The 230686-nt window shown below is 70.8% G+C and carries 183 protein-coding genes, 1 pseudogene and 1 riboswitch (1 of these 185 cut by a window edge); of the genes and pseudogenes, 88 read left to right on the top strand and 96 right to left on the bottom strand.

Annotated elements, in window-relative coordinates; all coding sequences use genetic code 11:
- Positions 1-268, bottom strand: the start of a protein-coding gene (locus NMN56_RS02630; RefSeq protein WP_274043520.1) for a ferredoxin family protein. It extends 695 nt beyond the left edge of the window; only the first 268 of its 963 coding nucleotides appear in the window; its start codon is at positions 266-268; its stop codon lies beyond the left edge, outside the window.
- 164 nt (positions 269-432) lie between these two features.
- Between NMN56_RS02630 and NMN56_RS02625 the strand changes: the two genes are divergently transcribed.
- Positions 433-1722, top strand: coding sequence for a CobW family GTP-binding protein (locus tag NMN56_RS02625; protein ID WP_274043521.1), 1290 nt, complete (start codon positions 433-435; stop codon positions 1720-1722).
- A gap of 122 nt (positions 1723-1844) precedes the next feature.
- On the opposite strand, the gene NMN56_RS02620 is transcribed toward NMN56_RS02625, so the two are convergent.
- The gene (locus NMN56_RS02620) at positions 1845-2432 is read right to left on the bottom strand and encodes a TetR/AcrR family transcriptional regulator (protein WP_274043522.1); all 588 of its coding nucleotides are present in this window, start codon (positions 2430-2432) and stop codon (positions 1845-1847) included.
- Positions 2433-2526: 94 nt separating this feature from the next.
- Between NMN56_RS02620 and NMN56_RS02615 the strand changes: the two genes are divergently transcribed.
- Entirely contained in the window at positions 2527-3354 is an 828-nt protein-coding gene (locus NMN56_RS02615; RefSeq protein WP_274043523.1) for a class I SAM-dependent methyltransferase, read from the top strand.
- A gap of 484 nt (positions 3355-3838) precedes the next feature.
- On the opposite strand, the gene NMN56_RS02610 is transcribed toward NMN56_RS02615, so the two are convergent.
- Positions 3839-6298, bottom strand: coding sequence for a DNA gyrase/topoisomerase IV subunit A (locus NMN56_RS02610; RefSeq protein ID WP_274043524.1), 2460 nt, complete (start codon positions 6296-6298; stop codon positions 3839-3841).
- Between the two features lie 341 nt (positions 6299-6639).
- Here NMN56_RS02610 and NMN56_RS02605 point away from each other — a divergent pair, with 341 nt between their 5' ends.
- From NMN56_RS02605 to NMN56_RS02595, 3 genes are all read left to right on the top strand, one after another.
- Complete coding sequence (locus tag NMN56_RS02605; protein WP_274043525.1) at positions 6640-7959, top strand: M16 family metallopeptidase; 1320 nt, start codon at positions 6640-6642, stop codon at positions 7957-7959.
- A 35-nt stretch (positions 7960-7994) separates the two neighbouring features.
- Positions 7995-9365 (top strand): M16 family metallopeptidase, encoded by a 1371-nt coding sequence (locus NMN56_RS02600; RefSeq protein ID WP_274043705.1) that lies wholly within the window; start codon positions 7995-7997, stop codon positions 9363-9365.
- Positions 9366-9816: 451 nt separating this feature from the next.
- Positions 9817-9979, top strand: a riboswitch (cyclic di-AMP (ydaO/yuaA leader).
- Between the two features lie 13 nt (positions 9980-9992).
- On the top strand, positions 9993-10817 hold the full coding sequence (locus tag NMN56_RS02595; protein WP_274043526.1) for a M23 family metallopeptidase: 825 nt from the start codon (positions 9993-9995) through the stop codon (positions 10815-10817).
- Between the two features lie 378 nt (positions 10818-11195).
- On the opposite strand, the gene NMN56_RS02590 is transcribed toward NMN56_RS02595, so the two are convergent.
- Positions 11196-11486, bottom strand: coding sequence for an HPr family phosphocarrier protein (locus NMN56_RS02590; RefSeq protein WP_274043527.1), 291 nt, complete (start codon positions 11484-11486; stop codon positions 11196-11198).
- Positions 11487-11636: 150 nt separating this feature from the next.
- On the opposite strand from NMN56_RS02590, the gene NMN56_RS02585 reads away from it, so the two are divergent.
- The 4 genes from NMN56_RS02585 (at position 11637) to NMN56_RS02570 (ending at position 17219) form a co-directional block, all read left to right on the top strand.
- Entirely contained in the window at positions 11637-14531 is a 2895-nt protein-coding gene (locus tag NMN56_RS02585; RefSeq protein ID WP_274043528.1) for a bifunctional acetate--CoA ligase family protein/GNAT family N-acetyltransferase, read from the top strand.
- A gap of 82 nt (positions 14532-14613) precedes the next feature.
- On the top strand, positions 14614-15216 hold the full coding sequence (locus NMN56_RS02580; protein WP_274043529.1) for a DUF5998 family protein: 603 nt from the start codon (positions 14614-14616) through the stop codon (positions 15214-15216).
- Complete coding sequence (locus NMN56_RS02575; RefSeq protein ID WP_274043530.1) at positions 15213-16436, top strand: alkaline phosphatase family protein; 1224 nt, start codon at positions 15213-15215, stop codon at positions 16434-16436. Before NMN56_RS02580 ends, NMN56_RS02575 begins: the two co-directional genes overlap by 4 nt.
- 66 nt (positions 16437-16502) lie before the next feature.
- The gene (locus tag NMN56_RS02570) at positions 16503-17219 is read left to right on the top strand and encodes a thymidine kinase (RefSeq protein WP_274043531.1); all 717 of its coding nucleotides are present in this window, start codon (positions 16503-16505) and stop codon (positions 17217-17219) included.
- On the opposite strand, the gene NMN56_RS02565 is transcribed toward NMN56_RS02570, so the two are convergent.
- Positions 17185-17979, bottom strand: coding sequence for a VOC family protein (locus tag NMN56_RS02565; protein WP_274043532.1), 795 nt, complete (start codon positions 17977-17979; stop codon positions 17185-17187). The genes NMN56_RS02570 and NMN56_RS02565 overlap by 35 nt on opposite strands.
- Before the next feature lie 207 nt (positions 17980-18186).
- Here NMN56_RS02565 and NMN56_RS02560 point away from each other — a divergent pair, with 207 nt between their 5' ends.
- Positions 18187-19056 carry a sulfurtransferase gene (locus NMN56_RS02560; protein ID WP_274043533.1) on the top strand — a complete coding sequence of 290 codons (870 nt, stop codon included), beginning with the start codon at positions 18187-18189 and terminating at the stop codon, positions 19054-19056.
- 163 nt (positions 19057-19219) lie between these two features.
- Here NMN56_RS02560 and sepH read toward each other — a convergent pair whose 3' ends face one another.
- Positions 19220-20383, bottom strand: coding sequence for a septation protein SepH (gene sepH, locus NMN56_RS02555; protein ID WP_274043534.1), 1164 nt, complete (start codon positions 20381-20383; stop codon positions 19220-19222).
- A 459-nt stretch (positions 20384-20842) separates the two neighbouring features.
- Here sepH and NMN56_RS02550 point away from each other — a divergent pair, with 459 nt between their 5' ends.
- Positions 20843-22114: an ICP22 family protein gene (locus NMN56_RS02550; RefSeq protein WP_274043535.1), complete on the top strand. Its 1272-nt coding sequence runs from the start codon at positions 20843-20845 to the stop codon at positions 22112-22114.
- A 96-nt stretch (positions 22115-22210) separates the two neighbouring features.
- Here the strand turns inward: NMN56_RS02550 and NMN56_RS02545 are convergent, their stop codons facing one another.
- Together NMN56_RS02545 and NMN56_RS02540 are read right to left on the bottom strand one after the other, a co-directional pair.
- On the bottom strand, positions 22211-23533 hold the full coding sequence (locus NMN56_RS02545) for a D-arabinono-1,4-lactone oxidase (protein WP_274043536.1): 1323 nt from the start codon (positions 23531-23533) through the stop codon (positions 22211-22213).
- Entirely contained in the window at positions 23490-24743 is a 1254-nt protein-coding gene (locus tag NMN56_RS02540; protein WP_274043537.1) for an MFS transporter, read from the bottom strand. Before NMN56_RS02540 ends, NMN56_RS02545 begins: the two co-directional genes overlap by 44 nt.
- 101 nt (positions 24744-24844) lie before the next feature.
- Here NMN56_RS02540 and NMN56_RS02535 point away from each other — a divergent pair, with 101 nt between their 5' ends.
- Together NMN56_RS02535 and NMN56_RS02530 are read left to right on the top strand one after the other, a co-directional pair.
- On the top strand, positions 24845-25996 hold the full coding sequence (locus NMN56_RS02535) for a ferrochelatase (protein ID WP_274043538.1): 1152 nt from the start codon (positions 24845-24847) through the stop codon (positions 25994-25996).
- Positions 25997-26012: 16 nt separating this feature from the next.
- Positions 26013-26843, top strand: coding sequence for an inositol monophosphatase family protein (locus NMN56_RS02530; RefSeq protein ID WP_274043539.1), 831 nt, complete (start codon positions 26013-26015; stop codon positions 26841-26843).
- Between the two features lie 110 nt (positions 26844-26953).
- Here the strand turns inward: NMN56_RS02530 and NMN56_RS02525 are convergent, their stop codons facing one another.
- Positions 26954-27127 carry a hypothetical protein gene (locus NMN56_RS02525; RefSeq protein WP_274043540.1) on the bottom strand — a complete coding sequence of 58 codons (174 nt, stop codon included), beginning with the start codon at positions 27125-27127 and terminating at the stop codon, positions 26954-26956.
- A gap of 377 nt (positions 27128-27504) precedes the next feature.
- Between NMN56_RS02525 and NMN56_RS02520 the strand changes: the two genes are divergently transcribed.
- The 4 genes from NMN56_RS02520 to NMN56_RS02505 all read left to right on the top strand — a co-directional run bounded on the left by NMN56_RS02520 (position 27505) and on the right by NMN56_RS02505 (position 30968).
- A complete protein-coding gene (locus tag NMN56_RS02520; protein WP_274043541.1) occupies positions 27505-28158 on the top strand; it encodes a response regulator transcription factor in 654 nt (217 codons plus the stop codon).
- Positions 28159-28164: 6 nt separating this feature from the next.
- A complete protein-coding gene (locus NMN56_RS02515; protein ID WP_274043542.1) occupies positions 28165-29442 on the top strand; it encodes a sensor histidine kinase in 1278 nt (425 codons plus the stop codon).
- A 520-nt stretch (positions 29443-29962) separates the two neighbouring features.
- Positions 29963-30262 (top strand): DUF4193 domain-containing protein, encoded by a 300-nt coding sequence (locus tag NMN56_RS02510; RefSeq protein WP_016470291.1) that lies wholly within the window; start codon positions 29963-29965, stop codon positions 30260-30262.
- Positions 30228-30968 (top strand): hypothetical protein, encoded by a 741-nt coding sequence (locus NMN56_RS02505; RefSeq protein ID WP_274043543.1) that lies wholly within the window; start codon positions 30228-30230, stop codon positions 30966-30968. The genes NMN56_RS02510 and NMN56_RS02505 overlap by 35 nt, the downstream gene beginning before the upstream one ends.
- Positions 30969-31074: 106 nt before the next feature.
- Here NMN56_RS02505 and NMN56_RS02500 read toward each other — a convergent pair whose 3' ends face one another.
- Positions 31075-31542 carry a DUF3093 domain-containing protein gene (locus NMN56_RS02500; protein ID WP_274043544.1) on the bottom strand — a complete coding sequence of 156 codons (468 nt, stop codon included), beginning with the start codon at positions 31540-31542 and terminating at the stop codon, positions 31075-31077.
- A 57-nt stretch (positions 31543-31599) separates the two neighbouring features.
- Here NMN56_RS02500 and NMN56_RS02495 point away from each other — a divergent pair, with 57 nt between their 5' ends.
- Genes NMN56_RS02495 through NMN56_RS02485 form a run of 3 tightly spaced genes read left to right on the top strand, consistent with a single transcriptional unit; the run spans position 31600 to position 33549 of the window.
- On the top strand, positions 31600-32193 hold the full coding sequence (locus tag NMN56_RS02495) for a PaaI family thioesterase (RefSeq protein WP_274043545.1): 594 nt from the start codon (positions 31600-31602) through the stop codon (positions 32191-32193).
- Positions 32190-32759 carry a dUTP diphosphatase gene (dut, locus tag NMN56_RS02490; RefSeq protein WP_274043546.1) on the top strand — a complete coding sequence of 190 codons (570 nt, stop codon included), beginning with the start codon at positions 32190-32192 and terminating at the stop codon, positions 32757-32759. The genes NMN56_RS02495 and dut overlap by 4 nt, the downstream gene beginning before the upstream one ends.
- A gap of 1 nt (position 32760) precedes the next feature.
- A complete protein-coding gene (locus NMN56_RS02485; protein WP_274043547.1) occupies positions 32761-33549 on the top strand; it encodes a DUF3710 domain-containing protein in 789 nt (262 codons plus the stop codon).
- 113 nt (positions 33550-33662) lie between these two features.
- Here NMN56_RS02485 and NMN56_RS02480 read toward each other — a convergent pair whose 3' ends face one another.
- The 3 genes from NMN56_RS02480 to NMN56_RS02470 all read right to left on the bottom strand — a co-directional run bounded on the left by NMN56_RS02480 (position 33663) and on the right by NMN56_RS02470 (position 35493).
- Positions 33663-34265 (bottom strand): HutD/Ves family protein, encoded by a 603-nt coding sequence (locus NMN56_RS02480; protein WP_274043548.1) that lies wholly within the window; start codon positions 34263-34265, stop codon positions 33663-33665.
- 185 nt (positions 34266-34450) lie between these two features.
- The gene (locus NMN56_RS02475; RefSeq protein ID WP_274043549.1) at positions 34451-34663 is read right to left on the bottom strand and encodes a DUF397 domain-containing protein; all 213 of its coding nucleotides are present in this window, start codon (positions 34661-34663) and stop codon (positions 34451-34453) included.
- A complete protein-coding gene (locus tag NMN56_RS02470; protein WP_274043550.1) occupies positions 34660-35493 on the bottom strand; it encodes a helix-turn-helix domain-containing protein in 834 nt (277 codons plus the stop codon). Before NMN56_RS02470 ends, NMN56_RS02475 begins: the two co-directional genes overlap by 4 nt.
- Positions 35494-35620: 127 nt before the next feature.
- On the opposite strand from NMN56_RS02470, the gene NMN56_RS02465 reads away from it, so the two are divergent.
- Positions 35621-35857 (top strand): hypothetical protein, encoded by a 237-nt coding sequence (locus tag NMN56_RS02465; RefSeq protein ID WP_274043551.1) that lies wholly within the window; start codon positions 35621-35623, stop codon positions 35855-35857.
- Positions 35858-35868: 11 nt separating this feature from the next.
- Here the strand turns inward: NMN56_RS02465 and NMN56_RS02460 are convergent, their stop codons facing one another.
- Complete coding sequence (locus tag NMN56_RS02460; protein WP_274043552.1) at positions 35869-38433, bottom strand: helicase C-terminal domain-containing protein; 2565 nt, start codon at positions 38431-38433, stop codon at positions 35869-35871.
- Between the two features lie 376 nt (positions 38434-38809).
- Here NMN56_RS02460 and kdpF point away from each other — a divergent pair, with 376 nt between their 5' ends.
- The 4 genes from kdpF to kdpC are packed head-to-tail and all read left to right on the top strand — an operon-like array spanning position 38810 to position 43306.
- Positions 38810-38899, top strand: coding sequence for a K(+)-transporting ATPase subunit F (kdpF, locus tag NMN56_RS02455; protein WP_274043553.1), 90 nt, complete (start codon positions 38810-38812; stop codon positions 38897-38899).
- An 8-nt stretch (positions 38900-38907) separates the two neighbouring features.
- Entirely contained in the window at positions 38908-40569 is a 1662-nt protein-coding gene (kdpA, locus tag NMN56_RS02450) for a potassium-transporting ATPase subunit KdpA (RefSeq protein WP_274043554.1), read from the top strand.
- The gene (kdpB, locus tag NMN56_RS02445) at positions 40569-42689 is read left to right on the top strand and encodes a potassium-transporting ATPase subunit KdpB (protein WP_274043555.1); all 2121 of its coding nucleotides are present in this window, start codon (positions 40569-40571) and stop codon (positions 42687-42689) included. Before kdpA ends, kdpB begins: the two co-directional genes overlap by 1 nt.
- Positions 42690-42694: 5 nt before the next feature.
- Complete coding sequence (kdpC, locus tag NMN56_RS02440) at positions 42695-43306, top strand: potassium-transporting ATPase subunit KdpC (RefSeq protein ID WP_274043556.1); 612 nt, start codon at positions 42695-42697, stop codon at positions 43304-43306.
- Positions 43307-43479: 173 nt separating this feature from the next.
- On the opposite strand, the gene NMN56_RS02435 is transcribed toward kdpC, so the two are convergent.
- Positions 43480-44232, bottom strand: a complete 753-nt coding sequence (locus NMN56_RS02435; protein ID WP_274043557.1) for a chitinase — start codon at positions 44230-44232, stop codon at positions 43480-43482.
- Positions 44233-44521: 289 nt separating this feature from the next.
- A complete protein-coding gene (locus NMN56_RS02430; protein ID WP_274043558.1) occupies positions 44522-45685 on the bottom strand; it encodes a glycoside hydrolase family 88 protein in 1164 nt (387 codons plus the stop codon).
- Positions 45686-46010: 325 nt separating this feature from the next.
- Between NMN56_RS02430 and NMN56_RS02425 the strand changes: the two genes are divergently transcribed.
- The 4 genes from NMN56_RS02425 to NMN56_RS02410 all read left to right on the top strand — a co-directional run bounded on the left by NMN56_RS02425 (position 46011) and on the right by NMN56_RS02410 (position 50586).
- Positions 46011-48647, top strand: coding sequence for a sensor histidine kinase KdpD (locus NMN56_RS02425; RefSeq protein WP_274043559.1), 2637 nt, complete (start codon positions 46011-46013; stop codon positions 48645-48647).
- Positions 48648-48701: 54 nt separating this feature from the next.
- Complete coding sequence (locus NMN56_RS02420) at positions 48702-49388, top strand: response regulator (RefSeq protein ID WP_274043560.1); 687 nt, start codon at positions 48702-48704, stop codon at positions 49386-49388.
- 67 nt (positions 49389-49455) lie between these two features.
- A complete protein-coding gene (locus NMN56_RS02415) occupies positions 49456-49860 on the top strand; it encodes an OB-fold nucleic acid binding domain-containing protein (protein ID WP_274043561.1) in 405 nt (134 codons plus the stop codon).
- Positions 49861-49863: 3 nt separating this feature from the next.
- Complete coding sequence (locus NMN56_RS02410) at positions 49864-50586, top strand: DUF3159 domain-containing protein (RefSeq protein ID WP_274043562.1); 723 nt, start codon at positions 49864-49866, stop codon at positions 50584-50586.
- A gap of 148 nt (positions 50587-50734) precedes the next feature.
- Here NMN56_RS02410 and NMN56_RS02405 read toward each other — a convergent pair whose 3' ends face one another.
- Complete coding sequence (locus tag NMN56_RS02405; RefSeq protein WP_274043563.1) at positions 50735-51397, bottom strand: potassium channel family protein; 663 nt, start codon at positions 51395-51397, stop codon at positions 50735-50737.
- The gene (locus tag NMN56_RS02400) at positions 51394-52059 is read right to left on the bottom strand and encodes a potassium channel family protein (protein ID WP_274043564.1); all 666 of its coding nucleotides are present in this window, start codon (positions 52057-52059) and stop codon (positions 51394-51396) included. Before NMN56_RS02400 ends, NMN56_RS02405 begins: the two co-directional genes overlap by 4 nt.
- A gap of 78 nt (positions 52060-52137) precedes the next feature.
- On the opposite strand from NMN56_RS02400, the gene NMN56_RS02395 reads away from it, so the two are divergent.
- Both NMN56_RS02395 and NMN56_RS02390 read left to right on the top strand, forming a co-directional pair.
- Positions 52138-54291 carry an APC family permease gene (locus tag NMN56_RS02395; protein WP_274043706.1) on the top strand — a complete coding sequence of 718 codons (2154 nt, stop codon included), beginning with the start codon at positions 52138-52140 and terminating at the stop codon, positions 54289-54291.
- Between the two features lie 79 nt (positions 54292-54370).
- The gene (locus tag NMN56_RS02390; protein WP_274043565.1) at positions 54371-55741 is read left to right on the top strand and encodes a class I SAM-dependent RNA methyltransferase; all 1371 of its coding nucleotides are present in this window, start codon (positions 54371-54373) and stop codon (positions 55739-55741) included.
- Positions 55742-56402: 661 nt separating this feature from the next.
- Here the strand turns inward: NMN56_RS02390 and NMN56_RS02385 are convergent.
- Positions 56403-56567 (bottom strand): RNaseH domain-containing protein, encoded by a 165-nt coding sequence (locus tag NMN56_RS02385; protein WP_274043566.1) that lies wholly within the window; start codon positions 56565-56567, stop codon positions 56403-56405.
- A 400-nt stretch (positions 56568-56967) separates the two neighbouring features.
- Between NMN56_RS02385 and NMN56_RS02380 the strand changes: the two genes are divergently transcribed.
- The 3 genes from NMN56_RS02380 to NMN56_RS02370 are packed head-to-tail and all read left to right on the top strand — an operon-like array spanning position 56968 to position 61051.
- Positions 56968-59925 carry an AAA domain-containing protein gene (locus NMN56_RS02380; RefSeq protein WP_274043567.1) on the top strand — a complete coding sequence of 986 codons (2958 nt, stop codon included), beginning with the start codon at positions 56968-56970 and terminating at the stop codon, positions 59923-59925.
- A gap of 50 nt (positions 59926-59975) precedes the next feature.
- The gene (locus NMN56_RS02375) at positions 59976-60890 is read left to right on the top strand and encodes an IS982 family transposase (RefSeq protein ID WP_274043568.1); all 915 of its coding nucleotides are present in this window, start codon (positions 59976-59978) and stop codon (positions 60888-60890) included.
- Positions 60800-61051, top strand: coding sequence for a DUF5710 domain-containing protein (locus NMN56_RS02370; RefSeq protein ID WP_274043569.1), 252 nt, complete (start codon positions 60800-60802; stop codon positions 61049-61051). The genes NMN56_RS02375 and NMN56_RS02370 overlap by 91 nt, the downstream gene beginning before the upstream one ends.
- A 369-nt stretch (positions 61052-61420) precedes the next feature.
- On the opposite strand, the gene NMN56_RS02365 is transcribed toward NMN56_RS02370, so the two are convergent.
- Together NMN56_RS02365 and NMN56_RS02360 are read right to left on the bottom strand one after the other, a co-directional pair.
- Complete coding sequence (locus NMN56_RS02365; RefSeq protein ID WP_274043570.1) at positions 61421-64300, bottom strand: tetratricopeptide repeat protein; 2880 nt, start codon at positions 64298-64300, stop codon at positions 61421-61423.
- A 902-nt stretch (positions 64301-65202) separates the two neighbouring features.
- Positions 65203-65331, bottom strand: coding sequence for a hypothetical protein (locus NMN56_RS02360; protein WP_274043572.1), 129 nt, complete (start codon positions 65329-65331; stop codon positions 65203-65205).
- A gap of 168 nt (positions 65332-65499) precedes the next feature.
- Here NMN56_RS02360 and NMN56_RS02355 point away from each other — a divergent pair, with 168 nt between their 5' ends.
- Together NMN56_RS02355 and NMN56_RS43185 are read left to right on the top strand one after the other, a co-directional pair.
- Positions 65500-66648, top strand: a complete 1149-nt coding sequence (locus tag NMN56_RS02355; RefSeq protein ID WP_274043573.1) for a hypothetical protein — start codon at positions 65500-65502, stop codon at positions 66646-66648.
- Between the two features lie 117 nt (positions 66649-66765).
- Positions 66766-67930: pseudogene (locus NMN56_RS43185) on the top strand (IS256 family transposase).
- A 178-nt stretch (positions 67931-68108) separates the two neighbouring features.
- On the opposite strand, the gene NMN56_RS02345 reads toward NMN56_RS43185, so the two are convergent.
- Together NMN56_RS02345 and NMN56_RS02340 are read right to left on the bottom strand one after the other, a co-directional pair.
- Positions 68109-69278: a helix-turn-helix domain-containing protein gene (locus NMN56_RS02345; protein ID WP_274043575.1), complete on the bottom strand. Its 1170-nt coding sequence runs from the start codon at positions 69276-69278 to the stop codon at positions 68109-68111.
- Positions 69265-70059: a hypothetical protein gene (locus tag NMN56_RS02340; protein WP_274043576.1), complete on the bottom strand. Its 795-nt coding sequence runs from the start codon at positions 70057-70059 to the stop codon at positions 69265-69267. The genes NMN56_RS02345 and NMN56_RS02340 overlap by 14 nt, the downstream gene beginning before the upstream one ends.
- A 1368-nt stretch (positions 70060-71427) precedes the next feature.
- On the opposite strand from NMN56_RS02340, the gene NMN56_RS02335 reads away from it, so the two are divergent.
- The 3 genes from NMN56_RS02335 to NMN56_RS02325 all read left to right on the top strand — a co-directional run bounded on the left by NMN56_RS02335 (position 71428) and on the right by NMN56_RS02325 (position 73380).
- Positions 71428-71916, top strand: a complete 489-nt coding sequence (locus tag NMN56_RS02335) for a tyrosine-type recombinase/integrase (protein WP_274043579.1) — start codon at positions 71428-71430, stop codon at positions 71914-71916.
- 880 nt (positions 71917-72796) lie between these two features.
- Positions 72797-72991: a ribbon-helix-helix protein, CopG family gene (locus tag NMN56_RS02330; RefSeq protein WP_173266151.1), complete on the top strand. Its 195-nt coding sequence runs from the start codon at positions 72797-72799 to the stop codon at positions 72989-72991.
- The gene (locus NMN56_RS02325; protein ID WP_274043580.1) at positions 72988-73380 is read left to right on the top strand and encodes a type II toxin-antitoxin system death-on-curing family toxin; all 393 of its coding nucleotides are present in this window, start codon (positions 72988-72990) and stop codon (positions 73378-73380) included. The genes NMN56_RS02330 and NMN56_RS02325 overlap by 4 nt, the downstream gene beginning before the upstream one ends.
- Before the next feature lie 51 nt (positions 73381-73431).
- Here the strand turns inward: NMN56_RS02325 and NMN56_RS02320 are convergent, their stop codons facing one another.
- The 11 genes from NMN56_RS02320 to NMN56_RS43180 form a co-directional block, all read right to left on the bottom strand.
- Positions 73432-74883 (bottom strand): sensor histidine kinase, encoded by a 1452-nt coding sequence (locus NMN56_RS02320; protein ID WP_274043581.1) that lies wholly within the window; start codon positions 74881-74883, stop codon positions 73432-73434.
- A 414-nt stretch (positions 74884-75297) separates the two neighbouring features.
- On the bottom strand, positions 75298-78126 hold the full coding sequence (locus tag NMN56_RS02315) for a polynucleotide kinase-phosphatase (RefSeq protein ID WP_274043582.1): 2829 nt from the start codon (positions 78124-78126) through the stop codon (positions 75298-75300).
- On the bottom strand, positions 78123-79733 hold the full coding sequence (locus tag NMN56_RS02310; protein WP_274043583.1) for a 3' terminal RNA ribose 2'-O-methyltransferase Hen1: 1611 nt from the start codon (positions 79731-79733) through the stop codon (positions 78123-78125). Before NMN56_RS02310 ends, NMN56_RS02315 begins: the two co-directional genes overlap by 4 nt.
- A gap of 327 nt (positions 79734-80060) precedes the next feature.
- Positions 80061-82241 (bottom strand): DEAD/DEAH box helicase, encoded by a 2181-nt coding sequence (locus NMN56_RS02305; RefSeq protein ID WP_274043584.1) that lies wholly within the window; start codon positions 82239-82241, stop codon positions 80061-80063.
- Positions 82241-83566 carry a BREX system ATP-binding protein BrxD gene (brxD, locus tag NMN56_RS02300; protein ID WP_274043585.1) on the bottom strand — a complete coding sequence of 442 codons (1326 nt, stop codon included), beginning with the start codon at positions 83564-83566 and terminating at the stop codon, positions 82241-82243. Before brxD ends, NMN56_RS02305 begins: the two co-directional genes overlap by 1 nt.
- A 56-nt stretch (positions 83567-83622) precedes the next feature.
- The gene (locus tag NMN56_RS02295; protein ID WP_274043586.1) at positions 83623-85371 is read right to left on the bottom strand and encodes an AIPR family protein; all 1749 of its coding nucleotides are present in this window, start codon (positions 85369-85371) and stop codon (positions 83623-83625) included.
- Positions 85372-85411: 40 nt separating this feature from the next.
- Complete coding sequence (pglZ, locus tag NMN56_RS02290; protein ID WP_274043587.1) at positions 85412-88309, bottom strand: BREX-2 system phosphatase PglZ; 2898 nt, start codon at positions 88307-88309, stop codon at positions 85412-85414.
- Positions 88306-92190, bottom strand: a complete 3885-nt coding sequence (pglY, locus tag NMN56_RS02285) for a BREX-2 system ATPase PglY (protein ID WP_274043588.1) — start codon at positions 92188-92190, stop codon at positions 88306-88308. The genes pglZ and pglY overlap by 4 nt, the downstream gene beginning before the upstream one ends.
- 139 nt (positions 92191-92329) lie before the next feature.
- Complete coding sequence (locus NMN56_RS02280; RefSeq protein ID WP_274043589.1) at positions 92330-94270, bottom strand: DUF2075 domain-containing protein; 1941 nt, start codon at positions 94268-94270, stop codon at positions 92330-92332.
- A 175-nt stretch (positions 94271-94445) separates the two neighbouring features.
- Positions 94446-94685 carry a hypothetical protein gene (locus NMN56_RS02275; protein WP_274043590.1) on the bottom strand — a complete coding sequence of 80 codons (240 nt, stop codon included), beginning with the start codon at positions 94683-94685 and terminating at the stop codon, positions 94446-94448.
- The gene (locus NMN56_RS43180; RefSeq protein WP_430542445.1) at positions 94682-95065 is read right to left on the bottom strand and encodes a hypothetical protein; all 384 of its coding nucleotides are present in this window, start codon (positions 95063-95065) and stop codon (positions 94682-94684) included. Before NMN56_RS43180 ends, NMN56_RS02275 begins: the two co-directional genes overlap by 4 nt.
- Before the next feature lie 203 nt (positions 95066-95268).
- Here NMN56_RS43180 and NMN56_RS02265 point away from each other — a divergent pair, with 203 nt between their 5' ends.
- Both NMN56_RS02265 and NMN56_RS02260 read left to right on the top strand, forming a co-directional pair.
- Complete coding sequence (locus NMN56_RS02265; RefSeq protein ID WP_274043591.1) at positions 95269-96111, top strand: helix-turn-helix domain-containing protein; 843 nt, start codon at positions 95269-95271, stop codon at positions 96109-96111.
- Complete coding sequence (locus NMN56_RS02260; RefSeq protein WP_274043592.1) at positions 96093-96302, top strand: DUF397 domain-containing protein; 210 nt, start codon at positions 96093-96095, stop codon at positions 96300-96302. Before NMN56_RS02265 ends, NMN56_RS02260 begins: the two co-directional genes overlap by 19 nt.
- A 69-nt stretch (positions 96303-96371) precedes the next feature.
- Here NMN56_RS02260 and pglX read toward each other — a convergent pair whose 3' ends face one another.
- Positions 96372-99995: a BREX-2 system adenine-specific DNA-methyltransferase PglX gene (gene pglX, locus NMN56_RS02255; RefSeq protein ID WP_274043593.1), complete on the bottom strand. Its 3624-nt coding sequence runs from the start codon at positions 99993-99995 to the stop codon at positions 96372-96374.
- The gene (pglW, locus tag NMN56_RS02250) at positions 99992-104686 is read right to left on the bottom strand and encodes a BREX system serine/threonine kinase PglW (RefSeq protein WP_274043594.1); all 4695 of its coding nucleotides are present in this window, start codon (positions 104684-104686) and stop codon (positions 99992-99994) included. The genes pglX and pglW overlap by 4 nt, the downstream gene beginning before the upstream one ends.
- A 398-nt stretch (positions 104687-105084) precedes the next feature.
- Here pglW and NMN56_RS02245 point away from each other — a divergent pair, with 398 nt between their 5' ends.
- Positions 105085-105486, top strand: a complete 402-nt coding sequence (locus NMN56_RS02245) for an effector-associated constant component EACC1 (RefSeq protein ID WP_274043595.1) — start codon at positions 105085-105087, stop codon at positions 105484-105486.
- On the top strand, positions 105483-109361 hold the full coding sequence (locus tag NMN56_RS02240; RefSeq protein WP_274043596.1) for a caspase, EACC1-associated type: 3879 nt from the start codon (positions 105483-105485) through the stop codon (positions 109359-109361). The genes NMN56_RS02245 and NMN56_RS02240 overlap by 4 nt, the downstream gene beginning before the upstream one ends.
- 140 nt (positions 109362-109501) lie before the next feature.
- Here the strand turns inward: NMN56_RS02240 and NMN56_RS02235 are convergent, their stop codons facing one another.
- The 16 genes from NMN56_RS02235 to NMN56_RS02160 form a co-directional block, all read right to left on the bottom strand.
- Entirely contained in the window at positions 109502-112072 is a 2571-nt protein-coding gene (locus NMN56_RS02235; protein ID WP_274043597.1) for an ABC transporter permease, read from the bottom strand.
- 330 nt (positions 112073-112402) lie between these two features.
- Positions 112403-113188, bottom strand: a complete 786-nt coding sequence (locus NMN56_RS02230) for an ABC transporter ATP-binding protein (RefSeq protein WP_274043598.1) — start codon at positions 113186-113188, stop codon at positions 112403-112405.
- A 185-nt stretch (positions 113189-113373) separates the two neighbouring features.
- Positions 113374-114135 carry a response regulator gene (locus NMN56_RS02225; RefSeq protein ID WP_274043599.1) on the bottom strand — a complete coding sequence of 254 codons (762 nt, stop codon included), beginning with the start codon at positions 114133-114135 and terminating at the stop codon, positions 113374-113376.
- Positions 114132-115862 (bottom strand): histidine kinase, encoded by a 1731-nt coding sequence (locus NMN56_RS02220; RefSeq protein ID WP_274043600.1) that lies wholly within the window; start codon positions 115860-115862, stop codon positions 114132-114134. Before NMN56_RS02220 ends, NMN56_RS02225 begins: the two co-directional genes overlap by 4 nt.
- A gap of 163 nt (positions 115863-116025) precedes the next feature.
- Positions 116026-116835, bottom strand: a complete 810-nt coding sequence (locus tag NMN56_RS02215; protein ID WP_274043601.1) for a histidinol-phosphatase — start codon at positions 116833-116835, stop codon at positions 116026-116028.
- A gap of 4 nt (positions 116836-116839) precedes the next feature.
- Positions 116840-117628, bottom strand: coding sequence for an SDR family NAD(P)-dependent oxidoreductase (locus tag NMN56_RS02210; RefSeq protein ID WP_274043602.1), 789 nt, complete (start codon positions 117626-117628; stop codon positions 116840-116842).
- Entirely contained in the window at positions 117625-118635 is a 1011-nt protein-coding gene (locus NMN56_RS02205; protein ID WP_274043603.1) for a hypothetical protein, read from the bottom strand. The genes NMN56_RS02210 and NMN56_RS02205 overlap by 4 nt, the downstream gene beginning before the upstream one ends.
- Positions 118632-119822, bottom strand: coding sequence for a methionine adenosyltransferase (locus NMN56_RS02200; RefSeq protein WP_274043604.1), 1191 nt, complete (start codon positions 119820-119822; stop codon positions 118632-118634). The genes NMN56_RS02205 and NMN56_RS02200 overlap by 4 nt, the downstream gene beginning before the upstream one ends.
- 100 nt (positions 119823-119922) lie before the next feature.
- Positions 119923-120936 carry an NAD-dependent epimerase/dehydratase family protein gene (locus NMN56_RS02195; RefSeq protein WP_274043605.1) on the bottom strand — a complete coding sequence of 338 codons (1014 nt, stop codon included), beginning with the start codon at positions 120934-120936 and terminating at the stop codon, positions 119923-119925.
- A complete protein-coding gene (locus tag NMN56_RS02190) occupies positions 120933-121379 on the bottom strand; it encodes a type II toxin-antitoxin system RatA family toxin (RefSeq protein WP_274043606.1) in 447 nt (148 codons plus the stop codon). The genes NMN56_RS02195 and NMN56_RS02190 overlap by 4 nt, the downstream gene beginning before the upstream one ends.
- A gap of 57 nt (positions 121380-121436) precedes the next feature.
- The gene (locus NMN56_RS02185) at positions 121437-122606 is read right to left on the bottom strand and encodes an acyl-CoA dehydrogenase family protein (protein WP_274043607.1); all 1170 of its coding nucleotides are present in this window, start codon (positions 122604-122606) and stop codon (positions 121437-121439) included.
- A 243-nt stretch (positions 122607-122849) separates the two neighbouring features.
- A complete protein-coding gene (locus tag NMN56_RS02180) occupies positions 122850-123503 on the bottom strand; it encodes an HAD family hydrolase (protein ID WP_274043608.1) in 654 nt (217 codons plus the stop codon).
- Between the two features lie 141 nt (positions 123504-123644).
- A complete protein-coding gene (locus NMN56_RS02175; protein WP_274043609.1) occupies positions 123645-124427 on the bottom strand; it encodes an ABC transporter permease in 783 nt (260 codons plus the stop codon).
- Positions 124420-125535 (bottom strand): ABC transporter ATP-binding protein, encoded by a 1116-nt coding sequence (locus NMN56_RS02170; RefSeq protein WP_274043610.1) that lies wholly within the window; start codon positions 125533-125535, stop codon positions 124420-124422. The genes NMN56_RS02175 and NMN56_RS02170 overlap by 8 nt, the downstream gene beginning before the upstream one ends.
- Positions 125525-126121, bottom strand: a complete 597-nt coding sequence (locus NMN56_RS02165; protein ID WP_274043611.1) for a hypothetical protein — start codon at positions 126119-126121, stop codon at positions 125525-125527. The genes NMN56_RS02170 and NMN56_RS02165 overlap by 11 nt, the downstream gene beginning before the upstream one ends.
- Entirely contained in the window at positions 126118-127158 is a 1041-nt protein-coding gene (locus NMN56_RS02160; protein ID WP_274043612.1) for a hypothetical protein, read from the bottom strand. Before NMN56_RS02160 ends, NMN56_RS02165 begins: the two co-directional genes overlap by 4 nt.
- A gap of 282 nt (positions 127159-127440) precedes the next feature.
- Here NMN56_RS02160 and NMN56_RS02155 point away from each other — a divergent pair, with 282 nt between their 5' ends.
- Positions 127441-128799, top strand: coding sequence for an aspartate aminotransferase family protein (locus NMN56_RS02155; RefSeq protein WP_274043613.1), 1359 nt, complete (start codon positions 127441-127443; stop codon positions 128797-128799).
- Positions 128796-129707, top strand: coding sequence for a class I SAM-dependent methyltransferase (locus NMN56_RS02150; protein WP_274043614.1), 912 nt, complete (start codon positions 128796-128798; stop codon positions 129705-129707). The genes NMN56_RS02155 and NMN56_RS02150 overlap by 4 nt, the downstream gene beginning before the upstream one ends.
- A gap of 102 nt (positions 129708-129809) precedes the next feature.
- On the opposite strand, the gene NMN56_RS02145 is transcribed toward NMN56_RS02150, so the two are convergent.
- The 10 genes from NMN56_RS02145 to NMN56_RS02100 form a co-directional block, all read right to left on the bottom strand.
- Positions 129810-130511, bottom strand: coding sequence for a helix-turn-helix domain-containing protein (locus NMN56_RS02145; RefSeq protein ID WP_274043707.1), 702 nt, complete (start codon positions 130509-130511; stop codon positions 129810-129812).
- An 84-nt stretch (positions 130512-130595) separates the two neighbouring features.
- Positions 130596-131894, bottom strand: a complete 1299-nt coding sequence (locus tag NMN56_RS02140) for a DegT/DnrJ/EryC1/StrS family aminotransferase (RefSeq protein ID WP_274043615.1) — start codon at positions 131892-131894, stop codon at positions 130596-130598.
- The gene (locus tag NMN56_RS02135; protein ID WP_274043616.1) at positions 131891-132418 is read right to left on the bottom strand and encodes a P-loop NTPase family protein; all 528 of its coding nucleotides are present in this window, start codon (positions 132416-132418) and stop codon (positions 131891-131893) included. Before NMN56_RS02135 ends, NMN56_RS02140 begins: the two co-directional genes overlap by 4 nt.
- The gene (locus tag NMN56_RS02130) at positions 132409-132546 is read right to left on the bottom strand and encodes a hypothetical protein (RefSeq protein ID WP_274043617.1); all 138 of its coding nucleotides are present in this window, start codon (positions 132544-132546) and stop codon (positions 132409-132411) included. The genes NMN56_RS02135 and NMN56_RS02130 overlap by 10 nt, the downstream gene beginning before the upstream one ends.
- Complete coding sequence (locus NMN56_RS02125) at positions 132543-133505, bottom strand: phosphoenolpyruvate carboxykinase (ATP) (protein WP_274043618.1); 963 nt, start codon at positions 133503-133505, stop codon at positions 132543-132545. Before NMN56_RS02125 ends, NMN56_RS02130 begins: the two co-directional genes overlap by 4 nt.
- Positions 133502-134536: a phosphotransferase enzyme family protein gene (locus tag NMN56_RS02120; RefSeq protein WP_274043619.1), complete on the bottom strand. Its 1035-nt coding sequence runs from the start codon at positions 134534-134536 to the stop codon at positions 133502-133504. Before NMN56_RS02120 ends, NMN56_RS02125 begins: the two co-directional genes overlap by 4 nt.
- Positions 134529-135530 (bottom strand): inositol-3-phosphate synthase, encoded by a 1002-nt coding sequence (locus NMN56_RS02115; protein ID WP_280842771.1) that lies wholly within the window; start codon positions 135528-135530, stop codon positions 134529-134531. Before NMN56_RS02115 ends, NMN56_RS02120 begins: the two co-directional genes overlap by 8 nt.
- Before the next feature lie 626 nt (positions 135531-136156).
- On the bottom strand, positions 136157-136906 hold the full coding sequence (locus NMN56_RS02110; RefSeq protein ID WP_274043621.1) for an SDR family NAD(P)-dependent oxidoreductase: 750 nt from the start codon (positions 136904-136906) through the stop codon (positions 136157-136159).
- 53 nt (positions 136907-136959) lie between these two features.
- A complete protein-coding gene (locus NMN56_RS02105) occupies positions 136960-137463 on the bottom strand; it encodes an NUDIX hydrolase (protein ID WP_274043622.1) in 504 nt (167 codons plus the stop codon).
- Positions 137460-138560 (bottom strand): hypothetical protein, encoded by a 1101-nt coding sequence (locus tag NMN56_RS02100; RefSeq protein ID WP_274043623.1) that lies wholly within the window; start codon positions 138558-138560, stop codon positions 137460-137462. Before NMN56_RS02100 ends, NMN56_RS02105 begins: the two co-directional genes overlap by 4 nt.
- Before the next feature lie 515 nt (positions 138561-139075).
- On the opposite strand from NMN56_RS02100, the gene NMN56_RS02095 reads away from it, so the two are divergent.
- Positions 139076-142186, top strand: a complete 3111-nt coding sequence (locus tag NMN56_RS02095; protein WP_274043624.1) for a LuxR C-terminal-related transcriptional regulator — start codon at positions 139076-139078, stop codon at positions 142184-142186.
- A gap of 152 nt (positions 142187-142338) precedes the next feature.
- A complete protein-coding gene (locus tag NMN56_RS02090; RefSeq protein WP_274043625.1) occupies positions 142339-143556 on the top strand; it encodes a cytochrome P450 in 1218 nt (405 codons plus the stop codon).
- A 121-nt stretch (positions 143557-143677) separates the two neighbouring features.
- Here the strand turns inward: NMN56_RS02090 and NMN56_RS02085 are convergent, their stop codons facing one another.
- The 8 genes from NMN56_RS02085 to NMN56_RS02050 form a co-directional block, all read right to left on the bottom strand.
- Positions 143678-144262, bottom strand: coding sequence for a TetR-like C-terminal domain-containing protein (locus NMN56_RS02085; protein ID WP_274043626.1), 585 nt, complete (start codon positions 144260-144262; stop codon positions 143678-143680).
- A gap of 389 nt (positions 144263-144651) precedes the next feature.
- Positions 144652-145059 carry a hypothetical protein gene (locus NMN56_RS02080; protein ID WP_274043627.1) on the bottom strand — a complete coding sequence of 136 codons (408 nt, stop codon included), beginning with the start codon at positions 145057-145059 and terminating at the stop codon, positions 144652-144654.
- 136 nt (positions 145060-145195) lie between these two features.
- Positions 145196-146311, bottom strand: a complete 1116-nt coding sequence (locus NMN56_RS02075; RefSeq protein WP_274043628.1) for an ArsR/SmtB family transcription factor — start codon at positions 146309-146311, stop codon at positions 145196-145198.
- A 257-nt stretch (positions 146312-146568) separates the two neighbouring features.
- Positions 146569-147621 carry a cytochrome P450 gene (locus NMN56_RS02070; protein ID WP_280842772.1) on the bottom strand — a complete coding sequence of 351 codons (1053 nt, stop codon included), beginning with the start codon at positions 147619-147621 and terminating at the stop codon, positions 146569-146571.
- 486 nt (positions 147622-148107) lie between these two features.
- Complete coding sequence (locus NMN56_RS02065; RefSeq protein ID WP_274043630.1) at positions 148108-149004, bottom strand: CPBP family intramembrane glutamic endopeptidase; 897 nt, start codon at positions 149002-149004, stop codon at positions 148108-148110.
- Between the two features lie 170 nt (positions 149005-149174).
- On the bottom strand, positions 149175-150218 hold the full coding sequence (locus NMN56_RS02060; protein ID WP_274043631.1) for a universal stress protein: 1044 nt from the start codon (positions 150216-150218) through the stop codon (positions 149175-149177).
- 41 nt (positions 150219-150259) lie between these two features.
- Positions 150260-151141, bottom strand: coding sequence for a universal stress protein (locus NMN56_RS02055; protein ID WP_274043708.1), 882 nt, complete (start codon positions 151139-151141; stop codon positions 150260-150262).
- Between the two features lie 262 nt (positions 151142-151403).
- Positions 151404-152120, bottom strand: coding sequence for an SDR family oxidoreductase (locus tag NMN56_RS02050; protein ID WP_274043632.1), 717 nt, complete (start codon positions 152118-152120; stop codon positions 151404-151406).
- Positions 152121-152190: 70 nt separating this feature from the next.
- On the opposite strand from NMN56_RS02050, the gene NMN56_RS02045 reads away from it, so the two are divergent.
- The 3 genes from NMN56_RS02045 (at position 152191) to NMN56_RS02035 (ending at position 155097) form a co-directional block, all read left to right on the top strand.
- Positions 152191-153000, top strand: coding sequence for a helix-turn-helix transcriptional regulator (locus NMN56_RS02045; protein WP_274043633.1), 810 nt, complete (start codon positions 152191-152193; stop codon positions 152998-153000).
- Positions 153001-153322: 322 nt separating this feature from the next.
- Complete coding sequence (locus NMN56_RS02040) at positions 153323-153988, top strand: RNA polymerase sigma factor (RefSeq protein ID WP_274043709.1); 666 nt, start codon at positions 153323-153325, stop codon at positions 153986-153988.
- Positions 153985-155097, top strand: coding sequence for a CU044_5270 family protein (locus NMN56_RS02035; RefSeq protein WP_274043635.1), 1113 nt, complete (start codon positions 153985-153987; stop codon positions 155095-155097). Before NMN56_RS02040 ends, NMN56_RS02035 begins: the two co-directional genes overlap by 4 nt.
- Before the next feature lie 80 nt (positions 155098-155177).
- Here NMN56_RS02035 and NMN56_RS02030 read toward each other — a convergent pair whose 3' ends face one another.
- The gene (locus tag NMN56_RS02030; protein WP_274043636.1) at positions 155178-156320 is read right to left on the bottom strand and encodes a PP2C family protein-serine/threonine phosphatase; all 1143 of its coding nucleotides are present in this window, start codon (positions 156318-156320) and stop codon (positions 155178-155180) included.
- A gap of 369 nt (positions 156321-156689) precedes the next feature.
- Between NMN56_RS02030 and NMN56_RS02025 the strand changes: the two genes are divergently transcribed.
- Positions 156690-157025, top strand: coding sequence for a hypothetical protein (locus NMN56_RS02025; protein ID WP_280842773.1), 336 nt, complete (start codon positions 156690-156692; stop codon positions 157023-157025).
- 259 nt (positions 157026-157284) lie between these two features.
- On the opposite strand, the gene NMN56_RS02020 is transcribed toward NMN56_RS02025, so the two are convergent.
- Positions 157285-159069, bottom strand: a complete 1785-nt coding sequence (locus NMN56_RS02020; RefSeq protein WP_274043638.1) for a BCCT family transporter — start codon at positions 159067-159069, stop codon at positions 157285-157287.
- Positions 159070-159715: 646 nt separating this feature from the next.
- Between NMN56_RS02020 and NMN56_RS02015 the strand changes: the two genes are divergently transcribed.
- From NMN56_RS02015 to NMN56_RS01990, 6 genes are all read left to right on the top strand, one after another.
- Positions 159716-163375 (top strand): nitrate reductase subunit alpha, encoded by a 3660-nt coding sequence (locus NMN56_RS02015; protein ID WP_274043639.1) that lies wholly within the window; start codon positions 159716-159718, stop codon positions 163373-163375.
- Entirely contained in the window at positions 163375-165024 is a 1650-nt protein-coding gene (gene narH / locus NMN56_RS02010; protein ID WP_274043640.1) for a nitrate reductase subunit beta, read from the top strand. The genes NMN56_RS02015 and narH overlap by 1 nt, the downstream gene beginning before the upstream one ends.
- Positions 165021-165668: a nitrate reductase molybdenum cofactor assembly chaperone gene (gene narJ, locus NMN56_RS02005; RefSeq protein WP_274043641.1), complete on the top strand. Its 648-nt coding sequence runs from the start codon at positions 165021-165023 to the stop codon at positions 165666-165668. Before narH ends, narJ begins: the two co-directional genes overlap by 4 nt.
- Positions 165665-166381, top strand: a complete 717-nt coding sequence (gene narI / locus NMN56_RS02000) for a respiratory nitrate reductase subunit gamma (protein WP_274043642.1) — start codon at positions 165665-165667, stop codon at positions 166379-166381. Before narJ ends, narI begins: the two co-directional genes overlap by 4 nt.
- Positions 166382-166478: 97 nt before the next feature.
- Entirely contained in the window at positions 166479-166751 is a 273-nt protein-coding gene (locus NMN56_RS01995) for an acyl carrier protein (protein WP_274043643.1), read from the top strand.
- Position 166752: 1 nt separating this feature from the next.
- Positions 166753-167982 (top strand): beta-ketoacyl-[acyl-carrier-protein] synthase family protein, encoded by a 1230-nt coding sequence (locus NMN56_RS01990; RefSeq protein WP_274043644.1) that lies wholly within the window; start codon positions 166753-166755, stop codon positions 167980-167982.
- A 96-nt stretch (positions 167983-168078) separates the two neighbouring features.
- Here the strand turns inward: NMN56_RS01990 and NMN56_RS01985 are convergent, their stop codons facing one another.
- Positions 168079-170028: an acyl-CoA dehydrogenase family protein gene (locus tag NMN56_RS01985; protein WP_274043645.1), complete on the bottom strand. Its 1950-nt coding sequence runs from the start codon at positions 170026-170028 to the stop codon at positions 168079-168081.
- A gap of 132 nt (positions 170029-170160) precedes the next feature.
- On the opposite strand from NMN56_RS01985, the gene NMN56_RS01980 reads away from it, so the two are divergent.
- Entirely contained in the window at positions 170161-171102 is a 942-nt protein-coding gene (locus tag NMN56_RS01980; protein WP_274043646.1) for an AurF N-oxygenase family protein, read from the top strand.
- 114 nt (positions 171103-171216) lie between these two features.
- Here the strand turns inward: NMN56_RS01980 and NMN56_RS01975 are convergent, their stop codons facing one another.
- A complete protein-coding gene (locus NMN56_RS01975) occupies positions 171217-171633 on the bottom strand; it encodes an arsenate reductase ArsC (protein WP_274043647.1) in 417 nt (138 codons plus the stop codon).
- Positions 171634-171758: 125 nt separating this feature from the next.
- On the opposite strand from NMN56_RS01975, the gene NMN56_RS01970 reads away from it, so the two are divergent.
- Both NMN56_RS01970 and arsB read left to right on the top strand, forming a co-directional pair.
- Positions 171759-172094: an ArsR/SmtB family transcription factor gene (locus NMN56_RS01970; RefSeq protein WP_274043710.1), complete on the top strand. Its 336-nt coding sequence runs from the start codon at positions 171759-171761 to the stop codon at positions 172092-172094.
- The gene (arsB, locus tag NMN56_RS01965; protein ID WP_274043648.1) at positions 172091-173227 is read left to right on the top strand and encodes an ACR3 family arsenite efflux transporter; all 1137 of its coding nucleotides are present in this window, start codon (positions 172091-172093) and stop codon (positions 173225-173227) included. The genes NMN56_RS01970 and arsB overlap by 4 nt, the downstream gene beginning before the upstream one ends.
- A 61-nt stretch (positions 173228-173288) precedes the next feature.
- Here arsB and NMN56_RS01960 read toward each other — a convergent pair whose 3' ends face one another.
- On the bottom strand, positions 173289-173630 hold the full coding sequence (locus NMN56_RS01960) for an ArsR/SmtB family transcription factor (RefSeq protein ID WP_274043712.1): 342 nt from the start codon (positions 173628-173630) through the stop codon (positions 173289-173291).
- Between the two features lie 282 nt (positions 173631-173912).
- On the opposite strand from NMN56_RS01960, the gene NMN56_RS01955 reads away from it, so the two are divergent.
- Positions 173913-175298: an FAD-dependent oxidoreductase gene (locus NMN56_RS01955; RefSeq protein WP_274043649.1), complete on the top strand. Its 1386-nt coding sequence runs from the start codon at positions 173913-173915 to the stop codon at positions 175296-175298.
- Between the two features lie 104 nt (positions 175299-175402).
- Here NMN56_RS01955 and NMN56_RS01950 read toward each other — a convergent pair whose 3' ends face one another.
- Positions 175403-176122, bottom strand: coding sequence for an alpha/beta hydrolase (locus NMN56_RS01950; protein WP_274043650.1), 720 nt, complete (start codon positions 176120-176122; stop codon positions 175403-175405).
- 375 nt (positions 176123-176497) lie between these two features.
- On the opposite strand from NMN56_RS01950, the gene NMN56_RS01945 reads away from it, so the two are divergent.
- Both NMN56_RS01945 and NMN56_RS01940 read left to right on the top strand, forming a co-directional pair.
- The gene (locus NMN56_RS01945; protein ID WP_274043651.1) at positions 176498-177259 is read left to right on the top strand and encodes a VOC family protein; all 762 of its coding nucleotides are present in this window, start codon (positions 176498-176500) and stop codon (positions 177257-177259) included.
- Between the two features lie 155 nt (positions 177260-177414).
- A complete protein-coding gene (locus NMN56_RS01940) occupies positions 177415-178167 on the top strand; it encodes a restriction endonuclease (protein WP_274043652.1) in 753 nt (250 codons plus the stop codon).
- Positions 178168-178178: 11 nt separating this feature from the next.
- On the opposite strand, the gene NMN56_RS01935 is transcribed toward NMN56_RS01940, so the two are convergent.
- On the bottom strand, positions 178179-179420 hold the full coding sequence (locus NMN56_RS01935) for an FAD-dependent oxidoreductase (protein WP_274043653.1): 1242 nt from the start codon (positions 179418-179420) through the stop codon (positions 178179-178181).
- A 140-nt stretch (positions 179421-179560) separates the two neighbouring features.
- Between NMN56_RS01935 and NMN56_RS01930 the strand changes: the two genes are divergently transcribed.
- From NMN56_RS01930 to NMN56_RS01920, 3 genes are all read left to right on the top strand, one after another.
- A complete protein-coding gene (locus NMN56_RS01930; RefSeq protein ID WP_274043654.1) occupies positions 179561-180151 on the top strand; it encodes a TetR/AcrR family transcriptional regulator in 591 nt (196 codons plus the stop codon).
- Positions 180152-180380: 229 nt separating this feature from the next.
- Positions 180381-181112 carry a TetR/AcrR family transcriptional regulator gene (locus NMN56_RS01925; RefSeq protein WP_274043655.1) on the top strand — a complete coding sequence of 244 codons (732 nt, stop codon included), beginning with the start codon at positions 180381-180383 and terminating at the stop codon, positions 181110-181112.
- Positions 181113-181293: 181 nt separating this feature from the next.
- Positions 181294-182547, top strand: a complete 1254-nt coding sequence (locus tag NMN56_RS01920; protein ID WP_274043656.1) for a cytochrome P450 — start codon at positions 181294-181296, stop codon at positions 182545-182547.
- Here NMN56_RS01920 and NMN56_RS01915 read toward each other — a convergent pair.
- The gene (locus NMN56_RS01915; protein ID WP_274043657.1) at positions 182534-182965 is read right to left on the bottom strand and encodes a PPOX class F420-dependent oxidoreductase; all 432 of its coding nucleotides are present in this window, start codon (positions 182963-182965) and stop codon (positions 182534-182536) included. The two genes, NMN56_RS01920 and NMN56_RS01915, sit on opposite strands and share 14 nt — an antisense overlap.
- A gap of 274 nt (positions 182966-183239) precedes the next feature.
- On the opposite strand from NMN56_RS01915, the gene NMN56_RS01910 reads away from it, so the two are divergent.
- A complete protein-coding gene (locus NMN56_RS01910; protein WP_274043658.1) occupies positions 183240-184481 on the top strand; it encodes an epoxide hydrolase family protein in 1242 nt (413 codons plus the stop codon).
- A gap of 37 nt (positions 184482-184518) precedes the next feature.
- Here NMN56_RS01910 and NMN56_RS01905 read toward each other — a convergent pair whose 3' ends face one another.
- From NMN56_RS01905 to NMN56_RS01895, 3 genes are all read right to left on the bottom strand, one after another.
- The gene (locus NMN56_RS01905) at positions 184519-184719 is read right to left on the bottom strand and encodes a DUF397 domain-containing protein (protein ID WP_274043659.1); all 201 of its coding nucleotides are present in this window, start codon (positions 184717-184719) and stop codon (positions 184519-184521) included.
- Positions 184720-184830: 111 nt separating this feature from the next.
- Positions 184831-185031 carry a DUF397 domain-containing protein gene (locus NMN56_RS01900; protein WP_274043660.1) on the bottom strand — a complete coding sequence of 67 codons (201 nt, stop codon included), beginning with the start codon at positions 185029-185031 and terminating at the stop codon, positions 184831-184833.
- Positions 185028-185867 carry a helix-turn-helix domain-containing protein gene (locus NMN56_RS01895; protein ID WP_274043661.1) on the bottom strand — a complete coding sequence of 280 codons (840 nt, stop codon included), beginning with the start codon at positions 185865-185867 and terminating at the stop codon, positions 185028-185030. Before NMN56_RS01895 ends, NMN56_RS01900 begins: the two co-directional genes overlap by 4 nt.
- A 180-nt stretch (positions 185868-186047) precedes the next feature.
- Between NMN56_RS01895 and NMN56_RS01890 the strand changes: the two genes are divergently transcribed.
- Both NMN56_RS01890 and NMN56_RS01885 read left to right on the top strand, forming a co-directional pair.
- Positions 186048-186287, top strand: a complete 240-nt coding sequence (locus NMN56_RS01890; protein WP_280842774.1) for a hypothetical protein — start codon at positions 186048-186050, stop codon at positions 186285-186287.
- Positions 186280-186507, top strand: a complete 228-nt coding sequence (locus NMN56_RS01885; RefSeq protein WP_274043663.1) for a hypothetical protein — start codon at positions 186280-186282, stop codon at positions 186505-186507. The genes NMN56_RS01890 and NMN56_RS01885 overlap by 8 nt, the downstream gene beginning before the upstream one ends.
- 604 nt (positions 186508-187111) lie before the next feature.
- Here the strand turns inward: NMN56_RS01885 and NMN56_RS43175 are convergent.
- Positions 187112-189862, bottom strand: coding sequence for a protein kinase domain-containing protein (locus NMN56_RS43175; protein WP_430542444.1), 2751 nt, complete (start codon positions 189860-189862; stop codon positions 187112-187114).
- A 763-nt stretch (positions 189863-190625) separates the two neighbouring features.
- Here NMN56_RS43175 and NMN56_RS43170 point away from each other — a divergent pair.
- Positions 190626-191390, top strand: coding sequence for a hypothetical protein (locus NMN56_RS43170; RefSeq protein WP_430542443.1), 765 nt, complete (start codon positions 190626-190628; stop codon positions 191388-191390).
- On the opposite strand, the gene NMN56_RS01865 is transcribed toward NMN56_RS43170, so the two are convergent.
- The 3 genes from NMN56_RS01865 to NMN56_RS01855 all read right to left on the bottom strand — a co-directional run bounded on the left by NMN56_RS01865 (position 191385) and on the right by NMN56_RS01855 (position 195419).
- The gene (locus tag NMN56_RS01865) at positions 191385-192824 is read right to left on the bottom strand and encodes an amino acid permease (protein ID WP_274043664.1); all 1440 of its coding nucleotides are present in this window, start codon (positions 192822-192824) and stop codon (positions 191385-191387) included. The genes NMN56_RS43170 and NMN56_RS01865 overlap by 6 nt on opposite strands.
- A 241-nt stretch (positions 192825-193065) precedes the next feature.
- Complete coding sequence (argF, locus tag NMN56_RS01860) at positions 193066-194076, bottom strand: ornithine carbamoyltransferase (RefSeq protein ID WP_274043665.1); 1011 nt, start codon at positions 194074-194076, stop codon at positions 193066-193068.
- A gap of 104 nt (positions 194077-194180) precedes the next feature.
- Positions 194181-195419 (bottom strand): arginine deiminase, encoded by a 1239-nt coding sequence (locus NMN56_RS01855; RefSeq protein WP_274043666.1) that lies wholly within the window; start codon positions 195417-195419, stop codon positions 194181-194183.
- Between the two features lie 249 nt (positions 195420-195668).
- Between NMN56_RS01855 and NMN56_RS01850 the strand changes: the two genes are divergently transcribed.
- The gene (locus tag NMN56_RS01850; RefSeq protein WP_274043667.1) at positions 195669-196142 is read left to right on the top strand and encodes a MarR family winged helix-turn-helix transcriptional regulator; all 474 of its coding nucleotides are present in this window, start codon (positions 195669-195671) and stop codon (positions 196140-196142) included.
- Positions 196139-197026, top strand: coding sequence for an SDR family NAD(P)-dependent oxidoreductase (locus NMN56_RS01845; RefSeq protein WP_274043668.1), 888 nt, complete (start codon positions 196139-196141; stop codon positions 197024-197026). The genes NMN56_RS01850 and NMN56_RS01845 overlap by 4 nt, the downstream gene beginning before the upstream one ends.
- Positions 197027-197577: 551 nt before the next feature.
- Here the strand turns inward: NMN56_RS01845 and NMN56_RS01840 are convergent.
- From NMN56_RS01840 to NMN56_RS01815, 6 genes are all read right to left on the bottom strand, one after another.
- Positions 197578-197964, bottom strand: a complete 387-nt coding sequence (locus NMN56_RS01840; protein WP_274043669.1) for a VOC family protein — start codon at positions 197962-197964, stop codon at positions 197578-197580.
- On the bottom strand, positions 197961-198254 hold the full coding sequence (locus NMN56_RS01835; protein WP_274043670.1) for an ArsR/SmtB family transcription factor: 294 nt from the start codon (positions 198252-198254) through the stop codon (positions 197961-197963). The genes NMN56_RS01840 and NMN56_RS01835 overlap by 4 nt, the downstream gene beginning before the upstream one ends.
- A gap of 363 nt (positions 198255-198617) precedes the next feature.
- Entirely contained in the window at positions 198618-199532 is a 915-nt protein-coding gene (gene mmuM, locus NMN56_RS01830) for a homocysteine S-methyltransferase (RefSeq protein ID WP_274043671.1), read from the bottom strand.
- Between the two features lie 192 nt (positions 199533-199724).
- Positions 199725-200648: an LLM class F420-dependent oxidoreductase gene (locus tag NMN56_RS01825; protein ID WP_274043673.1), complete on the bottom strand. Its 924-nt coding sequence runs from the start codon at positions 200646-200648 to the stop codon at positions 199725-199727.
- A gap of 372 nt (positions 200649-201020) precedes the next feature.
- Complete coding sequence (locus tag NMN56_RS01820) at positions 201021-201479, bottom strand: DUF6099 family protein (RefSeq protein ID WP_274043674.1); 459 nt, start codon at positions 201477-201479, stop codon at positions 201021-201023.
- A gap of 105 nt (positions 201480-201584) precedes the next feature.
- On the bottom strand, positions 201585-201953 hold the full coding sequence (locus NMN56_RS01815; protein WP_274043675.1) for a nucleotide pyrophosphohydrolase: 369 nt from the start codon (positions 201951-201953) through the stop codon (positions 201585-201587).
- Positions 201954-202470: 517 nt separating this feature from the next.
- On the opposite strand from NMN56_RS01815, the gene NMN56_RS01810 reads away from it, so the two are divergent.
- The 4 genes from NMN56_RS01810 to NMN56_RS01795 all read left to right on the top strand — a co-directional run bounded on the left by NMN56_RS01810 (position 202471) and on the right by NMN56_RS01795 (position 207165).
- Positions 202471-203298, top strand: a complete 828-nt coding sequence (locus NMN56_RS01810; RefSeq protein WP_274043676.1) for an enoyl-CoA hydratase family protein — start codon at positions 202471-202473, stop codon at positions 203296-203298.
- Between the two features lie 7 nt (positions 203299-203305).
- The gene (locus NMN56_RS01805) at positions 203306-205651 is read left to right on the top strand and encodes a bifunctional salicylyl-CoA 5-hydroxylase/oxidoreductase (RefSeq protein ID WP_430542442.1); all 2346 of its coding nucleotides are present in this window, start codon (positions 203306-203308) and stop codon (positions 205649-205651) included.
- Between the two features lie 248 nt (positions 205652-205899).
- Complete coding sequence (locus tag NMN56_RS01800) at positions 205900-206628, top strand: hypothetical protein (protein WP_274043677.1); 729 nt, start codon at positions 205900-205902, stop codon at positions 206626-206628.
- A 234-nt stretch (positions 206629-206862) separates the two neighbouring features.
- Complete coding sequence (locus tag NMN56_RS01795; RefSeq protein ID WP_274043678.1) at positions 206863-207165, top strand: DUF3099 domain-containing protein; 303 nt, start codon at positions 206863-206865, stop codon at positions 207163-207165.
- A 76-nt stretch (positions 207166-207241) separates the two neighbouring features.
- Here the strand turns inward: NMN56_RS01795 and NMN56_RS01790 are convergent, their stop codons facing one another.
- Positions 207242-208117 (bottom strand): PaaX family transcriptional regulator, encoded by an 876-nt coding sequence (locus tag NMN56_RS01790; RefSeq protein WP_274043679.1) that lies wholly within the window; start codon positions 208115-208117, stop codon positions 207242-207244.
- A 5-nt stretch (positions 208118-208122) separates the two neighbouring features.
- Positions 208123-209817 carry an AMP-binding protein gene (locus NMN56_RS01785; RefSeq protein ID WP_274043680.1) on the bottom strand — a complete coding sequence of 565 codons (1695 nt, stop codon included), beginning with the start codon at positions 209815-209817 and terminating at the stop codon, positions 208123-208125.
- A 272-nt stretch (positions 209818-210089) separates the two neighbouring features.
- Between NMN56_RS01785 and NMN56_RS01780 the strand changes: the two genes are divergently transcribed.
- Together NMN56_RS01780 and NMN56_RS01775 are read left to right on the top strand one after the other, a co-directional pair.
- Complete coding sequence (locus NMN56_RS01780) at positions 210090-211292, top strand: acyl-CoA dehydrogenase family protein (protein ID WP_274043681.1); 1203 nt, start codon at positions 210090-210092, stop codon at positions 211290-211292.
- A 37-nt stretch (positions 211293-211329) separates the two neighbouring features.
- The gene (locus NMN56_RS01775) at positions 211330-211740 is read left to right on the top strand and encodes a RidA family protein (RefSeq protein ID WP_274043682.1); all 411 of its coding nucleotides are present in this window, start codon (positions 211330-211332) and stop codon (positions 211738-211740) included.
- A gap of 16 nt (positions 211741-211756) precedes the next feature.
- Here the strand turns inward: NMN56_RS01775 and NMN56_RS01770 are convergent, their stop codons facing one another.
- Positions 211757-212368 carry a CGNR zinc finger domain-containing protein gene (locus tag NMN56_RS01770; protein ID WP_274043715.1) on the bottom strand — a complete coding sequence of 204 codons (612 nt, stop codon included), beginning with the start codon at positions 212366-212368 and terminating at the stop codon, positions 211757-211759.
- A 251-nt stretch (positions 212369-212619) separates the two neighbouring features.
- Between NMN56_RS01770 and NMN56_RS01765 the strand changes: the two genes are divergently transcribed.
- A complete protein-coding gene (locus NMN56_RS01765) occupies positions 212620-213864 on the top strand; it encodes an MFS transporter (RefSeq protein WP_274043683.1) in 1245 nt (414 codons plus the stop codon).
- Between the two features lie 97 nt (positions 213865-213961).
- A complete protein-coding gene (locus tag NMN56_RS01760) occupies positions 213962-215053 on the top strand; it encodes an NAD(P)/FAD-dependent oxidoreductase (RefSeq protein ID WP_274043684.1) in 1092 nt (363 codons plus the stop codon).
- A 116-nt stretch (positions 215054-215169) separates the two neighbouring features.
- Here the strand turns inward: NMN56_RS01760 and NMN56_RS01755 are convergent, their stop codons facing one another.
- The gene (locus NMN56_RS01755) at positions 215170-217209 is read right to left on the bottom strand and encodes a CocE/NonD family hydrolase (RefSeq protein WP_280842775.1); all 2040 of its coding nucleotides are present in this window, start codon (positions 217207-217209) and stop codon (positions 215170-215172) included.
- Between the two features lie 310 nt (positions 217210-217519).
- Between NMN56_RS01755 and NMN56_RS01750 the strand changes: the two genes are divergently transcribed.
- Entirely contained in the window at positions 217520-219190 is a 1671-nt protein-coding gene (locus NMN56_RS01750; RefSeq protein WP_430542450.1) for a YfcC family protein, read from the top strand.
- A 47-nt stretch (positions 219191-219237) separates the two neighbouring features.
- Here NMN56_RS01750 and NMN56_RS01745 read toward each other — a convergent pair whose 3' ends face one another.
- Positions 219238-220224: a zinc-dependent alcohol dehydrogenase family protein gene (locus NMN56_RS01745; RefSeq protein ID WP_274043686.1), complete on the bottom strand. Its 987-nt coding sequence runs from the start codon at positions 220222-220224 to the stop codon at positions 219238-219240.
- A 290-nt stretch (positions 220225-220514) separates the two neighbouring features.
- Between NMN56_RS01745 and NMN56_RS01740 the strand changes: the two genes are divergently transcribed.
- From NMN56_RS01740 to NMN56_RS01710, 7 genes are all read left to right on the top strand, one after another.
- Positions 220515-221228: a 4'-phosphopantetheinyl transferase family protein gene (locus NMN56_RS01740; protein WP_347178570.1), complete on the top strand. Its 714-nt coding sequence runs from the start codon at positions 220515-220517 to the stop codon at positions 221226-221228.
- Between the two features lie 105 nt (positions 221229-221333).
- Positions 221334-221552 (top strand): DUF5988 family protein, encoded by a 219-nt coding sequence (locus NMN56_RS01735; protein WP_274043688.1) that lies wholly within the window; start codon positions 221334-221336, stop codon positions 221550-221552.
- 151 nt (positions 221553-221703) lie between these two features.
- Positions 221704-223080: an FAD-dependent oxidoreductase gene (locus NMN56_RS01730; RefSeq protein WP_274043689.1), complete on the top strand. Its 1377-nt coding sequence runs from the start codon at positions 221704-221706 to the stop codon at positions 223078-223080.
- Positions 223081-223250: 170 nt separating this feature from the next.
- On the top strand, positions 223251-223667 hold the full coding sequence (locus NMN56_RS01725; protein WP_274043690.1) for a nuclear transport factor 2 family protein: 417 nt from the start codon (positions 223251-223253) through the stop codon (positions 223665-223667).
- Between the two features lie 50 nt (positions 223668-223717).
- Positions 223718-224563 carry an LLM class F420-dependent oxidoreductase gene (locus tag NMN56_RS01720; protein ID WP_274043691.1) on the top strand — a complete coding sequence of 282 codons (846 nt, stop codon included), beginning with the start codon at positions 223718-223720 and terminating at the stop codon, positions 224561-224563.
- Between the two features lie 524 nt (positions 224564-225087).
- Positions 225088-227121, top strand: coding sequence for an AfsR/SARP family transcriptional regulator (locus NMN56_RS01715; protein WP_274043692.1), 2034 nt, complete (start codon positions 225088-225090; stop codon positions 227119-227121).
- Positions 227122-227280: 159 nt separating this feature from the next.
- A partial coding sequence (locus tag NMN56_RS01710; protein ID WP_274043693.1) for a type I polyketide synthase occupies positions 227281-230686 on the top strand: 3406 nt, incomplete at its 3' end.

Raw genomic sequence — 230686 nt, 5'->3', positions numbered from 1 at the left:
CGAGGAAGACGCGGTGCCGGTCAGGACCCGTACCCGTGCCGGCGCGGTCGGTGTCCCTGCCGGGTCGCCGGATGAGGGCGACGCGGCCCCCGTGCGCGCCTGCCGCCGCCTCAAGGGCGCTGCCGAGCGCGGGGTCGAGGCGGCTCTCGGTCAGCGCCTTGCCGCCCCACGGTCCCGGCTGCTCGACCAGCAGCCACGTACGGGCCGCTGCAGCCGTCCCCGCCAGGGGCTCGTGGTGGTCACGGGAGGCGGTCGCACACGTACTCACGAAGGTGAGCCTAACCTGGCCCTGCCCACCCCGCGCGCCCACGTTCCCCCTGCTGGGGTGCGGGGCGCCGGTGCCGGGGTGCGGGGAGGGCCTCGGGTGCGGGTCCTGCCTCGACTACGATCGGCGGTCGGCGGATCCGGGAGGGACAGGAAGGGGCGCGCGGCGTGAGCGGTGCGGGGGCCGGTGTCGGCGACAGGATTCCGGTGGTGATCCTGGCGGGCTTTCTCGGCTCGGGAAAGACCACGCTCCTCAACCATCTGCTGCGGCACAGCAGAGGCACCCGGATCGGTGCGATCGTCAACGACTTCGGCAGCATCGAGATCGACGCCATGACCGTCGCGGGGCAGGTCGACTCGATGGTCTCCCTCGGGGACGGCTGCCTGTGCTGCGCCGTGGACACCAGCGACATGGACGGCGTCCTGGAGGTGCTGGCACGCCCGTCGGCAGGTATGGACGTCATCGTGATCGAGGCGAGCGGGGTCGCGGAGCCGGAGACGCTGATCCGCATGGTCCTGGCCAGCCGGAACCCGCGCATCATCTACGGGGGCCTCGTGGAACTCGTGGACGCGGCGGAGTTCGAGGCCGTACGGGAGCGCCACCCGGAGCTGGAGCGGCATGTCTCGGCCGCCGATCTACTGGTGCTCAACAAGGCCGACCGGGTGGGCGAGCAGGCCCTGGGCGCGCTGCGCGGGGAACTGGCGCGGCTGAGCCCCGGCACACCAGTGGTGCCCGCTTCTCATGGGCGCCTCGATCCGGCGCTGCTCTTCGACCGCGTACGCCGTGAGCGCGCGGCAGTGGAGCAGCTCACCTTCGACTCGCTGCTCTACGGGGACGACGAGGCGGGGGAGTGCGGTGAGGGGTGTGAAGGTGCCGAGGCGCATGGGGACGGCGAGCACGGCGGGGGCTGTGGGGGCGCAGACCACTCCGCGCGCCCGCACCTGCATCACGCATACGAGGCGGTGGAGTTCAGCTCGGACGTACCCATGGACCCGCGCCGCTTTCTGGCCTTCCTGGACAGCAGGCCGGACGGGCTCTACCGAGTGAAGGGATTTGTCGACTTCGGAGCGGCCGACCCCCGGCACCGGTACGCACTGCACGCGGTCGGCGGCTTCCTGCGCTTCGTACCCGAGGTCTGGCCACGCGACGAGGCGCGGGTGACGCAGCTCGTGATGATCGGCTCAGGAGTGGACGGAGCGGCCCTGCGCAAGGGACTTGAGGAGTGCGCCGGCAGTCCGGGAGAGGGCGACCCGCAGGCCATGTGGGGCGTGCTCCGCTACGTGGACGGCGACCCGCACGGAGAGGCGCACGCCGACATGGGGGGTGGCGCGGGCTCGGGTGCGGACGGCGACGAGGACGGGGCCGACGATCTCGGTGTCGACGGTCTCGGTGTCGACGGTCTCGATGTCGGCCCGCGGGGCGACGAGAGCGACCCGTACGGCCCTGTGACCCTGTAGACGGGAGCGGCGTCGGGCCGTGGCCGCCGTGGCGCGTACGGGTTCGCGGGGCTCGTGCGGGTTCGCGGGGCTCGTGCGGGTTCGCAGGGCTCGTGCGGGCGCCCGGGCGGGGGCGGCGCCCCCTACGGGCAGGCTCCCGCGAGAACCGCGGTCACGGCCTTATGGACGGTTCCGGCGTCCGGCGGGGCGCTGTGCCGGTCGGCGAAGAGCAGGTGCCCGGTGCCGATCAGCATGGGGGCGAGCGTGTCGATGTCGGCGCCTGCCGCGATACGGCCCCGCTCGCGCTCGGCTATGAGGTACGAGGCGATCACGGCCGTTGCCTCCGTCAGCACCGGGACGCCGACCGGCGTGGTCCGACGCAGCCGGGCCCGTAGTTCGTCCCGCGAGGTGATGAGGCCGACGATCGCCACGGCGACCGATCCGAACAGCGCCGTCAGCGCGTCGGTCAGGTTGCCCGCGACCGTGCCGGTACCCGCTGCCTCGTGCAGGGTCGCGGACTGCTGCTCGATCCTGGCGATCCTGTCCCGCACCAACTCGGCCAGGAACGCGTCGAAGTCGGCGAAGTGCCGGTGCAGTACACCCTTGGCGCAGCCGGCCTCGGCGGTGACCGCCCGGCTGGTCAGCGCGCTCGGACCGTCCCGCAGCAGGACGCGCTCCGCGGCGTCGAACAGCTGCTCCCGTGCGTCACGGATGGCCACTCCTGTCGGCACCGTGCCTCTCCTCCTCGCTTCAGCGGTCCTTGCGTGCAACCGAGTGGGCGCATGCCCATTTACGAATGGGCGGTCGCCCACCTATGGTGGGCACATGCCCACTATACGGCCGGAGGGCGCGTCTCCCTCCGGGAACGAACCTCATCAACAGCGCGACCTGGCAGAGGCGTTCGGCACGGAGGCCGAACGCTACGACAGAACCCGGCCCCGCTATCCCACGGCCATGGTGGAGCGCATCGCGGGCGCCGCACCGGGGCCCGATGTGCTCGATGTCGGATGCGGCACCGGCATCGCGTCCCGGCAGTTCCAGGCCGCCGGCTGCCGCGTGCTCGGGGTGGACGCCGACGCGCGTATGGCCGGCCTGGCACGGCGGTACGGGCTGGAGGCCGAGGTGGCGGCGTTCGAGGACTGGGACCCGGCAGGGCGGACGTTCGACGCGGTGGTCGCGGGCCAGACCTGGCACTGGGTGGACCCGGCTGCCGGGGCGGCCCGAGCGGCCACCGTGCTGCGGCCCGGTGGCCGGCTGGCGGTGTTCTGGAACGTCGACCAACCGCCCCCGGAGCTGGCCGCGGCCTTCTTCGACGTCTACCAGCGGGTGCTGCCCGACTCGCCTGTCTCCGTCCGCTGGAAGGCCGTCGGCCCGGACGCGTACGCGGCGCTGTGCGCCCGGGCAGCCGACGGGATGCGTGCGGCGGGGGCGTTCGGCGAACCGGAGGAGTGGCGGTTCGACTGGGAGCGGACCTACACCCGGGACGAGTGGCTGGACCAGCTGATGACGCACGGCGGACACATCGCGCTTCCGGCGGCCACGCGGGAGGAACTGGTCGCCGGGATCGGGGCAGCGATCGACGCGGTGGGCGGCGACTTCACGATGCGCTACACGGCGGTGGTGGTCACCGCAGCGCGCACCGGCACCGCCTGACCGCTCTGACCGGCACCGCCTGATCATCCTGACCAGCACGTCTGATCACCCGGACCAGCACGGCCTGTTCACCCTGGCCGGCACCAACTGACCACGCGGGCCGACCGATTCGCCCCGCACCGTCAGCCCTGAGTGGCCGGGCCCCCGTACGGACGGCTTTCCGCAGGCAGGCACGCGCCCACCGCACGCATACGGGCCCCGACCCGACGGACGTGCCGTCGCATCGGGGCCCGTATCGCACGTACAGGCACACCAGTCGCCGGAGGCGGACCCCGGAGCCGGACCCCGGAGGCGAGCCCCGGGAGAGACGCGGGGCACCCCGCAGGCAGGGGCAACCCGGAGGTGCGAGGCCCCTCACGGGGACGCGAGCCCTCACCGCGATGCGAGGCCCCTCACCGGGACGCGAGGCCCCGGGGCAGGGCACCCGGGGGTGCCCCGGTCACGTACCCGGGTGCGCACGCGCGGCGGGCGTAGGGCGAGGGCATTACACGGGGCCGGCGACCGCCGTGACGCGCTTGCCGAGGGGCAGGCCCGAGCCGTCCCTGCGCGGGTCGGGTTCCGGAAGCTCGGCGGGGGCGCCCGTCTTGGTCGCCGCGTGTGCGGGTGTGGGGCCCGCCCAGGCGATGACGAGCCTGTCCTCGCCCTTCAGGAAGCGCTGGCAGCGCACGCCACCGGTCGCGCGGCCCTTGCGTGGGTACTGGTCGAACGGCGTGAACTTGGCGGTACTCAGGGAGTCGTCCAGCGTTCCCGTCGCGCTCGCGGCGGTGAACACGGCCGCCTCGACAGAGGGATCGACGGCACCGAAGAAGATCACCTTGGCGCCCTCGGTCAGCTTGATCCCGGCCATGCCGCCCGCGGGACGGCCCTGTGGGCGCACCTGTCCTGCCTGATAGCGCAGCAGTTGGGCCTCGTCGGTGATGAAGATCAGGTCTTCCTCGCCGGTGCGCAGCTCGACGGCACCCGCGATCCGGTCGCCGTCCTTGAGGGTGATGACCTCCAACTCCTCCTTGTGGGACGGATAGTCGGGCACCACGCGTTTGACAATGCCCTGTTCGGTGCCGATGGCGAGCCCTGGGGAGGACTCGTCCAGCGTCATCAGGCACACCAGGGTCTCGTCGGCCTCCAGCGGAAGGAACTCGGCGACCTGCGCCCCGCCCGCGAGGTTGGGCGAGGTGGCCGTCTCCGGGAGCTGGGGCAGGTCGACGACGGTGAGCCGCAGCAGGCGTCCTGACGAGGTGACGGCGCCGACCTCGCCCCGTGTGGTCGCCGGGACAGCCGAGACGATCACGTCGTGTTTGACCCGCTTGGCGGGCTCCTCGAAGCTCATCTCCCCGTTGGCCGTACGGGCCAGCAGCCCTGTGGAGGACAGCAGGACCCGGCACGGGTCGTCGGAGACCTCCAGCGGCACGGTGGCGATCGGTGCCTCGGCCGAGTCCAGCAGCTCCGTGCGGCGCGGAGTGCCGTACTTCTTGGCCACGGCGGCCAGTTCGGAGGAGACGATCTTGCGCAGCTCGGAGTCCGAGTCCAGGATCCGGGTCAGCTCCTCGATCTCCGCCTTGAGCCTGTCGCGCTCGCTCTCCAGCTCCAGGCGGTCGAACTTGGTCAGGCGGCGCAGGGGAGTGTCGAGGATGTACTGCGTCTGGATCTCGCTGAGTCCGAACCGGGAGATCAGGGCGGCCTTCGCCTCGGCCGCGTTCTCGCTCGACCTGATGACGCTGATGACCTCGTCGATGTCGATCAGCGCGACCAGCAGGCCCTCGACGAGGTGGAGCCTGTCGCGCCGCTTGGTGCGCCGGAACTCGCTGCGGCGCCGTACGACGTCGAAGCGGTGGTCTACATAGACCTCCAGCAGCTCCCTGAGGCCCAGCGTCAGCGGCTGGCCGTCGACCAGCGCGACGTTGTTGATGCCGAAGGACTCCTCCATCGGCGTCAGCTTGTAGAGCTGCGCGAGAACGGCCTCGGGGTTGAAGCCGTTCTTGATCTCGATGACCAGGCGCAGTCCGTGCTCCCGGTCGGTGAGGTCTTTGACGTCCGCGATGCCCTGGAGCTTCTTCGCGTTGACGAGGTCCTTGACCTTGGAGATGACCCTTTCGGGGCCGATCGCGAACGGGAGTTCCGTGACCACGAGGCCCTTGCGGCGCGCGGTGACCTGCTCGATGGCCACCGTTGCGCGGATCTTGAACGTGCCGCGGCCCGAGGCGTAGGCGTCCTGGATGCCCTCACGGCCGACGATCTTGCCGCCCGTGGGCAGGTCGGGACCCGGCACGAAGCCCATCAGGGTCTCAAGGTCGGCGCCCGGGTGCTTGATCAGGTGCCGGGCAGCCGCGATGACCTCCGTCAGGTTGTGCGGCGGCATGTTCGTCGCCATCCCGACGGCGATCCCGGACGCGCCGTTGACCAGCAGGTTCGGGTAGGCGGCCGGCAGGGTGACCGGCTCTTCCTCGCTGCCGTCGTAGTTGGACTCGAAGTCGACGGTCTCCTCGTCGATCGACTCGACCATCAGACCCGCGGCCGGCGACGAGCGGCACTCGGTGTACCGCATCGCGGCGGGCGGGTCGTCGTTGCCCAGCGAACCGAAGTTGCCGTGCCCGTCGACCAGCGGCAGGCGCATGGAGAAGCCCTGTGCCATGCGCACCAGCGCGTCGTAGATCGCGCTGTCGCCGTGCGGGTGGAGCTTGCCCATCACCTCGCCGACCACGCGGGCGCACTTCACGTACGACCTGTCGGGGCGGAGGCCCATCTCATGCATCTGGTACAGGATCCGGCGGTGCACCGGCTTCATCCCGTCGCGGGCGTCAGGGAGCGCGCGCGAATAGATGACCGAATACGCGTACTCCAGGTAGGAGCCCTGCATCTCGTCGACGACGTCGATGTCGAGGATGCGTTCCTCGAAGTCCTCCGGGGGCTCCGTCCCGGGCGTCCGGGTCTTACTGCGGCGGGCCATCGCGGCTGCGGCTCCTTCGTTCCTGGTTCCTGGGTTCCTGGTTCGTTCCTGCGTCGGCGGCGCTGCCTGATGTCCGGCGGCTCGCCTTCATCACTCCGGTGACGCGGACCATTGTGGACCGCGCCACTGACAGGCGGTCCCCCGACCCGACGGACAGTCACCGGCGGCGCCGGGCGAACGCGCGCCGGACGTCAGCTCCTGGCGTACCGTACGGGAACTTCGCGTGCCGTCGGCGCGGTTGCATACAGTGACAGGACCGCCTGCCGCGTCCGGCGCGAAGGCGGTCCACGCAGTTCCCGGCCCTCGCCGGGAATCCCCGCGATCGAAGGGACTCCACGCCCATGGGTCACACGGCCACGCCCCCGGCCACCGGTGGGCTGACAGCGACCGAGCACCGGCTGGCCAACGGCCTGCGGGTGGTGCTCTCCGAGGATCATCTGACCCCGGTAGCCGCTGTCTGCCTCTGGTACGACGTCGGATCCCGCCACGAGGTCGAGGGCAGGACAGGACTGGCCCACCTCTTCGAACACCTGATGTTCCAGGGCTCGGCACAGGTGAAGGGCAATGGGCACTTCGAGCTGGTGCAGGGTGCGGGCGGTTCGCTCAACGGCACCACCAGCTTCGAGCGCACCAACTACTTCGAAACGATGCCCGCGCACGAGCTGGAGCTGGCGCTCTGGCTCGAAGCCGACCGTATGGGCTCGCTGCTCTCGGCACTGGACGAAGAGTCCATGGACAACCAGCGCGACGTCGTCAAGAACGAGCGCAGGCAGCGTTACGACAACGTGCCCTATGGCACGGCGTTCGAGCGGATGACCGCCATGGTCTTCCCCGAGGGCCACCCCTACCACCACACACCGATCGGCTCCATGGCCGACCTGGACGCGGCGTCCCTTGAGGACGCGCGTGCGTTCTTCCGTACGTACTACGCGCCGAACAACGCGGTCCTCGCGATCGTCGGCGACATCGACCCCGAGCAGGCGCTCGCCTGGGCCGACAAGTACTTCGGCTCCATCCCCGGCCACGAGGGCAAGCAGGCACCGCGTGACGGGGACCTGCCCGGCATCATGGGCGAGGAGAAGCGCGAGGTCGTCGAGGAGGACGTGCCCTCACGCGCGATGATGGCGGCCTACCGCCTCCCGCAGGACGGCACCCGCGAGGCCGACGCGGCCGACCTGGCGCTGACCGCGCTCGGCGGCGGCGAGTCCTCCCGCCTCTACGCCCGCCTGGTGCGGCACGACCGTACGGCCGTCGCCGCCGGGTTCGGCCTGCTGCGGCTCGCCGGCGCACCCTCTCTCGGCTGGCTCGACGTCAAGGCGTCCGGCGGCGCCGAGGTCGCCGACATCCAGGCGGCCGTCGACGAGGAGCTGCGGCGCTTCGCCGAGGAGGGGCCGACCGAGGAGGAAATGGAGCGCGCCCAGGCGCAGTTGGAGCGCGAGTGGCTGGACCGTCTCGCGACGGTCGGCGGGCGTGCCGACGAACTGTGCAGGTACGCCGTCCTGTTCGGTGACCCGCAGCTCGCGCTGACCGCCGTCGGCCGCGTCCTCGACGTCACCCGTGAGGAGGTCAGGGCCGCCGCCGCCGAGCGGCTGCGCCCCGACAACCGCGCCGTGCTCGTCTACGAACCGCTTGACAACAACGACGAGGAGACCGGGCAGTGAGCGAGACCGAAGCGCCCGCGGGCGTCCAGTCCAGCATGGACTTCCATCCCCAGCCCCGCAGCGGCACCCCCAAGCCGTGGGCCTTCCCCACCCCCGAGCGGGGCACGCTGCCCAACGGCCTGACGGTGCTGCGCTGCCACCGCCCTGGCCAGGAGGTCGTCGCGGTCGAGGTGAACCTGCTGGCGCCGCTGGACGCTGAGCCAGAGGGCCTGGACGGCGTGGCGACGATCATGGCCCGCGCGCTGAACGAGGGCACCGACAAGCACGACGCGGAGGAGTTCGCGGCCGAACTGGAGCGCTGCGGCGCGACGCTGGACTCGCACGCCGACCACCCGGGCGTACGGGTCTCGCTGGAGGTGCCCGTCTCCCGGCTGCCCAAGGCGCTGGGTCTGATGGCGGACGCGCTGCGCGCACCGGCCTTCCCCGACAGCGAGATCGAGCGCCTGGTGGCCAACCGCCTGGACGAGATCCCGCACGAGCTGGCCAACCCGGCACGGCGCGCCGCCAAGGAACTCTCGCACGAGCTGTTCCCCGCCGAGTCGCGGATGTCGCGCCCCCGGCAGGGCACCGAGGAGACGGTGCGCGGCATCGACGCGGCAGCCGTACGCGCCTTCTACGAGGCGCACGTACGCCCCGCCACGGCCACGGCCGTCGTCGTCGGCGACCTGGAGGGCGTCGACCTGGACGCGGCGCTCACCGACACCCTGGGCGCCTGGAAGGGCTCGACGGCCGAGCCCCGGCCGATGCCGCCGATCTCGGCGGACGACAGTGGCCGCGTGGTGATCGTCGACCGGCCCGGCGCCGTGCAGACGCAGCTGCTGATCGGCCGTATCGGCGCCGACAGGCACGACCGCGTGTGGCCCGCGCAACTCCTGGGCGTGTACTGCCTGGGCGGCACCCTCACCTCCCGCCTGGACCGGGTACTGCGCGAGGAGAAGGGATACACGTACGGGGTCCGTTCCTTCGGCCAGGTGCTGCGCTCGACACCGGAGGGCACGGGCGCGGCCATGCTGGCCATCAGCGGCTCGGTCGCGACGGACGTCACGGGACCCGCGCTGGCGGACCTGTGGCAGGTCCTGCGCACGCTCGCCGCCGAGGGCCTGACGGACGAGGAACGGGACGTGGCCGTACGGAACCTCGTGGGTGTGGCCCCGCTGCGCTACGAGACGGCGGCTGCCGTCGCGGGGACGCTGGCAGACCAGGTCGAGCAGTTCCTTCCCGACGACTTCCAGGGGCAGTTGTACGCGCGGCTCGCGGAGACCGGCACCGTGGAGGCGACGGCGGCGGCGGTCAACGCGCTGCCGGCCGACCGCCTGGTGACGATCCTCGTCGGCGACGCCTCCCAGATCGCGGACCCCGTCAGGGAGTTGGGGATCGGCGAGGTCAAGGTCGTCACAGGAGGCTGAGTACGGCGCTGGGGCGTTCTGGGAGCCCTGGGCGCCCTGGGACGGCCCGGGGCGACGGGCAAGCCCTGCACAGCTCCGGGACGCCCCGGGACGCCCCGGGACGGCGGCCCAGGGTCCCCCGAGCGCCTCACGCCGTCTTGCGCGGCCTCAGTTGGTACGTGAATTGGTACGTGAAGGGGCAGGGGCCCGGAGGCGGTACGCGAAGGAGCCCTGGAGTTGGTACGTGAAGGGCCCGGAGGAGGAACATCCTCTTCCGGGCCCTTCCGTCGTGCTGGGCACACCTGTTTCTCCCTTCTGGCAGTGGGATCGCCAAATGCCCGTTTCGCTCGGGGTTGTTGCTGTACGGGGTGTGGCGTAGACGACAAAGACCCGGATTCGTTTGCCGCTTCGGAGACGCCCCGCTTAGCGTCAACGGCGCTGTCCGTCAGAAGTGACCGCACCCGCGGCCGACGGGCAGTGATCGCCGAGTCCCCGTACGGCGCGAGCCAGGGGAGCCGGGGACCCACATGTGAAGTCCCTGGGGTGAATCGGACGGCCTCGCCAGAGGCGGTCCGTAGGAGACCTTCCTGCTCCGAACCCGTCAGCTAACCCGGTAGGCGACAAGGAAGGAAAGGAGTGCGCCACCATATGGCGTTCACCCGTGCCACCGGGAAGCACCGACGTCCGAACAAGGCCCGCCGCGCGGGCGCTGGAGCCGCAGGCATAGCCGGGCTCGCCGCGGTAGGAGTCGTCGGAACCCTGGCATCCCCCGCTTCGGCGGCGGGCGGCGAGTCCCAAGGCGTCCACGACACCGGCCTGAACAACATCGTCGGCGTCGGCGGCCACCTCTCCGAGACCGTCGACGAGCAGGCGCACGTCCAGGCCACGGAGGCCGAGAAGGCCAGGGCCGAGGCCGCGGCCAAGGAGGCTGCGGCGAAGGCCAAGGCCGAGGCCAAGAAGAAGGAGGCCGAGGCCAAGCGCAAGGCGGCGGCCGAGAAGGCGAAGAAGGCGCACGCCGAGAAGGTCAAGGCCGCGCGGGCAGCCGAGGCCAAGCGCGCCAGCCTGAACGGCTACGTCCTCCCCGTGGACAACGCCTCCGTCTCCACCGGCTACAAGCAGGGCGGCGGCATGTGGTCGTCCGGCAGCCACACGGGCATCGACTTCTCCGCGGGCATGAACACCCCCGTGAAGTCCGTCGCTGCCGGTGAGATCGTCGAGGCGGGCAACGGCGGCGCCTACGGCAACAACATCGTGATCAAGCACAAGGACGGCACGTACACGCAGTACGGCCACCTCAACTCGATCGGTGTCTCGGTCGGCCAGTCCGTCAAGGCGGGCCAGCAGATCGGCCTCTCCGGCTCCACCGGCAACTCCTCGGGCCCCCACCTGCACTTCGAGGCCCGTACGGGCGCCGAGTACGGCACCGACATGGATCCCATCGCCTACCTGCGCGGCCACGGCCTCAGCGTCTGAGTCCGCAGGCCGGCCCGGTGGCCGCGCGCCTCGGGCGCGTGAGCCCCCCTGGGCACGCGGGCATCCCGCTCGCGGCAGCGGCACGGAACACGCCAGCGCTCCGGAGCGCACGAGCACCACGGATGACGCGAGCACCCGCCGGCCCCCGGCCCCCGGCCCGACGGCCGGGGGCCGGCGGCCGTTCCGCACGCTGCGGCGGCACGACCCCGCGCGCCCCGGGCGCCACCGGTTCCGGCGCAGGTCGCCCCCGCCACCCGCCCGAGTGGGCGCGCACGCGAAACGGCGGGTGGGGTCCGTTTCCGGACTCCACCCGCCGTTGTCGTGCCTGTCCGCCCCAGGAGGCGGGCCGTGCCCTGTCCGCCCCAGGAGGCGGGCGCCTCAGACCGTCTCCGGAAGCTCCTCAAGCCCCTCGGCTACCAGCTTCGCCAGGCGGTCGAGCGCCTCTGCGGCGCCGTCGTCCTCCGAGGCCAGTACGACTTCCTCGCCGCCCTCGGCGCCCAGGCCCAGCACGCCGAGCATGGAGGCCGCGTTGACCGGGTTGGCGGGCTCGGCCGCGGCCTTCCGGATGGTGACGGGGACCCCGGCGGCCGATGCGGCACGGACGAAGATCGAGGCGGGGCGGGCGTGCAGGCCCTCGGCCCAGCCGACGGTGACGCGGCGCTCAACCATGGTGTTGCCCTTCGAATCGATTGTTGTCTAGACCAGTCTCGCACGGAGCCCTGAGTAGACCGTTTCCGGTACGCGCAGGTCGCGCACCCATAGCCTGCACCGCCCCGCACGCGCCCCGCGACCCGGGCCCCACCGCCGTACGCTGGGCGCATGCCGACCCCCCAGGAGCATGCCTACCCGACCCATTGGGAAGCGGATGTCGTCCTGCGCGACGGCGGAACGGCCCGTGTCCGCCCCATCACGCCCGATGACGCGGGGCGCCTGGTCAGCTTCTACGAACTGGTCTCCGACGAGTCGAAGTACTACCGCTTCTTCGCGCCCTACCCCCGGCTCTCCGACCGCGACGTGCGCCGCTTCACGCACCACGACTACGTCGACCGCGTCGGGCTGGCGGCGACCGTCGGCGGCGAGTTCATCGCGACCGTCCGCTACGACCGCATCGACTCGTGGGGCCGCCCGGCCGGCGAGCCGGCCGACGAGGCCGAGGTCGCCTTCCTCGTCCGCGACGACCAGCAGGGCAGGGGCGTCGCCTCCGCGCTGCTCGAACACATCGGTGCCGTCGCACGCGAGCGCGGCATCCGCCGGTTCGCGGCCGAGGTGCTGCCGGCCAACACCAAGATGATCAAGGTGTTCACGGACGCCGGTTACTCCCAGAAGCGCAGCTTCGAGGACGGCTCGGTCCACCTCACCCTCGACCTGGAACCCACCGAGCGCTCCCTCGCCGTGATGCGCGCACGGGAACAGCGCGCCGAGGGGCGCTCCGTCGGGCGCCTGCTCGCGCCGGGTTCGGTCGCCGTCATCGGCGCCAGCCGCACGCCGGGCGGCGCGGGCCGCGCCGTGCTGGAGAGCCTGCGTGCGGGGGGTTTCACCGGACGGCTGTACGGGGTCAACCGCGCGCTGCCCGAGGGTGAGACCGACCTGGCGGGAGTGCCCTCCTACCGCTCGGTGCGCGAGATCCCCGAGCAGGTCGACCTGGCCGTCCTCGCCGTGCCCGCTGCCGAGGCGAGCGCCGTGGTCACCGCGTGCGGCGAGGCCGCCGTCCAGGGCCTCGTCGTCTTCTCCGACGGCTTCGGCCGCGCCGAACAGCGCGAACTGGTCCGCCTCGCCCGCTCGTACGGCATGCGCCTCATCGGACCCAACGCGCTCGGCGTGATCAACACCAGCCAGGACGTACGCCTCAACGCGACCCCGTCGATCCGGATGCCGGCGCACGGCCGTACCGGGGTCTTCACCCAGTCCGGCGCCATCGGCATCGCGCTCCTGGACGGGCTCGACCGGCGCGGCATCGGCCCCTCCTCGTTCGTCTCGGCGGGCAACCGCGCCGATGTCTCAGGAAACGATCTCCTCCAGCACTGGGACGAGGACCAGGACACCGATGTCGTCCTGATGTATCTCGAATCCATCGGCAATCCACGCAAGTTCACGCGTCTCGCCAAGCGCACGGCGGCCCGTAAACCGGTCGTCGTCGTCAAGGGCGCGCGGCAGCGCGGTAGCGCGCCACCGCCGGGCCACGCGGCGCCCGCGGCGCGCACCCCCGACGCGACCGTCTACGCGCTGCTGCGGCAGGCCGGTGTGCTCATGGTCGACACGTTCACCGAGCTGCTCGACACCGGCCTCCTGCTCGCCGGTCAGCCGACGCCCCGGGGACCGCGGGTCGCCGTCCTGGGCAACACCGACGCGCTCAGCCTGCTGACCTACGACGCCTGCCTCACCGACGGGCTGCGCCCGCTCCCCGTCGTCGCGCTCCCCGCCTCGGCCACACCGGGTGACTTCGGCCGCGCGCTGCGCCGTGCCCTCGACGATCCGGAGACCGACGCCGCGCTGGTCGCCGTCATCCCCTGGGTGCCGACCGAACTCCCCGGCGCCACCGGCACGCACAGCCCCGACGCACCCCCTGACGGACATGTCGCCGCCCTCGCCGACGCGTTGTGCGAGGCGGCCGAGGCGGCGTCCCCCTCGGCGGCCGGGCCGGGCGAGGAGGACGGTACGGGCGCGAAGGCGGCTGCCAAGCCGGTCGCCGTCGTCCACCTCGCGATGGAGGGCCTCGAAGCCGCGCTCGCGCGCCGCGGCCTGCCCTCCTACCCCACGCCCGAACGCGCCTCACACGCACTGGCCGAGGCCGTCCGCTACGCACGCTGGCGCGAGGAGGCACGCGTACCGGGCAAGGTCCCCGAATACGAGGTCGACGAGGCGGCGGCAGCCGACCTGCTCGCCCGCGCCACCGAGCCCGACCGGCAACGCGGCACCCACAGCGCTCCCCGCGAGCACGAGCACAGCGGGCACGGCGGGCACAGCATCCACGGTGAGCACGGCACCGGCGGCACCGGCGTCCGAGGAACAGGCGAGCGCAGCACCTACAGCCACGCCCTCACCGATGAGGAGGCCGCGCTGCTCCTGGACTGCTACGGCATCGCCGTACAGCCCACCCGCCCGGCGCCGGACGCCGAGGCCGCTGTGGAGGCGGCGCGTGAACTCGGCTATCCCGTGGTGCTGAAGACCACGGCGCCCCATCTGCGCCACCGCGCCGATCTCGGCGGCGTACGCCTGGACATCGCGGCCGAGGCGGGCCTGCGCCGCGCGTACGGCGAGCTGACCGGAGCGCTCGGCGCCCCCGACGAGCTGCGCCCCGTCGTGCAGTCCATGGCCCCGCGCGGTGTCGGCACCGTGATCAGGGGGACCCTCGACCCGGCCATCGGCGCCGTGCTCTCCTTCGGTCTCGCCGGTACCCCCTCCGACCTGCTCGGGGACACCGCGCACCGGCTCGTGCCCGTCACCGACAAGGAGGCGGGTGAGCTGGTCCGTACGATCCGCTCGGCGCCGCTGCTGTTCGGTTGGCGCGGCGCCGAACCCTCGGACACGGCGGCGCTCGAGGAGGTGCTGCTGCGGGTCTCGCTGCTGCTGGACGACCATCCCGAGGTGGTCGCGGTCGAGCTGGACCCGGTGGTGGTGGCGCCCCGGGGTGTGACCGTGCTGAGCGCTTCGGTGCGGGTGGCCGCGCCGGAAAGGTCGCCCGACCTGGGGGCCCGCAGGCTTCCGGCGTACTGAAGGGGCTCCTCCGGGCCCGCGTGGTGTCCCGGGGCGTGCGCGCGTGCGCTGGGCCCGCGCGCCGCCCCGTAGGATGGCTGTCATGGCGAAGACCGGTACGACGACCCAGGGGCTGCGCGAGGCGATCGAGCGTAGCGGCTATTACCCGGCTCTCGTGGCCGAGGCTGTCGAGGCGGCGGTGGGCGGAGAACCCGTTGCCTCCTACCTTGTGCACCAGGAGACCACGTTCGACTCGAACGAGGTACGGCGCCATGTCACGGTCCTTGTCCTCACGCGCACCCGCTTCCTTGTCAGCCACACCGACGAGCAGGCGGCGGACGGCACCTCGCCGTCCCCGTACGCCACGACATCCACCGAGTCCGTGAAGCTGGAGCGGATCTCCTCCGTCGTGCTCTCACGCGTGGTCGCCAACCCCGAGTCCTACACACCCGGCACCCTGCCCCGCGAGGTCGTCCTCACGATCGGCTGGGGCGCCGTCTCGCGCCTCGACATGGAACCGGCCAGCTGCGGCGACCCCAACTGCGAGGCGGACCACGGGTACACGGGCTCCTCGACGGCCGACGACCTCTCGCTCCGGGTCAGCGAGGCGGGCGACGGGCCCGACACCGTGCGCCAGACCCTCGCATTCGCACAGGCACTCTCGGAGGCCACCGCAGGAACGACCCGCGTCGGACCCCCGCAGTGACCCGGGAGCACCTACCACCCCCGCACCCCGGCACCGCCCCGTACCCGCCGCAGCACGCGGAAGCGCCGCTCGACCCCCTTACGGCGCCCGTACCGCGCTACGGCTCGGGCGCGCTCTCCGACCTCCTGCCCTCCGTCGCCGCGGGGCTCGGCGTGCCCGGCATGGAGAGCGGGCTCACGCTGGAGCCCGCCGACCGCGCCTGCGTCTTCCTCGTCGACGGCATGGGCTGGGAGGCGCTCAGGGCGCACCCGGACGAGGCGCCGTTCCTCACGTCCCTGCTGGCCGGGTCGGCCAACGGCACGGGAGAGCCGATCACTTCGGGCTTCCCCTCGACCACGGCCACCTCGCTGGCTTCCGTCGGTACGGGCAGGGTTCCGGGGGAGCACGGGCTGCCCGGATACACCGTGCTGGACCCCGGGACCGGCAGGCTCATGAACCAGCTCCGCTGGCAGCCCTGGACCGACCCGCACGCGTGGCAGCCGTACCCCACCGTCTTCCAGCGCGCCGACGCGGCGGGGATCGCCACCAGCCAGGTGACGGCGCCGCACTTCGAGCACACACCGCTCACCAAGATCGCGCTGTCCGGCGGCACGTTCCTCGGCCGTCTCGCAGCCGAGGACCGTATGGATGTGGCCGCCGAACGCCTCGCCGCGAGCGACCGCGCGCTCGTCTACACGTACTACGCCGAACTGGACGGCAACGGCCACCGCTACGGCATGGACTCCGACGCCTGGCGCGGACAGCTCATGTACGTCGACCGGCTCGCGCAGCGTCTCGCCGAGCAACTGCCGCCCCGCTCCGCGCTCTACGTCACGGCGGACCACGGCATGGTGGACATCCCCGCCGCCACCGAGGCGCGTCTCGACTTCGACGAGGACTGGGAACTGAGCGCGGGAGTGGCCCAACTCGGCGGTGAGGGCCGGATGCGGCACCTCTACGCCGTACCCGGCGCCGCGGCCGACGTGCACGCCGTGTGGCGGGATGTGCTCGGCGAGCAGGCGTGGGTGGCGACCCGCGAAGAGGCCATCGCGCTGGGCTGGTTCGGGCCCGGCGTCGATGCCCGGGTGCGCGGCAGGATCGGTGACGTGGTCGTGGCGATGCGCGACGACATCGCCGTCATCGCCACCCGGCGCGAGCCCAAGGAGTCCGAACTGATCGGCATGCACGGTTCGGCGACCGCGGCCGAACAGCTCGTGCCGCTCCTCGAAGTCCGCACCTGACGGACCGCCTCCGACCGACCCCCCACGCAGGCACAGCGCACACACGTCAGAAAGGCCCGAAGCCCCATGCCAGAGCTGGTGTTCTTCTCCGGAACCATGGACTGCGGGAAGAGTACACTCGCGCTGCAGATCGAGCACAACCGCTCGGCGCGCGGCCTCCAGGGCATGATCTTCACCCGGGACGACCGCGCGGGCGAAGGACGGCTGTCCTCCCGGCTCGGCCTGGTCGCCGAGGCCGTCGAGGTCGCCGAGGACCTCAACTTCCAGGCCCACCTGGTCAAGCACCTCACGGCGGGCTGGCGCACCGACTACCTGATCGTGGACGAGGCGCAGTTCCTCTCGCCCGAGCAGGTCGAACAGCTGGCCCGCGTCGTGGACGAACTCGGCATCGACGTCTTCGCCTTCGGCATCGCGACCGACTTCCGCACCCGCCTCTTCCCCGGCTCCCAGCGGCTCATGGAGCTGGCCGACCGTACGGAGACGCTCCAGGTCGAGGCGCTGTGCTGGTGCGGAGCCCGCGCGACGCACAACGCCCGTACCCTCGGCGGCAGAATGCTCGTCGAGGGCGCGCAGGTCGTCGTCGGTGATGTGGGCGAGCCGAGCGGCGAGATGGGCTACGAGGTGCTGTGCAGGCGCCACCACAGGCGCCGCCTCACCGCGGCGGCAGCGGGCGCCGGCGCGCTCTCGCCGGACGTACTGCCCGTCGATGTGTCCGCGCAGCCGACGGCCCCGCCGCCGGGCCGGCGGTTCAGCGATCCGCGCTCACGGGCCGGATCACGCTGAACCGCGCGCCCTCCGGGTCGGTGATCGCCGCCACCCGCCCATAGGGCGAGTCCTGCGGCTCGCGCGCCACCCTGCCGCCCAGCTCCCGCACCTTGCGCACCATGAAGTCGGGGTCATCGACCGCGAAGTACGTACGCCAGTGCGGCCCCCTGTCGCGGGGCAGCGCGTCGCCGACACCGTGGATACCGGCGATCGGCTCCCCGTCGACGGAGAGCGTCACGTAGTCGAAGTCCACCGACTCGACGGTCTCCGCCTCGTATCCGAACACCGCCTGGTAGAACTTCACGACCGACGACGTCTCACGGGTGAGCAGTTCGAACCACACCGGTGCGCCGACCGTCCCCATGGGTGCCGTCCCCAGGCCCGGATACTGCGCGTCCTGCCAGATGCCGAAGACCGCTCCCTGGGTGTCGGACGCGATGGCCATCCGGCCGGCGGTCTCCGCGTCCAGCGGCCCCACGGCCACCGTTCCCCCGATTTCCCTGACGCTGCCCGCCGTCTCGTCGGCGTCAGCGCTCGCCATGTACGGGAGCCAGGCAACGGGTACCTGCCTGCCGGGCGACTTCTCGCCCAGTCCCGCCACCTCGTGCCCCTGCGCCACCGCGCGTACGTACGGACCGAGCTGCTGCGGTCCCGCGCGGTACTCCCAGCCGAACAGCTCGTGGTAGAAGTCCTTGCTCGCGTCCAGCCCATGCGCCATCAGGCTCGCCCATGCGGGCGCCCCGGGCGTATGCCGTCGCCGAGTCTCTGCCCCGGTCATCTGCTTCGCTCCTTGAGACCATCATCGATGCGGTCGTGCGGTGGAAGTGCCCCGGCGTCCTTGCCGTGGTCCGTGACTTGCAGCCAGTCAGATGCTCGCACCACCTGTCGTGCGGCGCTTCCCGGCCGCGCCGCTTTTCTCTCCTTCGGGAACAGAATCCCCGTCCCCTGCACGAGAACAGCCGTTCAGCGCGCGAAGATGGGCGCCATGACAGCCATCATCTCCGTGCCCGAACTCGCGAGCGACCTTGCGGAGGGCGCCGCTCCCGTACTGCTCGACGTGCGCTGGCAGCTCGGCGGCCCGCCCGGACTGCCCGCGTATCAGGCGGGCCATCTGCCGGGTGCCGTCTATGTGGACCTCGAAACGGAACTCGCCGCTCCAGCGGGCAACGGCACGGGCCGTCACCCGCTGCCGCCTCTCGACGTCTTCGGCGCCGCCATGCGCGCCGCCGGCGTCTCGGCCGACAAGTCCGTCGTCGTCTACGACGGCGGTGGCATGGGCGGAGGTTGGGCCGCGGCACGCTGCTGGTGGCTGCTGCGCTGGGCGGGCCATCCCGATGTCCGCGTCCTGGACGGCGGTCTCGCCGCGTGGAGCGCGTACCGCGAGAGCGAGGGAGGCGGGGCGCTGCCGCTGAGCACGGAGACACCGGAGCCGCCCGAGGGCGATTTCCGGCCGACTCCCGGCGGAATGCCGATGCTCGAAGCCGACGACGCCGGCTCCCTCGCGCGGCACGGCCTCCTGCTGGACGCACGCGCGGCCGAGCGCTACCGGGGCGAGGTCGAGCCCATCGACCCCGTGGGCGGCCACATCCCCGGCGCCGTCTCGGCACCGACGACGGAGAACGTCACGGACGCGGGGACCCTGCGTAGCCGGCAGGCACTCGCCGAGCGCTTCGAGGCGCTGGGCGCGGGCCCCGGTACGGAGGTCGGCGTCTACTGCGGCTCCGGCGTCTCGGCGGCGCACGAGGTCCTCGCGCTCGCCGTCGCCGGCATCGACGCCGCGCTCTACGTCGGCTCCTGGAGCGAGTGGACGGCCGACGGCGCACGCCCTGTGGCCACAGGACCCGAACGGGGCTGAAGGCGGCGGAGAGGGCGCGGGAGAGAGGCGCCGCGTGAACGGGGGAGAAGGCGGGTCCTGGGGGCGCTCCCGGGAGCCGCCGGCCTGACCCCCGGAGGCGCACACGCAGGCGCCGGACCGTTCCTTCGGACGGGAACGGTCCGGCGCCTGCGCTGTGTTGACGTCAGTCCTTCTTTCGGCGTGTACCGAAGACGATCTCGTCCCAGCTCGGTACGGCGGCCCGCCGTCCCGGCCGTACGCCGTCCGCCTCCGCCTGCCTGTCGGTGGTGCCCTTGAGCCGGTCCCTGTGCGCGCCCACCGAACGCGGCATGAGCACGTCCGCGTACGCCGAACCCGCGCTGGCCGCCGGAGCGGGCGGTTCGACCGCCTCCTCCTCTTCCTGCTCCGCGCTCTCGGGCTCCTGCTCCTCCTGCTCGGAGGGCGTGCCGGAGGTGTCAGGCTGCTCCGGCGCGGACGGGACCGAGGGAACCGACGGGACCTGCGGCTCCGGTACGACCATGTCGCCCCGGAAGCTCGGTACCGCCTCCAGCAGGCTCGTGAGCGAGTCGGGCTCGCTGCCGTCGCCGGCACCGCGGTCCCGGTCGTCCTCGTCACCCGGTGCCGGTGAGAAAGCGGCGGGCTCCAGCTCGGGACGGCCCGAGCGCTCACCGCGGCCCTCGCGCTCACCACGGCTCTCACCGCGCTCCGCGCGCTCGCTCCGGTCACGGGGCAGCCGCGCGATCCTCGGCACGAACGGGAAGCTCGGCTCCGGGGTGTCGTCGGTCTCGCCGATCAGCGCCCTGGCCTCGTCGTCCACCGCCTGCACCAGACGGCGCGGCGGGTCGTAGGTCCAGGTCGCCGAGTGCGGCTGGGCCGCGACGCGGTAGGCGAGCAGCACCTCCCAGGTGCCGTCGTCCCTGCGCCAGGAGTCCCAGTGCGTGGAGTCCTTGTCGGCGCCGCGCAGCAGCAAGCGCTCGCTGACGGCCTCACCGAGCTGCGGTCCCGCGTTCTCACCGGGGCGCCGCACGGGCGTCTTACGGGCCCGCTCGGCCATGAAGGCACGCTCCGCGAGCACGGGGCCCTCGAAGCGGCGTACACGGTCGACGGGGATACCGGCGAGAGAGGCGACCTCCTCGGCGGAGGCGCCGGACCTTATACGCGCCTGGATGTCACGCGGTCTGAGGTGGCTCTCGACCTCGATCTCGATCTGGCCCAGCCGCGCGCGGTCGTTTCTGACCGCGGCGCGCAGGCGCTCATCAATCGGAAGCGTGTACTCCGTGCTGTCGGCAGCTTTGAGCACCAGTCGTGTGCCGTCGTTGCTGACGGCCACGACACGCAGTTCGGGCATGGGGACCTCCCGGGTGGTGCCTGCCGACGTCACGTGCGTCGCTGCTCCCGCTAGACGAGTGTGGCCTGCCCGGGTGCAGCCTGCCACAACCTTGCCGACTTGCTCGGGGATCCGAGGCAGTGTGCGCGACGAGCACAACATACCGAACTGCTCAGAACCACCGACATGGCACGGTTACCTCCTCACAACGCACGGTGACCAGGATGATCGCCGTGGGCAGCCTGCGCCGGGTCAGAGCCGAGACCAGGGCTCGTCACACTACTCCATTAGTGCCACCCGGGTGGACCGCCGCGCTACCGAAGTTGCTCCAGCGTAAGGGAGTTGACGCACCACTTGTCCATTTGGCCTGGTTGGGGCAGGTGGCAAGCCTCACAGAACCACCCGAAGCGGAACTATTGGCTTCGCATAAAAGTCCCTTAGTCGTGCACAGTGGTTGGAGTGTGCGATCGAGGGCGGTAGATGGGTAAGAACGACATAACCGGCCAGGAAGAGCGGAACGACGACAAGGGTGGGAGCGGTGGAGAGGGCAGGACCAAGAGACTTGATCTGAGCTTTGCGCAGGTGATGGGCAGTGCCGTCGCCGCCGTCATCGCCGCGTTCCTGGCCGGCCAGCTGAACGTGTACGGGACATTTCTCGGCGCCGGTGTGGTCAGCCTCGTCGCCACCAGCGGCGGTCCGATCTTCCAGCACTTCTTCCGCAGGACCGGCGAGCAGATCAAGGAAGTCGCCGTTCCGCCGAAGACGCGCACGCGGCAGCTCCCCCTGCGGGATCCCGCCGCCGGCTGGAAGGACGACTCCGGTCTCGACGCCACCCAGGCGATGCGCGGTACGGGGCAGGTCCCCGGCGCCGAGCCGGCAGGGCACACCCAGGCGACCCGGCTGATCCCCACCGCTCCGCGCGAGGGGGACCCCGCCTTCCGCGAGGAGGACAGGGAAGGCGGCGGCGAGGACGAGGCGCGCAGGACCGAAGGCGAGCGAGCCCCTGACCAGGTGCAGATGCTGGACACCTCGATGGTGACCAGGATGCTGCCGGGTGCCAGGGGCGCCGAGGGCGGGCACGGCAGCGCAGGCGAGGCGGCCGACGCGACCCGACTGCTGGGCACCGTGGACGGCCCCGGTGGCACGCAGGTGCCCGAGGACAAGCTCCCCGGGAGCGACGAGTTCACCCATGCCACGGTGCACGGCACCCGCTGGCGTGGCTGGAAGCGGACGCTGCTGCCCGCCCTCGTCGTGTTCGTGATCGCGATCGGCGGCGTCACGCTGTACGAGGCGATCTCGGGACACAACGTCTCCGGCGGCAAGGGCACCTCCATCAGCGATGTGTTCCGGCCCGGAGGCGGCTCTTCCGGCGACAGCCCCGACGCGCCTCCCGCTACCCCGGACCCGGGGCAGTCGCAGGACGGCGACGACGGCTCCACCGGCGGCCACGACGGTTCGGACGGGCAGTCGCCCGATCCCGGGGCCACACCGGGTGAGCACGGCGGCAAGGGGAACACCGACTCCGGCTCGGGCGACAAGGAGGGCTCCACTCCCACTCCGGAACAGAGCACTCCGCAGCGGCCCGGCGGGACCGGCGACCCGGACGAGACCGGGAAGCCCGGCGACTCCAGCGGTTCCGGCGACCAGCAGGACGGCACCGACAGCGGCTCGGGCACCGGCCAGGACCACAGCGGTACGGGAGAGGGCGGGCAGTTCCCGCAGCGGCAGCAGAACGGGCCCACCCAGGAGTGAAGCCCTCGCACCGCTGACGAAGGGCCGGGCACACCAGCGGGTGTGCCCGGCCCTTTCGCGTGCGGCGGCGTGAACGGGGGCGTCTTGCCGGGCCGCTCAGTCGCCCAGGACGCGCCGCAGGTAGGAGTTGCCGAAGACGCGGTCGGGGTCGAGGCGGTCGCGCAGCGCCGTGAACTCCTCGAAGCGCGGATAGACGCCGGCCAGGTACTCCGCGTCCCTGCTGTGCAGCTTGCCCCAGTGCGGGCGGCCGGCGTGCGCCGTCATGATCCGTTCGACAGCGCTGAAGTACGCCTCGTGCGGCGTGCCCCGGTACATGTGGACCGCCACGTAGGCCGTCTCGCGCCCGCCGGCCGTGGAGAGCGGGATGTCGTCGCCGGGGGCCGTACGTACCTCAACGGGGAAGCTCACACGGAAGTCCGACCGTTCGACCAGGGACTTCAGCTCGCGCAGCGCCCCGACGAGCGCCTCGCGCGGTATGGCGTACTCCATCTCCACGAAGCGCACCCGGCGCGGGCTGGTGAAGACCTTGTGCGGGATGTCGGTGTACGTACGCGCTGACAGGGCGCGGCTGGAGACGCGGGCGACGCCTGGCACCGTGGCGGGCACGGCCTTGCCGAGCGAACATACGGCCTGGAAGACGCCGTTGGACAGCAGCTCGTCGTCTATCCACCCGCGCATGCGGGGGAGGGGCCGGGCAGGGCCCGTGCTGCGGTTGTTGCGCTTGGTGTTGCAGCCGTCGGTGTGCGGGAACCAGTAGAACTCGAAGTGCTCGTTCTCGGTCACCAGTTGATCGAACTCGCTGGTGACCTGGGCGAAGGACATCGGCTCCTCGCGCGCCGTCAGCAGGAACTCCGGCTCGACAGCGAAGGTCAGTTCGGTGAGCACCCCCAGCGCGCCCAGACCCAGCCGGGCCGAGGCGAACACCTCGGGGTTCTCGGTGGCCGAGCAGCGCAGCACCGTACCGTCGGCGAGGACCAGTTCGAGCCCGGTGATCTGTGCGGCGACCGAGGCCGACTCGCGCCCCGTGCCGTGTGTGCCGGTGCTGACGGCGCCGGACGCCGTCTGCTCGACTATGTCGCCCATGTTCGTCAGCGAGAGGCCCTCGGCTGCCAGCGCGGCGTTCAGGACCTTCAGGGGCGTTCCGGCTGCGACGGTGACCGTGCCGGCCTCGCGGTCGAGGGAGCGGATGCCGCTGAGCCGGTCGGGCCGTATCAGCACGCCGTCCGTGACGGCGGCGGCCGTGAACGAGTGGCCCGTGCCCGCGGCCTTCACCTTCAGGCCGTCGGCCGCCGCCCTGCGCACCACCTCGGCGAGGGCGTCCGTCGAGGAGGGCGAGACGGTCCGCGCGGGCGAGGCGGTCACATTGCCCGCCCAGTTACGCCACGTTGCTCCCCGGCTGCTCGTCGACTGCACGCTCATTCCCGACCGTCCCCTCTCGCAGCTTCACCGGCCGAGAGCTCAGCCGGCGGTAGCCGAGGAACGCCACCATGGCCGCCAGCGCGCCCGCCGCAGCGGGCACCCCGTAGGCACGGTCGGCGCCGAAGGTGTCGACCGCCCAGCCGGCGGCCGAGGACCCCAGCGCCACCCCGACCGCGAGACCCGTACTGGTCCACGTCATGCCCTCGGTCAGCTTGGCGCGCGGGACGAGCTGTTCGACGAGGGCCATGGTGGTGACCATCGTCGGGGCAATGGTCATGCCCGCGATGAAGAGCGCCACGGCCAGGGACGGCAGGTTCCCCACCAGTTGGAGAGGGATCATACTCACGGCCATCGCACATACACCCAGCAGCCACCGCTTCGCCGGCGGCGAAGCCGGCCGCAGCAGCCCGTAGGCCGCGCCCGCCAGCACGGACCCCAGCGCGTAGACGGCGAGCGTCACGCTGGCCAGCGCCTTGTGGCCCTGCTGCTCGGCGTAGGCGACGGTCGCCACGTCGATCGAACCGAAGATCGCGCCGGTGAACGCGAACGCGGCAACCAGCACCTGGAGGCCCGGCGTCCGCAGCGCCGACCCTCCGCCGTGCTGCCCACGGGGGTGCGGCGGCGGCTCGGTGGAGCGCTGCGAGCTGAGCCAGAGCACCCCGACGAGCAGGAAGGCGGCGGCCAGAGAGGGCCCGGCCTCGGGGAACCAGGCGGTGGACAGGCCGATGGCGAGGATCGGACCGAAGACGAAGCAGGACTCGTCCACGACCGACTCGAAGGCGAACGCCGAGTGCAGCAGCCGTGGTTCGTCCCTGTGGATGTGCGCCCAGCGGGCCCTGACCATCGATCCCACGCTCGGCATGCATCCGGCGCCCACGGCGAACAGGAACAGCAGCGCGTCGGGCGCACCACCGCGCGCCGACGCCACCAGACCCGCGACGGCCGCCACGGTGATCAGCATCGCGGGGCGTATCACCCGCCGTTGCCCGTGGCGGTCGACCAGGCGCGATATCTGCGGGCTGAAGGCCGCGGAGGAGAGGGCAACCGTCGCCGAGAGCGCGCCGGCGAGCCCGTAACGGCCGGTGATCTGGGAGATCATCGTGACGACGCTGATGCCCATCATGGACAGCGGGAGGCGGCCGAAGAATCCGGCCGCCGAGAAGGTTCTGCTTCCGGGCGCTGTGAAGATCGCGCGGTAGGGACTGGCCAAAGTGGAGCTCTTGCCGATCAGGTCAGGAATGGGAGGAGAAGTACAGCTTACGGGCGGGAGGGCGGCCGTCCCGCCCGACTGCCGGATGGCAGGATCGAGGCATGTCCGATGCGCACTCGACCGGCTCTTCGCCGGACGCCACCCACGCCCCGTACGACGCGTTGCTGCTGCTCTCCTTCGGAGGCCCGGAGGGACCGGACGACGTCGTTCCGTTCCTGGAGAACGTCACCAAGGGCAGGGGCATCCCGCGAGAACGGCTGGAGGAGGTCGGGCAGCACTACTTCCTCTTCGGCGGCGTCAGCCCCATCAACGCGCAGAACCGCGCGCTGCTGGACGCGCTCCGCAAGGACTTCGCAGGCCACGGGCTCGACCTGCCCGTCTACTGGGGCAACCGCAACTGGGCCCCGTACCTCACCGACACCCTGCGTGAGATGACCCGCGACGGCTGCCGCCGCGTCCTCGTGCTGGCCACCAGCGCGTACGCCTCCTACTCGGGCTGCCGCCAGTACCGCGAGAACCTCGCTGAGTCCCTGGCGGCCCTGAAGGCAGAGGGCCTGCGCCCCCCGCGCGTCGACAAGCTGCGGCACTACTTCAACCACCCCGGCTTCGTCGGGCCCGTGACCGACGGCGTGCTCGCCTCGCTCGCCGAACTCCCCGACGGGGTACGGGAGCGCGCGCACCTGGTCTTCACCACCCACTCCATCCCCACGGCGGCGGCCGACACCTCGGGCCCCGTCGAGGCGCACGGGGACGGCGGCGCCTACGTTGCCGAGCACCTGGACGTGGCCCGCGTGATCGTCGAGGCGGTGCGCGAGCGCACGGGAACGGCGTACCCCTGGGAACTCGTCTACCAGTCGCGCAGCGGCCCGCCCCAGGTGCCGTGGCTGGAGCCGGACATCTGCGACCACCTGGAGGACCTGCACGGGCAGGGCGCACCGGGAGCGGTGATGGTCCCCATCGGCTTCGTCTCCGACCACATGGAGGTCCTCTACGACCTGGACACCGAAGCCACCGCCAAGGCGTCCGAGCTGGGCCTGCCCGTGGCACGGTCGGCGACCGTCGGTTCCGACCCGCGCTTCGCCGCCGCCGTACGCGAGCTGGTGCTGGAACGCGCCGCCACGGAGCGGGGCCAGCAGCCCGCGCGGTGCGCACTCGGCGCGCTCGGGCCCAGCCACGACCTGTGCCCCGTCGGCTGCTGCCCGGCCCGCACACCCGAACCGGCGGCGGCCGGGGCCGACGCACCGAACCTCTGAGGAGCGACACAAGCACGTGAGTGACACACACGAGACGTCCGGCGGCGCCGGCGAGGACCTCAAGGCCGAACTGCTCGGCCTGGCCCAGGAGGCGGCCCTGCGCGCGGGCACGTTCCTGCGCGACGGGCGCCCCGCCGACCTGGGCGTCGCGGCCACCAAGACCAGCCCCATCGACGTCGTCACGGAGATGGACGTGGCCTCGGAGAAGCTGATCACCGGCTTCCTGGCCGAACACCGCCCCGACGACGGTTTCCTGGGCGAGGAGGGCGCTGAGAGCGAGGGCAGCTCCGGCGTCCGCTGGGTCATCGACCCCGTGGACGGCACCGTCAACTACCTCTACGGGCGCCCCGAGTGGGCCGTCTCCATCGCCGCCGAGCACCACGGGGAGCGGGTCGTCGGCGTTGTCGCGGCACCCCTGCGCGGGGAGACCTGCCACGCCGTACTCGGCCAGGGCGCCTACCTGAACGGGCTGCGGCTGAGCTGCCGCCCCTCCCCGCCGCTCGACCAGGCACTGATCGGGACCGGGTTCGGCTACATCACCGAGCGGCGGGTCGCGCAGGCGGCCGTCGCCCAGCGGCTGATCCCGCGCGTGCGGGACATCAGGCGCGGTGGCTCGGCAGCCATCGACCTGTGCGATGTGGCCTCGGGCCGCCTCGACGGGTTCTACGAGCGCGGCCTCAACCCCTGGGACCTGGCAGCCGGCGACCTCATCGCCCGCGAGGCAGGCGCCCGCACCGGGGGCCGCGCGGGTCTCCCGGCGGACGGCGACCTGACCGTCGCGGCCTCGCCCGGGGTCTTCGAGGTGCTCCAGCCGCTCCTGGAGGAACTGGGCGCCTGGCACGACTGAACGACCGGCAGGACCGAACGGGGAAGACCGCGCGGGAACAGCGAAAGGCCCCCGGAAGCTCGGCTTCCGGGGGCCTGCGCATGTGAGGGGCCGGTGAAGGCTTCCGGCTCTCAGCCGGAAGTGGCGCCTACCTCGACGCCGTGCTCTGCGGCCAGGCGCCGCAGGTCTTCCAGCTCGGACTGCTCGACGTCCACGAGGAAGTCGTCGCCCGACTCGCGAGCGCGGTGCAGGTCGGATTCGGTGGTCTGTATGCGCTGCAGGATGCCGGCGGTGAACGCGTCCATGGTGTGCCCCCTCGTCGTGGGTCGGCGGCACGGGGGTGTGCCGAGGGTGTGGTGCTTGAGAGTCACGGCGTGGTCCCCTGTGTGGCGTCGGCGGCACGTTGTGGCACGCCGCGCACGGGGCGTGATCTCGGGGTGTGCCCTCGTCCTCCCCAGGCGCCTCCTGGCAGAAACCTCAACGTCCCTGAAAAATTTGCGGGTCCCGGCCCGTGGCCCCGCTCGTCATCTGGGCCGCTCCGCCCCTTACAGCCGATTTACCAGCGTTGAGGGCAGGATGGAGTGGGCAGGGAGTGCGCGGCTGTAACGAGGAACACACCGGCCGTCACAGGGCACACATGCCTCCCGCACCCACACCACCACCACGAGGGAAGGACAGCGCCGTGCGCGTACTCGTCGTCGAGGACGAGCAACTGCTCGCCGATGCCGTGGCGACCGGCCTCCGCCGGGAGGCCATGGCCGTCGATGTGGTCTACGACGGGGCCGCCGCGCAGGAACGCATCGACATCAACGACTACGACGTCGTCGTACTCGACCGTGACCTGCCGGTCATCCACGGAGACGACGTCTGCCGGAGGATCGTCGAGCTGGGGCTGCCCACCCGGGTGCTCATGCTCACCGCTTCCGGAGACATCAGTGACCGGGTGGAGGGCCTGGAGCTGGGCGCCGACGACTACCTCCCCAAGCCCTTCGCGTTCTCCGAGCTGACCGCCCGTGTGCGCGCCCTCGGGCGCCGCACCACGACCGCGCTGCCGCCCGTCCTGGAGCGCGCGGGCATCAAGCTGGACCCCAACCGCCGCGAGGTCTTCAGGGACGGCGAGGAGGTCCAGCTGGCGCCCAAGGAGTTCGCCGTTCTGGAGGTCCTGATGCGCGGGGAGGGCACCGTGGTCTCGGCCGAGCAGCTGCTGGAGAAGGCGTGGGACGAGAACACCGACCCGTTCACCAACGTCGTACGCGTCACGGTCATGACGCTGCGCCGGAAACTCGGTGAACCCCCGGTGATCGTCACCGTTCCCGGCGCGGGGTACCGGATCTGATCCCCGATGGCCTCCTCCACCTCCTCCACAGGGACCGGCCCCGGCTCGGGGAACCGTCCGGCGCCGCAGCCGCCGCCCAAGCCCACCTGGGACCCCCGCGAGAGCCCGCGGTCGTACCCCTGGCTGAGGCCGACCATCCGGATACGGCTCACGCTGCTGTACGGCGGCATGTTCCTGATCGCCGGCATGGTGCTGCTCACGATCATCTATCTGCTCGCTGCCCAGGCGCTGAGCGAGAGCAGCCAGCTGCCCTTCCGCATCCTGAACGTCGAGGCGCAGCCGACCTCCGACCGCTGTCCCGGGCTGACCGGCACGCTGCCCAGCGACGTGTTCATGCAGCGCCTCCAGGCGTGTGCCGACGAACAGCGCAGGCTGGCGCTCGACGGGCTGCTGCGCCGCTCGCTGCTGGCGCTGCTGGGCCTGGCCGTCGCCGCCTTCGCCTTCGGCTACGTGATGGCCGGCCGCGTCCTCTCGCCGCTCGGCAGGATCACGCGTACGGCCCGCCAGGTCGCCGGCTCCGACCTGCACAAGCGGATCGAGCTGGAGGGCCCGGACGACGAACTGAAGGAGTTGTCGGACACCTTCGACGAGATGCTGGACAGACTGGATCGCGCGTTCACCGCGCAGCAGCGCTTCGTCGCCAACGCCTCGCACGAGTTGCGCACTCCACTGGCGATCAACCGCACGCTGCTGGAGGTCCAGCTCGCCGACCCCGATGCCTCGCCCGAGCTGCACCAGCTCGGCAAGACCCTGCTGGCCACCAACGAGCGCAGTGAGCAGCTCGTGGAGGGCCTTCTGCTGCTCGCCAGGAGCGAGAACGAACTGGTGGACAGGAAACCCGTGGACCTCGCTGAGGTGGCCTCACAGGCGGTCGAACAGGCCCGTGGTGAGGCGTCCGGCAAGGGGGTCGAGTTGCGCGGGGTGCGTCAGCCCACGTATGTACAGGGCAACGGGGTCCTTCTGGAGCGCGTCGCACTGAACCTGGTGCAGAATGCCGTGCGCTACAACCTGCGGGAGGGTGGATGGGTCTCGGTCAGTACGGAGGCCCAGCCGGGGCAGGCCGTTCTGGTGGTCGAGAACACCGGCCCGGTCGTACCCGCCTACGAGGTCGACAACCTCTTCGAACCGTTCCGCAGGCTCCGTTCGGAGCGTACGGGGAGCGACAAGGGGGTCGGCCTCGGCCTCTCCATCGTGCGCTCGGTCGCGCGAGCCCATGGGGGCAACGTCTCGGCCGAACCACGAGAGGACGGAGGACTCGTCATGCGGGTCGCGCTGCCGGTATGAGGAGCGCCGGTGCCGGGTGACCGAGTACGGGAAGAGCGTGGCCACGATCCGTGACGGGCCGACCGACATAGCGAAGTTGGCGAGAAGAGGCCGCCCAGGTCCATGAGGTGACCAGAAGTGATCAACCATGGCCCGCCGTAGTCGTACCCAGGTTCGCTATAGGCGGAATTCCGAGGTTTCACGCCGCTTCGGAGGTCGCTGTGATCGATCACACACACGATTTTTTCTCGGTATGTGCAGGGTGGGCCCGGACCGGGAAGAAATCCGGGAAAATCCAGGTTTCCGCAGGTGGAGATCGCGGGCAATACCCGGGATGGCGTGTACGAAGCGCGACCGGGGACCGTTTATGGTCCTCCTCGACAGCCGACGTGATCACCTCTTCAGGGGTGCAGTTGGGTGTCGATTGAGTAACAGACCTTGATGTGAGGCAAAATCTCCGCCTCGGGTCGGGCACAAGTCCGGCCTCTCACGCGTTACGTGCGCTGGAGACACCACAGACACCCAGAGGGGGAGAGCGACGATGGCAACGGATTACGACACCCCACGCAAGACCGATGACGACGTCAACGAAGACAGCATCGAAGAGCTGAAGGCCCGGAGGAACGACAAGTCCGCTTCGAATGTCGACGTGGACGAGTTCGAGCAGGCCGAAGGGCTTGAGCTTCCCGGCGCGGATCTCTCCAACGAGGAGCTGTCCGTCCGCGTGCTGCCGCGTCAGGCCGACGAGTTCACGTGCATGAGCTGCTTCCTGGTCCACCACCGCTCGCAGCTGGCGGCGGAGAAGAATGGCCAGCCCATCTGCCGCGACTGCGCGGCCTGAGCCGGAACGGACTGGACGGTCCGTGGCGGACGAAGACGCACGTGACGACGAGCGAGGCCCACAGGACCAGTCGGCCTCGCTCGCGCCGTACGTTCCCGAGGAGCCCGAGAAGGGGGTACGGCCGGCGCGCAAACACAGAGCGCGCGCCTTTCTGCGTGTGGTCGCCGACCGCGTGATCGACACCGCTCCACGGGTGCCGGTGCGGGACCTGGAGACCCTCCACGCGCAATTTCCGGGGCTGGGCCCCGAAGAGCTGGCCGACAAGCTGGTCGCGGGAGCCGTGAAGAGCGCGGCGACCGTCGGCGCCGGAGTCGGCGCTGCGGCGATGCTGCCCGTACCGCCCGCGATGCCCGCCGAACTGGCGGCCGAGATCGTCGGGGTGGCGAGCATCGAGCTGAAGCTGATCGCCGAACTCCACGAGGTCTACGGCCGTAGACCGGCGGGCAACGCCCGCGAGCGGTCCGCCGCCTATCTGACGTCCTGGACCTCCGAGCGGGGCATCGAGATCACCAGGCCCGCCTCGCTCAACTCCGCGATGGGCGGGCAGTTCCGCCGTCAGCTGCGGCAGCAGATCATGAAGCGCACGCTGCGCAACCTCCCCAACCTCACGCCGTTCCTGATCGGCGCCGCCGTCGGCGCCTTCATGAACCGCCGCGACACCGCGAGGCTCGCCGCACGTGTGAGGAAGGACCTGCGCGGCGCCTGAGAGGGCCGACGAGCCGTTTACGCGCTCGTGCTGCCCCGGGGCCACGGGAACCTCTCAGCCCCTTGAGCCTCCGTCCGGCCATGAGGCTCCGTCCGCCCCCTGAGGCTCAGGAAGGCGTCGCCTCGCGCGCCGAGCGCAGTGCGGCCACCAAGTTTTCGGGGTGCCGGGTCGAGACGTAGATGTACGGGGTCGGGTCCTCCGGGTCCGTCACCTCGATACGCACAGCCGTCGGCACGTAGCTGCGCAGCACCATGTGGGCACGGGTGTCGGCCTTGTGCCTGCGCCAGGCAATCGCTTCCTCGGCGTCCAGCGCCTCGGCCGTACCCAGGGCCGAGAGCGGAATCCGGGCGTCCCCCGCCACCAGCGAGCCGGCCACCACGCGTACACGTACGCCGCCGTACGCGCTCACGCACACCGAGGCGAGGGCGGTGGCGGCGACCAGGCCGCACAGCATGGCCAGCAGGCCGAGAGGCAGCAGCATCACACCGCCGCCCACGCCGATACCGGCGGCGATCAGCCACCAGGAACGCGGTGCGGTCAGACGCTCGTCGTAGGGCTGGGCCTGAGGAACCATGTGTGCAAGCTTGGCACGCGCCCCCGCGCGGCCCGCACGGCGGTAAGGTCTGCACCCGTGAGTGCTGCGAACCGCCCCAAGACCTCCCTGGTGCCGCCGGACGACGCCGTCGCCCCCGTACGCCATCCCGAAGCCCCGGCACCCGGTGCCCCGCTCGGTGCCCACTACGACCAGTGCTTCGGCTGCGGTGAGGGCCAGCCGCACGGTCTGCATCTCCAGGCGCGCGCCGGGGACGGCGTGAGCGTCACGGCCGAGTTCACCGTCAAGGCCGCCCACCAGGGTGCGCCGGGCCTCGCGCACGGCGGGGTCCTCACCAGCGCCCTCGACGAGACCCTCGGCTCCCTGAACTGGCTGATGCACGTCATCGCCGTCACCGGGCGGCTGGAGACCGACTTCGTACGCCCCGTACCCGTCGACACCGTGCTGCACCTGGAGGCCAGGACCACCGCTGTGCACCGCCGCAAGATCTACTCCTCGGCCGTGGGCCGCATAGGCGGGCCCGATGGGCCTGTGGCCGTGCGCGCCGACGCCGTCTTCATAGAGGTGAAGGTCGAGCACTTCATCGAGCACGGCCGTGACGAGGAGATCCAGGCGGCGATGGACGAACCCGACGAGGTGAGGCGCATCCGCGCCTTCGAGGTGAACCCATGAGTGACCTTCGCGGTGTACCCGCGGACGACGGCGGGACCGTGGAGGTCCTGCTCCGGCTGACCGACCCCGAGGTGCCTGTGCCCTCCTACGCGCACCCGGGGGACGCGGGGTGCGACCTCGTGACCACCGAGGGTGCCGAACTCGCGCCGGGGGAGCGGACCGTACTGCCGACGGGGGTCTCGCTCGCGCTCCCCGAGGGGTACGCGGCCTTCGTGCACCCCCGTTCCGGGCTCGCGGCCCGGTGCGGCGTCTCTCTCGTGAATGCGCCCGGAACCGTCGATGCCGGGTACCGTGGGGAGATCAAGGTGATCGTGGCCAATCTGGACCCGCGCGAGTCTGTGCGGTTCGACCGGTTCGACCGTATCGCCCAACTCGTTGTCCAGCGGGTGGAGAAGGTGCGCTTCCGCGAGGTGGAGGAGCTGCCAGGATCGGCCCGGGCCGCGGGGGGATTCGGCTCCACGGGCGGGAACGCCGCGCGGCGTGAGCCCGTCCAGCAGACAGCCGCACAGCAGAAGGATTACGTTGCGGTCGGTGCCGACCAAGCTTCCGACCTGAGAGGACAGTGACGTGTTCGGACGTCGTCGCAAGAAGAGCGAAAAGCCTGAGACGGGCGCCTCGGACGAGTTCGAGACGGAACAGGGTGCCAACGAGGCCGCGGGCGAGCAGAAGGACGCTGCGGAGTCGGCGGGCGGCGAGCGCGTGAAGCTCCCCCCGGTGCCCCGTCCCGACGGCCCCTGGGACATCGAGGAGGTCGGCGACCCCAGCACCGGCAGGGTCGACCTCGGCGGTCTCTTCGTCCCCGGTGTCGAGGGCATGGAACTGCGCGTCGAGGTCGCGGGTGACGCCATCGTCGCGGCGACCATCGTGCTCCAGGACAGCGCCATCCAGCTCCAGGCGTTCGCCGCTCCCAAGCGCGAGGGCATCTGGGACGAGGTGCGCGAGGAGATCGCCTCCGGCATCACGCAGCAGGGCGGCGTCATCGACGAGACCGAGGGCAAGCTCGGCTGGGAACTGCGGGCCCAGGTGCCCGTGCAGCTGCCCGACGGCACCAACGGTGTGCAGGTCGTACGGTTCATCGGCGTCGACGGCGTCCGCTGGTTCCTGCGCGGCGTGATCTCGGGCCAGGGCGCGGTCCAGCCGGAGGCTGCCGGGCTGCTGGAACAGATCTTCCAGGACACCGTCGTCGTGCGCGGTGACTCCCCCATGGCGCCCCGCGACCCGATCGTGCTCAAGCTTCCCGAGGACGCGCAGATGGTGCCCGACGGTGTCCAGCAGGAGACCGTCGAGGAGGGCTCCCGCTTCGCCGGTGGCCTCGACAAGCTTCAGCGCGGCCCGGAGATCACCGAGGTCCGCTGACGCGTGTGCCCGTGCCCGGCCGGGACCGTGCGCTCTTCTTGAGCGTGCGGTCCCGGCTTTTCTCTGCCTCGGGCCCGCATCAGCCGTGACCTTGCCGGACGCGGGGTGTGGCGTCAGGGCTCCGCGGTGATCCTGATCGCGGCCACCGTGCCGTCGCCCCGCAGAGTCAGCGCCCCCGGGCCTTCCTCGTGTACGCAGTCGAGACGGCCGAGCACGGTCTCCCGCCCGTCCGTTCCGCCGACGGTGATCCCCTCGGTGACGGCCATGACGAGCAGGGTCTCGCCGGTGGTACACGTCATCCGCGCTCCCCCTGCGGCGGCCACCGCGACGATCCGCACCTGTGCTGTCGCCCGGCCCCTGCGGGTCATCACGTTCATGTCGCGCACCGCGCCCGCCTCAAGCCGGCAGTCCGTCGCCGCGTCGCCGGAGAAGGCGAACGGGCTCAACGGCTGGACCGGTTGCGGGGTCCCTTCGACGGTCAGCACCATGCCTTCGCCCTCGACCAGGGTGATCACGCGGTCGACGCCGGGGAAGGGAGAGAACGGGCCTCCCCCGTCCACGTCCGCGACACTCACCCGCCAGTCGAAACCCTCCGCGTGCTCCGCCGGGGCCAGGGGCGCTCGCAGGTTGCCCGACGCGACCTCCCGGGTCGTACCGCCGCCGTTCTTCCACGGCATGCTGCGGTACGCGCTCCAGCGCAGAACCTCTCCGCCCATCCGAAGCCGCCTCCGTCTTCCGTCATCCAGCCGGCCGCCGGGCCGTAAGGGTGCGCCCAGGCACGTGATCACCAAGTTCCGCGCCAGCCTACGCGCCGACCGCCGGCGCCCAGTTCCCTCACGAAGCGAGGCAGCCCTGCCGCTTCGTTCGCGACAGGGCTGTGGCCGATCGAGTCGATGTGGGGTCAGGCGCTGAGAAAGTTGCCCTTGACGGCAGTAACGAAGGCTCCCCACGCCTGGGTCGGGAAGATGAGGGTCGGGTCCCCGTCGAGCTTGCTGTCCCGTACGGGCATGATCTCCGGGAAGCCGTCGGCGACCTGGACGCAGGCGCCGCCTTCGCCGTTGGTGTACGACGAGGTGCGCCAGATTGCGGCGCTTAGGTCATGTGCGGTGCTCATGGTGTCGTGTAGTCCTTCGTCGCCGATGCGATCAGGGCCTGGGACGCCTCCGGCGACAGCGCGGCGGCCCTGGCCAGATCGTATGACTCCTGGTTGCGCTCCACCAGCGCTGGGTCGTCGATGAGTTGGCCGCTATGGGCGCCTTCGGAGTAGACGACAGACGGTGCGTCATCGAAGGTCATGAGAAGCACAGTTCCCATCATGAACGGGTGCGGGCCTGCGGAATTCGGCTGCACCTGCACCAGGGCACCGCGAGTGCGGGCGATCTCTGCGATGTGGAGCAACTGTTCGCGCATCACCTCTGGGCTGCCGACGGTGATCCGGAGGGCTGCCTCGTGGAGGATCGCCCACAACTTGGGGCCTGTTGGATCGAGTAGTTGCCGGGCTCGATCCATTCGCGTCTTGACGTGCCTCTCGATTTCTTCTTCAGAAGCTAGCGGCTGTGTCGCTCGGCTGAGTGCCCTTGCGTATGCCTCGGTCTGGAGGAAGCCCGGCACCAACATGGGCGAGTACTCGCAGATCGTCTTCGCGAGCTTCTCCAGTTCCGCGGCGTCCGCGTAGTACTCCGGATGCTTCTCCGCCTCGTGCACCAGCCGGCACAGCCGCTGGAAGTGCTCGCCGGAGTGGAAGGTGTCGTCGAACTGCTTTGAGAAGGCCACCTGCGGGCGCCGGATCGCGGATTCGAACTGGCCGATGTACGCGCCTGAGCAGAACACCCGCTCGCCGAGCTGGTCCTGGGAGAGGCCGGCGTCCTCGCGGTGGCGGCGCAGTTCGGCGCCGTAGAAGGTCTTGGGTGAGGTGAACGGATCGAGATTCTTCGGCTGGGTCATGGCGCTCAACGTCCTGTCGTTACAGGGCTCTTGCTGGGTCGGTTCCCCTTTCTGGAGCCTACGCGGCGCGGTCACGCTGTGAGTACGTAACGTGACAACCAGTCGCTCGCCTGAAAGGCCGCCGCCCATGACTCCCGAGCCCGCCCGTCACCGTGACTCCCTGTCCGCGATCACGGCCGCTGAGCAGGCCGTACTCAACCTTCAGGACGCGCTCGTCGCGGTGGGTGTCACTCTCCCCTCCCTCGGCATCGACCTGCTCTCGTGCACGCGCTCCATTGATCCGCACCCGCTGGTGGAACTCGGGCGGTGTCCGCTGGAGACGGCGCACCGGCTCGCCGAACTGCTGCGGGAGCGGGTGCATTGACCTCGTACGGCTTATTCGGCGTCTCCCCGCCACGCGGGCATCACGCCGTGGATGCGGGAGAGGGCGAAGACGCGTTCGTCGTCGCGCAGGTGGCACCAGGCGTAGAGGTACGGGGGATCGAGTTCGAGTTGGGTGAGGGTGCGGACCGTGGTGTTGCCCGAGGCGGCGGTGTACTCGATGGTGACGGCCTCCTCGTGGTCGATGGCGTGCGCGAGCTGGCGGGAGTCGGCCAGGGAGAGGCCGGCGGCGCAGCCGTCGACGATCTCCTCCGTGTCCGTGCCGTACGGGGGGCCGCCCTGGAGGGGTGCGGGAGGCGGGGGTGAGGGGGGCGCGGCCAGGAGCTTTCCTGCCAGGGCCCGGGTGTCGGGGGAGGCGGGGAGTGCGGCGTTGCGCGGGGTGCTCCGGGGGCGGGGTACCCGCGCCGCACGGCGCCGTGCGGGGCTTTCGACGCGGGCCGCACCGTCGGCGGACTCCGCCACGGGTGCGTAGCCCTCCGTGCGCAGGGCCGCCAGCGCGGTGTCCAGGGGTGCGGCGCTGAGCAGGACGGTGGGCGCCAGGCGCCGCAGCTTCAGCTTGGCCAGGGCGCGGTGTACGGCGATCTCCGAGATGAGGGCCTCGTCGGCGCTGTGGATCACGCAGGACGCCGGGGCCACGCGGATGTGCCCGTGGCGGCGTGCGGTGTCGGCGAGGAGGTAGGTGAGGGTCTGGGGGAGCGGGGCCTCGCAGTGCGCGGTGAGTTCGGCTTCGAGGGACTCGGCGGTGTGCCCGGTGTCCAGCGCCCTTCGCACGCTGGACGGGCCGAACCGCCATACGGATGCCGCGCTGCGTGCCTCCCGGTCGGCCGCCAGGTCCAGCAGCGCGGCCAGTTGTGCCGTGGGTACGCCGGGTACGACCGCGGTCAGGTCGGCGCCGAACCGGGCGGTGTGCGTGGCGCGGGGGAGCAGCCGGGCCGCCTGTTCGCGTAGCTCGTCGGCGTCGGCGTCGGCGTCGGCGTCCGTGTCCGTGTCCGCGTCGGTGCTGGTGAGGGAGCCGGGGGCGGTGTGCGTACGGGTGCGCAGCGCCTCGCCGAGCGGGGAGAGGGCGCCGCGGGCGAGGACGCCCAGGGTCTCGGCCTCCCGGACGGCGGTCGCGAAGGGCGTGGTGTCCTGTGCGGGCGAATCGGCGTACGGGCGGTACCAGGCGACGCGCGTGGCCAGCTCCTCCGGGGCCTTGGCGCCGTGTCCGGGTGGCAGCGCGCCGGCGGCGGCCAGCAGGCCCTGCCTGGCCTGCACGCATCCGTCGCAGAGCTGCGCGTTGTCCAGCGCGGGGAGCGCCTTGCCGTCCGCGTCGCGGGAGAGGGAGGGCGTTCCGGGGAAGTGCCACCACGCGCGCAGCAGCGGCACCAGCCGCTGCGCCGGCTCCTGGCGTGACCAGGTGTCGTACGCCTCGGTGACCGCGTACCTGTCGTTGTCGACGGACAGCAGCCCACAGGCCCTGGCGCACTCCAGGACCAGTCGGACAGCGGCCTGTTCGCACTGGACGGCCTTGCCGAGCCGGGTCAGTTCGCGGACGCCGACGCCGCCGGACTTCAGGCGCTGCGGTGGGGCGCCGGCGCACTCGGACAGTACGGCGGTCGCCATGCCCACGAAGGACGCGGCTGCGGCGGACGTCTCCCGTTCCGCCTCCTTCGTGGTGACGGGGGTCAGGTCGATGTCCGGAGGGTGCGGGGCGAAGGGGGCGTGCCAGTCGGGACCGCGCAGGAACAGGGCGATCTCCGCCGGCATCAGCGCGGGGCCGTAAGCGCCGCGGGCGTGTACGAGCAGGCCGCGTTCAACGCACCAGAGCAGGCCCGGAGTTGAGCGGTCCGCCGATCCGGGGGAGCCGAACATGATGGCCGGCTCGTCGGGGGCGGCCGGGCCGGAGAACGCGTGTTCTTCCAGGAGTTCGCGGGCCGCCCGGGGTGCGCTTGCCACGAGGGGCAGGACCGAGCGCGGGTCCCGGTGGTGTGCGAGCAGGGCGTCCAACCGCTGCTGTTTGCGGTTGCCGACGGCACGCAGACCGAGCGCCGTCACCATTCCGCGCAGCTCGTCGGAGGAGCAGGTGCCGAGCAGTTCCGCCAGGCCAGGGCCGAACCCGAGCGGCGCTTCCCAGAGACGGCGCAGCGGAGCGGCGGACCGCAGGAGCCCCTGCCCGTCGGGCCATACCAGCGCGTGGGCCGCCAGCTCGGTGAGTACGGAATCGACGGAATCGAATGCCGTGCTCTCCGTGCTCTCCGTGTGTTCTGCGTGTTCCGCCTCGCAGCCCGCCGGCTGCGCGGTGTCCTCGACGGGCTCCAGGAGGTCCTTGAGATCGTCGGGAGCGGCGCGGTCGCCCAGAGCGGCGAGGGCCTCGGCCGCCTGAAGGCACGGCAGCGGCAGCCGCCGCAGCGCGAGAGCCACCGAGGCGGGGCGCTGGAGGCGGTCGGCCAGTTCGCTGAGGGAGTGCGGCTCGGGCGGGGCCACCGCGTCCGGGCGGACGGTGAGCACACCGTGCAGATTCTCTTCGGTCAGGCCGCGCAGCCACGCGGTCAGCGGGGATCCCTGGGACGTACTGCTCATGGCGGCGACGCTACCGGGCAGCCGGTGCCTCGTGCCCAGGGCTTGACAAGGGACGGGCGGAGGCCCCCGGCGTCCGGCTCCGCGACCTGGCGTCCGGTTCCGCGACCCGGGGCCGCGCCGGAGGTTTCCGGCCACCTGGCACCCCGCAAACCGCGTATGTGACGCGTCAAGGACGTATGGGGCCCGTCAAGAGCGCCCTGGCGTGCGTATGGGGGTCGTCAACGGAAGCGGTGAGCGCCTGGAACAGGGGTTCTCTGGTGGTGTCAGGAACACCGCACACCACCTAGGAGCACACGATGGCCGATCTGGCCTTCGTCGTCACCACGCTCGTCGTCTTCGCGCTGGTGGCGCTCATCGCCAGGGGAGTGGACAAGCTGTGAGCGTCGAGAACGTCACCGGGCTTGTTGTCGCCGTCTCTCTGCTGGGTTACCTCGTCCTCGCCCTCCTCTTTCCGGAGAGGTTCTGAGCGCCGACATGAGTCCGATCCTCGCTGACGTGCTCCAGCTCATCGCGCTCATCGGCGCGCTGGCGCTGGTGCACCGGCCCCTCGGCGACTACATGGCCGCCGTCTACAGCTCCAAGAGACATCTGCGCGTCGAGAAGTGGATCTACCGCTGCGTCGGCGCCAACCCGGCAGCGGAGATGCGCTGGCCCGCCTACCTGCGGGCCGTCCTCGCCTTCTCCGCCGTCGGGGTGCTCTTCCTCTACGCGATGCAGCGGCTTCAGGACAAGCTGCCGATGTCGCTGGGGTTCAAGCCCATCGACCCCGATCAGGCGTTCAACACAGCGGCCTCGTTCGTCTCCAACACCAACTGGCAGTCGTACGCGGGTGAGTCGGCCATGGGCCACCTCACGCAGATGACCGGCCTGGCGGTGCAGAACTTCGTCTCGGCCGCCGTGGGCATCGCCGTCGCCGTCGCCCTCGTGCGCGGCTTCGCCAGGTCGCGTACGGGCGAGCTGGGCAACTTCTGGTCCGACCTGGTGCGCGGGGTCGTCCGGATCCTGCTGCCGATCGCGTTCGTCAGCGCGATTCTGCTGGTGGCGGCCGGCGCCGTCCAGAACTTCGCCGGGATGCACGAGGTGCACACCCTCTCCGGGAGCGCCCAGCATCTCCCGGGCGGGCCCGTGGCCTCCCAGGAGGCGGTCAAGGAGCTGGGCACCAACGGCGGCGGCTTCTTCAACGCCAACTCCTCCCACCCGTACGAGAACCCGAACGGTTTCAGCAACCTGCTGGAGATCTTCCTGATCCTCCTCATCCCGTTCTCGCTGACCCGCACCTTCGGAAAGATGGTCGGCAGCGTCCGGCAGGGGTACGCGATCCTCGCCGCGATGGGCGCCATCTGGCTCGCCGCCGTCGTGGTCGTCACGGTCTCCGAGTACGCGCACCCCGGTACGGCGGCGCAGCTCGCCGGCGGGGCCATGGAGGGCAAGGAACAGCGGTTCGGGGAAGGCTCCTCCTCCCTGTTCGCGGTCTCGACGACGATGACCTCGACGGGAGCGGTCAACTCGTTCCACGACTCCTTCACCGCCTTCGGAGGGGGAGTGACCCTGCTCGGCATGATGCTGGGCGAGATCGCGCCGGGAGGCGTCGGATCAGGGCTCTACGGCATGCTCGTCATGGCGGTCGTCGCCGTCTTCCTCTCCGGCCTGATGGTGGGGCGTACGCCCGAGTACCTGGGCAAGAAGATCGGCACCCGCCAGATCAAGTTCGCGGCCTGCTACATCCTCGTCACCCCCGCCCTCGTCCTCGGCGGCACCGCGCTCGCCATGGCGCTGCCCGACGGCAAGGAGGCCATGACCAACATCGGGGCCCACGGGTTCAGCGAGGTCCTGTACGCGTACACCTCGGGCTCCAACAACAACGGCAGCGCCTTCGCCGGATTCGGCGCCGACACCCCGTTCTTCAACACCACCATCGGGCTGTGCATGCTGCTCGGCCGCTTCCTGCCCATGGTGTTCGTGCTCGCACTGGCCGGGTCGCTCGCCGAACAGACGCCCGTACCCGCGACAGCGGGCACGCTGCGCACCGAAAAACCCCTCTTCACCGGCGTGCTGGTCGGCTGCGTGCTGATCGTCACCGGTCTCACCTTCTTCCCGGCCCTCGCTCTGGGGCCGCTCGCGGAGGGACTCTCCTGATGAGCACAGCAACACCCGTACGTACGGCGAAGGACGGCTACGGCCGGCCCTCGCAGGGAGTGCCCCACGCGCCCGGTGGACCGGCAGGCGGAGGTCTCTTCGACCCCGGGCAGCTGATGAAGGCGCTGCCGGAAGCGCTCCGCAAGCTCGATCCGCGGGTCATGGTCAAGTCACCCGTGATGTTCGTCGTCGAGGTCGGCTCGGTGCTCACGACCGTGCTGGCCGTCGCCCACCCAGGGGACTGGTTCGGCTGGGTCATCGCCGTATGGCTGTGGCTCACCGTCCTGTTCGCCAACCTGGCCGAGGCCGTCGCCGAGGGCAGGGGCAAGGCGCAGGCGGCCACCCTGCGCAAGGCCAAGACGGACAGCGTCGCGCGCAGGCTCACTGCGGAGGGCGAGGAGGCCGTGCCGGGGGCCGAACTGCGCGTCGGCGACCGCGTCGTGTGCGAGGCGGGTGACCTGGTTCCCGGTGACGGCGATGTCGTAGAGGGGGTCGCCTCCGTCGACGAGTCCGCCATCACCGGCGAGTCGGCGCCCGTCATCCGCGAGTCGGGCGGTGACCGCAGCGCCGTCACGGGCGGCACCAAGGTGCTCTCCGACCGCGTCGTCATCCGGATCACCACGAAGCCGGGCGACACCTTCATCGACCGCATGATCGCCCTCGTGGAGGGCGCGGCACGGCAGAAGACGCCGAACGAGATCGCGCTCAACATCCTGCTCGCCTCGCTCACCATCGTCTTCACGCTGGCCGTCGTCACCCTCCAGCCGTTCGCCGTCTACGCGGGCGCCGAGCAGTCCCTCACGGTGCTGACCGCGCTGCTCGTGTGCCTCATCCCGACGACGATCGGCGCGCTCCTGTCCGCCATCGGCATCGCGGGCATGGACCGCCTCGTGCAGCGCAACGTCCTGGCCACCTCGGGCCGGGCCGTCGAGGCGGCCGGCGACGTCTCCACGCTGCTGCTCGACAAGACGGGCACCATCACGCTCGGCGACCGCCAGGCCGCCGCCTTCGTCCCCGTCAGCGGCGCCACCGAGGCGGCGCTCGCCGACGCGGCGCAGCTCAGCTCGCTCGCGGACGAGACGCCCGAGGGCCGCTCGGTGGTCGTACTCGCCAAGGAGAAGTACGGGCTGCGCGAGCGGCACGAGGGGGAGCTGGCCCACGCCGAGTGGGTGCCCTTCACGGCGCAGACCCGCATGTCGGGGGTGGACATCGAGGGGCCGGGTGGGCTCAAGGTCCGCAAGGGCGCCGCCGGTTCGGTGTGCGCCTGGGTCAAGGAGCGCGGCGGCCTGGCAGGCGACGAGGTGCACGGGCTGACGGACGGCATCTCCCAGTCGGGCGGCACCCCGCTGCTCGTCGGCGTCGAGGACGCGGACGGCGCGCGGGTGCTGGGCGTCATCCACCTCAAGGACGTTGTCAAGGAGGGCATGTCCGAACGCTTCGACGAGCTGCGCCGCATGGGTATCAAGACCGTCATGATCACGGGCGACAACCCGCTGACGGCCCAGGCCATCGCGGAGGAGGCAGGCGTCGACGACTTCCTCGCCGAGGCGACACCCGAGGACAAGATGGCGCTGATCAAGCGCGAACAGGCGGGCGGGCGGCTCGTCGCGATGACGGGCGACGGTACGAACGACGCGCCCGCGCTCGCTCAGGCTGACGTGGGCGTGGCCATGAACACCGGCACCTCGGCAGCGAAGGAGGCCGGGAACATGGTGGACCTGGACTCCGACCCGACCAAGCTCATCGAGATCGTGGAGATCGGCAAGCAGTTGCTGATCACGCGGGGCGCGCTGACCACGTTCTCGATCGCCAACGACGTGGCGAAGTACTTCGCGATCATCCCGGCCATGTTCGCGGTCGCCTATCCGGGGCTGGACGCGCTCAACATCATGCGGCTGGCCTCGCCCGAGTCCGCGATCCTGTCGGCGGTCGTCTTCAACGCGCTCATCATCGCGGCGCTCGTACCCCTCGCGCTGCGCGGGGTGCGCTACCGGCCGCTGAGCGCGGACCGCATGCTGCGGCGCAACCTCGCCGTCTACGGGCTCGGCGGTCTGGTCGCGCCCTTCATCGGCATCAAACTCATCGACGTGCTCATCACGCTGATCCCGGGAGTGGGCTGATCCCCGTGAATTCTTCTGTACGCAGTACGGGACGGCTCGCATGGGCCGCTTTCCGCGCCCTCCTCGTCCTCACCCTCGTGACCGGCGTCATCTATCCACTGGCCGTGACGGGCGTCGCGCAGGCGGCGTTCCACGACAAGGCGAACGGCTCCGTGGTGAAGGACAAGGGCAAGGAGGTGGGCTCCTCGCTCATCGGGCAGTCCTGGAACCTGCCGGGCTCCGACAAGCCCGACCCCCGGTTCTTCCAGGGCCGGCCCTCGAACTCCGGCTACGACCCCCGGGCCACGGGCTCCAGCCAACTCGGGGCGAGCGACCCCACGTTGGTGAAGAAGGTCCGTAAGGCGCGCGCCTCGGTCGCCGCCTTCAACGGCGTGCCGGTCTCCGTGGTGCCCAAGGACGCGGTCACCGGGTCCTCGTCCGCGATCGACCCGCACATCTCGCCTGCGTACGCGGACATCCAGACCGCACGGATCGCACGCGAGAACGGGCTGTCGGCCGGGGCCGTACGCAAGCTGGTCGACGCGCACACGGACGGGAGGACGGCGGGCTTCCTCGGGCAGCCGCATGTGAACGTCCTGGAGCTGAACGCCGCGCTCCGGGCCGCCGCCCGGAACTAGCCCGCAGCCCTCCCCCGGGCGACAGCCCGCAACCAGGCTGCCGCTGCCCGCCGTTGGGCCGCCGGGCCCTGCTGTCCCGCGGCAGGGCCCGGCCCTCTCGGTCGCGCGGAGCTCCCGGGGCGTGTGGGTTCGCCCCGGGAGCGTGAGAGTGCGGGAGAGAGCGGGGAGTGGGGTCAGCAGCTCAGATTGCCGCCGGGGTCGACGCCGAGGACCTGCGCGAACCGCTTGTAGGTGTCGACGCGGCTCTGGACCTGCCCCGGGTTGCCTCCGTCGCACTCCAGGCTGCCGTTGATGGCGCGGATGGTCTCGCCGAATCCGGCGCCGTTGACCATGGCGTTGTGCGGCGTCATGGTGCCGGGACCTGTCTGGGTGTTCCAGTACCACAGGCCGGTCTTCCAGGCGACGGCCGCGTCGTTCTGGACGAGGTCGGGGTTGTTGAGCAGGTCGATGCCGAGCGCGTCGCCCGCCGCCTTGTAGTTGAAGTTCCAGCTCAGCTGGATGGGGCCGCGGCCGTAGTACTTGTCACGTCCGGCGGGGCAGCCGTAGGGCTTGCTGTCGTCGCAGTAGTGCGGGTAGTTGGAGGTGTCCTGCTCCACGACGTGCACCAGTCCGCCGGTCTCGTGGCTGACGTTGGCGAGGAAGGCGGCGGCCTCCTGCTTGCGTACGGTCTCGCTGCCGGTCCGGGTGAACTCGGGGTAGGCGTCGAGTGCCGCGGTGAGGCCGCTGTACGTGTAGAAGGAGTTCCGGTTCGGGAACATCTGGTTGAACTGGGCCTCGCTGACGATGAATTCGGCCGCCGCCGACGAGGATCCGGCCGTCTGCCTGTCCGTCGCGTCCGCCCTGTCCGCCGAAGCGGGCCAGGCGAGGGCCAGCAGCGCGAAGGCCGACGCGAGGGCCGTCAGTATTCCGAGTGTGCGAGAGCGCATGGGGCAACTCCAGGTGGGGGGTGGGCCGGAGCGCGGCGGGAGCGAGGGTGGGGGGCTCCGGCTTCGTTGGCCTAGACCATAACGGCGGCCATGCTCGCGTCAAGAGTGCGGCGGCAGCGCGAACTCCGGTTCCTGGCCCGCCCCTTCCTCTCCCCGCCTGCCCCCGGAGCGCTGACCACCGGCCGGCCTCCTCCGGCCCCCGCCCGGCCCTCACCCGGCCCCGGCCGCCCCCTGTTTCGGAGCGGGAGCGGGAGCGGGGGCGCCTTCCGGGGTGGGAGCCGGGAGAGGATCAGACCTTCAGCAGCTCCGTACCGGCCAGCAGGAAGGCGCCGACCGCGAAGTCGGCCGTGGTGTCGCGGGTGACGGGCTGGCTGGACTCGGGGCGGTCGCCGACGCCCTGGACGTAGCCGAGGAAGCCGTCGGCGTGGAGGGCCGTACGGGACAGCGCGTGCCAGGCGCGCGCCGCGACGGGAACGTACGTACGCCGCACGAGGCCAGCTCGCAGCGCGTAAGCGGTGGCGTAGGCGAAGAACGCGGTGCCGCTCGTCTCGGGTCCCGGCAGGTGACCGGGGTCGGCGAGGGAGACGTTCCAGAAGCCGTCGTCGCGCTGGACCCGCCGCAGCGCCGCCAGCAGGCGTACGAGCGTGGCCCGGTACTCCGCCGTGTGCGGCGCTCCTGAGGGCAGTGCCTTGAGGGTCTTGACGTGACCCCCGGCCACCCAGCCGTTGCCGCGCGACCACAGGACGGGCCTGCCCGCAGGCGAGACGATGCCGCCGGGCAGGAAGCGGTCGTCGCGGTACCAGAGCCCTGAGCCGTCATCGAGCAGACCGGGGCCGCCCTGGGCGCTCTTGGTGTGCGTGTAGAGCCGGTGGAGCTTCTCCGTGTACGCGCGCTCACCGCGCAGGACGCCCAGCCGTGCGAACGGCGGCATGGCCATGTGGAGCGCGTCGTCCCACCACCAGTCGTCGTCCTTGCCGGGCCTGTCGGTGAACGTCATGCGGTGCAGGGACTCCTCGATGGCGGCGATCTTCGACTCGTCGCGTGAGCCCTCGGTCTCATACAGGTCGAGATACGTCTGCCCCGCGTTGTGGTCGTCCGCGTGCCGGGTGCTGACGCCGTTGTTGAGCGCGTACTCGTGCTTCTCGGCCCAGGAGCGGGCGTACGTCAGATGGCGGCGCTCACCGGTCGCCCGGTGGAGCGCCATGAGGCCGCTGTAGAACGTGGCGCGTGCCCACTTGTTGTCGCCGGGGTCGGGGTGCGCCGCGATCCAGTGGTCGGCGGCCCGGGTGAGGGCTTCCCGCACCTGCTCGTGGGACGGCAGGCGGTCGGCCCATGAGGGCCCGGCCTGTGCGGGTTCCGCCCGCGGCGGGGCTGCGAGGGCGGGGGCTGCGAGCGCGGGGGTCGTGAGCGCGCTCAACGCGGCGGTTCTGAGCAGGAGTTGGCGGCGGTTCATGGGGCGCCTCCCGAAGCGGTCCGTGTCATGAGTGTTCCGTATGCTGAACGCCGTTCTCTCATGTGACGCGCGACATCATGCAGGGGAACGCGTGCGCGGGGAAGCCCTCGCGTCGGCGTGCCTGATGGGCCTCGCTTACGGGCGGGCCCGGTCCAGGCAGAGCCCGGGGAGGAGCCGGCTGAGCAGCAGGCGGAGGCCGCAGGAGGGCCCGAGGCGGGGGCGGAGGCGGGGCGGAGGCCGGTGTGGGGGCCATCCATACGGAACTCTGACGGGCTGAGCGCCGCCGCCGGAGTGGAACACCTGGGCGAGCGGTGACAATGGACGCATGGCGTCAGGAGTGCAGTCGCGGCGAGGGAAGCTGCGGATCTATCTCGGGGCAGCGCCAGGCGTCGGCAAGACGTATGCCGTGCTGTCGGAGGCACACCGCCGCCTGGAGCGCGGGACCGACGTGGTCGTGGGGTTCGTGGAACACCACGAGAGGCCGCGTACGGAGGTGATGCTGCGCGGCCTGGAGCAGGTGCAGCGCCGCCAGGTGATGTACCGGGGCGCCGACCTGTCGGAGATGGACACGGACGCCGTGCTCGCGCGGCGGCCCGCCGTCGCCGTCGTGGACGAGCTGGCGCACACGAACGTGCCCGGATCGCGGCACCGCAAGCGGTGGCAGGACATCGAGGAGCTGCTCGAAGCGGGCATCGACGTCGTGACCACCGTGAACATCCAGCACCTGGAGTCGCTGGGCGACGTGGTCGAGTCGATCACCGGCGTACGGCAGCGCGAGACCGTGCCCGACGAGGTGGTGCGCAGGGCGGACCAGATCGAGCTGGTCGACATGTCGCCCCAGGCGCTCCGCCGCCGTATGGCCCACGGGAACATATATTCGCCCGACAAGGTCGATGCGGCGCTCTCCAACTACTTCAGGCCGGGCAACCTCACGGCGCTGCGCGAGCTGGCCCTCCTGTGGACGGCCGACCGGGTCGACGAGTACCTCCAGCAGTACCGCTCCGAGCACCGCATACGCTCCACATGGCAGGCCCGCGAACGCATCGTCGTGGGCCTCACGGGCGGCCCCGAGGGCCGCACCCTGATCCGCCGGGCAGCGCGTATGGCGGCCAAGGGCTCGGGCGGCGAGATCCTCGCCGTCTACATCGCGCGTGCCGACGGACTCACCTCGGCCTCGCCCAAGGAACTCGCCGTTCAGCGCACCCTCGTGGAGGACCTGGGCGGCACGTACCACCACGTCATCGGCGACGACATCCCCGACGCGCTGCTCGACTTCGCACGCGGCGTCAACGCCACCCAGATCGTGCTCGGCTCCTCCCGGCGCAAGTCGTGGCAGTACATCTTCGGACCCGGCGTCGGCGCCACCGTGGCCCGCGAGTCGGGGCCCGACCTGGACGTGCACATCGTCACCCACGACGAGGTCGCCAAGGGGCGCGGGCTGCCCGTGGCGCGTGCCGCGCGGCTGGGGCGTTCCCGGGTGCTGGCGGGCTGGCTGACCGCCATCGGCGGTCCTGTGCTGCTCACGTTCCTGATGCTCACCTTCGACCCGCACATCGGCTTCGCCAACGACGTGCTGCTCTTCCTGGTCCTCACGGTCGCCGCCGGCCTGGTCGGCGGGCTGCTGCCCTCGCTGGCCTCGGCCGCCGTCTGCTCGGCGCTGCTGAACTTCTACTTCACCAATCCGACCCACACCTGGACCATCAGCAACTTCCGTAACGTCGTCTCGCTGGCCGTCTTCTTCGGTGTCGCCGTCGCCGTGGCCTCCGTCGTCGACCTGGCTGCACGCCGTACCCACCAGGCCGCCAGGCTGCGCGCCGAGTCGGAGATCCTCTCCGTCCTCGCGGGCAGCGTGCTGCGCGGCCAGGACAGCCTCGACGAGCTGCTGGAGCGGGTACGCGAGACCTTCGGCATGGACTGCGTCGCACTGCTGGAGCGCGAGGACGAGCGCACGCCCTGGACCTGCGCCGGCAGCGTCGGCACGGCTCAGGGCGGCGGCCATCTGGTCACGCCCGAGGACGGGGACGTGGACATGCCCGTCGGCGACAACATGATGCTGGTCCTCTCAGGCCGCGTGCTGCCGGCTGAGGACCGCCGGGTGCTGGCCGCCTTCGCCGCGCAGGCGGTCGGCGTCCTGGACCGGCAGCGGCTGCTCGGCGAGGCCGAACGCGCCCGCGAACTGGCCGAGGGCAACCGCATCCGCACCGCGCTGCTCGCCGCCGTCTCGCACGACCTGCGTACGCCGCTGGCCACCATCAAGGCGTCCGTCTCGTCGCTGCGCTCCGGCGACGTGGAGTGGTCGCCGGAGGACGAGGCCGAACTGCTCGGCTCCATCGAGGAGGGCGCCGACAAGCTCGACAACCTCGTCGGCAACCTCCTGGACATGTCCCGCCTCCAGACCGGCACCGTCACCCCGCTCATCCGCGACATCAGCCTGGAGGAGGTCGTCCCGAAGGCCCTGGCAGGCGTACCCGAGGGCAGCGTGCGGCTGGCCGTCGCCGAGGCGCTGCCGCTGGTCGCCGTCGATCCCGGGCTGCTGGAGCGCACCGTCGCCAACCTCGTCGAGAACGCCGTCAAGTACAGCCCCGACGACAAGAAGGTGCTGGTCAAGGCGAGCGCGCTGGCCGACAGGGTCGAGGTGCGGTTCACCGACAGGGGGCCAGGCGTGCCGGACAGCGACAAGGACCGCATCTTCGAACCCTTCCAGCGCTACGGTGACGCTCCGAGCGGCTCGGGCGTCGGGCTCGGCCTCGCGGTGGCACGCGGATTCGCCGAGGCGATGGGCGGCAGCCTGGAGGCGGAGGACACCCCGGGAGGCGGCATGACCATGGTCCTCACGCTGCGCGCCGCACACGGCCGCAGGCCCGTACGGGCAGGCCCCGCGCCCCGCGCGGCCGACCGGCAGCGCACCGGCAGGCGACCGGAAACCACCGGCACGCGAACGACGGACGTCCCGGGTGCGTGAATCGGCGCCACGGGTGCGTGAACGGGCACAACAAAGGAATCGAGAGGAAGCAACATGCACCGGGTGCTTGTGGTCGATGACGAGCCGCAGATCGTCCGCGCCCTCGTGATCAATCTCAAGGCGAGGAAGTACGAGGTCGACGCCGCGCACGACGGCGCGACCGCCCTCCGCCTCGCCGCCGACCGCCACCCCGACGTGGTCGTCCTGGACCTGGGCCTGCCCGACATGGACGGTGTCGACGTCATCCGGGGCATCCGCGGCTGGACCCGTATCCCGATCCTCGTGCTCTCCGCGCGGCAGACCTCCGACGAGAAGGTGGAGGCGCTGGACGCGGGCGCCGACGACTACGTCACCAAGCCCTTCGGCATGGACGAACTGCTCGCGCGCCTGCGCGCCGCCGTGCGCAGGGCCGAGCCGGCCGCCGGGATGCCGGAGGACGCGGGCGTCATCGAGACCGCGGACTTCAGCGTTGACCTGGCCGCCAAGAAGGTGCACCGCGAGGGCAGGGACGTACGGCTCACGCCCACGGAATGGCACCTGCTGGAGGTACTCGTACGCAACACGGGACGCCTGGTCAGTCAGAAGCAGCTCCTCAAGGAGGTCTGGGGCCCCTCCTACGGCACCGAGACCAACTACCTGCGCGTCTACATGGCCCAGCTCCGCCGCAAACTGGAGACCGACCCTTCCCACCCCCGCCACTTCGTGACGGAGCCGGGGATGGGGTACCGGTTCGAGAAGTGAGGGCCCCTGGGAGCGAGGGGGCCGGGAGGGCATCGGGAGGGTCGGTCGCGGCGGTACCCTGGCCCTTATGACTGGCGGTGCCCGAGAGCAGCGGAGTGCGGGGAACGGCCGCTTCCGCCGATTCCTGGAACGGCTCTCTTCTTCGGAGGAAGACCTGCGCTCCGCGGAGCTGCGGGAGGAAGCAGAGGGCACGGGATGCACACGTATCTCGGATTGCGCCGACCGCGACATGGTCCGTGTAACCGGTACGCTGCGCACCGTGACGCTGCGGCCACGGGCCGGGGTGCCCACGTTGGAGGCGGAGGTCTTCGACGGCTCGGCGGCGCTGGACGTCATCTGGCTGGGCCGCCGCTCCATCGCGGGCATCGAGCCGGGCCGCAAGCTGATCGTCTGGGGGCGGATCACCAGCAACCGTGGCCGCCCCGTGATGTTCAATCCCAAATACGAGCTGCGACCGCTCGGACAGGAGTAGCGGGTGACCTCTCTCGACAAGCAGACGGGAACGGACGAGGCGGCGGAGGACGCCGGCGACTCCGGCTCCCAGGCCGTCACGGAGGCCGCGCTGTTCGAAGCGTTCGGCGGCATCCGGGGCCTCATCGAGACGACCGTCCCCGGACTGGTCTTCATCGCGTGGTACACGGTCAACAAGGACATCCACGCCGCGGCGATCACCGCACTGGTGCTCGCCGGTGTGATGGCCGTGTTCCGGCTGGCGCGCAAGGACACCGTCAAGCACGCCTTCAGCGGGATCTTCGGCGTCGCCTTCGGTGTGCTGTTCGCGATGATGACCGGCAACGCGAAGGACTTCTACCTGCCGGGCATGCTCTACACGCTCGGGCTGGCGCTCGCGTACCTCATCACGGCCATGGCGGGGGTACCGTTGCTCGGCCTCGTGCTCGGACCCGTTTTCAAGGAGAACCTCTCCTGGCGCAAGCGGAACCCGGGCCGTAAGAAGGCGTACACGAAGGCCAGTTACGCGTGGGGGTTCATCCTCCTCGCGAAGTGCGCCGTCCTCTTCCCGCTCTACTTCTGGGGCGACACCGCGCAGTTCGGCTGGGTCACCGTCGCGCTGAAGATTCCCCCGTTCCTGCTCGCCGTCTACCTCACCTGGATCTTCCTGGCGAAGGCACCGGCGCCGATCAACGTCATCGCGGAGATGGAGGCACGGGAGGCGGCGGAGAAGTCCACCGCCTCCTGAAGCATGCCGCCTCCTGAAGCATGCCGGTCCGGCAGGTGAGCCGAAGGGGCGCGGGGAACTGCGCGACAAGCCACAGTCAACCCGCGGCCCACGACGCACAGCCAGCGGCACAGCGCACCCGGAGCCGCGAGCCCCGCCGGGTACCGGCTTACGCGCGTACCGACAGCAGCTGCTCCAACTGCTCCTCGCGGGCGGGTGCGGCGACGAAGAGGAGTTCGTCGCCGGCCTCCAGCGCGTCGTCCGGGTCCGGCGTCAGTACGCGGTTGCCCCGGATGATCGTGACGAGCGAGGTGTCCTCGGGCCAGCTCACATCGCCGACCCGGGTCCCCGCGAGCGCCGCCTCCGGCGGAAGCGTCAACTCCACGAGGTTGGCGTCGCCTTGGGAGAAGCGCATCAGCCGCACGAGATCGCCCACGCTGACGGCCTCCTCCACGAGCGCGGACATCAGCCGCGGTGTGGAGACGGCGACGTCCACGCCCCATGACTCGTTGAACAGCCATTCGTTCTTGGGGTTGTTGACGCGCGCGACCACCCTCGGAACGCCGTACTCCGTCTTGCCGAGCAGCGAGACCACGAGGTTGACCTTGTCGTCGCCCGTGGCCGCGATCACCACATGGCACCGTTCCAGCGCGGCCTCGTCCAACGACGTGATCTCGCACGCATCGGCCAGCAGCCACTCGGCCTGGGGCACCCGCTCGACCGAAATGGCCGTCGGCGCCTTGTCGATGAGCAGCACCTCGTGCCCGTTCTCCAGCAGTTCGCCCGCGATCGACCGTCCGACCGCTCCGGCGCCCGCGATGGCTACCCTCATGACGTCTTCTCCGGCCCCACAGCGAACACTTCCTCGACCCGCGCGACCTCGTCGCAGCGCATCATCACATGCACCAGATCGCCCTCCTGCAGCACCGTCTGCGAGGTGGGCAGCATCGCCTCACCCAGCCGGGTGAGGAAGGCGATGCGCACCCCTGCCTCCTCCTGGAGCGCGCTCACGCGGTGGCCCACCCACGTGGGGGAGGTGTGCACCTCAGCGAGCTGTACGGCGCCGCTGGGGTCCCGCCACAGCGGCTCGGCGCCGGAGGGCAGCAGCCGGCGCAGCATCTGGTCCGCCGTCCAGCGCACGGTGGCCACGGTCGGGATGCCGAGCCGCTGGTAGACCTCGGCACGGCGTGGGTCGTAGATGCGTGCGGCGACGTGCTCGATCCCGAACATCTCGCGGGCCACGCGCGCCGCGATGATGTTGGAGTTGTCTCCGCTGCTCACAGCGGCGAAGGCGCCGGCCTCCTCGACGCCGGCCTCGCGCAGCGTGTCCTGGTCGAAGCCGACGCCCGTGACGCGGCGGCCTCCGAAACCGGAGCCGAGGCGCCGGAAAGCAGTGGGGTCCTGGTCGATGACCGCCACTGTGTGGCCCTGTCGCTCCAGGGTCTGCGCGAGCTCGGCACCCACCCGTCCGCAGCCCATGATCACAATGTGCAACGCCCGTCCCTTCGTCCCATACAGCGGGCCGTCTCAGCATCGCACGACTGACCGCATACGATCCTCTGCGTGTCCAGGATGACCGACGTACCGAAACGACTCCTCCTCGGGAGGGCGCTGCGCAGCGACAGGCTGGGCGAGACGCTGCTGCCCAAGCGCGTCGCACTCCCTGTCTTCGCCTCCGACCCCCTCTCCTCGGTGGCGTACGCACCCGGCGAGGTGCTGCTCGTCCTTTCGGTCGCCGGGGCCTCCGCCTACAGCTTCAGCCCATGGATCGCGGTCGCCGTCGCCGTCCTCATGTTCACGGTGGTGGCCTCCTACCGGCAGAACGTGCGCGCGTATCCGAGCGGCGGCGGCGACTACGAGGTCGCCACCACCAACCTCGGCCGCAGGGCCGGGCTCACGGTCGCCAGTGCACTGCTGGTCGACTACGTACTGACCGTCGCCGTCTCCATCTCCTCCGGCGTGGAGAACCTGGGTTCGGCGATCCCGTTCGTCGTCGAGCACAAGACGTTCTGCGCCGTCGTCGTCATCGGACTGCTGACGGTGATGAACCTGCGGGGCGTACGGGAGTCGGGCAAGCTCTTCGCGATCCCCACCTACTGCTTCGTCGCCGGCGTGTTCGCCATGCTCATCTGGGGCGTCGTACGCGCCGTCCTCATGGGCGACGAGATGCGCGCCCCCACGGCCGACTACGACATCCACTCCGACCAGTCCGGCATCGCGGGCGTCGCGCTGGCCTTCCTGCTGCTGCGCGCCTTCTCCTCCGGCTGCGCCGCGCTCACGGGCGTCGAGGCGATCAGCAACGGCGTGCCCGCCTTCCGCAAGCCCAAGTCGAAGAACGCGGCCAACACCCTGTCCATGATGGGCGTCCTCGCCGTCACGATGTTCTGCGGGATCATCGCGCTGGCGCTGGCCACGCACGTGAAGATGGCCGAGTACCCGGCCACGGACCTGCTCATCGACGGCGAGCCCGCCGGCTCCGGCTACACCCAGAACCCGGTCATCTCCCAGGTCGCCGCGGCCGTGTTCGGCAACGGTTCGTTCCCGTTCGTCTTCCTGTCGGCGGCCACCGCGCTCGTGCTCTTCCTCGCCGCCAACACCGCGTACAACGGCTTCCCGCTGCTCGGCTCGATCCTGGCCCAGGACCGTTATCTGCCACGCCAGTTGCACACCCGGGGCGACCGGCTGGCCTTCTCCAACGGCATCGTGCTGCTGGCCGGTGCCGCCGCGATACTTGTGGTCGTCTACGAAGCCGACTCCACCCGGCTCATCCAGCTCTACATCGTGGGCGTCTTCGTCTCCTTCACGCTCAGCCAGATCGGCATGGTGAGGCACTGGAACCGGCTGCTCACCACGGAGACCGACTCCGCACGCCGCCACCGTATGCACCGCTCCCGCGCCATCAACACCTTCGGCGCCTTCCTCACGGGAACGGTGCTCGTCGTCGTCCTGGTGACGAAGTTCACCCACGGCGCCTGGGTCTCCCTGGTGGGCATGGCCATCTTCTACGCGGTGATGTCCTCCATCCGCAGGCACTACGACCGGATCTCCGAGGAACTGTCGGCCGACGACCCGGACGAGATCGCACGGCTGCGGCCCTCGCGGGTGCACTCGATGGTCCTCGTAAGCAAGATCCACAAGCCGACCCTGCGCGCCCTGCGGTACGCGCGGCTGATGCGCTCCGACACCCTCGAAGCCGTCACGGTCAACGTCGACCACGCCGAGACCGAACAGCTGCGCAGGGACTGGGACGAGCGCGGTATCGACATCCCCCTGACGATCCTGGACTCGCCCTACCGCGAGATCTCCCGGCCGGTCATCGACCACGTCAAACGCCTGCGCAGGGAACAGCCGCGCGACGTCGTCAGCGTCTTCATCCCCGAGTACGTGGTCGGCCACTGGTACGAGCACCTGCTGCACAACCAGAGCGCGCTGCGCCTCAAGGGCCGGCTGCTGTTCACCCCCGGCGTCATGGTCACCTCCGTGCCCTTCCAGCTGGAGTCCTCCGAGGTCGCCAAGAAGCGCGTCAGGCGCCGCGACCAGTGGAGCGCGCCCGGCTCCGTACGCCGCGGTCCCGCCGCACCGCCCCGCAAGGACCCGGCGGCCGGCGGAAGCGGCGGCGCCGGCCGCGGAGGGAGTGCGGGGGGAAGCGGTGGCGGAAGCACCCGGGGCAGTGGTGGGGGAAGCGGTGGCGGAAGCGGCGGAGGAAGCAAGGAGCGCGGGAAGTAGACTGGGCGGTTGCGGCCATCGCCGCTTCTTTGGGCCCGGCACGGGCCCGCGCCACCACCGTCCCTGGAGTCACCCCGCCATGTCCGAACCCAGCGCGCCCGAGACCGCCGACGCCGCCGACAACGCAGCGCCCGCTGCTCCCTCCCTGGTGGGCGAGGAGTACGAGGTCGAGGTCGGCCCTGTCGCGCACGGTGGCCACTGCGTCGCCCGTACAGAGGCCGGCCAGGTGCTCTTCGTACGGCACACGCTGCCCGGGGAGCGGGTCGTCGCGCGTGTGACCGAGGGCCGTGCCGACTCCCGCTTCCTGCGCGCCGACGCGGTCACCGTGCTGGACCCCGCCAAGGACCGCATCGAGGCACCCTGCCCCTTCTCGGGGCCCGGCCGCTGCGGCGGCTGCGACTGGCAGCACGTCAAGCCCGGGGCGCAGCGCCGCCTCAAGGCCGACGTGCTCACCGAGCAGCTCCAGCGCCTCGCCGGGATGACCCCGGAGGACGTCTCCTGGGACGGCACCGTCGAGCCGGCGCCCGGCGACAAGGTGGCACCCGGCGAGGTGCCCGCGTGGCGCACACGCGTGCGGTACGCCGTCGACGCCTCGGGCCACGCGGGGCTGCGCCGCCACCGCTCCCACGAGGTCGAGCCCATCGACCACTGCATGATCGCCGCGCCCGGCGTCGACGAGCTGGGCATCGAGTCCCGCGAGTGGCCGCAGATCGCCTCCGTCGACGCCATCGCCGCCACCGGCTCCGCCGACCGGCAGGTCATCCTCACCCCGCGCCCCGGCGGCCGGCTCCCCCTCGTCGAGCTGGACCGCGAGGTGTCCGTACTGCGCGTCGGCGAGAAGGACGAGGCCGTACACCGCGTGCACGGCCGCGACTTCGTCCGCGAGCGCGCCGACGGCCGCACCTGGCGTGTGGGCGAGGGCGGCTTCTGGCAGGTGCACCCGCAGGCGGCCGAGGTCCTCGTGGACGCCGTCATGCGCGGCCTCACCCCGCGCAAGGGCGAGACCGCCATCGACCTGTACTGCGGCGTCGGCCTCTTCGCCGGCGCGCTCGCCGACCGCCTCGGCGAGAAGGGCGCCGTCCTCGGTATCGAGGCCGGCAAGCGCGCCGCGGCCGACGCACGCAAGAACCTCGAAGAGTTCCCCCGCGTACGGATCGAACACGGCAAGGTCGAACAGGTCCTGCCCCGCACCGGTATCACCGAGGCCGACCTCGTCGTCCTCGACCCGCCCCGCGCCGGCGCGGGCAAGCGCCTCGTCGACCGCATCGCGGCGCTCGGCCCCCGCCGCATCGCCTACGTGGCCTGCGACCCCGCAGCCCTCGCCCGCGACCTCGGCTACTTCACCACCGCCGGCTACCGCCCCCGCTTCCTCCGCGCCTTCGACCTCTTCCCGATGACGCATCACATGGAGTGCGTGGCGATTTTGGAGCCGGCCGCGAAGGGCTCCTGACCTGCGTCTTTGTCGATGTGCATGATGTGCGGTGTGGGCGTTACGGGCGATATCTTGACGCCGGAATGGCGCTCGTGACGCTCATTTGACGCTCGTTGATCTTGATGCTTGACGGGTCGTCAGGCTGTCGTGGAGGGAGGACAGAGGCTTCGTCGGAATCTGTCGCAGCGTAAGCGCTTGGCGAGGTTCTTGAGGAAGAGGCCCGGGGCGACTGCATTCGGACGCGCATTTCCCAACCCGACTGCGGGTCTCCTCGCCTCACTGAATTCGGTACCCCGCATCACCCTTGTGCTCCCTTGGAAGGAGCCACAGTCATGTCCTCGCCAGCCACATCGGAGGTGTGGAGGTCCAGGCGCACTTGCAACTCGTTGCCTGGACCGGCCTCCCGGTCTACTACGTATTCGACAGGCTCGACGTGTGGGCGCCACACGATGTCCTCATCGCCGGACAGAAAGGGCCGTACAGCGCGGCCGGCTCCGGAGCCCCGTATTTTCTGATCGCTGCGCAGGGAGCCCGTCGCTTTGACGCTCTGTTCGGTGCGCGAGGTCTTCCAGACCTGGGCATCGCCTCTTGAGACACACGTGAAAGCTGTTGCTTCCTTGTCTCTGCGGAGCTTGCAGTCCGCCGGCTACGTGTGGCGCGCTGAGGTATTCAATGCCCTTCACTGGGCGTCGTCTGTCTGGTCCAGTTCTTCCGGCGGTGCTGAGCGTCGGTACTTCGGGTGGTCGAGGTCGAGTTGTTTGGCGGCGTGGAGCGGCACGGGGTAGCGCGAGCGGTCGAACCAAGCGATGGTCTGGTGCCACAGACGTGCGGTGGTGGGCTCCATTTCGTGCGACGAGGCTGGCCAGGACTGCCTCGACGTCCTCTGCCCACCGCTGCTTTTCTGTCTTGCTCTTGCCGCTCACGTGAAGGGCGAAGTGGCTGCTGTGAAATGCGGTGATGGCCTGCTGGTAGGGCACCCATTGCCTCTCCGAGGATCCAGACAGAGTCTGAGGAGAATGGCATCCCGAAGACCTGAACCGCCACGTCCGGGATGGAGTCGGGGTTAACCTAGGGCCCGCCCTCGCCGAGGGGCACCGAGGTCGCCGTTGGCAACGACTGATCGCGAATGATTCAGGCCAGCGACAGGTCAGCGACTGGCCATAGCCGTCGAGTACACCGTTCGACAGCGGCAGACTCACGTACGGTTTTCGGACCTGTGGGGCGATGTTGGGGGAGCGGTGTACATGACCGGGGCGGGGCGGCCTTATCCCGTCGAGGAGCTTCTGACGGCGGTGCGCGCCGAGATCCTCGCCGAACTCCGGAGCAACGCCGAGGGCGCCATTAAGGTCGCTCTTTCCAAGGGGCGGCTTCTCTCGCAATCCGGGGGGACACGCGAGTATCTCTTCGAGTGCCGCACCTGGCACGACAGCCTGGACGGTGCTTCTGTCCTCGCCCGGCCGTCACGTTCCCGTAAGGCGTGGGACCCGGCCGAGGCGTCTCGCGCTCCGGACGGGACCGTACGGCTCGTGACGAAGGCCGATCTCGGGGCGGCGCCCGCGAACACCCAGATCCGCAAGGACGACTCCGCGAACTGGGCCGCGCTGGCCGAGCGCCTGGAGACAGCCAGCGGTCAGGACAGCCCCGTCGACGCGGACCACGCGGGCTGGCTGGTCGGCCGGGGTACCCCGCGCACCGGCCGTGCCGAGAACCCGGGGCAGTGGGTGGCGAACTGGGCGGGGCTCCAGCTGAACCCACGTCAGCGCGACGCCGTCGCACAGGCCCTCGCCAGTGAGGTGCTGTTCCTGTGGGGACCGCCCGGCACCGGGAAGACGGACGTCGTCGCTCACATCGTCGAGGGCAGTTTCCGCCAAGGACTCAAGGTTCTGTTTCTCGCCCCCACGAACGTCGCGGTGGACCAGGCTCTTGAGCGGATGTGCTCCCTGTTGGAGCACGAGGAGGGTTTCGCCGAGGGGGTCGTCCAGAGGGCAGGGACCATCGTCCTGCCGTCGCTGCGCAGCCGCTACGGAGACCAGGTCGACCCGGCCCGGATTGCCGCCCTGCTAGTGGAAAGCATCGACCGACACATCAGCGCGGCGACCGACCAGCTCAAGGGCGCGAGGGCGGCGCTGGCCTTGCACGACCGGATCCGGGACCTGGAGTCGGAACTGGCCACCGGCACAGAGGAGATGGCGGAGGCCGACCGTGACCACGCCGCGGCGGCGAAGATGGTCGCGGCCGCGGACACCCTGGCCGCGCAGCTGCGGCGGAAGATGGAGGAAGTGGGGCCACCGACCGGATTCCTGGCGGAGCGCAGAACGGCGAAACTGAGCGACCTCTGGTCCGCCCTGGCGCACGAAGAGGACGAGGCGACGCGGGCCAGGGAGGACGTCGCGCGCGCGGCCCGGCGCCGCACGGCGGGCGAGAAGCAGGCGGCCGATGCCCGCCGCGCCCTCCCCGCGGCCTATGCCGCCGTCGTCGGGATCCCACCCAGACAGACCGTCGCCGAGTCCGCTGCCTCGCTTCAGGAGCAATTTGACGAACTCGGACGGAAACGAAAGCAGATCCAGGACGAGGTTCGCTCCCACTGCCGGGTGCTCGGAGCGACGGTGGCCAAGGCCGTCCAGTCGAGGAAACTGCTCGACGAGGTCGATGTCGTGGTGATCGACGAGGCGGGGATGGTCAGCCTGCCGGCGGCCTGGTTCGCCGCCGGTCTCGCGCGCAAGCGGGTGGTCGTGGCGGGCGACTTCCGGCAGCTGCCCGCCGTGACCAAGGGCGACGGCGACCGGGCGGCGAGCGAGGAGGAGCGCGCCCATTCCCGCGAGTGGACGGCGCGGGATGCCTTCCACGCCGCCGGCCTGGTCGATCCGTCCGGGCGGGTACGCCAGGACCCTCGCCTGGTGGCGCTCGACACCCAGTACCGGATGCGGGAGCCGATCTGCGCGGTCGTCAACGAGGTGGCGTATCCGGACGCACCGCTCAGGACCGGGCGCGGAGACACCAGCCGTCTGCCGTTCGCCCCGCTCATCGACTCCCCGGTGATCCTGATCGACACGTCCGGCCGCCGGATCCCCGGCGGCGGCCGCAAAGCCCACATGGCGAACGACGTCCACGCAGCGGTCATCCACGAGCTGGTCAGAGGGCTCCAGTACGAGGGAGTCCTCCCCGGCCGCAAGTGGCAGGACGTCCCCGAGGGGGAACGGGCGACCGACCGGCTCGCCGTCATCTCTCCGTACAAGGAGCAGGTCAAGGCACTCAAGAGCAGCCTGGCCCACCGGTTCGGGGAGGACTACGACGGCCTGGTCGACACCGTCCACCGGTTCCAGGGCAGCCAGCGCACCGTCGTGCTCCTCGACACGGTGGCGGGCGCCGGCAAGGACCCCGGCTTCTTCTACAGCGGAACGGGCCTGTCCTCGCAGACCTGCCGCCTCCTGAACGTCGCCCTCAGCCGGGCCCAGGACCACCTGGTCGTCGTGGCAGACATCGCCTTCCTGCGTAAGCACCTGGCCCCGCACAGCGAGGCACTGGCGATGGTCGGCCATCTGGAGGCGCACGCGCAGACTATCTCAGCCGACGAGCTGATCCCGATCCGCGACGCGGACCAGCTGGCCACCCTGTCGGAGGAGGAACTGGCGCGACCGGCATTCTTCGAGCACAGCGAGGTCTTGGAGGCGGTGGCATGGGATGTGGAGCGAGCACAGCGCAGCATCGAGCTGTACTCGGCGTTCATGGATGCACCTCCGGTTCGCCGGTGGGCCCGGATACTCGGCCCGAAGGCGGCTGAGGGGCTTCAGATCACGGTCTTCACCCGCCCGTCGGAGGAGCAGCAGGAGCCCTCCCGCGTGGCGCGGCACAGGGAGCTGGTCGGGGAGCTGGAGGCCGTCGGCTGCCGGGTCGAGTTCCGAGATCGTATGCACGAGAAAGTCCTCATCCTGGACGGTTCGGTCCTGTGGCACGGCTCGAAGAACCTGCTCGCGAACATCGGGCCGACGGACCTGATGATGCGTTACACCGACCCTGCCTCCTGCGACCGTGTACGGCGGCTGATGGAGCGCACCCGCATGGAACGCCCGGCCCGAGGGCTGTGGCGTCCCGCCAGAGAGACCGCTCCAGCGTCCGAGATACCTGCCCAGCGAGCCGAGGCGCAGGACGGCAAGGTGTACCCGGGCCTCGTGCGGGACGGCCGTCTGTACCTAGATGAATGAGTCCAAGGGAAGGCCTGCGGGCATAGGACGAGGGCGCCCAATGTCAGTGTGTGAAGACAGACCTGGACACCCTCGCGACAGCACTCTATGCCCGGATCGACGACGAGTTGAAGGCTTCGCCATGGTTGGCCCCGTGGCGCCCGGCAGTCGGGATCGTGCCCACGCTCAGTGACGCCGAACTGGTCACGCTCGCGGTCATGTCGGCGTTGCTCGGTTACACCTCCGAGCGGCGCTGGCTGCGCCGCGTCGAGGGGGACTTCGGCCACCTGTTCCCTTACGTGCCCCAGCAGTCCGGCTACAACAAACGGTTACGCAATGCGTCTGCCCTGCTCACCAGCGTGATCCGGATCCTGGCCACGGACACGACACTGTGGAGCGACGACGTGTGGGTGGTCGACTCCACCCCGGTCAGCTGCGGATGCTCTCGCGGGACAGCTGAGCGGTCGGACCTGGCGGGCTGGGCCGAGTACGGCTACTGTGCGTCGCACTCCCGGTACTTCTGGGGCCTGCGACTGCACCTGGTGTGCACACTCGGCGGCCTGCCGGTCCTGTTCGCCCTCACCGGGGCGAAGGCCGACGAACGCGAAACGCTGCGCGGCATGCTCGACACCGCACCCGACGTAGCCGCCTCCCACCCCGGCCAGACGATCATCAGTGACAAGAACTATTACGGCCACGGGTTCGAGCACGACCTCGCTGAGCGTCACTTGGAGCTGCTGCGGCCGGCCCGCAAGGGAGAAGCAGAGCGGGCCGGGGCGCACCTGTTCAAGCCGCTGCGGCAGGTCATCGAGTCGATCAACCAGACCTTCAAGGGCCAGCTTGACCTGGAACGACATGGTGGCAAGACCCCGGCCGGGGTCACCGTCCGGGTCCTGTGCCGGATCCTCGCGCTCACGGCGGCGATCTGGCACAACGACAAGACCAGGCAGCCGATCAAACGATCACTGACTGCCTACGATCACTGACCGCAACGACACCCCTTGGACTCATTCATCTAGACGTCCCGTACGAGCAGAAGGACGAGGCCAAGCGCCTGCTCACGGCCCGGTGGGACAGGGAGGCCCGGCGCTGGTGGGTCGACGCGGACCGGATCACCCGGGAACAGGCGGCGCGCTGGCTGCCGTAGGGGAAGCTCACCGCGAGCTGCGAGGGACGTCCTCCGCCAGACGCTTCCGGCCGCACCCTCAGGCATGCTTGCGAAGCTGGGACGGGTACGCCGTGTGGAAGTGCGTTGAGCTCCCTCGATTACTCAAAACAGCGGCGGTGATGCGATGCCCGGGGCCGACAGGTGTGATTGGGGACCGTCGGGGGGAGCCCTTAGCCACATGGTGGTGGGCGCCTTGAAGCAAATGCTGGGGCACTGACTGCACTGTTGGCTTCTCTGCCCAATCGCCTCTCGGTTGTGCTGTTTCGTGACGCTGGGCGTTGTCCGATGCCTGTCGTGTTCGGACCGCAGGGGGCAGGTGCGCGGTAGGCGTGACGCTCGTGGCGATATTCATTGCCCTCCACCGGACTCCCGCTGGCCGATGTGGGCATCGCCACTCGAGGCCATAGTGAGGCAGTCAGCGGCTTCCTCCATGATGCACGCCGTGCCGGCGGGGTCATCGGAGAGCAGTGCGACCGCCCGTTCATAGCAGCCCAGGGCCTCTGCGCAGCGGCCTTGGGCGCACAGGCACCGGGCGTTCCAGAGGGGGACCGTCCACAGGGGCACCGTGCCGCTGTCGGCTGCGGTTGCGGCATTCTCGGCCAGCTCCAGCTGCTCCTCGGCTTGTGCGAAGTCCTCCTGCGCGATGAACAGGCGAGCGAGCGCGATGTGCAACTCGACGATGAGCAAGCCGATGTTTCCGCTCACGCTCAGCTGATCGCGCAGCAACCTCCGCAGCTCGTCCTCGGCGCCGCTGGACTCCGCCAGCTCCAACTGAAGGTCGAGCCGGGTTTGGATGAGGTCGGCGAGGCTCGCGGGGTCTACCGGAGAGTCGCTCCCAGCCGGCATGTAGAGACCGAGGAGACGGCTGATCAACGCGATGGCCGGGCGTTCACCTTCCCCGTGCAGCAGCAGACCGAGCAGGAGCTGGGAAATGTCGTAATAGAGAGGGGAGAGCTGTGCGTCCGATTCGTCGAGTCGGGAAAGGAGCGCGCCGTACATGCGCTTTGCTTGTTCCGTCTGACGCGTTTGCGTGAGTGCGTGACCCACGTGGTGAAGCAGACTGATGTCCAGTTCCGACGGTTCCGTCTCGATGGCGGACATCAGCGCCTGCGCCTCTGCGGTCGCCTCCTCATCCTTGCCCTGTTCCGCGAGCACCAGTACAAGGACCGAGTGCGCCAGCAAACTGTTGCGCACGGAGCCCTTCGCGCGCAGCCCGTCCAGAACCGTGCGCAGCTGTTCTTCCGCGGCAGGCAGCCGTCGGGTCGACTGCAAGGCGCGTGCCCATCGGAACTGGAATTGCAGTGTCTCCAAGTCTTGCGGCCCTCGCTCGGCATGGCTCTCCTCGAAGAGTAGGCGTGCCTCGTCCACATCGCCGATGGCCTCGTAGTATTGGCCACGAATCGCACCGACCACGGGAAGGGTTTCCGGTAGAACGGCGGCTCGTTCCATCATCAACCTGAGTAGTTCATCGGCCTGATCCCGATGGTTGGAGGCCAGGCAGTAGCCGTAAGAGACCCATCCGGCTTCGACGAACCAGGCCAGCGACTCCACGTCGTTCGCGGGAGCGGAGCGCAAGGCAGCCAGAACATGGGGGACCAGGACCTGCCGCCTTCGCCATTGATCAGGCGTATCCGTGTCCCCTCCCATCCATCGCGCCAGGCGGGCGCTGACCTGCCACACCTCAGCGGTTTCATCTCCGTCGCGAACCTGTGCCGCGTTGGTCTCCAGTACCAGCGGGTGAGCTGTCAGACACAAGTTCGCCGCGTTCGCCGCGCCGCTTCCGCGTCCGCTGATCGAGACGTCCACGTCGACCAGGTTCAGCAAGCCCACGTCGATGAGTGCATCGACGGCTGCCTCGCCCTCTTCGAATCCTTCCGGGAACTCGCCCTCCAGTGTGACGAGACCGTAGGCGAGCAGCGCGGTCGGGAACGGGGTCGTGGCGAAGCACGACAGGACCCGCATGAGCAATCTGGCTTCCGGCAGCCCTTGTCGGGTGAGCAAGTCGAGGCTGATCTCCCAGGTGTGGCTCACCAAACGGCGCAGCCGCTGCTCGTTCATGGGCGACCTGAGTGATTCGCCCGCGTCGAGCAGCGGGGCGCCTAGCCGGTCGAGTTCGGCCTTGTACCCCGCGAAGTCCCCCACGGGCCGGATGTCCACGACGCCGTGCGCTAGGCCCAGGCTCCTTCGTGTCTTTGCCAGATATGAGCCCGCCAAGTGCAGTCCCAGGGGCAGTCCTCCCAGCCTCATCGCGAGCGCACGAGCGTCCTCCGTCGGCCCGGCGTCTCCCGCCAGATCAGTGAGGACCTTCTCCCCGTCCTCGGCGGACAGCATGTCCACCGCTCGACACACTGCTTCCGTTCCCCACAGCAGGGGGTTTCCGACACGACTCGTCACCACGGTGAGGCCGGAACGACTCGGTCGGATCCACCCTGTGCCGTCCCCTGGCAAGCCGTGCTCCGAAGCAACGACTGAGAGGTCGTCCACGGCGTCGACAACGAGCAGCCAACGCTCGCCCGCACGGTCCAGGCAACGCCACACGAGATCCAGCGCGCTCGACTGCCCTGCCCAGGCGCGACTGAGGTCCTCTTCGGCCACGCCCAGTTCCCTGGCCACCTGAGACATACCCGTCAGCAGCCGCTCTTTCGTCGTCCCAGACACCCAGAACACCTGATGACCAAGGTCCCGGGCGTGCCGGGCAAGCCGCAGCGCCGCTGCTGTCTTTCCGCATCCGCCTAGCCCGTGCAGGACCTGCACTTGTTCGTGCCCCTCGGTCAGTGCCCTTTTCAGATCGGCCAACAGGCTGTTCCGGCCATGGAGACGGGTGGGCAGCTCTCCGTACGGAGGACGCACCGAGTAGGTGCCCGGATTCGGTCCGGAAGCGGCCGGGTCGTCCCTCGCGGTACGGCGGGGAATCCCCCCGGTCTCACGGCGTCGTTCCAGGTCCGCCGCCGTCCGTCTCGTCTGCCACGCGGTCAGGCCGCGCTGGGGTGTGCCGGACCGCTGCTGGGCCCTGGCTTCGAGCAGTTTCACGAGGACGGCAAAGGGGAGGTCGTCCTCGGGAACACTCTTCCCGCTGAACCACAGGCTGAGCTTGCCCTTGCCGAGACTGACCGGGGGACGTTGTCTGCTTCCCCACTGTGTGATCTGGGCGTACGTAGGGGATCCGGCGTTCGTGCGCAGCTGCCTCAGCTCCATCGCGAGCCGCTCGGCCGCGGACTGATCGTCCATCCGTCACCTGTTCAATCCGAACTTCCGTTGAACGCCTATTCCAGCAGGTCTGGCTTGCGGCGATGTGGGGTTCAGCGGGAAACCGACCGTTGAACCCCGCACGGATCCGGGCTAATGGCCGACGGCCGGCCGGAGAGGCCGGACCTGGAGAGAGGACGCGCGGTGAAGGAATTCGCAGTGACGGCACCGGGCTTGGCGGTTCGAAGCGCTGAAGACGGCGGGAGGATGTGCGGTCTCGGGTCTTGTCCGCGAACTCGTCAGCCGTGGTCCGTCCTCGTGGTGGGGTCATGAGCCGAGTCCTTCACGATGCCCGGCGGCGAGATCGTGACGCGAGCGGACGAGGGCGGCAGCTGGCTTCCCGGCTCGTCTGCCCGGCATGTCTAGCGGCACTGTGCGATGCTGCGGGCTCAACTGGTCCTGACATTGGCCGGGTTGGTCGATGTGCCAGCTTCTATTGTTGGGCCCACGGCGACACCAGGCCGACCCGGCAAGCTCGCACCGGATGCCGGGTTCGACCTCCTCGGCGAGGCGGACTGGTACGCTCTGGCCGCACCGGAGGACCGTACGCGGGTACTCGCCCACTGTCACGGACGACGTTGAGTCGATGAAGACTCCAGTGAGCCAGGCTGCGGTATCTGGCGTCCACTCTGGCACCTCGCATGCGAAGACCAAGCACAGAGCCGCGCCGCGATCACGTCGGACGCCATCAGCGGGAGCGGGAGGTCGTCGATCGTTCTGCGGCGCCCGCTTCACCTCAAGCGGGTCGTGTCCCCGCTGGCATACCACAGCTCGCGTACTTGCTCCGCTAATCAACTGTTCGGCACAGAACGGTCATCACCATCAGGACTCCGCCATGATCCGCGCCGGGTGGGGGTGACGCCGCCCACCCGGCCGACTCGGTGTCATGAGCCGCCGCGACCCAGGCGTGAAATCATCGCCGCCGCGATCGCCGCCGTTCCCGTCACCACTGCCGCCCCCAGCATCGCGGCTCCCGTGATCACTGCCCCGATCACCACTGCTTCCACGTACATGTCGCCTGCCCTTCCTCGGATCCGGCTCGTTCGGCCGGCTGGCGACCAGTTATCCGGATCGGCCTGGTGTTCAGCGATCCTCAGGATCGCTGAACGGGACGTCGCCGCAGGCCACACCTGGTGAAATTGGTGTTCAACGGAGGTTCGGACTGAACGAACGGGGGACGGATGAACGACCTACCAGCGCCTGAGCGTCTCGCGCACGATCTTCGAGAGCTTAGGAAGAACGCGGGCAACCCTTCGTACACCGTGATCGCGGTATGGGGCGGACAGCAGGAACCCCCGGTCCGCCTAGGGAAAAGCAAGCTCAGCCTGTGGTTCAGCGGCAAGAGCGTGCCTACCGACGACCGTCTCGACGGCCGGCCCTTCACCACCCTCGTTGACTTGCTGGAGGCCAACCCCCTGCAGAAGTCTGGCACTCCCAAGCAGGGCGCGACTGCGTGGCAGGAGCGGCGGAGGGCCGCGGAACGGGTGAAGCAAGGCAAGCGCCGCGCTGACTCAAGTGGTGACGACCGGTCCGCCGCAGACAATGGCGGGACATTGCAGCGGCTTGCTGATGAAGGTCTGCCCGCATACGAATCCCTTCACCAGGAGAGCGAACAAGCGGCCACCAGTGGGAAGATGAGCGAAGTCGATCCGCGCCTTAGACGGGCCATTCGCAACGTCTTCGGCAGGCTGCACGACTTCACGCTGCAGGGGTCGCCGCAGGTGTACGTCGGCGTCATCAGGGACGACTGGTTGGGCGAGGACTCGGACCTGGCGGGGCTGGTGATCAGGCACCTTGAGAGGGAGGAACTCATCACACAATCGACCAAGCCGATGTGCCTCACCTATGTGCCGGGCATGAAGAACTACGAACTCGCTGAAAAGGGAAAAGACTTCTTCGGGGACCCTGTCAGCCTGCCCAAGCGCAGGGAACAGCTCTTCGCTGACTGTCGGGACTTCGTCGAGCGATGCCACGTCCTCCAGGATGACTTCGGAGTGCAGGTCAGATCCATCTTTAACAACAACGTCGGCTACGGAGTGGATCTGAGTGAAGTCACGGCAACCGGGCGGTCCTGGCGCGATGTCGACATGGATCTGAACGAGGTCGAGCGATCGGCTCGGAGGATCGGGACCGTGGACGGGGTTCTCTTCGACGGAGCCCGGTCCGTTCACCGATCACTGATGGTGGAAGTGGAGGCGATCAAGAAGGCGGGTACGGACCCCGGTAACCGGCACACCTACCACGCCGCGTGGCAGGAGGCCCGAGAGCGGTCAGATCGCCTCCGCGATGAATTCACCGCGTCGGTACGCGCCAGGACGTGCCTGTCCTGAATTTCGTGTACGCCCGGTGTGACCGGATGGCGTTGGGGTGACCGGCGCCGGGAAGGATCATGATGGGCGACAGGAACGAGCCCGGCAAGCGTTCGAGCATCGTACGTACGGGCCAAGTTGACGCAGCGGCAGGTGCAGGACCAGGAGATCGCACGGCAGTTGGTGGAGCGGGCTCGTAGCGAGGGTGTGAGCCTGGTCGAGCCACGGAGCATCTCGGCTACGAGAAGGGCGATCTGGCCGGCCGCGGGACGGCGAACGCGCGGCACAGGACAGGTTCGAAACGGGGCCGTACCGACATCGGCGAGATCGAGATCAAGGTGCCGCGGGACCGGGAGGGGACGTTCGAGCCGCAGCTCGTGGCCAAGCACCAGCGCCAGCTGGAGGGCTTCGACGAGGCCGTGCTCTCGCCGTACGCGAAGGGCCTGACCACGGGCGAGATCCAGCAGCATCTCGCGGAGATCTACGACATGGATGTCTCGCGCGCTGATCTCACGGGCCACGGACAAGATCAAGGACGAGGTCGACGCTTGGCGGAGCCGTCCGCTGGACAAGATCTACGCAGTTCTGATGATCGACGCGATCGTCCTGAAGGTCCGGGACGGGGCGGTCTCCAACCGGCCCGTCTACATCGCCGTCGGGATCAACCTCGAGGGCGAGCGCGACGTGCTGGGCACGTGGGTCGGCACCGGGGGCGAGAGTGCCAAGCAGTGGATGACCTGGCTCGCCGAGCTCCGCAACCGTGGCATTCAGGGAGCGCTGATCTCGTGCTGTGACGGGCTGAAGGGCTGCCGGACTCGCTGACCGCGATCTGGCCGCAGACCGACGTGCAGCTCTGCGTCGTGCACATGGTCCGCAACTCGCTCAGGTTCGCCTCCCGCGCCCACTGGCAGGCCATCGGAACTGCGGCCGATCTACACCGCCCCGACCGAGGACGCGGCCAAGGCCCGGTTTGCTCAGTTCGAGGAGGTGTGGGGCGGGCAGTATCCGGCGATGACCGGCTTGTGGCGCAAGAACTGGGTGCACTTCGCCGAGTTCCTGAAGTTCCCACCCGGCGTCCGCAAGACCGTCTACACCACGAACATGATCGAATCGCTGAACTCTCGCTTCCGGCAGGCCAGCCGCCGCCCTGAAGGTCCTCAACCTCGCTATCCGGCACCGCGAACCCAACCGCCCGAACCTGACCAGCCGGACCCACAATTGGAAGGCCGCGATCAACGTCCTCGTCGGCTGCTACGGCGACCGCATCGACCTCGACGGATTCGGCCTGAACGTCGTCGAGTGACCCGCCGAAACTAAACCAGCAGAACGTCAAAGACAGGGCATACACGGAAACCGAGACACGCCCGGTCCTGGTGGCGTTGCTATGTGATGCAGGTTTGGCCCCGTCCTGATGCCAGAACCTCTTAGCGGAGTGCCGGGAATCGAACCGCGCCCGTAGCTCCCCGGGTTGAGCAGTGCTGCTACTGGACCAGCCGAAGCACCGGCTTCTGTTCCTGGACGCCCAGCAGGTCCTGCACCCTCTTGCTTGTCCAGGCCAATTCGTGAGCCAGTTGGGAAACCGAGAGACCCGCTTCGTTGGCAGCCAGGTTGAAGGCTTGTCCGAGTAGTGAAGGCTGTTCACCAGGGAAGTTCGAGACCGATTCCGCGGTGAAGCCCGGTTGGCCGTCGAGAGCACGTAGGCGCTGGTACGTCCTGCTGGCGGTGGCGTCGGAGATCAGCCCCAGCTCGCGGCAGCGGTAGACGAGGGAATGGAGGGAGACTCCCCAGACACTTCTGAGCTCGGCCAGGCGTGCAAAATCCATTCGTCGTGGCAGGAACGGAAGGACGCTGTCCTGGGGGGTCAGAAACTCAGCTGCGAAGGCGTCAGCTTCCTTCTCCTGACGGCTGTCACCGGTGGCATCACCGTGAAGCACAAGGTGGCCCAGCTCATGAGCAGCGGTGAACCTGTGCCGGTAGATGTCGTCGGCGCGGTTGGCGGTGAGAACGACGAGCGGCCGCGCGGCCCGGGTGGAGAAGGCATCCACGCTCGCAGCGGAGGGATCATTAGCAGGCGGCATGACCACCACGATCCCGTGGGACTCCATCCGTCTCACCAGATGAGTGACAGGGCCGTCGCCGAGACTCCAGCGCCTGCGAAGCTCGCGGGCTGCGGACGTGGGGTCGGTGGACAGCTCCTCGCCGGGATGGACCTCCCCACCAGCGAAGCCGGGCAGATCGACGAGAGGTAGCTGGATCCGCTGTTCTAGTGCGTACGTAAGCTCCCAGACCTGCTCCGCGAAGGCGAGCGCGCGCTCTCGCTGGGACTTAGGCGTGCTGCGAAGGCTCCTGAAATGGGCCATGGAAGCGTCGAGCCGGCTGGCTGGCCTTCCTAGCAGGAAGAACGTCACCGGTACCCCGAGGATCTCCGCGAGCCGGGGGATCAGTTCAGGTCGCGGCTTCGACACGCCCGTTTCGTACTGGCCCACAGCGGCAGGCGTCACCCCGAGCTGAAGGGCCACGTCCTTCTTCGTCATCTCCGCCAGCCGACGGGCTTGTGTCAGTCGGCTGGCATCGAAGCCGTCGGAGATAGCACGTGGCGTGGTGCGTCGTTCTTCTGTACCGGGGATGAGGTCTTGCTTAATGGGTCGCATCGTCTTCGCTGGTCTGGTCCTCGACAGATTCTGCCTCGGTCCGCACGGGTACGTGCAGAGCCTGGTCCGAGGCGGTACGCGAGGACAGCGTAAGGGTGGGTTCGATTCCGTCGGCGAAGCTGGTGTGTGCCGTGACCTGGTTCGGAATGCCGATCGGTCGCAGCGTGTATGAGGTGACTTCCTGAGGAAGGTGGAGCGGCTCGGGATCGGTGGCCCACTCCAACTGCCGGTTCATCCCGAGCGCCGCGATGCCCCAGTACGCCTCAAGGAGCTCGGAGGCGTTGCAGGCGAAGGGCACCAGCACCAGCTGAGTGCCCTGCGGGATCGTCGCCAGTGCACCACGCGGTTCGGCAGACGGGACGGTCGGCCCGAAGTCGAGGTCCAACGGATCTTGGATGTGCTTCGGCGCCGGCGCGAACGTGAAGAGCTCCTGTACCAGCTGGGACTGGCTGGGGATGCGCGCACTACGTACGTCCGACTTGGTCTTGGAATACCGGAACGGGTAGAGCAGGCCGTTACCGATGAGCATCAGCTCGTAGGAGAATTGGAACGGTTTGACCGCACTGGCACCAGGCACCTTCTTGAGTTCGTCCTGAAGTCGCTCGTACTGGTTCTCGTATCGGCTGGTGCCGTAGACGCGGGTGGTGCGGGATGAGCCTTGTTCCTGCGCGGCCTGTGCGTTGGCCTGCATGTTGCGAAGGCCCTGCCCGACGCGGCGGCGTACATCTGCTGCGTGCTCGCCGAACACGTCGGTCGTCCACGGCGACGAAGGCATACTCATGCGGACGACTCCTCGGGTCGGACTACGCATCGAAGCATTCCAGTGCGGCGCTCACTTTAGTTGATGTCGGAGATTTTGCACAACTGCTTTGGTGCTGGGTGCACTTGTTCCGTTCTATCCCCCTGCGGCCTCGGCGGTGCCGCGTTCAAGTGCATCGCCATCGCCTCGCCCCGAGGCGTCGTCGAATCCGTCGAACTGGCGCGCACTGCCCTTGCCTTCGTTGCGCCCCCGGCCGCGCTCCACGTCGTTGACACCGAGGCCGCCGCACCGGACGAGCACACCGACGCGGTTCAGCACCGCTGGCGTGCCCCCGAGGGCCGGTCTCCTGCCCTCCCTTAACGGTTGCCGGTCCACCATCAATCTGGAGAAGCCCCTTACCCGCCGTCCTCGAACCCGCGCTCCCGATCGACGGCGAACTGCTCAGCTGTTACGTGGCGTGTCCACTGGTGAGCCCGCCTGTAGGCACGGCGAGGCCCTCCCGAGTGTGGAGGGCTGCTCTGTCGGGTTGATCTTCGAACTACGCGCTCAGGCCACGGGCCAGATGGGCTGACCGTCTGTGGCGAGCGATCGACGTGGTTGCGCAGTCGAACCATGAGTTGGCGGAGTAGCCGAGTTGACCGCCATGCCGATCGGAGTGGTTTGAGGTGGCATCTGAGGGATGTGGGGCCTGAGTTGGCAGGCTTCGGCGTATCGGTCTTGGTGAGAGGTTTGTGGCGGTTTGAACAGTTAGGGCTGATTCGGTCGGTAGGTGAGGAGTTCGTCTGTATCTGCGGAGGCTGAGTTCGGGCAATTGGCAGGCTACGGTCCGGGACCGTGAGGGCAGACGCTCTTCTGTGACGTTCCCGCTGAAGGTGCAGGCCCGTGCGTGGGGTGATGAGCGAGAGGCGAGTCTGTGCATCCGGGATCGTCGCGATCCGAGGGGAAGCGCGGTCAGCTTTCTGGACTGGCACGCACGTTGGTGGAACGCGAGGGGGGTCGCCCCGCGCACGCTATGGGGTGACGAGTCCGTTATGAGGAATCATGTCCTGCCGTACTGGAAGCTGAGGGATATCCAGCGTATCGACGTACAGACGTGGATTCGTCTGCTCGCCGACCAGGGGGTGGGGTCGTCCGCTGTCAGACGGTCCTACCACCTGACATCGTCGTTGTTGAGCGCGGCCGTCGATAACGGCCTCCTTGTGATCAGTCCATGCCGGCATATTGCGCTGCCGTGCCTTCCGGACCGCCCGCCGCAATGGTTCACGCCCGGCCAGGCGCAGAGCGTGCTGTGCTCACTACCGTCGGTCTGGCGCACCATGTGCTTGCTGGGCTTCTACACCGGACTGCGCTGGGGAGAGCTCACCGGTCTCCGCTGCCGCAGCGTCGACCGTGATCGATCCCGCTTGCTCTGTCGTTGACGTCAACACTGGCAAGGGCATCAAGCCGTACCCGAAGACGACGAAGAGCCGACGCGAAGTCCCGCTCCCGCCCAATGTCCTCGACGCCCTCGAGCGCCATCTGCGCGGTCTCGCCTCCGATGATCTGGTCTTCACTACACTCACCAAGGGCCGTGCCGGGCGACCGTTGAACGACGGGAACTGGCGCCGGTACACCTGGTGGTCGGCCCTGGGTAATGCCTACTACCTCGACGATGCCGGTGCGCAGCAGCTCGTGCTGCGATACTCGCCACACACCATGCGTCACACGTGCGCCTACTGGCTCGTGCAGATAGGGGTCTCCCTGTACGAGGTCCAGCATTTGCTCGGACACGCGAACTACCAGACGACCGAGCGCTATGCGCATCTCCAGCCGGGAGCCCACGAAGCGGTACTTGATGCGTGGGAAGGCATGGGCGCTCGGCTGAGTCTTGTCGCGTAGCTCACCGGTGGAAGGGCGTGGAGTAGTCGGACTCGACGACGGGGGAGATTGCGGTGTCCTCCTCGGCCCGGTGAATTCCGAGCGCCTCAGGCTGGCCGGGCTGCCCAAGGAGCGCTCGGCAGATGGATCAAATGCGTCGGACCGCCAGTGCGAGAGGCTGCACTTCCGGCGGGGGGCTTGCCAGCGTGAACGCGCATGGCGGCGACCGCAAATCTGGTGAATGGGTCCTGTTCGGCCTGGCAGGGGGGCGTACAGAGGGAGAGGCTGCCGCACCCACCGGGGAGAGCAGGTATCAGGTGTCCGCCCAGATATGTGCTGTGCTCGAGTGGCTGACCCGGTGCAACGGCGAGCCCTTCGTGCCCGTCGCGATCAAGGCGAGGTCTGTAGCCGGCCGGTCCTGAGGTGCTTGCCAGGCGGAATCGCGTGACGCTCGTCTGACGCTCAGAGGGATCGCGGACCGGTGGGATCGCACGCAAATGCTGGCTGACCTGGGGTTTTATGATGATCCGACTTTGTAACCTGTTCCCGATGACCCATCACATGGAGTGCGTGGCGATTTTGGAGCCGGTCTCTAAGGGGGCGTGAGCTGGGGGTACGGCTCAGTGTTCGGTCACCTGGTTTCCTCCATACGGCAGGTCGAGCGGACAACGCGCTCGTACCTCTGAGCGGAGCTGCGGCTTTGCGGTAGCTGTGGGGTCTCGGCGGGCTGAGCGCTGGGCCATGGGAACGGCCAGGTTTGCGCCGGGATGCGGTCGGGGTGCCTTGTGCTCGTGCGAGCGGTTCAAGGTCCCCGCAGCCTGTATACCGTTTCTGAACTGCCGTTTTTCTCGCACTCGATCCATGTACTGGCGCCTAGATACCAGCCCGGTATCATGGGCGCATGGCGATGACACTTCGACTGCCCGACGACCTTGACGCGAAGCTCACTGAGCGTGCTCGGCGCGAGCGCCGGAGTAAGCAGGAGCTTGCCATTGAGGCCATCCGTGAAGCCCAGGATCGGGCCGAGCTGAAGGTCGATGACGTCTTGGCCGAGCTGATGGACAGCGATGCGGAGATCCTGGACTACCTGAAGTGACCGAAGTGCGCTACATCCAGCTCGACGAGGTCTTGGCCATCGCCCGCAAGGTCAACGGCACCGAGTATTGCGTGCGTGACACGGGGCTCCTGGTCTCAGCGATCGAGCGGCCCCGGACCAACGTGTTCGGGACCGAGCTATACCCCACGCTGCACGAGAAGGCGGGGGCTTTGCTGCACTCCATTGCCCGCAATCACGCGCTGATCGACGGCAACAAGCGGACCGCCTGGCTCGCTATGCGTGTCTTCCTGCGGTTCAACGGCGGCAGCGCCAGTATTGCCCCGCCGCACGTCTCCACGGCCGGTCCGTTCGTCGAGGAAGTCGCGCAGGACAGTATCGACGTGCCTGTCGTCGCCAAGCGCCTGGCAGGCTGGTTTCCCGTTCCCTGATGGGCAACGACGAAGAGGGCCGGGGCTGAACTGGCGGTGGGCTGCTGCCTGTCAGGTGCCTGCGCCCGTGCTCGCGCCGGTTCCGGTTACGGTTCCGGCTGTGGCCTTTGTGCGGGTGGGGGCGGGGAGTTGGGCTGTTACTTGGAAGCCGCCGTCGGGGTGTGGGCCCATGTCGATGGTGCCGCCTGCGAGTCGGACGCGTTCGCGTAGTCCGATCAGGCCGTGGCCGCCGCTGGGGAGCAGCGGCGTTCCGTCCGGTGCCGTTCCCCGCCCGGTGCGTTCGCCGGACGGTGCGCGGTTGCGTACGCCGACCCGGACGGTGTCGTGCTGATAGGCCACCGTGACCTCTGTCTCGGCGCCTGACGCGTGCTTGTGCACGTTGGTCAGTGCCTCCTGGACGATCCGGTAGGCGGCGCGCTCGGTGGATTCCGGCAACGGCCGTGGCTCTCCTGTGGTGCGCAGGACCACCGGTAGTCCGGCGCTGCGGGACGAGGCGATCAGGGTGGGGAGCCGGGTCAGTGCGGGCCGGTTGGTGACGGGGCCGCTTCCGGGTTCGGGGTCGGGGTCGGTTTCCGTTCGGTCTTCGGTTCCAGTTCTGGTTCTGGTTCCGGTTTCCGTTCCGGTTTTGCTTCCGGCTCCTGAGGCGGCGGCGCCGGGGTCCTGGTGCGGGGTGGCCGCTTCCTCCGTTGCGGAGGGCGGTGCCGCGTCCGGGGGTGGCTGCTCTCCCTGGGGGCGGCGCAGTACGCCGATCATCTCTCGCAGTTCGTCCAGGGCCTGCCGGCCCGCGGTGGCGATGGTGGTCGAGGCGCCCTTGGTCGCGGTCTCGTCCCCCGCGACGTAATGGAGCGCGTTCGCGTGTACGACCATGAGGCTGACCTGGTGGGAGACGACGTCGTGCATCTCGCCTGCGATCCGCCGCCGCTCCTCCGCCACGGCCGCGTCGGCGATCAGCGTCTGCTCGCGCTCCGCACGCTCGGCACGGTCGACCCACGCCCGCAGTACGGCCTTGCGCTCACCCACGTACATGCCGAGCAGGAACGGCACCAGTGTCAGGAGCAGGAAGATGAGGGCCTGCGGGCTCAGCAGGTGCTGTGGTTCGCGCAGGAGTGCGGTGCTCTGGAAGGAGAGGGCGAGGAGGCTGACCAGCGCAGCGCCCCAGGCCACGCGGCGGTGCCGTGGCCCCCGGTAGGCGCCCTCCGCGTAGAGCGCGAGGAAGAGGGTCATCACGGAGAGCTGGGTGACGTGTGCGGCGAGGCACACCGCGAGCACGACCTCGGGTGCGCGCCGCCGGGCCAGCAGCGTCAGCGCGACGACGACCCCCAGCGTGAGGTTGAGCCATGGGGGGAACGGGCCGAGGTGCGGGTTCTTGAGATCCTGGACCAACGACAGCCATACCGCGACCCCGACGGCCACACAGTCGGCCACCACCGGGTGGCGCAGTACACGACGCGGTCGGGACGGGTGCGCCGTCCTGGTCTCTGCGTCCATGCTCGCGGAGGTCACAGGCCGAGCGTATAACGCTGCCGGCAGGCAGTCGGCAGCCGGGCGGTACCCGCCCGACCTGCGGAGAACTGCCGCGTCCCGGGTGCGGATGGGCGGTGTGGACACCGTGTGCCGCGCCGCGGGTCCGGGACGGGCGGTGTGGACGCCATGTGCTGCGCCGCGGGTGCGGGGCGGGTGCGGGGGCGGCTGTTCGGCCGGTGTCGTACGTCACCGGAAGGCGAGCCTCCTCCTACGTGCAGCATCGCCCTGTCGGCCGGCTGCGGGCGGTGTGCCTGCGTTCTGCTCACCGCGTCACCGCGGAGGGCGGGCGGCGGCGGCCGGAAGCTCGTTCCTGCCCGCCTGCCCGCCTGCCCGCCTGCCCGCCTGCCCGCCTGCCCGCCTGCCCGCCCGCCTGCCCCGAACCGCGTCGCTGTCCTACAGGCGTGGATCGACCGGCTCCGACTCCAGGGCCAGTACCGCGAAGACCGCCTCGTGGACGCGCCACAGCGGCTCCCCCTCGGCGAGCCGGTCCAGGGCCTCAAGGCCCAGTGCGTACTCACGGGTGGCAAGCGACCGCTTGTGCTGCAGGTAGCGTCCGCGTAGCCGTGCGAGGTTGTCGGGGCGTGTGTACTCCGGGCCGTAGATGATGCGCAGGTACTCACGTCCGCGGCACTTGATGCCGGGCTGTACCAGGCGTTCCTTGCTGTCGCGGACCACCGCTTCGACCGGCTTCACGACCATGCCTTCGCCGCCCCGGCCGGTCATCTCCAGCCACCAGTCGATGCCCGCCTGCACCGACGCCTCGTCATCGGTGTCGACAAAGAGACGTCGGGTGGTCTGCAGCAGGCCCGACTGGTCGTTCTCGACCGCCTTGTCGATCAGGGCCAGTTGTGCGTCGTGCGGCAGTGCCGCGAGGGAGCGGCCCTGGACCGCCAGGATCTGGAACGGCGCGAGGCGTACGCCGTCCAGCCCTTCGGTCGTCCAGCAGTAGCGTCGGTAGGCGTCCGTGAACGCCGCCGCTTCGGAGGCGCGTTCGCGCTGCTTGGCCAGCAGTTCGTGGACGTCGACCCCGCGGGCTGCTGCGCCTTCGAGGGCGGACAGTACGCCGGGGAAAACCGCCTTCGAGGCGGCTCCTACAGGTGCGTACTGCGTGCGCAGCAGGCCGGAAGCCTTCAGTGACCACGGCATCAGCTCGGCGTCGAGCAGCAGCCAGTCGGTGGCCAGCTCCTCCCAGAGCCCTGCCTCGGTGGCGGCGGCGCGGACCCGGCCGATGATTTCCTCCGTGGGGGAGGGGGCCTTTTCCCCCGTGGGGGAGGAGGCGGCGGCCGAGTCGTTCATGGCGTCCGTGAAGAAGGGTCGGCCGGTACGGGTGTACAGCGCCCCGGTGGCCGACGAAGAGCCGTCGAGCCCGAACCGCTCCCGTGCCACCTGCGCGTCCCGGCACACCAGGACCACAGCGCGCGACCCCATGTGCTTCTCCTCGCACACGACGCGCGCGACACCGTCCGACGCGTACTGCGCGAAGGCGTCGGCCGGGTGCTCCAGGAAGTGTTCGGCAGCGGCGCCGCCCCGGGCATCGCGCGGCGCTGTGGGGGCGGGGGTCGGTGCCATCGTCGGTGGCAGATACGGCATCAGGCGCGGGTCGATGGCGAAGCGGCTCATCACCTCAAGGGCGGCGGCTGCGTTCTCCTCGCGTACGGACACGCGCCCCAGGGTCCGGGTCTCCACCACGCGGCGGCCGTGTACGTCGTCGAGGTCAAGAGGCCGCCCCTCGTGGCCGCCGGGCGCCTCGGCGCGCAGCGGCTTCACCGGTTCGTACCAGACCTTTTCGGCCGGGACGTCGACCAGTTCGCGCTCGGGCCAGCGCAGCGCGGTGAGCTTGCCGCCGAAGACGGCGCCGGTGTCCAGGCAGATCGTATTGTTCAGCCAGGAGGCGGTGGGTACGGGCGTGTGCCCGTACACGACGGCTGCCTTGCCGCGGTACTCCTCGGCCCACGGGTAGCGCACGGGCAGACCGAACTCGTCGGTCTCGCCCGTCGTGTCGCCGTACAGCGCGTGCGAGCGCACGCGGCCCGATGTGCGTCCGTGGTACTTCTCCGGCAGCCCGGCGTGGCAGACGACGAGCTTGCCCCCGTCGAGAACGTAGTGGCTGACGAGCCCATCGACGAACTCCTGTACGCGGGAGCGGAATTCCTCGCTCTCGCCCTCCAACTGCTCGATGGTCTCGGCCAGTCCGTGCGTGCGCTGGACCTTGCGGCCCTTGAAGTGGCGGCCGAGCTTGTTCTCGTGGTTGCCGGGTACGCACAGCGCGTTACCTGACGCGACCATGTCCATCACCCGCCGCAGCACCCCCGGGGTGTCCGGGCCGCGGTCGACGAGGTCGCCCACGAAGACGGCCGTACGCCCCTGGGGGTGCACCCCGTCGGCGTACCCGAGCGTGCCGAGCAGGGACTCCAGCTCAGCGGCGCATCCATGGACATCGCCGATGATGTCGAAGGGGCCGGAGAGGTGCGAGAGGTCGTTGAAGCGCTTCTCGGTGACGATCCCCGCGCTCTCGACCTCCGCCACACCGCGCAGGATGTGAACCTTGCGGAACCCCTCGCGCTCCAAGTGCCGCAGGGAACGGCGCAGTTCGCGCTGGTGGCGGGCGATGACCCGGCGCGGCATGCCGGCCCGGTCGGCGCGGCCGGCGTTGCGCTCGGCGCAGACCTCCTCCGGAACGTCGAGGACGATGGCCACCGGCAGTACGTCGTACTGCCTGGCCAGCTGTATCAGCTGCTTACGGCTGTCGCTCTGCACGTTGGTCGCGTCGACGACGGTACGGCGGCCGGCGGCGAGCCGCTTGCCCGCGATGTAGTGCAGCACGTCGAAGGCGTCCCGGCTGGCGCTCTGATCGTTCACGTCGTCGGCGACGAGGCCGCGGCAGAAGTCGCTGGAGAGCACCTCGGTGGCCGTGAAGTGCCGGTGGGCGAACGTGGATTTACCGGACCCGGTGGCTCCTACGAGGACGACGAGGGAGAGGTCGGGGACGGGGAGAGTGCGGGGGCCGGCGCTGCGCGTGCTGCCGGCGCGGCTTGTGCTGCCGGTGCCGCTTGTGCTGCCGGTGCCCGCGTTCGGGCCGGCGTCCGTGCTCGGGCCGGCGTCCGCGTTCGGGCCGGCGTCCGTACTCGGGTCGTTGCCCGGATTCGGGTCGGCGCTCGGGTCCGGGCTCGCGTCCGCGCTCAGATCCGTGCCCGCGTTCGGGTCGATGTTCGGGTCCGTCATGCCGCCTTCACTCCCTTCTCGCTCCCGTCATCCGTTGACCGGCCCGTCTGGTCCGTCCGGCCTGTCTGGGCCGTTCGGCCCGTCCGGTCCGTCCGGCTCGTCCGGTCGTTCCCGGTCCGTGTGAAGACCGCCATCTGGGTCGGTGGCCCCACTTCCGGGTCGTCGTCTCCCACGGGCACGAACTCCACGCCGTACCCGTGCCGCTCCGCGGCCCGGCCGGCCCACGCACGGAACTCCTCGCGCGTCCACTCGAACCGGTGGTCCCCGTGGCGTACCTGTCCGGCGGGCAGCGACTCCCAGCGCACGTTGTACTCGACGTTCGGGGTCGTCACGAGGACCGTCCGCGGCTGCGCCGAGCCGAACACCGCGTACTCCAGCGCCGGCAGGCGCTCCACGTCGACGTGTTCGATGACCTCGCTGAGCACCGCCGCGTCGTACCCCTTGAGCCGCTTGTCGGTGTAGGTGAGCGAGCCCTGGAAGAGGGTGACGCGTTCCGCCTGCCGCTCTCCCATCCGCTCCAGCGTCAGCCGCCGCGCGGCGATGGTGAGCGCGCGCATCGACACATCGACGCCCACGACCTCCGCGTACCGTGTGTCCTTGAGCAGCGCCTGCACCAACTGGCCCTGGCCGCAGCCCAGATCGAGCACCCGGCTCGCCCCGGCCGCGCCGAGCGCCGCGAGGATCGCCTCCCGGCGCTGTACGGCGAGTGGCGTGCGCGTCTCCTCCGAGCCGCCGCCATCGCCGGTGCCGTCGCCGTCGTCCACGCCGTCGCCCGTGCCGTCGTCCACCGCGTTGTCGATCTCCTCGACATCCGTGTCGTCCGCTTCGGCGAGCCGCACCAGTTCGAGTCGCTCCGTCGCCTCGCGGGTCAGTGACCAGCGCCGGGCCAGGTAGCGGCTGGTGATCAACTGCTGTGCCGGGTGCGTGGAGAGCCAGCCCTCGCCGGCCCGCAACAGCTTGTCGACCTCGTCGGGCGCGACCCAGTAGTGCTTGGAGTCGTCGAGCACCGGCAGCAGTACGTAGAGATGCCGCAGCGCCTCGGAGAGCGTCAACTGCCCCTCGGGCACGTCCAGTACGAGCTTGATGTAGCGCGACTCGCCCCACTCGGGGAACTGTTCGTCCAACGGCGCCGTCTCCGCCGTCACGTTCCACCCCAGCGGTTCGAACAGCTCCCGCACCAGTGCGGCGCCGCCGCGCGCCGGCAGCGCCGGCACCTCGATCCGCAGCGGCAGCGGCTGCGCCGCCCGTTCTGGGCGCGCGGTGCACTGGCCACGTAGCGCGCTGGAGAACACACGGCTGAGCGCGACAGCGAGCAGCGACGAGGCGGCGTAGGGGCGGTCGTTGACGTACTGCGCCAGCGCCGCGTCAGGCGGCGCGCTCCGGCCCTTGCCGCCCTTGTTCTTGGCCCGCCGCGCCAACGTCACGGGGTCCACCTCCAGCAACAGCGCCGCGGTACAGCGTTCCGCCGTCGCCTCGGGATACAGCACATGAGCCGTGCCGTACGAGGTGGAGAACGCCTGCGCCTTGTCGGGGTGCTTGTGCAGCAGGAACCCGAGGTCGGTCGCGGGGCGTTCTGGGGTACCGGTCGTGCTGATTGTCAGGAACACCGTGGTAAAGCCTCGAAATCGGTTCTGGACAGCGGTTCTGGATAGTGGGTCTGGACGTCGGACACGTGCGATGCGCGCTTCGGTGCTGACGGTCCCACCCTCCCGTCGTCCTCGCACACTCGCGCAGGCCGCCCCCGGCAAGCCGCCGCGCGCGTGCTGCGCCCTGCTCATGACGGGTCCGGACAACGTACAGCGAAGGTATGGAATTCTTCCGACCTTTTTGATCGGCACTTGATCAGGGTGAGCCCCAGGACGGCTCGGTCGCACGTAGCCGCGTTCGACTCCGGACCGTCTCCGTCATGCCCGTCCGGGTCTCGCCTGGCATGGTCACGGGGCCGTAGAGAAGCGCGTGGGCTCCGAGAGGACGGTCCGTGCGCTGTCGAAGTCGGCGAGCCGGGCCGCCAGCGTCGCCACAGCCAGGCGCTCAGGGAGCGCCGCCGAGAACTTCAGCCCTTGCACCGCTCGGTGGTCGACATCGGGGAGGACAAAAGCCGGCCCCGCCAGGACGGCGTCGAGAGCCGTGCGCCACATGTCCTGCGTCAGGTCCTCCCGTAGGCGCAGGTAGCAGTCTGTGGGGCGCTGTACCGGGTCGGCGATCGAGGGCAGCGTCGCCCCCAGCGTGGCATTGGCGCGGTACCCCGCCCATGTCCACCAGCGGACGTCGTTGCCTCGCCGGACCACCAGTGTCCCGGCCGGGTGGACCAGGTCGCATGCTGTACCGTCACGCCACTCCTGCAGGCCGGCGTCGGCTCGCCGCGTGAGTGCCACGGGGGGATCGGCCCCGAGGAGGACCTCCCTCATGGCACGGGTCAACACATACGTCAGTCCGGTGTGCGCCCCGCTGGACCATTTGGCGACCCCACCGCTTTCGACCGGCTCGACGAACACCCGTTTCCTTCCCCAGTCGATGAAGGTCACCTGCCAACTGCGGCCGGCGAGCAGCAGGCGGCGCGGTCCGGGACGCTCCTCGGTGAGTACGGTCGGATCCATGCGGCCGATCTCGGTGCGCCCGGACAGGACGGTGAACTGGGGCGGCGCGGTGAACGAGGCGGTCAGCTCGATGAAATGCCGCCTTCCGAAGCGCCGTTCGGCCTCCGGACCGATGAACAGCAGGCCGCCGTCGGTGTCGAGGAACCCCGCATCGGTCAGGTGTCGCAGTATGGGCGCGGCCGATCGGTCGAAGGGCGCGAGGCCGTTCCACTGCTCGGGCCACAGCTGGTCCCCCAGCTTGTGCTCCTGGAGCGTGACGGCGAGGAGCTGCTGGGCGACGAGGTGGCGTGGCTCGGGCGGTGCGACGACGGGTTCCACCCAGTTGCGGCCCCAGAGGAGCAGCAATCCGGCGGCCTGCAGCAGTGCGTCCTTGTGTGTGGCCAAGAACAGGCAGTTGCGGGTGCCCCCCGCACGGCGCCCGGTACGGCCGATCCGCTGGAGGAACGAGGCGACGGAACCGGGGGCGTCGATCTGGATGACCCGGTCCAGGTCTCCGACGTCGATACCGAGTTCCAGGGTGGAGGTGGCCACGATGACGCAGTCCCGCGCTTCGGCGAACGCCTGCTCGGACCTGGCGCGTTCGTCGGCCGACAGTGAGGCGTGGGAGAGGAAGGCCGTGACGTCCCGGGCCCGGAGTGCCGCGCCCAGTTCCTCGACCTGGCGGCGCGAGTCACAGAACACCAGCCGCTTCTCGCCCTTGTGCAGGGTGGCGATCACCTTGGCCGCGTTGGTGAGGGAGCCGACGTAGTCGAGGTCGACATCTCCGGGCGGAGGGCCGGCTGAGGCGCCGTCTTGTGGTGCGGAGCCAGGCGTGTGAGCCGGTGTGTCCGCAGCCGGTGTGTCCGCGCGTTCCGGTGCGACGACCCGGCCGGGGCGCTGTTCGGCGCCCGATCCCTGGAGCCAGGTGAGCAGCTGCTGTGGATTCCCGACGGTCGCGGACAGGCCGATCCGCTGGAGGGGCCGGCCCGCGACTCGCGCAAGACGTTCCAGCACGGCCAGGAGGTGCCAGCCCCGGTCGTCGCCCGCGAAAGCATGGACCTCGTCGACGACGACGACGCGCACTCCGCTCAGCAGATGGGCGTGGTCGGTCTTCACCCCGATCAGCATGGCCTCCAGCGACTCAGGAGTCGTGAGGAGGATGTCGGGTCGCTCCGTACGGATGCGTTGCCGCTGTGACTGGCTGGTGTCTCCGTGCCACAGTGCCGCGCTGCGGCCGAGCCACTGTGCGTACCCGTCGATGCGCGTCACCAGGTTGTTGAGGAGGGCTTTGAGCGGGCAGAGGTAGAGGACCGAGGTGCCGGTCCAGTTCTGCCCGGACATGGCCGAGAGCACCGGCAGGCAGGCCGCCTCGGTCTTGCCTCCGGCTGTGGGCGCGAGGAGCAAGGTGTCCTCGCCGTCCATCACGGGGGATATCGCGGCACGCTGAAGGGGGCGCAGGTCCGGCCAGCCGAGCGTGTTCACCACGTGGTGCAGAACGACGGGGTCGAGCCGGTCCACGGGGTCGGCGGCGGGCGCCATCACAGCTCCAGGTCGATGTCGTCGGCTGACGCCGACGCGGCCAGGTTCCGTTCGAGGTCGGTGAGTTCACCGTCATCCACCGTCAGCCGGTAGTGCTGCCGGGGGTCGAAATCCGGGAACTGGTCGATACGGTCCAGCACGTCGCCGACCAGCTTCTTGAGGAAGAGCCGGGGCGCCACTCCGACCTTGCCTCCGAGCGCCCCGCCCACGGCGCGGGCGAGGTCGGCGATGTAGGCGTCGTCGGCCACCGCTTTGATCCGGTCGGGCGCTTCGGCACCGGACGCGTAGAGATCGCGGATCGTCCTCCCCAGTCCTGTCAGGGAATCCAGGGTGAAGCCGGGGAGGCGCAGCTGGACGGCGCGCGGGTTGTCGAACCGCGCGTCGGTCGTGAAGTCCGTGGCGAGCCGCTGGGCGAGCGGCGGGAGCCGCTGTACGCCTTGCTGACCGTCGAAGAACGCGGGCGTGCCGGTGATGACGAGGTAGAGCCCTGGGAACCGGCCGGAGTGCAGCTCGTCGATCAGCTGACGCAGCGCATTGAGGGCTTTGTCCCGGGCGTCCGACCGGACTCGCTGCAGCGTCTCGACCTCGTCGAGTACGACGAACAGGCCCCGGTGTCCTGAGTCGCGTAGGACGGTGAGCAGCCCCTGCAGGAAGCCCAGAGCGCCGAAGTGGTCGAGGTCGCCCCGCACTCCCGCCGAGCGGCGAGCCGTCGCGGCCACATGGGGCTGGCCGCCGAGCCAGGCGAGAACGGCGGACGCCGTCGCCTCGTCACCGTCGGCGAGCGCGGACCGGTACCCGCGAAGGGCGGTGGCGAAGGACGGAGCGTGCCGGGACACCTCGGTCAGCCGGTCGGCGAGCAACTGCTCCACCGCGCTGCCGAGCGCGTCCTCGTCCGCTCCCGCGGCGAGCGCGTCCTCCTCCAGCGCGTAGAACCAGGCGTCCACCACGGGACGCAGCGCGCTCGGGGGGAAGCTCGGGGTGGAGAGCCGTTCGGTCAGGCGCCGGTAGACCGTCTCGAGCTTGTGGAGCGGTGTCTCCGTCTCCGAGACCTGCATCTCGGCGACGGCGAAGTTGCGCTGCTTGGCCCGTTCTCCCAGCCAGCGGGTGAAGAACGTCTTGCCCGATCCGTACTCACCCCGTACAGCCTTGAAGACGGAGGATCCCGAGGCGACGCCGTCGAGTTCGGCGTCGAGGGCGGCCTCGAAACGGTCGAGACCGGTGGCGAGCAGATCCAGACCGCTCTCGGGCACGGCTCCGCGCCGCAGTGCGTCGATTGCGGTTCTCCGACGAGCGGCGGACACAGGGGAGGGGCGAGGCTCGATCACTCGCCCATCCTCCCATTCGCTGCCGGCCCCGGGCCGTGCTCCGCCGTGCCCTGTGGTCACTTGCGGCGCAGGGTCCCGTAGCCGAGGTTGTCCGTCAGGTATGCGACGAAGTCGGCGCTCTTCGCGGTTCTGTCCGGCCCCCATTCGCGCTCGTTCTGGAACGCCCTGAACAGTTCCTGAAGCGAGCCCCACAGCGACCCGAGCCGGCCGGAGCTGGGGAAGACCTCTTCGCGGGCGGCATTGTTCAGTTTCTCCGGCTTGTTGAACACGTGGCCCACGATGTCGACGGCGCCGAGCATGGCGAGGTGGAAGTGGAGGTTCGTGTACTGCGACCGGGACATGGGGTCCCCGTTCGACTGGAGGAACTCGTCCACGTGACGTTGCGCCTTGGCCAGCCACAGGTAAACGGAAAGCTGCGTCTTGTCCGAGAAGATCCGGTCGTAGTCGGTGTTTCTCTTCAGCAAACTCGACGGGCGGGCACGGGCGTTGTCGGGTTGCCCCAGCGCGATCGCCATCACGGACTGCGCCAACAGCGGGATGCTGACGATGCGGTCGGTCGGCTTGCCCTGGTTCCGGTAGAAGTTCTTGCGGCGGTCGTAGAACCAGCCGTGTTCGAAGAAGTACGACTCGATCTGCCGCTGGATGTCGTCTGTGGCTCGCAGCGAAGCGACGGGCACGCTCGTTTGCCGGTTGGTGGCTCGGATCACCGCGTCCCGGGCTGCCTGGTCCTCGGTCTTGAGAATGCGCACCTGTACGAGCCGCTCGAAGACGGGATCGGCCGGGTCGGAGAGATACAGCTCCTTGAGGGTTTCGTGCAGGGTGTACGAAGTCTGGAGGCCGTTGACTATCTGTACGTCGGAGAGGCTGAGCCGCTTCCCGACCGAGGTCGCTTGTGAGCACACGATCGTGATGCCGTTGTTGAGCCACCAGAATTCGGGGGCCTCCGGATTCTGCAGCGAGGCTGTGATCTCCCGGTTGACTTCGACGTTTCCCTGGTAGTCGCGGACGTTCCAGTCGAAAATATGGGACTTGATCGTCCCGGTCTCCTCGCTGAGGAAGTCGATGTACTCGCCCAGAGCCACCAGGGCGATGTGACTGGTGCCGTGGGTGATGCTTTCCCGGTACGGGAGTTCCAGCGTGTACGAGGGCAGGGTGCTCGCACGCTTCCAGAGTTCCGCGGGGCCCAGGAACTCGACTTCGCCGGTGGAGATGGCGAAGACGTTGCTGAACTGGGTCTCCAGGATCTTGGCTTTCGCCTGGACCTTGGGATGGACTTCGCCCGCCTCGCCGCGCGTCACGTACGAGAACTTGATCAGTACGGTCGGATGGCGGGTGAGAAGTCGCTTCAGAGCATTCCTGAACAGTTTGAAGCGGGCGAGGAGATCTGCGGCGTAGAGCACGGCGACCGCGGCCTCGTCCACCTCCATGTCCAGCAGGTTTTTGCAGGTGGAGGCCACCTTGTCGAGGGCGGTCTCGGAGAAGGCGGGACTGGTCTTCGCCTGGACGAGCCACAGCGTCAGCTGTGTTCCGTTGTCCACCTTCGAGGCGGCGGAGGGGTCTTGGATGATGTCGCTGTCCTCGTGCAGCAGCCTCCCACCGAGGAAGACGTAGGCACTGTCGATGCCCCCGTCGTTCGCACCGCCGATCACACCCGCTTCGACCTCTTCCTCGGAGAGTCCGAAGCCGTGCAGCGCGTGTTCACTCGCGAACCTTTCGAAGCCCGCGTCGAACGTCAAAGGCACCGCACGGGAGTTGCGGCGTTCCTCGATCATCTGGTTGATCAGCACACGGTCGTTGACGCTCATGGCTCCCGGCTCAGGGGTGTGGAAATGGCGGGTAAGAGGATCACTCCAGGCCGAACTGCAGCCGGAGCAGGGGGAGATCGAGTCGGACGGTCCGTCCGTCCGGCAGCGTCTCCAGCACCTGGACGCCGTCGTAGTTCAGCAGCTGGCGCAGGATCGCGGCGAATCCGTCGGCTCGGGTGGCCGGATAGGACACGCGCTGGGCGAGGGCGGTCACCGGCAGGGTGCCGCCGGCGTCGAGGAGAGCCCGGATCGCCGCCTGCACCTTGTCCAGCGGTGGCTTGCGGGCCAGGAGGCCGATCTGGCCCTGGAACGTCTCCGAGTCCAGGAGGGCCCTGACGAGGGCGTCGTCGGGGCTGACGGCCGCGACGGTCTGCGGTGTTCCGTCGTCCTCGGACGCCGGGACCACGGTGACGTCGAACAACGCCTCGTGCGTACGAGCCAGCTCGGCCTGGAGCTTCTTCTGCTTCTGCTGTTCCTGCGGCCTCGGCTCGGCTGTCCGGTGGGACGGGGCCTCGACGGCCTCGTGGGGTGACGGCTTGCCCGGTGCCCACCACGCCGGCCGCTGATCGCCCAGCTCCCGCCAGCCGGTGGGGGGAGGGGCGCCGAACGGGAGGAAGGCCAGGACCGGGATCGTGAACTCGGCGAGGGAGGCCCCGCCGTGGTAGCCCGCCTTCCGGGCGGTGTACCGGGAATCGGCGTCCCACAGTGCGACGATCGAGCCTCCCGGCTCGGGCGCCACCACACGCGGGCCCCGCAGGGCGATCTCCGCCGCACCCTGCTCACCGCCCGGGGCCCGATGGCGGGCGGAGAGCGGCGAGTCGGCCGGGACGGGCATGCCGTGCCGGTCCACGACGTGCCCGTGGTCACTGGTCACGAGCACGACCATGCCCTGCGAGGCTGCGGTCCGCAGCAGGTCGGGCAGGGCCGGGATGTGCTCGGTGCGCCAGGAGCCGTCCCCCAGCTTCTGTTCCTTGGCGAGCCGGTCGTCGATGGTGTTGAGGACGACCGCCACATGTGTGCGCCCGTCCGTGAGCGCTTCGCCGAGCGCGTCCCCGAAGGTCTCTCCGGCGGACCCGGCCCGTAGGTCGTCCTTGTGGAACACGGCCGCCGGTGCGCCGCCCCAGAGCGGAAGCTTGGGGAACAGCCGGGTCTCGTCCTTCTGCGATCCTTCCGTCAGCCGTCCCGCGAACAGCGAGGTACGCGAGACGGCCGTAACGGTGGGCAGGGCCGCCGCCATCGCGCGGCGCTGCGGGTCCCCCACGTGCACCGGGTCGAACTCGGCCCAGGTAGCGCGCAGTTCACCCGCCAGCTCGGTGGCGATGGCCGCGCTCATCCCGTCCAGGACCAGCAGCAGGAACCGCCGCTCGGTCCCGCTGCGGACGACCGGCTTCACCACCCGCTCAAGGAACGTCTCGACCGTCAGCATCGAACCGGGCTCCGTGCCGGACGCGGTCCAGGTTGCCAGCGCACGGGCGAAGTCGTGGTCGATCATGTGCCGCCGCTCCCGCACGCGGACGGCCAGCGCGTCGTACGCGGTCCTCACCTCGGGATCGGGATCACCGCCGGCCTCGATGTGTTCCAGAGCGCGGTCGACCCATGCGGTCTCCGACATGTGGCGCTCCACAGCGCCGGCCACGTGCGGAACGTCGACGGCCGGTTCCGTGGCCAGCCATCGCACAAGTCGCTGGCCCATCCGCGCTCGCTCGATCCGCGCCCGAGTTGGGGACTCCGCCGCACGCTTGTGCTCGCCAAGGGCACGGACGGCGTCATCAAGGGGCCCCGGCCTTCCGGCGGCCAGCGCCTTCCCGACGGCGGTGAACCTGGTCTCCAGACCGGCCTGCAGGACGGGGCTGGTCCCGGCAGCGGCTTCCGCACCGAACTGGCGGGCGAGTACGGAGGCCCGTTCCAGGACGGTTTCGCTGGTCCGGCGGGCCTCGCGGGCCTCGTCGGCGTCTTCGTCGTCGGCCCTGGCACCAGCGGCGAGCTGGGCGACAACATATTCCTCCGCTGCCTGGCCGAAGGTGGCTGCCAACACGTCGAACTGCTCGCCCTGTGCCGGTGGGCGCTCCCCGAACCAGCGCTCCGCGCGCCCCCGTGCCCTGTAGGTGTCGGCGTCCGGTGTGGCGTGGGACCACAGTGCCGCGCACACCAGTCCGAAGGCCACCGCGTCCGCACCGTGCTCCGCCCCGACCAGGGTGAGCAGCGCCTGTCCCGCGAGCCCTGCCTGGTCCTCCTCACCCAGGAACCCGATCAGTCCCGCGCGTTCAGGGCCGCGCAGCGCCAACAGCCGGTCCGGGCCTCCGGGGATCAGCGACCAGGCCAGCAGGGCTTGTGTGTCGAGTCGGTTGGCCGTGGTGGCACCGCTGAGGGGGGCCGCCTCGTCCTCGTAGCCGCCCAGCCTCAGCCGCCGCTGCGCGAGCGCTGACAGCGCGGCCTGCCGCGACAGCATCCCGCCACCAAGCCGGGGCCAGCGTGTGGGCGGGGCGGCGTCCAGGAGCGCTTCCGCCGCCCACTTGTCCTCCCTGAGCCGCAGGTCGACCTGATGGGCGCCGAACGCGTCCTTGACCACGTCCCAGCTGTCCACCGCGTCGATGCGCTGTTTGTGGGCGAGCGCGAGAATCGCCGGGTCGAGTTCGTTCTGCTCGCGGTCGGTGAGGACAACAAGGACCTGCGGGCCGCTTGCCGTGTCCGACAGGTGCCGCAGCAGCAGTTCGTGTACGGCGAGAGGCGAGGGCGCTGTCGCGACACGGGCCGACTGCCCGTCGCCCCAGACCGGTTCGGCCGGGCCGTCCCACTGCGGGGCCGAGCGCAGCAGTACGGCCCGCCGTCGGTCCTGGCCCACGAGGGCGCCGGCGAGTGAACTCTGCGCGGACAGGTACTGAGTGATCGTGGCGCGGTTCAGCCGTACCGTGATCGCGCCGCTGGTGGTCTGGCTCATGCTTCGACGACCCGCCAGGTGATTTCGACCGTCGCACCGGGCTCCCGCGCGGCCAGCTCCGCGATCTCCGCCTGGAGAGCGGATGCCGCCCGGCTCGCCGTTGTCCGGCTGCCGCCGAAGCGCTTCACCGTCTCCTTGACCGAGGAGCCGGGAGCCGCGTCGATGAGAATGGCCGGGTGACTGGAATCACCGTCGAGCGGCACGTCTTCCGCTCGCTGGACGGGAAGGGGTTCGGGCGGGGGAGTCGGCGCCGTGCGGTTCCGCTTGACCAGGGCGAGCACCTCGCGCTGGGCGGTGGCGAGGGCTTCCTCAAGGTGGCTGGTCCGCTGGTCGCTCTGGGCCGCGTTGCGCAGTGACTCCAGCAGAGCCTCCCCCTCGGGGCCTTCCGACGCCGCGAGATCGAGAGTGGTCCAGGACGTCGCATCCAGTGCCCGCGCCATCGGACCGGCCTGCTTGAGCGACGTGCCGAACCGGTCCACGCTGACCTCGCCGAAGTCGAAGGCCGCCAGTGCCTCCACCGTCTTCCTGGCCCCGGCGGCGCCCTGACCGGCCGAGCGGGTCAGCTCCCGCAGCAGCTCGACAGCCCGCCGGGCGACGGCGAGGCGGCCTGACTCGGCGGTCTCGTCGAGCTGGAGGAAGCCGGAGTGCCGCTCCAGCTGGGTCACCAACTCACGGGCCGGCTCGTGGCATTCGCCAGCGCGCTGGACGATCTGCCGTGCGAGCTGGTTCACCATGCGGCCCCGGCGCAGCGTGGGCGCCGGGTCGCCGAAGAGCGTCGCGAACCGTTCCCGGGCCGCTGACCAGGCTTCCTCGGAGGGCAGCGGCTGGCTCCGCAGGGCGTCGTGGTCCTTGATCTCGTTCAGGGCCGGCGCGGGGTCGAGCGGCGTTCCGGCGCGTACCCACACCCGGTCGTCCATCTCGGCGAACGAGGCGACCACCAGCCGGGTGAGGAAGCCAGGCAGGCCGCGAGGTGCCGGGCGGTCCGTCCAGTCGGTGAGGGTGATCAGGCTGAGGTCGCCGGTCACCCCCTGCTCGCGGGCGAGCTGCCGGAAGTGGTCGGCCCAGTAGTGCGACAGCTCGAAGTACGCCTCTTTCTGCTGCCCGAGCCGCAGGGGCACGGCTACCCGCCGCATCAGTTGGCGGTCGGCGGCGGGCACTTCGGTGCGCCCGTCCCGGGCCTCGGCCGCCGCCTGTACGTGGGTGAACACCTTCTTGGCTTCGGCGGCCCTGACGACTGCACCGTTGCCGTCGAGGTCGAGGTTCGGGTGGTCGGGGAACTGGCAGGCGAGCATCCGGTCCGCGATGTGCCGGGCGGCGTCGCGGAGCGACTGGCCGAAGGCCAGGGTCAGCCCGTCCACTTCGCGCAGGGACGCCAGGTGGTCGTCGAAGCCGACCGTCACGTCGGTCGCCTTCTTGTCGGCGAGGCCGTACGCCTGCTTGAAGGCGGCCTTGACGTTCTTGAGCAGCGAATCCCGCTGCGTCTCCAACAGCCCCTTGGCGCGCGCCCTGTTGTCCGGACTCAGATGTCCCGCGTACTGGGCGTCGAACCGCTGGCCGTCGGCGAGAGCCTTGTCGATCACGACGAGCCGGCGGAAGTCGGCGTACCGCTGGCTGGAGAGGTGGGTGGGCAGCCAGGCGACGGTCTGGGACGGCTCGCCCTGCCGCTCACGGAGACGCCCCATCCGGTTGGAGTCGTCGCGGGCCCCGTACTCGCTGTCGTCGAAGGGCAGGTCGATCACGAGCCGCCACAGATCGTCCTGCTGAGGCATGAGGTCGTGATCCGCCAACTCGTCCTCGTCGGCGACGTTGCCGAAGACCACCTCGACGCGGCGCTCCGTACCCCGCCACACGAAGTGCAGCTCATCGATCAACTGCCCCTGCTGTACGCCGAGTTCCTCCACGAGCAGCCGTCGGGCGAGGGACTGCCGGTTGCCGGGGTTGTCGTTGACGTTGGCATTGGCGATCACCGAGTCGACATCGACGCCGGAGAGTTCGAGCCGGACCCCGGGGTTGGTCTCGGTGCCGGTCTCCTTGATCTCGGGGAAGCGGCCCGCCCACTCGGCCACCTTGTTCTTCAGGATGCCGTACTCGCGGCCGGGAATCGGGGTGACGACGGAGCCGTAGTTGAGCGCGGACAGGCGGCGGATGGTCAGGTCGGAAAGGGCCGGGACGCTCGGGGCGAGCGCCGAGAGCAGCAGCGTGCCGACGATCCGGTTGTCCCCGGTGAACTGCTTGATCCTGGTGCACAGTTCCGGGTCGGTGACGCCGGCCGGGCGGTTGGCGTACCGCTCCAGCTCCTCCTCCGTGACGTTGTGCGTGAGCAGGAGATAGGGCCGCAGTTTGGTGCGGTACAGCTTGTCGGCCGCCTCGAAGACCACCTTCAGGCTTTCGGTGAACGGCTTGTCACCGCCCGCCGTGATCAGCGGGTAGAGGTCGCCGACCGGGATCAGGTCGCCGAGCCGCAGCTCGGCGCGGTGGTCGGCGAGCAGCTGGCCCATCAGCTTCATGCCGGTCCGGTTGCGCTGGAGCGCCGAGGACACGTGCACGAGCGTGTCCATGAACGCGGGGGAGAACGGGTAGGTCAGCCGGAAGCTCTCCTCGTCGGCGCCGACGCCGTCCGCACCCCGGTCGGAGCCCAGGAGCGTGTCCCACACCTCCTGGCGGACCTTACGGGTCTTCTCGAACTCCGCGTCGACCAGTGCGGCGGCTTCCGCGTCCTTGGGCCTGAGCAGCCGCGCGTGGGCGACCTGGGGGAGGTTGCGGTCCTCCAGCGTGATCTTGTCGAACCGGCCGGAGGCCAGGTTGAGCGTGTCCTGGATGGATGCCTCGGCAGCGCCCGACACCTCCTCGCCCACCAGCTCACGCAGGTCGCGCTGGCGGGCGATGAAGGAGATCACCGGGACGGCACGCCTGGCGTCACCGCCCTCGACGAAGTTGGTTATCTTGCCGGCCTCCTTGGCCACGAACTTCTCGTCGTGGATCAGCGTGGCCAGCCACAGGATCAGCTCGTCCATGAACAGGATCAGACCGTCGTAGCCCAGGCCCTGCGCATGCTCGGCGATCACTGAAAGGCCCGCGTCCAGCGAGATGAATCCGTGCTCGTCCTCGGTGGCGTTCCTCGCGAAGCCGGGCAGCAGATGCGTGCTCGCATCCTGGACCAGCCGCGCCCGCAGCTCGGCCGGGGTGGAAGGGCTGACCAAGTTGAGCTGCTGGCCCCCCTCGTGCACCTCTTCCGCTGCCAGCGCGGTGTCCAGGAGTTGCGGCGTCCAGCCGAACGCCTCGCCCCACTCGTCCTCTTCGCCCGCCGCGACGCCGTCCATGGAGGCGAGCCCCGCGATGACGGACGGGTCGCCCATGCGGGAGCGCATCGCCCGGATGTCAGCGAACAGGGAGTCCGTCCGGTACACCTGCGGCGTCGTTGCCTCGGGGCGCACCTTCTTGACGTAGGTGACGTACCCGCCGAGGATCCGCTGCTCCAGCGACTTCGCTCCGAGCATGTGGTACGGCACCAGAAGGAACCGCTTGCCCTCCGTGCCGAGCCATTCGTGCTTGGTCAGGACAGGGTCGAGGTCCGCCCGGGAGCGGGCTGCCGGGCTGCCGCTCAGCAGAGCGTGCAGCACGGCCATGAAGTGCGACTTGCCCGAACCGAACGAGCCGTGCAGGTAGGCCGCCTTCGACGTGTGCCCGTCGAGCGCGGCCCGTATCAACCCGAGCGCCTCGTCGAAGTTTTCCAGCAGCCGTTCCGTGACCACGTAGTCCCGCAGCGCCCGTTCCGCACCTTCGGCGGTCGTCGCCTCCGAGAGCTGGAGGACGAAGTCCGAGGTGGATATGGACTCCTTGATGTCGATGACATCGCGGAGCAGGGGCGGCTGTTGGGCCATGAGTATCACTCTCCGACGGGCGGCTGCGCGGGTTCGTCCGATGGTATGGCGTAGGTCTGGGACCGGATGACCGCTTTTCGCACATGCATCTGACGAAGGGCGTATTTGCTGCGCCGCAAAAGGAGTTGAACCAGGGCACCTACACCAACGCGGGCATCTCGGCCCCGGCCGTCTGATGGATCAGCGACCGCAGCTTCTCACGTGTTTCCGGGTCGGTGGAGTAGACGACGGTGCCGACCATGCCCCGCGTCAGCAGCACCTTGTAGGTGTTGCGGATCAGCCGGCTCATGTCCGCTTCCGGCGTCGCGTTCGTGAAGATCGGGTCCTTCGACTCCGAGCGCTGTACGACCCAGCAATCGGTCCGCCACACCAGATCGGGGCCGATGATCACGCCCGACCAGTCGTACTCGAAGCCCTGCGCGGTGTAGACGCAGCCGACCTGCCCGAACCCGGCCGGTTCGGTCGCCCACAGGGGCGCGGGCGGTGCACCCAGTACGGACCGGTCGCCGTAGAGGTTCCACGGCCGCGCCCAGTCCCCGATGACGACATCGGCCGGCAGCTCGGTCATGTCCGGGGTGATCGTTGTGGTCCACTTCCAGCAGTAGCCGGCCGACATCCGCGCCCCATAGCCCTCGCTGCGGCGCGCGGCGAGGAAGTCCTCCAGCTCCTTCGGGCTCTCGGCGGTCAGCAGCCGGAACCGTCCGTCCGGCTCCCACACGTGAGGTGTGCCGCCCTCCAGGCCCAGCAGGTCGATGACCCACTTCTCGTACGCCTCACTGCCGCCGCACCGGAACTGGCCGTCCAGCTCCACCACCGCGCAGTCGAGGCCCTGTTCGGCAGCCGCCCGCTGGATCTCCTCCTTGGTCCCCATCTCACCCGGCCGCACCACCTGATGCTGGTCGAGCAGGAAGACGGGCACCCGCGCCGCGTCGATCAGTTCAGCCACCTGGGCGCGGTCGGTACGCAGCTCCGCCTTCGTGTAGCGGTTGGCGGAGGTCTTCCGCAGGCGGTGCGCCTCGTCGCAGATGAGCACGTCGAGGCCGTTCGGCTCGGCGTCCATGAAGCTGTTGAAGTACTTGAACAGCTTCTGCACGGCGGTCTTCTTCGCCCCGGCGATCTTCCGCATGGTCTTGGTGAAGGAGGCGGAACCGGTCGCGTGCAGAGCGGGCACTCCGCGCCGGTACAGATCCCCCAGCAGCGACATGGCGACCACGCTCTTGCCGGAACCCGGGCCGCCGGTCACCACGACGACCTGCTTGTGGTTGGCCTGCTTGGCCTTCCGGACGGCGGACATCACCTTCTCGTAGGCGACCCGCTGCTCGGCCAGGAGCACGAACTGTTCGCGGTCGCGGATCTCGGCCGCCGCGACAGCCATCAACTGCTTGGAAGGCCGTACCTTGCCGTCGAGCAGAACATCCGCCGCCTCGGCGCCGGGCTTCGCGGCGAGCCGCGAACGCAGGAACTCCAGAAAGGCCCAGCGCTGATCACTGGTGTACATCCGTCCGTGCTGGTCCTCGGTGACGCCCCGCAGGGCCGAGACCCGCGACTCGGTCGCGTTGTGCAGATACGCCACACCGGCCAGTGACTCCGGCATCCGTTCCAGGGCCCCGTTGAAGGACTGCATGTACTCGCAGTAGCCACGCACTTGCTCGATCGGGTTGAGCTGGGGTTCCGGGTACGCGTCGATGCGGCACAGCAGAGGCTCGTCCTCCTCCGGGTAGGCCGCACTCCACTGCTTCAGTTCGACGACGACGTACGAGGGCTCTCCCGTGGTCGGGTGCACACCGGCGAGTACGGCGTCCGCGCGCTTACTGGTGAGCGGCAGGCTGTATTCGACGATCACCTCGACGTCTCCCAGCCCCGCTTCCATGAGGGCGTTGACGAGCGCGGGGAGGCTGCGTTCCCACGACCGCACTTCTGCCTGCGCGGGCCTCCGGCCGTGCTGGTGGACGAAGTTCTCACTCAAAGGCAGCGACAACGCCCCTTCGAGGATGCGGGCGGCCAGGGACGCAACGGACTCACGCAACAGCAAGGAAATGCCCCCAGGCAGCACGAAGAAGACTCGTGCGGGTGGGGGCATGTCCTTTGGCGTCCGCGCGGGGGCGGATCAGGAAGCCCGTCGGGCCGCTGAGATGTTGACCGCCAGCTTAGGCCAGAGGGCTGATCAAGGGGAGTGGTGTCCCCCGCCCCATGGCTTGGCCCCGCGGCCTACACCCTCCGGCTGCCGACCCCGGCCGCCGGCGCGGTCATCACCGTCAGAAGCGTTGCCAGCTACGGGCGTTGGCCTCCGCGACCAGAACGCGCAGCAGCTCGCGCCGGCCCAGGACGCGGACCTGGGCCGGGTCCGCGTCCCATTGGCGTCCACCGGCGAGCGGGCAGAGCTGGAGACAGGGCCCCTCGTGTCCGGTGACCTGACCGAAACGGTTCCGGACGGTGTCGAACACGGCTTGCCCGACGGCGGGGGCCCCACCGTCCTCCGTCACCGGTTCCGTCATCGGGCGAGCCCCCTCGTGATCACATCCGCGAGCATCAGCGCGACGGGTGCTGAGCAGACGCCGAGGTGAACGAGCGCGTACCGCGCCTCGCCCTCGGGGTCCTCCGCCCACGGGGTGCGGATGTCCATCGCGGGCAGCTGAATGCCCGCCCGCGTGAGGGCGGTAGCGAGGGCGTCGCGCGCGGCGAGCGCCTCTTGGGTCCCGGGCGTGTGCGGGGTGTGCGGTGTGCGGGTTTCCTGGTGGCCCGTGACGACGACGGTGCGGGCGGTGCCGGTGCCCGTGCCGACACCGGCTTCGGTTGCGAGGCCGGTGCCGATACCTGTGCTGACGCCGGTACCGATGCGGGTGCGGTCGTGGGGGAGACGCGGTGTTGGGCTCATACGGGTCCTCGTGGGTGCGGTCGATTCTGTCGATTCCCTGACCCGCCGGGCTGCGCCAATTACGGTGCGTAGTGCGGGCATTACGAGGATGTGTCCGCACGTGGCCTACCACGCTGTGGCCGGGGTCGTGCTTCCCCGCCGTGCGGAGGTGGTTCCACACCTTCCACACCGATCACCTCAGCGCGCCTCCGAAGGGAGCGGGTATGCCGCAGCGACGCGTCATCACCGGCCGCAGTCAGGAACCACGCCAACGATTCGCCGAGGAACTACGCGCCATGCGCGCCGGTAGCGGCGCGAGCCTCCGGCAACTCGGCGAACGGCTGGGCTGGGACTGGTCGTTGTTCGGCAAGATGGAGAAGGGCGAAACGCTCGGCAGCCCCGAGGTCGTCCAGGCCCTCGACACCCACTACGGCACGCCGGGACTGCTGCTCGCCCTGTGGGAGTTGGCCGCCGGGGACCACACCCAGTTCCGCGAGCGGTACCGCCGCTACATGGCCCTCGAGTCCGAAGCGGTGAGCCTGTGGCACTTCGCCGTGAGCGTGTTGCCGGGACTGTTGCAGACCCCGGGCTACGCGCGGGAGGTGCTGGCCGCGGGCGGGCTCCGCGGAAAGGAACTGGACCAGCAGGTCGAGGCCCGGATGGGGCGGCGACAGTTGCTGGAGGGGGAGGATGCGCCGCCGTTCCGGACGATCCTCTCCGAGGCGGTGCTGCGGACGCCCTTGCGGGATGCGGGGGAGTGGCGCAAGCAGCTTGAACACCTGATCGGCATGATGGACGAAGAGACCATCACCGTGCAGGTGTTGCCGCAGAGTGTCGGGGTGCACGGTCTGGTTGGCACTGATGTGTGGTTCCTGCGTCTTGCAGACGGGAAGCCTGTTGCCTATACCGAGAACGCTTACTGGGGCGACCTCGTAGAAGAAAGCGCGAGGGTCGAGCGCTTGCAACGTGCCTACGATGTGGTGCGCGACATGGCCATGTCCCCTGCCGAGTCGCGTGAGTTCATCCTGCGCATCTTGGAGGAAGTGCCGTGCGATCCATCGACTTGACCTTCGCGAACTGGCGGAAGAGCAGTTACAGCAACCCGGACGGTGGGGCGTGTGTTGAAGTCGCCGACGATCTCGACTCCGTCATCCCGGTGAGGGACAGCAAGGTGCTGCATGGCCCGGTACTCATGTTCCCCATGGCTGGTTGGTCAGCCTTCGTCGAGGCGGTCAGAGGCGGGGAGTTGAACGCCTGAGCTGCGGGGGAGTCAGCGGCCTCGTGAACGGTTCGAATCGTTCACGAGGCCGCTGTCATTCCGGGCCGACTACTTCTTCGCGGTCCGGCGACCTCTGGTTGCGGCGGCTGGGCGCCAGGCGCGCAGGTCGTCGTCGGTGAGACCGTGCTTGCCCTGCTCGATCTGCCGGTCGCCCTCGAAGAACTTGGCGGGGGTCGGGGCGAAGAGGGGATCGGGCTCGTTGTGCCACTGGTTCAGCCAGGGCTGGAGTTCCAGCAGCCCGGCCAGAAGCGGGGCGACTTCTTCTGTCGTCAGGCCCTCGTGCGTGGCGATGTACGTGTCGAGGGCTACCGCCTGCTCCCGGTGATCCCAACCGGCCCAGCCGTACAGGTCCGGAGTGGCCACGTTGGTGCGCGCGTACGAGATGAACCGTTCCTTGGGCACGTCCAGCTTGCCGCGCGCCTTCCAGTAGGAGGGGCGCAGGAAGTCGGCCGAGGTGTACTTCGGCGGTACGGGTATGGAGTCCCGGATCTTCCGCTTGGCCGGCTCGTCCGGCGCCGCGTCCTCTTCTCGCTGGAGGTCCCACACGTGCTCCCAGTCCGCGCGCTTCTTCAGCCCGGCGGGCTTGTAGCGCAGCGCTGAGAGGTGCGGCACGTGCTCGTCGGTCATCAACTCGCTGACGACGGTGGGCAGTTCCTTGCGGGGGGCGTAGATCTTCGTTACGGAGACGAAGTCCTCGTCACGGGAGAGGTTGTCGATGAGGTGGGAGAGGGTGACCAGGGCGGGCTGGTCGTTCTCGTCGAACCAGTTCGCCCGGTCCTCGATCCGGTCGAGCAGCCAGCTCCGTAGGGCCTTCTCCTGGAGTGCGTCCCACCCTTCGGTGGCCCAGCGCCGCTTGTACTCCGGCCGTTCGATCATCCCGATGGCGCGGGACGACTCAATGGCGTCGATGCGCTTCTGCACGACCTCGCGGTACGCGGCTGGCCAATGGTCGGGGATCTCCGTGATGGGCGTGGACCCATGCCGCTTGAACCACTCGCCGCTGGCTTCGCCTGCGGCGACCCGACGTGCGAGAACTATCTCGAATGCGCGCTCACCTAGGGCGAGTTCGGGGATGTCGGGGGACTCGGGGTCGTCGGATACGCGGAGGTCATCGGGGTGCAGCTTGTAGAGCGAGTAGACCTGCCAGTCCAGCTCCTCCTGGAGGGTGATCATCTTGGCGCGCGCTTTCTGCCAGTTTACATAAGCCTCACGTAGAGTTTCGTGAGCGGGAATTGTCGAGGCTGTGAGGGTGGAAGGTATGTTAGCGACGAGTTGGAGGGAAAGGGAGTGCAAGGCTGCGGCCAGAGTATCGGGGAAGTGAGCTGGAAGGGGGATGCGTTCGATGTTCGCGCTATTGAATTGGTAGTTCCACGACCATGGTTGATCTGCCATTCCGCTGGAGGCCGTGGCATTCCCCTTGCAGAAGCAGGTGAGTTTCAGCCATAGCGCAACTGTTGAACTGTTTAGTAACCCTACCAGGTGTAGATGATCCTGCTCCGTGGCCCCCTTTTGTAGCTTGATCACGGGTGCCGTCTGTTTAAATATCTTTCCGCCGCGATCAAGCGTAAAATGGTTGTGGGTCGCCACTTCGGCGAACGTGATCGCCCATGTATGTGCCCGCTTATCCTTTGGGAGCTGATGCCACTCCCACCAGGGGCGTCCAGAGGTAAAATAGGTGCCGCCAGTGAAGGTTGCCCGACTTCCGAGGTCTGTTCTGTACGGCCACAGTGCTGGCGATGCGGACACTGTTGGCGACACGTGGAGGAGTGTCCGGTCCTGTGAGTATGGGTAGAAGGCCCGGTTGGTGGTTACTGCAGTCCAGTCGCGAACCTCCTCCCCGGCGATCATCTGACGGATTAGACTGCTGAACTCTTCAGGCCACGCGCGTCGAGTGCGGATCATTACGTGGTCGGCATGTGTCATACCAACAAAGCCAATGCGCGTTGCTAGCTCGCCCAAGGTGCTCGTCGAGTGTCCACTGATGGCTTCGTTGAGTTCACGACCGCCGTCAGCGAGTATCCACGGGTGAGTGATAAAGAAGTCGTGGCGTAGCAGGTCGTCAACCGAAACCCATCGACTTGTGGACCCTGGGTTGTCGATCTGTTCGACGATGGCTCTCCAGGCAATTCCCTGCTCGGCGTTTACGGGCGTTGAAGGCTCCCCCTGCACGCTGCGGACGGTTCGAATCAAATCGGAGCGGCTGCTCCCGGCCCGTCGCCTGCCGACCAGGATGACTGTCGGTGTGCTGTGGCCAGGAATATAGGCACCAGAGGTGTCGATGACCTCAGTCAGTTCAACTTCGTGGCCGAAGTACGTTTCGATGAGTCGTGTGCCGAATCCTCTCTTCATGAAGGAGTTTGCTGTGATCTGGCCGGTCATGCCGTAGCCGCGCCCATCGGCGTCTCCTGCCTTAGCTAGCTCGAAGAATCTTTGGGCGAAAGGCACTGACAGTGCGTACTCCATGGCGCAGCTCTTATAAAGCTCTCGATAAAGCTCGCTAAGCTTCCTGTCCTTCACTGTGACATACGGCGGATTCCCCACCACCACGTGATACCGCCCCGGTTCCAGAATCCCCGGGTGCTCGTGCACATCCTCGGTCTGGTACTTGAAGTCGGCCAGCTCATCAGCGCCCTCCTCCTCCAAGTCATCAAACAAGTTCCCCTGTTTGTGCCGGTGCTTGATCAGTGAGTCACCCACCGCCAGGTGAATCGGCCACTCATACCGAGCCGCATCCCCCAGCGTCCGTACCCCACTCACAGCCATCGCGGCAACCAGCAAGCGGAACCGCGCAATAGCCACAGCGAACGGGTTCAGGTCCACCCCGTGCACCGAGTCCAACGAAGCCCGCACCCGCTCGTGCAGGTCACGCCCCGGCTGGCCGTCCCCCCACAGCCGCACGAGCCGCCGGAACGCACCCAGTACGAAGTGCCCCGACCCGCACGTCGGGTCGATCATCTTCAGGCCGTCGTATCCGAATTCCCGCACAGCCGGGTTCATAGCCCTGTCGAGGATGAACTCCTCCACGAACTCCGGGGTCTGGAGCAGCGCGTACGTCTTCCGGGCCGCCTCGCTCAGGTCCTGGTACAGGTCACCCAGGAAGCGCGTATCCCATCCACGCGTACCGTCGCCGTCCTCCTCCAGCGGGTCGGTGAAGTTGTGGACGAGCACGCCCGCCTCGTCCCGGGCCCGCCAGAAGTCGACCAAGTCCCGCGCGCCATCGTGCGACAGCGGTATCTGGTACAGCGGATTGTGCCGCTGGTCGAACAACAACCGTCCCGCCTGGCCGGCGCCCAGTTCCGCGAACGCCGCCTCCAGCCAACCCCGGTACGTGGGGTCGTCGGACTTCGCGACGTAGTCCTCGAAGCGCGCGAGCGCCAGGTCGCGGCGGTCGTCTTCGGGGGCCGTCAGGTACGGCTCGGGGATCAGGCGGTTGTCCTCGCAGAAGCGGACGAAGACGGTGCCGAGTACCCAGGCGACCCCCACCTGCGTGACCCGGTCGTCGAGCCAGGCGTTCCATGTGGCGGCCGTACGGCCGAGGCCGCGTGCGCGGTCGTACTCGGTACGTAGGCGCGTGCCGACTTCCGTGACCGCTTTCACCTGGCCGGCGAGGTCGGTTTCGACCGCCTTGACCTGGCGCTTGAGGTCGTCTAACAGCGCTGTGCCGTCTATCAACTGGTCTCTCCCTCAGTGCTGTTCATGTGCGCGCCGCTCGCGGCGGTCAGGTACTCCTTGCGGACCCAGGAGTCCGGAAGTTCGATCCACTCGCCCAGGCCGGTCTGGTACGGCACGGCCACGTGCCCGAGCTTCGGTTCCCGGCCCGGGTCCGGCTGCGGGGCGAGGAGCCACAGGCCGCGTCCGCCCTGGCGGGCGGCGTCCGCCAGGCGGTCCAGGACGCCCATGCCGTCGTAGCGGGCGAAGACGGACACCTCCGTCAGGAGGACCGGGCCCGAACCGGCGTCCGGCGCCAGGAGTTCGCGTATGCGGGGCTCCAGCGCGCCCCACGCCGTACGCGCGTACTCAGCGAACTTCAGGGCGCCCCGCGAGCCGGGTTCGGCGATGTCCGCCTTGAGCAGCGTTTCCCACGTCGGCTTGGTGCCGGGGGGGACCAGGGCGTGCAGGCAGTCCAGGAAGGTCTGGGTCACGGAGACCGGCTGGGCGCCGACGCGGTCGGAGGAGAGTTCGCGTACCGCGCGGAGGGTGCGGTCGTGGTGGACGGTCAGTACGCGGTAGCCGTCCCGGCGGGCCGAGGCCAGCAGCCGTTCGTCGGCGCGGACCCCGGCGGCCACCAGCGGGTCGTCGGAGTAGCGCGTGACGGAGCCGATCCCGGTGGAGGACCGGCGCCAGTCCGCTCCGGTCAGGTAGCTCGACGCGGTGTCCATGCGGGTGGGCAGGTAGCGCAGCGTCCGCGTGTCCTCGCGCGTCGAGAGGGTGAGGTCGAAGCCCGCCTCGCGCAGGGCCTTGGTCAGGGGGCCGCCGGTCGGCAGCTCGTGGGTGCTCGCTCCCCGGGCGTCCTTGACGGTCAACTCGGGGAAACGGGCCCGTATTCGGTCGTGGATCTCGGCCGCGGGCAGGCCCGGCTGGCGGGCTTCCGGGACACCGGGAGTCAGCGGTACCAGACCGGCCTGGGTGAGACGCAGCGCCCGTACGAGGGGCAGGTCGCGCGGGTAGATCTCCAGGCGCGGGGTGGCTGCGGCGTTCGCGGAGGCCGCGGCGGCCAGTTCGGCCAGGCGCCGCTCGTCCCACTCGACGAGCCCCGGTGGCGGGGTGAGGGCGCCCAGCTCGGTGAGGACCGTTGCGGCGGTGGGAAGCGTCTCCTGGCGGGTCAGTCGGTCGGCGGTCTTGCCCAGGCGCGTTGCGTAGATGAGCAGGCCAGGAGCCGTGGGGGTGTCCGGCGCTTCTCCCTCGCGTACGTCCAGCGCGAGGAGGCCGGCCACCAGTGCGTCCTCGGTGGCCTTGCGGTTGGGCTGGTGCTGGAACTCGGCTTCCTCCGGCTGGAGTTGTTCGACCTCGACCACGGCTCGGACGGCCGCCAGCGCGAGGGCGCGGCGCTGTTCACGCCCCGGCAACTGCGTGCCGCGCCGTACGGCAAGGGCGTCGGCGATCTCCACGGCAGGGGCGACCCGGCCGAGGCTCACCAGGAGTTCGAGGATCTCCTCGCGCAGCGCCTGGACCGCCGGGTGCTTCTTCCAGCGCTTGCGCTCCTCCTTCAGCATCTGCGGGATGCGTCCGGCGGAGAGCCCGAGTGCTTCGGCCACGTCTTTCTGCTTGGGCCAGACGCCGATGTCGGGCAGTTCGCCGCGGTCGTCCGGCAGGCGCAGCAGCAGCCTGACCATCTCGACCTTGTTGCTGTTGGAGCGGTTGTTGTTCAGCTCCGGAACGAAGAGGGTGGCGAGGACATCCAGGCTGACCGAGCGCAGGGCGGCTTCGGTCAGCTCGCCTGCCTTCTCGGGGCTGATGGCGAGTGCGCCCGTCGCCTCGTACTCGGTGTGGGTGAGCTGCGCCAGTTCCTCCCTGGCCTCCGCGCGCCCCTTCGACGTGAGCGGGGAGAGCGGTGCCTCGCGCAGCAGCTTGCCCCACTGGCGCTGGCGGCGCTGCACCTCGGTGCGGGTCTTGGTGCCCAGTCCGGGGGCGTTGAGGAGTTTGGTGCGGCTGTAGTCGAGGAGCCCGCCCACGGTGGTGATGCCGAGGCCGTAGAGGAAGGACTCGGCGGCAGGGGTGAGACCCGCGGTCGTCAGGTGCGTGTCCCGGGTGACCGAGCCCGCCAGGCGCTCGCGCTGTTCGTCGGCCGTGAGCGGTTCGGCGTCCGCGATCTTCGCGGGCCGCTCGCCCTCTGCCGGGTCCGGCGCCGGGGCGGGTTCGGGGTGGCGGGAGCGGTGGTTGGACGGTACCGCCTGCGACGCGTCCAGGAAGATCCTCTTCCAGGCGTCCCGCATCGGCTTCAGGTCGGGGAAACGCTCCGCCGTGTCCCGGTGCAGGGCCTTGCGGAAGAAGGCGACAAGGCCGTCCCGTACGGCAGGCTCGAAGGCGTCGGCCTGGACGACCGGGCAGGGGAACTTCTCCGGGTCCGTCATATGGGGCGGGACCGAGCCGTCACCCCACTTGGGCAGTTCGCCCGAGGCCATCTGATGCAGGGTGACGGCGACCGCGTACCGCTCGGCGTGCGAGTCGTACGCGGTGCGGGTGAGGGCGCCGATGAACGGGTCGAGGTAGCCCTCGGTGCCGGCCTCGTAGTCCTTCGCCGGGTAGCCGGCCAGCGAGAAGTCGATCAGGACGAGTTCGCGGGTGCGGTTGGGGCGGATGCGTATGGCGATGTTGTCCGGCTTGATGTCGCGGTGCCAGACGCCCTCGCCTTCCAGGAAGTCGACGGCGCCGAAGAGGTAGTCGCCGTACGCCTCCAACTGGTCCATCTTCAGACGGCCGCCTTCGCGCAACTGGCGCGAGACGGTTTCCTCGCGGCGCCTGGAGCGTGTCCGGGTGCCGGTATCGGGGGTCTCGTCGGCGTCCTCCCGCTCGTCTCCCACGTACTCCAGGGCCAGGACGGTACGGCCCGCGATGTGCAGGGGGTCCGGCTCGACGAGCCGGATCACTCGCGAGTCCGGACGCAGGCGGCCCATCACCTCGGCCTCGTGCACCAGGACCTGACCTCGGCTGTCCGAGAGGGCGATCTTGAGCACGGCCAGGGGGCGGGTTCTGCGCGCCTCGCACTGGAGGTCGCGGACGAGGAAGGCGCGACTGGTCGACCCGGTGCCGAGGCGGCGGCGAACCTCCCAGCGCCCGCCGAGCACGTCCCCTGCGACGGCCTCCAGCGGGTCCTTCTCCGTCTCTTCGACGGGGTCGGTCTCGTCGGCCGTCGACGGCGTGGCGGAAGGTGAGGACGGCGCGGTCAGGTCCTCCTCGACGATCTCCAGCATCTCCAGGAACTCGTCCACGGAGGAGAGGCGTTGCTCGGGCCGGTAGGCGGTCGCCGCCTGCACCAGCTCATCGATGTACTCGGAGAGCCCGTCCACCAGGGAACTGGGGCGCAGGCCCTCGCCCGCCTCCAGCCGGGCCCGCAGCTCTGCCTGGCTCGCGGCCGGTGCCTTACCCGTCACCAGCAGATAGGTGAGGACACCGAGGCCGTACACGTCGAGGGACACCGGATCGGGCTTGAGAGCGGTCAGCTCCGGAGCGAAGTAAGGGTCGGCGCTCTCCGACAGGTGCATCGACGAGAGGGCGCTCGGCGCCAGGCGGGTCGCTCCGCTGCTGCCGTCCGCGCCCGACGCACGCTGAGTGGCGATCTGCCAGTCCGATATCTCCAGGTGGGGGGTGAGCCAGGCGCTGTCCTCGCCGATCGCCTTGCCGCGTCGGCCCCGGGCACGCGGAATCACGTGAACGCAGCGCGCCGACAGGGCCCTGTGGTGGATGCGCGCCGAGTGCGCCGACCGCATCGTTTCGGCGAGCTGGCGGATCAGCGCCATGCGGCCGAGGATGTCCAATCCCTTGCCGTGCTGGAGCAGATACTCGTCCAGCCGGAGCGTCCGCGGGTCGAAGTCGAAGATCAGCGCGGGACCGGCCGAGTGGCCGGAGGGGAAGTACTGCTTGAGCTGGACGACGCCCGGGTGGCGGAACCGCTGCAGCACCGCCGCCTCACGCCGGGCCGCGTTCTCCACCGACCGCCGGATCGAGGCGTCGGAGCCGCGTTCGCTCAGGTAGACGCGTACCCGGGCGACTTCGGGCAGTTCGCTGTGGGGCGCCCGGTAATCGGCCCACGTGGGGCCGGAGTCGAAGGACTTGCGCTCCAACTGGTACGGGCCGACCTTGTACTCAGCTTCGCTGCGGCGGATGCCGATCCGGTCGAGCGAGTTCTTGATCTCGCGGGAGTCGGTGGCCGCGATGCGACGTCGGTCGTCACGCGGCTGCCGGTGAAGCAGGGCTGCCAGCTCGGCGACGGTGTGGACGCCGTGCTGGTCGTGCGCCGGAAGCCGCACCCGCAGGCCGTCGTCCGTGAAGCAGACGGCTTCGCCGACCCACACCCGCCTGCCGTGCTGGCCCAGAAGCGCGGCCAGTTCCTTCGCCTTCTTGTTGACGAGGTGCAGCGGGTTGCCGTGAGGGCGCCGGTGGCCACCGGGGGTGGTCTGCACCCAGGTGCCGTTCTCGCTGGTGACGGAGCCGTGCCAGTCCTTCAGCTCGATCATGTACACCCCGCCGGGGGCGACGACGAGAAGGTCGACCTCGCGGACGTGCCCGGTGTGCGCGGTGAAGGTGAAGTTCGACCAGGCACGCCAGGGTTCGGCGTCCGGCAGCTTCTTCCGGATGGCTTCCAGGCCACGGTGCTCATGGTCGAACTCGGAGTCGGTGACCGTGGTCCACCGGCCTTCCCGCATGCGCCGTCCCGCCTTTTACCTCTGATCCGGTGGCTGTGCAGCACCCGGCCGTGCGTGTGGTCCATACCGCGTCGCTGACCTCGTGATCCTAGCCGCGGCGACCGGCAACAGATATGCCGTCAGCGAAGCCGGTGACGGGCACCACGGTGCCAACTCCCTGTGGTTCCGGGGGCCGTACGGGCTGCTGCGAGGCAGCGTCTGCCACCGCGAAGCGGACGGAACAACGTGCCCCTGCCCGGCTTCTGACGACCGCAGCATGCCAAAGACACGCAATTTGCGCCAGATGCAGACGAGTTCGCGGGACTGCGGGGCCGGTGATCGTCGCTGTCGATACCCTCGAAGATCGGCGTGCGCATCGCACGGGGACGCACGGGGAAACCCCAGGGGGGACATCACACGTGAGCGCCATCCACACGGACCCGACCGGATACCGCCTCTCCATCGTCGATGACGATCCGCTGCGCGCCAGGCGGGAAGTACGTGAACTGCTCGCCTCGCTCGCCAAGGCCGACCCGCAGGTCGCGCTCGACGTTCCCAGGCAGCGGACGGGAAGCGAAACCGACAAGGGTGTCCCGGTCGCTGACCTGGTCGGGCTCGTGTTCAGCGGCGGGTCACTGGCCGTCGCCGGCATCCAGTTGTGGCTGGCGCGTGTACCGCAGCGGACCGTCGTCGTCTCCCGGCCCGATGGGGCGACCCTCCGCATCACCGGCAGTGAGGCGCGCTCCGACGACGAACGGATCGCGCGGTTCCTCAGCGGAGCCCCGGAAGGCAGCGACGAAGAAGAATCGGCCGCGGAGTGAGCGAGAACGACCGGTACGCCATGCTCGTGGGCGTATCCACCTACGACAGCGACCGTTACCACGATCTTCCGGCGGTCCGAGCCGACCTGCACTACATGAAAGCGGTGCTGGAAAGCCTCGAGATCGGGATGTACAACGAGTGCGCGATGGTCCCCGAGCCGACGCGGGCCGAGATGCTGCATGCCATCGAGGAGTTCCTGGAGTCGCGACAGGCCAGCGAGACGGCGCTGCTCTACTTCAGCGGGCACGGCGAATACTGCGAGACCGACGGGCAGTTGTACTTCCTCACCCGGGACACCGACCCGGACGACCTGCCGGGCACCGCCGTACCCGCCGAGTTCCTGGAAAGGACGCTCCAATCCTGCCGGGCCTCCTCCAAGGTCGTCCTGCTGGACTGCTGCTCCAGCGGCGCCGTCGTGCAGGGGTGGACCGCCAAAGGTGCCGCCGGCACAAGCGAACGATCCGCGCCCAGCACCCTGCTGCAGCCGACCGGCGTCTACTTCATCACCGCCTCCGAGGCACTCCAGACGGCCTCGGCGATGGCTCCCGAGGGCTCCTCTCTCGGTACGTCGCGCTTCACCGGAGAGATCGTCGAAGGGCTGCGCAGCGGGCGTATCAAGGACAGCGGCTGGATCACACCGGACGACCTCTTCGCGTACCTGACCGCGCAGATGGTGCGCAAGGGCGTGCCGGAGGACCAGCAGCCGACCAAGTCCACGATCCAGGCGACGCACTCCCTCATGCTGGCCCGTTCAGTGGCTCGCTCCGTCCACCTGCCCGCTCCGCCCCGCGAGACCGTCCACACGGCTACGCCCCAGGCGCTGCGGAAGGCACAGCGACTCGCCGAGCAGGACGCCCGAGAAGGCGTGGACCACCAGCGGCTGCTGCGCTACTACGCGCGTTGTCTGGGCGCGCAGGAAGCGTCCGAGATGCTGCCCGACCGGGGCAGCGGTTTCGGCTCCGCCTACTTCCTGTTGGACGACGGCGCGGAGAAGCTCCAGTCCGGTCGCGAATCCACCTTTCCCGCTCCTGACCGGCTGCCCAAGCCGAAGAGCAGAAGCGCGCAGTCGGATGCGGCAGGACTGCAGGAATACTGGTACGGGTACCCGGCGGTCACCTTGCCCGAGCGCGGCGGAGACGCCCGGCGGGGGGCCTCGGTACGTATCGCACCGCTGCTGATCCAGCCGATGGAGCTTGCGCCTGACGAGGACGGCCGTGACCAGCTCCGGACCACCGGGGTCCCGTCCCTGCACACCGGCCTGATCACGGAACTGCTGGAGGACGGCGCCGCAGCCGAGCTTCTGGCCCATTGGCAGCCCGCCTGGCAGGAGGGCAACGAAGTCCAAATGGTCACGGCCGTGAGGGACTTGCTGGCGCAGCTCGGGCTGCCGGAACTGGAGCCGCTCGACCTGTCCGCACTGAGCAAGCGGTCCGTGTGGGAGTCGCTGCGGCCTGGTGCTCACAACGCAGCGGTCCTGCTTGCTCCTTCGGGCTTGGCACGGGTGGCAAGCGAAGCCCTTGTGGACAACCTGCTGCAGATGTCCACGCGTACCGCGCAGTTCCCGGGCACCGCGCTGGCCGCCCTCCTGACCGATGGCGGTGGCGTCGGCGGTGGCGGCAGCGTCCAGGAGCGCCAGGTGCCGGCCGTGGTCGCTCCGGGGCCGTGCAACGAGAGCCAGCAACGAGTGATCACCTCAGCGATGACCAGGCCGCTCACCGTCTCCACCGGGCCGCCGGGTACCGGCAAGAGCGAGGTCGTGACCGCGGTGGTCACCACGGCCGTGGCCGCGGGGCAGTCGGTCCTCGTCGCGTCAACCAACAACGAGGCAGTCGATGTCGTGGCCGAGCGCTGTGACGCGATCTCACCTGGGCTGCTCATGCGGACGGGCAACGCCGCCGCGTTGGAGCGCGAGGCCGCGAAGCTGGAGGGGCTGCTCGCCCAGCCCGCCGAGGCCCCTGCGCGCAGTTCGGCGACGGCGGCCGGAGAGCTGCGCAACCGGCACAACCGAGCTGTCGCACAGCGGGAGACGGCGGCCCAACTCGTCGGTGCGGAAGGGCGCCTGCTGGAGCTGCTGACGGAACGGGCCCGGCGGGCGGACGAACTCGGGCTGCCAGTGGGTCTGTTGGAAGAGGCGTGGGCCAGTGGTGAGGTCGCCGCGCTCGCGCGGTGGGAGGAGCGGGCCCGAAAGGCCGCCGGTGCTGGATGGCTCGCCTTCGGCCGGTGGCGCCGGGGGCGGGCGCTGGCTGCTGTCGTCGCATCCGCCGGGGACACCCCGGCAAGCCCGTGGCCTGCCTGGGCTTCCGAGCGGCCCGTACCGCCCGAGCTGCTCGTCGCCCTGGCGGAGGTCGTCTCCGTCGAGCGAGAGTTGCGCAGGCTCGTACCCGAGTGTCTCGATCGGGACGAGGAAGGGCTGAAGCAGGCGCGGCTCGAGAGCGCAGCCGGCTTGTCGGAGTCGGCCGGTGAACTGGCCGTGGCCGTGGCCACCGAGGCCATGGCACATGGCCGTTCGCTGATGCACCAGCGACTCCAGGCGCTGCGCCAGCGCTCCGGCTTCCAAAAGAGCCAGCGCAACCTGATGGCCCACCTGAAGGGCTGGGCCATCAGCACGCACTCGGTGCGGCAACTCGAACTGGCCCCGAAGCTGTTCGACCTGGTCGTGATCGACGAGGCGAGCCAGTGCTCGATCCCCTCGGTGCTGCCTCTGCTGTTCAGGGCGAAGCGCGCGTTGATCATCGGTGACCCGATGCAGCTCGCGCACATTCCGGGAATCACCCCGGAGCAGGAGCGGCAGGCGAGGGTGCGGTCAGGGCTGAACGCGGCACAGTTGGAGGACCGGCGGCTCACGTATCACGTGTATTCGTCCTACCACGCGGCTGCTCAGCACGGAGAAGCGGCGCTGCTGCTCGATGAGCACTACCGGTGCCACCCGGCCATCGCGGACGTGGTCAACGGCTACTGCTACGCGGGCCAGTTGCAGGTACTCACCGATGTGCGCGACCAGGTACCGGCTGTCGATCCGGTGGGGGCGACCGACCCGGTTCCCGTGCTGGGGTGGGTGGATGTGCCGCACGGCGAGTCCGCGAGAGGCCCGGGCGATCAATCGTGGCGCAATGCGGGGGAAGCCGCGCAGGTGCGGGAGACGGTGGACGAGCTGCTGGCGAGGCTTCCCGACCACGCGACCGTCGGGGTGGTCACACCGTTCCGCGCCCAGAAGGACGCGCTGGCACGGGTGTGGGCGGACGACGAGCGGGTGCGGGTCGGAACCGTTCACGCCTTCCAGGGCGGACAGCGCGACGTGATGGTGCTGAGCCCGGTGGCCACCGGCAACACTCCGCCGCGTACGACGCACTGGGTGGCGAGCCAGGTCAACCTGTGGAACGTGGCGGTCACGCGGGCCAAGTCCCAGTTGATCACGGTGGGCAGCCACGCTTTCTGGCAGGGCCAGGCCGGGCTCCCCGCGCTGCTCGCGGAGCGTTCGGCCGTGCTCCGCACGGAGGCCGGCACGGAACGGAGCGCCGTCCCCGGGGCACAGAGGCCGTCCGGCTTCCGGGAAGAGCTGGCGGACCGGCTCCAGGAATACCTCGGGCGCCGTGGCGTCACCGACCTGGAGCGCGCGGCAGCGGTCGGCGGGCACACCGTGGATCTGCTGTTCACCGTGGACGGGGTGACCACGGCGGTACTGGTGGACCCGGGGCCCGAGCAGGGCCAGGACGCGGCTCGCCATCTGCGGCTGCTGCACGCGCGCGGCGACCTGTTGGCCGGGCTGCCGTCCGATGGCTCGGGGACCAAGGCCGGCCCGGTGGAGCGGACCGTCCGGGTGCCGGCCTGGCGGATCGTGAGCGGAGACGCGGTGTTGGACCCGCTGTTCGGCTGAGTCGCCCGTGACCCGGCGGCGAGAGGCTCCCCTTCGCGCCGTACCCACGTCGTCCTCGCCCCGCCCCACCACAGCACCCCCGCACCCGAAGGCGCGGGGGCACATGTCGTGCGGGTCGGGGGTGGGGGGGCGGTGCCGGGTTACTGGGCGTTGATGGAGCGCAGCATGTTGAGGCGGGCCGCGCGGCGGGCCGGCCAGACTGCGGCCAGGACTCCGATCGCGAGGGAGAGGGCGAGGAACAGGCCGAGGCGGGACCAGGGGAGTACGGTCTCGTAGGTCGAGAGCGAGGATCCGGTGAGGCCGCCGCAGCTCCAGGCGAGGAAGATGCCGGTGCCGATGCCCAGAACGGCGCCGAAGAGGGAGATGACCACCGACTCCAGGCGCACCATCTGCTTGACGCCCTTGTTGTCGAGGCCGATCGCGCGGAGCAGGCCGATCTCGCGGGTGCGCTCGAAGACCGACATGGCCAGCGTGTTGATGACGCCGAGCACAGCGATGACGACGGCCATGCCGAGCAGCCCGTACATCATGTTGAGCATCATGTCGATCTCGCCCGACTCCGCCTTGGTCAGCTGCTCCTTGTTCTGCACCTTGAGGAGCGGGCTGTCGCCGAGGGTCTTCCGGATGTCCTGGTCGAGGCCGCTGACGTCCGTGCCGGGCGCCGCCTTGACCAGGACGCTGTCGAGCGTCCCGGCGACGGTGTAGGGCATGACGTCGTCCAGGGTGCCCAGGGCGTTGTCGACCGCGCGGGTGTCCTGGTAGACGCCGACGACGGTCAGCCTCTTCTTGTGTTCGCCCATGTCCATCGCGCCCTGGAAGGTGTCGCCCTTCGAGAGGCCGGATTCCTTGGCCAGCGTTTCCGAGAGCGCGATCTTGCCGGGGCCGATGTCCGCGAGGGAGCCGCTGTTGAAGTGGAGGTCGGAGACCTTGCTGAGCTGTTGCGGGTCGGCGCCCGTGAGCACGCCGGCCCCGCCCGGCAGGTCGAGGTCCGTGGAGGCGACGGCGGCCGTGTCCGCGACGCCCGGGATCTTGGCGACCTTCGCGCCGAGTGCGGGGTCGATGCCGTTGTAGTCGGCGTTGGACACCTTGTAGTCAGCGGTCAGGTCCCGCACCGCTTGTTCCTTGAGGGCGGCGTCCGCGGAGTTGCCGGCCACGCTCAGGGCCGTGATCAGGGTGAGCCCGATCATCAGGGCCGAGGCGGTGGCGGCTGTGCGGCGCGGGTTGCGCAGCGTGTTCTCCTTGGCGAGCTTGCCGCTGACGCCGAAGACCCGGGTGGTGACCGCGCCCGCGAGGGAGACCAGCGGCCGGGACAGCAGCGGTGCGAGCACGATCATGCCCGTCAGCGTGAGCATCGCGCCGATCAGCGCGGGCATGAGGTTGGCGTCCGCGTTGCTGTCCTGCGTGGAGATGTACAGCATCACGAGGACACCCGCACTGGCCAGCAGCGCGCCGATGCTGTTGCGGAGCACCATGCTGCGCTTCGGCGGCGCCTGGTCGACGGTGCTCAGCGCCTCGACCGGTGCGATCTTCGCTGCCTTGCGTGCGGGCAGCCAGGCGGCGAGCACGGTCACGCCGACGCCGACCACGAGGGACCAGACGAGGGTGCTGGGGGCGATCACCAGGGGTCCGCCGGGCAGGCCGGCGCCGCTCGCGTTGAGGAGCGGCCTCAGGCCGGTCGCGATACCGGTCCCGAGTGCGAACCCGACGGCGGAGGCGGCGAGTCCGAGAACCCCGGCCTCGATGAGGACCGCGCGGACGACCTGGCGGCGCGAGGCTCCCACGGCGCGCAGCAGCGCGGTCTCCCGGCTGCGCTGAGCGATCAGCATGGTGAAGGTGTTGGCGATGATGAAGACGCCGACGAACAGCGCGATCCCGGCGAAGACCAGCAGCATCTTGGTGAGCGCCTTGGTGCCCGCTGCGATCTGGTCCGCCTGCTCGTTCGCGAGCTGGGCGCCATTGGTGGTCTCGATGCTCTTGTCGGGCAGCACTTCACTGATCTTGCTGGTGAGCTGCTGGTTGTCGGTGCCGGGCGCCGAGCCGACGGCCAGCTCGTCGAACTGGCCGCTCTTCAGGAAGAGTTGCTGTGTGGTCCTGGTGTCGAAGAGCGCGAGGCTGCCGCCCGCTGTCACCCGGGGGTCGTCGGTGTCGACGGTGCCGACCAGCTTCTTGGTGAGCGCGGGCCCTTCGGTGGCGAAGCGGACGGTGTCACCGAGGTGGTAGCCGGCCTTCTCGGCGGTACGGCGCTCCAGCGCGATCTCGCCGCCGGAGGCGGGGGCGCGTCCCGAGACGAGGGGGAAGCGGCTGTCGCGCTTGCTGTCCCGCGTGTCGGGCGCGTAGTTGGTCGCCAGGTTCTGCCAGCTGTTGTCGACGTTCAGCGGCCGGCCGTCCTTGGCGGCCAGGGTGGCCTTGCCCTCGACGGTGGCGTGCACGGACGTGACGCCGGGCACGGCACGCACCTTGTCGACGAGGTCGCTGGTGAGCTTCGTGGAGCGGGCGTTGCCCTTCCCGTTCTCGTCCGGCTCGGACTCGGCCTGTACGGATACGGCGACGTCCTCCAGGTTCTTGGCCGAGGCGCCGCGAAGGGCCTGGGTGACGGTGTCACCGAACACGAGCGTGCCGGAGACGAAGGCGACGCCCAGCATGACCGCGAGCGCTGTCATGACCAATCGGGCTTTGTGCGCGAAGACGTTGCGCAGAGCTGTACGCAGCATGGTGGGTCCCACTCCTGGGATGCGTGAACGGAAGTCGGGGCGGAGGGCGAGGGAGCCGCCTCGGGGGGCCGGCTCGTAGCGAGAGCGGGCAGCCGGGTCGTCTCCTACGGAGAGCGAGCAGGGCCCCGTGGCGTCGGCCCGTACGGAGGGCGGTCAGTGGCTCGTCCCGTACGGAGAGCGGTCGGTCGGCCCGTAGTGAGGGAGCGGCCGGGGCGGCTCGTCCGCGGTGCGGGAGCCGGGGCGGCTCGTCCGCCGGGGCGCGAAGCCGGGCAGCTCGCACGGAGAGCGAGGAGCCGGGGCGGCTCGCGCGCGGGGGTGCGGGCAGCCGCGTCAGCTGGTGCGGGCCGCGGTGTCGAAGTGCCGCATCCGGTCCAGGACGCCCTCGGCGGTCGGTGAGAGCAGCTCGTCGATGAGACGGCCGTCGGCGAGGAAGACCACGCGGTCGGCATAGGCGGCGGCCACCGGGTCGTGGGTGACCATCACGACGGTCTGGCCCAACTCCCGTACCGATTCCCGCAGGAAGCCCAGGACCTCGGCGCCGGAGCGGGAGTCCAGGTTTCCTGTCGGCTCGTCGGCGAAGACGATCTCCGGGCGGGACGCGAGGGCGCGGGCCACGGCGACACGCTGCTGCTGGCCGCCGGAGAGCTGGGAGGGGCGGTGGTTCAGGCGGCCGGAGAGGCCGACGGTCGTCACGACCGTGTCCAGCCACTGCTGGTCCGGCTTACGGCCCGCGATGGCCATCGGCAGCGTGATGTTCTCCAGCGCCGTCAGCGTCGGCAGCAGGTTGAACGCCTGGAAGACGAATCCCACGCTGTCCCTGCGCAGCCGGGTCAGCTGCCGGTCGTTCAGGCTGGACAGCTCGGTCTCGCCGATCTGCGCAGAGCCGGCCGAGATCGAGTCGAGGCCCGCCATGCAGTGCATGAGGGTCGACTTGCCCGAGCCGGAAGGGCCCATGATCGCGGTGAAGCGGCCACGCCCGAACTCCAGCGAGACCGAGTCCAGGGCGACGACCTGTGTCTCGCCCTGGCCATAGACCTTGCTGAGTCCTGTGGCCCGCGCCGCCGGGGAACCAGCGGGGAGGTAGGCGGGCACGGGGGCGGCTGCCTGCATCGACATGTCGGCTCCAGAAGTACGGGGTAGAGGATGTGCGACTGGTTTCCATCCTCGCTGCGCCGTACTGCTGAACCGTCGGCCTCAGGGCGTGACTCGGGAGCCTGCCAAAGGTCGGGCTCAAGGGCCTGCGTAGTCCTCGGGGCGGACCGCCGTCTCTGCCGTACGGCAGAGGGGAGGCGCGGGGCCGCTCAGGACAGCAACCCCGTCCGGTACGCCAGTACCGCCGCCTGCACCCGGCTCTCCGTGTCCGTCTTCTCCAGGATGGCGCTGACATGGGTCTTCACCGTGCCTACGCCGATGCCCAGTTGGCGGCCGATCTCCATGTTGGCGAGGCCCCGGCCCAGCAGCGCGAGCACGTCGCGCTCCCGGCCGGTGAGCGCCGCGAGCCGCTGTTCGGGGCCGGGGGCGTTGCCGTTGCCGGAGCTGTTGCCGTTGGCCGAGCCGGACGACGGGTGCGAAGCGCCGGCTCCCCGCGTACCACCGCCGTCCGCCATGGGACCGCTGTCGAGCATGCGGTGGATGACGGTGCCGGTGACACCGGGCGAGAGGACGGCGTCGCCCGAGGCGGCGGCCCGTACCGCGCTGATCAGCTCCTGCGGGCCTTCGTCCTTGAGCAGAAAGCCGGTGGCGCCAGACCGCAGCGCGCGCGTCACGTTCTCCTCGTCGCCGAACGTGGTGAGCATGACGACCTGCGGCCGGGGCCGGAGCACGAGCAGCCGCTCGATCGTGGCGAGCCCGTCGAGCACGGGCATCCGGATGTCGATCAGTGCCACATCGGGAAGGGTCTCGGTGGCGACCCGTACCGCGTCCTCGCCGTTCTTCGCCTCGCCGACCACCTCGATGCCCTCGGCATGGCGCAGGATCAGCCGGACGCCATGCCGGATCATCTCCTCGTCATCCGCGAGCAGGACCCGGATCGGGTGGTGGTCGGAGGGGGAAAGCTCGGTCATGGGTACTCCCACGGTGATGTCTGCGACACCACCGGAACGGTGAAGTGATCGATCGTGGCCAACTTGTCGCCGCGGAAACAGTAACGGGTGACCCTGAGATGGCCCGGCCCCACATCGGGGTCCGGTTCGGCCGTCCCCGTGTGCTTCCGGGGTGGGCCCTTGGTCACCGGTGTGAACTTGTCGGACGCCATCGGATAGATGCAGTCCGTCACGGACTTCGGACGCGCCGGCTCGCGGCCTGTCGCAGCGGCCCGCACTCCCACGTCGTCACCCCAGGTGGAGTCCTGCACCTCCGCGCGGGACATCCCGATCCGCGGATCCTCGGGCGGCTGGTAGCCGGAGTCCGGCTTCGACTGGCCGACCAGGTAGAACCCGAACATCATCATCACGGCGACGCCCGTGAGGCCCAGAAGCCCGGTGAGGGCGCTCATCACGCGGCGCTGGAGACGGGCCGCCCGGTGGCCGGGAAGCACCTCGGACGGCGATGCGGGCGCCGGGGCCTCCGTGGTGGCGAGGATCGCCGCCGGATCCGGCTCGGCCGGAATGTGCGCCGCCACCGCGAAGCCGCCGGTGGGCGTCGGGCCCGACTCCAGGGTGCCGCCGAGCAGCGTCACCCGTTCCCGCAGCCCGACGAGGCCGCGCCCCGAACCCAGGCCGGTCGCCGCTTCAGGGGCGACGGGCGGGACCCCGTTGCGTACGGACACGTCCACGTGGTCGCCGGTGTGCGTGATCGCCACGGTGACATGTGCTCCGGTGGCGTACCGGTGCACGTTGGTCAGCGACTCGCGCACCACGCGGTGCACCGCGCGCCGCACCTGCGCGGCACGGTCGTTCAGGTCGGGCCCTTCCCAGGTGAGATCGACGGGGATGCCGACGCCGCGTGACTCCTCGGCCAGTGCCTCGACATCGGCTCTCGTACCCGTGGTGTCGGTCAGAGCGCCGGTCCCGGTGTCCCGCCCCAGGGGGCCGAGGACACCCAGCACTTCGCGCAGCTCCCGCATCGCTTCCCCGGAGGCCCGCCGTACCAGGGCCGCCTCGTCGCGCAGTTCCGGGGACTCCTTCTGCAGCGCCATCTCCAGGCCGCCCGTGTGCAGCGAGATCAGACTGAGCCGGTGGCCGACCAGGTCGTGCATCTCGGCGGCGATCCGGGACCGCTCATGTATACGGGACTCGCTGTCCGCGAGCCTGCGTGCCGCCTCGGCCGCCGCGGCACGTTCCCGCAGCGCCCGCAGGAGCTGGTCCTGCTGTCCGCCGGAGGTACCGACGAGTCCCGGCACTATCAGCGCGGTGGCGGCGAGCACAGTGCCGAACCCGGCCCCGAACGGATGGCTGCCGAACCCGACAGCCGGGGCGAAGATCGTGCAGGCCAGGATCACCAGGGCGATCGAGGCGACCAGCACGGCGGTACGCCGGGGAGCCACCAGCCGCTTGGCCGTGGTGTACGCGATCACGGCGGCCGGCAGCCCGGCACCCGGCAGCACGCCCAGGAGCACCGACATGCCCAGCAGACTCAGTACGGGGAAGCGGCGGCGCACCGCGAGCAGAGCCATCGCGACGGCGCCGAGGAAGAGCTGGACGATGCCGGGGGCCGAGCTGCCCAGGTCCTGGAGGAGCATCTGGGTCGGGTACGTCAGCGCCGCGCCGCCGGTCACTTCCGCGGCAGCACGCCACATTCCCCGGCCCCGCTCGCCAGGGGCCGTGAACGGACTTCGGGAGGTGAGAGCCATCGGCCAATTGTCGGGGATCGTGCTCCGTGCCCACTGGGACCTGGGGATGAGGTGTCCCTCTCCCGAAAGCCGGAGGGAGAGGGCCGGCCGGCGGGGTCCGGAGGGGCCCGGCCGCCGGCCCCGTCGTGGGGCCGGCGCCGTCCGGCGGGCGTCGTGGTGCGGATCAGCTCAGGGGGAGCGTCCGTGCCGTGCCGCGGCGGAACACGGTCCAGGTGCGGAACCCGATGGCGTGGAGCACCTGGACCACCTCCGGGTACTGGTCACAGATCCGGTCGGGCACGTGTGCGTCGGAGGCGAAGGTGACCGGGACGCCGAAGTGGAACGCCCTTTCCAGGATGTCGGACTCGGGGTACCAACCGCCGCACATCTTGGTACCGCCCGAGGTGTTGATCTCCATCACGGCGCCGGAGTCGCGGATCGCGCGGAGCATCTCGTCGGCCGCCGCAGGCGCCGGAACGGCGCCCAGCTGCGGGCAGTTGCCCTTCAGCGCGTCGATATGGCCCATGACCTGGAAGAGTCCGGATCGGGCACACGCCGCGATCGCCTGGAAGTACCGCCCCTTGACGGCGGCCAGCTCGCTCTCCGCGATGTTCTCCCAGCGTGTGGTGTCGAAGATGTCCCTGCCCTCGAACATGTGGACAGACCCGATGACGTAGTCCAGCGGATACCGGCTCAGCGCCTCGGTGTACGGATCCATGCGCCCGCTGAAGAAGTCGGCCTCGGTGGACACGAGGATCTCGATGCTGCGCGCGAACTCCTCCTTCAGCGCGAGGGCCTCGGCGACGTACGAGGGGAACTCCGACTTGGGCATCGCCACCGGGGGCAGCGCGTGGTCGGCGTCCTCGGCGAACATCGGGGTGTGGTCGGACAGTCCGAGCACCTTGACGCCCTTGTCGAGCGCCGCCGTGACGTACTCGCGCAGCGAGCCGGTGGCGTGCCCGCACCGGTTGTGGTGGGTGTGCAGGTCGATCATGGGTTCACACCGCCAAGTACCCGCCGTCGACCGGGAGATCGGTCCCGGTGATGAAACTGGCCCCGGAGGACAGCAGGAAGGCGATCGGCGCCGCGATCTCCTCCGGGTCGGCGAACCGCTTCAGCAGGAACTTGCCGCCGTGTTCCGGGTCGGACTCGGCCGTCGCCCGGTCCAGTCCGAGTGCCTCGTGGTGGAAGCGTTCGTTGTTGGCGTTCCACACGGTGCCCGGGCTCACCGAGTTGACCCGGATGCCCTGGGGCGCCAGGTCCTGCGCCATGCACCGGGTGAATCCGAGTACGGCCGCCTTGCCGGTGTTGTACGTGAGGTAGCCGCTCTGGGCGATGTGCGCCGAGATCGACGCCATGTTCACGATCGCGGCGTCGGCGCCGCGCTCAGGGAGCCCGGCGACGAACTCCCGTGTGACCAGGGAGAGACCGACGATGGTCGGATCGAGCGCGGCATGCCACTCCTCGGCGGTCGCCTCCAGCCCCTTGAAGACGAAGCCGGCGGCGAGGTTCACCAGCAGCGTCGGCCGCTCCCACTCGTCCGGGACGTCGGCGAACGCCGCCTTCACCGCCGCCTGGTCCGTCACGTCGCCCACGGCGAGCCGCACCTCGTGGCCCTTCGCCAGCCACGCGTCCACCGCTGCCCGGCCGTGCTCGGCGCTCTTGTCGTATATCAGCACCCGGCAGCCCTCGGCGCACAGCCGTTCGGCGACCGCCGCACCGATCCCCTGGGCCCCGCCTGTCACCATCGCGGTGCGTCCGGCGAGTCCGCGCGTCAGTCCCGTCATGCTGCCAACTCCTTTGCCGCGGCGGCCCATTGCCGCACGAGAGCGACGACCTCGGTACGGGTGAGGTGCTCGGTGGCGCCGTGCGGGGCCACCGTCTCCCCGGAGTCGTCGGTGAGATCGGGGTCGGCGGCGAGCGCCGCCACCGTCGCGAGGTCCGTGCCCTCCGCCGCCAGCGTCCGGCCCAGCGCCGTGGCTTCCAGGCCCTGCCCCTCGGCGGCGGAGAAGTACCGCCATGCCTGGAACATGCCCTCCAGATGTCCGGCGGACAGATGGACGGCGTTGCGTCCCTCGGAGAGGGGGATTCCGTTCTCCCTGGCGTAGGCGCTCAGCGTGCCGCGGAGCGACGCCGGGTCCGCCTGGTCCGGGTGCAGCGCCCCGAGGAGTTCGCCGCGCAGGGCGGCGAACTCGCGGGCGCCGTGGCACTCCAGGAGGCCGACCAGGGCGCCGGGGCGCCGGTACCCCTCGGCGAGGGCGGGCAGGAAGCCGTTCAGCACGGTCACAGGGCGCCCGTTCAGCTCGGTGACCGAGGCGTACGAGCCGGAGCCCAGCTTGTGGACGCCCGCGTCCCGGCAGCGCTCCTCCAGGTCTCCGGGTGACAGCCCGGCCTCGCGGGTCATCGCCTCGTAGGCGCCCAGGGCCACGGGGGTCGGGGAGCGCTCCAGCAGCGAGCCGAGTTCCCCGCGGGCGCCTGTCGTCAGCGCAGCCGCCCCGTCGGCGGCCACCCGGTGCAGGCGCGGATAGTGCAGCAGCAGGTAACCGCGCCCGGTGAAGTCCCCGGCGGGCAGCGCGGCGCAGCGCAGCACCGCCACGTCGTCCTCGCGGCCCAGCACCCTGACCGCCTCGGCGAGCGCGGCGGCAGCGTGCGGGGCCGCCATCACCTCGGGTTTGAGTACGACCGTGAAGTGGCTGCCACGTGCGGGTGCCGGGGTGCGCGGCGGTCCGCTGTCGGCCCTCGCGCCCCTTGTCAGCGCCGTGGCGGCGACCGCGCGTGCCTCCGCGGGGGTCACCACAGGGTGATACCCGTCTCGATCAGTTCGACCGTCAGGTCACCGGAGCCGGCGACCGCCTTCTCGACCAGTTTCCGCAGCGCTGCCCCGTCCGCTTCGGGAGAGGTCACGACGACTTCGTCCGGGTGCTCCAGCGGCGCTTCCTTGGAGGTGAAGATGTGCACCTGTGCGGGCCCGCCGAACTGCTCGTGCACCTCCCGCGCGAGCCGCATGGCCAGGACGTTGTAGATCTTGCCGGTGTGGTCCAGCGGGTTCTTGCCCGCGGGTGCCTCGATGCTCATCGGCCGCATGGGAGTGATGAGCCCGTTGACGCGGTTGCCGCGTCCGACGACGCCCACGTCACCGGTGTCCGCGACGGAACCGAGCGCGGTGAGGTAGGGGCGGCCGTTCCTGTCGGTCGCGTTCATGAGCATGTGGTAGTCCCGGATGCCCAACGAGGCGACGTACTCCTCCAGTTCCTTCTGGATCACCGCCTTGCGCTCCAGGTACTGGTCCATCGACGCGATGTGGGCGGCGAGGAAGGGCATGTTGACCACGAGGCTGAACGCCTCGTGCCGCCTGCTGCCGAAGACCTTGACGTCCCAGCCGGAGTCCGCGTGGCGCCGCTTGAAACCGGAGCCGTTGATGAGGTTCTCCAGCCCCAGCACGGCGGTCTCCAGCCGCGACAGCGGGGCGTAGCCGTGCAGCAGATTGGTGTCGTTGGAGACCAGCCCGCCGGACCGCAGCGGCACCAGGTCCTGCGGCGAGGCCGGCTGATAGCGCGAGACGCCGCGCCCCGAACCCTGGTGGTCGACCACGCCCAGCTCCACGACCAGATGACGGGCGGCGTCGAAGCCGGTGGTGACCTCCCCGAGAACGTCGGCAGCGGCGCGGAACATGAGCTCCCGCACCGGTATCCCGACGCCGCCGACACGGAAGGCGGCTTTGCCGAAGACCATGACGCGGTAGGGCGAGGTGAGCGTGCCGCGCCCGTAGTCGGTGTCAGCGCCGCCGCCGTACAGCGTCACCTTGTCGAACCAGTGGTGCGCGACGCCGCCGAACTCCTTCAGGCAGTGCTGCGAGTAGTAGCGGGACATGCGTTCCGCCATGGCGTCGCACATGGTGTCCGGGTGCCCCACGCCCTTGCGCTCGACCAGCTCGTAGGGGAGGTCCTCCACCGTGCGGGAGTCCCGTTCGATCGACAGCATGACCGTCTCTCCTTTCGTCCCCCGGCAGGCGTCGGGAGACGGAGTACGAGTACGCGACCGCCGCCGGTTGGGGCGGTGCGGGTGGACCGTGCCCGGGGTGTCAGGCACGCCATGGGCGTGGGATCCGGCGCGCTGCCGCCTTGTGGGCCTCGGCCCAGCGCAGGATCGACCGGTGCAGGACGTCCCTGGTGTCCTCGACCTGGACGGTGACATCGAACGGTTCGGTCACCGACAGATAACCCTGGTACGAGCGGAAGGCGGTGACCTTCAGCAGCTGAGCCCTGTCCAGGTACTCCTCGGCGAAGGGCAGATAGAAGCGGTTCCACTGCTGGGGCGTCACATAGGGCAGGCGCTCCACCTGGGGCACGCCGTTCTCGGCACGCCAGGAGTTGAGGGCTTCCAGAACGGTGTCGAATGCCTCGTCCACCCGCTGAGCACCGTCGCCGCGGCCCAGGGCCGACAGCCTGACGCCGTCCGGGGGCCCCGAGGCCAGCAGCCGGACCACATGTCCGGCCACGTCATCGGTGCTGACCATGTCGAGCAGCCCTTTCTCCTCCGCGACGAGGGCGGGGACGGCGCCGCTGCACATCGAGGCCGGCAGCCAGAAGAAGCCGCTGTAGCGGTCCAGCGCACCGTCGGACCTGGCGCCCATGACGATGGGGAAGCGCACGATGTCGGCGCTGTCCCGCTCGGCGTGCACCAGGCGTTCGGCCGCCGCCTTGGACCACTCGTAGGAGTTGCGGTAGGCGCCGGGCGAGGGCGAGGTGATGTCGCCCTGAAGTCCTGTCGCGAAGGACGAGGACAGGTGGACGAGGTGGGTTCCGGGGCCGATGAGGGACAGCACCGCGCGCAGCGGGGCGACGTTGGCCTCCTCCGCCTCCTCGTCGGGCAGGTTCCAGCGGGTGTCGGCGGCGCAGTGGACGACCGCGTCCCAGGGCCCGCGCAGCTCGGGCGGCGGTTCTTCACTGCCTGCCCGCCAGGCGGTGTGCCGGGGGCCGGTTCCGCCCCGGCTCACCCCGTGCACCTCGTGACCCCCGGCCTCCAGCGCCCGTACGACGGCGCTGCCGACAGCCCCGGTCGCGCCGGTCACCAGGACACGCGTGCGCACGGTCACGAAACCGCCGTGATGCGCTGCTCGATGGCGCGCAGCATGTGCTCGGAGTTCTCCCGCAGCGCCCTGGTGGCGACCGGGTTGAGCATGTCGGCCAGCAGCGGGATGCCGATCTCGAAGTCGACGTAGAAGGTGACGACCGAGGTGCCGTCCCCGCAGTCGTCGACCTTCCAGTAGCCCGTGAACTCGTCGAGGTCGCCGGACACTTGGGAGAAGGACATGACGCGCTCGTCCTCGTCGAGGACGTCGTCCTCGACCCACTCCAGTACGGAGCCCTTGAGGAGCACCGACCACTCGCTGGTGCGGTTCCCGGCGTCGGTCTCCCCGATCACGGTCACCGACTCGACGTTCTCCATGTACGTGGCGTAGTCCTCAAGGCGGGTGACGGCCGCCCAGGTCTCGGCCACCGGGGCCTTGATCGGCAGATTGACCTCGACATGGGGCATGACTGTGTGTCTCCTTATGACGTGCGGGGTGAGGCGGGGGCCGGTGAGCGTGGCGGCTCAGTCGGCCGGATCGAAGCTGATCTCGCGCCCCGTGCAGAAGGCGCCGACCGCCTCGTCGCAGACCAGCAGCGACGGCGGGTGGTGGTGGGCGGCCAGCGAGTCGACCAGAAGGCCGGCGGCTTCCTGGCCCCTGCCGTAGAGGCGGCTGCCGACGACCGGTGTGACGGCGCCCAGCACCCGGTCGCGGGTGTCGCTGAGCGAGGCGCGGAGCCCCACAGCGGCGGCCAGGGCCGCCTGTCCGGCGACGGTGCCCGAGCCGAAGTCCGTACCGAGCTGGCGGCAGGCGCCGCCGAGGGTCAGCAACTCGCGGGTGGCACGGCCGAGCAGGGCTGTGCGGGGGCCGAAGCGGCCGGAGGCGACCACCCCCTTGCAGGCCACGTCCAGCAGACCGCTGAGAACGCCGTGGTAGGTGGCAGTGAGCAGCACGGTGAACCACACCATGCCGGCGATGACGTTGTCGTCGATGACATCGGCCGGCCCGCGGTGGATGACGAGCCGGTCGTCCACCTCCACGTCCCGCAGGACCAGCCGTGCGGTGTCGGACTCCCGCATGCCGAGCGAGGGCCATTCGCCCTCGGCGTCCAGCCCCGGGGAAGAGCTGGGGCACAGGGCCAGGATCGTCTCCTGCGTGCCGGTGACACGGGCCGTCAGGCACACCAGAGTGGCCGTAGTGGCCAGCGAACAGGGGTACTTCACGCCCGAGACGCGGTAGCCCTTGCCCGTCCGGACGGCCTCCGAGCGGCTGCTCATGAAGTTGGGGCTGCCGCCGGGTTCGGCGAAGGCCGAGGCGACGAGGGCGCCGGACTGTGCCATGCCCTCCAGCAGCATCCAGCTGGTGTCCCGCTGGCGCTTCCAGTAGTCGGCTATCAGACCCACGGTGAAGGCGTGCATGTTCAGGGCGATCGCCGCCGAGGGGTCGACCATGCCGAGGGCGCGCTGCGCCGAGGCCACCTCGACCAGGCTCGCTCCGGCGCCGCCGCATTCCTCGGGGATCGGCAGCGCCGCGTACCCGTTCGCCGCGAGGTCGCGGATACGGTCGGCGCCCGTGGCGCCCTCGCGGGGCGGGGAGGGTGTCCAGACGGTGCTCCAGCCCGCGTCCAGCAGGACGCGGTGAGGCGCTTCACCGTCCTCCGGGCGTTCAGCTCCGCCTTGAGTGGCCGTGGCCATTGCTCTCCCTTCTGGGTGTCCGGTCCGGCCCGGTGCGCGGCTCCGGTGCAGCTGTCGCTGTCGTACCGACGGGGCGGGCCGGACGGATGAGGCGAGCCGCCGCGCCGGCCGGTACGGTGCGTCCCGCGCTCGGCGGCGGCGGAAAGAACGTACGCAGAGCGCGGGCCGTGACGCAGCGGGTGTTCCTTTGTGCGGAACACCGGATCGCGTCAGCCCCCGGCGGTCGCGTCCCGTACGGGCCCCTCACATGTCCAGCAGGGTGAACAGGCCCGCCACGGCGGGCGCCGCGGGGTCCACGCGCACGGTGTCCCAGCCGAGCGCCGCGGCGGGTGCGAGGTCGAGTTCCACGGAGTCACCGACCATGACGCGCCGTTCGAAGTCGCCCTCCCCGATCAGGCGGAAAGCGCGCGGATCGGGCTTCTTGGGCCCGCCGTCAGCGGTGAACAGCGCCCGGTCGTACGTCTCGGGCACCTTCGACTGCCGCAGCAGTGCCCGCATGAGGCCGCCCGGCAGATAGCAGTTGGACAGCACCCCGACCGTGTGCCCCGCGTCGGACACCCGGCGCATGGCGTCGGCGACCGGCTCGCACAGGGCGTACTGGCCGGGGTCGGCGCAGCCGAGCGCGTGCCACAGGGCCCGCTCCATGGCGGGTACTCGCCGTGGTGCGCCCTGCTCGCGCAGCGCCGCGTCCAGCAGGTCCATGGTCGCTGGCTGGAGCGCGTACGGGTCCGACATGGCGGTGAACACGGCGCCGTACACCGTCCGTACGACAGCGCCCGCGGTCCGCCGGTCCAGCTCCAGAACGTCGGCGAGGCCGGCGGTGAACTGTTCGGGGTCCGGCAGCGGCCGGGACGTGACGAGTGTGCCGAAGCAGTCGAAGACCACGAGCGCGGGCATGGCGTGCCTCTCTGATGTCGCACGTGCCTGACGTGCGGGGGGTGAGCCGGGGACGGGACCGGTGCGCGCCGCCGGTGGACGCGCCCGCCGGGTGGACGCGCCCGCCGGGACCGGCGCGGGCTGCCCCGGCGGGAGGGCCGGTCAGGACCAGGAGAGCTTGCGCTGGTCGGCCCGGAAGAAGGCCAGGGTCACGGCGCCGAGACCGGCGGCGAAGGCGCACAGCACGCCGGCCGGGAGCAGCACGGCCGATACGCCGCCGCCGTCGAGGATGACGGCGGAGAACCCGCGCATGGCCCAGTAGCTGGGGACCCCTGGCGCGAGCGGGCCGGCCCAGTCCGGCAGGGCCGACTGCGGGGTCAGCGCGCCGCCGAGCCCGGCGAAGACCAGCGCGAGGATGTTGGCGATGACACTGAGTTGGGAGATCGTGCGGCACAGCGCCACCAGTGCCATACCGACCATGACCACGCACAGGGCCAGTGGCACACCCACCACGGCCAGTGCGGCGTAGGAGCCGGACACCCGGAGGCCGAACAGCAGCGCGCCCGCGCCGAAGATGACGGCGAGTTGCACGACGGCGGTGAGGAGGGGAACCACCAGCCGGGCGGCCAGGAGTTCGACCGACCGCGCCGGGGAGGCCCTGAGCCGGTCCCAGGTGTTCCAGCCGTGCTCCCGGAACATGGCGAAGCCGACGATGTTCACCAGGAAGAACAGGAACATCACCGCCATGCCGGGCACGGCCTGCTCGGCGCCGTTGGCGTCGGGGACGTCGTCGGCCCGGAGCGCGGCACGGAACAGCGGCAGCATGAAGCCCATGATGAGCAGCGGCATGACCGTACGGACGACAAGTGGCGCGGGATCCCGCGCCAGGAGCCGGAAGTCCTGCCGGACGAGTGCGGTGATCCGTCCCGGCGCCCCGTCACCCATGGTGTCCCGCCTCGATCCTGTCCTCGGCCGGCGGCTCCGTGCCGTCGCCTGCCGGTGTTGTGCCGCTGCCGCTGCCGCTGCCGCTGCCGCTGCCGCTGCCGCTGCCGTCGCTGCAGCCGGCGGCCGTGGCCTCCCGGACGGCGTCTCCTGGGTGTGCCCCTGTGGGCCGGCGCCGTCCGGTCAGGTGCAGGAAGACGCTGTCCAGGCTGGGCTGTACGACCCGCATGGTGACCAGCTGCCCCGCCGACTCGCCCAGCGCGGCGAGCACTTCGGCCATGGCCAGGTGAGGCCGCTCGACGCGGACGTGGAGCACCTCGTCCTCGCGGGTCACCGGCCAGGGAAGGCTCAGCGCGGGAGGGCTGCCGGAGAAGACCAGTTCCACACCGCTGTCCCCGTGGCGCCTGACCAGTTCCCCGACCGAGCCGCGCGCGATCATGCGGCCGTCGTCGAGGACCGCCACTTCGGCGCCGAGCGCCTCGATCTCGGGGAGGTAGTGGGTGGAGTAGCACACGGCCGTGCCGCCCGCCGCCAGTTCCCTGACGTACGCGATGAGACGGGCCCGCGTCTGCACGTCGACGCCGGCGGTGGGCTCGTCGAGCAGCACCAGGCGGGGCCGGTGCAGCAGGGCCATCGCGGTGTGCACGCGACGCTGTTCGCCCCCCGACAGGCGGGAGACGCGGCGGTCGAGCAGGGCGGTCAGCGCGAGCGGTTCGGCGGCCTCCTCGATACGCGCGCGTGCCGAACGGCCGCGCAGGCCGGCCAGTTCCGCGAAGAAGCGCAGGTTCTGGCGCACGGTCAGCGGCGGGTAGACGCCCAACTCCTGCGGGGCCAGGCCGAGTTCGCGGCGGGCCCGGCGCGGGGCGCGGACCGTGGAGTGGCCGTGCACGTCGATCTCGCCGGCGTCCGGCCGGATGAGCCCCGCGACCAGGGACATCAAGGTCGTCTTCCCGGCACCGTTGTGCCCGAGCAAGCCCACGATCTCGCCCTCGGCGATCTCAAGGTCGACGTGATCGAGTGCCGCCGTCGCGCCGTACCGCTTGCTGACGCCGCGCACGGCGAGCGCAGGTACGGGGCCGCCGGTGCCTCCCGGCCGTGGATCAGTCGGCACGGCGGGTCCACGCGTCGGGCAGCAGCGGGGGCAGACCCACACGGTCCATCAGCGGCTGCCAGGTGCGGGCCAGCTTGAGGCCCCGCATCATGCCGCTTCCCGACCGGACGTCGGGCAGCGGTTCGGCGTAGCCGAGCAGGGCCTCACTGGCACGCAGATGGCCGCGCAGCCGCTCCAGCCACTCCTCGCCCCGTTCCCCCGCTGCGTCCAGGCCCTCAGAGGCGAGCGCCATTCCGTCCCGCGCCTCCTCGCCGGAGATTCCGGCGAAGGGGTCGAAGGCGGCTTCGTCGTGACCGTAGGTCAGCTCGCCCGCGGTGCGCAGCCCGCGTACGGACAGGGAGAGCTGTACGAGGTCGTACGCCATCAGGACGGCGACCTCGCTCTGTCCGGCGGCGACGGCTCCCTCGACATCCTCCAGGCGGGCCCGGCAGCCGAGCAGGAGCCGCGCTGCGCCGTGGGCGCGGAAGGTGAGGAGCCGCCGCAGATCGGCCGCGGTCTCCCCGGAAGCCGCGGCATCGCCGGACGCCGCGGCATCCCCGGAACCGGAGGCCGCCTGGGCGCTCGTGAGGGTGCTGGAACTCGTCACGCGGGGACCTCCGGGTCGGGGTGGGCGACACCGAGCCACACCATGTTGTGGGTGAACAGCGACAGCAGGTCCTCGGGGGGAACGGTGCCGGCCGGGCCCGACCAGATGACCGCTTCGCTGTCGTCGGGCGGCAGGCCGCGCCGCCGGACCTCCAGGGCGCGCAGCTGCCAGCGGTCCACGACCGTCCGGTCGTCCAGCTCCATCGCGCCGGCGCCGGTGGCCCAGCGCAGAACGGCGTGCAGTGGTGCGGCCCCGCCGACGAGCTGCTCGACGATGTCGAGGCAGCGCGGTACCCGCTCGCGGGGGTCGGCGGGCGTGAGCGTCTCGCGGAGCAGGGCCAGTCCCTCGGCGTCCCCGAGCACCTTGAGCTTCTCGCCGACCCACTTGGCCGCGAAGTACAGCTCCCCTCCGGCGGCGGCGCGGGCGTTGAGCGCGGCGCCGACAGCTTCCCTGGCCCGGATGCCGGCGGCCAGGGGCTTGGCGCCGAGCAGCCAGCCGGCGGCCAGCGCGAGACGGTGTGCCTCCACCGTCCACCACTGCCGCACAGCCTCCCGCAGCCACGGACCGCGCAGCCCCGCGTGCCAGTCGCCCCACGGCGAGGTGACGACGAGGGGCAGTCCGAGTGCGAGCCGGCTCGCGGTGTTGAGGGCTCGGCGCCGGTGGTTCCAGGCGTCCTCGGTGACGGTGGCGAACCGTGGCCACGGCACGGTGGGCAGCTCGGCTGTGCTGGCCTTGACGGTGCTCGCCCTGCGGATGCTGACGTCGATCAGCGTGCCGTGCTCGTGCGACTGGATGGGAAAGCGGATCAGGTTCTCGTTCTCCACGAGGACCAGCAGGTCGAGATCGCTGCGGATGTTGCCGAAACCGGCGAGCACCGATCCGGCGGCAACCGCGAGGGCTGGCGTTCCCATGCCCTGGTCGGCTTCCTTGAGCACCGCGTCCTTGCTCATACCCCGCATGTCCAGGAAAGCGCCGAGGCGTTCGTCCAGGACATCGGGTTCAGGGAACGCGACGGCGCCGACGGGTGTGGTCTCCATAGGGTCGGTGCACCTTTCGGATACGGACGGCGACGGTACGGCGGGAGCTGCCCCGGGCCCGTCTCCCAGGTGTCCGGCGGTCACCGGGCCCGGTGACCCCGCTGCCCGGCGCAGCCTCCCAAGCCCGGCCGACCCGGTTCAACGAACGTTCCGGCAGCCGGAACACCACTTCTCAGCGGTGTGCGCGGGGGGTTACAACCGTTGCTCCAACGGTTTCGGCTCCCACCGCCTGGCGGCCGTGCCACGGCACCGGATCCGCCGGACCAGGAGAGGACGGTCCAGATGACCGCGAACGCCAGGAACGGGACGCCCCGGGGCGTCCTCGACGCGACGCGCAGACACCTCTCCCCACAACTGGCCCTCGTCTACGGGATGAACGGCTCAGGTGCCGTCGAGATGAGCGGCGAGGGCGCGCGCATACGGCTCTCCGACGGCCGCCGTGCGCTGGACTTCGGGAGCTACGCGGTGACCCTGCTCGGGCAGCGCCACCCCGCCGTCGTCGAAGCGGTGCGCCGCGAGCTGGACGCGATGCCGGTGTCCAGCCGCGTACTGGGCAACAGGGCGACGGCCGCACTCGCCGAGGCGCTCGCCGGCTGGGCCGATCCGGGACGGCTGACGAAGGTGTGGCTGGGGCTGAACGGCTGTGACGCCGTGGAGGCCGCGCTCAAGCTGGCACGCCGGGCCACGGGCCGGCACCGTGTCATCGCCGTCGAAGGCGCGTACCACGGCAAGTCCCTCGGCGCGCTCGCGGTGACCTGGAACGCCCGCTACCGCGCCGGGTTGGAGCCACTGCTGGCCGGGGTGACCCACATCCCTCCGGACATCTCCTCGATACCCGGCGCCTTCGCCGACGGCGAGGTGGCCGCCGTGCTCGTCGAACCCGTTCAGGGCGAGGGCGGCGTACGGCCGCTGGACCCCGCGTTCCTGCGTGCGCTCTCGGACACGGCCCATGCGCACGGGGCCTTCGTGATCGCCGACGAGATACAGACCGGACTGCGCCGGTGCGGCCCCCGGCTGGTCAGTACGGAGGCCGGGACGGCGCCCGACGCCGTACTGCTCGGCAAGGCGCTGGGCGGTGGTGTGCAGCCGGTGTCAGCCGTCGTGGCGACACCTGAGCTGTACGCGCCGCTGTCAGCCGACCCGTTCGCGCACACCACCACGTTCTCCGGGCATCCGCTGGGCGCCGCAGCCGGTGTCGCGGCCCTCGCGGCGGTGGAGGAACTCGCCCCGCGCGGTGAGCGGTTGGCCGAGGTCTTCGGTTCGGGGCTGGCACGTCTGGCCGAGCACCACGCCGGGCTCGTCACTCAGGTGCGCGGGCGGGGGCTGCTGTGGGGCATGGAGTTCGCCACTCCCGCCGTCGTGGGGGACGTGCTGATGGAACTCGGCAGGCGGGGCCTTGTGGTCTCGCCCTGTCTGGGCCGGCCGGAGGTGCTGCGGCTGCTGCCGCCGCTGGTCGCCACGGACGAGGACGCCGAGGAGGCCCTGGCCGTCCTGGACGCCGTCTGCGCCGCGGTTCCCGACGAGTTCAGGACGCCGGCGGCCGAGGCCGCCCCCACACCGAGGAGCCCGACCGTGCCGCACACCGCACAGCCAGCCGCATCCGCCGGCCCGTCCGGCGCGGCCACCGGAGGTGCGCGGTGACCGCGGGCCCGGGCGCCAGGCCCGGCACCGACGCACTGGCCGACCAGCCCGGTGCCCAGTACCGCTATCACCGCGATCTGTTCCCCGCGCTGCACGACTGGGAGAACACCGAGCGGTCCATCGTCGCGTTCACCGGAGAGACCGGGCCCGAGGGCCTCCTCGGCCTGGACCAGATGGGCCATTTCGGGCCCCAGGGCTGCGACTTGGCCGCCGAAGCCGTCGTCACCGCGCGCGGTGGCCCCGGCGGCACGGTGGACCTGTGCGAGCTGGGCAGCGGTTTCGGCGGCGCGCTGCGGTACACGGTCGACCGGCTCACCACCCGCGGGATCGCGGTGGGACGCTCCTACGGCGTCGACCTCGTCCCCGAGCACTGCGAGGTCAGCGCCCGTATCAGCCGAGCGCAGGGACGCGAGGGGATGACGGAGCTGTGCGCCTCGGCCACCGCCGTTCCCCTGCCCGCTGCCTCGCTCGACGCCGTACTGATCACGGGCTCGATGCCGCACTTTCCCGAACCGGGCGAGGTCCTGCGTGAGGCCGGGCGGCTGCTGCGCCCCGGTGGGCTGCTCGTCCTCACCGAGGAAGTGAGTCTGAAGCCCGGCGGCGGAAACCCCTCGGAGGCGTTCCGTGCGGTTCATCCGCGCGGGGTCTTCTTCCTCACGTCGCTCGCCGGGCGCCTGGAGCAGCTGGACCGGGCGGGCTTCGTCGGCGTGGAGCGGCGGGACGTGAAGGAGTGGGCCGTCTCGCTGCTCACCGACCGGCTGAAGGTGGTGCGGATCTTCCGGGGGAGTGTCGCGGGGATCTACGGGGACGCGTCGGCCGACCGTATCCGGGACACCCTCGCGGCGGCCCGTGCGGAGTACCTGGCCGGCGGGCTGCTGCCCACCCTCTTCACCGCACGGAAGGGCTGAAGCGGCGCCCGCTGACAAGGACCGCTGCCCCTCGCCCCTCCGGAGCGGTGAGCCACGGAGCGGCGAGGCCGCGGGGACCGCGGGGACTGCGGCGGCGTGGCATCAGGAGGCGGACACGAGTTCGGGGTTGCGCTGCAGGGCACGGGAGACCGCGGCGCACGCGGCACGCAGATGCCACGCGACCCTGCCCACCTGCAACTGGGCCTTCGGACCCGCGACGGCCAGCGCCCCGGCAGCCGAACCCGAGGCCGTCAGCACGGGCGCGGCGACGCCGACGGCGACGGCCGCGCTCCGGATGGCCACGAACCCCTGCCGCTGCACCCGGGCCGCCTCGCCGTCCGTCATCCGCGCGCTCAGGTACGGGAGGACGTCGTCGTCGGCGCCGTACGCGTGGAAGACCCTGGTCGCCGCCTGGCGCGAGGCCCAGGTCTCCGCGACGCCGAGTTCGGAGCCGGCACCGTATGCCCGCCGCACGGCGTCCACCAGCGCCGCGTCGGGACCCAAGGTGTCGGAGATGAAGACGAAGGAACTTCCGCGGGTGAGGCGGTGCAGCTGCTCGGCGTAGGGGAACGCCAGGTCGCGCAGCATGAGTTGTCTGGGGACCCGGGCGCCCAGCATGAACAGACCCACCCCGAGCCTGAGCCCCTTCTCACCCCGCTCCAGCATGCCCTCCTGGACGAGTTCGGCGATGATCCGGTGAGCCGTCCCCTTGGGCATGTCGGCTCTGCGCGCGATTTCGGAGAGAGGGAGTTGCGATTCGCCCGGCCGGAAGCAACGGAGAATACTCAGACCGCGCGCGAGCATGGAGCGAGCGTTCATGTCAGCGGACAACAGGGACTTCCTCCGAATCTGGAATGGAGCACGGATCACGCGCGACGTGGAGTGTCTCTAGCCGGCCCCCTGGGCGGCAGGGGCGCCGGATGCATGCCGGGCGAGCAGTTCGCCGGCGTTGTCCACCACCTTGCTGATGGCCTCGGCCCAGCCCTTCATGAGTCCTGGCCGGTCGTCGGAGTAGACGGGCAGCCGCAGCGCCCGTGCCAGATAGCCGTCGACACCCGGGAACTCGGTGCCGTCGTAGACCCGGTAGGCGTTGTCCCCGGGGTGGTAGGTACCGGTGTGCCAGGTGGCGCTCTGGAAGGCGGCTTCCCGGTGCAACGGGGGCGAGGTCGGCCGGGACATCGGGACGCCCTCGGCCCGGACCGCCTCGGTGAAGACATCGATGGGCAGGCCGCCCAGTTCCCCGGGGACGTAGCGGGGCTGGTAGCTGACGTAGTGCGCGACGCGGTCGACGTGGTCGCGGCGCACGGGCGGGGTGATGCCCGGTATCGCCTCCAACAGGGCGCCGAGCAGCGAGTAGTTGCTCTCGCGCGCGGTCAGAACCGCGTCGAGCCGGGACAGGGCGCCGCGGGCGAGCGCGGCCCCGACGGGGTGGATGCGGTAGTTCAGCCCGAACCCGGTCCGGCCGTAGGCCCCGTACTCCTCGCTGGTGACGTCCTGCTCACCGCGGTCGATGCAGTGACCGAGCATGACAGCGCGCTCGTAGATCCTCCGGTCGTCCGTGACCAGAACGCCGCCCTCGCCCGCGGCGACCTGCTTCTTGGCCTGGAGGCTGAAGGCGGCGACATCACCGTGCCGGCCGACGGGCCGGCCGGAGCACGCCGCGCCGTGCGACTGTGAGCAGTCCTCCACCACCGCCAGGCCGTGCGCACGGGCGAAGGCGGTGATGCGTGCCATGTCAGCGGGAAAGCCCATGAGGTGGGTGACCACGACGGCTCTGGTGCGGGGGGTGAGGTGGGCGGCCAGGCCGCCGGCGTCCAGCATGCCGGTCTCGGGGTCCACGTCGGCGAGTACCGGAACGGCGTTGCAGGTGAACACCGGCATGGCCGTGGCCAGGAAGGTGTAGGCGGGTGCGATCACCTCGTCGCCGGGGCGCAGGTCGAGGCCGAAGAAGGCGGAGTGCAGGGCCGAGGTGCCCGAGTTGACGGCGAGGGCGTGGGCCGAACCCAGAAGGGACCGGTATCCGTTCTCCAGGGCCTGGACCTCGCCCTCGCTGCCGTTGTACGTGATCTCGCCCCGCCTGAGCAGCGCGGTCACCGCTTCGATGTCGTCCTCGGTGACGTTCGGCCACTTCGGCCGCTCCACCGGCTTCAGCAGGGGCTCTCCGCCATGCAGTGCGAGTCGCGTCATTCCCGTTCCTTCCTGAGCAGGTCCTGAATGTCCTGTGAGGTACGCAAGCGCAGGCACGGCACGGCGCGGGCCTCCATACGGGCGCAGAGTGCGGCGTTGGTCCTGCGGACCCGGGGGAACTCCCGGTGTGCCCAGAGCAGCAGCCCCACGGCGTTGCCGGGCCGCTCCCGGTTGCCGTTCCACAGCTCCTCCCGGGTGCGCAGCCGGCTGAGGGTGCGCCGGGCCAGCCGGGCGGTGGTCGTCGGACGTGGCAGGTCGACCCAGAGGACGCTGTCAGCCAGCTTCTCCAGCACCGGGTGCGCCGCCCCGTACTGGCCGTCCGCGATCCAATCCCCCTCCCGTTCCAGGGCGTTGACGTCGGCGAGGAACGCGCTCTCGGGGCGCCGCTCCCAGCCGGGGGCCCAGAACATCGCGTCCAGTTCGTGGTGCGGCACGCCGCGGGCTTCGGCCAGTGCCCTGGCGAGAGTGCTCTTGCCTGCCCCGGAGGGCCCGATCACCCATACCCTGCCGCCGGTCAGCCGCACGGCCGCGAGCCTGTCAGCCGCCAGGCGCCCGGCAGGGCACGCGGGCCGGGGGACAGCAGCGCGCGGGGGGCCCGCCGGAGGTTCGGGTGCGCGGCGAGGAGGGCCGGGATCGCCGGACGTACGGTCATGGTCGATGCCTTTCGCAGGGGGCGTGTCCGCTCAGCAGCCGGGTCAGCGCGAGGGCGCCTTCGCCCAGCGCGGAGAAGTCCTGGCGGAGTTCGAAGCCGGGGACGTCGGAGGCGGCCAGGGCGAGCAACTCCCGGCGCACGCACGGGAGTACGGAGGAGAAGTGCGGGAGCAGGAAGTCGGCGTGTTTGACGGCGGCGGGCAGTTGGTTGGCCTCCAGCCGGGCGAGAACGTCCCCCGGGTCCAGGGGGATCAGTCCGCCGGCTCCGGCGCTGAAGCGGGGGAAGACGAGGGCGCTCACCGGGGACTGGGCGAGCACGGGAGGGCTGCCGGTCAGCTCCCGCAGCTCCGCCGGGCGCAGCAGGCGGTCGGCGTCCCCGGGCAGGCCGACGGCTGCGAACGTGTCACCCCGTACGGACACCCGCCGGGGCCACCCCCGTCCCTTCCAGCCCTCTCCGGCCGTGCGCAGGGTGACGTCGTCGTTGCCGACGAACCGGTGTCCCGCCCGGAGCGCGGCCAGCACGGTGGACGTCTTGCCCGACCGCTTCGGGCCGAGAACGAGGGCACCACGCGCTTCCCGTGCCACCAGGCCGGCGTGCAGGAAGACCTCCGGGTCCTCGGTGTGCAGCAGCCGCAGCAGGATGCGTACGAAGCGGACCAGGTTGTGCAGGAGGAAGTCGTGCGGCATGGCCGGGTCGAACAGCAGCTCCCGCGCCGTCCCGTCGCACCAGAGCCGGGTGGGGGGCTCGGTGCTGTTGGTGATGACCGTCTCCTCTCCCCGCGGGAGTCCCCGCCGGGCGACGCCGACGCGCCAGCGCGCCGGGGGAGCCTGGAAGGCGGGGACGACCTGGACGAACGGTGCGAGCGAGGCCCTGACATGCCCGGCGACGGCGGGGCTCGCGTCGAGTTCCACGGCGTGTTCGGGGGTGCGGCACACGTACCGGGTCACCGGGCCGGTCACCGGCCGGTTCTGTCCGGAACGGCGGCCACGACCTCCGACAGGACGCCGCGGACCGTGGTGGCGCCCTCGGCCCGCCAGCCCAGGTACCAGTCGAGGATGCCCGGCGCGTGCCGTGCCACCTGCCGCAGATAGCCGGGCGACGGGACGAAGTTCAGCTCCAGGACGGGGAGGAGGGCGCGCAGTTCGCCAGGACCGAGCGGCTCGTGCGCTGTCGAGGCGGTGAGCACGGCACGCGCCCGCTCCGGCAGCACCTGGAAGCTGCCGCGGGCCCTGCGGGGCAGGAACAGCACGGCTCTGGCCACGTCGTAGACGCGGGAGCGCAGTTGGAGCGCGTCCCAGTCGAGGACGCAGGTGAGCGCGCCGGAGGCCGAGTACAGCAGGTTCGAGCCCGCGACCTCCCCGTGTGTGAGGACGGCGGGGAGGTCCTGGTAGCCGTCGAGTTCGGCCCTGGCCCTGTGCAGCACCGCCGAGTAGGCCCGCTGCGCGTGCTTCCGTACGGCGGGCGTGACATGGGGGGCCGCGATCTCGTCCACCTCGTCGAGCGCGGCCTGGAGAGGGCGCTCGGTGGTGAGCCAGAACTCCAGGTTCTGTGTGGCGCTGTGGCCCCCGGCGGGGAGTCCGTCGACCGGTATGCGGTGCAGCGCCGAGAGGAAGGCGCCGGCCCGCTCCAGGTCCTGGGGACGTGCGGAGTCGAAGGGCCTGCCCTCCCGCCAGGGCCGCAACTGCCACACGGAGCCGCCGGTACGGGCCGAGGTGGCTCCCTCGACCGTCAGCAGCGGCGCTGCGACGGGTATCCCGGCCGCTGTCAGCCGGGGCAGGGCCGCTCTCTCGAAGGCGAGCCATTCCGGAGTGACATCGCGGCCCAGACGCTTGAGCGCACCAGGCCCCCCGGGTGTCTCCACGTACCAGACCTGGTTGACGCTCTCCCTGTTCAGGGACCAGGCCGGGCAGGTGCCGAAGCCGTAGTGGCGGGTGAGGACCTGGGCCACGGCCGGGTCGCGCACGGCCGACCAGGTGGGCTCTTCACTCACGCCCGTCGGCCGCCTGACGAGCGTCATGCTCCCCCGACTTGCGTACGAACGCCTGGAAGTCGTGCAGCGCCGTGGACTCCTTGGCGCCGGACTTGGGGCTCTTGAAGAGGAAGGCGCACACCGGGTCGATCACCCCCACCATGCCCTGCCGTGCGGCGCAGTGGGCCACGCGCACGGCGTTGGCCAGTACCGCCGCCGCGTTGGGGCTGTCCTCGACCTCCAGGCGGACCTCCATGGAGACGGGGGCGCCGATGATGCTCTCGCCCTCGATACGCAGGAAGCCCACCTTGCGGTCGCCGAGGTGCTTGACGAAGCCGTTGGGTCCGGCGGCCACCTCACGCGAGTCGATGCCCGCGTTGGCGAGGGCCTTGCGCTTGGAGAGCTGCTTGGACCGGGAGCGTGCCGGGTCGGAGAGGTTGAGGAAGTCGGTGTTGCCGCCGACGTTGAGCTGGTAGTTGTCCTTGACCTCGACGCCGCGGCTCTGGAACAGCTCGATGAGCGCGGTGTGCAGGGTGGTGGCGCCCAGGTGGCTGCGCAGGTCGTCGCCGAGGAGCACGACGCCGCGCTCGGTGAACAGCGCGGCGAGTTCGGTGGAGTTGGCGACGGGCTCGGGGGTCGCGTTGATGAATCCGGCGCCTGCCTCGGCGCTGGCCCGGGCGTACGCGGTGACGGCCTCGGTCGAGCCGGTGGGCAGCAGGCACACCACCAGGTCGGGCCTGGCCTCGGCCATGGCGGCTGCGAGCGAGGTGACGGAGGCGCCGGAGACCTCGGCATGCGGGCTGACCACGGTGCCGAGCGTCCCGTCGAGCCCGTCGAGCAGCGGTCCTGCCTGGACGGTCATGCCCTGGTGGGGCACGACGACGTGCCGCACGGCCGCGGTACGGCCGGCGTGTATGGCCTCGGAGAGGTCCTGGCCCACCTTGGTGCTGTCGACGTCGAACGCCGCGACGAACTCGACGTCTCCCAGCCGGTGACCACCGATGTGTTCATGCATCAGACCATTGGCGGGCCCTCCACATTCACGGTCCAGTACCACGGACTGCACGAGACTGGAGGCGCAAGAACCGACACCGACCAGCGCGACCCTGATCGCATTGTTACTCACAGGTTTATCCTCCGGGCGTTGATCCGACGACCAATCGGTTATTGATCTCAATAATTCTGGCGCTTCGCTTCGAAGTGCCTGGACCACTGCGGTTGCACAGTTCTAACAATGATTATTCACGGCCCGCAACACCTGCCGGGTAATTTCTTGTTCAAAGCCGATCACGCACGGTAATGAATCGCGCCGGCGGTGGGCCGGGCGGAATAATCGCCAGGAGAAAACTCGCCTCACCCGCACCTTTTACCGCGCGCCTTTTCGCGCCGCGCGGCCCCTGCGCACGATCCCGCCGCGCGGCCCCACGGGGGTCAGCGCGCGCAGCCGCGCCCTTCACCTTCACGCCGCAGGTCAGGGTGCCGGGGTGCCAGAACGCCAGGACACGGCTGTGCCCATGCGTGTCACGCTGCTCCACGCCCGGCGAGCTGCGGTTGCTGATTTCTCGCGCGGCAGAACAGCCGTTTCTGCGAGACCGATGAATCACCCGTCAATTCGCCGCGGTACGCGTGCAGGACCGTCGATCACATAACGGAATGCCCGGCGTCGACCATGAGATTCTCGCCCGTGACGAAACTGGCCTCACTGGAAAGAAGAAAGGCGATGGTTGAGGCGATCTCCTGTGGGTCGGCCGTGCGGTGGAGCATATGCCGGCCGCCGATGTCAGGATGTGCGTCGGCGCCTGCGCGCGAAAGCCCGTACTTCTCGCGGTAACGGCGCGCGAGATTCGCGTTCCACACGGTCCCCGGGCTCACCGCATTCACCCGGATCCCCTTGGCGGCGAGGTCCGTCGCCATGCACCGGGTCATTCCCACGATGGCCGCCTTGGTGGCGCTGTAGGTGAGGAACCCGGGCTGTGCGATGTGCGCGGAGATGGAGGAGATGTTGACGACGCTGCCGCCGCCGGCTGCCTCCATCAGGGGGGCCGTGTGCTTGACCATCAGCGCGTGCCCCATGACGTTGACGTCCATGACGCGCCGCCATTCCTCGACGGTGGCCTCCACCCCGCGCATGACGAAGACAGCGGCGCAGTTCACCAGCAACTCCACGCCGCCGAAGGACTGCTCCGTCGCCCGTACGGCCGCGACGACCTGGGACTCGTCGGAGATGTCGCCCCGTACGAAGCCGATGCGCTTCCCCCCGGCTCTCTCCTCCAGTTCCGCGACGGTGGACCGTCCGGACTCCTCGTCCGTGTCCATGATCATGACCTGGGCGCCCTCGTCGATGAGGCGGTCCGCTGTCGCCCTGCCGATGCCCTGGGCGCCGCCGGTCACCAACGCCGGCCGTCCTCGAAGTCCTCGCACCTGTCCGCCTTCCGGTCCTGTGGTCAGCTGCTGACGGCGTCGGGCACGTCGGGTACGCCGTCGGCGAGGATCGCGCGCAGGCGCGGGGCCAGATCGGCGGGCACCAACCGGTCGGCCGTGGAGGCGAGTTCGTCCTGGGTCCACCAGTGGTGGCCGGAGACCGTGTCGCGTTCGCCCTGGCTGAAGCCGCTGGTGTCGATGGTGAAGTGGGGCACGCGGCACAGGAAGAACCGCTCGCGGCAGTCGTAGGTGTTGCCGCCCCAGGAGGCCACTGCCTTCCGGTACCAGATCTGCGGTCCCACCGTCAGATCCTTCAGCCCCGTCTCCTCCTCGACCTCCCTGCGCAGTGCGTCCTCGGGAGACTCGCCCTTCTTGATACCGCCGCCCACCGGATACCAGAAGGTGCTGCCGTCCGCTTCGTCCTTGCTGGAGAAGAGGAGCAGCAGATCCTCCTCGTCCAGGAGCAGTGCGCGGGAACTGTGCCGGATCGCGGGGGTCGGCCGCTTGCCTGGCTGGGGGTCGGTCACGAACGGGCTCCTGTCGTCAGGGTGGTGTCATCGGCGGGCTGCGTCAGCCAGTTCAGCAGGAAGTCTCTCTCGTGGGTCGCCGGTGTCCACGCGCTGTGCCGAGCGGGGAGCGCTCCCACAAGATGCCTCAGGGCAGCGGCCAGCTGTCCGGCGGGCTCCGGCCGCGGGTCGGCCGCCAGCCACCGGCTGCGGTAGGCGGTGTCGGGCACCAGGATGTGTTCCCGGAGAGCGGCCCCGGCCTCAGCGGCCGGCAGCGGCCTGGTGACGGGGCGGACCACACCGGTGTTCTCCAGCAGCATCAACTGGTCGACGCGGGTGGCCGTGGTGAATTCGACGCCGGCGAGCCGGTACATCTCCTCGTTGCTGAGCGAGATCTTGCCCTTGGGGTCGGGCCGGCGCACGGCGGCCTCACCGTGCCGGATGAGGGAGTCGCTCCGGCCCGGCGCGATACCCAGGGTGAGCGCGGCCTCCGCCGTGAGCCGGGTGGACATGGGCAGCCCCACCGCGATCCAGGCCGGCCCGTCCGGCAGCAGCAGCACACGGTCCGTCGCCACACAGGAGCCCCCGGCGCGAGCGGCCTGGACCGCGATCGAGGTCTTGCCGGCGCCGGACGAGCCGGCGAGCACGAGCCCCGTGCCGTCGGGGAGCACGGCTGCCGCGCCGTGCAGCATGAGCGCGCCGCGCCCGACGAAGTGCTCGCGGACCAGCTCCCTGACGGTCCGCGTGACGACCAGTCCGAGTTCACCGGCCTGTGCGGTGACGACCTCCCACGAGCGGAAGTCGGGGGTCCGCAGGGCGTGTGCGAATTCATGGCCCCCGTCCGAGACGAGTACGTACGCGCCTTCTTCGTCCCGGTGGCACCGGTACCACCATCCCGCGTACGACTCACGGTGTTCGGTGGCCTGCGCGGCGCTCAGCTCTTCGAGCTGTTCACGGGACCGCACCGCCCTGACGTCGATCCGGGCCACGGCCCGCGCCGGGGGAGCCGTCGCCAGACGGTGCTGGCTTCTCACGTAGCCGACGGCTTCGGGGACCTCACTGCGGACCCGGAACAACACGTCGTGCCAGGCTAAGTCCGTGTCCTGCTCCGATGCCATAGGCGGCATCCTCCGTTCTGTGCGACGTCCATGCTGTCCACGGTCTGGGGGGCGAGTACGTCCGGGAACCCGCACCGGCTGAGGCCCCGGTGAGCGCCCCCGGGCCGGCGAGCCGCCGGCCCGGGCCCGCACGGCGCCGGAAGGTGCGCGGCAACTCCCGCTGGAAGCACGCGACTTCCTCAGCACCGAGGAGCGGGAGCGCCCTGTCCTGTGTCCTGACGGGTGGGAGAGGCTCAGGCGCAGGACGGGCCGTCGTATGCCGCTCTGCCGTATGCGGCTCTGTCCGAGGCGGCCCGGGAAGGGAGCCGGCGCGGCGCTCTCCGGCGCTCTGCGCGAGCGTGCGCGTGGACCGCTCCGGAAGCCCGTTCCGTGGCGCGTCCGGACGTCCGGTTTCCGACCCCGGCAACGCCGGTGGAGGTTGTGCCGCGAAATATGGTGGGCATCCGATTCCTCCCATGTCCACGTACATGCCGCCAAGGTAAGGCTGGTGACAGGTGTTCCGGATCCACCCTGCTATGTCAGAAGAGGTTCATGCATCGTGGAGCACCACGAGCGGTACCACGAGATCAGCCGCACGGCATCAGCGGCAGGACAGCGGAACGATCCCCACCGCACGTGAACACCAGGACGCGCTCGGCCTGTTGGCGGCCGGAGCCGAGAGCACCCGTGGCGGCGCAGGCCGCCTGGTGCTGCTGCGCGGGGCCACCGGGACCGGACGCACCAGCGTGCTGGAGGCCGCCGCCCAGCGCGCGGCGGAGAGCGGAATGCGCGTGCTGCGCGCCCGCTGCTCCCCTGACGAGGGCGCGCTCCCCTTCGCCGCCGTACGCCATCTCCTCAGCTCGGCACCGGAGTTGGCCGACGGCGTGCCGAGCGGCCGGGACGGGGGCCAGGACGGGAGCGAGGACAGGCCGTGGCGGCTGCTCGGCCCGTACGCCACCGGGGCACCGCTGCTGGTCGCCGTCGACGACGTTCACCTCGCCGACGGCGCCTCGCGCCGCTGGCTCACCGAGGTGGCACGACACATCGACCGTTTCCCCGTGCTGCTCGTGGTGACCGAACGAGGCCAGTACGACATCGACCCGTCCCCGGCCGGCTTCACGCACACGCTCCCGCCCGCCGTCGTCCGCACCGGCACCCTCGCCCCGCTGACCGGCAACTCGGCAACGGCACTCATACGCTCGGCCTTCCCCGCGGCGAGCGAGCAGTGGGTCGACTGCTGCTTACGGGCCGGTACGGCCAGCCCTCTGCTCCTGAACGCCTTACTGGACGACCTGGCTCTCCTCAACGACCTCGACGGCGGGTCCTCCGCCACCGCCACCGTGCCGGAGACGTGCGCCGAGCTGTATTCGGGCGCGTACCCGGCGGCTGTCGCATGGTGGCTGGACAGCGCGGGACACACGACGGCAGAGGTGGCGCGCACGCTCGCGGCGCTGGACGAGGACGACGAGGGCGACATGAGCGGCGGCCGGGAGGCCGGCGACGGTGAGAGCGGCGGGGACGCCGAGCACGCCGAGCACGGGGGGCGCGCGCCTGGCCCCCCAGCGCCAGCAGGCCCGAGCGCGGATACAGAACCCGCCGGCGTCACAGGACCGGCGAAGGCGTACCCACCGGATCCAGCCGATCTCGCCCACCGCGCCGATCACACCGATTGCGCCGATCACACCGATTGCACCGATCACACCGACCGCACCGGTCTCGCCGACAGCCCCCACGCGCGCCTGGCCGCGTTGCTCGGTGAGGTGACCGGAGCCGACCCCGTACGCGTCGGCGGCTGGCTCACCGCGATGACACGGCTCGGCCTGCTGCGCGAGTGCTCAGGCAGGCACCGCTACGCCCATCCCCTCGTGCGCGACGCCGTGTTGAGCGGCTGGACCGCGGCCAGGCGGCAGACGGCCAACCGGGCGGCGGCAGCGGCGATGATGCGGCGCGGCGACCGCACCCAGGAGGTGGCCCGGCGGTTACTGCGCGCCTCGCCCGTCGGCGAGCCATGGGCCCTGTCGGTGCTGACGGACACCGCCGCATCCGCCGTGCGCGACAACAGCCCCGGCCACGCCGTCGCCTTGCTGCGCCGCGCCCTTGCCGAGCCGATGCCGGGGGCCGAACGGCAGCGGCTGCTCACCGAGCTGGGGTCCCTGGAGTACGCGGACCAGCGCTCCACGGCCGGACTGCCGCGGTTCTCCGAGGCGTTGCGGCTGCCCGGCACCCCGCAGGGCACGGTGCGCGCGGCGATGGCCTTCGGCACGGCGCTGATCGGCCGCGGCAAGGTCCATGCCGCCATGGACCTGCTGCGCGGGCTGGACGGACAGTTGGCCGACAACCCCGACCTCGCCCTCACCTTGCGCAACACCACCGCGCTGCTGTCCGACCAGGACCAGACGACCAGACGGGAGGTGTACCGGCTGCTGCGGGCCAGCGCCGAGCAGGCGCCCGAGGGGGTCGGCACGGCCGGACAGGCCCTGCTCGTACGGCATGCGGCGACGGCAGGGCTCACATCGGCGCGCAGCGCGATGGAACGGCTGCACGCGCTGCTCGCCGAGCCCGCCGAGCCGCTTGCCGAGCCCTTTCTGCTGGGCACGGCCGCCGCCGTCGCCCAGTGGGCCGACGAACTCGAAGAGGCGGAGCGGCTCGTCGAGCGCGGCCTGTCCGGGCAGCACCCCCCGCTGCTGCACCCGATGCGGGACGCGCTGCTGAACGTACGCACGGACGTCGCCGCCGCCCGGTACGACCTCCCGCACCTGCTCGCCGCCGCACCGGAAACCGAGGAAGCCGGCCCGGGCCCGGCCGGACCGTGCAACAGGCATGCGCACGCCCTGATCGCGCTGGTGGAGACGGGCCGTACGGAGCGGGCCGCGCGCTTCGCGGCACGGTTCGACCTCAGCGAGGCCCCGGACTCCTGGGAGGTGAACCGGTTCCTGTACGCGCGGGGTGTGCAGCGGCTCGCCGCGGGCGACCCGGCGGGCGCTCTGCACGACTTCCTTGAGTGCGGGCGGCGCCAGGCGGCGCGCGAGGTCCACAGCCCGGTCGTCACCCCATGGCGCACGGCAGCCGCCGAGTGCTGCCTCGCCCTCGGCAGACGGCGGGAGGCGCTCGCGCTGGCCGAGAAGGAGCTGCGCCTCGCACGGGTGTGGGACACGCCCCGGACGGTGGGGCGCGCACTGCGGGGCCTGGCCGCCGTCTCGGACGGCCGTCGCGGCCTCGACCTCGCCACTGAGGCCGTACGCGTACTGCGGAACGCGCCGCCAGGCACGGAACTCGTCTCGGCGCTGCTCGCGCAGGGACGCCGACTCACCACGGCAGGGGAGCGGGCACGCGCCCGCGACCAGCTCAGGGAGGCGGCCGTACATGCCGAACGCCTCGGCGCTCTCCGGCTTCAGAGGCTCGCCGAGGACGCGCTGCGGGACGGCGGAGCGCGCCGCACAGCGAGCGCGCGCACCGGCCCCCTGTCTCTTACGGGCAGCGAGCGCCGCGTCGCCGGATTCGCCGCCGACGGCCTGACGAACGGGGAGATCGCCGATCTGCTCCAGCTCGCGCGGCGCACTGTCGAGACCCATCTGACGAGCACCTACCGGAAGTTGGGGATCAGCCGGCGCGCTGAGCTGCGCGCTGCGCTCCGCGAGAAGGAGTGACAGCCGTACGGGCCCCACGGGAAGAGGCGCCGGCTGCCGCGCACCCGCCGGGAGCGGGGCACGCGCTCTGGACCCCTCCACACCTGCCGCCTAACCTACAGGTGTAGGGAAGTGATGCGGTGTCACGCCGTGCTTCGGGAAGGGGATGCGAGATGGGGCAGGAAGAACAGGTCGTGCCGTACCCGTTGGCGTACGAGGCGGCGCTGGAGCCGCCCGCCGAGTGGGAGCGGTTGCGGCAGCGCTGCCCTGTGGCAGCGGTCGAGCTGCCCAGCGGTGACCGCGCGACGCTGCTGACCCGTCACGAGCATGTGAAGAACATGCTCGCCGACCGGCGCTTCTCGCGTCCCACGGCGCAGGACGGCGCCGCGCGGCCCGCGCCGGGTGGGGCGGGCGGTGCCGCCGTCTCCGGTGACTCGTCGGTGCTCGTTCCCGGCAAGGGGGAGCCGCACCAGAGGTGGCGGCGCCAGGTGGGCAAGTGGTTCACGGCGAAGCGCATGACGGCGCTGCGGCCCGCGATGACCGGGATCGCGGAGAAGCTGGTCGACGGCATGGTGGAGCGGGGCAGCCCGGCGGACCTCAGGGCCCATGTGGGCTTCCCGCTGCCGGTGTACGTGATCTGCGACATGCTCGGCGTGCCCGCCGCCGACCGGGACCGCTTCTCCCACTGGTCCGACGCGATGCTCAGCCTCACCCGGTTCACCAGGGCGGAGACCGAGGCCGCCCAGGCGGAGTTCGTCGCCTACATGTCGGGACTCATCACGGCCAAGCGCGCCGCTCCCGCCGACGACCTGCTCAGCATGCTCATCGAGGAGAGCGCGGGCGAGGGGGTGGGGCTCTCCGACGACGAACTCTGCGCCACCGGGCTGTCGTTGCTGGTGGCGGGACACGAGACCACAGCGAACATGATCGGCAAGATGGTCGCCATGCTGCTGGCCGACCGTACCCGCTGGGAGCGGCTGCTGGCCGATCCTTCACTGGTGCGTACGGCCGTCGAAGAGGTGCTGCGCTTCGACGCCAACCTCGGCTTCGGCCTGCGGCGTTACCTCAGCGAGGACGTCGAGGTCGACGGCGAGACGCTGCCGCGCGGCACCACCGTGATCTGCAGCATGCCGGCGGCCAACCGCGACGAGACGGTCTTCGACGGCGCTGACGAGATGGATCTGAGCCGTTCTTTGAACCCCCACCTGACGTTCGGCGCCGGCCCCCACTCGTGCCTGGGCCAGGCGCTGGCCCGTACCGAACTGCACGTCGCGCTGGAGACGTTGCTGCGCAAGCTGCCGTCGCTGGAACTGGACGTTCCGGCCGGTGACCTGGAGCGTGTGGAGGGCCTGGTGGTCGGCGGACTGTGCGAGGTGCCGGTGCGGTGGTAGCGGCGGCCGTCGTGCCGTCGTGATGTCCGTTTCGACGAGATGAGAGGGATCCCCGTACGAGGATCGCCGCGCCCGTGGTCTCGTCGTGTCCCGGTGAGGTCAACGGTGCCCGGTGGCAGGGTCAGTGGGGCCGGGTCGGGGTGGCGAGCAGGAGTGGCCAGACTGTCGCGCTGAGTTCCTCGGGGGTCTCCGGGCAGCCGCGGCGCAGCCAGTCGGTGATCGTGCCGAGCAGCGCGCCGGCGATGAAGGCCGCGGCCGGTGCCGAGGGCGTCAGGTCCGTGCGGCGCCGCGCACGCTTGCCGAGGCCGGTGCGTACGCCGTCGGCCATCTGTTCCAGCAGATGGTTCATCACCCGCGCGCTGCCGTCGGCGCCGAGCAGCGCGCGGTAGAGCGGGCGGTGTTCGGCCACGTGCCCGAACACGCTGGTCAGCGCGTGATGTGCGGCCTCTTGCGACGAGATGTCGTCGGCGGGAAGCGCGGCGGTCGCGGTGATGAGCTGGTCGAACATCTGGGTGCACGCGGAAGCCGCCAGGTCGTGCACATCGGTGTAGTGCTCGTAGAAGGTCGAACGGTGCACATCCGCCCGGCCGGTGAGGTCCGAGACGGAGATCTGGCTCAGTTCCCGCTCGGCGATCAGCTCCAGCAGTGCGGCCTCAAGGGCCGTACGGGAGCGGCGGACGCGGCGGTCGACTGGTTGGGCGGGCACGTTCGCAGCATAGTGGGCGGCCTGTTCGTGGGACATGCGCGGGACGTGCGCGCGACGTCCGGGTGGGACCGCGGGACGTCGACGGGCGGCCGGCCCTGTGGGCCCGGCGCTTCGGCCGGGCCCGCCCTTCCGCAACCGGTCCCCCCGTGGCCGGGGAAGGGCGGGCCGTGTGTCCCGGCTGGGCCTGCCGGGAGGGGGCGCCGCTGTCCGAGGAGCGCGGACCGCGGACCGCGGGGTGGTGGACAGCGGACAGTGGTGGCTTGTCCGTCGGCTCCCCGCACCCCCGTTGGTCCCGCGCTGCCGGCGCTCCTGTCCGCGCCGCCGACCGCGCCGCTGCCCGGGCGCGATCTCTCGCCGTGGTCCTTGGCCTGCGCCGGGGGTGGAGGCGCCTAATGCCGCTTGATGATCTCGATCGGGGCGGGCTCGCGCTTCTCGTGGACGTGGCCGGTGCTGCACCTGGCCGAGTTCCGGTATTTCTTGAAGCTGTTGCTCAGGCCCTTACCTGCCCAGGTGCACCAGACCCGCACTTTGAAGGCGCCGAACGATCCCGGGCAGGTGACGACCCCGATCGCCCTGCCGTAACCCATCTTCCTGCACTTCTTCGCCAGCGCCGCCTCCGCCGCCGTCAGCCCCGGCCCCGCCACCAGCCCGGCCTGCACGGGGGTGCGCGCGCCCGGTGCTACGGATGGTTGCCCGGCGGCGCTGGTGACGCCGCCGAAGGTGAGGCCACCGGCGAGCAGGGCCGCCGCCGCTGCCGCGAGGAAGGTGTGCCGTCGGTCCTGGTTCTTCGTGGTCACCGTGTTCTCCCGTGCGTTCACCGGCCCCGGTCCCGTACGCCGGGGCGCGCTGTACCAGGCTGCTCCGGGAGCCGCCGCCCCACATCCGAGGTGCAGCGGAGGCTTCAACACGCAGGTCATGGGCGTATGCGCTGGCTTACCCGTGCAACGCGCCCGGCGGTGGCTCGCCGGGAGGCTTCTCGCCCACGCGAGGCGTCTCGCCCAGCAGTGCCTCACCGAGCGGGGTGAGGTGGTGGAAGACGCAGTTGGCGTGCCGGCGGCTGGTCAGCAGACCGGCCTCGCGCAGTACGGACGTCTGCTGGCTGACGGCCGAGGGTGAGACGCCGAGACGTTCGGCCAGCCCGGTCGTCGTGGCGCCGCCCGCCGGGGTGACGGCCGCCACGGCCCCCAGTACGGCACTGCGCGTCTCACCCAACAGCCGCGCCAGGCGCCGTGGTTCGGCCATGGCCCGCCCGGCGGGAGTCGGCCCGCTGAGCCACTGGGGGTCGCGTTCCATCGGGTACACCAGCGTGGGCGGCAGCTCCGGGTCGGCGAGCGGCACCGGCCGCCCCCAGCAGAAGTGCGAGGGGATCAACAGCAGCCCGCGCCCGCCCAGATGGAGGTCGCGGTCCACCGGGTGGCCCGGCAGCCCCAGTACCGGCGGCGTCCAGCGCATGCCGGGCCTGAAGGTCCGCAGCAGCGCATCCGGGCCGCCCGCGTGCAGGGCGCGCATCCGTACGGCCCGGTCGGCCTGGGCGCGGGCGAGGATACGGGGCCAGTACGGTGCGAGCGCGAGCCGGTGGTAGTCGGCCAGCATCCGGCCCAGTGCCGCACGGGGCCGCGAAGAGCGCCCGGCCAGCTCCCGCGCCCAGTCGGGAGCGCCCACGCGGTCGTGCAGGATGCCCAGTTCGTGCCCGACCCTCGCGGCCGGGGTCGCGGACACCGCCTCGATGCCCGCCTCCAGGCCGAGCAGGCCCTCGGGCGGGGTGAGGAAGTCGGGGAAGTAGCTCGCGTCGGGGACGAGCGGCAGCAGCCGGTGCGCCGCGTGCGCTCCCGCAGCGCGCCAGGGCGCCGGCTCAGGCCCCCCTTGCGGGTCGGCGCGCCGGGGCAGGCGCAGCTCCCGGCGTACCAGGGACCGCCATTCGGCGAAGGCGAAGCGTCCGTAACGTGCTCGCAGTATCTGGAGGCTGAACACGCACTCCCACAGCGGGTCAGGCCCCTGGGCCACCTGCGTACGGATCAGGTCGGCCCCCGTGAAGTGGATGCGTAGCATGCCCGCCCTCTGTCGCTCCCCGCACAACTCCCGGGCAATTCAACCGTGTTGGGGCACCGGCGGGCAAACCAAGCGTGTTTCCGCGGGCACGCTGCGTGTGCGGGACGCGTGGCGGGGGCGGACCGTGGAGGCCCGCACATCCTGTGCCGGATGTGCGGGCCCTTTGCCGGGGGAGTGGGGTCACCATTCCCAGGTGTGGTTCCACTGACGTGCCGGCTTGTTCGTGAAGAGACGGCGGGCGATCGCGGCCATGGAGTTCACCTCCTTCCGGGCGTGTGGGCTTTCACGCGGCGGTGTGTGCCGCGGTGAAGGGTGAAGGGACGGGGCACGGCCGCGTTGGTGACGAGGGGGCGCGGGTCGCCGTCGGAGACCGTGACCAGGGCGCCGGTGGTGAGCTGGGCCACCGCCTCCGTGGCGAGGCTGTGCGCGACCGCCGCCCCGGCGCAGGTGAACGGGCCCGTGCTGAAGGGCAGACAGGGGCCGCACCTGTCCGGGCGTTCCCAGCGCTCGGGCTCGAAGGCGTCAGGGCGCGGCCAGCGGTCCGCGTCGTGGTGGAGCAGATACGGGCTGACGGACAGCACCGTGCCGGACTCGAAGGGGACGCCGCCGACTTCGAGGGCGTGGGGCACGGGGCGGCCGACCATCCAGACGAACGGGCGGTGCCGTGCCGCCTCCCGTACGGTCCAGTCGGCCGGCCACGGCGGCGGCGCACCGCGCGTGCTGTGGAGGCCGGCCAGCAGCAGTGTCCACGCCACGGTGTAGCCGATGTTCCCCACGACCGAACGGAACAGCAGCACGTACAGCTCGACCACCGTACGGTCGGTGGCCTCAGGAGGGCAGGCGCCGAGCACGGCGTCGAGCATGTCCCGCGGCCCGCCGCCGCGCAGGCCCTCCTCGCGGCGGTCCCGCACATGAGCGGCCAGCGCCGCGAACAGCCTGGGCCGCAGCGCCTCCACGCGCACGCGCTGCCGTATCCGCTGCGGGCGTACCAGCAGGCCGGCGGTCACGGAATGTTCGAGCAACTGCCGCAGTGCGTACGGGGCTTCGGGGTGCAACAGCAGGTCTGCCGTACCCCGGTACACCAGCATCGGTCCCGCGTCGGGCCAGCGGGTGTCAGCGGGCAGGCGGGCGGCTGCTTCGGCGAGCTGGGCGCGGCAGTCGGGGAGGCGGTCCCGTACCGCGTTCCGTACGGCGCGGCCCACCGCGGTCTGCGCGTCGCGTGTCGGGAGCAGATCGCCGAAGAAGGCGGAGGTCCCCGAGTTGAAGAGCGGGTCGCGCAGTACCGTCAGCGCCGGCTCCGTGTCACGCACGCACCAGCCGCCCCACGGAAGCGGGAAGACGGCCGACGGGCTGCGGTGCGCCAGCTCCTCGACGCACCCCAACGGGTCGCGCCGGAACCGGCGTAGGCCACCTCGGCCCGTACCCGTGCTCACCAGCACGGCGCCGGGGCCGCAGGCGCGGTGGTCGCAGGCGCGGTGGTCGTGGCTGTCCGTGCGGTCCGTCGTACGAGGTCCATGCTCCGTTGCCCCCTGCGGCCGGCGCTGGCGAGGTTGCGGCCACGGAGAAAGCTAGGGCGTCGGCGCGTGCCGCGCGTCCACCCCTCGATTGATGTCGCCTACGGCTCTGGTTGACGGCGTTTTCCGGACATCCGGTCTCGGCTGCGGCGCCCGTCGTACGGACGAAGCTGAACGTGTCACGCACGCCGAAGCCGCGTACCGGACGGTACCGGTACGCGGCTTCGGGGGACTCGTCCGTCTCCCGGCCTCCCGCTCGTCGGCGGTCAGGCGGTCAGGCGGTCAGGCGGGCGACCGGAGCGCGCGGGGGCGGCGCTGTATCTGGCCGGTGCGGGCCGCCTTCCGGAGCAGGAACGCGGTGGGTCCTGCGCACACCAGCAGCGCGACGAGGCTGGCCTCGGGACCGAAGCTGCCGCCGGTCAGCAGGGACGGGCCGGACAGCGTGGTGTCCAGCAGCCCGTGGGGCGCGGTGCCGGAACCGGAGAGTACGGCACCGAAGATCCCGGCATGCGTGAAGTTCCACGCGAAGTGCAGGCCGATCGGCAGCCACAGCGAGCGGGTCACGACATAGGCGGCGGACAGCATGAGCCCGCCTGTCATGGCGATCGCGAGCGTGCCCCACAGGGTCGCGTTCGTGTTGACCAGGTGCGTCGCGCCGAACAGCACCGAGGACACGGTGAGCGAGACCACGGTGCCCGTACGCTCCTCCAGGATGCGGAAGACGACCCCCCGGAACAGCGCCTCCTCGGTGACCGCGACGCCCGCCATCATGCCGGCGGTGGCGACGAGCCCGCCGACGGAGCCCCAGGACAGGTCCTTCCAGCCGCCGAACATCCCGATCAGCAGCATCAGCGCCGTGAAGGCGCCGAACCCGAGCAGCGCGCCCCGCCGCAACAGCGACCATCTGCCGGCCTGCGCCAACTCGCCGATTTCTGCGCGTAGTTCGACCGTACGGGCCAGCCAGCGGTAGCAGGCAAGACCGGCGAGCGCGAGGCCGATGCCCACCGGCAGTGCGAGGAACGCGAGGGGCGCGACCAGCTGGTTGATCCCGGCGGTCGCCGCCATCACACCTAGCAGCGCGACCACGAGAACGGGAAACCGGAACGTACGCAACCGGAGTCGGCCTGTGGAGAGTTCGCCCTGCTGAAGGGGTGTTTCCTGGTTGCCCGCGCGCGCCATGATGACGGTCCTCTCACTGGATTTCCGCGGCGACTGCCCTGCGGACACCCTTGAGATTAGGGACGCGGCACCGACCGCCACATCCCGCTGCGGCGGACACCTGGGTAGCTCGCACGGGGGATGGCGCCTCGTCAGCGGTGGCAGAGCGCCACCGCACGGGCCCGCTCCGTTCACGTGTGGGGGACGACGGCGACCGGGGCCGGGGCGTGGTTCAGGACTCCGTGTGTGATGGGGCCGAGGTGCGGGACCAGGAGGGGGCGGCGGCGGTTCCGGCCGACGACGAGCAGCGAGGCATCGGCGGCGGTCTCCACCAGCAGCCCGGTGGGCGGCGTCAGCACGGCGCGGGCGTCGACGGTGACATCCGGGTACGCGGCGCACCAGGGGCGCAGCATCCGCGTCAGGGCGTCGGCGCGGGTCGCGAGAACGTCTTCGAGGGCCGTCGCGGCGAGCGGGAACGGGCGGGCTCCGTAGACGGGGGGCGGGTTCCAGCCGTGTCGCACCTTCAGGGGCGCCGAGCGGATCCGTGCCTCGTCGAACGCGAAGCGGAGCATCTCCTCGCACGGCGTGTGCACGTCCACGCCCACCGCGATCCCGCCCGGCGGCGCTGTCTCCCCACCGCGGGCCCCCGTTCCGGCCTCGTCGCCCTCGCCCTCGTCGCCGGTCCGGCCTCCGGATTCCGTCCCCGCGCGTACCAGGACGACGGGGCAGTCCGCCTGCGCGACCGTGGGCAGGGCGACGGAGCCGACGAGGAAGCCGCGCACCGCGCCCAGGCCGCGTGAGCCGACGACGAGGAGGTCCGAGCTGCGGGACAGCTCCCTGAGCGCCTCCTTCGGTTCGCCGGGGAGGAGCAGCGCGTCGAGACGGAGGCCGGGGTGGCGGTCCGTGAGGTCGTGTGCGAGCGGCGCCAGGGAGGGGTCGATCAACAGCTCCCCACCGGCGGGCCGTTGACCGGCGGGATCGGAGTCGGTGGGACCGGAGCCGCCGGGACGGGAGTCGGCGGGACCGGGACCGGAAGCGTCGGACCCAGGAGCACCGGAGCCGGTGTGGTGGGGGCCGAGGGGTGCGGAGTCGGGGGTGTCCGGGGAGGAGCCCGGCGGCTGGACGCGGACGACGCGGAGGAGCGCGTCCCGCAGTGCGGCCTCCTCGGCCGCCCACAGCGCCGCCGAGCGGCTGGCCGGGATCCCGTCCACGCCGACCGTGAGGGTAGGGGCCATGGCTGCGTTCCTCTCCCGGTCCCGGTTCGCGGGGCCGCCGGTCAGTGGTGGGGCACGACGGCCACCGGGCACGGTGCGTGGTGCAGCACCGCGTGGGTGACGGGACCTACGGGTACAGGGAGACGCCGCTCGCGCAGGAGGCGCCCGACCACCAGCAGACCGGCATCGGCGCTGCTGTCCAGCACATAGGGTGCGACGGCTCCGGTCGCGGTCTCGACCTCGACGGCGACCTCGGGAAAGCGCTCCTGCCTGGGGCGTACGGCCTGTTCGAGCGAGCGTTGCGCGCCGCTCGCCGCCTGGTCGACCACGGCGGGCTCAGGCAGCGCCGAGGGGTAGGAGTAGAGCGCCCGTACGCTCCACGCGTGCAGGACACGCAGCGGCGCTTCGCGCAGCCGCGCGGCCTCGAAGGCGAAGCCGAGGACGTCGTCGTACGTGTGGTGCAGGTCCACGGCGACGACGACCGGCGCCCCGGGTGCCACCTGTTCGGCGCCCTCGCGTACGGCCACGACGGGAGCCGTGGCGTGACCGATCACGGGCAGGCCGACGGAGCCCAGTACGAACCGGCTGATCCTGTCCAGCGCGCGCGAGCCGATGACCAGTTCTCCGGCGTCCGCGCCCTCGGCGACCAGGGCCCTGACGGTCTCCTCCTCCACGACCTCCGACTCGATCTCCAGACCGGGTAGGAGATCGGCGGCCTGCGCACAGGCGGCCCGCGTGCACATCTGCGGCCAGTACCGCAGCTCTTCGTCACCCTCACCCGGCGGTCCCGACGGGCCCGCGGCCTCCAGCCGGTGGCCGGCCGGTACGTCCTCCGCGTACACCACGCGCAGCGCCACCCCGCGCCGTGCGGCGTCGGCCGCTGCCCAGGTGAGGGCGGCGCCGCTCTCGGGGGAACCGTCGACGCCGACCACGACCCGCTGCACCAAGACGGCCACCTCGCTCGCACTTGTTCGTCCTCGCCCGTCCTCGCTCGCCCCTCTGTGCCTCCGAGCCTCCGAGCTTCCGGGAGCCGCCTGGCCTGCGGCTCTCCCGGACGGGGTCCCTCTCAGGACACCACCGGGAACCGCACCCTGCCAGCGCACCCGTATCCGTATCCGCACCTGCCAGCGCACCCGTATCCGCCTCCGTGTCCGCCGGCGCGCCCGCACCCCGTCGCGGCCACCCGCACCCTCCCGGCCCCGGCGTTCACCACGGCACAGGCGTGCCGTCCCAGGAGAAGAACGTGCCGGTGGGGCCGTCGTCGGGGAGCAGGGCCAGGCGTACGGCCCCGTGGGCGGCCTCGGTGGGGTCGCCGCCGGAGGCGCTCGCTGTGGGGTTGAGGTCGGTGGCGCGCAGGCCGGGGGCCAGCGCGTTGACCTTGAAGCCCTCTTCGGCCAGTTCCTGGGCGTAGAAGACGGTCAGCGCGTTGAGAGCGGTCTTGGAGGACCGGTAAGCGGCGGCGCCTGCGTTGCCGGGTGCGAACTGCGGATTGGGGCCCGTGCTCCAGGTGAGTGAACTGGTGCCGCTGGAGACGTTGACGACGCGGGGGTGCGGCGCGCGGCGCAGGGCGGGAAGGAACGCGTTGGTGACCTCGACGACGGAGAAGACGTTCGTCTCGAAGGTGAGCCGGAACTCGTCGGCCCCCGCCTCGGACGGCGGGGCCATCGAGAGGGAGACGCCGGCGTTGTTGACCAGGACGTCCAGGTGCTCCACCTGCGCCGCGGCCTCGGCGACGCTGTTGATGTCGGTCACGTCGAGAACCAGAGCGCGTGCGTCGCCGCCGATCTCCTCGGCGGCCCGCTGCCCGCGCCCGGCGTCGCGGGACCCCACGAGAACGGTGAAGCCCTCGGCGGCGAGCTGCTCGGCGATGTGCTTGCCGATTCCTTTGTTGGCACCGGTGACAAGTGCTGTGCGATCGTTCATGACATCTACGATTCCCCGGCGGCACGCTGCCCGCCAGGGACAACCTGTACCAGGCAGGGGAGGAGACACCGTGCCGCGCGAGGAACTGGCCCGTTTCCTGCGGGAGCGCCGCGCGGCGCTCCGCCCCGACGCCTTCGGCCTGCCGTCCGGAACCCCCCGCCGCACGCCGGGCCTGCGGCGTGAAGAGGTGGCGGAGCTGGCCCACATGTCGGTCGACTACTACACCCGGCTGGAGCAGGCGCGCGGCCCACGCCCCTCGCCCCGGATCCTGGAAGCGCTGGTGGAGGCGCTGCGGCTCACACCGGCCGAGCGCGGCCACCTGTTCGGTCTCGCGGGTACGGGCGTGCCGCCGGGCCACAGCGCCGTGCGGCGTGTGCGGCCCCATGTGGCCCGGATGCTGCGGCGGCTGCCGGAGACCGGTGCGATCGTCACCGACGCCGCCTACGGTGTCGTCGCCTGGAACCCCCTGGCCCAGGCGCTGCTCGGCGGCGACCTGGAACGCGGCCAGGTGAACCTGGCGCGGCGCCGCTTCCTCCGTGCGGGCCGGCTGTACGAGAGTTCCAGCTCCGAGGAGTTCGGGCACATCGTGGTGGCGCGGCTGCGCCGGGCGGCCGACCGCTACCCGCACGACGAGGGCCTCGCCGCGCTGCTGGCCGAACTCCACGCGGGAAGCGAGGAGTTCCGGCAGCTGTGGGAGGCACGCCCCGTCCACGCTCCCGGCCACCGTACGAAGTCCCTCGACCACCCGACGGCGGGTTCGCTGCGGCTGAATTGCGACGTGCTGCTCGTGCCCGAGGACGACCAGGAGGTCGTCCTGATGACGGCCGACCCCGGGTCACCCACCGCGCGCTCCCTGGACCGGCTCGCGGCACATACGTGAGCGCCAGGGTCCACGCGGGCGACGCACCGGGAACCGCCCCCGCGATCCGGAGCAAGCGGCCCTGTGACGCACGGCACTGGAACTCCTCGCGTGCCGTGGAGAGCACAAGGGTGTGAGGTACACGAGGTACACGAGAACGGCGGGACCGCCGACCGGGCCCCCGGGGTCAGCGGAAGCCGGCGCACGGGAGACCGCGCGGGAATCAGCACGGCAACCCGCGGAGGATACGCGGCAGCCCGCAGGGAAGACCGCGCAGGAACCCGCGCGGGAGTCCCCGCGGGAACCCGCGCGGGAGACGGACCACGACGACCAGCGGCGGCGTGTGCGGGACGGCGACAAGGAGGCGTTCGCCGCGCTGTACGACGCGTACGCACGCGCGGTCTACAACCACGCCTTCCGGCTGACCGGTGACTGGTCGGCCGCCGAGGAGGTGATGGGTGAGACGTTCCTGGTGGCCTGGCGTACGCGCGCGAAGGTGGAGCCCGAGGGCGGCCCGCTGCGGCCGTGGCTGCTGGGCATCGCCACGAACAAGGCCCGTAACCACCGCAGGGGAGTGGGCAGACGGCTGGCCTTCCTCGCCTCGCAGCCACGCCCCCGCGACCTGGACGACTTCGCCGAGGCCGCGGCGGCGCACGTCGACGGGCAGCGTGAACTGGCCGCCGTGGGGAGGGCGTTGGGGCAGCTGCGGCACCGGGAACGTGAGGTGCTCGCGCTGTGCGTATGGGCGGAACTGGACTACGCGCAGGCCGCCGAGGCGCTGGGGGTGGCGGTCGGCACGGTGCGCTCGCGCCTGTCGCGCGCCCGTACCCGGCTGCGCCACCTGGCAGCACAGCAGCTCGCTGAGCACCCCGCTCACCCCGCTCACCCCGATCGATCCGCTCACCCCGCTCGGTCCGCGCGGGAAGAACGGGAACCCGGCAGAGGCCGCGGAGAGGTAATCGGCAAGGCGGCACTCGCCGCCCTGCCCGTCGAGGAGGAAGCCCGATGACCGCACCGGGGAAGAACCACGGCCGCGCCGACGACGCACGCGCCGAGCTGGCACGCCTGCTGCCCACCCCCGCTGAACGGGACCTTCCGGCCGGCCGCCACGCCCACCACAGGGAACACCTCATGCGAACGATCGACAACGAGTCCGGCCAGGCGCACAGCGAAGGACCCGCCGAAGCCGGCACCGGAGCGCGAGCCGCCGCACCGCGGCGCCGTAGCTGGTATCGGCGTCCCGCGCTGCTGGCGCCCGTGGCCTCGGTGGCACTCGCGGGTGCGCTGACCGCGGGACTGCTGCTGGGCGGCGAGGAGGGTGGTTCGGCGCAGCAGGGCGCGACCCCCAAGGCCACGGCGACGCTCGGCCGGATCTCGGAGGCGGCCACGGCGGGGGACAGCGTGCTGCGGGTGCGGGACGACCAGTTCCTCTACGAGAAGAGCCGCGTCCGCTCGGGGGACCAGACGAGCGGGAAGGTGGTGACGGGCCCGCTGAAGTCCGTCGAGTCGTGGGCGTCCCAGCGGCAGGGGCCGATCCGGCGGCTCGGCGAGACGCGCGAGGACGGGGAGACACTGCCGATCAACGCCAATCTGTCCGACACCGTCGAGGGGCACGGCACGCCCGCCGGGCTCGTCCGCCCCACCTACCGCTGGATGTCCACCCTGCCGACCGACCCGGACGAGCTGCTGGACTACCTGTACGCCAAGACGCCGAAGGCCGGTGAACAGGAGCGGGACCAGGCCGTCTTCGTCCAGATCGGGCGACTGGTCGGCGGTGTGGCGCCGCCGAAGGTCGCGGCGGCGCTGTTCCAGGCAGCCGCCAGGATCCCCGGGGTGGCGCACGCGCCCCAGGCCCACGACGCGATCGGCCGCAAGGGCGTGGGCATCGCCCGCTCGGACACCCGGAGCGGGGAACGTACCGAGTGGATCTTCGACGCCGACACGTATCGCTACCTGGGTTCGCGCAGCTACCTGACCCGTTCCTCCGCACGGGGCGAGGCGGGAACGCTGCTGTCCAGCGAGGCCGTGCTCAAGACCGCCGTCGTGGACGAGAGCGGCAAGGCGCCGAAGGACGACCAGGTGGTCGCGGCGACCCCGGCACGCAGGACAGGGAGCTGAGCCCGGGCCCATCACCCGGGCCCATCACCCGGACCCATCACCCGGGCCCATCACCCGGTCACCCGCCCCGGCGCCTCCGTTCACTGCGGGGGCGCCGGGGCGCGTGAGGGGGGTGTCACGGTGGCGCCCTGCGGGTCGGGCTGGAGGACGACGGCGACCATGTCGTCGTTGAGTCCGGCGGCCCACGAGGCGACGTCGTCCTGGAGGAAGGAGACGACGTCGGCGGGGACGAGCCGGGTGGCTGAGCCGCAGAAACGGGCCGTGAGGCGGGCGGCGAGGGGATAGAAGTCGCCGTGCTCGTCGCGGGCCTCGGTGACGCCGTCGGAGTAGGCGAGCAGCAACTCGTCCGGGTTGAGGGTGAAATGGTGGACGTCGGAGCCCGCCGGGGCGAGGTCGCCGAAGCCGAGGGGGACGCTGTACTCGGTCTCCAGCGCCGAGGCGCCGTACGGACCCAGGCGCAGGGGCGGCGGGTGTCCTCTGTTGAGGACGCGGACCGCTGAGCCGTCGCGCGCGAACTCCATGAGAACCGCCGTCGTGAACAGCTCGTCCGTCTCCTCCGTCTTCCTCATGGCCGCCACGGTCGCCACGGCCTTCCGCTTGCCGCTGGGGGAGGAGGTTCCGGCCGCCGCGTCGGCGCGGTCCAGCGCCATCGCCGACTCGATGCGCTCGGCGACCACCTGCAGGTCGGGCGCGAACATGGCGGCCTCGCGGAAGGCCGAGACGACGGTGGCGACCGTCTCGGTCGCGGCGATGCCCTTGCCCTTCACATCGCCGACCAGGGCCCGGACGCCGAACCGGGTGGCCCGGACGCTGTAGAGGTCGCCGCCGATGAGCGCCTCGTCGTCGGCGCCCCGGTAGAAGCCCGCCACGCGCAGCGGTCCCGAGCGGGTGGGCAGGGGGCGCAGCAGCGCGAGCTGGACGACCTCGGCGACGGTCTCGACCCGGGTGAGCCGCGCCAGCGCGTGCACGCGTACGGCGGCGAGCAGCGTCCCGAAGAGGGTGACGACTGCCAGCGTGATGAGCGTGCCGATGGCATGCGCTGCCGGTCCGCCCTCCAGCACCTCCAGGCAGAGGAGCGCCGCCATCCCCGCGACACCGGTCCCTGTCACGGCGGCCACCGGGTACACGAGCGCCGCCAGCACCACCGAGACCGACAGCAGCGAGCCGAAGGAGAAGGTGGACGGCAGGGCGGCGTCGAGAGCGAGTGCCACGACGGTGAACACGGGCGGCAGCCAGCGCGTCCACCGGGGAGGCCACACATGCGCCGACCGCGCCGCCCGCTGAGCGACTGCACGCCCTGTGCCCACGCTGCACTGCTCCCCTCGCGGTCTCGGCCGCCTTGGCGTACCCGGCCGGCTCGGTGGCCTCGGCCGGCTCGACCGCACCCGGTCCGGCCCTGACGTCTCCCCTCCCAGTGAGGCCCATCCCGCCGTGCCCCGCCACATGGGGATGCGCGGACGGGGGTGCCGGGACGCAGCGGTGCGGGAGGGGCGCGGGGGCCGCGGGGGAGGTCCGGCGCCGGGTTTCAGGTTCCGTTCCGCGGCTACACGCAGCGCATGGCTGACCCTGCGAAGAATACGAAGGGACATGGTGTGGAGAACGGGACCGCCAAGGCGGGCAGCGTGAAGAACGCCGGTGCGAAGGGCGGCGCGGCGGCGAAGTCCGCGGCCTCGGACGCCGCCGCCACGGCGGAGGAGACCGCAAGCTCCGTGGGCGTGACGGCCAAGGACAAGCTCGTCTCCGCCGGGTCCAAGGCGGGCACGGCGGCCACCGTCGGGCTGACGGTGGTGAAGGAACGTCAGAAGATCGTGGCGTGCGCGGGCGGCGGACTGCTGGTACTGCTGGCCGGCGCCTTCGCGCTGGGCCGCCGCACCGCGGGCCCCGGCAGGACCGGCCCCCTCACCCGCCTGACCAACGGCCGCATCTGACCCGACCCGGACCGGCCGCGCGCGCCCCGCACATACCTGGGCACGTACGTACGCACACGTCCCCGCACCGGCACTCCGGTGCGGGGACGTGTGCGTGTCAGACACGCACACCTCTCAAGGCCGCGGGCCTCAAGGCGGCGGACCTCTCAGTGCCGCGCACCCCGCAAGGCGGGCGGACCTCTCAAGGCCGCACCTTCGAGGCCGCGCACCCGACAGGACGGCACGCGTCGCAGGACCGTGTACGCCTACCGTGTACGCCTCACGACCGCGACCCGGGAGCCGAAGGCTCGAACTCGCGGTCGGTGGCCTTCGCCGCACGCTCACCGTCCGCCGGGCAGGACCCGGACGCGTCGGCGCCCGCCGACCCCGGCGCACGCGCGGCGTCCGACGGCTCGGGCTCTCGCTCCGCGGGGGCGGGTTCGGCCGGGACGATGCCCTGTTCCCTGGCCATGTCCTTGGCCATGCGGGGAGCGGTCCACAGGGTTGGCAGCATGATGAAGCCGACGGGTACGGCCGTGACGACGATGAACGACTGGAGCGCGGTGATGCCGCCGTCGCCGACGAGAATGAGTACGGCAGCCGCCGCGCCCATGAGCAGGGCCCAGAACGAGCGCACCATACGGGTCGGTTCGCCGAACTTCGTTCCCGCGGCAGCGATGCTGTACGACATCGAGTCGGTGGTCGTCACCACGAAGGTGACGGTCAGCAGGAGCAGCGCCACCGCGACGATGCTGCCCATCGGGAGCTGCTGGGCCATGGAGACGACGGCGGCGTCCATGCCGACGGCCTTGAGCGGGCCCGAGATGGCGCCGGGGCTCTGCTGCTCCAGGAAGATGCCGGTGCCGCCGAAGACGGTGAACCAGAACATGGTGGCCAGCGGCGGGATGATCGCGGTGGAGACCACGAGGTCGCGCAGCGTACGGCCCCGGGAGATGCGGGCCACGAAGATGGACATCAGGGGCCCGTAGCCGAGGAACCAGCCGAAGAAGAAGACCGTCCAGGACCCGAGCCACGCGTGGTCGCCCCGGTTGAGGGCCAGCGGCACGAAGTCCCGTGCGTACTGGCCGAGTCCGCCGAGGAAGGAGTCGAGGACGAAGCCGAGGGAGCCGAGCACGAGGAAGACGGCCATCAGCGCGACGGCGAGCCAGACGTTGGCCCTGCTGAAGAACTGGATGCCGCGGCTGACGCCACTGGCGACGGACACGACGGCGACGGCGGTCAGCAGCACGATGACGCCGAGCTGTACGGGGTAGCCGCCCGAGATGCCGAACACCTGGGAGAGGCCGTAGGAGACCTGGAGGCCGAGGAAGCCGATCGGCCCGACGGTTCCGGCCACCACGGCGATCACGCAGACGATGTCGACGGCTGCGCCCAGCCGGGAGTGCCGGATGCGCTCACCGAGGAACGGGTACAACAGGGTGCGCGGGCGCAGCGGCATGCCGCGCTCCTGGCCCCTGATCATCACGATCGAGGCGAGCGTCCCGAGTACGGCCCAGGCGAGGAAGCCCCAGTGCGCGAAGCTCTGCGAGAGCGCCGCGTTGGTGGCCTGCTGGGTGCCGCTCTTGACGCCCTCGTAGAAGGGTGGCGTCTCGATGTAGTGCTGCACGGGCTCGCCCGCCGCGAAGAAGACACCGCCGCCGGCGAGCAGCGTCGACATGATCATCGCGACCCACTGGAACCTGCCGTACTCAGGCCGGGCCCCTGCGCCGCCCAGGCGCACCTTCCCGTACCGGGAGAAGCCCAGCCACAGCGCGACGCCGAACGTCGCGAGCAGCAGCACCTGCCACAGCGGGCCGAACCACCGGGCGGCGAAGGTGAAGATGGTGTTCACGACGTTGCCCGTCGCCGTGGGCGCGATCAGCGCGGCCAGGACGAACGCGACGAGCAGGCCGCCGCTGATGGCGAGTACGGGTATGTCGGTGCGTCTGCGGTCCTCGGAAGGCGGCGTGGCAGCCGTATGGCACTCGTCGTCACCGTCCGTGGCCGTCTCCGTCCCGGTGGGGACAGCCGTGCCAGTGGCGGATCGGGCATGGGGGGTCGGCATGAGGTTCCTTGCTGAAGGGGGCATTCGCACGCACGACGCACCGCCAGGACGCACGCGCTTTCGAGACGCAGGACCGCTCGGTGCGCGGGTCGCAAGGGAGCCTGCTACCCGCAGGGGGATGTGGTCAAGTTCTGGACACTCGGCCTGAACCCGCCGACAACCCTTCTGACATGCGGTTTTCCGCTGGGAAGCGGGTGCGGCGGTTGATGAGGATCACTCCGGGGGCCCGGAAAGTCCGTTACGCGCCGACCCGCCACCGTACGGCACAGGTCCGGCTCCCGGCCACTCCGGCCACTCCGGGTCACTCCTGGCCACTCCGGGCGCGGGCCGCCCTCCTGGCCGCTCTGAATTTTCAGGTCCACGCCAAGCGGAAATCCCTTTCTGGTTAACCATTCAACGTGTGCCATGAATGCATGGTCCCCCGATAAACGCTAGGCATATGCCTGTCCACGGTGGACACCATGGCTGGGCAAAGATTCTGCATGTGGATATCCAATTGCCGGGAAATGGTCTTCCCGTCGGCGGAACCCGGAGGATTCTGCTCAGTACATGGAACCTCCATGTACTGAGGGGCTGTTGAGGCTCTCAGGTGTGCCGGTATCGGAAAGGGCCCACCGTGGCAAAGCGTGGCGGATCCCGGAGGAGAGTGGAGAGCGCGGCGGACGAGGTGGCCGAACGGCTCTTCCGCGCCGGGCAGTTGCTGAACGGAAAGCCGACGACGCCGGACACGCGTGCTGTCTTCCGTGCTGATCAGAGCGTCAACGACGCGCCGTACCGGGAGCGTTGGGCACACGACAAGGTGGTGCGCTCCACCCATGGAGTGAACTGCACGGGTTCCTGTTCATGGAACGTCTATGTCAAGGACGGGATCATCGCCTGGGAGACGCAGGCGACCGACTATCCGACGACGGGGCCCGACCGTCCCGAATACGAACCACGTGGATGCCCTCGCGGCGCTTCTTTCTCCTGGTACACATATTCGCCCACCCGCGTGCGTCATCCCCACGCACGCGGCGTGCTGGTCGAGATGTACCGCGAGGCGAAAACGCGGCTGGGCGACCCGGTGGCGGCCTGGGCCGAGATCACCGGAGATCCGGAGAAGAGGCGGCGCTATCAGTCGGCCCGGGGGAGGGGCGGGCTGGTGCGGATCGGCTGGGACGAGGCGCTGGAGATCGCCGCGGCGGCGCATGTGCACACCCTCGCGGCACACGGCCCCGACCGCATCGCCGGGTTCTCGCCGATCCCGGCGATGTCCATGGCCTCGCACGCCGTGGGCGCCCGCTTCCACGCACTGCTCGGCGCCACGATGCTCTCCTTCTACGACTGGTACGCCGACCTGCCCATCGCCTCCCCGCAGGTGTTCGGCGACCAGACCGACGTGCCCGAATCCGGTGACTGGTGGGACGCGGCCTATCTGATGCTGTGGGGCTCCAACGTGCCCGTCACGCGCACACCGGACGCGCACTGGATGACCGAGGCCCGCTACCGGGGCCAGAAGGTCGTCGTGGTGTCGCCCGACTACTCCGACGCGACGAAGTTCGCCGACGAGTGGCTGCACCCGCACCCGGGCACCGACGGCGCCGTGGCCATGGCGATGGGCCACGTGATCCTCACCGAGTGCTTCGTGCGGCGCGAGGTCCCGTACTTCACCGACTACGTCAAGCGCTTCACCGACCTGCCGTTCCTCGTCGAACTGGAACCACCGCGCGAGGGCGAGGACGACGGGGCGCACCGTCCCGGCCGGATGGTCACGGCGGCCGATCTGGGCCTCGCGCAGAACGCGGACGCCGGAGCACGGCGCTGGATGCCCGTCGTGCTGGACCGGGAGAGCGCGGCACCCGTGGTGCCCAACGGCACGCTGGGCGACCGCTGGACCAAGGGCGGCGAGGGCCGCTGGAACCTGGACCTGGGCGACCTGGACCCCGTACTGAGCCTGTACGCGCCCCGGGCGGAGAGCGTGCGGGTCCTGCTGCCGCGCTTCGACGAGCCCGGCGGGACGCTGCGCCGCGGCGTACCCGTACGCCGCGTCGGCGGACGGCTGGTGACCACCGTCTTCGACCTGCTGCTCGCGCGCTACGCCGTACGGCGCGAGGGCCTTGAGGGGCAGTGGCCCGCCTCGTACGAGGACGCGTCGCTGCCGTGCACACCCGCCTGGCAGGAGGCGATCACCTCGGTACCCGCAGCCGCCGTTGTGCGCGCCGCACGGGAGTTCGCGCGGACCGCCGAGGCGACACGCGGCCGGTGCATGATCGTCATGGGCGCCGGCACCAACCACTGGTTCCACTCCGACACCATCTACCGCTCCTTCCTCTCCCTGCTGCTGCTCACCGGCTGCCAGGGCGTCAACGGCGGCGGCTGGGCGCACTACGTGGGCCAGGAGAAGGTCCGTCCGTACGCGGGCTGGCAGCAGTTGTCGACAGCGGCCGACTGGGTACGCCCGTCGCGGCAGATGGCGGGCACCCCGTACTGGTACACGCACACCGACCAGTGGCGCTACGAGCAGGCACCCGCCGACGCGCTCGCCTCTCCGGCGGGCCGGGGCCTGTTCGCGGGGGCGCACACCGCCGACCTCGTGGCGCGCTCTGCGCGGCGGGGCTGGATGCCGTCCTACCCCACCTTCGCCGCCAACCCGCTCGACCTCGGCGACCGTGCGCACGCGGCCGGCGCTGACCCGGCGAGCTGGGTGGCCGGCGAACGGGACGCCGGGCGGCTGGAGTTCGCCTGCGAGGACCCGGACGCGCCCGCCAACTGGCCCCGCGTACTGACGGTATGGCGGGCCAACCTCATCGGCTCCTCGGCCAAGGGCAACGAGTTCTTCCTGCGCCATCTGCTCGGCGCGCAGGACAACGCAGCGGCGCCCGAGGCCCCGCCCGGGCACAGGCCGCGCGAGGTGACCTGGCGGCAGGAGGCGCCCCGGGGAAAGCTGGACCTGCTGCTCGCACTGGACTTCCGGATGACCTCCACCACCCTCTGCGCCGACCTCGTGCTGCCCGCCGCCACCTGGTACGAGAAGCACGACCTGTCCAGCACCGACATGCACCCCTTCGTGCACGCCTTCTCTCCCGCGATCAGCCCGCCGTGGCAGGCCCGTACGGACTTCGAGATCTTCCACGGGCTGGCGGCGAAGCTCAGCGAACTCGCCCACGGCAGGCTGGACGTCCGGCGCGACCTGGTCGCCACGGCGCTCCAGCACGACACCGCCGACGAGACACCGCCGGAAGGCCCGACGGGGCCGCGTTACGCGCTGGTGGAGCGCGACTACACCGCTGTCGCCGACAAGCTCGCCGCGCTGGGGCCCCGCGCCGACGAGGAGGGCATGACGGTGCGCGGCGTCACCGTGGGCACCCGCGCCGAGAGCCGGTGGCTGTCCGCGCGGTGCGGCAACGCCGGGAGCGGGCCCGCGAAGGGCCGCCCGCTGCTGAACACCGACGTGAAGCTGTGCGAGGCGATCCTCGCGCTGTCCGGCACCACCAACGGGCGCGTAGCGGCCGAGGGCTTCCGCGCGCTCGCCGAACGCTGCGGCGCTGCCTCGGGCCTTGAGGAACTGGCCACCGAGGTCGCGGGCCGGCGCGTGGTGTTCTCCGACACCCAGGCACGCCCCGTGCAGGTGGGCGCGAGCTTCGAGTGGTCGGGCAAGGAGGGGCCGGAGCGCCGCTATGCGCCGTTCACCGTCAACACCGAGCACCGCAAGCCCTGGCACACCCTCACCGGGCGCCAGCACTTCTACCTGGACCACGAATGGATCGCCGAGTTCGGCGAGCAACTCCCCGTATACCGGCCCCCGTTGGACCTGGCGGCACTCGGCAGCCCCCTCGCGCCGCGCGCCGGGGACGCCGGGGCGCACGAGCGGTCGGTGACCGTGCGGTACGTGACCCCGCACTCGAAGTGGTCCATCCACTCCGAGTACCAGGAGAACCTGCTGATGCAGACCCTCGCGCGCGGCGGCCCCGTCATCTGGATCAGTCCGTCCGACGCCGGGGCGATCGGCGTGCGCGACAACGACTGGATCGAGGCCGTCAACGTCAACGGCGTCGTGGTGGCACGCGCCGTCGTCTCCCACCGCATGCCGGAGGGCACCGTCTTCATGTACCACGTACAGGAACGCCTCGTGAACGTGCCCAAGTCCGAGGCGACCGGGCGGCGCGGCGGGGTGCACAACGCCGTCACCCGGCTGCTCATCAAGCCCACCCACCTCGTCGGCGGGCACGCCCAGCTCTCCTTCGCGCCCAACTACTACGGGCCGACGGGAAACCAGCGCGACGCGGTGACCGTCATCCGCCGCCGCTCCCAGGAGGTGACGTACTGATGCCCCGTGGCGAAGCCACTCCCGGACGCGTCATGGCACAGGTCGCGATGGTCATGAACCTCGACAAGTGCATCGGCTGCCACACCTGTTCGGTCACCTGCAAGCAGACGTGGACCAACAGGACAGGCACCGAGTACGCCTGGTTCAACAACGTGGAGACCCGCCCCGGCCAGGGCTATCCGCGCCGCTACGAGGACCAGGACAGGTGGCGCGGCGGCTGGGAGCTGAAGCGCGGCAGGCTCGTGCCGCGCTCCGGCGGCAGGGCCCGCCGCCTCGCCCGGCTGTTCGCCAACCCCGAACTGCCCACGCTCGACGACTACTACGAGCCGTGGACCTACGACTACGCCAACCTCACCCAGGCACCGCTGGGCGACGACCTGCCCACGGCCCCGCCCCGCTCCCAGATCGACGGCCGCGCCATGGCGATCTCGGCGGGCCCCAACTGGGACGACGACCTCGGCGGCGGGCCCGGCCACACCGCCGCCGACCCCGTACTGGAGAAGATCAGCGACCAGGTACGGCTGGAGTACGAGCAGGCGTTCATGTTCTACCTCCCCCGGATCTGCGAGCACTGCCTCAACCCGTCCTGCGTGGCCGTCTGTCCCTCAGGCGCGATGTACAAGCGCATCGAGGACGGCATCGTCCTCGTCGACCAGGACAGGTGCAGGGGCTGGCGGATGTGCGTGTCCGGATGCCCGTACAAGAAGGTCTACTTCAACCACGCCACCGGCAAGGCCGAGAAGTGCACGCTGTGCTACCCGCGCATCGAGGCGGGCGAGCCGACCGTGTGCTCGGAGACGTGCGTGGGGAGGCTGCGCTATCTCGGGGTGATCCTCTACGACGCCGACCGGGTGGGCGAGGCGGCGTCCGTGGAGGACGAACAGGGCCTGTACGAGGCCCAGTTGGGCTGCTTCCTCGACCCCGCCGACCCCGGGGTCGCCCGCGCCGCCGAGGAGGCGGGCATCCCGCACGACTGGGTGACCGCCGCACGCGAGTCCCCCGTGCACGCGCTGATCAGCCGGTACAGGGTGGCACTGCCGCTGCACCCGGAGTACCGCACGATGCCCATGGTCTGGTACGTCCCCCCGCTGTCCCCCGTCGTCGACGCGCTGACCAGGACAGGACACGACGGTGAGGCACCCGAGAGCCTGTTCGGCGCCATCGACACGCTCCGCATCCCCCTGGCCTACCTCGCCGAACTGTTCACCGCAGGCGACACCGAGCCCGTCGAGGCGGCCCTGTGCCGCCTGGCCGCGATGCGCACCACCATGCGCCGAGTCAACCTCGGCCAGGAACCCGACCCGGACATCGCACGCTCCGTCGGCATGACCGAGGAGGAGATCCACGCGATGTACCGGCTGCTCGCGCTCGCCAAGTACGAGGAGCGCTACGTCATCCCCACCAGCTACACCGCCGAGCACGGCAGCCCTGTGGACACCGGATGCAGCCTGGAGGAGGCGGGCGGCCCCGGCATGTACGACCCGGACGGCTTCCACACCGCTCCCGCCGCCCCTCCCGCCCCCGGAACCGCCACCGCTCCCGCCACCGACCCCTCGGGAGCCTCACTCGCAGGCCGCCTCAACCTCCTCAACTGGGACGGCCGGGGGCGGCCCGACGGACTCTTCCCCCGCCAGGAGGGACCGGCATGAAGCGCGACCCCGTCCTGTACCAGGCCGCCTCCCTCGTCCTGCGGCACCCGGACCAGGAGTGGCCCGAGCGGCTCTCGCTGGTCACCGAGGCGCTGACGGACCTGCCTGGCTCCCCGGCCCGCCTGCTGCGCGGCTTCTGCGCCGAGGTCGCCCCCGTGCCCCAACTGGAGCTGTCCGCGCGGTACATCACCACCTTCGACCGCAGCAGGCGGCGCACCCTGCACCTCACGTACTACACGGACGGCGACACCCGCCGCAGGGGCGCCTCGCTGCTGCGCTGGCGGCAGCTGTACGCGGCACACGGCTGGTATCCGCCCGAGGACGAACTGCCCGACTTCCTGCCCCTGGCACTGGAGTTCGCGGCCCGCTGCCCACGCCAGGGACGCCGCGCGCTCCAGGACCACAGGGCAGCGCTCGAACTGCTCCGTATCGCGCTGGAGGACCACCACAGCCCGTACGCCGCCGTCGTCACGGCGGTCTGCGCGACGCTGCCCGGGGCCTCACCCGCCGACCGCGCCGCCGCGCTGCGGCTCGCGCACACCGGGCCGCCCGCCGAGACCGTCGGGCTCCTTCCGTTCCCGGCCCGCCGCCCGGCCGGCGCCGCCACCGCCACCGCCACCCGCACCGAGGGGACACTCCGGTGAACCACCTGCACACCGCGCTGTGGGGCGTGCTCCCCTACCTCGCCTTCACCCTCCTCGTCGCGGGCACGGCATGGCGCTACCGCTACGACCGCTTCGGATTCACCACGCGCTCCAGCCAGTTGCACGAGCACAGGCTGCTCAGCATCGGCGGGCCCCTCTTCCACGCGGGCCTGCTCTTCGTCCTCGCCGGACATGTCGTCGGCCTGGTCGTCCCCAAGTCGCTGACCGAACGCATGCACGTGCCCGAGTGGCTGTACCACCTCAACGCGCTCGCCGTGGGCGGCACAGCCGGGCTGGCCACCGTCGCCGGGCTGGCGATCCTGGTGCACCGGCGGCTGCGCTCCCCGGCGGTACGGGCCGCGACCAGCCGCAGCGACCTGGCCGTCTACCCGGTGCTGGCCGCCGTCCTCGTCTGCGGCCTCGCGGCGACGGCGACCACGCTGGAGGCCCATCCCTACGACTACCGGGAAGGCGTCGCCGTCTGGTTCCGCTCCCTGTTCACGCTGGACCCGGACGTCGCCGCCATGGCGCACGCTCCGTTCGTCTACCAGCTCCACGCGCTGCTCGCGATGGCGCTGTTCACGCTCTGGCCCTTCAGCCGCCTCGTCCACGCTTTCACCGCACCGGTCGCCTACCTCGCCCGGCCCTACATCGTCTACCGCCACCGTGGAAGCGGCACCCGCCCGGCCCCGCAGCACCGCCGAATCGGGTGATCCTCCGTATGTATGACGCCAGTAACCCCTGTGGACGTGGTCGGGTTGGGGGCGATGACATAAGTGTGGTCGGTTCTACGGGTCAGGAGATGGAACGGTGTCCGAGCTGTCGGTTCAGGGATTCGACGAGGGGGCTCTCGCCGACCTGCTGCACGAGTACTTCGGGGTGACGGCTGACAGCCTCCGCCCCTCGGCGACATTCGACGACCTCGGTCTCGACTCGCTCGGTCTCATGGAGCTGGCCGTCGCGCTGGAGGACCGCAGCGGCGTCGAGATGGCGGACCAGCTCGCCGACCTGACCCCCGCCAGCACCCTGTCCGAAGCGGCCCGCGTGATCGAGCGCGCCGTCACCGAGGGCGCCGGCGGTTGACATGGAAGCGCGAGGGCATGCCGTGGTGACCGGGATCGGCCTGGTCACGCCGGGCGGCTGTGACCCGGAGGTCAACTGGAAGGCCGTCGCGGCCGGGCGCTCCCTGGCCGCCACCGACCCCGCACTCGCGGGGCTCCCCGTGGACATGTCCTGCGCCGTACGGGACTTCGACCCGGTCGTGGAGTTCGGTACCCGCCTGGCCCGCAGGCTCGACCCGTTCGCACACTTCGGCCTCGCAGCCGCGCGCCGCGCCGTCGAGGACGCACGGCTGCCGCTCACGGAGGCGACGGCGCCGCGTGTGGGCGTCGTCTTCGGTGTCGGCGGCAACAGCCTGCACACCTACGCGCGGGAGTTCGACAGGCTCGGAGCCGCGCGCCCCGCCGCCGTCTCGCCCCTCGCCGTCCCCCGCAGCGTGCCCAACATGGTGGCGGGTGAGGTCGCCTGCGACCTCGGTGCCCAGGGCCCCAACTTCGTCGTCTCCAGCGCCTGTGCCTCCGGAGCGCACGCCCTCGCCGTCGCCAGGGACCTGCTGCTCGGCGGGGCCTGCGACGTCGTGCTCGCGGGCGGCAGCGAATCGGGCAGGGCACCCATGACGGCAGCCTGCTTCGCCCGTATGCGGGCGCTGTCCACGCGCACCCGGGCACCCGAACTCGCCTGCCGCCCCTTCGACTCCGGGCGCGACGGCTTCGTCCTGGGAGAGGGCGCTGCCGTCCTGGTACTGGAGAGCCCCCGCTTCGCCGGCGCGCGGGGTGCGCAGCGGCGGGCGCTGCTGCTGGGCGCCGGTTCCTCCGCCGACGCGCGGCACCCCACCTCGCCCCACCCGGAGGGCGCCGGCGCCGAACTCGCCGTGCGGCAGGCGCTCGCCGACGCGGGCTGCTCGCCCCGGGACATCGGGCACATCAACGCGCACGGCACCTCCACGCCGACCGGGGACGCGGCCGAAGCCCGCGCGCTGCTCCGCCTGTTCGGCGGGGCACCGCCGCCGGTGACCGCCACCAAGGGAGTGCTGGGTCACGCGCTGGGTGCCTCGGGCGCCATCGAGGCCGCGCTGACCGTGCTCGCGCTGGAGCGCCAGGAGATCCCGCCCACGGCCAACCTCACGGACCAGGACCCGGGACACGAACTCGACCTGGTCACCTCGCACCCGCGCGAGTGCGCCTTCGGGTTGGCGCTGTCCACGTCCTTCGGCTTCGGCGGCCAGAACGCCGCACTCGTCCTCGCGGCGGCCTGAGCACCCGGTTGCCGCACTCGCTCCGTACCCGCGCCGCACCCGCTCCGCCGGGGCTCCTGCGCCCCCTGCCCCCCGCCCCTCTCCGGCTCCCCGCGGTCACCGTCTCCAGGGGCCCTCGGGGTCGTCGTACGCCGCGATGTAGTCGCGTGCCGCGAGCGGTGCCCCGGCGAACATCTCGTCCGGCACGGCGAACGCGGCCACCAGCTCAGGTGCCGCCTTCGCCACCCGCGCCGTCACCTGCTCGGTGAGCACGGGCAGTTCGTCGATGTGCCGTTCCGCGAGGTGGCCGTGGCGCAGCAGGTCCCCGCTGTGCTCGCGTACCGCGCGCAGCGTGAACAGCAGATGCAGGTTCCGCAGCGGCTCCCCGGCCGCCGTGGCGGTCGCGGCCGGCGCGGCGAGCGCGAGGGCCGCGTGCCGGTGTGCGTACAGGTCGACGGCGCGGAGCGCGGGCCCTATCGCGGCGTTCCTGCGGGCCAGCGCCTCGGCGGGGGCCCGCCGCATCGCGGTGCGTGCGCGGTCGAGCCAGAGGTCCTCGGCCGTCGCGAGGAGCCCGTGCAGGAAGGCGGGGTCCGTGAGTTCACCGGTGGCCTGGCGTCCCACGCGCGGGTCGCCCGGCTTCGGGACGCGCCGCGCGTACAGGAGTTCGCTTGCTGCCTTGACCATGACGGCCTGGTTGTCGCCCTCCGCCGTGATGGCGCCCTCCACGGCGGTGAGCTGGCCCGCGATGCCGTTGTGCGACAGCAGGCCCTGGGCGCCACAACGTTCCCGCACCTCTGTGGCGATGCTCCGGCCCTGCCAGGTGATCCACGCCTTGGCGACCGACACGAGCCGCGCGTTCGCGGCCCGCTCCCGCTCCCCGGCCCCGCGACCGCCCGTGCCGCCCGCACCGCCGGCGCCCGCCGCACCGTCTGCGCCGCCCAGGTGGTCGGCGTGGGCCGACCAGCGGCGTACGGCGTCCTGGTAGAGCATCGTCATCGCATAGGTCGTCGCCAGCGCCTCGGCCAGCGGTCCGTGGTGGCTGCGCAGCGCGGCGACGGGCAGGGTCGAACCCGTGGTGAGCCCCGACACATGGCGGTTGGCCGCGTAGCGGAAGGCCAGGGTCAGCAGGGCGCGACAGCTGCCGACGGTCACCGCGCTCATGCACAGTTTGCCGGTCATCACCCGCTGCAAGGAGGTCAGGAACCGGCGTCGCTGGTCCTTGATGCCGCTGGTGAACACGCCCTCGGCCGTCAAGTGGCTGTGCGTGCCCGTGAGCAGCGCGCGCCGGGGGAGCGGCACCCGGTCGAAGGAGGTCAGGCAGTGGTCCATAGGGCTGCCGAGCCGGGCCGGCAGCCTGCGCACCCGCACTCCGGGGAGCGGCCCCGCCGCGTCCGTGAGCGGCGTCAGAAACAGGAACACCCCGTGATCGGTGCCCCCCACCCGCAGCCGCGCGGCCACCAGGCCGGCCTTCGGACCGCCCGTACAGCTCGTGTTGGGCATGAACTTCTGCGCACCCGCCGACGGGGTGTGCAGCGTGAAGCCGTCGCGTGCGGGGTCGTAGACGGCCGTGGTCTCCACGGCCGCGGCGTCGTTGCCGTGCGCGACCTCGGTCATCAGGAAGGTACCTACCTCCCTGAGCGTGAGGTAGGGGGCCAACTCGGCCTGTGTACGCCCGCCCTGGTCCAGGAGGCTGCCCAGGAACAGGTTGTAGTGGATGGTCGAGACGCTCGCCAGCGTGGGGTCCACAAAGCCCAGCCACTCGTGCATACGTGCCAGTGCCGCCGGGTCACCCACAAGGTCCAGTGGGTTTCCGATGACGTCGTTCAGCAGCCGCAGTCGCCTGTAGGCGGTACGCAGTCCCTCCTCGGGCGACGCCGTGAAGTCCGGGCGGAACGGGGCCGACGCCAGCAGGCGCCGCCAGAGGTCGTGTGCCGCCTCGCCACCGGCGTCGTGCTCGCCGTCCTGGCCGAACAGCACCCGCCTGAGGGCCGTTGACGCGCCGCTCGTGATCGTTGTCGCGTGCGCGGCCGAAGCCGTGTCCGCCGTTGTGTCTGGCGTCGTTATCACGCGACACCCAACGAAGCGGGCGCTGGCGAGGCACGCATGCCCCGGAGCGCCCGACCGGGGCCCGACGCGATCTCATCACGACGAGTGACATCGCGAGTGCCGCGTGTGTGCGTGCGGGGTAACCTGCCGCTCATGCTCGTAGACGCTTCCGGACCGGAGGACGGGCCTCGCCACGGTCCGGATCCCGCGCCGCTCACCGATCGTGAGGCGACAGCCGAGAGGCTGCTCGCCGCCTCAGCCCGGCACTCCTACGACCCCGGTACGGACGTGGACTGGGACGCGCCGCTGGAGCCCGGCGGCTGGTTCATGCCACCCGAACTGCTCTCGCTGCACGGCACACCCCTGTGGGACGCGATGCCGCACGAGCAGCGGCTGGAACTGTCACGGCACGAGCTGTCGGCGTGGACCTCGCGGGGCATCTGGTTCGAGATCATCCTGCTCCAGCTGCTCGCCCGGCACATCTACGACAAGCCGTTCACCAGCGCACATGCCCGCTACGCGCTGACCGAGATCGCCGACGAGTGCCGGCACTCGCTGATGTTCGTGCGGATGCTCGGCAAGTGCGGGGCGCCGCCGTACCCCGTGTCCCGCCCCCTGCACCAGGTGGCGCGCGCCGTCAAGACCTGCTCCAGCACTCCGGCCTCGTTCTCGGCGACCCTCTTCGGCGAGGAGATCAGCGACTGGATGCAGCGGATCACGATGCGGGACGAGCGGGTGCAGCCCCTCGTGCGCGAGGTCTTCCGTATCCACGTCATCGAGGAGGCCCGCCATGTCCGGTACGCACGCGAGGAGTTGCGGCGCCTCGCCGCCGCCCAGCCCCGCTGGCGGCGTACCTGTACCGAGCTGAACGTGACGGCGCTCGCGCTGCTGCTGACCGACGCCTATGTGCGCGGCGATGTCTACGCCGCCGTCGGGCTGCCTCCCGCCGAGGCCATGCGCCAGGCGAAGGCGAGCGAGCTGCGCCGCCACCACATGCGCGAGGCCACGCGCAAACTCACCGCGTTCCTCCACGACATCGGCCTCCTCACCGCGGCCAGCCGTCCGATGTGGCGCCGCGCCGGGCTCCTGGCGTGAGGCGGTTCCGGCCGGTGGCGTGAGGCGGTTCCGGTCGGTCGGCCGGTCAGGTCGTGACGGCCTTCGCGGTGGTCAACGGGCCCCGCGCTGCGGGCATGCGAGCCCGGCGCCGGCTCAACGCTCGTCGCGCGGCGGGGCGATCTCCGCGATCAGCTTCTCCACGCGAGCCCTGATCTCGTCGCGTATGGGGCGTACGGCCTCGACGCCCTGGCCCGCCGGGTCCGCCAACTGCCAGTCCAGGTAACGCTTTCCGCTGAAGACCGGACAGGCATCGCCGCAGCCCATGGTCACGCACACGTCGGACGCCTGGACCGCTCCGGTGGTGAGCATCTTGGGGCTCTCGGCCGCGATGTCGATCCCGGCCTCACGCATGGCCTCGACCACGGCCGGGTTGACGGCGTCGGCGGGGGCCGAGCCGGCGGAGCGGACCTCGATACGGTCCCCGGCGAGATGCCGGAGCCAGGCGGCGGCCATCTGGGAGCGGCCCGCGTTGTGGACGCAGACGAACAGGACGGAGGGCTTGTCGGGCACGGCGGTCTCGCTTCTGTCGCTCTGCGTGCGGCGGCGCCGGTGGCGTGTGGCGGCGCGCGGTGGGCCATCGAGTCAGTGGTGGCTGGTGTCACTCGCGAATGATGTGAGAGTATCAGCGCATGATGATGTCAGCCAGCCCTGAAGTGATCCGGGTCCCGGAGGGTGCCGATCTGATCCGGGTCATCGCGGACCCGCTCAGGTACCAGATCGTCACCCTCCTCGCCCGCGAGACCCTGTGCACCACGCATCTCGTGGAGGAGACGGGGGCACGGCAGACGAACCTCTCCAACCATCTGCGCGTCCTGCGCGAGGCCGGTGTCGTGGAGACCGAGCCCTGTGGCAGGTTCACGTACTACAAGCTGCGGCCCGAGGTGCTGACCTCGCTGGCCGGCGCCTTCACGGAGCTGGCCGAGACGGCGCGGACGACGATCGCCACCGACCGGAAGAGGTCGTGTCCGTGACCGAGACCCAGGCTCCCACCCCTACCCCCGCTGCCTCCTCCGGGGACGCGTCCCCCGGGGCGGGTGTCGCGCGCAAGCTCTCCACCCTCGACCGCTACCTCGCCGTATGGATCCTGCTGGCGATGGCGGCGGGACTCGGGCTCGGACGGGCCATCCCGGGTCTGAACAGCGTGCTCAGCAAGGTCGAGGTCGGCGGGATCTCGCTGCCGATCGCGTTCGGGCTGCTGGTGATGATGTATCCGGTGCTGGCCAAGGTCCGCTACGACAAGCTGGACACCGTGACGGGTGACCGCAGGCTGATGGTCTCCTCGCTGGTCATCAACTGGCTCGTCGGTCCTGCCGTGATGTTCGCGCTCGCGTGGATCTTCCTGCCCGATCTGCCCGAGTACCGCACCGGGTTGATCATCGTCGGGCTGGCCCGCTGTATCGCCATGGTCATCATCTGGAACGACCTGGCCTGCGGTGACCGCGAGGCCGCGGCCGTACTGGTCGCGCTCAACTCCGTCTTCCAGGTCATCGCCTTCGGCCTGCTCGGCTGGCTCTACCTCGACCTGCTGCCCGGATGGCTGGGCCTGGGCGAGGGGCAGCACCTCGACATCTCGATGGGGAAGATCGCGCTCAACGTCGTCATCTTCCTCGGCGTCCCGCTCGTCGCCGGGTTCCTCACCCGCCGTATCGGCGAGCGGCGCATGGGACAGGAAGCGTACGAGCGGAAGTTCCTGCCGAGGATCGGCCCGTTCGCGCTCTACGGCCTGCTGTTCACCATCGTGATCCTCTTCGCGCTCCAGGGGAAGACGATCACCTCTCAGCCGCTGGACGTCGTCCGTATCGCGCTGCCGCTGCTCGTCTACTTCGCGGTCATGTGGTTCGGCACGTTCGCGCTGGGCAAGGCGATCGGTCTGGCCTACGACCGCTCGGCCACGCTCGCCTTCACCGCTGCGGGCAACAACTTCGAGCTGGCCATCGCGGTGGCCATCGCCACGTTCGGGGTGACCAGCGGACAGGCGCTCTCCGGCGTCGTCGGCCCGCTCATCGAGGTGCCCGTACTGATCGCCCTCGTCTATGTCTCCCTCGCCTGGCGCCGCAGGTTCAGCTCTCCGGCCGTCCACGGCGGCATCCCGCCCGCCCGCTGATCCACGCCGGCCGCGCCGGCCGGCGCTCGCCCCCGGCGGGGCTGCTCGCGGGCGCGGGCGGTCAGCGTGCGCTGACCATCGTGCCCATGCGTGCGAGCACGCCGGGGGCGACGCGGTAGTAGACCCAGGTGCCGCGGCGCTCGGAGGTGACGAGTCCGGCGTCGCGGAGCTTCTTGAGGTGGTGGCTGACCGTGGGCTGGGAGACGCCGAGGTCGCCCAGGTCGCAGACGCAGACCTCGCCGCCCGAGTGGGAGGCGACGCGGGAGAAGAGCAGGACGCGTACGGGGTCGCCGAGGGCCTTGAACATCTCCGCCATCGTGCGCGCGTCCTCCGCTGACAGGTCGGGGGAGGTGAGGGGCGGGCAGCAGGGCGCCACCTCCGGTGCGTCCTTCCCCTCGGGCATGCCCGTCGGCGTGGCCGTGGCCGTGGCCTCCGGCGCCCGGGGTGGTGCCTCGTGCGTTTCCTTGAGTTTCGACACCCCTCAATATTGACATCCATCAATACAGAGTGCCAGGGTGAAGGTGCTGGATCGATGAATGTCGAATCAGGTGTACGGGAGCCGAATCAGCTGTGACGGGTCAGCTGTGACGAGAGCCGGATCAGCGGCAGGAACAGCAGAAGCAACGGAAACAGCAGTCACAGCAGGTACAGCAGGCACAGCCGAATGAGGGAGACAGGAGAAGGCATGAACGAGTCACAGCCGTCCCGGCTGCCCGTGGCGGTCATCGGTGCCGGACCGATCGGCCTGGCCACCGCCGCCTCGCTGCTGGAACGCGGGCTGGAACCGCTGGTGCTGGAGGCGGGCCCGCACGCGGGCACCGCCGTACGGGAGTGGGGGCACGTGCGGCTTTTCTCCACCTGGGACGAGGTCATCGCGCCCGCCGCCGAGAAGCTGCTCGCTCCCACCGGCTGGGAGCGGCCCGAAGGCGGCACGTACCCCTCGGGCGCCGACTGGGCCGAGCGGTATCTCCAGCCGCTCGCCGACGCGTTGGGCGCACGGGTCCGCTACGGCGTACGCGTCACCGGCGTCTCCCGGACGGGGCGCGACCGCGTGGTCGACTCCGAGCGCGCTGGGCAGCCCTTCGCGCTGCACCTGGCAGCTCCGGACGGCGGCGAGGAACGTGTGCCGGCCCGCGCGGTCGTCGACGCCTCCGGCACCTGGGCGACCCCGGGCCCGCTCGGCGGCAACGGGCTGCACGCGCTGGGTGAGCGCGCGGCGGCCGACCGGATCAGCTACCGCGTGCCCGACCTGGACGACCCCGCCGTACGGGCCCGTTACGCGGGCAGGCGTACCGCCGTCGTCGGCTCGGGCGCCTCCGCCTTCACGGTGCTGGCGGGCCTCGCCTCCCTCGCCGGGGACGAGCCGGGCACCCATGCGACGTGGGTGCTGCGGCGCGGTATCGGCGGGGACACCTTCGGCGGCGGCGAGGACGACCAGCTTCCCGCACGCGGCGCCCTCGGCCTGCGTGCCAAGGCCGCCGTCGACGCGGGGCACGCCACGGCGGTGACCGGATTCCGCACCGAGGCCGTCGAGCGGGAAGGCACCGGCGGCCTGGGCGGCGGTGGCGGCGAGGGCTCCGGTGGCGAGGGTGCCGGTGCGGGGCGGCGGCTGGTCCTGGTCGCCGAGGACGGGCGCCGCCTCGAACCCGTTGACGAGGTGATCGTCCTGACCGGCTTCCGCCCGGACCTGACCTACGTGAACGAACTGCGCCTCGCCCTCGACGAGCGGCTCCAGGCCCCCGTCGGGGTCGCCCCGCTCATCGACCCGAACGTGCACTCCTGCGGCACCGTCTACCCGCACGGCGCCTCGGAGCTGTCCCACCCGGAGGCCGATGTCTACCTGCTGGGCATGAAGAGCTACGGCCGTGCTCCGACGTTCCTCGCCATGACCGGCTACGAACAGGCACGCTCCGTCGCCGCCGCGCTCGACGGTGACCACGAGGCCGCCGCCCGCGTCGAGTTGATCCTCGCCGAGACCGGGGTCTGCGGCGGCTCGGGACTCTTCGACGAACCCGCACGGGAGGCGGCCGGCGGCTGCTGCGGCACCACGGTGGCGGCCGGCGGGAGCTGAGCCCGCTCAGGCGGCCGGACCCGCATGGGTGGCGGGGCTCGCTGGGATCGGGCTGACTCGCGCATCCGGGCTCGCCCGGGCGCTCGGGCCGGCTCGGGCGGGCGTCACGCCGGGAGCATCGTGGCCACGAAGTGGGCGCGGTCCGCGGGGTGTTCGCCGAACCAGCTGCCCAGGCGATGTGTCGCCTCCGGGTACTCGACGGGGGTGAGGCGGGCCCGTTCGGTGAGTGCGGCACGGATCGCGCGGGTGACGTCCGGCGGGATGACCTCGTCGGTACGGGGCACGGCGAGGACCGCGCGGCCCTCGTAGGCGCGCAGCGCGGCCAGCGCGGGGGAGTCGCGCCAGCTGCCGGGGCGGCGGATGATCTCGCTGAACGGTCCGTCGCCCGTACCGAAGGGCACTTCCCACGCCTCGGCGGCGTACACGGCCGGCGCGCACAGGCCGAGCGCCGTCACCCGGGGCCCGAAGTGACGGGCGAGGTCGGCGAGGGTCTGGCCGCTCATGCTGAACCCGACGAGCACGAGGGGCGCTTCGGCGGGGACCTGCCCCTCGATGACCGAGGCCGCCTGGTCGAAGCGGCGGCGCAGGCTCAGTTCGCCGAGGTGGCCCGAACTCTCCCCGTGCCCGGAGAAGTCGAAGGCCAGCGCGTCGTTTTCGCGCGCCGCGAAGTCCCTGACCAGCGGAAACAGGGGTGCCTTGTTACCGTTGCCCGCCCCGTGCAGGACCACGACGGTCGGCCGGGTGCCGCCGTGGTCCCGCACGGCGTGTACGCCGCTGAGCAGCTCGCCGTCGAAGGGGTGGGTGAAGGGGGTCAGTTGTGTCATCGGTCCATTCACTCATGGGCGTGTGGAAGGAACGGCGCCCCGTCAGGGGCGCGGGGAACGGCGCGCCAGGCCACGTTCCGTCCGCACTCCGCACACATGCCCAAGGGGCACCCCCTGCCCGGTGCAACACCCCGGCGCAACAACGCGGCACAGCAACGCGGCGCCACACTCCGGCGGACCCACCGCCGAACCGGCGGACCGAGCGCCCCGAGGGGTTTCCTGGCCATCGTCGAGGGCGGGGCGCTGAGCTGGGGTTTCTGTGGGAAAAGTGGCGCGAAATGTTCCGAATGTCACGATGGTGGGGGGTTCCGGGCCCGCAAGGAGGCGGCGGCTCGGTTTGCGTAACGATCTTGGACGCGACCCGGAAGGTACGCGATGACTTCGGTAAGCGGAATCCCCTGCTGGGTCAGCCTGACGACCCGCGACATGCGCTCCACCGAGGAGTTCTACGGGGCCGTGCTCGGCTGGTCCTTCCGTGACAGTCCGCTCGGCGACGAGTACCGCGTGGCCACCGAGGACGGTGAGCCCGTCGCCGGTCTGGGAGAGCTGGCCGTCACCTGGCAGCTCCCGGTGCGCTGGACGGTCTTCTTCCAGGTCGAGGACGCGGACATCACGACGACGCGCATCGCGGAGCGTGGCGCGACCGTCGCCGTCGGCCCCCTCGCGGTCGGCAGTGGCCGCGCCGTGCTGGCCGCCGACCCCTCCGGCGCCCCGTTCGGCCTGTGGCAGGGCGAACAGCCGCGCGGCTGGGCCGTCGGTACCGGCCACGCTCCCGCCTGGCTCGAACTGCGCACCCGGGACGCGTTCGACGCCGCGCTCTTCTACGGCGCCGTCTTCGGCTGGGCCGAGGACCCGCGGCACGGCATCAGCTATGAGGAGCAGAGCGACGAGGTGATCGTCCTGGTGGACGGGAAGACCGTCGCCGGGCTGCGGGACGGCGGGATCGAGGCAGCGCCCGACCCACGCGTACGCCCCCGCTGGGAGGTCTTCTTCCGCGCCCCCGACCTGGACGGGGCCGTCTCGGCCGCGATCGGCGCCGGCGGCGAGGTCGTGCTGCCGCCGCAGGACACCGAGCACGGTCGCGCCGCCACCCTGCGCGACCCCGACGGTGCCCTGTTCTCCCTCCTCAGCATCTGACCCGGCAGGCACCGGGTGCCACCCGCCATCCGGCGACCCGTCAGGCGCCGGCCCCGGTATCTGCCCCAGGTCTTGCGCGGGGCACGGGCGGGGATGACGCTGAGCGCACGGCCCGATGCGGTGCGTACGGGGTGAGGGAGTGGGGGGTGGGGCGGATGTCAGCGAGGAAGCGGACGACGGCGGCGGCCCGGCGGGGGCGTGGTGCTGCCAGGCGGCGCGGTGCGGCGGTGCGCCGTCGGTCCCATGTGTGGTTACGGGGGCGATGGCGCCCCGTACTGGGGTGCGCCGCCGTTCTGGTGCTCGCCGGGATCGTCTACTGGTCCCGGATATGGCCGTATCTGCTCGGCGCCGCCGTGGGTGCCGCGCTGGCCCTCGGGTGCTGGCGGCTGTGGCGTGCCGACCGGGTGGCCAGGGCGGAACACCGCGAGTGGGAGCGGCAGGACGCGGTGCGAGCCGGACACCGTACGCTCGCCGAGGTCGACGGCATGAGCGGCGGCGCGTTCGAGGACCTGGTCGCCTCGCTGTGCCGGCGCGACGGCTGCACCGGCGTGCGGCGCGTCGGGGGAGCGGGTGACAACGGCGCCGATGTCCTCGGGGTGCTGCCCGACGGGCGTTCCATGGTGATCCAGTGCAAGCGGTACGCGGTGTCCCGTGCGATCCCCGCGCGTGACATGCGGGAACTCGCGGGCGCGCGCGGCTACTTCAGGGCCGAGGTGGCCGTGCTCGTCACCACCAGCCGCTTCACGGCGCAGGCCCTGACCTTCGCCGCCTCCCAGCACCTCGTCCCCGTGCACCGCGACCAGCTCGCCCTCTGGCACGCCGGTAACCCGCTCACCCAGTTCCTCACCCTCGAAGGGGCGGGCCAGGGCGACGCGGCACACAACCGGCGCCGGCGGCTGCCGAACTGACGTAGCGTCAGTCAGTGGCCCGGTGACTGCGCGGCCCGCTGAGCCTGCCGGGCCCGCTCGGCCTGCTGGGCCCGGTAGGCCGCTGCCCGCGCGAGGTAGTTCCTGTGTTCCTGCGCGTGGTCGGGCGGCAGGTGCGGCGCGTCGGGGGTCGTGGTGGCGAAGAACCGCGTGAGTGCTCCGTTCGCGCTCGTGGCCAGCTCTCCGGAGCGCGCGAACATCGCCGACTCGTAGCGGGAGACCGCCTCGCCGAGGGTGGCCTCCTCCTTGACGGCGTGCGCGAGTTCCACGCCGTCGAGCATCGCCAGGTTGGCGCCGTGGCCGCCGAAGGGTGCCATGAGGTGCGCCGCGTCCCCAATCAGCGTGACGCCGGGAACGCGGTCCCACGTCAGGGGCGCGGGCAGCGCGTGGAACGTGCGCGGCACATAGTCACCGTCGTTGGCGGTGATCAGCTCGCGCATGCCGGCCGACCAGTGGCTGAACTCCTGGACCAGGTGGGCGCGTACGGCCTGCCGGTCGGTGAGGTCCACACCGGCCCGCACGTGCCAGTCCAGTGGCGCCCGGAACGCCACGTAGCCGCGGACCACGCTGTTGCTGTTGCGCTGGACGATCACCGCGCGACCTGCGCCGTCGTTGGCGAACATGTGGCCGTCGCCCACGATCCCGGCGATGGCGGGGTGCCGGGTGTCGACGTCGTCGAAGCGGGCGTCGAGGAAGCAGACCCCGAGGTACTGGGGCACCGCGTCGCTGACCAGGGGGCGGACCTTCGACCACGCACCGTCGGCGCCGATGACGAGGTCGGCCTCCGTGCTGGTGCCGTCGGCGAACTCCAGACGGTGCACGCCGTCGCCGGTGCGGACGGCACGCACGAGTGCGTGTCCCCAGTGGACGGTGCCGGGCCGCAGGTGTTCGTGGAGCATGCGGCGCAGCTGGCCCCGGTCGATCTCGGGTGCCGCTTCGTCGCCGGGCGCCGGTGTGAACTCCGTGAGGACGGTGCCGTGTTGGTCACGGCGGCTCTTGGCCTGCCCTTCCGGCCGCGCCAGCGCCATGAAGGCGTCGATCAGCCCGGCGTCCTCCAGTGCGATCTGCCCGCTGTCGGCATGCAGATCGAGCGTTCCGCCGGCGTCGCGTGCGTCCACCGCCGCGTCGCCGTCGTGGACCGTGACCTCGATGCCGTGTCCCTGCAGGACGCGGGCGCATGTCAGCCCGGCGGGCCCGCCCCCGACCACGGCGATACGGGGTGTGCTGTTGGTCATCGCTTCCTCCAGAAAGACCCGGCGTCGCTTCGGCGGCGACAGTTCGGTCGGTCGGTACGCCGCCCACTGTAGGTTGAACCGTTGAAAAAGTGCAACCGTTCAACTTTCTCATCGGATACACATTCCGGTACGGTGGGGCGATGACGGAGAGCGGGCGCCGCGAGCGCAAGAAAGCAGCAACCCGCCAGGCGCTGGCCGACGCGGCCCTGCGGCTGTTCCTGGAGCGCGGCTACGACGAGGTCGGCGTACGCGAGATCGCCGATGCCGCCGATGTCTCGGTGACGACGCTGTTCAAGCACTTCCCCGACGGCAAAGTGGCGCTCGTCTTCGACGAGGAGGCCGACCGCGAGGCGGAGCTGATCGCGGCCGTCAGCGAACGTCCGGCCAGGCAGACCGTGCCCCAGGCGCTGCGCCGGATGATGACGGAAGAGCGCTCACGGCGGATCCACGCCGACCCCCGGTTCGCTGGCTTCCTCCGCATGATCGACTCCACCCCCGCGCTGCGCGAGTACGCCCGGCGCATGTGGCTGCGCCACGAGCAGGCGCTGGCCGAAGCGATCGCCGCCGACGCCGGCCTCCCGCCCGACGAACCAGGCTGCCAAGCGCTGGCCCACTTCGCCCTCGAAGCCGCGTCCCTCGCGCACGAACGGAAGGCACCCCAGGACGCCCTCGACCGCATCTTCGACATCCTCGACAACGGCTGGTCCCGCACCCTCCCCGAACGGTCCTGAAGTCAGGGGCGTTGAAGCCAGGGGCCTTGATGCTCAGCGGCATTGATGCTCACGGGGACTGCTGCTCAGGGCGTTGCTGCTCAAGGGCCTTGATACGCAAAGGCGTTGCTGCTCAAGGGTGTTGAAGCTCAGGGGCATTGCTGTCCCAGGGCGTTGACTCTCAGAAACACCGAAGCCCGGAGGCCGTCCGGGCACGGCCCGTCCCGGTGGCCGCATTACACTCACGTCGGTGAACGCCGCCACCGATTCCCCGCGTTCCGTCGCGGTGCTTCCGCTGCGGGAGCGCAAGAAGCAGCGCACGCGTCAGGCGCTGATCGACACGGCCCTGAACCACTTCACCCGCAGCGGGTTCGGCGGCGTCACGCTGGACGAGCTGTGCGACGAGGTCGAGGTGTCCAAGCGCACCTTCTTCCGGTACTTCGCCGGCAAGGAGGATGTCGCGACGGCACCGCTCCAGGACCTGTGGGCAGCGTTCCTGGAGGAACTGCGTGCCACGGGGCCCGACGGACGGGTCCTGCTGGAGCTGACGCGCGACGCGCTGCTCGCCGCCCTCGACCGGGTGGCCGACCACGACTGGGCACACCGCGCCCGGCTCAGCCTGCGGCTGGCGGAACGCAACCCGTCCATGGACGCGCACAGCACACAGTTCTGCGAGCGCACCACCCGGTCGGCGCTGAAGATCCTGGACGGCGCTCTCGCCCTCGAAGGACCCGCGGACCCGCGCCCCCGGCTCGCCACGGACATGCTCGTCTCCGCCTTCCGCCACGCGCTCGCCGGCTGGGCGGCCGAGCCCTCGGAAGCCGTGCCGAACGGAGTGGCCGCGGGCACTGCGGCGACCGCGGCGACCGGGAGCGAGCCCGTTTCGGACAAGCGGGAACTCGCCGCCCGTTTCCGTGCCGCACTCGACGCCCTCCCCGGAAGCCTCGCGCTCACCACCGTGCCGCGCCCCGCCGCCGGTTGACCGCCTCGCCCGAGCACCAGGCCCGTCCCCCGGGGGGAGCCCCGCCCGGCGACGCGGTACGTCCCCCGGCCCCCGGCCCCCGGACGCGGCACGCCCCGCGTACGCGTGCGCGTTCGCCTTCCGTAGCGGCTGAGCCGGCAATACCGTATGGGGCCACCGTTCCGTCTTCCCGGAGGCCGCATTGACCAGCGAAGAGGCGCTCGTACAGGGGGACTTCGACCCCACCGACCGGGAGCGCGACCCCGTTGCCCAGCTGGACGCGCTGCTCGCGGCGGGGCTGCGCGTGGTGCGCAGCGAGCGGATGGGCGGCGCGTATCTGGTGCTGACCCACCAGGACGTACGCGAGGTGCTGGAGGACCCGGAGACGTACGCGTCCGCCCATGCGCTGGGCGGGCCGCTCAAGGACGCGGTGCCCGAGGAGGTCGCGGCGCTGCTGCCCGGGTTCCTGCGGGAGCCGGTGACCGGTGTCGTGGACACGGACGGTGCCGCGCACGCGCCGCTGCGCGCCACCGTGCGGCGCGCGTACGCGGGGCCGCGCGTCAACCCGCTCGCGGCCCGGATCGAGGACCTCGCACGCGAGTTGGCCGACGAACTGGACGAGGGGCTCGGGCGTGGCGAGGTCGATCTCGTGAGCGCCTACGCACAGCCGCTCGCACAGCGCGTCATGGGCGCAGCGCTCGGCATCCCGCAGGACGACCTGCTCGCGGTCGCCGGCTGGGCGGGCGATATGGCCTCACTCATCACGCCGGGCATTCCCGTGCAGGTCAAAAGGGAAGCGGCGCGGCGGCTGTGCGACTACGAGGAGTGGGCGACCGGGTTCTACGCCACGCTGCCGCCGGGACACGACAGCGTGGCGGCCGTCTACGCGCACGGCGAGGGCGAGGCAGGCCCGATGTCGGCGGCGAACGCACTCAACAACCTGCTGGTGCACTTCGTCGCCGGCACCGTGACCACGTGCCACGCGGTCACGTCGGCCGCCTACCAACTGCTGCGCGACCGCACCCTGTGGCAGCGCGCTCTGGGCGACCCGCAGAACTACGCGCCCCGCGTGCTGGAGGAGGGGCTGCGGCACACCTCCCCGCACCGGGGACTGGTACGGGTGACGACGCGCGCGACCACGCTGGGCGGTACGTCACTGCCGCAGGGCGCACATGTCCTCCCGCTGCTCGGCGCGGCCAACCGGGACCCCGCACACATCCGGGACCCCGCGCGCTTCGACCCGGACCGGGAGGCCCCGCGCGGCCATCTCGCCTTCGGCGCGGGGCCGCACGCGTGCGTGGGCGCCCATCTGACGCGCCTTGAGGGCCGGTTGGCGCTCACCACGCTGCTGACCCGTTTCCCCACGCTCACCCTCGCAGCCCTCGAGGAGGAGCCGCCGGTCCTGCCCGATTACCACTTCCACGGGCTCGCGATGCTGCGGGTCAGGCTCCCTTAGCCGGCGCGCCGAACGGTTCCACGCCGACGACCCGGCGCACGCGTACGGGCTCGATCACCACCGAGACGCGCCGCTCCTCGGGCAGCAGCCACTCGTACGGCGTGCCCAGGTACTTGTCCGCGAGCCTGTCCATGTCCCGTTCGGCCTCCGGGCCCTCGACGAAGCGCGTGACGCGGCCGTGGATCTGGACGCGGTCGAAGGGGTTGGCCGCATCGGCGTGGGAGAGGCACACGCGCGGATCGTTCCGCAGGTTGCGTTCCTTGACCCGCCCGACCGATGTGTTGAACCACGGGGTCCCACCCTCCAGGCCCACCCACATCGGGCTGACATGAGGCGACCCGTCCGGATTCGTCGTCGCCACGAACCAGATGAGCGCCGCCTCCAGCCGTTCCCGTACGTCCTGCTCCAGCTCCCGCATTACCAGGGCACCTCTCACTCGTCGTGCGTATACGCGGGGGACTGTAGCTGTCGCCGGGTGCGGCGGCGTGAACCGGGAGGGGCGGCCCCGGCGCCCTGCGCCCCGGCCGCGCTGGCCCGGCCAGGAGACCCGTACCGCGCGCAGGCGCTCGCCGCGTCGCTGCACGCACTCCGTAAAATGGCCCGGCCCGCAGCCGGCCCGGCCCGCCGCCCAGCCGCCCCACAGGGCGCCGACACCGTTTCCCGCCATCCGGAAGAACGAGAGGGACCGCGCCATGACCACCCCGCACGGCTTGCCCCTGGAGCCCACCCCGATCCATGTGTCCGACGAGGTCCTCGATGACCTGCGCACCCGTCTCATAGCGACCCGTCCGCCGCTGGACGAGGGGAACGAGGACTGGTCCTACGGCGTACCGGACAGCTGTCTCCGTGAACTGGTCGCCTACTGGCGGGACGGCTACGACTGGCGCAAGGCCGAGGCCGCCATCAACGCCTACGAGCACTACCAGGTCAGCGTCGCCGGTGTCCCGGTGCACTTCATGCACAAGCCCGGCCGCGGCCCCCGCCCGATCCCGCTGATCCTCACCCACGGCTGGCCGTGGACGTTCTGGCACTGGTCGAAGGTGATCGATCAGCTCGCCGACCCGGCGGCGTTCGGCGCCGACCCCGCCGACGCGTTCGACATCATCGTGCCGTCCCTGCCAGGGTTCGGTTTCCCCGGCCCGCTCACCGGCTTTCCGGACGTCAACTTCTGGAAGGTCGCCGACCTCTGGCACACCCTGATGACCGAGACCCTGGGGTACGAGAAGTACGCCGCCGGGGGCTGCGACATCGGCGGGATCGTCTCCAGCCAGCTCGGCCACAAGTACGCCGACGAGCTGTACGGCATCCACATCGGCTCCGGACTGCCGCTCGACTTCTTCTCCGGCCCCCGCGCCTGGGACTTCGCCCGGAACCGGCCGCTCACCGACGACCAGCCCGCAGAGGTCCGCGCCCGCATCATCGAGCTGGACCACCGCCTGGCTTCCCACCTCGCCGTGCACATGCTCGACGGCGCCACCCTGGCCCACGGGCTGAGCGACTCACCCGCCGGACTGCTGGCCTGGCTGCTGGAGCGATGGAACGCCTGGAGCGACAACGGCGGTGACATCGAGTCCGTCTTCACCAAGGACGACCTGCTCACCCACGCCACGATCTACTGGGTCAACAACTCTGTCGCCACATCGATGCGTTACTACGCCAACGCCAACCGCTACCCCTGGGTGCCGGCGCACGACCGCACCCCGGTCGTGCAGGCCCCGGTCGGCCTCACCTTCGTCACGTACGAGAACCCGCCCGGCATCCACACCGCCGACGAGCGCGTCCAGGCGTTCAAGAACGGCCCGCTGGCCGCCTGGTTCAACCACGTGAACGTCAACGCCCATGACCACGGCGGCCACTTCATCCCCTGGGAGAACCCCGACGCCTGGATCAGCGACCTGCGCCGCACCTTCCACGACCGCGGGGACCAGCGGTGAGCCCCCGGCAGACGCCGGGGGCTCAGTGTGTGAGGGGTCAGATGGAGCCGTTGCGTACGCCGCCGATGAATGCGGCGAACGCGTCTGTGCGGAAGGTGAGTACGGGGCCGTCGGTGCTCTTGGAGTCACGGACGGGGATCTCGCCAGTAGCGGTCGCTTGTGCCGGGGCCCACTCGATGCAGGAGCCGCCGTTGCCGCTGTAGGAGGACTTGAACCAGCGGAGGGTTTCGGTCGTCACGGTTTGCCCTTTCGTGCCTGCTCGGTCGTGGTCGCGGATGCCGCTTGGGAGAAGCGCGCCACCGATGGCAGTGAGCCCCCGACGGGTACCGGGGGCTCAGCGCGTGAGGGGTCAGATGGAGCCGTTGCGTACGCCGCCGATGAATGCGGCGAACGCGTCTGTGCGGAAGGTGAGTACGGGGCCGTCGGTGCTCTTGGAGTCACGGACGGGGATCTCGCCGCGTGAGGCGGCGTGGTTGGCGGCGACCTCGATGCACTGGCCGCCGTTGCCGCTGTAGGAGGACTTGAACCAGCGGAGGGATTCGGTCGTCACGGTGTGCCCTTTCGTACCTCTTCAATCATGGCCGTGGATGCTGCCTGCGACAGCGCTTCGGCTTGTAGCTGATGGTAGGCGGTCAGCATGGGCAGCACGAGCGTGCTTTCTCTCTCAAGATGCCCCCGCTGCGCGGATTCGGCGTACGACATGAGCGAGCGGTCCGGCATCGTGAGCACGGTAACGGGAAGGCTGAACGGCCTGCGCTCGCCCATGGCGAAAGGTGCAATCTGCAACACGGTGTTTGGCAGCGCGGCGAACTCAAGCAACCGCGCGAACTGAGCATCCATGACAGCGGCAGAACCCATCGGTCGGCGGATGCACCCCTCGTCAAGTACCGCGCTGATCAGAGGGGAGGGCGACCGCGCGAGTGTTGCCTGCCGCTTCGCTACCAGCTCGACCCGTTCGTTGGCTTGCTCGGGGCCGATGGCTTCCCGCCGTACTGCGTCCGCTTCGAGCGTCGCTGCGTACTCGGATGTCTGGAGAAGACCGGGGACAACTCCCACCTCGTACAGCCGGATCTCTGCCGCACGTGCCTCGTACCCCAGGTACTCCGGGTAGCCCTCCAACAAGCTGCCGTTCCGGATCTCGCTCCATTCGCGCTCGAATGAACTCGACGTTCCCGCCAGCCCGAACGCAACGTCAGCACCCGTTGAGAAGCGACGGGTTGGAGACTTGTTGCCAGTTTCCACGTTGGAGACGTGCCTGCCGGTGTACCCCATCCGGGCAGCCAGTTCGTCCTGCTTCCAACCGCGTGTCTCTCTCAACCTGCGTAGACGCGCGCCGAACGCCGCTTCGGGACCCGCATCCGGGTTCAGCTCTCTGCGGTTTACCAATGTTCCCTCCGGCGCCGAAACGTTGAAGAGGTTCTGAGTCTAGGACACGCTGAACGCTCCCGGTAGCGGTACCGCTACAGAGAGGAGTTGAGCGATGGATCAGACACCCAACATGGCGCCCCCACAACCGAGTTCGCCGGGCATAGTGCTGGACCCGCACGTGGGCCAGGGGGCGGCGGGGTGAGCGGGAAGATGGTCGCGCGCGGTCTGGTCGCTGAGGCTGTGGCCGAGGAACTGTGTGAGGTGCTGGCCGCGTTGGGCCTGGATGCGAGCGTGACGGTACGTCAGAACATCGGCGCTGCCCTCGTGTCCAGCGGCGCCGCCGGGGTGCGCAGGCGGGGTCCCACGGTCCTGGTCGATGTGCCGCCGGGCGATGGCGCGGTCCTCGCGCAGGCGCTCAAGGGGCAGTCCCGTGGCTAGCCGGATGACGCTGCGCGTCGGCAGGGTCGGCCCGGACGGGAAAGCGGAGTTCGGGCCGGAGCGGGTGGTCAAGGTGAAGCCGGATCCGACCGTGCCGCGTGAGGACGCGTACCGGTACCCGCCGTGCGAGTGCCCGCAGCACCGGCCGGACCTGCACCAGGAGCGGACCGCGCTGCGTGGGCTGCGGGCCGCGGAGTGGTGGGCATGGGCCCGCCATTGACGCGGGCCCAACACCCGTACGGGCGTGCCCTGTTATGTGCCGCTGCCGACAGCCTTGTGCGCACGCGGCGCCGGACGCCGAGGCCGGGCCGGAAGCGCCCCGTGACGCTCCGACCTGGCGCGGCGTGCCGGTCAGCCGGTGGCGGCCGACGCGTCCGCTGAGCGGTGGGGCCATGCGCGCCGGGGCGACGCCGGGCCGTACGGCCCCCGCCGTACATCCCCACGAAGCCGACGCCGCCCCGCCATGCCCCCCTCCCATGGCGGCGAGGCCGGCACCCCCGTCCCCCGCGAGGCCACCGGGCTCACCGCCGTGGTGTTTGCGAATGCCACGTTAGTTTTCCGGTGTCTCAGAACCGTCCCAATGCCGTCTGCGACCCGTTCCACCAGTTCGTTGCTTTCTCAACCACCGCCATGAGCATACGGATTGGCCCCGTGCGGGTCACCAGTACTGATCCCGCCACGGGCCACGGCAGCCCTGCCCGCGCGGACGCGCTGAGCGCCGCACCCGCCGCGCCCCTCCTCCGGGGGAAGGGGCCACCGCGCGTGGCGCGAGGCCGCGTGCAGGCGCGCGGCCCATGGGGCGAGGTGCGTAAATTCGTTGCCGGCTACTTGCCGATTCGTGCCGCTGAAATGGGAGCGTTTCCGCTCGCCTTCCACAGGCGCACTGTCCCATCGGAACTGCCGCTGGCCAGGGTCTTACCGTCTTGGCTGAACGCCACGGATCGGACAACGTCGTCGTGGCCGGTGAGGGGCTCTGTGTGCTTGCGTGTTGCCACGTTCCACAAGAGCACTGTCCCGTCGTCAGTGCCGCTGGCCAGGGTCTTACCATCCGGACTGAACGTCACGGAATAGACAGCGTATTTGTGGCTGTTGAGGGGCGCCGGGTGCTTGCGTGTTGCCACATCCCACAAGATCACTGTCCCGTCGCCGCTGGCGGTGGCCAGGGTCTTACTGTCCGGGCTGAACGCCACAGAATAGACAGAGTCTTTGTGATCGGCGAGGCGCTTTACGGGCTCGCGTGCTGCCATGTCCCGCAGGAGCGCTGTCTCATCGCCGGCGCTGCCGGTGGCCAACATTTTACCGTCCGGGCTGAACGCCACAGAACTGATATCACCTTTGTGGTCGGTGAGGCGTTTTATTGGCTCGCCTGTTGCCACGTCCCGCAAGAGCGCTATCCCGTCGCCGCTGGCAGTGGCCAGGATTTTACTGTCCGGGCTGAACGCCAGAGAACTGATGACGGTACTGTGATCGGTGAAGGATTCTCCGCGCTTCCGCGTTTGAGCATTCCACAAGGTCACCGTCCCATCGCCGTCGCCGGTGGCCAACATTTTACCGTCCGGGCTGAACGCCACGACAGCGTCTTTGGGGCCGTTGAGGGACCCTGCGTGCTCGCGTGCTGCCATGTCCCAGAAGATCACTTCCTCTTCCCCGCCGATGGCCAGGGTCTTACTGTCCCGACTGAACATCACAGACGAGACGGGCCCCGTGCGGTCGGTGAGGGACGTCGTGGACTTTACGGCGATTTTCTTCGGTGCGCCATTTTCAGGGTTCTTGGCATCTGATTCAGGGTTCTTGGCGCCGGAGTTGTCTCTCAGGGCAATGACCGCAGTTGTTCCTCCTGCGCCCGCCAGGGCTGTGGCGCCGATGGCGAGGAAGGCCCGTCGGCGGATCGGTTTCCGGGCCGGTTCCGGTGCGTTGGCGGGAGGGGTCCGGCCGTTGTTACCGGCGGCGGCCTGGGCGATACCTTCGCGGGGTGTCTCTGTTTCGCCGTTGCTGGTCGGCTGTCCGGAGCTGTGTGTGCTGACGGCGTTGTGCGGTGCGGAAGGCGCTGATGCGGCGCGGTACATGGGAGAGCCGGGTTCCGGGGGCCCCGGGGGCCTGTCCTCCGGCAGGGCCGGCGGGGTGCTCTCCCGCGGGTCCGGTGGCGGCTCCTCCATGGGTGGATGGCTCACACTGTCGCCCTCGGAGTGACCGCTGGACGGTGCGGAGGGCGCGGCCGAAGTGGGCTCCCCCGACCCGGCGTTCGCGTCCGTCCCGTAATCCACCCCGGCTTCGGCCCTGGCTTCAATGCCAAGGTCAGGGCCGATCCCGGTGCTGGCCCTGGCACCTGCTCCGGTCCCGGTCCCGGTCCCGGCTTCGTCCTCGTCTCCGGCCGCAGCGCCGCCGTTCAACTCCGGTGATCCCAGCGGTCCCAGAGTTTCCGGTGATCCCAGCGGTCCCAGAGTTTCCGGTGCGCCCGGCGTCCCCGCAGTCTCCGGTGGCCCAGGCGACCCCGCAGTTTCCGGTGCGGCCGGCGACCCCGCAGTTTCCGGTGGTCCCAGCGGCTCCGGTGATCCCGATGGGGTCGGCGATTCCGGCGTTCCCGCCTGCGCGGGCTCAGCTGTCTGCGCTATGTCCGTCAACTGGTGGCCTGTAGGCCGCTGTGAAGGTACGTCCTGGTGCTGTGTGATGTCTGCGGTGATCGCTTCGGGGAGCCAGTTCCCGGTACGGCGCAGCATGCCGTCTTCCGAGGCAGCGCGGCACAGGTCGATGACCTCGGCGGGAGAGGGCCGCTCGGTGGGGGCCTTGGTCAGGCAGCGGTGCAGCAAAGGCAGCAGCGTCTCGGGTACACCGGTCAGGTCTGGTTCCTCGTACACGATGCGGAAGAGCACGCCGTGGGTCTGGCCCTCGCCGAAGGCGGGTGTGCCCTTGGCGGCGTAGGTGACGAGTTGGCCGAGGGAGAAGATGTCGGTTGCCGGGCCGATGTCTTTGTTCAGGGCCTGTTCGGGGGACATGAAGGGGGGCGTGCCCACGGTGACGCCGGTGTTGGTGAGGGCTGTGGCGTCGGCGGCGCGTGCGATGCCGAAATCGATGACACGCGGGCCGTCGGAGGCCAGGAGCACGTTGGACGCCTTCAGGTCCCGGTGGACGATGCCCTCGCCGTGCACGGCTTGCAGTGCTTCGGCCACCCCTGCCGCCAGGAGGAGAACGGACGGCACGGGCAGGGTGCCGTGCCGGGAGACCGCTGCGGAGAGGGTGGGGCCCTGGACGAAGGCGGTGGCGAGCCAGAGCGGTGGGGTGTCGATTTCGCTGTCGATGACGGGTGCGGTGAACAGGCCGTGCACCCGCCGTGCGGCGGCGACTTCGTGGCGGAAGCGGCGCCGGAAGTCCTGATCGTCCGCCAGTTCCGGGCGGATCGCTTTGATGGCGACGGGCCGCCCGGCCAGGGTGTGGGAGAGGTAGACCGTGCCCATGCCGCCCGCACCGAGGCGTGCCGCCAGGGTGTAGTCGCCCAGCTGTGCGGGGTCGTCCGCCTGCAGCGCCTGGAAGACCGAGACCTCCGCACCCGCACCGGAGCCTGCTTCCCCGTCGGCCATACCGATTGGCCCTCCCCCGTCGTGAACTCCCTTGTGCTGCCGTGCGCGTGATCCTATCGGCCGACTTCGACGGCCACGGGCGCCACCTCACGGGCCCGCGCGAGACTGTCCGTGACCCAACGACCTTGGAGCGGTTCGCCGGCTCCGGCGCTGGGGCGACAGCGCACACGTCCGAGACCGGTACCTCGGGCCCTCGCCCACGCCCGCTGTGACGCTGCGCGACTCCCGCTCGCTGACAGCTCGTCAGGCCGGGTCGTCCGTCCGCCGGGTCACCCGTCTGGCCCTCCCCGCCTCGGGAACGCGGTGCCGCGGCCCTTTTAGGGTGAGTACCCCGGCCGGACCGGGTGAGCTGAGAACCGACGAACCGAGAACAGGACGCACCATGGCCGGACATGCGGTGCCCCCGGAACACGAGCAGCAGTCCGACGGCGCCCCCCGCACCCCCTCCGGCGGCAAGCCGCCGACCGGGCACGGAGCGTTCCGTACCGGATGCTCACCACGGCACGCACAGGCCCCGACAGTCCCGTTCACGTGGACGCGCTGAGCGGCGCACCCGCCGCACCCCTGCTCCGGCACACCCCGGCACGGGGCGGCGCCGCCGGTCCCGCTCTCGCCCTGACCCGGGACCAAGGTCCCGGTCGGAGCCGCCCTCCGTCACATCCCCGCGCGTCCATACGCCTCTGAGAACGGCCGGGCCACCGACCGTACGGTGGAGGCATCGGGGAAGCTGCCGATCAGTTGCTCTCGTGAACGGACAGAGGCCATGAACGCCGCCCGCACCACTTCGTGGCACATCGAACTGCCGCACTCACCCCCCGCGGCGCCCATCGCACGGGCCGTCGTGCGCAACGCGCTGACCGAGCTGGAGTCGGGCGTCGACCGGGAGACGGCGGAGCTGCTGGTCTGCGAGCTGGTGACCAACGCGGTCGAGCACACGCCCGATGACGCCGCGGTCTCCCTGACGGTGGCGGAACTGGGGGAGGGCGTGCTGGTCGAGGTGCGCGACCACGACCCCCGCCCCCTGTCGGGCCTGCCGGAGGAGGGGAAGCCCCAGCCGCTGGAGGAACTGGAACGCGACCACACCTCCGGCCTTCCCGAAGGCGCGGAGCCGCCCCGGAGGCCGCCCCGGAGGCCGCCCCGGAGTACACAGCCGTCCGAGGACACCACGGCACCCGAGCCGTCCGAGGCCCCCGAACCCACCGAGGTGCCCGAATCCGCCGAAGTGCCCGGACCCGCCGAGGTCCCCGAATCCGCCGAACCTGTCGAAGTGCCCGAACCCGTCGAGCCCACCGAAGTGCCCGAGCCCACCGAAGCGACCGCGCCCTCCGAGCCCTCCGAGCCCTCCGGGAGATCCGGCGCTCCCGAGGCGGCCCTCGACGAGCGGGAGTCGCTGGGCGCCGCGAGCCTGGCGGACATTCCGGAGGACGGGCGCGGGCTGCTGCTGATCCGTACTCTCAGCGCGACGTGCGGGAGCCGCGCGACCCGTCAGGGCAAGACCGTGTGGTTCACGCTCCGGCCGGAGTCATAGGCTCCGGGGCGCCTTCGCAGGCGCCGCGTCCCCGGCCAGGGCCAGCCGCGAGCGCTTGCGCGCGTACAGCGAGTAGAGCGCGGCGCCGACCAGCAGGAACACCGCGAACTGCGCCCACGTCAGCAGCGGCAGCCCGTACATCAGATACAGGCAGAAGGCCACGCCCAGCAGCGGCGCCACCGGGTAGAACGGCACCCGGAACCTGCGCGGCAGATCGGGGCGCGAGCGGCGCAGCGCGATCACGCAGATGTTGACCACCGCCATCACAGCCAGCGTGCCGATCACCGTCATGTCCAGCACCACGTCCAGCGGCACCACGGCTGCGGGGACGGCGAAGACGACGGCGACGATCCATGTGTTGGCGACCGGGGTGGACGTCTTGGGCGAAACGCGTTCGAAGACGCGGGGCATCAAGCCGTCGCGTGACATCGACATCAGGATGCGGGTCTGCCCGTACATCACCGCGAGCACCACGGAGGCGATGGCGACGACGGCGCCGATCGCGATGACCGTGCTGCCGAAGGTCGAACCCGTCGCGTGGTTCACGATCAGGGAGAGCGCCGCTGGCTTGCCGCCGACCTGCTCCCAGGGCATCGCGCCGAGCGCGGCGACCGAGACCAGGCAGTAGATCAGCGCGACGCAGCCGATGGTGATGAGGATGGCCAGCGGAACGTTCTTACGCGGGTTCTTGACCTCCTCGCCGGCCGTGGAGATCGCGTCGAAGCCGATGAACGAGAAGAACGCGAGCGAGGCGCCGGCCCCGATGCCGCCGATGCCCTCGGGCGCGAAGGGGGAGAGGTTGCCGGACTCGAAGGCGGTGAAGGCGATGGCGCAGAACAGCACCAGGATGCCGATCTTGATGACGGCCATCACGGCCGTTGCCCGCGCGCTCTCGCGTACGCCCCGCACCAGCAGTACGGCGGCGAGGAGCATCACGATCACGGCGGGCACGTTCACGACGCCGCCGTGTCCCGGTGCCTCGGCGAGCGCTGGGGGGATGCGCCAGCCGACGGTGTTGTCCAGCAGCTCGTTGAGGTACTGCCCCCAGCCGATGGAGACCGCCGAGACGGAGACCCCGTACTCCAGCAGCAGGCACCAGCCCACCAGAAAGGCGGTCCGCTCGCCGAGGGTGGCGTAGGTGTACGAGTACGAGCTGCCCGAGACGGGGATGGCGCCGCCCAGCTCCGCGAAGGAGAACGCGGTGAAGATGCAGGTCAGTGCGGCCAGAATGAAGGAGACGATCACGCCAGGGCCGGCCTTGGCGACGGTGTCCGACAGGCCGACGAAGATGCCGGTGCCGACGATCGCGCCGACGCCGAAGCAGACGAGCTGGAACGGTCCGATGGTGCGCTGGAGGCCGTGGCCCTCCAGGTCGGCGCCGGACTCGGCCACCAGCTGATCGGGGGACTTGACGCGCAGTCCGGTGCGGGGCATGGGGGGACTTCCAGGGTGGTGCGGGGGAGGGTGGGCGCAAAGGAAGGGTCCGGGCTGAGTGCCCGGACCCTTCGAGGCTTCGCTCATCCTATCCGCCGTTTATGCATGACCTCGCATTTATGCGTATGACTATGCACACACGGCGCGGCGGCCCTCCCGCCTCTGCGGCGCCGCGCCTCCTGCCTCTGCGGCGGCGCTCCCGCTTGCGCGGCGGCCCCCCGGCCTGCGCGGGCGGCGGCGCTCAGTCCTCCGTGGCCAAGGTGGCGACGAGAACCGCCTTGATGGTGTGCATCCGGTTCTCCGCCTCGTCGAAGACGACCGCGTGTGCCGACTCGAAGACCTCGTCGGTCACCTCCAGCGACTCCAGGCCGTGCTGCTCATATATCTCCCGGCCGACCGCGGTACCCAGGTCATGGAACGCGGGCAGGCAGTGCAGGAAGCGCACATCCGGCTTCCCCGTGGCACGCAGTACGTCCATCGTCACCGCGTACGGGTGCAGCAGTTCGATCCGCTCGCTCCAGACCGCCTTGGGCTCACCCATGGACACCCACACGTCGGTCGCCACGAAGTCCGCGCCGCGTACGCCCTCGGTCACGTCGTCGGTCAGCGTGATCCTGGCACCCGTGCGCTCGGCCACCTCGCGCGCCCGCGCCGTCACCGACTCCTTGGGCCACAGCGAACGCGGCGCGACGATCCGTACGTCCATGCCGAGCAGGGCGCCTGTGACCAGGTAGGAGTTGCCCATGTTGTTGCGCGCGTCCCCGAGGTACGCGAACGAGATCTCCTCCAGCGGCCGGTCCGGCGCGTGCTCGGTCATGGTGAGCACATCGGCCAGCATCTGGGTCGGATGCCACTCGTCGGTCAGGCCGTTGAAGACGGGCACGCCCGCATGGGCGGCCAGCTCCTCGACGACCTCCTGACCGCTGCCGCGGTACTCGATCCCGTCGTACATCCGGCCCAGCACACGGGCGGTGTCCTTCGCCGACTCCTTGAGTCCTATGTGGGAGCCGGAGGGGTCGAGGTAGGTGGTGGAGGCGCCCTGGTCGGCGGCGGCGACCTCGAAGGAACAGCGCGTACGCGTGGAGGACTTCTCGAAGATCAGCGCGACGTTCCTGCCGCGCAGCCGCTGCCGCTCCGTGCCCGCCCGCTTCGCGGCCTTCAGTTCGGCCGCGAGGTCGATCAGGCTCCGGAACTCCTCGGCCGTGAAGTCCAGCTCCTTGAGGAAGTGGCGGCCCCTGAGGTCTGCTGCCATGTCTTCGGCTCTCCTAGCTCGCTGCGTAGCGCTGCGTACTCCCATAGCTTTCCGTAAGCTTGGAAGTCTATACGACGTACCGAATCTCTATACGGGAGCGTGTGTCACAGTACGGGGTCCCGTTCCACCGGGCAGCTCATGCAGCGCGGCCCGCCCCTGCCCCGGCCCAGCTCGCTCCCGGGGATCTCCAGCACCTCGATGCCCTCCTTGCGCAGATGGGTGTTGGTCGTCGCGTTCCGCTCGTACGCCACCACCATGCCGGGCTCCACCGCCAGCACGTTGCAGCCGTCGTCCCACTGCTCCCGCTCGGCCGACCGTACGTCCTGCTTCGGCGTCAGCACCCGCAGACCGTCCAGGCCCAGCGCCGCCGCGATGGCCCGGTGCATATGGTCAGGGGCGTGGTCGGTCACCTTCAGCTCCGTCGGTGCCGAGCCCGGTTCGATGGTGTAGGAGCGCAGCATTCCCAGGCCCTCGTACTGCGTGAACGTGTCCCCGTCGACCATCGTCATCACCGTGTCCAGGTGCATGAACGCGCGCCGCTTCGGCATGTCCAGCGCCACGATCGTCCGGGCCGAACCCTGCGCGAACAGCCCGCGCGCCAGCATCTCCACCGCCTGCGGCGTCGTCCGCTCACTCATGCCGATCAGCACCGCGCCGTTCCCGATCACCAGCACGTCCCCGCCCTCGATCGTGGACGGATACGCGGCCTGTCCCTCCGACCAGATGTGGAACCCGTCGTCCGGTTCCGGGGCGGCGAAGAGCGGGTGGTGCCGGTAGATCGCCTCGAAGTGCACCGTCTCGCGCTGCCGCGCGGGCCAGCGCATCGCGTTGATCGACACCCCGTCGTAGACCCACGCGGAGGTGTCCCGCGTGAAGATGTGGTTCGGCAGCGGCGCCAGAAGGAAGTCGTCGGACTCCATCACATGGAAGCGCACCGAGTCCGGCTCCCCGCACCGCTCCTGGAACTCCCGCTTCGTCATGCCCCCGATCAGTGCCTCCGTCAGATCCGCCGTCGGCAACTGGTCGAAGGCGGCGCGCAGATGGTCCGTGGCCAGTGGCCCGTACTCCTTCTCGTCGAAGACGCGGTCCAGAACGAGCGCCCTGGCCACCGGAATGTCCAGCGCGTCGGTCAACAGGTCCCCGAACAGGTGCACCTCCACGCCCAGTTCACGCAACGTGTCGGCGAACGCGTCGTGTTCCTGGCGCGCACGGCGTACCCACAGGACATCGTCGAACAGAAGGTCGTCCTTGTTGGTGGGTGTGAGCCTCTTCAGCTCCAGCCCCGGACGGTGCACGATGACGCGGCGCAGCCGTCCGGTCTCGGAGTCGACATGGAATCCCATGCGCCCATCCTCGCGGAGCGACTCGAAGTGTGCTTGCGGAACGGGCGCCCGGTGTTGGGGGCGCCTGGTGTTGGGGGTGCCTTGCGGGGGCGGATGTCTTGCGGGAGCGGATGCCTTGCATGGGGGTGCCTGGTGTGGGCGTGGGGGTGTCGGGTGTGGGGGTGTCTCGCGGGGGTGGGGATCCGGGGGCGACCCTCGGTCAAGTGATTGGGATTTCCGATGATTGGGATTCCCATGTATATTCGCCGTGTGGACGATGCACGCGTGAACCTCGAACTGATCGATTCCCTGTTTGTCCTGCGCGACCGGATACAGGGCGAACTGAAGACCCTGCTCCGCGGACTGGAGCTGACCGACGCGCAGGCGGACGCGCTGTGGCGGCTCAGCGGCGAGAAGGAGATGACCGCGCGCCGCCTGGCCGAACGGCTGCACTGCGACGCGTCGAGCGCCACCTCCATGATCGACCGCCTGGAGAAGCAGGGACTGGTCCACCGGGTACCCCACCCGACCGACCGCCGCGTGAAGGTGCTTCAGCTCACCCCCGAAGGGTGCGCGCTGCGTGAGCGCCTCATCCGGCATGCCGTCGAGCAGTCCCCCTTCGCCCGCCTCGACTCCGACAGCCGACTGCGCCTGCACGCGCTGCTCCGCGAAGCGGCGGGGGAGGACCCGGCCGGGACGCGGGGCGACGACGGCGGTCACGACGCGGGGGAGGGGAAGGCATGAGTGCCGAGACCGTGGTCGTCACCGGGGGCGCTTCAGGGCTGGGGCTGGTGACCGCGCGCCACCTGGTGCGAGCGGGCAAGGACGTGATCCTCGTCGGCCGTGACGCGGCACGGACCGCCGCGGCGGCCGAGGGGCTGCGCGGCGTGGCCCCCGAGGGGAGCGCCGCCGCTCCGCCCCGTACATATACGGCCGATCTGTCCCAGTGGTCCCAAGTCCGGGACCTGGCAGCGAGGTTGGCCGCCGACGGCATACGTATCCACGTCCTCGTCAACAACGCGGGAGCGGCCTTCCCCCGCTATGAGCAGACGGCGGATGGTGCCGAACGCACCTACGCCCTCAACCACCACGCGCCGTTCCTGCTGACGCACACCCTCCTGGCGGCGGGCGCGTTCACCGCGGATGCCCGGATCGTCAACGTCTCCACGTTCGTGGAGAAGCGCGGCAGGCTCGACGCGCATGCCCCGGACGTCACCGGCACCTCATGGAAGAACCGCTTCTACTCCCAGCTCCACGTGTACGGGACCAGCAAGCTGCTCGCCCTCGTGGCAGCCGGCGAACTCGCACGCCGCCTGCCCGACGGCATGCGGATCTACAACGCGAACCCCGGCATGGTGAAGGGCACCGGCATGAACGCACACGCCGGGGGACTGATGCGGCTGACCGCTCCGCTGTTCCGGCCGTTCTCCCTCACGCCGGACGAGGGCGTGCGCACCGCGCTGTGGCTCGCCACCACCTCCCCGGCTCCGAGCCCGAACGGGGGCTTCTACACCAACTCCCAACCGGACACGCCCTCCCGGCCCGCCCAGGACCCGGCCCTCGCGCGCATCGTCTATGAACGGACCGCGTCTCTTCTGGGCGTCGAGGAGTTGGTGGGCGAGAAGTAGCCGCGGGGAGGCCGCGGTTGGGGCCCGTTGGAGCCGGTTCGCCTCTGCGGGGTCCTGACGCGGGGTCCTGATCCTGCGCGTGCTGGGTCCCTGCCTGTGCCGGGCCGACCTGTGCCGGGCCGACCTGTGCCGGTCCCGGGTGTGGAGGGTCCCGGATGCCGCCGGGTCCCGGTGTCGGGCTCAGGGGCGGCAGCCGGAAGTGGCGATCGGGAACAGCGAGAAGTCCCGCTCCCTCATGTCGAGGGAGCGGGACTTCATCGGAGCGCTGGGCAGGCCTTGCACCTGCATTTCCTCACGGGAAGTGAGGCGTCTTTCCTTGGACCACCAACGCCGGGCACAGCTACCGGAGTTCCGGGTTTCCGCCGCGCGCAAGATCAACTATAGGGCATGTGCGGCGGTGCTCGCCACGCCCGCAGATCACCTCGCGCTGCCCGGTACGGCTCGGGAGTTGATCACGGGCGGCGGGCGGTGGGCCACGGGTGGCGGTCGGCGGATGGGCGGAGGCGGGGAGGTGGGCGGCGGAACGCGGGTGCCGCCCGCGCGCCGGATGCCTACTCGCTGTGCATGATCTGGATCAGGTTGCCGCAGGTGTCGTCCAGAACCGCGGTGGTGACGGGGCCCATGGGCAGCGGCTCCTGGGTGAAGCGCACCCCCAGCGCGCTCAGCCGGTCGAACTCCGCGCGCACATCGTCAACATCGAAGGCGGCGGCCGGGATGCCGTCCTTGACCAGCGCCTCCTTGTACGGCTTCACCGCGGGGTGGCCGTCGGGCTCCAGCAGCAGCTCGGTTCCGTCGGGGTCCTCCGGCGAGACCACGGTCAGCCACCGGGCCTCGCCCAGCGGGACCTCGTGCTTCTTCAGGAAGCCCAGTACGTCCGTGTAGAAGCGCAGGGCCTTGTCCTGGTCGTCGACGAAGACGCTGGTCAGGTTGATCTTCATGGGGTGCTCTCCGGTGTGTCGGGCCTGAGCCATCGGGTCACGATGCGCTCAAGGGGTTCGGTCTTCAGGGTGTGGAACTTGTAGCGGCCCTGGCGCCGCGAAACGACCAGACCCGCGGACTCCAGTACGGCCAGATGCTGGCTGATCGCCTGGCGTGACAGCCCCAGGCCGTGCTTGGTCACCAGCCGCGTGCATATCTCGAACAGGGTCTGGTCGTCCCGTTCCGCCAGTTCGTCAAGGATCCTCCGGCGGGTGGGGTCGGCCAGCGCCTTGAAGACGTCGTCCGCCATGGCCAGCACCATAGGCGCGGCAGCGCACCATAGGCAAGTGGCGGCTTGCCTATCAAGTGAGGCGCTCCGCCGTCGCCTGTCCCGCCGTTCCTGGGCGAAGGGTGTCGTGCCGCCCTCAGCGCCGTAGCCCGCCCTCAGTGCCGTAGGCCGGACCAGTGCCGTAGCCCGGTCCGGTGCCGTAGCCCGGTCCGGTGCCGTAGGCCGGTCGCGTACGCGCACCCGCCGCGACTGCCCGCGTACGCGCACCCGCCGGGCCGCCCCGCGTCGCACCCGCCGCGACGCCTCGCGTACGCGCCCACGCTGGGCCGCCCCGGGTACGCGTACAAGCCCGGACGCGACGCCCTCACGCAACCGCGCGGCAGCTCACAGCGCGGCGGCCAGTGCCGCGATGCCTTCCGGGCCCACCCGGCAGCAGCCTCCGACCAGCCGCGCCCCGGCGGCGACCCAGTCGCGTGCGAGGGCCGGCGCGACGGCGGGTGCGAACGTGGGGGCGCCGCTCCAGTGGTGGCGGGCCGCGTCCCAGCCCTCGCCGCTGTTGGGGTAGGCCACCACCGGCTTGCCGCCGGTGGCGCGCGCCGCGGTCTCCACGGCGTGCGGTACCTCTTCGGCGGCGCAGCAGTTGACGCCGACCGCGAGTACCTGGTCATTTCCCTGGGCGAGCGCGAAGGCTTCGGCGAGGGGCTGCCCCGCACGGGTACGGCCTGCGGCAACGGTGTAGCTCAGCCACACCGGGACTCCGCACCCCTCCACGGCGCGCAGCAGCGCCTCCGCCTCGTCCATGTCCGGCACCGTCTCCAGCGCGAGCACATCGGGCCCGCCCTCCAGCAGCGCTTCCACCCGGGGGCGGTGGAAGTCCGCCAACTCGCGCACACTCAGCCCGTACCGGCCCCGGTACTCACCCCCGTCAGCCCGTACAGCGCCGTACGGGCCCACGGAACCCGCCACCCACACGGGGTCAGGCGTCGTGGCGCGGGCGGCGGAGCGGGCCAGTTCGGTGCTGCGGCGAAACAGCTTCCGGGCCTCCCCCCACCCCCTCCCCCCGAACCCCCCGAATGACGCCTGGTAGCTGCTGGTGATCAGCACCCGCGCCCCTGCCCGTACGTACGCCGCGTGTGCGGCCTCGATCTCCCCGGGTGCCTCGGCCAGCAGCCGGGCCGACCACAGTTCGTCGGAGAGATCGCAGCCCTGCGCCTCCAACTGGTTGGAGAGCCCTCCGTCCAGCAGGACGACACCGCGCGCGAGCGCGTCGGCGAGCGGGGTCGCGGGGCCGTCGGTCATCGGGTCTCCTTCGTGGACCCCCCCCGTGCGGGAGCGCGGGGAGGAAGCTCCCGCGGAGCGGGGACACTCGAAGCGCTGTCAGGCGGTTCGGCGGCTCCGGCTCCACCAACGCCCCTGCTCCCGGCCGGAGTCCGGACGACCGCAGGCCGCCGCCCTGGGAGCCTCCCCGCTTCCGTCAGAAGGGTGCAGCGGTCAAGGCAGCTTCGACTGCACCTGGTCCGCGATCAGCTCCAGGTGGTCAAGGTCGCTCAGGTCCAGCGTCTGGAGGTAGACGCGGGAGGCGCCCAGTTCCCCGAACCGACCGATCTTGTCGACCACCTCGGCTGGCGTCCCCGCCAGACCGTTCTCCTTCAGCTCCTCGACCTCCCGCCCGATGGCGGCGGCCCTGCGGGCCACCTCGGCGTCGTCCTTGCCGACGCACGCGACCAGCGCGTTCGAGTACACCAGGTCGGACGCAGCGCGGCCGTGCTCCTCGGCCGCCGCGCGGACCCGCCCGAACTGCCGCTCGGTGTCCTCCAGCGAGCCGAACGGCATGTTGAACTCGTCCGCGTAGCGCGCCGCCAGGCGCGGGGTGCGCTTGGCGCCGAACCCGCCGACCAGTACCGGGATCCGCTCCTGGTGCGGCTTGGGAAGGGCGGGGGAGTCCTTCAGCTGGTAGTAGGAGCCCTCGTAGGTGAACTTCTCGCCCACCGGTGTCTCCCACAGCCCGGTGATGATCGCGAGCTGCTCCTCCAGCCGCCCGAACTTCTCCTTCGGGAACGGGATCCCGTACGCCGTGTGCTCGTCCTCGTACCACCCCGAGCCCAGGCCGAAGTCGATCCGGCCGCCCGACATCGCGTCGACCTGCGCCACCTGGATGGCGAGCGTGCCAGGAAGCCGGAAGGTGCCCGCCGTCATCAGGGTGCCCAGCCGGATACGGCTGGTCTCGCGGGCGAGCCCGGCGAGGGTGATCCAGGCATCGGTCGGGCCCGGGAGCCCGTCCCCGTCGCCCATGGCCAGATAGTGGTCCGAGCGGTAGAAGGCGTCGAAGCCGAGTTCCTCCGTGGCCTTCGCGACCCGGAGCAGTGTGTCGTAGCTTGCCCCCTGCTGGGGCTCGGTGAAGATTCGCAGTCGCATGCCCTCCATCTTGCCTCGTGACCTTCCGTGCCCTGCCACGCACCGGGGTCGTTGGCGGGGCCGGAGCCGGGCCGGCCGGCTCAGGCGGGGAGGACGGCACGCCCCCGGACGACGCGGCGCCCGACCGGGTCCAGATCCCCGGACCTGTGGGCCCCGCGCCACCGGAGCCCACACTCCAGGGCCCCACACTTCCAGGCCCCACACTCCCGGGCTGCGCGCTCCCGGGCTGCGCGCTCCCGGAGCCCGCACTCCGGGGCCCACGGGTCACGCCTCGTCTCCTTCCTCCGTCTGCCTGCCGCCGGGGTGACCCGGGCCGTGCCCGTCGGCCGGGCTCCCCGGTGGGGCCGGCTTCCTGTGGCCTTTCCGCCTGGTTCACGCCACGCTCCCGCGTTCGCGCATCGCCAGTCTCCGCAGGATGCCGACCACCCGGTCCGCCGACTCGTCCGCCGCGTCGATCGCCTCGATGCACTGCCAGTACAGCGCCTCGTCCTCGGCCGAGACCGCCACTCCCACCAGCGCCACCCCCGATTCCCCCAGCAGCCCGCCCAGATCATGCAGGGCACGCCGTGGGTCCTGGATCATGGAAAGTCGTGCGGCCCGCACCCCGCCGGCGCGCAGCGCCGGGTGGTGCAGTGAGCCGCACGCCCTGCTCCCCGCCTCGCTCAGCCCGAGTGCCTCGGACCGGACGGCGGGTGGACCGCTGATCGCGAGATGGCTGCCGACCGCCTCGGCGAGTGCCTGTGCCTGCCAGGACTCCGCGACGATGTCCGGCACGGCAGCGCTGAGCGCAAGTGCCTGCCGGGTGGCCGCGATGAGCCGTACAGCATCCATCTGCCTTCCCCCTCACTGGTCGCTACCCAGCGTGACTGTCAATGGCCAGCTCCGCCAGGGGGGTTCGGATTTCTGTGGACAAAAAGGGTCGTGTGGATAACTTCGTCACTCCATAGAGTGACCGTTTCCGGAGGTCGGGAAACGCGTTTCGTTCCTCTCGATCTTTGCTTCCAGCGCGGCGAGCGCGTCGACGCCCAGGACTTCGCAGAACTGGAGCAAGTAGGCGAGGACATCGGCGACCTCGTCCTCGACCCGCGCGGCCGACGCACTGTCCGCCATCACGCGGGCCGACTGGTCGGGGGTCAGCCACTGGAAGATCTCGACGAGTTCGCCCGCCTCGACGCTCAGCGCGGCGACCAGGTTCTTCGGGGTGTGGTACTGGCCCCAGTCGCGCGCCGCGGCGAAGTCGGCCAGTCTGCGCTGGAGTTCCGCGACCGTACGGCCGCCGTTCTGGTTCTGGAGGGAATCGCTCACGGCCCCAGGTCTACCAGGGACACACGCGCAGTCCGGGCCCGGCCTGTACGCGGCACCCAGACGTACGGTCCCGGCGGCGCCCCGCACGGTGCGGCCGACGCGGAAGCCGCCCCTCCCCGTCGTGGCGTGTCTCCTGCGGAACGTATGCGGAGGGTCCGCCGCGTGCGCCGGCCGCCGAAGTCCTCTCCCCGCGCTCGCCGCAGCCGGGCCCGGCGAGGGCCTCGTGCGTCTCCAGGGCCGTCGAGCCTCGTACGTCTCCAGGACCGTCAACCTGCCGTTGCCGTTGCCGCTGCCGCCGCCACTCGGCCCCGTGCCGGGGCCGGACGCACGCCGCTGTGCGGCGGACCGTTCCGGTCTGCCTCGCCTCGCCCGAAAGGGCGAAGTGGCGCCCCGTGCAAGGGGCTTGGTAACCAGCCACATCTATCGCGTACTCGTGACGGCAGTCACGAAGCGGTGATACGTTCCGGAAGTGGCCCGCGAGCCCGGCCGAGGTACCCACACCGACGGAGGCCCCGTGATGAGCCCGTTCACCGGATCCGCGCAGCGCACGGCTGACTGGCAGCACCTGCGCGTCAGCCACGACGACGGCGTCACCACCGTCACCCTCGCCCGCCCAGAGAAGCTGAACGCGCTCACCTTCGAGGCGTACGCGGACCTGCGCGACCTGCTCGCCGAGCTGTCCCGCGAGCGGCACACCCGGGCCCTCGTCCTCGGGGGAGAGGGCCGCGCCTTCTGCTCGGGCGGCGATGTGGACGAGATCATCGGCGCCACCCTGGAGATGGACACCTCCCGGCTGCTCGACTTCAACCGCATGACGGGACAGGTCGTACGGGCGCTCAGGGAGGCACCCTTCCCCGTCGTCGCCGCCGTGCACGGGGCCGCGGCGGGAGCGGGCGCCGTGCTCGCGCTCGCCTCGGACTTCCGCGTCGCCGACCCCACGGCGCGCTTCGCGTTCCTGTTCACCAAGGTCGGCCTGTCCGGCGGAGACATGGGCGCCGCCTACCTGCTGCCCCGCGTCGTCGGCCTCGGGCACGCCACCCGCATCCTGATGCTCGGCGACCCCGTACGCGCTCCCGAGGCCGAACGCATCGGGCTCATCAGCGAGTTGACGGCCGAGGGCGAGGCGACCGGCGCCGCCTCCGCGCTGGCGCGGCGGCTCGCCGACGGGCCGGCGCTCGCCCACGCGCAGACCAAGGCCCTGCTCACCGCCGAACTCGACCTGCCGCTCTCCGGTGCCGTCGAACTCGACGCGGCCACCCAGGCACTGCTGATGCACGGCGCCGACTACGCCGAGTTCCACGCCGCCTTCACCGAGAAACGGCCACCCAAGTGGCAGGGAAAGTGAGCCCCCGGTGAACGCCGCACCGGCCGCAGCGCCCGCCCCCGGACCACCGGCACGTGCGGGACGCCCGCTGCGGGTCGCCGTCATCGGCGGCGGACCCGGTGGCCTCTACGCGGCCCTCCTGCTCAAGCGGCTCGACCCCGCGCGCGAGGTCACCGTCCACGAACGCAACGCCCCCGACGACACGTTCGGCTTCGGCGTCGTGCTGTCCGACGAGACCCTCGGCGGCATCGAGAACGCCGACCCCGAGGTGTACGCGACGCTCAACTCCCGGATGGTCCGCTGGGACGACATCGACGTCGTACACAGGGGCCGCACCCTCACCTCCACAGGGCACGGCTTCGCCGCGCTCAGCCGCCGCACCCTGCTCGCCGTCCTGCACGCGCGCTGCCGCGAGCTGGGCGTCACCCTCAGCTTCCGCACCCCCGCGCCGCCCGCGGCCGAACTCGCCCGCACACACGACCTGGTGATCGCGGCCGACGGCGCCGGCAGCGCCACCCGTACCGCGCACGCCGGGGTCTTCCGGCCGTCCGTGGCCACCCACCGCTGCCGCTACATCTGGCTGGCGGCCGACTTCGCGCTCGACGCCTTCCGCTTCGAGATCGCCGAGACCGGGCACGGCGTACTCCAACTGCACGCCTACCCGTACGCGGGCCCGTCGCCCGACTCCCCGCACGGCGCCTCCACCGTCATCGTCGAGGCACGCGAAGAGGTGTGGCACGCCGCCGGATTCGACGGGATGGACGAGCGTGCCTCGGCCGAGCAGTGCGCCAAGCTCTTCCCCGACACCCTCGGCGGACACACACTGCGCGGCAACAACTCCCAGTGGACGGCGTTCCGTACGGTCGTCAACGAGCGCTGGTCGCACGGCAACATCGTGCTCCTGGGCGACGCCGCGCACACCGCGCACTTCTCCATCGGATCCGGCACCAAGCTCGCCGTCGAGGACGCGCTCGCGCTCGCGGCCTGCGTACGCGAACAGCCCGGGCTGCCCGAGGCGCTCGCCGCCTACGAGGCCGAACGGCAGCCCGTCGTACGCTCCACACAGCGCGCGGCACTGGCCAGCCTCACCTGGTTCGAGGAACTGGACGGGTACGCGGAGCAGCCGCCCCACCGGTTCGCCTTCAACCTCCTCACCCGCAGCCGCCGCGTCACCCACGACAACCTCAGGCTGCGCGACCCCGCCTTCGTCACCGCGACCGAACGCGAGGCCGGCACACCCGAGGGCACACCCCCGATGTTCACGCCCCTGCGGCTGCGCGAACTCACCCTGCGCAACCGCGTCGTGGTCTCTCCCATGGACATGTACAAGTCGCGCGACGGCGTCCCCGGCGACTTCCACCTCGTCCACCTCGGTGCCCGCGCCCTCGGCGGCGCCGCGCTGACCATGACCGAGATGGTGTGCGTCTCACCCCGTGGACGCATCACCCCCGGCTGCGCGGGGCTGTGGACGGACGAACAGGAGGACGCCTGGCGCCGCGTCGCCGCCTTCGTCCACGAACAGTCACCCACGGCGGCACTCGGCCTCCAGCTGGGCCACTCCGGACGCAAAGGGTCGACCAAGCTCATGTGGGAGGGCATCGACGACCCGCTGCCCGAAGGCAACTGGCCCCTGCTCGCACCCTCACCGCTGCCCTACAGGCCCGGCGTCAGCCAGACACCGCAGGAGCTGGACAGGGCAGGACTCGACGCCGTACGCGAGGAGTTCACCGCCTCGGCGCGGCGCGCCGCACGCGCGGGATTCGACCTGCTCGAACTCCACTGCGCCCACGGCTACCTGCTCTCCGGCTTCCTCTCCCCGCTCACCAACACCCGCACCGACGCCTACGGCGGCAGCCTGGAGGCGCGGCTGCGCTACCCCCTGGAGGTCTTCGACGCCGTCCGCGAGGTGTGGCCACGCGAGCGGCCCATGACCGTACGGATCTCAGCGACCGACTGGGCCGAGGGCGGCACCACGGGTGAGGACGCGCTGCGCATCGCCGCCGCCTTCGCCGAGCACGGCGCCGACGCGCTCGACGTGTCCACCGGACAGGTCGTGCCGCACGAGCGCCCCGACTTCGGCCGCTCCTACCAGACCCCGTACGCCGACCGGATACGCAACACCCTGGGCGTGCCCGTCATCGCCGTCGGCGCCATCTCCTCCTGGGACGACGTCAACTCCCTCGTCCTCGCGGGCCGCGCCGACCTGTGCGCCCTCGCACGCCCCCACCTCTACGACCCGCACTGGACCCTCCACGCCGCGGCCGAACAGGGGTACGCGGGACCCGGAGCGCCCTGGCCCCAGCCTTACCAGGCAGGCAGCCGCAAACCACCCGCGGGCCGCACCGAGGCACCCAAACCGCGCCTCGCGCTGTGACCGCTCGCTGACCGCCCGCTGATGGCTCTTCGCCGCTGACCGACTGCTCCGCGACCGCCCGCTGACTGCTCTCCGGCCGCCGTCCGATTGCTCTGCGACCGCCGTCCGAGCAGGTGCGCCCGTACCGCCCGCCCGCATACCGCTTGGTATGTACTCCCCGTAGGGCGACGCTGCCCGCTGCCGGACTAGTCTGGGCCCGCTCCGTCACCCCCCTCGCGGGGCGGAGCCGTCACGGAGAGGGGAAGACCGTGTCCACCCATCAGCCGCCCGAACTCGTGCTCGTCCACAGCCCGTTGACCGGTCCGGGCACGTGGCAGCCGGTAGCCGAGGTGCTGCGGCAGCACGGCCGGAAGGTGAGCCTCCCCTCGCTGACGACGGCGCTCACCGCGGGAGGGCCCTACTACCCCGCGCTCGTCTCCGCCGCTGCCGGGCAGGCACGTCTCGGAGAACAGGGCGCCCCCGTCGTACTCGTGGGCCACAGCGGAGCCGGGCCCCTGCTGCCCGCGCTCGCCCGGAGCGCGGCGCGCGCCAGGACCGTGGCAGGCACGGTCTACGCCGACGCCCAGCTGCCACACCCCGGGCGCAGCTGGCTCGAAGAGGCGCCGCCCGAACTCGCCGAGCAGATCGCCGGACTGGCCGCCGGAGGCCAACTGCCGCCCTGGAACACCTGGTTCCCCGCCGACGTCATCGCGCACGAGCTGCCCGACCCCGCCGTACGCGACAGGTTCCTCGCGGAGATCCCCCGCGTGCCCCTGGCCTACCTCGGTGAACGCGCCCCCGAAGCCGCCACGGACCCGGACCACGCCCGCACCGCCTACCTGCGGCTGAGCGGCCAGTACGAGGCCATGGCCGTACGGGCAGAGGCCAACGGCCACCGCGTGCTGCGCCGCACCTCGCACCACCTGGGCCTCGTCACCGACCCGGAGGGCACGGCGGTGGCACTGGAGAAGCTGGCCGACGGCTTCCCCCCTGCATGAGGGGAACTCCGTGCCGACCGGGTGCCGGGGCCGGTTGCGGACGCCTCTTCGGCGATCTGCGTGCGCGGCGTCCACCGGAACTGCCCGCTCCACCTCCACGACGGAGGGCATGGCGGCCGGTCCGCCTTCTCACGTGCTGCGCCACGCCGTGATGGTGCAGCGCCGTGGTGCCGCTGCGCCGCGGGGGAGCGGGGTCGCGCTGCCGGGTGCGGGGGAGCGCCGTACGGTGGAGGTATGTACGCGCGAAGGCGGCGCCGCTACTTCACGATGATGGCGATCTGCGTGGTGCTCTTCGTCAGTGCCTGGGCTTTTGTGCGCCTGTGGTCCGTGCCTGCGGCCATCGGTATGTGTGTGGTTGCCATGATCATCCCTCCGCTGGCCGCGATCACGGCGAACAAGCGGGAGTCCGACGACCGGTGGTGGGACGAGCCACCGCCACCCGAAGGCCGCGACAGCACTGACGGCGCCGGCGACCCGGGCGGCGAGGGTGGCCGTGACGCCGGCGGCGGGACCAGGCGCAGCGGCGGGCGGCACTGACGCGCCTGGTCAGGGCGCCCGACCGGGCTCCCGGTGGGGCCGGGAGCCGGGGGCCGGGAGCCGGGTACCCGGGCCCCTATGGAGTCGGGAGCCGGGCAGGGGCCGGCGCTGCGGGGGGTGGCTGGAGTGCCCGCACGTACTCCCGTCCCGCGTCCCGCAGCTTCGCGTGCAGCGAGAAGAAGACCTCCGCAGCACGCTCGCCGGGCCACGGCTGCGGCAGCAGCGCGGGCGGCAGGCCGGGGTCGGCGTAGGGCAGCCGGCGCCAGGCGTCCAGCGCGGGCAGATAGTCGCGGTAGGCGGCCTCGGGCGGGATCTTGCGGCGCCGCGCCCAGGTCCGCAGCACCGGTTCCTGCGCCTCCAGGAACGACCGGTGCCGGTGCGCGATCGTCTCCAGGTCCCACCAGCGGCCCACGGACTCCGCTGTCGCCCCGAAGCCCAGATGGGAGCCCCGGAACAGGTCCACGTACGCCGTCAGGTCGAGGCGGGCGAGCGTGTGGCGGGTCTCGTCCTCCAGGTGGGACGGCGCGATCCAGACACCCGGAGCCGCGTTCCCGAAGCCGAGCCGGGTCAGCCGGGAGCGCAGCACATGGCGCCTCTGGCGTTCGCTTTCGGGGATGGAGAAGACAGCCAGCAGCCAGGTGCCGTCCGGTGCGGGGCGCGAGTAGATGCGCCGGTCGCCGTCCTCCAGCAGCTCACGCGCGGCCCCGGAAGGCCGGTACCCGGCGGCCTTGCTGCCCGGCCTGTCCGCCGTCAGCAGCCCGCGCCGTTTGAGCCGCGAGACGGCCGAGCGCACCGAGGGCGGGTCGACTCCCACGGCGCCCAGCAGCCGGATCAGCGCCGCGACGGGCACCGTGCCCGCGTCGGCGAACCCGCGCCCGTAGGCGCCGTAGAACGTGAGGATGAGAGAGCCGGGAGAGTGCCTGGGAGTCGTCGGGGACGAGTGCTGTGCCACGCCCGTCACTCTAGATCGCGCTCGTGCGGGGCCAGTTCGGGCTCCCGCAGGCGGAACCGCTGGAGCTTTCCCGTAGGCGTGCGCGGAAGCGACGCGGCAAAGATGATCTCGCGCGGACACTTGTAGGGAGCAAGCTCCGAAATGGTGAACTGCCGCAGCGTTTCGGCCATTTCACTCCCCCGTGGGGCGCCCGGTGCGAGCACCACGTGCGCGACCACGATCTGTCCCCGCTTCTCGTCGGGGCGCCCGACAACGGCGGCCTCCCGCACCTCGGGATGGCGCAGCAGCGCCTCCTCCACCTCGGGGCCCGCGATGTTGTAGCCGGCCGAGATGATCATGTCGTCCGCGCGCGCCACGAAGCGGAAGTAGCCCTCCGCGTCGCGCACATAGGTGTCACCCGTGATGTTCCAGCCGCCGCGCACGTACTCGCGCTGCCGCACGTCGGACAGATAGCGGCAGCCAACGGGCCCCCGTACGGCCAGCAGTCCCGGCGTGCCGTCGGGCACGGGCGTCACCCCGTCCGGGTCCACGACCCGCGCCTGGAAACCCGGCACGGGGCGGCCCGTACGGCCCGGCCTGATCGCCTCGTCCGAGGCCGAGATGAAGATGTGCAGCATCTCGGTCGCACCGATCCCGTCGATGATCCGTATCCCCGTGCGCTCCCGCCACGACTCCCACGTCGAGGCGGGCAGATGCTCGCCGGCCGAGACACAGCGGCGCAGCGACGCCAGGTCGTACGGGCCGTGCTCGCCCGGCTTCTCCAGCTGCGCGAGCATCGCGCGGTAGGCGGTCGGCGCCGTGAACAGCACGGATACCCGGTGCTCCTGGACCACGTCCAGCAGCTGCGCCGCGCCCCTCCACTGGTCCAGCAGCGCCGAGGCGCCCACGCGCAGCGGGAAGATCACCAGGCCGCCCAGGCCGAAGGTGAAGCCCAGCGGCGGCGTCCCCGTGAACACGTCGTCGGCGTGGGGACGCAGCACCCGCGCAGAGAAGGTGTCGGCGATGGCGAGTACGTCCCTGTGGAAGTGCACGCACCCCTTGGGCCTGCCCGTCGTGCCCGAGGTGAACGCGATCAGCGCCACGTCGTCGGCCGCCGTCTCCACCGCGTCGAACCTGTCCGGCCTGCCCTCGGCGAGCCGCAGCACGTCGGTGTGCTCCCCGCCGCCGAACAGCCCCACCCGCAGCCCGGGCACGGCGGCCCGGTCCAGCTCCTCCGCGACCCGTGCGTCACACAGCGCGTGGCTGACCCGCGCCAGCTCGCAGATGGTGGCCAGCTCCTGCGCGCGCTGCGCCGCCAGCACCGTCACGGCGACGGCGCCCGCCTTCATCACCGCCAGCCAGCACGCGGCCAGTTCGGGCGTGGTCGGCCCGCGCAGCAGCACCCTGTTGCCCGGCACCACGCCCAGGTCGGAGGTGAGCACGTGCGCGAGGCGGTCGACGGTGCTCCGGAGAGTGCCGTAGGACCAGGTACGGCGCGGCGAGCGCTGCTCACCGTCCGCGGCGGGCATGCCGCCGTCGTGGAAGGCGGGGCGGTCGGCGCCCAGCCGCTCCAGGGTGCGATCCAGCAGCTCCACGCCGCAGTTGAGGCGCCCGGGGTAGCTGAGCCCTGGGTCGTCCAGAAGGAGCGCAGGCCACTGCTCGGGTGGGGGCAGATGGTCACGCGCGAAGGTGTCGACGTGCGCTGACGGACTCGGTTTCATGGCCTGCCCCCTCGCGGCCGTCCGGGAGACGAGGGTTCCCGAAGGCGGTGGTTCCTGGCGCGTCGGTGTGCCGTTGAGCGTAACGTGATGGTGACGACAGTCAACAGTCCGCGATAGACACTCCGTTGCGCCGGGCCACCGGGAGACCCGCACACCGCGCACACCGCGCACACCGACAGGCACCGGGGAACCGGCGTCTCCGGCATCCGGCACCCCGCCGGACCGTGCCGGACGGCTACGGGCCGGCACCGGGGTACGGGAGAGGAGCAGGCATGCCCGCCTTCGCACTGGAGCCCGAACAGCGGGAGTGGTGCGCGCGGTTGCGCGCGCTCGCCGCCGAACGGCTGGCCCCGCTGGCCGCCGCGGGAGAGCCCGGCCACATCAACGCGCCCCTGCTCGAAGAGCTCGGCACCCTCGGCCTCCTCGCCCACGCTGTCCCCGCCGAGGGCGGGCACCCCGTGTCCGGCGGTGAGGCGCGCGCCGTCCACGCGGCGGAGGAGCGCCCCGTATCCGCGGAGGGCGGCGGCCCGGTGAGCGCGCTCGCGCTGTGTCTGCTGCGGGAGTCGCTGGCCTACGGGTGTCCGGAGGCGGAGACCGCGCTCGCCCTGCAGGGGCTGGGCGCAGGGCCCGTCGCGGACGCCGGTACGCCGGAGCAGCGGGCACGCTGGCTGCCGGCCGTCGCCGCCGGGCGGGCGGTGGCCGCTTTCGCGCTGAGCGAGCCGGGCGCCGGCAGCGACGCCGCCGCGCTCGGCCTGCGCGCCGAGCCCGACGGCTCCGGCGCCTGGCGGCTGACCGGCACCAAGACGTGGATCTCCAACGCGCCGCACGCCGACTTCTACTCCGTCTTCGCACGCACGGGAGAGGCCCCCGGCGCACGCGGCATCACCGCCTTCCTGGTGCCGGCGGCGCGTACGGGACTGAGCGGCGAGCCCCTCGACATGCTCTCGCCGCACCCCCTGGGCACCCTCACCTTCGACGCCGTGCCCGTCACACGGGGCGACCTGCTGGGGGAGCCGGGGCGTGGCTTCGGGGTCGCCATGCGCACCCTCAACCTCTTCAGGCCCAGCGTCGGCGCCTTCGCCGTCGGCATGGCGCAGTCGGCGCTGGACGCCTCGCTCGCGCACGCGCAGCGGCGCCCCGCGTTCGGCGGCGTGCTCCGCGATCTCCAGTCCGTCTCGCACCAGTTGGCGGAGATGGCGACGCGCACGGAGGCGGCGCGGCTGATGGTCTACGCCGCGGCGGCTGCGTACGACAGGGGCGACCCCGGTATCGCGCGCAGCGCCGCCATGGCCAAACTGACCGCGACCGAGACCGCGCAGTACGTCGTCGACACCGCCGTCCAGATCCACGGGGCGCAGGCGCTCCAGCGGGGGCACCTGCTCGAACACCTCTACCGCGAGGTGCGCGCACCCCGTATCTACGAGGGCGCCAGCGAGGTGCAGCGCTCCCTGATCGCGAAGGAGCTGTACAAGTGACCGCAGTGCCGTACGAGCTGACCAGGGGGCCGCACACGTGACAACGGACCGCACCGTGCACCGCGTCAATCCCGCCGAACTCTCCCCGCCGCGCGGCTTCTCGCACGCCGTCACGGCCACCGGCTCGCGGCTGGTCTTCCTCGCGGGCCAGACCGCGCTGGACGGCGAGGGGAGGATCGCGGCGCACACCCTTCCCGGCCAGTTCGAGACGGCGCTGTCCAACCTGCTCGTCGCGCTCGCCGCTGCCGGAGGCACCCCCGCCGACCTCACCCGCGTCACCGTCTACACGACCGACGTCCCCGCCTACCGTCGTCACGCGCCCGAACTCGGCCGCATCTGGCGGGAGTTGGCCGGGCGCGACTACCCGGCCATGGCCGTCATCGGGGCCGTGAGCCTGTGGGACGAGGCGGCCTGGGTCGAGCTGGACGGCATCGCGGTCCTGCCCTGAGCCGCCGCGCGGGGCGCTACGTACCGCTGCCGCTCTCACTGCTGCCGCTGCCGCTGCCGCCGCCGCTCTCCCGCCTGCGGCGGCGGTGCGCGGCGACGCGGGCGCGGGAGGCGCACGTGGGGGTGCAGTAGCGGCGCGCGGCCCCCGGGCCGTGGGTGAGGAACAGCCGCGCGCAGCCGTGCGCCGCGCACTCGCCCCAGGCCGGTGCGCCGCGCTCGCCGAGCAGCCGGGCCAGCGTCAGGGCGCTGGACGCGGTGAACCAGTCGGCCCAGCCCGCCTCGTCGCCCCGGTCGACGTGCAGGTGCCACGCGTGCCCGTCGTGCCTGCTGAGCCGGGGCCGCGCGCCGCACTGTTCCAGGAGCGCGTTGAGGGCGAGCGCCGCGCGGTCCACGTCGGTCTCGCGCAGCACGTGCGAGGTCAGATGGACGACGGCGGCACGCAGCTCGTCCGCGTCCGCCTCGGTGAACCCCTCCAGCTCAGCGGCCGATTCGCCGTGCCGCGCCAGGAGGTGCGCCATCGCGTCACGGGAGAGCGCCGGGTCGGCGCGTACGGCCTCGGCCAGTTCGATCAGCCGCTCGCCCGGCCGGAACCCCGACCACTCCGACTCCGCCCCACCGTCCGCACCCACACCCACACCTGCGCCTTCGCCGGGGCCGGTGTCTTCGTCCGTGCCCGCTGCCTCGTCCGCCTGGCGGACCCGCACCGCTCCCGGCGCCGCGCCCGCCCTTTCCCACCTTACGTGTAACGGCTTATCCTTATAAGCCGTTACGAGCCGTGTGGCCATGGCGCCCGCGCGGCCGTCGCGGGCCGGCGGCCTCCGCGCGCCGTGACCGTTGCCGCCGCGCTCCCGGGTGCGGGGCCCGAGACCGAAGGACGTGCATGCGGGCGTATCTGACCACCGCGGTTCTGGCCCGGTTCGCTGACGAGGGCGTGGCCATCGCGCTCGCGCTGCTGGCGCTGGACCGCACGGGCAGCGCGGCACTCGGCGCCTTCGTGCTGACCGCCTGGATGGCCCCGCACGCCGTGGCCGCCCCGCTGGCGGGCGCGCTGGCCGAACGGGCCCGCAGGCCACGGCTGTTCTACGGCTGCGCGCTCGCGCTCTTCGCCGCCTGCCTCGCCCTGCTCGGCCTCACCGTCGGCACGGCGCCCCCGGCACTCGCCCTCACCTTCGCGCTGGTGGGCGGCTGTTGCGGGCCCGTCGTCACCGGCGGCCTCTCCAGCCTGCTCGCCGGGCTCGCCCAGGAGCCCACGGCCCGTGCCCGCGTCTACGCACTGGACGCCGCCACCTACAACGCGGCCTCCGTCACGGCACCCGCCGCCGTCGCGGCCCTGGCCACCGCCTTCACCCCTGCCCTCGCCACCGGAGTGCTCGCCGCCGCCGCTGCCGGAGCTGCCCTGCTCGCCCCCGCGCTGCCGACGCCCCACGAAGTCCCCGGTCACACCCCCGTACAGCCCGGCAGCACCCCCGCACGGGAAGGGCAGGGCGCCGCCCCCGCCCCCGTCCCCCTGCGCACCCGCCTGGCGACAGGGCTCGCGGCGCTGTGGCGTGTCCGGCAGCTGCGGGCCATCACGGCGGCCACCTCCGTCGCCTTCCTCGGTATCGGCGCGCTGCCCGTCATCGCCGTACTGCTCGCAGGGCGCCGGGGCGAGGCGGACGGCGGCGGGCTGCTCATGACGGCGTTCGCGCTGGGCGCTCTCGGCGGCGCCGTCGCCCTCGCGCGCAGGCCGCCCAGGCTCGACCCCGCACGGCTGGCCACGCTGAGCCTCCTGGTCACAGGCGCCGCACTCGCCGGAGCCGCGCTGGCGCCCTCCTTCCCGCTCGCCGTCGCGCTGTTCGCGCTCGCGGGAGTGGGGGACGGGCCGCTGCTGAGCACCACCCTGCGCATCCGCGCCGACCACGCGCCCGAGGAGGCGCACACCCAGGTCTTCACCCTCGGCGCCGGGCTCAAGCAGACGGCGGCTGCCGGGGGCGCAGCGCTCGTCGGAGCGCTCTCGGGCACGCACCCCGGACCGCTGCTGCTCGCCGTCGCTGCTCTCCAGATCGCCGCCGCGCTCCTCCTCCGCCTCCTCGGCAGGGCGCCCCGGCACCGCTCCGCGCCGGACCGGGTCATGACGGGGGCCTGATACGGCCCCAGGACATGACGGGTGCCTGATACGGCCTCAGAAAGGGAACAGATGAACGGGAGTACGGCAGAGAAGGCAGTGGGAGAGGGGCGGCACGGTGCGGATCGTGGTCATCGGGTCAGGAGTGACAGGCGCTTCGGCGGCGTACGAACTGGCGCGTGAGGGCGCCGAGACGGTACTGGTCGACGCCGCGCACGAGGGTGCGGCCACGGCGGCGGGCGCCGGGATCGTCTGCCCCTGGTCCAGCCGCGTGGAGGAACCGCTGGCCCTCGCCGGCGCCGCCGACTACCCACGGCTGCTCGCCGCGCTCGCCGAGGACGGTGAGCCCGAGGTCGGCCACCGCCGCGTCGGTGCGCTGCTGCTGCCCCCACCGGGCGACTCCGAGGCCGTACGCAAACGCGTGACCGCACGCACCGCCGGTGACCCGCACGCCGGCGAACTGACCTCACTCGACGCGGCGGCGGCACGCGAACTGTTCCCGCCGCTGGGCCACGAGGGCGAGTTCCTGCACCTCTCCGGCGCGGCCCGGCTGGACGGCCGCCTGCTGCGTGCCGCGCTCCGCCGCGCCGCCCGGCGCCACGGGCTGCGCACGATCGAGGGCGGGGCACGCATCGAGACGGCGGGCGCCCGGGTGCGCGGGGTACGCGTGGGCGGCGAACTCCTCGCGGCCGACGCGGTGGTGGCCGCTACGGGCGCCTGGTCACCCGCGCTGCTGGACCCGCTGGACGTACACGTACACGTGGAGCCGCAGCGCGGCCAGATCGTCCATCTGCGGCTGCCGGGCACCGACACAGCGCGTTGGCCCGTCGTCCTGCCGGGCACCGGCCACTACCTGCTGGCCTTCGACGACTCCCGCGTCGTGGCAGGAGCCACCCGCGAGGACGGCAGCGGCTTCGACCACCGCGTCACGGCAGGCGGCCTCGCCGAGGTGCTGGGTCAGGCACTCGCGGTGGCCCCCGGACTGGCCTGCGCCACCCACGTCGAGACCCGCGTCGGCTTCCGCCCCACGGGCCCCGACGGACTCCCGCTGCTGGGCACCGTCCCGTCCGTCCAAGGGCTCGTGGTCGCCAACGGCCTCGGCTCCGGCGGACTCACAGCGGGCCCGTACGCGGGCCGCCTCGCCGCCCACCTGGCACTCGGCCGCACCCCTGACCTGGACCTCACCCCGTACGACCCGCTGCGGCGCTGAGCGGCGACGGGCCGGCGGCGGGGAACGGGACGGCGCGGCGGACCGTGCCCGTACGGAAGCCCGTACCGAAGCCCGTACGGAAGGGAGGAGCGTGCCCGTACGAAGGGAGCGGTCGGTCAGACCTGGTCCCGGGGGACGGTCGTCTCCCAGCTGCGGGTGAAGACCTCCTCGCCCCGCTCCAGCGCGACCAGCCGGTTGGTGACGTGGAAGTCGGTGGGCGTGCTGGACATCCGGCTGTAGGTGCGCACCTCGGTGTCCCACGCGCCCCGGCTGATGGCGTCGGTCCGCTCGCACTCCACCACAGGCGAGGCCGGATCGTCCTCGCGCAGCCGGAAGCGGTTCAGCTCGGTCTCCGTACGGGTGAGGCCGTCGGTCAGGTCGACGGTGGTGCCGTCCGAGAAGGTCATCTCCACCACCTGCTCGCGTGCCACCGGGTCCCACCGCACGGTGCGGGTCGCCGGTACCTCGGTCACCTCCAGCGCGGCTGGCGGATCGGGGGTGGGCAGCGCGGTGGGCTCGCCGTCACGCGCCGGGTCGGCGGGGCGCTCCGGGAGCCGCAGCACGCCACCTTCGGGGCGCACCGTCACCGTCACCTGCTCAGGGGACGGCCACACCCAGGGCCAGAAGGCGGCGGAGACGGAGACGCGCACCCTGTTGCCGGCGCCGAAGGCGTGCCCCGTCACGAACAGCGGCACCCGCACCCGGTACTCCTCGCCCGGCACCAACGGCTGGGGATCGGCGTGCGAGTCACGGTGCGTCAGGTTCAGCAGGCCGGTCGTGACCAGGCGTGAGGAGCCGTCGGGGTAGACCTCGCAGAGGCGTACGGCGAGCAGCGCCTGGGGCCTGTCGGCCGCCACGGTCAGCTCGACCTCCGGTTCGCCCAGGATCTCCAGCCGTTCGGTGAGCGGCGCCGAGGTGCAGGTGTACGAGCGGCCGTCGTCGCCCGCCTGGTCGCCCGGCCGTCCCGCGAGGTCACCGAACTGGAGAACGTTGCCGGCCGCCGAGCCGACGGCCAGCGGCGAGCGGAGCGGCACGGCCTCGCCCGCGGTCGCCTCCTGGGCCTCCCGCCCGGTGGCCGGCAGCGCGGCGGACCCCCGCAGCGCGAACTCACGGGCGCCCACGTGCGGAGAGGGCACCCGGTCCTCGGTCACCCAGCGGCCGGGACGCTCGGTGAGGTCGCTGCCGAGCGGCGCCGGGTCCGGCATCCAGGCGCGCAGCGCGGGCAGCCGGTCGGCGCCCGTGTCCTCGCCCCGCAGGTAGTGACCGAACCAGCGCAGGCACTCACCGATGAAGTCGATGGCAGGTCCCGGCTCGGCCTGGTGCGGATATGTGTGCGCCCAGGGGCCGATCAATCCCTTGACCGGCGAGGACAGTTCGCCGAGCAGCCGGAGGACGGCGCCGCGGTAGGGGTCGGCCCAGCCGCCCACGGTGAGCACAGCCGCCGTGATCGCCTCCGGGTTCTCGATGACCGAGCCGTGCTTCCAGTAGGCGTCCCTGCGCTGGTGGCCGAGCCAGGTGTCGATGTACGCGGGAGTACGTTCCATGCGCGCGAACCACTCCTCGCGCCACGACTCCCCGTAGACCTCCGGGTCCTGGGGGCGCGCGTTGTAGCAGAGCATGGTGGCGGCCCAGGGGAGCATCTCGGAGGCCAGCACGGCGCCGCCCTGGTAGTGGACATCGTCCCGGTAACGGTCGTCGGTGGAGCAGACGGTGACGACGGCCTTGAGCTGGGGCGGGTTCATGGCGGCGACCTGGAGCCCGTTGAAGCCGCCCCAGGACTTGCCGATCATGGCGACGTTCCCGTCGCACCAGCTCTGCCGCTCCAGCCAGGCCAGGACGTCCACGGCGTCGTCCAGCTCGTCCTGGTGGTACTCGTCGAGCATGACGCCCTCGGAGTCGCCCGAGCCCCGGCAGTCGACCCGGAGCGCCGCGTACCCGGCCTGAGCGAACGCGCCGTGCAGGGTCACGTCGCGGGAAGCGGTCCCGTCGTTCTTCCGGTACGGGATGTACTCCAGCACCGCGGGCAGGGGCTCCTCCGCATCGGCGGGAAGCCAGACCCGGGCGGCGAGGCGCACACCGTCGCGCAGGGGAATCCATACGTGGCGGAGCACGCGCACCGGATGCTGCGGGCGGGGAGCGGGGTCGGGATGGTGCATGACGTCAGCCCTCAATGGCAGTTCGGACAGTTCGCTCCCGACCATATGTGATCGAATATTGCTGTCGGAGTAACACATTCCGCTTGTGTGGGCCGCCCCGTAGCCCGGCACTCACAGGTCTCAGGCTCGGCAGCCCGTGGGGTGACCGCCGATCCGTCCACGAGCACGAGGAGCACCATTCGTGACGGCTGGTCAGGACGACCGCGAACCACAGCGGTCAGCAAACGGCACAACGGCGCACGGCCACGCGGAAGCGGACGCAGACGCGGAAGCGGAAGCGGAAGGGGAAGCGGGGGCGGCCCGGGCGGCCATGGCGGCGAGGCCCGCCGGGGTCGCCGGTCCGGCAACGGGCAGTCCCACAACGGGCGGCCCGGGCCCCGGCCAGGGCTCCGGCTCAGACCCGGGCTCAGACCCAGGCCCCGATTCCGGTGACGGGACCGGGACCGGGACCGGTGGCGGTGGCGGTGACGGAAATGAGGCGTCACCGGAGCCCGGCGGCGGGAGCCGGTTCACCTTCCCCAGTGCCATCACGGTGCTCGCGGTGGTCACCGTCGCGGTGTGGATCGCCGCGTTCTTCATCCCCAGCGGCGAGTACCGGCGCAACGACGCCGGCAACCCGATCGAGGGGACGTACCACCGCATCCCCTCTCCCGAAGGGTTCTGGACCCGCCTCGGCGACCTTCTGACCTCGCCGGTCAACGGACTGTACGGCGTACAGGATCCGTCCGGCGGGCGCGTCAGCCCGGATGCCTCGGGCGCGCTCTACGGCAGCGCCGGGGTCTTCTTCTTCGTCCTCGCCATCGGCGCGTTCATCACGGTCGTGTTCGCGACAGGCGCGCTGGACCGCGGCATCGGAAGGCTCGCGCACCGGCTGCGTACGCGCGGGGAGCTGCTGATCATCGGTGTGATGGTGGTCTTCGCGCTGCTCGGCTCCGTCGAAGGCTGGTCGGAGGAGACCCTCGGCTTCTACGGGCTGATCGTGCCGCTGATGCTGGCGCTCGGATTCGACCGGCTCGTCGCCAGCGCGGCGATCCTGCTCAGCTCCGGTATCGGCATCCTGGCCGCGACCGTCGACCCGTTCTCCATCGGCGTTGCCTCCTCGGCCGCCGGGATCTCCATGGGCGACGGGATCGTGCTGCGCGCGATCATGTTCGTGGTGCTCACCGGGGTGACCATCGCCTACGTGCTGCGTTACGCGCGCCGGGTGCGCGCCGACCCCGGGCGCTCACGCAGCGGTTTCCTCCCGGGCGACAAGGATGTCGACGCGGCGCGTACGCCGGAGCCGGCCAGGCTCACCGGGCGGCAGACCACCGTCCTGGTGGTGCTGGTGGCCACCTTCGCGCTCATGATCTTCTCGGTGATCCCCTGGGCCAGCGCGCTCACGGGCGACCCCGAAGCGGTGCCCTACGCGTGGGAGCTGGGGTGGTCCTTCCCCGAACTGGCCGCGCTGTTCCTGATCGCCGCCGTGCTGGTGGCCTTCGTCGGCCGGCTCGGTGAGCAGAACTTCAGCGCCACGCTCACCCGGGGCATGGGGGAGTTCATCGCTCCCGCGCTGGTCGTGGTGCTGGCCCGCGGCATCACGGTCATCATGAACAACGCGAAGATCACCGACACCGTGCTGAACGCCGTCCAGGGCGTGGTGAGCGGCACCGACTCCGCGCTGTTCACCATCCTGGTGTGGGTGGTGAACCTGCCGCTGGCCTTCCTCATCCCCAGCACATCAGGGCACGCCACACTGACCATGCCGATCCTCGCGCCGCTCGCGCAGTTCGCCGAGGTACCCCGCTCGCTGGTGGTCACCGCCTGGGCGACCTCGAACGGAATCATGAACATGTGCATCCCGACCAGTGCCGTGCTCATGGGCGGCCTGGCACTGGCCAAGGTCGGCTACAACACCTACATCAGGTTCATCGCGCCACTGCTCGGCATCATCGCCCTGCTGGTCTGCTGCTTCCTCGCCCTGGGCACCGTCATCAGCTGACCCCGCCCACCGGGCGGACGAACCCTGACGCGAGGGCTCGGCCGGGGTCAGTGCGGGACGGTGGCCACGATCTTGCCGACCTGGGTGTTCGACTCCAGGTAGCGGTGGGCCTCGACGATGTCGGCCAGCTCGAATACGCGGTCGACCACAGGGGTGAACGAGCCGGAACGGAGCCCGGCGTTGATGAACGCCTCGGCACGGCGCAGGCACGCGTCATCTCCGGTGACCAGGACGTGGCCGTAGACATGGATGTTGAGGGGCATCAGGGGAAGCGGCGTGGGCCGCTGGTCGAGCCAGCCGTAGATGATCAGGACGCCGCCCGGCGCCACCGTACGGGCCGTCTCGGACACGTCGGCGCCGGCGACCGCGTCGAAGGCGACCTTGACGCCTCGTCCTTCGGTGAGCGCGTGCACGCGCTTGGCCAGGTCGCCCTCGTCCATCGCGAGGACGTGAGCGGCGCCGAGCGCGAGCAACTGGTCCTTCTTGGCGCTCGTCCGGGTGGTCGCGATGGGCACGGCGCCGAGGTGATTGGCGATCTGGATGGCTGCGATCCCGACGCTGCTGGAGGCGGCGGTGATGAGGACCGGGTCGCCCGGACGGATCTTGCCGACCTCGATCAGGGGTCCGTAGGCGGTCATGAAGGCCGTCCAGACGGAGGCGCCCGCGATCGTGTCGAGGAAGTCCTGGCGGCGTATGACGGCCCGGGCCGGGACGATCGCCGTATCTCCGTAGACACCGTTGACCGACATCGAGAACGGGCCCGGGAAGATGCTGACCGGGTCGCCGGCGGTGAGCCCGTCCACTCCGGCACCGACGGCCTCCACGACACCGGCGGCCTCGCAACCGATGCGCGAAGAGGGCAGAGCCGGCTGGTAGTAGTACTGACCCCGGCGGAACATCGCCTCGGCGCGGTTGAGGCCGAGCGCGTCGACCCGGACCCGTACCTGTCCGTCGCCGGGCTCACCGAGCGGGACATCCACGAGGCGCAGAACTTCAGGGCCGCCGAGTTCGTGGAACAGCACTGCCTTGGCCATCGCTGATGTCCTTGTCTGGAAAGGAGAGGGAGCGTCCAGGCGGGTCGCCGGAGGAGGACCATGCTCACAGCTCCCCTGGGCGCTGTCTTCTCCCAGCTTGCTCGATACACCGCCGGCAGGGCCGACCGGAACGCCGCTGCCGGCGCCATGGCCGGGAGACCGCTCGGGCAGGTGCGCGGCCCGGACGCCAGGTGTTCCCCTACCAACCCCTAGGAACGGGCGGAGATCCCGGGCCCGAACAATAGGGGTGTTGCTTCGGCGGGGCGGCGAATAGTCTTTCGGAATCCCTTGTGGTGACGGCCCGTTACGAACAGGGAAGGGTGAAAGTCATCATCGAGAACATTCTTCCTGCCGGGGCCGTGGCACACGAAGTTTTCACGGACGTACCGGAAGTCGCCCTTTTCCCGGAGGAAAAGACGGCCGTCCGTCGTTCCGTGGAAGCACGGTGCCGTGAATTCAGGACGGGTCGGCATTGTGCGCGCCAGGCACTGGCACATATGGGAATTCCCGGCCTGCCCGTTCCCGCGGGTCCCGGAGGAGCCCCCGTATGGCCGGAGAACATCAGAGGAAGCATCACGCACTGCCTGGGCTACCGGGCCGCCGCGGTGGCGCGGGCCGGAGATCTCGCCTCGCTCGGTATCGACGCGGAGCCCCACCGGCACCTGCCGGACAGCGTTCTCCGGGCCGTGGCGCTGCCGGAGGAGAGGAGGAGGACGGAGGAACTCCTGCATGGCTTTCCTGACGTGTGCTGGGGCCGGTTGCTCTTCAGCGCGAAGGAGAGCGTGTACAAGACGTGGTACCCGCTGGCCCAACAGCCTCTCCGCTACCGGGAGGTGTCCCTCCGGATCGACCCGGTGAACGGGACGTTCACCGCGCGGGTGGATGCGCGGAACGCCGGTGGCACGCGGAAGGGACCGAGGGAACTCACCGGCCGCTGGATCGCGGAAGGCGGATTGCTGGTCACCGCGACCGGACTGCCGGCCATGGCGGAGGCTTCCGCCTGAGAACAGGGCCCAGGGCTCCACCGGACCGCGGGCGCCACGAGATCGCCGGGGCCGCGGCCCCCGCAGCGGACACAGCAGATACCGCAGACGAGGAGGCAGAAGCCGATGAGCGCCGCAGAGCCCAATGTGATTCTCCGGGGTGGACCTTCCACCTACCTTTCCGAGGACCAGCGCATCCGCCATGTCGAGCGACTGGACGAGGAGTTGAAACTCCCGAGGGGAAACCGTTACGAGCACTTCGAGCCCACGGGTGAGAGCGAGACGCACAACGGCGTCCGTCTCCGTGTCTTCGTCTGGCGGAGCGCGACGCAGTTCGCTGAGTGATCAACTCGCGGTTCGGACGGCGGTGTCCGGGACGCCACAGGTGATTGAGCAATCACGGAGACGACGTAGCGGGCGCTCAGCAGCAGACTCGCCAACAGTCCCAGTGATCCAGGAGTAGGTAACGAGCTACTCGTGAAAGTGGGGGATGGATGTGGCCGGTAGGAACGCGATCGTCATCGGAGGGTCCATAGGCGGGCTGACCGCCGCCGGCGCGCTCGCCGGAAGATTCGACAAGGTGACGGTCCTCGACCGGGACGAGCTGCCCGCGGACGTCCGGAACCGGAAAGGAGTGCCTCAAGCACGTCACGGACATGCCCTGCTCATCAGCGGCCGGCTGGCGCTGGAGAAGGTGTTCCCGGGTCTCACGGCCGAGTTGACGGCCGGCGGCGCCGTCCCGTGGGATCCCGGCAACGACCTCCTTTTCCACCAGATGGGCGCCTTCCGGCTTCCGTACTCGTCGGGCATGCTCGGCGTCAGCCTCACCCGCGCCCTGCTGGAGTTCTCGCTGCGGCAGCGGGTCGCCGCACTCCCCAACGCCGAGTTGAGGGACAGGTCGACGGTGGTGTCCCTCACCGGCGTCGAGGGGCGCGCCTCCGGAGTGGAGCTCGACACGGGAGAGGTGCTCTCCGCCGATCTGGTCGTGGACGCGACAGGCCGCGGTGACCGCGCCGATCGCTGGCTGGAGAGCCTGGGCTGCCCGGCCCCGGAGGTCGACACCGTGAAGGTCGACGTCGGATACACCAGCAAGCTGCTGCACCGACTGCCCGGCGACCAGGTGACGGACATCGGCGGGCTCATCTACCTGATGGCTTCCATCTCGCCGGACGACAAACGGGCGGCTGCCGCCTTCGCCGTCGAGGGGGACCGCTGGCTCGTCACGCTCGGCGGGTGGCACCGTGCCTACGCCCCGACGGACCCCGAGGGCTTCGCCGAGTTCGCCTCTGAGCTTCCGGTCCCCCACATGGCGAACCTGCTGGCGCGCTCCAAGCCGGTGGAGGACGGCAACGCCCTGCGGTACACGTACCCGACGTCGCGCAGGCGCTACTTCGAGCGCATGCGCCTGCCGCCGGCCGGCTATGTCGCCCTGGGCGACGCCGTGTGCAGCTTCAACCCCATCTACGGCCAGGGCATGACGGTGGCCGTCCTGGAAGCGCTGGAACTCGGCGACTGCCTCGAACGCTGCGGAGGCCCCACGGCTGAGATGTCGCGGGAGTACTTCAAAGCGGTGGGGAAGCTGGTCGACATGCCGTGGCGGATCGCCACAGCAGGCGACTTCCTGTTTCCCGAGACGGCGGGCCCCAAGGCGTTCGGCACAGACCTGGCCAACTGGTACGTCGGGCAGGTCACCCAGGCCAGCCACACCTCGCTGAAGGTCCACCGCGTGATGCTGGAGGTGCAGCAGATGCTGTCGCCGCCGTCAGCGCTCATGCGGCCGACCGTGATAGCGCGCTCGCTGCGAGCCGCCCGCAAGTCACCCGCCCGTCAAGGGCAGACGGCCCGGCGGGGCCCGAACGTTCCTGTGCCGTAGCCGTAGCCGTAGCCGTAGCCGTAGCCGTAGCCGTAGCCGTAGCCGTAGCCGTAGCCGTCCCGCCCCGGCCCCGCCGGCCCGTGGCGGCATGCCGGCCACCGCGGGGGCCGCGCCCGGCCCGAAGTTCCTGAGCACGAACTCCGACCATCAGCAGAAACAGTGGAGGAAGAATGCCGAAGCAGAACGTCGACACGGTGAAGCGCCTTTACGAGGGCCTGACCGCGTTCGACATCGACATGGTTCTGGGCACCTGTGACCCGGAGGTCGTCATCATCGCCCCGAAGTCCCTGCCGTGGTCGCAGGGCGACTACGCGGGCATCGACGGCGCAGCCGCCTACTTCGCGAGCGCACTCGGGCACCTGGACCAGGCCAAGTTCGACGTGGAGGAGCTCCTTCCGTCGGGCGACTGGGTCACCGCGCTCGGCTGGTGGAGCGGGCGCTTCAAGGAGACGGGGAACGAGTTCAACGTGCGGTTCGTGCACTTCTGGATCATCCGGAACGGCAAGGTGGTCAAGGCCGAGGGCGTCTCCGACACGGTGCCGATCGCGCGGGCCGCTGAGGCGGGGCTCGCACCCGCCGCGAGCTGACCGGGCGCGAGAGCACCGATGACCGATACCACTCGACGTTGGGAGAGCACGTGAAGTTCGGTGTGTCCGCCCTCGTGACCGACGAGGGAATCGCTCCCGCACGCCTGGGCCAGGCCCTGGAGGAGCGTGGGTTCGAGTCACTCTTCGCCGGGGAGCACTCCCACATTCCGGTGAAGCGTGAGACGCCCTGGCCCGGCGGCGGGGAGCTGGGGCGCGACCTCTACCGCACCCTCGACCCTTTCGTGGTGCTCACCGCCGCCGCCGCGGTCACCGAGCGGCTCCTGGTGGGCGGGGGCGTCTTCCAGGTCACCCAGCGGGACCCCCTCACGCTGGCCAAGGAGATCGCCTCGCTCGACCTGGTGTCGGGAGGCCGGGCGGTCGCCGGGGTGGGCGCGGGGTGGAACCGCGAGGAGATCCGCAACCACGGCGTCGAGCCGAGGACGCGTATGGCGTTGCTGCGTGAGCGTGTCCTTGCCATGAAGGCGCTCTGGACACAGGAACAGGCGGAGTTCCACGGGGACTTCGTCTCCTTCGACCCCGTCTTCTCCTGGCCGAAGCCGGTGCAACGGCCGCACCCGCCGGTCATGGTCGGCGGCAACCATCCGGCAGCCGTCGACCGGGTCCTGGACTTCGGCGACGAGTGGGGTCTCATCTGGCTGCCGATGATGCTCGAAGGCGAAGCCAGCCTCGGCGACCTGATGTCCGACTTCAGGCGGCGGGCGGACGAACGGGGCCGTGGCCACATCCCGGTGACGGCCTATCAGGTGCCGGTCGACGCACGGGCCGTCGAGTCGATCACCGCGGCCGGTGTCGACCGCATCCTCTTCACCCTGGACACCGAACCGGAGGCGGAGACGCTGCGCGGCCTCGACGCGATGGCGAAACTCTTCGGGTAGCCCGCGGGCCTGCCACTGCCGCGCGGGCACGGAAAGCCGGGCGGGAAGGCAGGGACACCGAGCGCGTACAGGGGATGGCGACACCGACCCTGACAGGGCACGGTTCTTCCGGCGATCACAGGGGCGCAAGCGCTCGCAGCCGGGGACCGTGCCCCTGTTGGTACCGGAAGGGGGCACCCATCGCCCCTTCCCCTCGTTTCCCCTCTCCCTCATTCCCCCCTCATTCCCCCCTCCCCTTCCGTGATCCGGAGCGGGGCTTTCCGGCCGTGGTGGTGAGGGGGAAGTCCCTCGTCCCCGGGGGTGCGCAACTACGGCGGTGACACGAGGTTCGCACAGGGGATACTTTGTTCGAAGTTGGAGCGAAGTGGGTCATGGCGGCGACCTATCATGTCGGTGTCGGGCCCAAAGGCACATTGCCGGGGCGCGTGGCATCGGTACCCGCGCCCGGCTGTTCTCCACCAAGTGCGTCGACCACTCGGACGTCGTGTCGGCACACAGTCAGCAGTGGTCGGACGGGGGTGTACATGCGGCTGGAACTGTTGGGTTCAGTGAGGGCGTGGTACGAGGGCGAGGAAATACACATCGGGCCACCCAAGCAACGTGCGGTGGTCGGGGTACTCGCGAGCCGCGTCAACGAGATCGTGGGCGTCGAGGAGATCGTGGACGCCGTATGGGGAAGCGCTGTCCCGCAGACGGCGGCCAACGGAGTGCACACCTACGTCGCCGGCCTGCGGCGTGTGCTGGAACCCGGGCGCGGGAGGCGGGAGACGGGTGACGTGCTCGTCTCCTCAGGCGGCGGCTACGCGCTGTGCCTGGAGCCCGACCAGGTCGACGCCATACTCTTCGAGCGGCACCACGCGGAGGCCCGGCGCCTGCACGGGCAGGGCGCACATCAGGAGGCGTTGCGGGAGTTCGATGCCGCGTTGGGGTTATGGCGCGGGGACGCGTACGCCAACGTCCCCGGCCCCTTCGCCGAGATGGAGCGCACACGGCTCGGGGAACTGCGCCTGACGGCCGTCGAGGAGTGGGCCACCGACATGCTGGCCGTGGGCCGGCACGCGGAGGTCGTGGCCGTGCTCTCTCCCCAGATCGCCCGCGAGCCGCTGCGTGAACAGCTGCGCTGGCTCCTGATGCTCAGTCTCTACCGGTGCGGACGCCGCGCCCACGCGCTGGGCGTGTACCGGGAGACCAGGCGGGTGCTCAACGAGGAACTGGGACTGGAGCCCGGAGCGGAACTCCAGTCGCTGCACGGCCGGATACTCGCGGGGCACCCCGACCTCCTCCCGCGCGAGCCGGAAACCCCCGGCGCTCCGGAAACCGGCGGCACGGGGGACGGCTGGACGGCCGTCACCACCCGGCCCGCCCCGCCGGGCCCCGCCCCGGCGCAGCCCCTCCGCCCCGCTCAACTGCCGTACAGCGCACGGGGGTTCGTCGGGCGGACCAAGGAGCTGGCGAGCCTGGAAGCCCTGACGGCTCAGGGCGCGGGGAGGGGCGAGATGCGGCCGACGGTCGCCGTGATCGATGGCGCCTCCGGCGTCGGGAAGTCGACCTTCGCGCTGCACGCCGCGCGGCAGCTCGGCGACCGGTTCCCCGACGGCCAGCTCTACGTCGACATGCAGGGCACGGCGTCCCGGCGCGAGCCGCTGAGCTCCCCGGAAGCGCTGGCGCAACTGCTGCGCAGCCTGGGGGTGGAGGAGTCGCGGCTGCCGGGGGATCTCGCGGGACGCACGGCGCTGTACCGCAGCCTGCTGCACGGCAAGCGTGTGCTGCTGGTGCTCGACGACGCCGACTGCGCCGCCCAGGTGCGGCCCCTCATCCCCAGCGGACCGGCCTGTGTGCTCGTCACGAGCCGGCGCAGGCAGCGGGGGCTCGTGGTCAGGGACGGCGCGTACCGCATCGCGCTGCAGCTCCTCTCGCCGGCCGAGTCCGTACGGCTGCTCACCTACCTGATCGGACCCGGGCGCGTCGACGGTCAGCGGGAGGCGGCGGCCCAGCTCGCCGAGATCTGCGGACGGCTGCCGCTGGCGCTGCGGATCGCCGCCGAGAGCCTGACCGAACACCCCAGGCTGACACTGGCCGACATGGTGCGCCGGCACGCGCCCGAGGACGGCCGTCTCGACCGGCTCGCCGTCGAGGACGATGTGGCGGCGAGCCTGCGCGCCGCGTTCGCGGTGTCCTACGACGCGCTCCCAGCGGAATCGGCACGGCTCTTCCGGCTCCTCGGGCTGTACCACGGCGAAATGATCACTGTCTCCGTCGGCGCCGCACTCCTGGGATGCCAACCCGCCCTCGCGCAACAGCAGTTGGGGCTGCTCGCCGACTGCCACCTCCTGGAGGAGGCGGGTGAGGGCCGGTACCGCTTCCACAGCCTCATGAGAATTTACGCAGCCGAATGCGTGGAACGGGAGCCCGCGACGCTGCGGTCCGCCGCGCTGGCGCGTCTCATGGCGGCGGGATCATTCACGCCCCCCTTTGATTCGACTCCGGGCCCGCAGGTGTTCCGAAGTGCCGCCGAGCCATTCGGTGCTGTGCATACCCGAGCTGTTTCGAAACGCTAACCGAGTCATCACTTCCAGCGAGTAGAGCAATATCGGAGGTGCGTGTGCCCACGTCCTCTGTAAGAGTGCCACCACAGTTGGTTCGATGACGCGGGGGTGCGTGCTATGAACTGTGCGACCGGAAGGCAAGCGGAATCTGCGCACCCACTCCGCCGGTCCATGACAGGGCGAGAAGAGCACGCGGAAAACGGATCACGCGACGAACCCATTGCCGTCATCGGATGGTCCTGCCGACTTCCGGGAGCCAATGATCCGGAAGAATTCTGGCATTTACTGTCCGATGGCGTGAGTGCGATATCCGAGGTGCCGGAAGACCGCGCTGTTCCGCCTTCGTCAAAATCTCCAGAATTGACAAGCGCCCCCTCCGCGACGCGATACGGGGGATTCCTCGAACAAGTCGACGGATTCGACGCCGAGTTCTTCGGGATCTCCCCGAACGAGGCCGTGGCGACAGATCCGCAACAGCGGCTGACGCTGGAGCTGGCCTGGGAGTGCGTCGAGGGCGCCCGGATCTCTCCCACGGCCCTCGCCGGCAGCGGAACGGGTGTCTTCGTCGGCGCGATGGCGGACGACTACGCCAGGCTGCTCGGACGCCAGGGGCCCGCTCTGCTCACCCGGCACACCCTCGCCGGGACCCAGCGCAGTCTCCTCGCGAACCGGGTCTCCCGCACGCTCGGACTGCGCGGACCCAGCCTGACGGTCGACACCGGCCAGTCGTCGTCCCTCGTCGCCGTACACACCGCCTGCGAGAGCCTGCGCAGAGGCGAGTCGGAGCTGGCACTCGCGGCGGGGGTGCACCTCACCATCGACCCGGACAGCACCGCCTGCGTCGAGAGGTTCGGGGCGCTCTCCCCTGCGGGCCGCTGCCACACCTTCGACGCCCGCGCCGACGGGTACGTCCGCGGCGAAGGGGGCGTCGTCGTCCTGCTGAAGCCGCTGGCACACGCGCTCGCCGACGGGGACCCGGTGCACTGCGTGATCCGGGGCAGCGCGACCAACAACGACGGCGCCACCGACGGCCTCGCCGTACCCAGCCCCGCAGGACAGGAGGCGGTCCTGCGCCGCGCCTGTGAGCGGGCCGGTGTCTCCCCGGACTCTGTGCGGTACATCGAACTGCACGGGACCGGAACCCCGGTCGGCGACCCGGTCGAGGCCGCTGCCCTGGGCGCGGCGTACGGCAGGGGCCTGGAGCCGGGCCTGCCACCGCTGCTGGTCGGCTCGGCGAAGACCAACATCGGCCACCTGGAGGGCGCCGCCGGCCTCGTCGGTCTGCTGAAGGCCGCGCTCAGCATCGAGCACCGCCAGGTGCCCGCCAGCCTGAACTTCGCACACCCCAACCCCCGTATCCCTCTCGAAGAGCTGGGCCTGTCCGTTCCGACGGCCCGCACCGCCTGGCCGCACGGAGACCAGCCGCTACGCGCCGGTGTCAGCTCCTTCGGCATGGGCGGGACCAACTGCCACCTCGTGCTCGAACAGGCCCCCGCACCCACGGGAACGGGGACCGGCGCACCCGCCCACGGAAAGCCGGCGGGCACGAACCGTGGGCCGGTGCCCTGGGTGCTCTCGGGCCGGGACGCCCAGGACCTCGGAGCCCAGGCGGCGAGACTCAGGGACTTCGTCGCGGCCGAGCCCGGACTGGCTCCGGCCGACGCGGGTTTCTCGCTCGCGACCACCCGCGCCCGGCACCCGTACCGGGCCGTCGTGGTCGCCGGGACGCCCGAGGAGTTCGGCACCGAACTGGACGCTCTCGCGCGGGGGACACGGCCCGCCCGTACGGTACTGGGCACGGCCGACCCCGCGGCCGGCAGCTCGCGGCTCGCCTTCCTCTTCCCCGGACAGGGAGCGCAACGGCTCGGCGCCGGACGCGAGTTGTACGGCGCCTCGCCCGCGTTCGCGGAGGCGCTGGACGAGATCTGCGCGCACTTCGACCGCCTCCTCGAACGCCCCCTGCGGGACGTGATGTGGGCCGAACCCGGCAGCGCCGAGGCCGGGTTGCTCGATCGCACGGCGTACACACAGCCGGCGCTCTTCGCCGTGTCGGTGGCCCTGTTCCGGCTCTTCACACACTGGGGTGTGGCGCCAGGTCACCTGATCGGCCACTCCATCGGCGAACTCGCCGCCGCGCATGCGGCGGGCGTCCTGTCGCTCCCCGACGCCTGCACGCTGGTCGCGGCACGCGGGGCGCTCATGGACAGGCTCCCCGAGGGCGGCGCCATGGCGGCGTTGCAGGCGACGGCCGACGAGGTCGCCCCGCTGCTGCACGGAACACGGGTGTCGCTCGCCGCCGTCAACGGTCCCGAGGCGACCGTCGTCTCCGGCGACGAGGACGCCGTCGACGCCCTCGTCGCGCACTGGTCCTCCTGCGGGCGCAAGACCAGAAGGCTCAAGGTGAGCCACGCGTTCCACTCGGAACGGATGGAGCCGCTGCTCGCCGCCTTCCGTGAGGTCGCCGGCACCCTGGCCTTCCACCCTCCGGGGACACCGGTCATCTCCAATGTGACCGGACGGGTCGCCGAGGCCCTCGACACCCCGGAGTACTGGGTCAGGCAGATACGCGAGGCCGTCCGCTTCCACGAGGGCCTGCTGTCGCTCCGCGACCTGGGCTGCACCACCTACATCGAACTGGGCCCCGACGCCGTTCTCTCGTCCCTGGCCCGTGACGCGCTCTCCGTGCCCCAGGGCCCGGCCTTCGACTCCGCGCTGCGCAGCGGCAGGCCGGAGCAGGCTTCCGCTCTCGCCGCTCTGGGGACCGCACACACGCGGGGCTGCGACATCGACTGGACATCCGTGTTCCCGGGCGCCCGCCGGGTGGCCCTGCCGACCTACGCCTTCCGGCGCCGCAGCTACTGGCCCGACCTCGGGACGGGGACCGGGCGCCCGGAGCCGGCGCCCGGCCGGCCCGAGCTCCCGGAGCCCGCCCCTGCCCCCCGTACCGAGCGCGCCGGAGACACCCGGCAGCTCGTGCACACGGTCCGGGACGCCGTCGCCGCCGTCCTGGGACACGGGGCCGACCAGACGGTCGCGCTCACCCGCAGCTTCAAGGAACTCGGTCTCGACTCGCTGGGTGCCGTGGAGTTGCGCGACCGCCTCGGCGCCCAACTGGACCTGCGCCTGGAGCCGACCCTCACCTACGACCACCCGACCCCGGCCGCCGTTGTCGAGCACCTGCGCACCGTGCTCTCCGGCACGACCGAAGCCGCCGCAGCGCCGCATGCCGGGCTTCCCCTGAATTCCCATGAGCCGGTGGCTGTGGTGGGTATGGGGTGTCGTTTTCCGGGTGGTGTGGTTTCTCCGGAGGGTTTGTGGGGTTTGTTGGTGGGTGGGGTGGATGCGGTTTCGGGGTTTCCGGTTGATCGTGGTTGGGATGTGGAGGGTGTTTTTGATCCTGATCCGGATGGTGTGGGGACTTCGTATGTGCGGCGGGGTGGGTTTGTTCGGGGTGTGGCTGATTTTGATGCGGGGTTTTTTGGTATTTCGCCGCGTGAGGCGGTGGCGATGGATCCTCAGCAGCGTTTGTTGTTGGAGACGTCGTGGGAGGCGGTGGAGCGGGCGCGTGTGGATCCTT

Origin of the sequence: Streptomyces iconiensis (assembly GCF_028657195.3) — a bacterium.
Classification (GTDB): domain Bacteria; phylum Actinomycetota; class Actinomycetes; order Streptomycetales; family Streptomycetaceae; genus Streptomyces; species Streptomyces iconiensis.
This window is presented reverse-complemented; position numbering and strand designations above follow the sequence as displayed.

Excerpts from the sequence above, each read along its gene's own strand:
- pglZ (WP_274043587.1), bottom strand. The coding sequence starts at position 88,309 with ATGAGCCAGACCACCAGCGGCGCGATCACGGTACGGCTGAACCGCGCC.
- NMN56_RS02315 (WP_274043582.1), bottom strand. The coding sequence starts at position 78,126 with ATGACGGACCCGAACATCGACCCGAACGCGGGCACGGATCTGAGCGCG.
- NMN56_RS02460 (WP_274043552.1), bottom strand. The coding sequence starts at position 38,433 with ATGAGCAGTACGTCCCAGGGATCCCCGCTGACCGCGTGGCTGCGCGGC.
- NMN56_RS01990 (WP_274043644.1), top strand. The coding sequence starts at position 166,753 with ATGGAAGCGCGAGGGCATGCCGTGGTGACCGGGATCGGCCTGGTCACG.
- NMN56_RS02355 (WP_274043573.1), top strand. The coding sequence starts at position 65,500 with ATGAACGACCTACCAGCGCCTGAGCGTCTCGCGCACGATCTTCGAGAG.
- NMN56_RS02525 (WP_274043540.1), bottom strand. The coding sequence starts at position 27,127 with ATGGACGCGTTCACCGCCGGCATCCTGCAGCGCATACAGACCACCGAA.
- NMN56_RS02330 (WP_173266151.1), top strand. The coding sequence starts at position 72,797 with ATGGCGATGACACTTCGACTGCCCGACGACCTTGACGCGAAGCTCACT.
- NMN56_RS02215 (WP_274043601.1), bottom strand. The coding sequence starts at position 116,835 with ATGATCGACCTGCACACCCACCACAACCGGTGCGGGCACGCCACCGGC.
- NMN56_RS01930 (WP_274043654.1), top strand. The coding sequence starts at position 179,561 with ATGACGGAGAGCGGGCGCCGCGAGCGCAAGAAAGCAGCAACCCGCCAG.
- NMN56_RS02390 (WP_274043565.1), top strand. The coding sequence starts at position 54,371 with ATGTCCGAACCCAGCGCGCCCGAGACCGCCGACGCCGCCGACAACGCA.
- NMN56_RS02500 (WP_274043544.1), bottom strand. The coding sequence starts at position 31,542 with ATGGTTCCTCAGGCCCAGCCCTACGACGAGCGTCTGACCGCACCGCGT.
- NMN56_RS02190 (WP_274043606.1), bottom strand. The coding sequence starts at position 121,379 with ATGCCCCATGTCGAGGTCAATCTGCCGATCAAGGCCCCGGTGGCCGAG.
- NMN56_RS02210 (WP_274043602.1), bottom strand. The coding sequence starts at position 117,628 with ATGACGGGACTGACGCGCGGACTCGCCGGACGCACCGCGATGGTGACA.
- NMN56_RS02430 (WP_274043558.1), bottom strand. The coding sequence starts at position 45,685 with ATGAACCGCCGCCAACTCCTGCTCAGAACCGCCGCGTTGAGCGCGCTC.
- NMN56_RS01810 (WP_274043676.1), top strand. The coding sequence starts at position 202,471 with ATGAGCCCGTTCACCGGATCCGCGCAGCGCACGGCTGACTGGCAGCAC.
- NMN56_RS02405 (WP_274043563.1), bottom strand. The coding sequence starts at position 51,397 with ATGAGGGTAGCCATCGCGGGCGCCGGAGCGGTCGGACGGTCGATCGCG.
- NMN56_RS02180 (WP_274043608.1), bottom strand. The coding sequence starts at position 123,503 with ATGCCCGCGCTCGTGGTCTTCGACTGCTTCGGCACACTCGTCACGTCC.
- NMN56_RS02605 (WP_274043525.1), top strand. The coding sequence starts at position 6,640 with ATGGGTCACACGGCCACGCCCCCGGCCACCGGTGGGCTGACAGCGACC.
- narH (WP_274043640.1), top strand. The coding sequence starts at position 163,375 with ATGCCCCGTGGCGAAGCCACTCCCGGACGCGTCATGGCACAGGTCGCG.
- NMN56_RS02145 (WP_274043707.1), bottom strand. The coding sequence starts at position 130,511 with ATGCTCGCGCGCGGTCTGAGTATTCTCCGTTGCTTCCGGCCGGGCGAA.
- NMN56_RS02265 (WP_274043591.1), top strand. The coding sequence starts at position 95,269 with ATGCCGCAGCGACGCGTCATCACCGGCCGCAGTCAGGAACCACGCCAA.
- NMN56_RS02465 (WP_274043551.1), top strand. The coding sequence starts at position 35,621 with ATGACTCCCGAGCCCGCCCGTCACCGTGACTCCCTGTCCGCGATCACG.
- NMN56_RS02420 (WP_274043560.1), top strand. The coding sequence starts at position 48,702 with ATGCACCGGGTGCTTGTGGTCGATGACGAGCCGCAGATCGTCCGCGCC.
- NMN56_RS02095 (WP_274043624.1), top strand. The coding sequence starts at position 139,076 with ATGTCAGAAGAGGTTCATGCATCGTGGAGCACCACGAGCGGTACCACG.
- NMN56_RS02100 (WP_274043623.1), bottom strand. The coding sequence starts at position 138,560 with ATGGCATCGGAGCAGGACACGGACTTAGCCTGGCACGACGTGTTGTTC.
- NMN56_RS02130 (WP_274043617.1), bottom strand. The coding sequence starts at position 132,546 with ATGACCGTACGTCCGGCGATCCCGGCCCTCCTCGCCGCGCACCCGAAC.
- NMN56_RS02075 (WP_274043628.1), bottom strand. The coding sequence starts at position 146,311 with ATGCTACGCATCCACTTCACGGGGGCCGACCTGATCCGTACGCAGGTG.
- NMN56_RS02090 (WP_274043625.1), top strand. The coding sequence starts at position 142,339 with ATGGGGCAGGAAGAACAGGTCGTGCCGTACCCGTTGGCGTACGAGGCG.
- NMN56_RS01765 (WP_274043683.1), top strand. The coding sequence starts at position 212,620 with ATGCGGGCGTATCTGACCACCGCGGTTCTGGCCCGGTTCGCTGACGAG.
- NMN56_RS02565 (WP_274043532.1), bottom strand. The coding sequence starts at position 17,979 with ATGACCGGGGCAGAGACTCGGCGACGGCATACGCCCGGGGCGCCCGCA.
- NMN56_RS01715 (WP_274043692.1), top strand. The coding sequence starts at position 225,088 with ATGCGGCTGGAACTGTTGGGTTCAGTGAGGGCGTGGTACGAGGGCGAG.
- NMN56_RS01785 (WP_274043680.1), bottom strand. The coding sequence starts at position 209,817 with ATGAAACCGAGTCCGTCAGCGCACGTCGACACCTTCGCGCGTGACCAT.
- NMN56_RS01725 (WP_274043690.1), top strand. The coding sequence starts at position 223,251 with ATGCCGAAGCAGAACGTCGACACGGTGAAGCGCCTTTACGAGGGCCTG.
- NMN56_RS01855 (WP_274043666.1), bottom strand. The coding sequence starts at position 195,419 with ATGGGATTCCATGTCGACTCCGAGACCGGACGGCTGCGCCGCGTCATC.
- argF (WP_274043665.1), bottom strand. The coding sequence starts at position 194,076 with ATGGCAGCAGACCTCAGGGGCCGCCACTTCCTCAAGGAGCTGGACTTC.
- NMN56_RS02545 (WP_274043536.1), bottom strand. The coding sequence starts at position 23,533 with ATGAGCGTGCAGTCGACGAGCAGCCGGGGAGCAACGTGGCGTAACTGG.
- NMN56_RS02050 (WP_274043632.1), bottom strand. The coding sequence starts at position 152,120 with ATGAACGATCGCACAGCACTTGTCACCGGTGCCAACAAAGGAATCGGC.
- NMN56_RS02480 (WP_274043548.1), bottom strand. The coding sequence starts at position 34,265 with ATGGGCGGAGAGGTTCTGCGCTGGAGCGCGTACCGCAGCATGCCGTGG.
- NMN56_RS02230 (WP_274043598.1), bottom strand. The coding sequence starts at position 113,188 with ATGTCGATGCAGGCAGCCGCCCCCGTGCCCGCCTACCTCCCCGCTGGT.
- NMN56_RS02155 (WP_274043613.1), top strand. The coding sequence starts at position 127,441 with ATGACCGCGAACGCCAGGAACGGGACGCCCCGGGGCGTCCTCGACGCG.
- NMN56_RS01780 (WP_274043681.1), top strand. The coding sequence starts at position 210,090 with ATGCCCGCCTTCGCACTGGAGCCCGAACAGCGGGAGTGGTGCGCGCGG.
- NMN56_RS02065 (WP_274043630.1), bottom strand. The coding sequence starts at position 149,004 with ATGGCGCGCGCGGGCAACCAGGAAACACCCCTTCAGCAGGGCGAACTC.
- NMN56_RS01950 (WP_274043650.1), bottom strand. The coding sequence starts at position 176,122 with ATGACACAACTGACCCCCTTCACCCACCCCTTCGACGGCGAGCTGCTC.
- NMN56_RS02380 (WP_274043567.1), top strand. The coding sequence starts at position 56,968 with ATGACCGGGGCGGGGCGGCCTTATCCCGTCGAGGAGCTTCTGACGGCG.
- NMN56_RS43180 (WP_430542445.1), bottom strand. The coding sequence starts at position 95,065 with ATGAGCCCAACACCGCGTCTCCCCCACGACCGCACCCGCATCGGTACC.
- NMN56_RS02415 (WP_274043561.1), top strand. The coding sequence starts at position 49,456 with ATGACTGGCGGTGCCCGAGAGCAGCGGAGTGCGGGGAACGGCCGCTTC.
- NMN56_RS02295 (WP_274043586.1), bottom strand. The coding sequence starts at position 85,371 with ATGAGCGTCAACGACCGTGTGCTGATCAACCAGATGATCGAGGAACGC.
- NMN56_RS02175 (WP_274043609.1), bottom strand. The coding sequence starts at position 124,427 with ATGGGTGACGGGGCGCCGGGACGGATCACCGCACTCGTCCGGCAGGAC.
- NMN56_RS02560 (WP_274043533.1), top strand. The coding sequence starts at position 18,187 with ATGACAGCCATCATCTCCGTGCCCGAACTCGCGAGCGACCTTGCGGAG.
- NMN56_RS02535 (WP_274043538.1), top strand. The coding sequence starts at position 24,845 with ATGTCCGATGCGCACTCGACCGGCTCTTCGCCGGACGCCACCCACGCC.
- NMN56_RS02345 (WP_274043575.1), bottom strand. The coding sequence starts at position 69,278 with ATGCGACCCATTAAGCAAGACCTCATCCCCGGTACAGAAGAACGACGC.
- pglW (WP_274043594.1), bottom strand. The coding sequence starts at position 104,686 with ATGCGGGAAGGCCGGTGGACCACGGTCACCGACTCCGAGTTCGACCAT.
- NMN56_RS02235 (WP_274043597.1), bottom strand. The coding sequence starts at position 112,072 with ATGCTGCGTACAGCTCTGCGCAACGTCTTCGCGCACAAAGCCCGATTG.
- NMN56_RS01945 (WP_274043651.1), top strand. The coding sequence starts at position 176,498 with ATGACTTCGGTAAGCGGAATCCCCTGCTGGGTCAGCCTGACGACCCGC.
- NMN56_RS01915 (WP_274043657.1), bottom strand. The coding sequence starts at position 182,965 with ATGCGGGAGCTGGAGCAGGACGTACGGGAACGGCTGGAGGCGGCGCTC.
- NMN56_RS01745 (WP_274043686.1), bottom strand. The coding sequence starts at position 220,224 with ATGGCCAAGGCAGTGCTGTTCCACGAACTCGGCGGCCCTGAAGTTCTG.
- NMN56_RS01970 (WP_274043710.1), top strand. The coding sequence starts at position 171,759 with ATGTCAGCCAGCCCTGAAGTGATCCGGGTCCCGGAGGGTGCCGATCTG.
- NMN56_RS02035 (WP_274043635.1), top strand. The coding sequence starts at position 153,985 with ATGACCGCACCGGGGAAGAACCACGGCCGCGCCGACGACGCACGCGCC.
- NMN56_RS01735 (WP_274043688.1), top strand. The coding sequence starts at position 221,334 with ATGAGCGCCGCAGAGCCCAATGTGATTCTCCGGGGTGGACCTTCCACC.
- pglY (WP_274043588.1), bottom strand. The coding sequence starts at position 92,190 with ATGGCCCAACAGCCGCCCCTGCTCCGCGATGTCATCGACATCAAGGAG.
- NMN56_RS02220 (WP_274043600.1), bottom strand. The coding sequence starts at position 115,862 with ATGGCTCTCACCTCCCGAAGTCCGTTCACGGCCCCTGGCGAGCGGGGC.
- NMN56_RS02020 (WP_274043638.1), bottom strand. The coding sequence starts at position 159,069 with ATGCCGACCCCCCATGCCCGATCCGCCACTGGCACGGCTGTCCCCACC.
- NMN56_RS02475 (WP_274043549.1), bottom strand. The coding sequence starts at position 34,663 with ATGAGCACCGCACATGACCTAAGCGCCGCAATCTGGCGCACCTCGTCG.
- NMN56_RS02060 (WP_274043631.1), bottom strand. The coding sequence starts at position 150,218 with ATGGCCCCTACCCTCACGGTCGGCGTGGACGGGATCCCGGCCAGCCGC.
- NMN56_RS02470 (WP_274043550.1), bottom strand. The coding sequence starts at position 35,493 with ATGACCCAGCCGAAGAATCTCGATCCGTTCACCTCACCCAAGACCTTC.
- dut (WP_274043546.1), top strand. The coding sequence starts at position 32,190 with ATGAGTGACCTTCGCGGTGTACCCGCGGACGACGGCGGGACCGTGGAG.
- NMN56_RS02590 (WP_274043527.1), bottom strand. The coding sequence starts at position 11,486 with ATGGTTGAGCGCCGCGTCACCGTCGGCTGGGCCGAGGGCCTGCACGCC.
- NMN56_RS02615 (WP_274043523.1), top strand. The coding sequence starts at position 2,527 with ATGCCCACTATACGGCCGGAGGGCGCGTCTCCCTCCGGGAACGAACCT.
- NMN56_RS01960 (WP_274043712.1), bottom strand. The coding sequence starts at position 173,630 with ATGCCCGAGGGGAAGGACGCACCGGAGGTGGCGCCCTGCTGCCCGCCC.
- kdpB (WP_274043555.1), top strand. The coding sequence starts at position 40,569 with ATGAGCACAGCAACACCCGTACGTACGGCGAAGGACGGCTACGGCCGG.
- NMN56_RS02275 (WP_274043590.1), bottom strand. The coding sequence starts at position 94,685 with ATGACGGAACCGGTGACGGAGGACGGTGGGGCCCCCGCCGTCGGGCAA.
- NMN56_RS02395 (WP_274043706.1), top strand. The coding sequence starts at position 52,138 with ATGACCGACGTACCGAAACGACTCCTCCTCGGGAGGGCGCTGCGCAGC.
- NMN56_RS01820 (WP_274043674.1), bottom strand. The coding sequence starts at position 201,479 with ATGGATGCTGTACGGCTCATCGCGGCCACCCGGCAGGCACTTGCGCTC.
- NMN56_RS01865 (WP_274043664.1), bottom strand. The coding sequence starts at position 192,824 with ATGCCCCGCACCGGACTGCGCGTCAAGTCCCCCGATCAGCTGGTGGCC.
- NMN56_RS01755 (WP_280842775.1), bottom strand. The coding sequence starts at position 217,209 with ATGCACCATCCCGACCCCGCTCCCCGCCCGCAGCATCCGGTGCGCGTG.
- NMN56_RS02200 (WP_274043604.1), bottom strand. The coding sequence starts at position 119,822 with ATGCTGTCGATCGAACGGGACTCCCGCACGGTGGAGGACCTCCCCTAC.
- NMN56_RS01750 (WP_430542450.1), top strand. The coding sequence starts at position 217,520 with ATGGCGGCGAGGCCCGCCGGGGTCGCCGGTCCGGCAACGGGCAGTCCC.
- NMN56_RS02600 (WP_274043705.1), top strand. The coding sequence starts at position 7,995 with ATGGACTTCCATCCCCAGCCCCGCAGCGGCACCCCCAAGCCGTGGGCC.
- NMN56_RS02340 (WP_274043576.1), bottom strand. The coding sequence starts at position 70,059 with ATGAGTATGCCTTCGTCGCCGTGGACGACCGACGTGTTCGGCGAGCAC.
- NMN56_RS02280 (WP_274043589.1), bottom strand. The coding sequence starts at position 94,270 with ATGCCCCCACCCGCACGAGTCTTCTTCGTGCTGCCTGGGGGCATTTCC.
- NMN56_RS02515 (WP_274043542.1), top strand. The coding sequence starts at position 28,165 with ATGGCCTCCTCCACCTCCTCCACAGGGACCGGCCCCGGCTCGGGGAAC.
- NMN56_RS02595 (WP_274043526.1), top strand. The coding sequence starts at position 9,993 with ATGGCGTTCACCCGTGCCACCGGGAAGCACCGACGTCCGAACAAGGCC.
- NMN56_RS01980 (WP_274043646.1), top strand. The coding sequence starts at position 170,161 with ATGCTCGTAGACGCTTCCGGACCGGAGGACGGGCCTCGCCACGGTCCG.
- NMN56_RS02385 (WP_274043566.1), bottom strand. The coding sequence starts at position 56,567 with ATGGAGCCCACCACCGCACGTCTGTGGCACCAGACCATCGCTTGGTTC.
- NMN56_RS01845 (WP_274043668.1), top strand. The coding sequence starts at position 196,139 with ATGAGTGCCGAGACCGTGGTCGTCACCGGGGGCGCTTCAGGGCTGGGG.
- NMN56_RS02550 (WP_274043535.1), top strand. The coding sequence starts at position 20,843 with ATGGGTAAGAACGACATAACCGGCCAGGAAGAGCGGAACGACGACAAG.
- NMN56_RS02365 (WP_274043570.1), bottom strand. The coding sequence starts at position 64,300 with ATGGACGATCAGTCCGCGGCCGAGCGGCTCGCGATGGAGCTGAGGCAG.
- sepH (WP_274043534.1), bottom strand. The coding sequence starts at position 20,383 with ATGCCCGAACTGCGTGTCGTGGCCGTCAGCAACGACGGCACACGACTG.
- NMN56_RS01935 (WP_274043653.1), bottom strand. The coding sequence starts at position 179,420 with ATGACCAACAGCACACCCCGTATCGCCGTGGTCGGGGGCGGGCCCGCC.
- NMN56_RS01910 (WP_274043658.1), top strand. The coding sequence starts at position 183,240 with ATGACCACCCCGCACGGCTTGCCCCTGGAGCCCACCCCGATCCATGTG.
- NMN56_RS02305 (WP_274043584.1), bottom strand. The coding sequence starts at position 82,241 with ATGGCGCCCGCCGCCGACCCCGTGGACCGGCTCGACCCCGTCGTTCTG.
- narJ (WP_274043641.1), top strand. The coding sequence starts at position 165,021 with ATGAAGCGCGACCCCGTCCTGTACCAGGCCGCCTCCCTCGTCCTGCGG.
- NMN56_RS01825 (WP_274043673.1), bottom strand. The coding sequence starts at position 200,648 with ATGCGACTGCGAATCTTCACCGAGCCCCAGCAGGGGGCAAGCTACGAC.
- NMN56_RS01940 (WP_274043652.1), top strand. The coding sequence starts at position 177,415 with ATGTCAGCGAGGAAGCGGACGACGGCGGCGGCCCGGCGGGGGCGTGGT.
- NMN56_RS43170 (WP_430542443.1), top strand. The coding sequence starts at position 190,626 with ATGAACGCCGCCCGCACCACTTCGTGGCACATCGAACTGCCGCACTCA.
- NMN56_RS02610 (WP_274043524.1), bottom strand. The coding sequence starts at position 6,298 with ATGGCCCGCCGCAGTAAGACCCGGACGCCCGGGACGGAGCCCCCGGAG.
- NMN56_RS02510 (WP_016470291.1), top strand. The coding sequence starts at position 29,963 with ATGGCAACGGATTACGACACCCCACGCAAGACCGATGACGACGTCAAC.
- NMN56_RS01955 (WP_274043649.1), top strand. The coding sequence starts at position 173,913 with ATGAACGAGTCACAGCCGTCCCGGCTGCCCGTGGCGGTCATCGGTGCC.
- NMN56_RS02115 (WP_280842771.1), bottom strand. The coding sequence starts at position 135,530 with ATGCATGAACACATCGGTGGTCACCGGCTGGGAGACGTCGAGTTCGTC.
- NMN56_RS01795 (WP_274043678.1), top strand. The coding sequence starts at position 206,863 with ATGTACGCGCGAAGGCGGCGCCGCTACTTCACGATGATGGCGATCTGC.
- NMN56_RS02360 (WP_274043572.1), bottom strand. The coding sequence starts at position 65,331 with ATGTACGTGGAAGCAGTGGTGATCGGGGCAGTGATCACGGGAGCCGCG.
- NMN56_RS02225 (WP_274043599.1), bottom strand. The coding sequence starts at position 114,135 with ATGACCGAGCTTTCCCCCTCCGACCACCACCCGATCCGGGTCCTGCTC.
- NMN56_RS43175 (WP_430542444.1), bottom strand. The coding sequence starts at position 189,862 with ATGGCCGACGGGGAAGCAGGCTCCGGTGCGGGTGCGGAGGTCTCGGTC.
- kdpA (WP_274043554.1), top strand. The coding sequence starts at position 38,908 with ATGAGTCCGATCCTCGCTGACGTGCTCCAGCTCATCGCGCTCATCGGC.
- NMN56_RS02570 (WP_274043531.1), top strand. The coding sequence starts at position 16,503 with ATGCCAGAGCTGGTGTTCTTCTCCGGAACCATGGACTGCGGGAAGAGT.
- mmuM (WP_274043671.1), bottom strand. The coding sequence starts at position 199,532 with ATGACCGACGGCCCCGCGACCCCGCTCGCCGACGCGCTCGCGCGCGGT.
- NMN56_RS02140 (WP_274043615.1), bottom strand. The coding sequence starts at position 131,894 with ATGACGCGACTCGCACTGCATGGCGGAGAGCCCCTGCTGAAGCCGGTG.
- NMN56_RS02585 (WP_274043528.1), top strand. The coding sequence starts at position 11,637 with ATGCCGACCCCCCAGGAGCATGCCTACCCGACCCATTGGGAAGCGGAT.
- NMN56_RS02505 (WP_274043543.1), top strand. The coding sequence starts at position 30,228 with ATGGCCAGCCCATCTGCCGCGACTGCGCGGCCTGAGCCGGAACGGACT.
- NMN56_RS01840 (WP_274043669.1), bottom strand. The coding sequence starts at position 197,964 with ATGAAGATCAACCTGACCAGCGTCTTCGTCGACGACCAGGACAAGGCC.
- NMN56_RS02160 (WP_274043612.1), bottom strand. The coding sequence starts at position 127,158 with ATGGAGACCACACCCGTCGGCGCCGTCGCGTTCCCTGAACCCGATGTC.
- NMN56_RS02435 (WP_274043557.1), bottom strand. The coding sequence starts at position 44,232 with ATGCGCTCTCGCACACTCGGAATACTGACGGCCCTCGCGTCGGCCTTC.
- NMN56_RS02580 (WP_274043529.1), top strand. The coding sequence starts at position 14,614 with ATGGCGAAGACCGGTACGACGACCCAGGGGCTGCGCGAGGCGATCGAG.
- NMN56_RS02185 (WP_274043607.1), bottom strand. The coding sequence starts at position 122,606 with ATGGCCACGGCCACTCAAGGCGGAGCTGAACGCCCGGAGGACGGTGAA.
- NMN56_RS01835 (WP_274043670.1), bottom strand. The coding sequence starts at position 198,254 with ATGGCGGACGACGTCTTCAAGGCGCTGGCCGACCCCACCCGCCGGAGG.
- NMN56_RS02425 (WP_274043559.1), top strand. The coding sequence starts at position 46,011 with ATGGCGTCAGGAGTGCAGTCGCGGCGAGGGAAGCTGCGGATCTATCTC.